Origin of the sequence: Phyllobacterium sp. LjRoot231 (assembly GCF_964253365.1) — a bacterium.
Lineage (GTDB): Bacteria > Pseudomonadota > Alphaproteobacteria > Rhizobiales > Rhizobiaceae > Phyllobacterium.
In genome coordinates this window covers 624,922-855,607 of record NZ_CAXUQT020000001.1, presented here as the reverse complement: position 1 = coordinate 855,607, position 230,686 = coordinate 624,922, and the positions used below count along the sequence as shown (strand labels likewise).

At 56.3% G+C, this 230,686-nt stretch carries 209 protein-coding genes, 1 tRNA gene and 8 pseudogenes (2 of these 218 running past the window's edge); 122 read left to right on the top strand and 96 right to left on the bottom strand.

Going from position 1 to position 230,686, the window contains the following annotated elements:
* The 3 genes from ACSQ3H_RS04065 to ACSQ3H_RS04055 form a co-directional block, all read right to left on the bottom strand.
* Positions 1–346: the 5' portion of an LON peptidase substrate-binding domain-containing protein gene (locus tag ACSQ3H_RS04065; RefSeq protein ID WP_436115856.1), read on the bottom strand. 317 nt of this gene lie to the left of the window's left edge; 346 of the gene's 663 nt are visible here — the first part of the coding sequence; it begins with the start codon at positions 344–346; the stop codon falls past the left edge of the window.
* Positions 347–399: 53 nt separating this feature from the next.
* Entirely contained in the window at positions 400–1,380 is a 981-nt protein-coding gene (gene trxA, locus ACSQ3H_RS04060) for a thioredoxin (RefSeq protein ID WP_436115855.1), read from the bottom strand.
* Between the two features lie 71 nt (positions 1,381–1,451).
* Positions 1,452–1,961, bottom strand: coding sequence for a prolyl-tRNA synthetase associated domain-containing protein (locus ACSQ3H_RS04055; protein ID WP_436115854.1), 510 nt, complete (start codon positions 1,959–1,961; stop codon positions 1,452–1,454).
* Between the two features lie 200 nt (positions 1,962–2,161).
* Here ACSQ3H_RS04055 and ACSQ3H_RS04050 point away from each other — a divergent pair.
* Positions 2,162–2,236, top strand: a tRNA-Gly gene (locus tag ACSQ3H_RS04050).
* Between the two features lie 116 nt (positions 2,237–2,352).
* Positions 2,353–3,396, top strand: a complete 1,044-nt coding sequence (gene holA / locus ACSQ3H_RS04045; RefSeq protein WP_436115853.1) for a DNA polymerase III subunit delta — start codon at positions 2,353–2,355, stop codon at positions 3,394–3,396.
* Here holA and ACSQ3H_RS04040 read toward each other — a convergent pair whose 3' ends face one another.
* The 5 genes from ACSQ3H_RS04040 to mnmE all read right to left on the bottom strand — a co-directional run bounded on the left by ACSQ3H_RS04040 (position 3,397) and on the right by mnmE (position 9,696).
* Positions 3,397–4,284 (bottom strand): ParB/RepB/Spo0J family partition protein, encoded by an 888-nt coding sequence (locus ACSQ3H_RS04040; protein ID WP_436115852.1) that lies wholly within the window; start codon positions 4,282–4,284, stop codon positions 3,397–3,399. It abuts the gene before it with no gap.
* Positions 4,285–4,322: 38 nt separating this feature from the next.
* Positions 4,323–5,117, bottom strand: a complete 795-nt coding sequence (locus ACSQ3H_RS04035) for a ParA family protein (RefSeq protein WP_436115851.1) — start codon at positions 5,115–5,117, stop codon at positions 4,323–4,325.
* A 53-nt stretch (positions 5,118–5,170) separates the two neighbouring features.
* Complete coding sequence (rsmG, locus tag ACSQ3H_RS04030) at positions 5,171–5,815, bottom strand: 16S rRNA (guanine(527)-N(7))-methyltransferase RsmG (protein ID WP_436115850.1); 645 nt, start codon at positions 5,813–5,815, stop codon at positions 5,171–5,173.
* Complete coding sequence (mnmG, locus tag ACSQ3H_RS04025; protein ID WP_436115849.1) at positions 5,812–7,677, bottom strand: tRNA uridine-5-carboxymethylaminomethyl(34) synthesis enzyme MnmG; 1,866 nt, start codon at positions 7,675–7,677, stop codon at positions 5,812–5,814. Before mnmG ends, rsmG begins: the two co-directional genes overlap by 4 nt.
* Before the next feature lie 684 nt (positions 7,678–8,361).
* Positions 8,362–9,696, bottom strand: a complete 1,335-nt coding sequence (mnmE, locus tag ACSQ3H_RS04020; RefSeq protein ID WP_436115848.1) for a tRNA uridine-5-carboxymethylaminomethyl(34) synthesis GTPase MnmE — start codon at positions 9,694–9,696, stop codon at positions 8,362–8,364.
* 73 nt (positions 9,697–9,769) lie between these two features.
* Here mnmE and ACSQ3H_RS04015 point away from each other — a divergent pair, with 73 nt between their 5' ends.
* A complete protein-coding gene (locus tag ACSQ3H_RS04015) occupies positions 9,770–11,776 on the top strand; it encodes a thioredoxin domain-containing protein (protein WP_436115847.1) in 2,007 nt (668 codons plus the stop codon).
* A 3-nt stretch (positions 11,777–11,779) separates the two neighbouring features.
* Here the strand turns inward: ACSQ3H_RS04015 and rho are convergent, their stop codons facing one another.
* The 3 genes from rho to hemE form a co-directional block, all read right to left on the bottom strand.
* Positions 11,780–13,045: a transcription termination factor Rho gene (rho, locus tag ACSQ3H_RS04010; RefSeq protein WP_106714794.1), complete on the bottom strand. Its 1,266-nt coding sequence runs from the start codon at positions 13,043–13,045 to the stop codon at positions 11,780–11,782.
* A gap of 197 nt (positions 13,046–13,242) precedes the next feature.
* Positions 13,243–13,782, bottom strand: a complete 540-nt coding sequence (gene hemJ / locus ACSQ3H_RS04005) for a protoporphyrinogen oxidase HemJ (protein WP_436115846.1) — start codon at positions 13,780–13,782, stop codon at positions 13,243–13,245.
* Positions 13,783–13,807: 25 nt separating this feature from the next.
* Positions 13,808–14,839, bottom strand: a complete 1,032-nt coding sequence (gene hemE / locus ACSQ3H_RS04000; RefSeq protein WP_436115845.1) for a uroporphyrinogen decarboxylase — start codon at positions 14,837–14,839, stop codon at positions 13,808–13,810.
* Positions 14,840–15,240: 401 nt separating this feature from the next.
* On the opposite strand from hemE, the gene ACSQ3H_RS03995 reads away from it, so the two are divergent.
* Genes ACSQ3H_RS03995 through dnaQ form a run of 5 tightly spaced genes read left to right on the top strand, consistent with a single transcriptional unit; the run spans position 15,241 to position 18,901 of the window.
* A complete protein-coding gene (locus ACSQ3H_RS03995; protein WP_436115844.1) occupies positions 15,241–16,074 on the top strand; it encodes a pyruvate, water dikinase regulatory protein in 834 nt (277 codons plus the stop codon).
* A gap of 29 nt (positions 16,075–16,103) precedes the next feature.
* Positions 16,104–16,697 (top strand): Maf-like protein, encoded by a 594-nt coding sequence (locus ACSQ3H_RS03990; RefSeq protein WP_436115843.1) that lies wholly within the window; start codon positions 16,104–16,106, stop codon positions 16,695–16,697.
* Positions 16,690–17,547, top strand: coding sequence for a shikimate dehydrogenase (locus ACSQ3H_RS03985; protein ID WP_436115842.1), 858 nt, complete (start codon positions 16,690–16,692; stop codon positions 17,545–17,547). The genes ACSQ3H_RS03990 and ACSQ3H_RS03985 overlap by 8 nt, the downstream gene beginning before the upstream one ends.
* Positions 17,544–18,137 carry a dephospho-CoA kinase gene (gene coaE, locus ACSQ3H_RS03980; protein WP_436115841.1) on the top strand — a complete coding sequence of 198 codons (594 nt, stop codon included), beginning with the start codon at positions 17,544–17,546 and terminating at the stop codon, positions 18,135–18,137. Before ACSQ3H_RS03985 ends, coaE begins: the two co-directional genes overlap by 4 nt.
* 56 nt (positions 18,138–18,193) lie before the next feature.
* On the top strand, positions 18,194–18,901 hold the full coding sequence (gene dnaQ, locus ACSQ3H_RS03975; protein ID WP_436115840.1) for a DNA polymerase III subunit epsilon: 708 nt from the start codon (positions 18,194–18,196) through the stop codon (positions 18,899–18,901).
* 55 nt (positions 18,902–18,956) lie between these two features.
* Here dnaQ and secB read toward each other — a convergent pair whose 3' ends face one another.
* Positions 18,957–19,463: a protein-export chaperone SecB gene (gene secB / locus ACSQ3H_RS03970; RefSeq protein WP_436115839.1), complete on the bottom strand. Its 507-nt coding sequence runs from the start codon at positions 19,461–19,463 to the stop codon at positions 18,957–18,959.
* Between the two features lie 128 nt (positions 19,464–19,591).
* Positions 19,592–20,074 carry an FxsA family protein gene (locus ACSQ3H_RS03965; RefSeq protein WP_436115838.1) on the bottom strand — a complete coding sequence of 161 codons (483 nt, stop codon included), beginning with the start codon at positions 20,072–20,074 and terminating at the stop codon, positions 19,592–19,594.
* A gap of 177 nt (positions 20,075–20,251) precedes the next feature.
* Between ACSQ3H_RS03965 and ACSQ3H_RS03960 the strand changes: the two genes are divergently transcribed.
* From ACSQ3H_RS03960 to ACSQ3H_RS03945, 4 genes are read left to right on the top strand one after another with little or no spacing between them, the layout of a single operon-like run.
* Positions 20,252–20,947, top strand: coding sequence for a Tim44/TimA family putative adaptor protein (locus ACSQ3H_RS03960; RefSeq protein ID WP_436119342.1), 696 nt, complete (start codon positions 20,252–20,254; stop codon positions 20,945–20,947).
* A 23-nt stretch (positions 20,948–20,970) separates the two neighbouring features.
* The gene (mltA, locus tag ACSQ3H_RS03955) at positions 20,971–22,065 is read left to right on the top strand and encodes a murein transglycosylase A (protein WP_436115837.1); all 1,095 of its coding nucleotides are present in this window, start codon (positions 20,971–20,973) and stop codon (positions 22,063–22,065) included.
* The gene (locus ACSQ3H_RS03950) at positions 22,062–22,610 is read left to right on the top strand and encodes a Smr/MutS family protein (RefSeq protein ID WP_436115836.1); all 549 of its coding nucleotides are present in this window, start codon (positions 22,062–22,064) and stop codon (positions 22,608–22,610) included. The genes mltA and ACSQ3H_RS03950 overlap by 4 nt, the downstream gene beginning before the upstream one ends.
* The gene (locus tag ACSQ3H_RS03945; protein WP_436115835.1) at positions 22,607–22,978 is read left to right on the top strand and encodes a helix-turn-helix domain-containing protein; all 372 of its coding nucleotides are present in this window, start codon (positions 22,607–22,609) and stop codon (positions 22,976–22,978) included. The genes ACSQ3H_RS03950 and ACSQ3H_RS03945 overlap by 4 nt, the downstream gene beginning before the upstream one ends.
* Here ACSQ3H_RS03945 and ACSQ3H_RS03940 read toward each other — a convergent pair.
* The 5 genes from ACSQ3H_RS03940 to hslV all read right to left on the bottom strand — a co-directional run bounded on the left by ACSQ3H_RS03940 (position 22,975) and on the right by hslV (position 26,952).
* Positions 22,975–23,943, bottom strand: coding sequence for a DUF1402 family protein (locus tag ACSQ3H_RS03940; RefSeq protein ID WP_436115834.1), 969 nt, complete (start codon positions 23,941–23,943; stop codon positions 22,975–22,977). The genes ACSQ3H_RS03945 and ACSQ3H_RS03940 overlap by 4 nt on opposite strands.
* A gap of 90 nt (positions 23,944–24,033) precedes the next feature.
* Positions 24,034–24,453: a lysozyme inhibitor LprI family protein gene (locus tag ACSQ3H_RS03935; RefSeq protein WP_436115833.1), complete on the bottom strand. Its 420-nt coding sequence runs from the start codon at positions 24,451–24,453 to the stop codon at positions 24,034–24,036.
* A 102-nt stretch (positions 24,454–24,555) separates the two neighbouring features.
* Complete coding sequence (gene hslU, locus ACSQ3H_RS03930) at positions 24,556–25,863, bottom strand: ATP-dependent protease ATPase subunit HslU (RefSeq protein ID WP_436115832.1); 1,308 nt, start codon at positions 25,861–25,863, stop codon at positions 24,556–24,558.
* A complete protein-coding gene (locus ACSQ3H_RS03925) occupies positions 25,860–26,408 on the bottom strand; it encodes a GNAT family N-acetyltransferase (protein WP_436115831.1) in 549 nt (182 codons plus the stop codon). The genes hslU and ACSQ3H_RS03925 overlap by 4 nt, the downstream gene beginning before the upstream one ends.
* On the bottom strand, positions 26,398–26,952 hold the full coding sequence (gene hslV / locus ACSQ3H_RS03920; protein WP_436115830.1) for an ATP-dependent protease subunit HslV: 555 nt from the start codon (positions 26,950–26,952) through the stop codon (positions 26,398–26,400). The genes ACSQ3H_RS03925 and hslV overlap by 11 nt, the downstream gene beginning before the upstream one ends.
* A gap of 203 nt (positions 26,953–27,155) precedes the next feature.
* Here hslV and hisB point away from each other — a divergent pair, with 203 nt between their 5' ends.
* Genes hisB through coaA form a run of 7 tightly spaced genes read left to right on the top strand, consistent with a single transcriptional unit; the run spans position 27,156 to position 31,791 of the window.
* Entirely contained in the window at positions 27,156–27,764 is a 609-nt protein-coding gene (gene hisB / locus ACSQ3H_RS03915) for an imidazoleglycerol-phosphate dehydratase HisB (protein ID WP_436115829.1), read from the top strand.
* 3 nt (positions 27,765–27,767) lie between these two features.
* Positions 27,768–28,259 (top strand): DUF2628 domain-containing protein, encoded by a 492-nt coding sequence (locus tag ACSQ3H_RS03910; protein WP_436115828.1) that lies wholly within the window; start codon positions 27,768–27,770, stop codon positions 28,257–28,259.
* 2 nt (positions 28,260–28,261) lie between these two features.
* Positions 28,262–28,912: an imidazole glycerol phosphate synthase subunit HisH gene (gene hisH, locus ACSQ3H_RS03905; RefSeq protein WP_436115827.1), complete on the top strand. Its 651-nt coding sequence runs from the start codon at positions 28,262–28,264 to the stop codon at positions 28,910–28,912.
* Positions 28,909–29,652: a 1-(5-phosphoribosyl)-5-[(5-phosphoribosylamino)methylideneamino]imidazole-4-carboxamide isomerase gene (gene hisA, locus ACSQ3H_RS03900; RefSeq protein WP_436115826.1), complete on the top strand. Its 744-nt coding sequence runs from the start codon at positions 28,909–28,911 to the stop codon at positions 29,650–29,652. Before hisH ends, hisA begins: the two co-directional genes overlap by 4 nt.
* Positions 29,649–30,455 (top strand): imidazole glycerol phosphate synthase subunit HisF, encoded by an 807-nt coding sequence (hisF, locus tag ACSQ3H_RS03895; RefSeq protein WP_436115825.1) that lies wholly within the window; start codon positions 29,649–29,651, stop codon positions 30,453–30,455. The genes hisA and hisF overlap by 4 nt, the downstream gene beginning before the upstream one ends.
* The gene (locus tag ACSQ3H_RS03890; protein WP_436115824.1) at positions 30,452–30,775 is read left to right on the top strand and encodes a phosphoribosyl-ATP diphosphatase; all 324 of its coding nucleotides are present in this window, start codon (positions 30,452–30,454) and stop codon (positions 30,773–30,775) included. The genes hisF and ACSQ3H_RS03890 overlap by 4 nt, the downstream gene beginning before the upstream one ends.
* A 59-nt stretch (positions 30,776–30,834) precedes the next feature.
* Positions 30,835–31,791: a type I pantothenate kinase gene (gene coaA, locus ACSQ3H_RS03885; protein ID WP_436119341.1), complete on the top strand. Its 957-nt coding sequence runs from the start codon at positions 30,835–30,837 to the stop codon at positions 31,789–31,791.
* Here coaA and ACSQ3H_RS03880 read toward each other — a convergent pair.
* From ACSQ3H_RS03880 to ACSQ3H_RS03865, 4 genes are all read right to left on the bottom strand, one after another.
* Positions 31,778–32,392, bottom strand: a complete 615-nt coding sequence (locus tag ACSQ3H_RS03880; RefSeq protein ID WP_436115823.1) for an alpha-ketoglutarate-dependent dioxygenase AlkB family protein — start codon at positions 32,390–32,392, stop codon at positions 31,778–31,780. The genes coaA and ACSQ3H_RS03880 overlap by 14 nt on opposite strands.
* Before the next feature lie 76 nt (positions 32,393–32,468).
* Positions 32,469–32,927, bottom strand: coding sequence for a peptidoglycan-binding protein LysM (lysM, locus tag ACSQ3H_RS03875; RefSeq protein ID WP_436115822.1), 459 nt, complete (start codon positions 32,925–32,927; stop codon positions 32,469–32,471).
* Between the two features lie 105 nt (positions 32,928–33,032).
* Entirely contained in the window at positions 33,033–33,470 is a 438-nt protein-coding gene (gene arfB / locus ACSQ3H_RS03870; protein WP_436115821.1) for an alternative ribosome rescue aminoacyl-tRNA hydrolase ArfB, read from the bottom strand.
* A gap of 113 nt (positions 33,471–33,583) precedes the next feature.
* Entirely contained in the window at positions 33,584–35,197 is a 1,614-nt protein-coding gene (locus ACSQ3H_RS03865) for a phosphoenolpyruvate carboxykinase (protein ID WP_436115820.1), read from the bottom strand.
* 309 nt (positions 35,198–35,506) lie between these two features.
* On the opposite strand from ACSQ3H_RS03865, the gene ACSQ3H_RS03860 reads away from it, so the two are divergent.
* The 14 genes from ACSQ3H_RS03860 (at position 35,507) to trxA (ACSQ3H_RS03795) (ending at position 53,905) form a co-directional block, all read left to right on the top strand.
* Complete coding sequence (locus ACSQ3H_RS03860) at positions 35,507–36,226, top strand: response regulator transcription factor (protein WP_162701788.1); 720 nt, start codon at positions 35,507–35,509, stop codon at positions 36,224–36,226.
* Between the two features lie 119 nt (positions 36,227–36,345).
* Complete coding sequence (locus ACSQ3H_RS03855; protein ID WP_436115819.1) at positions 36,346–38,133, top strand: stimulus-sensing domain-containing protein; 1,788 nt, start codon at positions 36,346–36,348, stop codon at positions 38,131–38,133.
* A complete protein-coding gene (locus ACSQ3H_RS03850) occupies positions 38,133–38,591 on the top strand; it encodes an AAA family ATPase (protein ID WP_436115818.1) in 459 nt (152 codons plus the stop codon). The genes ACSQ3H_RS03855 and ACSQ3H_RS03850 overlap by 1 nt, the downstream gene beginning before the upstream one ends.
* Positions 38,592–38,605: 14 nt before the next feature.
* Positions 38,606–38,779 carry a hypothetical protein gene (locus ACSQ3H_RS03845; RefSeq protein ID WP_436115817.1) on the top strand — a complete coding sequence of 58 codons (174 nt, stop codon included), beginning with the start codon at positions 38,606–38,608 and terminating at the stop codon, positions 38,777–38,779.
* Positions 38,776–39,177: a PTS sugar transporter subunit IIA gene (locus ACSQ3H_RS03840; RefSeq protein ID WP_112524863.1), complete on the top strand. Its 402-nt coding sequence runs from the start codon at positions 38,776–38,778 to the stop codon at positions 39,175–39,177. The genes ACSQ3H_RS03845 and ACSQ3H_RS03840 overlap by 4 nt, the downstream gene beginning before the upstream one ends.
* 25 nt (positions 39,178–39,202) lie before the next feature.
* Positions 39,203–39,517 (top strand): HPr family phosphocarrier protein, encoded by a 315-nt coding sequence (locus ACSQ3H_RS03835; RefSeq protein ID WP_436115816.1) that lies wholly within the window; start codon positions 39,203–39,205, stop codon positions 39,515–39,517.
* Between the two features lies 1 nt (position 39,518).
* Complete coding sequence (locus tag ACSQ3H_RS03830) at positions 39,519–40,313, top strand: glutamate racemase (protein ID WP_436115815.1); 795 nt, start codon at positions 39,519–39,521, stop codon at positions 40,311–40,313.
* A gap of 139 nt (positions 40,314–40,452) precedes the next feature.
* Positions 40,453–41,853, top strand: coding sequence for an adenosylhomocysteinase (ahcY, locus tag ACSQ3H_RS03825; protein WP_436115814.1), 1,401 nt, complete (start codon positions 40,453–40,455; stop codon positions 41,851–41,853).
* 255 nt (positions 41,854–42,108) lie between these two features.
* Positions 42,109–44,586 carry an ATP-binding protein gene (locus tag ACSQ3H_RS03820; protein ID WP_436115813.1) on the top strand — a complete coding sequence of 826 codons (2,478 nt, stop codon included), beginning with the start codon at positions 42,109–42,111 and terminating at the stop codon, positions 44,584–44,586.
* A 6-nt stretch (positions 44,587–44,592) separates the two neighbouring features.
* Positions 44,593–46,101, top strand: a complete 1,509-nt coding sequence (gene tsaE, locus ACSQ3H_RS03815; protein WP_436115812.1) for a tRNA (adenosine(37)-N6)-threonylcarbamoyltransferase complex ATPase subunit type 1 TsaE — start codon at positions 44,593–44,595, stop codon at positions 46,099–46,101.
* Positions 46,102–46,104: 3 nt separating this feature from the next.
* Positions 46,105–46,830 carry a nucleotidyltransferase family protein gene (locus tag ACSQ3H_RS03810; RefSeq protein WP_436115811.1) on the top strand — a complete coding sequence of 242 codons (726 nt, stop codon included), beginning with the start codon at positions 46,105–46,107 and terminating at the stop codon, positions 46,828–46,830.
* Complete coding sequence (gene addB, locus ACSQ3H_RS03805; RefSeq protein ID WP_436115810.1) at positions 46,823–49,963, top strand: double-strand break repair protein AddB; 3,141 nt, start codon at positions 46,823–46,825, stop codon at positions 49,961–49,963. Before ACSQ3H_RS03810 ends, addB begins: the two co-directional genes overlap by 8 nt.
* Positions 49,960–53,457, top strand: coding sequence for a double-strand break repair helicase AddA (addA, locus tag ACSQ3H_RS03800; protein WP_436115809.1), 3,498 nt, complete (start codon positions 49,960–49,962; stop codon positions 53,455–53,457). Before addB ends, addA begins: the two co-directional genes overlap by 4 nt.
* A 124-nt stretch (positions 53,458–53,581) precedes the next feature.
* The gene (gene trxA / locus ACSQ3H_RS03795) at positions 53,582–53,905 is read left to right on the top strand and encodes a thioredoxin (protein ID WP_436115808.1); all 324 of its coding nucleotides are present in this window, start codon (positions 53,582–53,584) and stop codon (positions 53,903–53,905) included.
* A gap of 65 nt (positions 53,906–53,970) precedes the next feature.
* Here the strand turns inward: trxA (ACSQ3H_RS03795) and ACSQ3H_RS03790 are convergent, their stop codons facing one another.
* The 10 genes from ACSQ3H_RS03790 to ACSQ3H_RS03745 form a co-directional block, all read right to left on the bottom strand.
* Complete coding sequence (locus ACSQ3H_RS03790; protein WP_436115807.1) at positions 53,971–55,299, bottom strand: bifunctional folylpolyglutamate synthase/dihydrofolate synthase; 1,329 nt, start codon at positions 55,297–55,299, stop codon at positions 53,971–53,973.
* Positions 55,300–55,329: 30 nt separating this feature from the next.
* Positions 55,330–56,253 carry an acetyl-CoA carboxylase, carboxyltransferase subunit beta gene (accD, locus tag ACSQ3H_RS03785; RefSeq protein ID WP_436115806.1) on the bottom strand — a complete coding sequence of 308 codons (924 nt, stop codon included), beginning with the start codon at positions 56,251–56,253 and terminating at the stop codon, positions 55,330–55,332.
* Positions 56,254–56,294: 41 nt separating this feature from the next.
* A complete protein-coding gene (gene trpA / locus ACSQ3H_RS03780) occupies positions 56,295–57,134 on the bottom strand; it encodes a tryptophan synthase subunit alpha (protein WP_436115805.1) in 840 nt (279 codons plus the stop codon).
* A gap of 2 nt (positions 57,135–57,136) precedes the next feature.
* Complete coding sequence (trpB, locus tag ACSQ3H_RS03775; protein ID WP_436115804.1) at positions 57,137–58,387, bottom strand: tryptophan synthase subunit beta; 1,251 nt, start codon at positions 58,385–58,387, stop codon at positions 57,137–57,139.
* Between the two features lie 57 nt (positions 58,388–58,444).
* Positions 58,445–59,104: a phosphoribosylanthranilate isomerase gene (locus ACSQ3H_RS03770; protein ID WP_436115803.1), complete on the bottom strand. Its 660-nt coding sequence runs from the start codon at positions 59,102–59,104 to the stop codon at positions 58,445–58,447.
* A 60-nt stretch (positions 59,105–59,164) separates the two neighbouring features.
* Complete coding sequence (locus ACSQ3H_RS03765) at positions 59,165–59,806, bottom strand: YdcF family protein (RefSeq protein ID WP_436115802.1); 642 nt, start codon at positions 59,804–59,806, stop codon at positions 59,165–59,167.
* Positions 59,806–60,564: a M48 family metallopeptidase gene (locus ACSQ3H_RS03760; RefSeq protein ID WP_436115801.1), complete on the bottom strand. Its 759-nt coding sequence runs from the start codon at positions 60,562–60,564 to the stop codon at positions 59,806–59,808. Before ACSQ3H_RS03760 ends, ACSQ3H_RS03765 begins: the two co-directional genes overlap by 1 nt.
* A gap of 118 nt (positions 60,565–60,682) precedes the next feature.
* Positions 60,683–61,135, bottom strand: coding sequence for a DUF2852 domain-containing protein (locus ACSQ3H_RS03755; RefSeq protein WP_436115800.1), 453 nt, complete (start codon positions 61,133–61,135; stop codon positions 60,683–60,685).
* Between the two features lie 116 nt (positions 61,136–61,251).
* Positions 61,252–62,397: a benzoate/H(+) symporter BenE family transporter gene (locus tag ACSQ3H_RS03750; protein WP_436115799.1), complete on the bottom strand. Its 1,146-nt coding sequence runs from the start codon at positions 62,395–62,397 to the stop codon at positions 61,252–61,254.
* 22 nt (positions 62,398–62,419) lie between these two features.
* Positions 62,420–63,211, bottom strand: coding sequence for an alpha/beta hydrolase (locus ACSQ3H_RS03745; RefSeq protein ID WP_436115798.1), 792 nt, complete (start codon positions 63,209–63,211; stop codon positions 62,420–62,422).
* Between the two features lie 214 nt (positions 63,212–63,425).
* On the opposite strand from ACSQ3H_RS03745, the gene infC reads away from it, so the two are divergent.
* From infC to ACSQ3H_RS03700, 9 genes are all read left to right on the top strand, one after another.
* Positions 63,426–63,962: a translation initiation factor IF-3 gene (gene infC / locus ACSQ3H_RS03740; RefSeq protein WP_091879298.1), complete on the top strand. Its 537-nt coding sequence runs from the start codon at positions 63,426–63,428 to the stop codon at positions 63,960–63,962.
* Between the two features lie 78 nt (positions 63,963–64,040).
* A complete protein-coding gene (locus ACSQ3H_RS03735; protein ID WP_436119340.1) occupies positions 64,041–64,658 on the top strand; it encodes a methyltransferase family protein in 618 nt (205 codons plus the stop codon).
* Between the two features lie 192 nt (positions 64,659–64,850).
* The gene (rpmI, locus tag ACSQ3H_RS03730; RefSeq protein WP_106662221.1) at positions 64,851–65,051 is read left to right on the top strand and encodes a 50S ribosomal protein L35; all 201 of its coding nucleotides are present in this window, start codon (positions 64,851–64,853) and stop codon (positions 65,049–65,051) included.
* Positions 65,052–65,090: 39 nt separating this feature from the next.
* Complete coding sequence (gene rplT, locus ACSQ3H_RS03725; protein WP_436115797.1) at positions 65,091–65,492, top strand: 50S ribosomal protein L20; 402 nt, start codon at positions 65,091–65,093, stop codon at positions 65,490–65,492.
* A gap of 109 nt (positions 65,493–65,601) precedes the next feature.
* Positions 65,602–66,684: a phenylalanine--tRNA ligase subunit alpha gene (pheS, locus tag ACSQ3H_RS03720; RefSeq protein WP_436115796.1), complete on the top strand. Its 1,083-nt coding sequence runs from the start codon at positions 65,602–65,604 to the stop codon at positions 66,682–66,684.
* Positions 66,681–67,091: an ASCH domain-containing protein gene (locus ACSQ3H_RS03715; RefSeq protein WP_436115795.1), complete on the top strand. Its 411-nt coding sequence runs from the start codon at positions 66,681–66,683 to the stop codon at positions 67,089–67,091. Before pheS ends, ACSQ3H_RS03715 begins: the two co-directional genes overlap by 4 nt.
* A gap of 21 nt (positions 67,092–67,112) precedes the next feature.
* Positions 67,113–69,527, top strand: coding sequence for a phenylalanine--tRNA ligase subunit beta (gene pheT, locus ACSQ3H_RS03710; protein WP_436115794.1), 2,415 nt, complete (start codon positions 67,113–67,115; stop codon positions 69,525–69,527).
* Between the two features lie 319 nt (positions 69,528–69,846).
* Entirely contained in the window at positions 69,847–70,734 is an 888-nt protein-coding gene (locus ACSQ3H_RS03705; protein WP_436115793.1) for an alpha/beta hydrolase, read from the top strand.
* Positions 70,735–70,739: 5 nt separating this feature from the next.
* The gene (locus tag ACSQ3H_RS03700) at positions 70,740–71,492 is read left to right on the top strand and encodes a 4'-phosphopantetheinyl transferase family protein (protein ID WP_436119339.1); all 753 of its coding nucleotides are present in this window, start codon (positions 70,740–70,742) and stop codon (positions 71,490–71,492) included.
* Positions 71,493–71,495: 3 nt separating this feature from the next.
* On the opposite strand, the gene ACSQ3H_RS03695 is transcribed toward ACSQ3H_RS03700, so the two are convergent.
* From ACSQ3H_RS03695 to ACSQ3H_RS03685, 3 genes are read right to left on the bottom strand one after another with little or no spacing between them, the layout of a single operon-like run.
* On the bottom strand, positions 71,496–72,842 hold the full coding sequence (locus ACSQ3H_RS03695) for a lysine N(6)-hydroxylase/L-ornithine N(5)-oxygenase family protein (protein ID WP_436115792.1): 1,347 nt from the start codon (positions 72,840–72,842) through the stop codon (positions 71,496–71,498).
* A 27-nt stretch (positions 72,843–72,869) separates the two neighbouring features.
* Positions 72,870–76,859: a non-ribosomal peptide synthetase gene (locus ACSQ3H_RS03690; RefSeq protein ID WP_436115791.1), complete on the bottom strand. Its 3,990-nt coding sequence runs from the start codon at positions 76,857–76,859 to the stop codon at positions 72,870–72,872.
* A 38-nt stretch (positions 76,860–76,897) separates the two neighbouring features.
* The gene (locus ACSQ3H_RS03685; protein WP_436115790.1) at positions 76,898–77,104 is read right to left on the bottom strand and encodes an MbtH family NRPS accessory protein; all 207 of its coding nucleotides are present in this window, start codon (positions 77,102–77,104) and stop codon (positions 76,898–76,900) included.
* Positions 77,105–77,253: 149 nt separating this feature from the next.
* Here ACSQ3H_RS03685 and ACSQ3H_RS03680 point away from each other — a divergent pair, with 149 nt between their 5' ends.
* The 7 genes from ACSQ3H_RS03680 to fhuB all read left to right on the top strand — a co-directional run bounded on the left by ACSQ3H_RS03680 (position 77,254) and on the right by fhuB (position 86,852).
* The gene (locus tag ACSQ3H_RS03680; protein ID WP_436115789.1) at positions 77,254–78,276 is read left to right on the top strand and encodes a GNAT family N-acetyltransferase; all 1,023 of its coding nucleotides are present in this window, start codon (positions 77,254–77,256) and stop codon (positions 78,274–78,276) included.
* Positions 78,273–79,685 (top strand): MATE family efflux transporter, encoded by a 1,413-nt coding sequence (locus ACSQ3H_RS03675; protein WP_436115788.1) that lies wholly within the window; start codon positions 78,273–78,275, stop codon positions 79,683–79,685. Before ACSQ3H_RS03680 ends, ACSQ3H_RS03675 begins: the two co-directional genes overlap by 4 nt.
* Positions 79,682–80,866, top strand: a complete 1,185-nt coding sequence (locus ACSQ3H_RS03670) for a PLP-dependent transferase (protein ID WP_436115787.1) — start codon at positions 79,682–79,684, stop codon at positions 80,864–80,866. The genes ACSQ3H_RS03675 and ACSQ3H_RS03670 overlap by 4 nt, the downstream gene beginning before the upstream one ends.
* A 168-nt stretch (positions 80,867–81,034) precedes the next feature.
* Positions 81,035–83,212, top strand: a complete 2,178-nt coding sequence (locus tag ACSQ3H_RS03665) for a TonB-dependent siderophore receptor (protein ID WP_436115786.1) — start codon at positions 81,035–81,037, stop codon at positions 83,210–83,212.
* A gap of 1 nt (position 83,213) precedes the next feature.
* On the top strand, positions 83,214–83,993 hold the full coding sequence (locus ACSQ3H_RS03660; RefSeq protein WP_436115785.1) for an ABC transporter ATP-binding protein: 780 nt from the start codon (positions 83,214–83,216) through the stop codon (positions 83,991–83,993).
* A gap of 4 nt (positions 83,994–83,997) precedes the next feature.
* Complete coding sequence (locus ACSQ3H_RS03655) at positions 83,998–84,858, top strand: iron-siderophore ABC transporter substrate-binding protein (protein WP_436115784.1); 861 nt, start codon at positions 83,998–84,000, stop codon at positions 84,856–84,858.
* Positions 84,855–86,852, top strand: a complete 1,998-nt coding sequence (gene fhuB, locus ACSQ3H_RS03650; protein ID WP_436115783.1) for a Fe(3+)-hydroxamate ABC transporter permease FhuB — start codon at positions 84,855–84,857, stop codon at positions 86,850–86,852. Before ACSQ3H_RS03655 ends, fhuB begins: the two co-directional genes overlap by 4 nt.
* On the opposite strand, the gene ACSQ3H_RS03645 is transcribed toward fhuB, so the two are convergent.
* Together ACSQ3H_RS03645 and ACSQ3H_RS03640 are read right to left on the bottom strand one after the other, a co-directional pair.
* Positions 86,839–87,357, bottom strand: coding sequence for a sigma-70 family RNA polymerase sigma factor (locus ACSQ3H_RS03645; protein ID WP_436115782.1), 519 nt, complete (start codon positions 87,355–87,357; stop codon positions 86,839–86,841). The two genes, fhuB and ACSQ3H_RS03645, sit on opposite strands and share 14 nt — an antisense overlap.
* Before the next feature lie 356 nt (positions 87,358–87,713).
* Positions 87,714–88,394: a GntR family transcriptional regulator gene (locus ACSQ3H_RS03640; RefSeq protein WP_436115781.1), complete on the bottom strand. Its 681-nt coding sequence runs from the start codon at positions 88,392–88,394 to the stop codon at positions 87,714–87,716.
* A gap of 212 nt (positions 88,395–88,606) precedes the next feature.
* On the opposite strand from ACSQ3H_RS03640, the gene ACSQ3H_RS03635 reads away from it, so the two are divergent.
* From ACSQ3H_RS03635 to ACSQ3H_RS03595, 9 genes are all read left to right on the top strand, one after another.
* Complete coding sequence (locus ACSQ3H_RS03635; RefSeq protein ID WP_436115780.1) at positions 88,607–89,734, top strand: sugar ABC transporter substrate-binding protein; 1,128 nt, start codon at positions 88,607–88,609, stop codon at positions 89,732–89,734.
* 74 nt (positions 89,735–89,808) lie between these two features.
* Positions 89,809–91,350 carry a sugar ABC transporter ATP-binding protein gene (locus ACSQ3H_RS03630; protein ID WP_436115779.1) on the top strand — a complete coding sequence of 514 codons (1,542 nt, stop codon included), beginning with the start codon at positions 89,809–89,811 and terminating at the stop codon, positions 91,348–91,350.
* Between the two features lie 50 nt (positions 91,351–91,400).
* Positions 91,401–93,413, top strand: a complete 2,013-nt coding sequence (locus tag ACSQ3H_RS03625; RefSeq protein ID WP_436119338.1) for an ABC transporter permease — start codon at positions 91,401–91,403, stop codon at positions 93,411–93,413.
* A 13-nt stretch (positions 93,414–93,426) separates the two neighbouring features.
* Positions 93,427–94,233, top strand: coding sequence for an SDR family oxidoreductase (locus ACSQ3H_RS03620; protein ID WP_436119337.1), 807 nt, complete (start codon positions 93,427–93,429; stop codon positions 94,231–94,233).
* A gap of 9 nt (positions 94,234–94,242) precedes the next feature.
* Positions 94,243–95,190, top strand: coding sequence for a 3-hydroxyacyl-CoA dehydrogenase (locus tag ACSQ3H_RS03615; RefSeq protein WP_436115778.1), 948 nt, complete (start codon positions 94,243–94,245; stop codon positions 95,188–95,190).
* Positions 95,187–96,149 carry a 3-keto-5-aminohexanoate cleavage protein gene (locus ACSQ3H_RS03610; RefSeq protein WP_436115777.1) on the top strand — a complete coding sequence of 321 codons (963 nt, stop codon included), beginning with the start codon at positions 95,187–95,189 and terminating at the stop codon, positions 96,147–96,149. Before ACSQ3H_RS03615 ends, ACSQ3H_RS03610 begins: the two co-directional genes overlap by 4 nt.
* 10 nt (positions 96,150–96,159) lie before the next feature.
* Positions 96,160–97,032, top strand: coding sequence for an SMP-30/gluconolactonase/LRE family protein (locus ACSQ3H_RS03605; RefSeq protein ID WP_436115776.1), 873 nt, complete (start codon positions 96,160–96,162; stop codon positions 97,030–97,032).
* A 10-nt stretch (positions 97,033–97,042) separates the two neighbouring features.
* Positions 97,043–97,921, top strand: coding sequence for an SMP-30/gluconolactonase/LRE family protein (locus tag ACSQ3H_RS03600; RefSeq protein WP_436115775.1), 879 nt, complete (start codon positions 97,043–97,045; stop codon positions 97,919–97,921).
* Positions 97,922–98,135: 214 nt separating this feature from the next.
* Positions 98,136–99,821 carry an FAD-dependent oxidoreductase gene (locus ACSQ3H_RS03595; protein ID WP_436115774.1) on the top strand — a complete coding sequence of 562 codons (1,686 nt, stop codon included), beginning with the start codon at positions 98,136–98,138 and terminating at the stop codon, positions 99,819–99,821.
* 30 nt (positions 99,822–99,851) lie between these two features.
* On the opposite strand, the gene ACSQ3H_RS03590 is transcribed toward ACSQ3H_RS03595, so the two are convergent.
* The 4 genes from ACSQ3H_RS03590 to ACSQ3H_RS03575 form a co-directional block, all read right to left on the bottom strand.
* Positions 99,852–100,565, bottom strand: a complete 714-nt coding sequence (locus ACSQ3H_RS03590; protein WP_436115773.1) for a hypothetical protein — start codon at positions 100,563–100,565, stop codon at positions 99,852–99,854.
* Between the two features lie 64 nt (positions 100,566–100,629).
* A complete protein-coding gene (locus ACSQ3H_RS03585; protein WP_436115772.1) occupies positions 100,630–100,980 on the bottom strand; it encodes a hypothetical protein in 351 nt (116 codons plus the stop codon).
* Between the two features lie 98 nt (positions 100,981–101,078).
* Positions 101,079–101,678: a histidine phosphatase family protein gene (locus tag ACSQ3H_RS03580; RefSeq protein ID WP_436115771.1), complete on the bottom strand. Its 600-nt coding sequence runs from the start codon at positions 101,676–101,678 to the stop codon at positions 101,079–101,081.
* A gap of 54 nt (positions 101,679–101,732) precedes the next feature.
* Positions 101,733–102,623 (bottom strand): fatty acid desaturase family protein, encoded by an 891-nt coding sequence (locus tag ACSQ3H_RS03575; protein WP_436115770.1) that lies wholly within the window; start codon positions 102,621–102,623, stop codon positions 101,733–101,735.
* Between the two features lie 398 nt (positions 102,624–103,021).
* On the opposite strand from ACSQ3H_RS03575, the gene ACSQ3H_RS03570 reads away from it, so the two are divergent.
* Entirely contained in the window at positions 103,022–104,578 is a 1,557-nt protein-coding gene (locus tag ACSQ3H_RS03570) for a DUF4070 domain-containing protein (RefSeq protein WP_436115769.1), read from the top strand.
* 262 nt (positions 104,579–104,840) lie between these two features.
* Here the strand turns inward: ACSQ3H_RS03570 and ACSQ3H_RS03565 are convergent, their stop codons facing one another.
* Positions 104,841–105,200 (bottom strand): SPW repeat protein, encoded by a 360-nt coding sequence (locus ACSQ3H_RS03565; RefSeq protein WP_436115768.1) that lies wholly within the window; start codon positions 105,198–105,200, stop codon positions 104,841–104,843.
* Between the two features lie 189 nt (positions 105,201–105,389).
* Entirely contained in the window at positions 105,390–106,592 is a 1,203-nt protein-coding gene (locus tag ACSQ3H_RS03560) for an NAD-dependent formate dehydrogenase (RefSeq protein WP_436115767.1), read from the bottom strand.
* 206 nt (positions 106,593–106,798) lie between these two features.
* Here ACSQ3H_RS03560 and ACSQ3H_RS03555 point away from each other — a divergent pair, with 206 nt between their 5' ends.
* Together ACSQ3H_RS03555 and ACSQ3H_RS03550 are read left to right on the top strand one after the other, a co-directional pair.
* Positions 106,799–107,131 carry a hypothetical protein gene (locus ACSQ3H_RS03555; protein ID WP_436119550.1) on the top strand — a complete coding sequence of 111 codons (333 nt, stop codon included), beginning with the start codon at positions 106,799–106,801 and terminating at the stop codon, positions 107,129–107,131.
* A 42-nt stretch (positions 107,132–107,173) separates the two neighbouring features.
* Positions 107,174–107,347, top strand: a pseudogene (locus ACSQ3H_RS03550) (LysR family transcriptional regulator); the annotation flags it as partial.
* Between the two features lie 260 nt (positions 107,348–107,607).
* Here ACSQ3H_RS03550 and ACSQ3H_RS03545 read toward each other — a convergent pair.
* The 5 genes from ACSQ3H_RS03545 to ACSQ3H_RS03525 form a co-directional block, all read right to left on the bottom strand.
* Positions 107,608–108,348, bottom strand: coding sequence for an aspartate/glutamate racemase family protein (locus tag ACSQ3H_RS03545; protein WP_436115766.1), 741 nt, complete (start codon positions 108,346–108,348; stop codon positions 107,608–107,610).
* Positions 108,349–108,356: 8 nt separating this feature from the next.
* Positions 108,357–109,178, bottom strand: a complete 822-nt coding sequence (locus tag ACSQ3H_RS03540) for an ABC transporter permease (protein WP_436115765.1) — start codon at positions 109,176–109,178, stop codon at positions 108,357–108,359.
* 1 nt (position 109,179) lies between these two features.
* Positions 109,180–110,109: an ABC transporter permease gene (locus ACSQ3H_RS03535; RefSeq protein WP_436119336.1), complete on the bottom strand. Its 930-nt coding sequence runs from the start codon at positions 110,107–110,109 to the stop codon at positions 109,180–109,182.
* Positions 110,110–110,177: 68 nt separating this feature from the next.
* On the bottom strand, positions 110,178–111,473 hold the full coding sequence (locus ACSQ3H_RS03530) for an ABC transporter substrate-binding protein (protein ID WP_436115764.1): 1,296 nt from the start codon (positions 111,471–111,473) through the stop codon (positions 110,178–110,180).
* Between the two features lie 31 nt (positions 111,474–111,504).
* Positions 111,505–112,590 carry an ABC transporter ATP-binding protein gene (locus tag ACSQ3H_RS03525; RefSeq protein WP_436115763.1) on the bottom strand — a complete coding sequence of 362 codons (1,086 nt, stop codon included), beginning with the start codon at positions 112,588–112,590 and terminating at the stop codon, positions 111,505–111,507.
* 261 nt (positions 112,591–112,851) lie between these two features.
* Here ACSQ3H_RS03525 and ACSQ3H_RS03520 point away from each other — a divergent pair, with 261 nt between their 5' ends.
* Together ACSQ3H_RS03520 and ACSQ3H_RS03515 are read left to right on the top strand one after the other, a co-directional pair.
* Entirely contained in the window at positions 112,852–113,562 is a 711-nt protein-coding gene (locus ACSQ3H_RS03520; RefSeq protein WP_436115762.1) for a GntR family transcriptional regulator, read from the top strand.
* 352 nt (positions 113,563–113,914) lie between these two features.
* Positions 113,915–114,955, top strand: a complete 1,041-nt coding sequence (locus tag ACSQ3H_RS03515; protein WP_436115761.1) for a glutamine synthetase beta-grasp domain-containing protein — start codon at positions 113,915–113,917, stop codon at positions 114,953–114,955.
* 138 nt (positions 114,956–115,093) lie between these two features.
* On the opposite strand, the gene ACSQ3H_RS03510 is transcribed toward ACSQ3H_RS03515, so the two are convergent.
* The 3 genes from ACSQ3H_RS03510 to ACSQ3H_RS03500 all read right to left on the bottom strand — a co-directional run bounded on the left by ACSQ3H_RS03510 (position 115,094) and on the right by ACSQ3H_RS03500 (position 117,040).
* Positions 115,094–115,519 carry a DUF2147 domain-containing protein gene (locus tag ACSQ3H_RS03510; protein ID WP_436115760.1) on the bottom strand — a complete coding sequence of 142 codons (426 nt, stop codon included), beginning with the start codon at positions 115,517–115,519 and terminating at the stop codon, positions 115,094–115,096.
* Positions 115,520–115,726: 207 nt separating this feature from the next.
* Complete coding sequence (locus ACSQ3H_RS03505) at positions 115,727–116,368, bottom strand: alpha/beta hydrolase family protein (protein ID WP_436115759.1); 642 nt, start codon at positions 116,366–116,368, stop codon at positions 115,727–115,729.
* Positions 116,369–116,539: 171 nt separating this feature from the next.
* Entirely contained in the window at positions 116,540–117,040 is a 501-nt protein-coding gene (locus ACSQ3H_RS03500; protein ID WP_436115758.1) for a hypothetical protein, read from the bottom strand.
* Between the two features lie 265 nt (positions 117,041–117,305).
* Here ACSQ3H_RS03500 and ACSQ3H_RS03495 point away from each other — a divergent pair, with 265 nt between their 5' ends.
* Complete coding sequence (locus tag ACSQ3H_RS03495; protein WP_436115757.1) at positions 117,306–117,938, top strand: CDP-alcohol phosphatidyltransferase family protein; 633 nt, start codon at positions 117,306–117,308, stop codon at positions 117,936–117,938.
* Between the two features lie 73 nt (positions 117,939–118,011).
* Positions 118,012–118,914, top strand: coding sequence for a helix-turn-helix transcriptional regulator (locus tag ACSQ3H_RS03490; RefSeq protein WP_436115756.1), 903 nt, complete (start codon positions 118,012–118,014; stop codon positions 118,912–118,914).
* A 52-nt stretch (positions 118,915–118,966) separates the two neighbouring features.
* On the opposite strand, the pseudogene ACSQ3H_RS03485 reads toward ACSQ3H_RS03490, so the two are convergent.
* Positions 118,967–120,317, bottom strand: a pseudogene (locus ACSQ3H_RS03485) (MFS transporter).
* A 263-nt stretch (positions 120,318–120,580) separates the two neighbouring features.
* Between ACSQ3H_RS03485 and ACSQ3H_RS03480 the strand changes: the two are divergent.
* From ACSQ3H_RS03480 to ACSQ3H_RS03455, 6 genes and pseudogenes are all read left to right on the top strand, one after another.
* Positions 120,581–121,936: an LLM class flavin-dependent oxidoreductase gene (locus ACSQ3H_RS03480; RefSeq protein ID WP_436115755.1), complete on the top strand. Its 1,356-nt coding sequence runs from the start codon at positions 120,581–120,583 to the stop codon at positions 121,934–121,936.
* A gap of 23 nt (positions 121,937–121,959) precedes the next feature.
* The gene (locus ACSQ3H_RS03475) at positions 121,960–122,850 is read left to right on the top strand and encodes an ABC transporter ATP-binding protein (protein WP_436115754.1); all 891 of its coding nucleotides are present in this window, start codon (positions 121,960–121,962) and stop codon (positions 122,848–122,850) included.
* Position 122,851: 1 nt separating this feature from the next.
* On the top strand, positions 122,852–123,928 hold the full coding sequence (locus ACSQ3H_RS03470) for an ABC transporter substrate-binding protein (RefSeq protein WP_436115753.1): 1,077 nt from the start codon (positions 122,852–122,854) through the stop codon (positions 123,926–123,928).
* Between the two features lie 35 nt (positions 123,929–123,963).
* Positions 123,964–124,806, top strand: a complete 843-nt coding sequence (locus ACSQ3H_RS03465) for an ABC transporter permease (RefSeq protein ID WP_436115752.1) — start codon at positions 123,964–123,966, stop codon at positions 124,804–124,806.
* Positions 124,806–125,594 carry an ABC transporter permease gene (locus tag ACSQ3H_RS03460; protein ID WP_436115751.1) on the top strand — a complete coding sequence of 263 codons (789 nt, stop codon included), beginning with the start codon at positions 124,806–124,808 and terminating at the stop codon, positions 125,592–125,594. The genes ACSQ3H_RS03465 and ACSQ3H_RS03460 overlap by 1 nt, the downstream gene beginning before the upstream one ends.
* Before the next feature lie 45 nt (positions 125,595–125,639).
* Positions 125,640–126,493: pseudogene (locus tag ACSQ3H_RS03455) on the top strand (nitroreductase family protein).
* Between the two features lie 222 nt (positions 126,494–126,715).
* On the opposite strand, the gene ACSQ3H_RS03450 reads toward ACSQ3H_RS03455, so the two are convergent.
* Positions 126,716–127,528, bottom strand: coding sequence for an aspartyl/asparaginyl beta-hydroxylase domain-containing protein (locus ACSQ3H_RS03450; protein ID WP_436115750.1), 813 nt, complete (start codon positions 127,526–127,528; stop codon positions 126,716–126,718).
* A gap of 202 nt (positions 127,529–127,730) precedes the next feature.
* Positions 127,731–128,726, bottom strand: a complete 996-nt coding sequence (locus ACSQ3H_RS03445; protein WP_436115749.1) for an aldo/keto reductase — start codon at positions 128,724–128,726, stop codon at positions 127,731–127,733.
* A 98-nt stretch (positions 128,727–128,824) separates the two neighbouring features.
* Between ACSQ3H_RS03445 and ACSQ3H_RS03440 the strand changes: the two genes are divergently transcribed.
* Positions 128,825–129,715 carry a LysR family transcriptional regulator gene (locus ACSQ3H_RS03440; RefSeq protein ID WP_436115748.1) on the top strand — a complete coding sequence of 297 codons (891 nt, stop codon included), beginning with the start codon at positions 128,825–128,827 and terminating at the stop codon, positions 129,713–129,715.
* 30 nt (positions 129,716–129,745) lie between these two features.
* Positions 129,746–130,732 (top strand): Gfo/Idh/MocA family protein, encoded by a 987-nt coding sequence (locus ACSQ3H_RS03435; protein WP_436119335.1) that lies wholly within the window; start codon positions 129,746–129,748, stop codon positions 130,730–130,732.
* A 1-nt stretch (position 130,733) separates the two neighbouring features.
* On the opposite strand, the gene ACSQ3H_RS03430 is transcribed toward ACSQ3H_RS03435, so the two are convergent.
* Complete coding sequence (locus tag ACSQ3H_RS03430) at positions 130,734–131,906, bottom strand: zinc metalloprotease HtpX (protein ID WP_436115747.1); 1,173 nt, start codon at positions 131,904–131,906, stop codon at positions 130,734–130,736.
* A gap of 197 nt (positions 131,907–132,103) precedes the next feature.
* Between ACSQ3H_RS03430 and dnaK the strand changes: the two genes are divergently transcribed.
* The 9 genes from dnaK (at position 132,104) to ACSQ3H_RS03385 (ending at position 143,626) form a co-directional block, all read left to right on the top strand.
* Positions 132,104–134,029 (top strand): molecular chaperone DnaK, encoded by a 1,926-nt coding sequence (gene dnaK, locus ACSQ3H_RS03425; RefSeq protein WP_436115746.1) that lies wholly within the window; start codon positions 132,104–132,106, stop codon positions 134,027–134,029.
* A 266-nt stretch (positions 134,030–134,295) separates the two neighbouring features.
* A complete protein-coding gene (locus tag ACSQ3H_RS03420) occupies positions 134,296–137,316 on the top strand; it encodes a GH92 family glycosyl hydrolase (protein ID WP_436115745.1) in 3,021 nt (1,006 codons plus the stop codon).
* 259 nt (positions 137,317–137,575) lie between these two features.
* Positions 137,576–138,703: a molecular chaperone DnaJ gene (gene dnaJ, locus ACSQ3H_RS03415; RefSeq protein WP_436115744.1), complete on the top strand. Its 1,128-nt coding sequence runs from the start codon at positions 137,576–137,578 to the stop codon at positions 138,701–138,703.
* Positions 138,704–138,790: 87 nt separating this feature from the next.
* Positions 138,791–139,387, top strand: a complete 597-nt coding sequence (gene pmtA, locus ACSQ3H_RS03410; RefSeq protein WP_436115743.1) for a phospholipid N-methyltransferase PmtA — start codon at positions 138,791–138,793, stop codon at positions 139,385–139,387.
* Between the two features lie 48 nt (positions 139,388–139,435).
* A complete protein-coding gene (locus ACSQ3H_RS03405; protein ID WP_436115742.1) occupies positions 139,436–140,020 on the top strand; it encodes an NADPH-dependent FMN reductase in 585 nt (194 codons plus the stop codon).
* Positions 140,021–140,080: 60 nt separating this feature from the next.
* Entirely contained in the window at positions 140,081–140,779 is a 699-nt protein-coding gene (gene pyrF, locus ACSQ3H_RS03400) for an orotidine-5'-phosphate decarboxylase (protein WP_436115741.1), read from the top strand.
* A gap of 139 nt (positions 140,780–140,918) precedes the next feature.
* Positions 140,919–141,206 (top strand): DUF1330 domain-containing protein, encoded by a 288-nt coding sequence (locus ACSQ3H_RS03395; RefSeq protein WP_436115740.1) that lies wholly within the window; start codon positions 140,919–140,921, stop codon positions 141,204–141,206.
* A 193-nt stretch (positions 141,207–141,399) separates the two neighbouring features.
* Positions 141,400–142,671, top strand: coding sequence for a polyhydroxyalkanoate depolymerase (locus ACSQ3H_RS03390; RefSeq protein WP_436115739.1), 1,272 nt, complete (start codon positions 141,400–141,402; stop codon positions 142,669–142,671).
* Between the two features lie 340 nt (positions 142,672–143,011).
* A complete protein-coding gene (locus tag ACSQ3H_RS03385; RefSeq protein WP_436115738.1) occupies positions 143,012–143,626 on the top strand; it encodes a transglutaminase-like cysteine peptidase in 615 nt (204 codons plus the stop codon).
* A 93-nt stretch (positions 143,627–143,719) separates the two neighbouring features.
* Here ACSQ3H_RS03385 and ACSQ3H_RS03380 read toward each other — a convergent pair.
* Positions 143,720–144,622, bottom strand: a pseudogene (locus tag ACSQ3H_RS03380) (YifB family Mg chelatase-like AAA ATPase); the annotation flags it as partial.
* Between the two features lie 38 nt (positions 144,623–144,660).
* Between ACSQ3H_RS03380 and ACSQ3H_RS03375 the strand changes: the two are divergent.
* The 6 genes and pseudogenes from ACSQ3H_RS03375 to ACSQ3H_RS03350 all read left to right on the top strand — a co-directional run bounded on the left by ACSQ3H_RS03375 (position 144,661) and on the right by ACSQ3H_RS03350 (position 150,051).
* Positions 144,661–144,840, top strand: a complete 180-nt coding sequence (locus ACSQ3H_RS03375) for a recombinase family protein (RefSeq protein ID WP_436115737.1) — start codon at positions 144,661–144,663, stop codon at positions 144,838–144,840.
* Between the two features lie 85 nt (positions 144,841–144,925).
* Entirely contained in the window at positions 144,926–146,425 is a 1,500-nt protein-coding gene (gene istA / locus ACSQ3H_RS03370; protein WP_436115736.1) for an IS21 family transposase, read from the top strand.
* Position 146,426: 1 nt separating this feature from the next.
* Positions 146,427–146,531, top strand: a pseudogene (locus ACSQ3H_RS03365) (IS21-like element helper ATPase IstB); the annotation flags it as partial.
* Between the two features lie 113 nt (positions 146,532–146,644).
* A complete protein-coding gene (istA, locus tag ACSQ3H_RS03360) occupies positions 146,645–148,171 on the top strand; it encodes an IS21 family transposase (RefSeq protein ID WP_436115735.1) in 1,527 nt (508 codons plus the stop codon).
* Positions 148,161–148,973, top strand: coding sequence for an IS21-like element helper ATPase IstB (gene istB / locus ACSQ3H_RS03355; RefSeq protein WP_436115734.1), 813 nt, complete (start codon positions 148,161–148,163; stop codon positions 148,971–148,973). Before istA (ACSQ3H_RS03360) ends, istB begins: the two co-directional genes overlap by 11 nt.
* 316 nt (positions 148,974–149,289) lie before the next feature.
* A complete protein-coding gene (locus tag ACSQ3H_RS03350) occupies positions 149,290–150,051 on the top strand; it encodes a metallophosphoesterase (RefSeq protein ID WP_436115733.1) in 762 nt (253 codons plus the stop codon).
* Positions 150,052–150,285: 234 nt separating this feature from the next.
* Here the strand turns inward: ACSQ3H_RS03350 and ACSQ3H_RS03345 are convergent, their stop codons facing one another.
* Complete coding sequence (locus tag ACSQ3H_RS03345) at positions 150,286–151,701, bottom strand: SIR2 family protein (protein ID WP_436115732.1); 1,416 nt, start codon at positions 151,699–151,701, stop codon at positions 150,286–150,288.
* A gap of 18 nt (positions 151,702–151,719) precedes the next feature.
* On the opposite strand from ACSQ3H_RS03345, the gene ACSQ3H_RS03340 reads away from it, so the two are divergent.
* A complete protein-coding gene (locus tag ACSQ3H_RS03340) occupies positions 151,720–152,211 on the top strand; it encodes a hypothetical protein (RefSeq protein WP_436115731.1) in 492 nt (163 codons plus the stop codon).
* Positions 152,171–152,407: a hypothetical protein gene (locus ACSQ3H_RS03335; protein WP_436115730.1), complete on the top strand. Its 237-nt coding sequence runs from the start codon at positions 152,171–152,173 to the stop codon at positions 152,405–152,407. The genes ACSQ3H_RS03340 and ACSQ3H_RS03335 overlap by 41 nt, the downstream gene beginning before the upstream one ends.
* 328 nt (positions 152,408–152,735) lie before the next feature.
* Here the strand turns inward: ACSQ3H_RS03335 and ACSQ3H_RS03330 are convergent, their stop codons facing one another.
* The 6 genes and pseudogenes from ACSQ3H_RS03330 to ACSQ3H_RS03305 all read right to left on the bottom strand — a co-directional run bounded on the left by ACSQ3H_RS03330 (position 152,736) and on the right by ACSQ3H_RS03305 (position 161,725).
* The gene (locus ACSQ3H_RS03330) at positions 152,736–154,973 is read right to left on the bottom strand and encodes an adenylate/guanylate cyclase domain-containing protein (RefSeq protein WP_436115729.1); all 2,238 of its coding nucleotides are present in this window, start codon (positions 154,971–154,973) and stop codon (positions 152,736–152,738) included.
* Positions 154,974–156,478: 1,505 nt separating this feature from the next.
* Positions 156,479–157,792 (bottom strand): annotated as a pseudogene (locus ACSQ3H_RS03325) (magnesium chelatase domain-containing protein); the annotation flags it as partial.
* A gap of 116 nt (positions 157,793–157,908) precedes the next feature.
* Positions 157,909–158,850 carry a glutathione synthase gene (gene gshB / locus ACSQ3H_RS03320; protein ID WP_436115728.1) on the bottom strand — a complete coding sequence of 314 codons (942 nt, stop codon included), beginning with the start codon at positions 158,848–158,850 and terminating at the stop codon, positions 157,909–157,911.
* Positions 158,851–158,943: 93 nt separating this feature from the next.
* On the bottom strand, positions 158,944–159,279 hold the full coding sequence (locus tag ACSQ3H_RS03315) for a septal ring lytic transglycosylase RlpA family protein (RefSeq protein WP_436119334.1): 336 nt from the start codon (positions 159,277–159,279) through the stop codon (positions 158,944–158,946).
* Between the two features lie 443 nt (positions 159,280–159,722).
* Complete coding sequence (uxuA, locus tag ACSQ3H_RS03310) at positions 159,723–160,913, bottom strand: mannonate dehydratase (protein WP_436115727.1); 1,191 nt, start codon at positions 160,911–160,913, stop codon at positions 159,723–159,725.
* A gap of 35 nt (positions 160,914–160,948) precedes the next feature.
* Positions 160,949–161,725, bottom strand: coding sequence for a GntR family transcriptional regulator (locus ACSQ3H_RS03305; protein WP_436115726.1), 777 nt, complete (start codon positions 161,723–161,725; stop codon positions 160,949–160,951).
* 273 nt (positions 161,726–161,998) lie between these two features.
* Here ACSQ3H_RS03305 and uxaC point away from each other — a divergent pair, with 273 nt between their 5' ends.
* The 6 genes from uxaC to ACSQ3H_RS03275 all read left to right on the top strand — a co-directional run bounded on the left by uxaC (position 161,999) and on the right by ACSQ3H_RS03275 (position 169,088).
* Positions 161,999–163,396 carry a glucuronate isomerase gene (uxaC, locus tag ACSQ3H_RS03300; protein WP_436119333.1) on the top strand — a complete coding sequence of 466 codons (1,398 nt, stop codon included), beginning with the start codon at positions 161,999–162,001 and terminating at the stop codon, positions 163,394–163,396.
* A gap of 27 nt (positions 163,397–163,423) precedes the next feature.
* Positions 163,424–164,899, top strand: coding sequence for a mannitol dehydrogenase family protein (locus ACSQ3H_RS03295; protein ID WP_436115725.1), 1,476 nt, complete (start codon positions 163,424–163,426; stop codon positions 164,897–164,899).
* Positions 164,900–165,020: 121 nt separating this feature from the next.
* Complete coding sequence (locus ACSQ3H_RS03290; RefSeq protein ID WP_436119332.1) at positions 165,021–166,199, top strand: ABC transporter substrate-binding protein; 1,179 nt, start codon at positions 165,021–165,023, stop codon at positions 166,197–166,199.
* Between the two features lie 62 nt (positions 166,200–166,261).
* Entirely contained in the window at positions 166,262–167,329 is a 1,068-nt protein-coding gene (locus tag ACSQ3H_RS03285) for an ABC transporter ATP-binding protein (protein WP_436115724.1), read from the top strand.
* Between the two features lie 5 nt (positions 167,330–167,334).
* A complete protein-coding gene (locus ACSQ3H_RS03280) occupies positions 167,335–168,240 on the top strand; it encodes an ABC transporter permease (RefSeq protein ID WP_436115723.1) in 906 nt (301 codons plus the stop codon).
* 2 nt (positions 168,241–168,242) lie between these two features.
* The gene (locus ACSQ3H_RS03275) at positions 168,243–169,088 is read left to right on the top strand and encodes an ABC transporter permease (RefSeq protein ID WP_436115722.1); all 846 of its coding nucleotides are present in this window, start codon (positions 168,243–168,245) and stop codon (positions 169,086–169,088) included.
* A 2-nt stretch (positions 169,089–169,090) separates the two neighbouring features.
* Here ACSQ3H_RS03275 and ACSQ3H_RS03270 read toward each other — a convergent pair whose 3' ends face one another.
* Positions 169,091–170,617 (bottom strand): UxaA family hydrolase, encoded by a 1,527-nt coding sequence (locus tag ACSQ3H_RS03270; protein WP_436115721.1) that lies wholly within the window; start codon positions 170,615–170,617, stop codon positions 169,091–169,093.
* A 354-nt stretch (positions 170,618–170,971) separates the two neighbouring features.
* Between ACSQ3H_RS03270 and ACSQ3H_RS03265 the strand changes: the two genes are divergently transcribed.
* The 5 genes from ACSQ3H_RS03265 to ACSQ3H_RS03245 all read left to right on the top strand — a co-directional run bounded on the left by ACSQ3H_RS03265 (position 170,972) and on the right by ACSQ3H_RS03245 (position 179,467).
* The gene (locus ACSQ3H_RS03265; RefSeq protein ID WP_436115720.1) at positions 170,972–174,844 is read left to right on the top strand and encodes a DUF7507 domain-containing protein; all 3,873 of its coding nucleotides are present in this window, start codon (positions 170,972–170,974) and stop codon (positions 174,842–174,844) included.
* 499 nt (positions 174,845–175,343) lie between these two features.
* A complete protein-coding gene (locus ACSQ3H_RS03260) occupies positions 175,344–176,834 on the top strand; it encodes a calcium-binding protein (RefSeq protein ID WP_436115719.1) in 1,491 nt (496 codons plus the stop codon).
* A 12-nt stretch (positions 176,835–176,846) separates the two neighbouring features.
* Positions 176,847–178,145 (top strand): calcium-binding protein, encoded by a 1,299-nt coding sequence (locus tag ACSQ3H_RS03255; protein ID WP_436115718.1) that lies wholly within the window; start codon positions 176,847–176,849, stop codon positions 178,143–178,145.
* 246 nt (positions 178,146–178,391) lie between these two features.
* Complete coding sequence (locus tag ACSQ3H_RS03250) at positions 178,392–179,198, top strand: DUF2971 domain-containing protein (RefSeq protein WP_436115717.1); 807 nt, start codon at positions 178,392–178,394, stop codon at positions 179,196–179,198.
* A 146-nt stretch (positions 179,199–179,344) separates the two neighbouring features.
* The gene (locus ACSQ3H_RS03245) at positions 179,345–179,467 is read left to right on the top strand and encodes a hypothetical protein (RefSeq protein WP_436115716.1); all 123 of its coding nucleotides are present in this window, start codon (positions 179,345–179,347) and stop codon (positions 179,465–179,467) included.
* 24 nt (positions 179,468–179,491) lie between these two features.
* On the opposite strand, the gene ACSQ3H_RS03240 is transcribed toward ACSQ3H_RS03245, so the two are convergent.
* From ACSQ3H_RS03240 to ACSQ3H_RS03225, 4 genes are all read right to left on the bottom strand, one after another.
* Complete coding sequence (locus ACSQ3H_RS03240; protein WP_436115715.1) at positions 179,492–179,722, bottom strand: helix-turn-helix domain-containing protein; 231 nt, start codon at positions 179,720–179,722, stop codon at positions 179,492–179,494.
* Positions 179,723–179,803: 81 nt separating this feature from the next.
* Entirely contained in the window at positions 179,804–180,799 is a 996-nt protein-coding gene (locus ACSQ3H_RS03235) for an acyltransferase (RefSeq protein ID WP_436115714.1), read from the bottom strand.
* A 198-nt stretch (positions 180,800–180,997) separates the two neighbouring features.
* Entirely contained in the window at positions 180,998–181,270 is a 273-nt protein-coding gene (locus ACSQ3H_RS03230; RefSeq protein ID WP_436115713.1) for a hypothetical protein, read from the bottom strand.
* Positions 181,219–181,830 (bottom strand): alpha/beta hydrolase family protein, encoded by a 612-nt coding sequence (locus tag ACSQ3H_RS03225; RefSeq protein WP_436119331.1) that lies wholly within the window; start codon positions 181,828–181,830, stop codon positions 181,219–181,221. The genes ACSQ3H_RS03230 and ACSQ3H_RS03225 overlap by 52 nt, the downstream gene beginning before the upstream one ends.
* A 259-nt stretch (positions 181,831–182,089) precedes the next feature.
* On the opposite strand from ACSQ3H_RS03225, the gene ppk2 reads away from it, so the two are divergent.
* From ppk2 to ACSQ3H_RS03155, 14 genes are all read left to right on the top strand, one after another.
* Positions 182,090–183,010 carry a polyphosphate kinase 2 gene (gene ppk2, locus ACSQ3H_RS03220; protein ID WP_436115712.1) on the top strand — a complete coding sequence of 307 codons (921 nt, stop codon included), beginning with the start codon at positions 182,090–182,092 and terminating at the stop codon, positions 183,008–183,010.
* A 157-nt stretch (positions 183,011–183,167) separates the two neighbouring features.
* The gene (locus tag ACSQ3H_RS03215; RefSeq protein ID WP_436115711.1) at positions 183,168–183,512 is read left to right on the top strand and encodes a YciI family protein; all 345 of its coding nucleotides are present in this window, start codon (positions 183,168–183,170) and stop codon (positions 183,510–183,512) included.
* The gene (locus ACSQ3H_RS03210) at positions 183,502–184,749 is read left to right on the top strand and encodes an RNA polymerase sigma factor (RefSeq protein WP_436115710.1); all 1,248 of its coding nucleotides are present in this window, start codon (positions 183,502–183,504) and stop codon (positions 184,747–184,749) included. The genes ACSQ3H_RS03215 and ACSQ3H_RS03210 overlap by 11 nt, the downstream gene beginning before the upstream one ends.
* A gap of 303 nt (positions 184,750–185,052) precedes the next feature.
* Positions 185,053–185,439 (top strand): hypothetical protein, encoded by a 387-nt coding sequence (locus tag ACSQ3H_RS03205; protein WP_436115709.1) that lies wholly within the window; start codon positions 185,053–185,055, stop codon positions 185,437–185,439.
* Positions 185,376–186,671, top strand: coding sequence for a hypothetical protein (locus ACSQ3H_RS03200; protein WP_436115708.1), 1,296 nt, complete (start codon positions 185,376–185,378; stop codon positions 186,669–186,671). Before ACSQ3H_RS03205 ends, ACSQ3H_RS03200 begins: the two co-directional genes overlap by 64 nt.
* Positions 186,619–187,251, top strand: coding sequence for a hypothetical protein (locus ACSQ3H_RS03195; RefSeq protein WP_436115707.1), 633 nt, complete (start codon positions 186,619–186,621; stop codon positions 187,249–187,251). The genes ACSQ3H_RS03200 and ACSQ3H_RS03195 overlap by 53 nt, the downstream gene beginning before the upstream one ends.
* A 210-nt stretch (positions 187,252–187,461) precedes the next feature.
* Positions 187,462–187,761, top strand: coding sequence for a hypothetical protein (locus tag ACSQ3H_RS03190; RefSeq protein WP_436115706.1), 300 nt, complete (start codon positions 187,462–187,464; stop codon positions 187,759–187,761).
* A gap of 121 nt (positions 187,762–187,882) precedes the next feature.
* On the top strand, positions 187,883–188,260 hold the full coding sequence (locus ACSQ3H_RS03185) for a hypothetical protein (protein WP_436115705.1): 378 nt from the start codon (positions 187,883–187,885) through the stop codon (positions 188,258–188,260).
* Between the two features lie 262 nt (positions 188,261–188,522).
* Positions 188,523–188,900 (top strand): hypothetical protein, encoded by a 378-nt coding sequence (locus tag ACSQ3H_RS03180; RefSeq protein ID WP_436115704.1) that lies wholly within the window; start codon positions 188,523–188,525, stop codon positions 188,898–188,900.
* A gap of 123 nt (positions 188,901–189,023) precedes the next feature.
* Positions 189,024–189,422 carry a FixH family protein gene (locus ACSQ3H_RS03175; RefSeq protein WP_436115703.1) on the top strand — a complete coding sequence of 133 codons (399 nt, stop codon included), beginning with the start codon at positions 189,024–189,026 and terminating at the stop codon, positions 189,420–189,422.
* Positions 189,419–190,846 (top strand): efflux RND transporter periplasmic adaptor subunit, encoded by a 1,428-nt coding sequence (locus tag ACSQ3H_RS03170; RefSeq protein WP_436115702.1) that lies wholly within the window; start codon positions 189,419–189,421, stop codon positions 190,844–190,846. The genes ACSQ3H_RS03175 and ACSQ3H_RS03170 overlap by 4 nt, the downstream gene beginning before the upstream one ends.
* On the top strand, positions 190,843–194,019 hold the full coding sequence (locus ACSQ3H_RS03165; protein WP_436115701.1) for an efflux RND transporter permease subunit: 3,177 nt from the start codon (positions 190,843–190,845) through the stop codon (positions 194,017–194,019). The genes ACSQ3H_RS03170 and ACSQ3H_RS03165 overlap by 4 nt, the downstream gene beginning before the upstream one ends.
* 438 nt (positions 194,020–194,457) lie before the next feature.
* The gene (locus tag ACSQ3H_RS03160; RefSeq protein WP_436115700.1) at positions 194,458–194,730 is read left to right on the top strand and encodes a hypothetical protein; all 273 of its coding nucleotides are present in this window, start codon (positions 194,458–194,460) and stop codon (positions 194,728–194,730) included.
* A gap of 15 nt (positions 194,731–194,745) precedes the next feature.
* The gene (locus ACSQ3H_RS03155) at positions 194,746–195,213 is read left to right on the top strand and encodes a DUF411 domain-containing protein (RefSeq protein ID WP_436115699.1); all 468 of its coding nucleotides are present in this window, start codon (positions 194,746–194,748) and stop codon (positions 195,211–195,213) included.
* A gap of 89 nt (positions 195,214–195,302) precedes the next feature.
* Here ACSQ3H_RS03155 and ACSQ3H_RS03150 read toward each other — a convergent pair whose 3' ends face one another.
* The 7 genes from ACSQ3H_RS03150 to ACSQ3H_RS03120 form a co-directional block, all read right to left on the bottom strand.
* Complete coding sequence (locus ACSQ3H_RS03150) at positions 195,303–195,731, bottom strand: hypothetical protein (protein WP_436115698.1); 429 nt, start codon at positions 195,729–195,731, stop codon at positions 195,303–195,305.
* 1,465 nt (positions 195,732–197,196) lie between these two features.
* Positions 197,197–197,826, bottom strand: coding sequence for a response regulator transcription factor (locus ACSQ3H_RS03145; protein ID WP_436115697.1), 630 nt, complete (start codon positions 197,824–197,826; stop codon positions 197,197–197,199).
* Entirely contained in the window at positions 197,826–199,466 is a 1,641-nt protein-coding gene (locus ACSQ3H_RS03140; protein ID WP_436115696.1) for an ATP-binding protein, read from the bottom strand. The genes ACSQ3H_RS03145 and ACSQ3H_RS03140 overlap by 1 nt, the downstream gene beginning before the upstream one ends.
* A 265-nt stretch (positions 199,467–199,731) precedes the next feature.
* Entirely contained in the window at positions 199,732–201,069 is a 1,338-nt protein-coding gene (locus ACSQ3H_RS03135; RefSeq protein ID WP_436115695.1) for an extracellular solute-binding protein, read from the bottom strand.
* A gap of 18 nt (positions 201,070–201,087) precedes the next feature.
* Positions 201,088–201,948 carry a carbohydrate ABC transporter permease gene (locus ACSQ3H_RS03130; RefSeq protein ID WP_436115694.1) on the bottom strand — a complete coding sequence of 287 codons (861 nt, stop codon included), beginning with the start codon at positions 201,946–201,948 and terminating at the stop codon, positions 201,088–201,090.
* The gene (locus ACSQ3H_RS03125) at positions 201,948–202,727 is read right to left on the bottom strand and encodes a carbohydrate ABC transporter permease (RefSeq protein WP_436115693.1); all 780 of its coding nucleotides are present in this window, start codon (positions 202,725–202,727) and stop codon (positions 201,948–201,950) included. The genes ACSQ3H_RS03130 and ACSQ3H_RS03125 overlap by 1 nt, the downstream gene beginning before the upstream one ends.
* Before the next feature lie 319 nt (positions 202,728–203,046).
* The gene (locus ACSQ3H_RS03120; protein ID WP_436115692.1) at positions 203,047–204,060 is read right to left on the bottom strand and encodes a LacI family DNA-binding transcriptional regulator; all 1,014 of its coding nucleotides are present in this window, start codon (positions 204,058–204,060) and stop codon (positions 203,047–203,049) included.
* A 369-nt stretch (positions 204,061–204,429) separates the two neighbouring features.
* On the opposite strand from ACSQ3H_RS03120, the gene ACSQ3H_RS03115 reads away from it, so the two are divergent.
* Positions 204,430–205,119, top strand: a complete 690-nt coding sequence (locus tag ACSQ3H_RS03115; RefSeq protein WP_436115691.1) for a winged helix-turn-helix domain-containing protein — start codon at positions 204,430–204,432, stop codon at positions 205,117–205,119.
* Between the two features lie 580 nt (positions 205,120–205,699).
* Here ACSQ3H_RS03115 and ACSQ3H_RS03110 read toward each other — a convergent pair.
* The 8 genes and pseudogenes from ACSQ3H_RS03110 to ACSQ3H_RS03075 form a co-directional block, all read right to left on the bottom strand.
* Entirely contained in the window at positions 205,700–206,212 is a 513-nt protein-coding gene (locus ACSQ3H_RS03110) for a sigma factor-like helix-turn-helix DNA-binding protein (protein WP_436115690.1), read from the bottom strand.
* 81 nt (positions 206,213–206,293) lie between these two features.
* On the bottom strand, positions 206,294–206,959 hold the full coding sequence (locus tag ACSQ3H_RS03105; protein WP_436115689.1) for a hypothetical protein: 666 nt from the start codon (positions 206,957–206,959) through the stop codon (positions 206,294–206,296).
* A 22-nt stretch (positions 206,960–206,981) separates the two neighbouring features.
* The gene (locus ACSQ3H_RS03100; protein WP_436115688.1) at positions 206,982–207,530 is read right to left on the bottom strand and encodes a hypothetical protein; all 549 of its coding nucleotides are present in this window, start codon (positions 207,528–207,530) and stop codon (positions 206,982–206,984) included.
* Positions 207,531–207,665: 135 nt separating this feature from the next.
* The gene (locus tag ACSQ3H_RS03095; RefSeq protein ID WP_436115687.1) at positions 207,666–207,893 is read right to left on the bottom strand and encodes a hypothetical protein; all 228 of its coding nucleotides are present in this window, start codon (positions 207,891–207,893) and stop codon (positions 207,666–207,668) included.
* Positions 207,894–208,196: 303 nt separating this feature from the next.
* Positions 208,197–208,877, bottom strand: coding sequence for a peroxiredoxin-like family protein (locus ACSQ3H_RS03090; RefSeq protein ID WP_436115686.1), 681 nt, complete (start codon positions 208,875–208,877; stop codon positions 208,197–208,199).
* Between the two features lie 20 nt (positions 208,878–208,897).
* On the bottom strand, positions 208,898–212,191 hold the full coding sequence (locus ACSQ3H_RS03085; RefSeq protein WP_436115685.1) for an adenylate/guanylate cyclase domain-containing protein: 3,294 nt from the start codon (positions 212,189–212,191) through the stop codon (positions 208,898–208,900).
* Between the two features lie 172 nt (positions 212,192–212,363).
* A pseudogene (locus ACSQ3H_RS03080) lies at positions 212,364–212,525 on the bottom strand (IS6 family transposase); the annotation flags it as partial.
* A 645-nt stretch (positions 212,526–213,170) separates the two neighbouring features.
* Entirely contained in the window at positions 213,171–213,665 is a 495-nt protein-coding gene (locus tag ACSQ3H_RS03075; RefSeq protein ID WP_436115684.1) for a class I SAM-dependent methyltransferase, read from the bottom strand.
* Between the two features lie 181 nt (positions 213,666–213,846).
* On the opposite strand from ACSQ3H_RS03075, the gene ACSQ3H_RS03070 reads away from it, so the two are divergent.
* Positions 213,847–214,101: an oligosaccharide flippase family protein gene (locus ACSQ3H_RS03070; RefSeq protein ID WP_436115683.1), complete on the top strand. Its 255-nt coding sequence runs from the start codon at positions 213,847–213,849 to the stop codon at positions 214,099–214,101.
* On the opposite strand, the pseudogene ACSQ3H_RS03065 reads toward ACSQ3H_RS03070, so the two are convergent.
* A pseudogene (locus tag ACSQ3H_RS03065) lies at positions 214,073–214,404 on the bottom strand (phosphohydrolase); the annotation flags it as partial. The gene ACSQ3H_RS03070 and the pseudogene ACSQ3H_RS03065 sit on opposite strands and share 29 nt — an antisense overlap.
* A 357-nt stretch (positions 214,405–214,761) precedes the next feature.
* Between ACSQ3H_RS03065 and ACSQ3H_RS03060 the strand changes: the two are divergent.
* From ACSQ3H_RS03060 to ACSQ3H_RS03050, 3 genes are all read left to right on the top strand, one after another.
* A complete protein-coding gene (locus tag ACSQ3H_RS03060) occupies positions 214,762–215,547 on the top strand; it encodes a hypothetical protein (RefSeq protein WP_436115682.1) in 786 nt (261 codons plus the stop codon).
* A gap of 68 nt (positions 215,548–215,615) precedes the next feature.
* Positions 215,616–215,801 (top strand): helix-turn-helix domain-containing protein, encoded by a 186-nt coding sequence (locus ACSQ3H_RS03055; RefSeq protein ID WP_436115681.1) that lies wholly within the window; start codon positions 215,616–215,618, stop codon positions 215,799–215,801.
* 231 nt (positions 215,802–216,032) lie between these two features.
* Positions 216,033–217,118, top strand: coding sequence for a tyrosine-type recombinase/integrase (locus tag ACSQ3H_RS03050; RefSeq protein ID WP_436115680.1), 1,086 nt, complete (start codon positions 216,033–216,035; stop codon positions 217,116–217,118).
* A 247-nt stretch (positions 217,119–217,365) separates the two neighbouring features.
* Here ACSQ3H_RS03050 and ACSQ3H_RS03045 read toward each other — a convergent pair whose 3' ends face one another.
* From ACSQ3H_RS03045 to ACSQ3H_RS03015, 7 genes are all read right to left on the bottom strand, one after another.
* Positions 217,366–217,776 (bottom strand): ester cyclase, encoded by a 411-nt coding sequence (locus tag ACSQ3H_RS03045; protein ID WP_436115679.1) that lies wholly within the window; start codon positions 217,774–217,776, stop codon positions 217,366–217,368.
* Positions 217,777–217,985: 209 nt separating this feature from the next.
* On the bottom strand, positions 217,986–220,232 hold the full coding sequence (locus ACSQ3H_RS03040) for a molybdopterin cofactor-binding domain-containing protein (protein ID WP_436115678.1): 2,247 nt from the start codon (positions 220,230–220,232) through the stop codon (positions 217,986–217,988).
* A gap of 12 nt (positions 220,233–220,244) precedes the next feature.
* On the bottom strand, positions 220,245–220,718 hold the full coding sequence (locus tag ACSQ3H_RS03035; RefSeq protein WP_436115677.1) for a (2Fe-2S)-binding protein: 474 nt from the start codon (positions 220,716–220,718) through the stop codon (positions 220,245–220,247).
* Positions 220,719–220,957: 239 nt separating this feature from the next.
* Entirely contained in the window at positions 220,958–221,332 is a 375-nt protein-coding gene (locus ACSQ3H_RS03030) for a c-type cytochrome (RefSeq protein ID WP_436115676.1), read from the bottom strand.
* Positions 221,333–221,462: 130 nt separating this feature from the next.
* Complete coding sequence (locus ACSQ3H_RS03025; protein WP_436115675.1) at positions 221,463–222,299, bottom strand: SDR family oxidoreductase; 837 nt, start codon at positions 222,297–222,299, stop codon at positions 221,463–221,465.
* A gap of 153 nt (positions 222,300–222,452) precedes the next feature.
* A complete protein-coding gene (locus tag ACSQ3H_RS03020; RefSeq protein WP_436115674.1) occupies positions 222,453–223,439 on the bottom strand; it encodes an aldo/keto reductase in 987 nt (328 codons plus the stop codon).
* 462 nt (positions 223,440–223,901) lie between these two features.
* Positions 223,902–224,795 carry a LysR family transcriptional regulator gene (locus ACSQ3H_RS03015; protein ID WP_436115673.1) on the bottom strand — a complete coding sequence of 298 codons (894 nt, stop codon included), beginning with the start codon at positions 224,793–224,795 and terminating at the stop codon, positions 223,902–223,904.
* Between the two features lie 112 nt (positions 224,796–224,907).
* Between ACSQ3H_RS03015 and ACSQ3H_RS03010 the strand changes: the two genes are divergently transcribed.
* Both ACSQ3H_RS03010 and ACSQ3H_RS03005 read left to right on the top strand, forming a co-directional pair.
* The gene (locus ACSQ3H_RS03010; protein WP_436115672.1) at positions 224,908–226,044 is read left to right on the top strand and encodes an NADH-dependent flavin oxidoreductase; all 1,137 of its coding nucleotides are present in this window, start codon (positions 224,908–224,910) and stop codon (positions 226,042–226,044) included.
* 24 nt (positions 226,045–226,068) lie between these two features.
* Positions 226,069–227,244: an adenylate/guanylate cyclase domain-containing protein gene (locus ACSQ3H_RS03005; protein WP_436115671.1), complete on the top strand. Its 1,176-nt coding sequence runs from the start codon at positions 226,069–226,071 to the stop codon at positions 227,242–227,244.
* A 312-nt stretch (positions 227,245–227,556) separates the two neighbouring features.
* Here the strand turns inward: ACSQ3H_RS03005 and ACSQ3H_RS03000 are convergent, their stop codons facing one another.
* The 5 genes in view from ACSQ3H_RS03000 to ACSQ3H_RS02980 are tightly spaced (at most 50 nt apart) and all read right to left on the bottom strand, a layout consistent with a single transcriptional unit that may run on beyond the window.
* Positions 227,557–228,339, bottom strand: a complete 783-nt coding sequence (locus ACSQ3H_RS03000; protein ID WP_436115670.1) for a carboxymuconolactone decarboxylase family protein — start codon at positions 228,337–228,339, stop codon at positions 227,557–227,559.
* A gap of 50 nt (positions 228,340–228,389) precedes the next feature.
* Positions 228,390–229,127: a DUF4405 domain-containing protein gene (locus ACSQ3H_RS02995; protein ID WP_436115669.1), complete on the bottom strand. Its 738-nt coding sequence runs from the start codon at positions 229,125–229,127 to the stop codon at positions 228,390–228,392.
* Entirely contained in the window at positions 229,124–229,606 is a 483-nt protein-coding gene (locus ACSQ3H_RS02990; RefSeq protein WP_436115668.1) for a cytochrome P460 family protein, read from the bottom strand. Before ACSQ3H_RS02990 ends, ACSQ3H_RS02995 begins: the two co-directional genes overlap by 4 nt.
* Positions 229,607–229,644: 38 nt before the next feature.
* Positions 229,645–230,121 (bottom strand): (R)-mandelonitrile lyase, encoded by a 477-nt coding sequence (locus ACSQ3H_RS02985; RefSeq protein WP_436115667.1) that lies wholly within the window; start codon positions 230,119–230,121, stop codon positions 229,645–229,647.
* Between the two features lie 17 nt (positions 230,122–230,138).
* Positions 230,139–230,686: the 3' portion of an alpha/beta hydrolase gene (locus ACSQ3H_RS02980; protein WP_436119330.1), read on the bottom strand. It continues 469 nt past the right edge of the window; only the last 548 of its 1,017 coding nucleotides appear in the window; the start codon falls outside the window, past its right edge; its stop codon occupies positions 230,139–230,141.

Sequence of the window (230,686 nt, the reverse complement as noted above, 5' to 3'; positions counted from 1 at the left end):
ACGGAGTGCGGGTGGAGAGTTCCTTGATCACCCGGAAGCGGCATATGCCCTGAAGCGTGATAAGCAAACGGCCGTCGCCGGTTTCGGCGAAAGACGTGATTCGGCCGAGGCAGCCAACCTCACACAAGTCGCCGTCATCCTCATTGTCCTGATCGAAACGCGGCTGGATCATGCCGATTATTCGCTTGCCGCTTAGCGCAGCGTCTACCATGGCAAGATAGCGCAGTTCGAAGATGTTGAGCGGCAGTTGCCCGCCCGGGAGCAGCAGCGCTCCCGATAGGGGAAAGATCGGCACGCTTTCAGGAATATCATCCAGCGTCCGATAGCGAACATTTCCAGCTTGCATTGCCTACTCCGGCCCGAAAAAATTGGGGTCTCGGCTATTGTGCCCTATTTCACTCAAGAGAACAGCAGGGAAGATAACTTGCGGCGCGCTGTGACAGAGGCTTCATCGGCCGGTCCCCACGCATCAAAAAACTGCAATAGCTGTTTGCGGGCACCATCGTCGTTCCACGCACGATCCGCCTTCATGATGGCGAGAAGATGATCGGCCGCTTCGTGGCGCTGCCCCTTGGCGTTCAGGATCATCGCAAGGTCGAATCTTGCCTCGTAATCCTTGGGGTTCGCCTGCAGCCGCGCCTCCAACGCCGCCGGATCACCAAGCTTTGCCACCTGTTCAACCAATGCGATCTTCGCCTCGGCGGCACGGACACCTGCATCCTCTTTACTGGCGGCAGGCACTTGCCCCAACGTGGCTTTAGCCTTTTCGAGGTCGCCGAGTTCGATCAAACAATTGGCCAGCCCCGCAAGCGCGGCCACGTGGTCGGGCACTTCGCCAAGGACGGCCGAATAGATTTGGGCTGCCTGCTCGACATCTCCTGCTTCAACAGCTTGGGTGGCCGCGTCGAGTGCCGACTGGATCGCCGCATCCCTGCCGCCATCGGGTGACGCAATACGATCGATGAATTCAGACACCTTCGATTCCGGAAGTGCTCCCATGAAGCCGTCCACCGGCTTGCCGTCAGCGAAGGCTATGACCGCGGGAATGGACTGGATACCGAGCTGGCCGGCGATAGCCGGATGATCGTCGATATTCATTTTGACGAGCTTGACGCGCCCACCCGCTGCGCGAACGGCCTTTTCAAGAATAGGCGTAAGCTGCTTGCATGGTCCGCACCATGGAGCCCAGAAATCCACAAGGACCGGCTGGCTTCTCGATTCGGCAACCACATCCGCAGAAAACGCAGCGGTAGTGGTATCCTTGATCAGTTCGCCAGCCCCGCTGGCCGATCCATTCGGCTTTGCTGTTCCATAGGACACGGTCTGGGCGCCGGACGTTGCGCCGTAGCCGCCGCCAAACGGGTTATCTGTTTTGCTCATGAAATTCTCCCGTCATCTGCCGTTCCATTCAACCACAACCTCATGCAATCGCCAACTCACGTACCGAGCTATCAGTTTGGGGTCACTTCATCGATTTTCAAGATCAAGGGTTCATGCCCGCTTACCCTGAGGAACCTCAGCAGGTCATCGCGGCGGATCGATGTAGTCGCCTCGTTGGTCAATGGATGCGCATTGATGATTTCGTGCTGCATCAAGCCCTCATCCAGCACGACCTTGACCTGATGGTGCGTATCATTGATCAATCCAAGCACACTGACAGCTCCGGGTGTCAGACCAAGATACTCCAGAAGTTTTTCCGGTTTGCCGAAAGAAACGCGGCTCGAAGCGCCGATCTTGGCATGGATAGTCTTGAGATCGATCTGAGCTTCCTCGCCCACCGTCACAAGAAAGTAGTTGTCTTTCTTGTCCTTGAGGAAAAGGTTTTTGGTGTGAGCACCGGATACCTGTCCACGCAGGTTTTGGGCCTCAGCCACCGTAAACACAGCGGCATGGCGAATTGTGGATACCTCAATACCCAAATCGCTAAAGTGCTGCATCAACTCATCGAACGTCCTGCTCATGACTGCCTTCTGGTGGTAGGTTCGGAGGATTTCTCGTCTTCTCGTAATGACTCGGCGGCGCATCCTCAAGTGCAAAGCCACGCCCAGCAATGTTCTTGACCGATTTTCCGATATATCCCACAGAAGGCGAAATTTCCCTGTTGCAATTAGCCAGCGCTTAGGCCATATAGGCCCCGCTTCGCAAGACTTAACTGGCACATGCGGGAGTAGCTCAGGGGTAGAGCACAACCTTGCCAAGGTTGGGGTCGAGGGTTCGAATCCCTTCTCCCGCTCCAGTTGTCCGAAGTTCAAAAGGCCCGGTTTTACCGGGCCTTTTTGCTTTTGGACACTTCGCTTTTCAATGCCAAGACCCGAGTTGCAATCTTTGCTGAAATGGATAAACCCATGAGCCATGGCACAAAAGAAAGCGCACGAGGTTGATTCTTTCCTGAGAAGGCTGGATCGTGCCTATCCGATCGTCCTGCTCTACGGACCGGACAAGGGGCTTGTGAGCGAAAGGGCCGGCCTGTTCATCAAGCTCACCGGCCTTGCGAAAGACGATCCCTTTGCTGTCATCCGGCTTGATGCCGACGATGTCAACGCCGAGCCCGGACGCCTTTCCGACGAGGCCAATACGATCTCAATGTTTGGTGGTGAACGTTTGATATGGGTTCGCAATGCGACCGGGCAGAAAGGGCTGGCAGATGCCGTTGCCTATCTTGCTAAAAGTCCGCCTGCTGACACCTTCATTCTGATTGAAGCTGGGGATTTGAAAAAGGGCGCGGGACTGCGCAGCACGGTCGAGCAGAGCGCCAGCGCTATGGCTCTGCCCTGCTATAACGATGACGGACGTGGCATCGATAGCACTATTGACGACATGCTCGCAAAGAACCAGTTGCAGATCGCGCTGGATGCTCGCAATCTCCTCAAAGAAAGTCTGGGCGGTGACCGTCTTGCCACACGTGCCGAGCTTGAGAAGATCTGCCTTTACGCTCACGGGAGGGATCGCATCTCTATCAACGACGTGCGCGAGATCATCGGGGACGTCAGTGCCACGTCGTACGAAACAATTGTCGACGCGATGATGGTTGGTAACATAGTGGATTTCACCCACGCATTCGATCGCGTCATCGGAACCGGTTCGTCTAGCTTTCTTGTCCTCAGCGCTGCAATCCGACAGTTTCAGTCGTTACAAACGTTACGTTACGGTATGGAAAACGATGGAAAGAATGCCAGTTCAGCCGTTATGGCAGCCCGCCCACCGATTTTCTTTGCGCGGAAAAAAGTGATGGAAACGGCCCTTCAGTGCTGGACGACGCAGTCCTGTGCGCGCGCTATCGAACGGCTGCAACGAACTGTTCTGGAAAGCCGGCGCAATGCTGCACTGGCCGTCCCGATCATTCGGCAATCCATGATTGCGTTAGTGGCTGAGGCGGCGCGAGCGGCGCGCCGCTGATCAACTCTGCAACCGGCGGCAAATCTCGTCGAGCTGTTCGAGCGTCGTGTAATGGATGCGGACATCGCCACCCTTATTCTGGTGGTTGACCGTCACACGCATGCCGGTTACGTCAGAGAGCAACTTCTCAAGTGCACGCGTATCGGCATCCTTGTCATCATCACCGTCCGCTTTGGCTTTAGGTGTTGGCGTCTTAACTCCGCCGCCCTGCGCGAGCGCTTCGGCCTGGCGCACTGACAGGCCATCCCGAACGATCTTGTCGGCAAGTGCTCCGGGATTTTCAGCAGTGATCAGTGTGCGAGCATGGCCGGCCGACAAAGCTCCATTTGTAATCATATCGCGCACTGGCTCTGGCAATTTAAGCAGGCGCAGCGTGTTAGCAACGTGACTTCGACTCTTGCCGATCACTTGCGCCAGATCGGCCTGTGTATATTCGTGATCATCTATAAGCTGTTGATATCCCAGACCTTCTTCAATCGGGTTGAGGTCCGCCCGCTGCACGTTTTCGATAATCGCGAGTTCCAGCGCGACGCGATCATTAACTTCACGGATAATGACAGGAACGCTGGCTAGCCCAGCCCGCTGGGCCGCGCGCCAACGGCGCTCACCTGCGATCAATTCATAGCGTCCGGGAGAATCCTTGGCTGGACGAACGACCACAGGTTGGACGATGCCATGCTCGCGAATCGACTGCGTCAGATCTTCCAGATCGCCTTCGGTGAAAAGGCGGCGAGGATTCCGCGGATTGCGTGAGATAAATTCGATAGGAACCTGACGATCCAACGTGGCAACAGGCTGCGGCGTGGCTTCGTCCGGCACGCGGTCCATTTCGCCGATCAAGGCTGCAAGCCCGCGGCCTAGCCGTTTCTTTGACACATCTTCATTCATTGTTACAGGCTCTCATAAATGTTTCGTATTCGAATCGATCACGCAGCGCGCAAATGCCGCTCTCTTTGAATCACTTCGGAAGCGAGTTGCAAATAAGCTTGGCTGCCCGCGCATTTCAGGTCGTATAGGATCGCGGGAATGCCATAGGACGGCGCCTCAGAAACCCGAACATTGCGCGGAATGACCGTCCGGTAAACCTTATCGCCCATGAATGAGCGCACATCATCGACGACCTGAGTTGCAAGATTGTTGCGCCCATCGAACATGGTCAGCACTATACCTTGGATCGTCAGCCGAGGATTAAGCGCCGCCCTGACCTGATTGACAGTTTCCAAAAGCTGGCTCAATCCCTCAAGCGCAAAGAACTCACATTGCAAAGGAACCAGAACCGAGTCGGCCGCTGCCATCGCATTCATTGTCAATAGATTGAGCGATGGCGGACAGTCGATCAAGATATAGGTGAACGGAGAGGCAATCGCGTTGCCGCGAAATGCTTTTCGCAGCCGCGTTGCGCGATCCGATGCGTTGGAAATCTCCATTTCAACACCGAGAAGATCCAGTGTCGACGGAATAAGCGACAGACTTGGAACCGCCGTCGGCACAGCAGCGTCCTCGATCGAGGCCGTCTGCATCAAGACGTCGTAGGACGAGATTGTCCGATTCTTTCGATCGATTCCAAGGCCCGTGCTCGCATTACCCTGCGGATCAAGATCGACGATCAACACATTTTCACCAATCGCGGCCAAAGCCGTGGCGAGATTGATTGCAGTCGTGGTTTTACCCACTCCGCCCTTTTGATTGGCAATGGTAATGATGCGAGTCTGGCTGTTCATCACTGGCTTCCTGGGCAAAACGCCGATCATTGGCGATCAAACGGTTGCAAAATCTACTGGTTCGGATCCATTCGTCGCAGATTGCTCACCTGCAGCACGACAGAATCTTTGTCGACCACACTTCTACGTTCTACCAGATCAAACGACCAGTCGTAACGGCTTTCCTCAATTTCCCGGCGGTAATCCCGTCCTTTTTGAAAAAGAGCAGTCGCGCCATCGTTCATCCAAGGTTCGGAAAGCGCAAAGAGCTCGTTCAATGACGCCAGCGCGCGAGCCGTAATGATCTCCGGTGTGGGTATTTTTGCCCATACAGCATCGATTCGCGCAGCATGCACAGTTCCAGGAGCGGAGAATTGACCAATGGCTGTGCGCAAAAACGCAGCCTTCTTCCCGTTGCTTTCCACCAGATCAATCCTGCCACCCGATCGCTCTTTCAGCAGTATTGCCAGAACAACACCAGGAAAACCACCGCCAGAACCCAAATCCAGCCACTTTGAAGCGTTTGGTGCCATGTCGAAAAGCTGAGCGCTGTCAACGATATGTCGCTCCCAAAGCTGGTCAAGTGTGGAGGGTGATGCCAGGTTGATGGCTGTCGACCATTTGCGAAAGAGTTCTTCAAAACCGCACAGGTTATCCACTGTTTCACGTGAAACATGGGATAATACTTCTTGCAGGCGTTTTTCTCGGTCAGAACTCACGCTACGTCCCGCGTGGTGGTTCGGCGTATCTGAGTGATGATAAGCGCCAAAGCCGCCGGAGTCATACCGTCAATGCGCTGCGCCTCAGCAATCGAACGCGGCTGCCGCTGCTTCAGCTTTTGCTTTAGCTCGTTCGATAGGCCGGATGTTGCAGAAAAATCAATCGACTGCGGAATCAGCAAGGATTCTTCGCGCTCCATGGCCGCCACGTCGGCTTTCTGCCGTTCAAGATAAACCGCATATTGCGCTTCGATTCCCAGCGCATCGGCAACACGACCGTCTATTTCACCAAGCTCTGGCCAGATCTGCTTGATACGCTCAAGATCAATATCCGGGAATGCCAACAGGTCATAGGCCGAGCGCCGGATGCCATCCTGGTTCAGATGAAGATCGAAATGCGCTGCGGCATTTGGAGTAATCGTCAGGCTCTTTGCTAGCGCACGGGCGGCATCGAGATCACGCGTCCGGGAAGCAAAGCGTTCCCGGCGTGCCGCACCAAGAACGCCCAGTCGCTCGGCCATCGGCGTCAATCGTTCATCGGCATTGTCCGCCCGGAGCGATAGCCGAAATTCCGCGCGGGATGTAAACATGCGATAGGGTTCGCTTACGCCACGGGATGTAAGATCATCCACCATGACCCCGATATAGGCTTCCGTTCGCTGAATAATGACGGGGTCAGAACCGGCGGCAAGGCGAGCAGCGTTGAGCCCAGCGAGCAAACCCTGTGCCGCCGCTTCCTCGTAGCCTGTGGTTCCATTGATCTGGCCCGCCAGGAACAAGCCAGAAATACGGCGTGTTTGCAAGCTTCGATCAAGCTCGCGGGGATCGATGAAATCATATTCGATGGCATAGCCCGGCTGCAGCATTACTGCATGCTCCAAGCCTGGAATGGTCTTCAGCAGATCGAGCTGAACATCCTCAGGCAATGAGGTGGAGATGCCGTTCGGATAAACAGTGTCGTCATCGAGACCTTCTGGCTCGAGAAATATCTGGTGTCCATCCCGGTCGCCAAACTTGACGATCTTGTCCTCGACGGACGGACAGTAACGCGGGCCTATGCCTTCTATGGAACCCGAATACATCGCAGATCGATGTAGATTGGCGCGTATAATGGCATGGGTCTGCAATGTCGTTCGCGTGATCCCACAATCGATTTGCAGATTTTGAATTGAATCCGTCATGAGAGAAAACGGCAAAGGATCCACATCCGCGGATTGCACGTCCAGGCTTTGCCAATCAATAGTACGCCCATCGAGGCGGGGAGGCGTTCCAGTCTTAAGCCGCCCAAGCGCAAACTCATGCTTTGCCAGCGTGTCGGACAGACCAAGAGCGGGGGCCTCACCCATTCGCCCTGCAGGAATTTTCTTCTCGCCAATATGGATCAGACCGCGCAGGAATGTTCCCGTAGTCAGAACTACGGATGCGCAGGGTAGCACACGGCCGTCCATCACCTGAACACCGGTGACCTTGCCATTTTCGATGACAAGGTCATTCGCGCCGCCTTCAACGACAGTCAGATTTGCTTGCGCAGCAATGGCCTGTTGCATCGCCAGGCGATAGAGTTTTCTATCTGCTTGAGTACGCGGTCCGCGAACAGCTGGACCCTTGCGCCGGTTGAGCAAGCGAAACTGGATGCCTGCTGCATCGGCAACCCGTGCCATCAAACCATCGAGAGCGTCAATCTCGCGGACGAGATGACCCTTACCCAATCCCCCAATGGCGGGATTGCAGGACATTACGCCAATCGTATCCGCGCGATGCGTGACCAGAGCCGTCCTCGCACCAAAGCGTGCTGACGCCGCCGCTGCTTCACAGCCGGCATGACCACCACCGATGACGATGACATCAAATAGGTCTTCCACGTGCCAGAACTTTCAGAGATTCGAATCTGCGTCTTGATGGGCAAAACCGCGTCGTGAGTCAAGTACGAGTCAACAAACAGTGTTTCACGTGAAACATTCCAGGTTCCCTCAAATGTCGCGAACCTGCCCGTTGCCACACCCGCTTTCGCGTCTGGCCATTGAATGGTGGTGGGAAGACGGGCGGTCGTCGGAGCGCGTCTTGGTAGATAAGTAATGCGATCCGAAGACCGCCCGTCCGGCGTTTTTTGATCCCGTCCGTTCCGCGTCGGAAACGCCAGCGGCCAGGACTGCGCCCAGCCAATCTGCCGCCCTCACAGTGCTCGTCCAGCACGCACCGGCCTTAGTACCGGCAGGGGAACCCTTGGACAGAACTTCCCCGGACGACGGGTCCGTTACCCGCCATCGGAGGCGCCGATCCTCTCCCCACTTCGAACGGCTCCGGAAGCAGTTCCCCATGGAAAGGACCGGATTAGAATAACCGAGGTTTGGAGGACGTGGATAAACAGCCACGATTATTTTGTTGCCAGTGAGTTAGGCGCGATGGCAGCAAGGTTGCACTCCCTTCGACAGGCCCAGAATGAGGGTGGTTGGCAGCCAGGATAAACCTGCGCTGTAGAGCTTCAACATAGTGGCGAACTTCCCGTCCACAAATAAGTTATCCACGGACTGGATGTTTCACGTGAATCATTTACCGATACAGAATTGCGAGAACACCACGTCCAGAATATCTTCGACATCCACATCTCCGGTAATACGGCCCAGCGAATGCGATGCGCGCCGCAGGAATTCAGCGCGAACTTCCAAAGGTGCCGTCTCTTCGCGAATGGCAGCGCCGATCTCTTTACAGGTTTCAGCCAAAAGTTCCATGTGCCGGCGGCGAGTAGGCAACGGGTCCGAGAGATTGCCCGCAGCGAGTTCCGCCCGTTGTGCAAGCGTCTTCAATAGTTCGTCGAGTCCTTCCTCTGTTCGCGTCGAGATGACCAGATCATAACCGGCAGCAACCGGAGCTGAGGCCAGATCCGATTTCGTACCAACTCGAAGAATTGCGCTATCTTCAACATCGTTCAGGACGGGCGCAACGGGATCGGATAGATCGGTTAGGGCGAGAACCAAATCCGCTGCAGATGCCCGTTCTCGTGCCCGGTCTATGCCAATCTTCTCAACCTTGCCCTCGGTTTCTCGCAAACCAGCCGTATCGGTAACCAACACGGGAAGTCCGTTCAAATCGAGTTTTATCTCGATCAGGTCTCGCGTCGTACCAGGCTCGTCAGATACGATGGCAACGTCGCTCCCCGCTAGCGCGTTGAGAAGGCTGGATTTACCCGCATTCGGTGCCCCAACGATGACCACGCGAAAACCGTCACGGACCATGGCTCCGCGCTTTCCGTCAGCCACATGTTTGCCTATGCGTTTCGCCAGCTCGCGCATAGACTGCCAGACCTGATCAGATACGGATCCCGGGACATCGGATTCGTCGGCAAAATCCAGCTCAGCTTCGATCAAGGCGCGCGCACGTATCAATTCAGTCCGCCAGGAAGCATAAAGGTTTGCTTGGGCTCCGCTGGAGATCTGCAATGCGAGCTTGCGTTGGCTGTCAGTTTCGGCTGCTATCAGGTCGGCAAGGCCCTCGGCCACTGTCAAGTCGAATTTGCCGTTGGCAAAGGCACGGCGGGTGAACTCTCCTGCCTCAGCCATGCGGCAACCTTGACATTTGTATAAAGCGGACATCACGGCATCCACAACGGCTCTGCCTCCATGAAGATGAAGTTCAGCGCAATCTTCTCCAGTAAAGCTCGCGGGAGCGGGGAAGAACAGTACCAGACCGCGATCTATGAGACTGGCATCCAAGTCCCTGAGCGACCGAAGACCCGCAAACCGCGGCTCGGGAAGACCACCGGATATCGTTTCGATAACGAATCGAGTCTGCGGCCCCGAGATGCGCATAACCGCCACACCGGAGGGAAGCCTACCACTGGAGAGGGCGAAAATCGTATCGCCAAAAACATGGTTCTGTTTCATTTCATTCAATCCACGCCTACATTGATCCTTGATAGACCGTCATGTTTCATTCGAAAAGGGCGTCAGCATTTCGATGTTTGAGAAAGCCAATCTACTTGGGCACGAATCCAGCCCCTATCTACGCCAACATGCGGATAATCCCGTCCACTGGCGGCCTTGGGGCAAGCGCATTCTGGAGGAGGCTCGCGAGACCGGAAAGCCCATTCTGCTATCCGTCGGCTACGCCGCCTGCCATTGGTGCCACGTCATGGCGCATGAGTGTTTCGAGGACGCCGAAGTAGCCGCCTTGATGAACGATCTATTCATCAACGTCAAAGTCGATCGTGAGGAGCGGCCCGACATCGATCAGATCTACATGGCAGCGCTTGGTGCAATGGGCGAACAGGGTGGCTGGCCACTGACGATCTTCCTGACGCCGGAGGCAAAGCCTTTCTGGGGAGGAACATACTTTCCCAAACACTCCCGGTATGGCAGGCCCGGCTTCCTTGATGTGTTGCGCTCAATAAGCTCTGCGTGGCATCAGGACCGGTTGCGCGTTGAACAGAATGTTCATCTTGTCACCAACCACGTTAGCGGGCGGCTCAATGCCCAGGCAGATTCAACGCCAATCGATAAAAACCTGTTCGATCAGTTTGCCGCCAATATTTACGAGATGACCGATCTTTCCAAAGGCGGTCTATCCGGTGCGCCGAAGTTTCCAAACGCACCATTCATAGATGCCCTGTGGCTTTCCTGGATGCGGAACGGCGAAATAACCCATCGTGATGCGTTTCTGACCAGCCTGAAGATGATGCTGCAGGGCGGGATCTACGACCACCTGGGCGGCGGACTATCGCGCTATTCCGTCGATGACAGTTGGCTGGTGCCGCACTTCGAAAAGATGCTTTACGACAACGCACAATTCATCCGTCATGCGACGTATGCTTATGCCGAGACTGGGGATGAATTGTTCCGTATCCGAATCGAAGAGACGATCGGATGGCTGCAGCGAGAAATGATCGTGGGCAGACGCTTTGCCTCCAGTCTTGACGCCGACAGCGAAGGGGAGGAGGGCCGCTTCTATGTGTGGGAGGCTGCCCAAATCCCCAATGAACCAAAATTCCAGACTTTCCGGCAAGTCTACGATGTCCATAAGGGGGGCAACTGGGAGGGTAAGACCATCCTAAACCGTCTGCATTCTCTCGATAGCTTGGACCCTGAAGTCGAACAACAACTGGCTGACGCAAGACAAACGCTCGCTGCCCTTCGGGAAGGTCGCGTTCGTCCAGGCCGTGATGACAAGGCATTAACGGACTGGAACGGTTTGATGATCCGGACGCTTGCGGAGGCTGGAAGCACGTTCGATCGGCTCGATTGGGTGGAATTGGGCTTAAAGGCTTATCGTTCCATATCCGAATCGATGGTCGACGGTCGGCTTCCACACTCGGTTCTTGGTGAATCGCGACTGTTTCCCGGGTTGTCGTCAGACTATGCCGCGATGATCAACGCGGCGCTGTCGCTCTATCAGACGACGCAGGAGAAAGCATATATCGAGGATGCGCGGCATTGGCTGGCAATGCTGGATAGATGGCACAAGACCGAAGACGGGAATTATGCTCTCAGCGCGTCTGATAGCGCGGATGTCATTATTCGTGTGCGCGGGGATCAGGACGAGGCAATACCCAGTGCCACCAGCCAGATCATCGAAGCGATGACGCGGCTGGCGACGGTCACGGGCGATGAGGAACTTCGGCAGAACGCGGAACACACCGCTGAGAATGCGCTGGGCCGGGTGCTTCAGCAGCGTTACGGCCAGGCTGGGGTTTTCAACAGCGCCAGCCTTCTGCTTGAGCCAATGAAACTGGTCATCGTCGCGCCGGACAGGAACCACCCACTAGTAAAACTGGCGGACCACACCCCTGACCCGCGCCGTACCGACATATGGATTGAGTTTCGCAAAGGCGAAAAGATGGAACTCGTTCCTGGTGGCGGCGAAGTGACAATAAAAAAACCCGCAGCCTATTTGTGCCGCGGGTTTGTCTGTCTTGCGCCGGTGGAGACAGCCGAAGAGCTTGAAGCGCTGCTTCGGCCAAAACCTTAGACCTTATGTATTCATCGAGTCAAAGAACTCGCCATTGGTCTTGGTCTGCTTGAGCTTGTCGATAAGGAACTCGATCGCGTCGGTTGTGCCCATAGGAGCGAGGATGCGGCGCAGAACGAAAATCTTCTGCAGATCCTGACGGGGCACAAGCAAATCTTCCTTACGCGTACCGGATTTCAGAATATCCATAGACGGGAAGATGCGCTTGTCTGCAACCTTGCGGTCGAGCACGATTTCCGAATTGCCCGTACCTTTGAACTCTTCGAAGATGACTTCATCCATGCGGCTGCCAGTATCGATCAGCGCCGTCGCGATAATCGTCAGCGAGCCGCCTTCTTCGATATTACGCGCCGCACCGAAGAAACGCTTCGGACGCTGCAACGCGTTGGCGTCGACACCACCGGTCAGGACCTTGCCGGATGATGGCACGACCGTATTGTACGCGCGGCCAAGACGCGTGATGGAATCGAGCAAGATAACCACATCACGGCCATGTTCAACCAAGCGCTTCGCCTTCTCGATGACCATTTCAGCAACCTGGACGTGGCGCGACGCCGGCTCATCGAAGGTCGATGACACGACTTCGCCCTTCACGGAGCGCTGCATATCGGTCACTTCTTCCGGACGTTCGTCGATCAGAAGCACGATGAGATAGCATTCAGGATGGTTGGCGGTGATCGAATGGGCGATGTTCTGCAACAGCACGGTCTTACCCGTCCGTGGCGGCGCAACGATCAGTCCACGCTGACCTTTACCAAGCGGCGCGACCAGATCGATAACGCGCGCGGAAAGATCCTTGGTGGTAGGATTCTCCAGTTCCATCTTGAAGCGCTCATTCGGATAGAGCGGTGTCAAATTGTCGAAATGGATCTTGTGACGAATTTTTTCCGGATCTTCGAAATTGATGGTGTTGACTTTCAGAAGGGCGAAATAACGCTCACCTTCCTTCGGTCCGCGAATTGGACCTTCTACTGTATCGCCTGTCTTCAGCGAGAAACGCCGAATCTGCGACGGTGAAATATAAATGTCATCGGGACCCGGGAGATAATTGGCATTGGCGGATCGCATGAAGCCAAATCCGTCCTGCAAAATCTCGACGACACCTTCGCCGATGATTTCCACCTCCTGCGAGGCTAGTTTTTTCAGGATCGCAAACATTAATTCCTGTTTGCGCATGACGCTGGCGTTTTCAACTTCAAGCGATTCGGCGAAGGCGAGAAGGTCAACCGCGGTCTTGTTCTTGAGTTCTTGTAGTTTCATTTCCTGCATGTGTGCGGAACTCTTAATTCTATTGGTGTGAAATGGGAAAGGGAAATGACGATGCCTGAATGCAGTGCCACTAAAAATGGCCGAAGATTGCTGTGGCGGTATTTCCGGAGAGGAGGCCCTTGTCTAGCCAATCATGACCATAAGGGCAAGAGATTTCATCAGTGGTATTGATCACTGACTAAAATTTTTATCATCGATCAAAATGGCTTTATGATGACCATGATCACGATAACGATCATCAGCACGGTCGGCACTTCGTTCATCATGCGCCAGAAGCGGACCGTCTTCACGTTCCGGTCCTCTGCAAAAAGCCGCACGGCCTTGGAAAAATACCCATGCACGCCCGAAAGAACGAGGACAGCAAGAAACTTCACGTGAAACCATCCATCCATATAGGCCGCCGATTGCCAGGCGAGCCACAGACCAGCGAGCCAGGTCACACCCATGGCAGGCTCGATGATCGCCTTCAGCAAACGTCGCTCCATCAATTTGAACGTCTCGGATTGGACTGAACCCGCTTCGGCAGCACAGTGATAGACAAAGAGCCGCGGCAAATAGAGCATGCCGGCCATCCACGAAATGACAGCAATGACATGAAGCGCCTTGACCCATAGATAGGCCCTATCAGGGTACAGGAAAACCAGCACAATGGCGCAAATCGCTACTGCTGCCGCGATCAATCTCGGCAGAAGCGGAATTTTCTTCGATTCCGCATCGGGCTGTTTAACATTATTCATATTTGCTTTCCTTCAGCGACCGGCATCAGCTGCGCGCAGTCGCCTGACGTACGCGGCTTACCATCTGCTCGACATGAGATACGGGCGCGTCAGGTGTGATCCCATGACCAAGGTTGAAGATCAGTGGTCCGTGGCCCAACGCATCCAGAATAGCATCGACGCCCTCATCCAGAGCCTTGCCGCCGGCAACAACTCGCAAGGGATCGAGATTGCCCTGAACCGCACCACCGCCTTGCAGCGAAGAAGCCATGGAAAGCGGCACCGACCAATCCAATCCGAGCGCTGTAACACCGGTACGTTCCCGATAATTGATATAAAGCGCACCCGCGCCCTTGGGGAAACCGATGATCGGAACGTCCGGATGGACTTCGCGAACTTTTCTGACAATGCGCGCAACCGGTAACACACAGAATTGCTCGAAGCAGGCTTCGTCGAGAACGCCTGCCCACGAATCGAAAATCTGCACCGCATCGGCACCAGCATTGATCTGACGGATCAGGTATTCGGCAGACACGTCGGCGAGTACATCCAACAGTTTTTGGAATGCTTCGGGATCGCGATAGGCAAAAAGCCTTGCAGGCGCCTGATCCGGTGTGCCATGTCCAGCAATCATATAGGTCGCCACCGTCCAGGGCGCCCCGCAGAAGCCAAGCAGCGTTGTCTCGGTAGGGAGCTGCTGCCGTAACAACCGCACTGTCTCGTAGACCGGCTCCAGGCGATCAGCAGCGCCATTGGACTCGAGCCAGAATATCCCATCCTTGTCGATCGGGGTCATAAGGGGACCGCGCCCTTCTTCAAAGCGAAGATCGCGGCCGAGCGCATGCGGGACAACCAGAATATCGGAAAACATGATTGCTGCGTCGAAGCCAAAACGACGAATCGGCTGCATGGTGACTTCAACGGCAAGATCCGGCGAATAGCAAAGGTCTAGAAAGCTGCCTGCGTTCTTTCTTACCTCCCTGTATTCGGGGAGATAGCGTCCCGCTTGGCGCATCATCCAGATTGGTGGAGGAAAGACAGTCTCGCCTCCAAGGACTTTCATCACTTTGCGAACCATTGTCGGTCTCTCCGGTCTTGCCTTACAAAAAAGAAATTTAGATCTAATTGGTTTTTCTGATTCTTAGAGTCTGTTTGTAATGGGAATTATCACATTGCCAGAATTTTCCCACAGCGAACAATCGCTGAACTAAAAAAGGAAAACCTCGGACTGATTCGTATTGATAGCGGAAATAGTAGAAAAACCATAATTACTTCAACATCTTACATAATAATCGAATGTGGATATCTCTGTGGAAATTGGCGCAATAACAGACGAAAAGTCGCAATAATCCACAGATTGACGGAATGGCCAGTGAAAACACCCACAGGGGGCCTCGCTGTGGATGACTTGCCAATAATTCACATGGCTGCCATGTCTTGTTGACGCTTCGGCATTTTGTCCCCAGCCATCAACAGGACATGGAAATTTCTGTGACGAAACCGGTAAATTACTTTCATCTCCACATGATTTCTGATGCGACCGGAGAGACTCTCATCGCAGCAGGCCGTGCCGCGGCGGCGCAATATGCCCATGCACGGGCCATTGAGCATGTTTATCCGCTGATAAGGACCGAAAAGCAGATCAAAAAGGTGTTGGATGGCATCGATGCAGAGCCAGGTATTGTGCTTTACACGATCGTTGACCAACGGCTCGCAGCGATGATCGACGACAGTTGCGCGGCCATTGGCGTTCCGTGCGTATCTGTCCTCGAACCGGTCCTCACACTTTTCCAGTCTTATCTCGGTGCGCCGGCTGGACGTCGTGTAGGCGCCCAGCATGTTCTCAATGCCGAGTATTTCCGGCGGATCGACGCGCTCAATTTTACGATGGAACATGATGACGGTCAGCTCCCGCCGGATATCGAAGAGGCGGATGTCATACTGATTGGTATCTCGCGCACGTCGAAGACGCCAACCAGCATCTACCTCGCTAATCGCGGCATCAAGACGGTCAATGTTCCTATCGTTATCGGGGTGCCTATTCCCGACGTTCTCGTGCAATCCGAAAGACCCTTGATTGTCGGATTGGTCGCTTCAGCAGAACGCATTTCACAAGTGCGTCAGCACCGTGTGCTCGGTGCGGCACTCAGTTTCGACGCCGATCACTACCTTGATCGGGCCAATATTATAGAAGAACTCACATATGCGCGGCAAATTTGCCATCGGCACAATTGGCCGATGATCGATGTTTCTCGCCGGTCTATCGAAGAAACCGCGGCAGCGGTTCTTGCCCTGCGTTCGCAGGGGCGGTAACGCAATCGCCGTTCAAGGGAGAAACGAACATGGATATCATTCTCGCCTCCAAAAGCCCGTTCCGCGCGATGCTGTTGAAAAACGCTGGTGTCGCCTTCACCACGCAGTCGGCGGGCATCGATGAACGTGCTGTGGAGGCACCATTGTACAATAGCGGCGCAACGCCGGAAGATGTTGCTCTCGTTCTGGCCGAGGCAAAAGCTCTTGATGTCAGCGAGCGCAATCCTTCCGCACTGGTCATCGGTTCTGATCAGACCCTGTCCTTGGGCGATGAGGTCCTGCACAAGGCTGGAGACATGGAGGCCGCTCGCCGGCAATTGTTGAAATTGTCTGGAGAAATCCATCATCTCAACAGTGCGGTTGTCCTCGCAAAAGGTGGCGAAACGATCTGGCGGCATGTATCTGTCGCCCGTATGACGCTGCGTGATCTCGATCCCGGTTTTATCGGCAGATATCTGTCGCGCGTCGGCGATATCGCGCTGCAGAGTGTCGGTGCCTATCAATTCGAGGGGGAGGGCGTTCAGCTGTTCGAAAAAGTGGATGGCGACTATTTCACTATTGTTGGTCTGCCGCTTTTACCACTGCTTGCTGAACTTCGGCGGGAAGGCGCGATCGATGGCTGACCATCCAAAGGCGTTTGTTACGGGATTCCCCATTCGCCATTCACGCTCACCACTGATCCACGGTCATTGGCTGAAGGAGCATGGACTGGAAGGCTCGTATGAGGCCATCGAGATCGCGCCGGAAGGATTTGCTGATTTCATTAACAGCCTGCAGCGCAATGGCTATGCGGGAGGTAACATCACGATTCCGCATAAAGAGATGGCGTTTGCCTTGTGCAACAAACGCGATACTGCCGCTGAGGACATCGGCGCCGTTAACACCTTGTGGTTTGAGGACGGGGCATTGTGGGGTGGCAATACCGATGCCTACGGTTTCCTCGCTAATCTCGATGCGCTTAGTCCCGGCTGGGATAGCCGGAAAACGGCACTTGTTCTGGGTGCAGGGGGTGCCAGTCGTGCCGTCGTCTATGCACTGAAGCAGCGGGGATTTGATGAAATCCGTATCGTCAACCGTACTTTAGAACGAGCGCAGGAACTTGCGGATCGCTTTGGTCCTGCTGTCAGCGCCCATGCTTGGCGGGCAATTCCCGAATTGCTGCAAGACGCCACATTCATTGTCAACACGACTTCGCTGGGTATGGAAGGCAAGGACGATCTGACCGTTGATCTATCGACAGCCAATCGTGAGGCACTCGTGACGGACATTGTCTACGTCCCGCTGGAAACACCACTGTTGAAGGCGGCGCGTAAGCGCAGGTTGAAAACCGTGGACGGTCTTGGCATGCTGTTGCATCAGGCCGTACCCGGTTTCGAACACTGGTTCGGTGTGAGGCCAGAAGTCACGCCGGAACTGCGCGCACTCATTCTGACAGACATGAACAAATCTGCTGCAAGCGGACAATCGAAATGATCGTGCTTGGCCTTACCGGTTCGATCGGCATGGGTAAATCGACGGCAGCCAAGATGTTCATCGATGAGAACATCCCGGTCTATTCCGCCGACGAAACCGTGCACCAGCTTTATTCTGGTGCAGCGGCTCCATTGATCGAAGCTGCATTCCCCGGAACGACCATAAACGGCAAGGTTGACCGCACAAAGTTATCGGCGGCGGTCATGGGAAAGCCGGAGGCGCTAAAAAAGCTCGAGTCGATAATCCATCCTCTGGTACGCGCCGAGGAAGATAAGTTTCGCGAAAATGCGCGATCACATGCCGCAAAACTGATCATCCTCGATATTCCTCTGCTTTTCGAGACCGGCGGCGATGCGCGGGTAGACAAAATACTCGTCGTTACGGCACCCGAGGATGTCCAGCGCAAACGGGTTCTCGACCGTCCCGGCATGACACCGGCCAAGCTCGACGCCATTTTGGCGCGCCAGACACCGGATGCGGAAAAGCGGGCCCGGGCAGATTTTATCATCGACACGCGTCATGATTTTGAAGTTACCAGAGCCGAAGTGCGCAAGATAATCCATTCGCTGGTGGATATACCCAACCAGTAGCCTCGAGGCGTCTGCCCTCCCTTGCATCAATGGATCAATTGACTAAAGGTGGATTCATGCGCGAAATCATATTCGATACAGAAACGACGGGTCTCGACCGGCTTGATGACCGTGTCATCGAGATCGGTGGTGTCGAACTCATCAACCGGTTCCCTACAGGCCGGACGTTTCATGTCTTTATCAATCCCGAAGGCAAAACCATTCATCCCGATGCGCTGGCCGTGCACGGTATCAGCAATGACAAGCTCGCCGACAAGCCGCTGTTCGCCGGGATACTCCATGACTTTCTCGACTTTATCGACGGCGCGAAGCTGATTGCTCACAATGCTACGTTCGACATGGGCTTTATCAATGCGGAGCTCAATCGCCTCGGTCATCCGCCAATCCACAACGATCGCGTCGTGGATACTTTGGCATTGGCACGGCGGAAACATCCTATGGGGCCGAATTCGCTCGATGCCCTCTGCCGCCGCTATGGTATCGACAACAGCCACCGCACAATGCACGGCGCTCTACTGGATTCGCAGCTTCTCGCCGAAGTTTATATCGAGCTGATCGGCGGCAAACAGACCGCTCTCGGCCTGACTGTTGCCGAACAGACAAATAATCAGCAGTCCGGCGACGCGAGTGCGATTATTATCGCCCGGCGGCCAATACCGCTTCAACCTCGTTTAACCGAGGCTGAGAAATCAGCTCACGCGAAGCTGGTGGAAAAGATTGGCGACAAGGCCATCTGGAATGAACGTAGAGCCTTTGTTGCTTGAATGAAAAAACCCGGGCAAGAGCCCGGGCTTTCATCTCTTTGATAAAAAGTCCAGCTCAGCTGACTTTGGCCTTGGCCTGTTCTTCGGCCATGCGCTGCTGGAACATTTGCGCGAAATCGATCGGGTCGATCATCAGCGGCGGGAAGCCGCCATTGCGTGTGGCTTCTGCAATGATCTGGCGGGCGAACGGGAACAGGAGGCGCGGACATTCGATAAACAGCAGCGGCAACAGGTGCTCCTGCGGGAAACCGACAAGCCGGAAAACGCCGCCATAGACGAGTTCAGCATTGAACAGGACATCCTTGCCTTCCACTGCCTTGGCCGAAAGGGTCAGAACCACATCGAAATCGTTTTCTGCGATCGGATTGGCATTGACATTGACATTGATGCTGATGCCGGGCGCATTTTCGCGCGGACGCAATGACAAGGGAGCGCCAGGGCTTTCGAAGGAAAGGTCCTTGACATATTGCGCCAGAATATTCAGCGTCTGCTGCTGAACGGAACCGTTGCCATTTGTCGCTTCGTTGCCGTTCTCGGCCTTTTCATCAGGCTTTTGAGCCATTGTCTGGAAACCTTCTTCTGTTGCGTCCGCTTTAGCGGCTATCGAATGAATGCAGGGTGGCTAGCATGTGTGCCTCAGCGAGGCAAGGCGCTAGCGCTAGTCCTATCGTTCAATAGTTTTGCCGAATCCTACTGTTTCGGGTTCCAGGGCGAGTCCGGATCAGGCTTGCTCGAGTAATCTTCCGGATCGAGTTCGATGACCCGGTCCTTGACACGCGATGTGTCGGGGCGACCGGGGTCGCGTCCCCTGGAATTGACGACGACCACACGATCGCTGATGCAACGCCAGCCGAAGTCACGAACAGCCGGGATGAACAGCAGCAGGCCGATAATGTCGGTGATGAATCCAGGTATGATCAGCAGGAATGCCGCGAAAACCAGCATGACACCATGAACCAACTCGCGTTTTGGTGTGCGGCCAGCGGCTGTTTCTTCACGGATTTTCTGGATCAGGCCAAAGCCTTGAAGGCGCAACAGGAAGACACCCAGGAAAATCGACAGGATTATCAGACCGAGTGTCGCCAAAACACCGATCTTGCTGCCGACCACGATGAAACCGGCGATTTCAAGAAATGGCAAAGCCAGAACGAACAGGGACACAAGAGATCGCAAACTAATTTACCTTTCAAAGGACATATCCGGATATTATCCATAGCCGGTGTCAATTTCATGCCTATATAGGATAGCGTGAAGAGAATTTGTATGATTGCGCTTGGCAATCTATATGTTTTCGGTATTTCGACAAAGATTGAAAGCCGTAAACGAACATTAGGACGAATGGCAGGCGACATGGAATATCTGGACTTCGGAACGATTTTTTTCTTCGTGGCAGCGGTGGTGATTTTCCTGCAGCTGCGAAAAGTCCTTGGTCGCCGCACTGGCAGTGAACGCCCGCCGTTCAATCCCTACACACGCACAGCTGAAGTCGATGACAAGAACAAACCCGGTGACAATGTCGTTTCCTTGCCACGCCGCGGCGACGTGAAGGAAAACAGCTTCGAAAAAATCGATGCAGTTTCCAAGCCGGGTACGCCGCTGAATGACGGCCTGCGCGCCATCCAGAATGCCGATTCGTCATTTGACCCAGTGAAGTTCCTCGAAGGCTCAAAAATGGCCTATGAGATGATCGTCATGTCCTTTGCCGATGGTGACCGCAAGACGCTCAAATCTCTGCTGTCGCGCGAAGTCTTCGATGGTTTCGTCTCTGCCATTGCAGATCGCGAATCGCGCGGCGAAAAGGTGCAATCATCTTTCGTCGGCATCAACAAGGCGGAAATCATCGGTGCGGAAATGAAGGGCACCGAGTCTCATGTCACAGTGCGCATCATCAGCGAGCTGATTTCCGCGACGCTCGACAAGGATGGCGTCGTGATCGACGGTGACAGGGAAGCGGTTGCAGAGGTCAAGGATGTGTGGACCTTCGCCCGCGATACCCGCTCGAAAGATCCGAACTGGAAGCTGGTCGCGACTGAAGCCGAAGATTGATCAGCGATTGAGACGTAGAAGCCATGCTGTCGCCCCTGTTCAAACCGGTGGATTTCGCTGACTGCCCCGGTTGGCAGACTGACCAGCAACTGGACGCCTTTCGTGCTTTCGTTCGTTCAGCAGAACGGGTTCGAGAAAAGCCTTACAAATCCGGTTCGCTCGGCATCAGTTTCGAGGCACTTGCACCGATTTTTGCTGATTCACGTGAAACAATCGTCGAATCCGATCGGGCTGCGCGGGCGTTTTTCGAAAAATGGTTCCGTCCGGCCCATATAGTCAACACCGATGCTGATGGCTTCGTTACCGGTTTCTATGAACCGGAAGTCATCGCCTCGCCAGTTCGCACCGACCGGTTTACTGTCCCATTCCTGCGCCGTCCCGCGGACCTTGTCGATATCGACGACAATAATCGACCTGACGGGTTCGATCCCTATTTTGCTTTTGCCCGACAAACTCCGACGGGCCTCGTCGAGTATTTCGATCGGCCAGCCATCGAAAGCGGGGCGCTTGATGGCCGAGGACTGGAAATCGCTTATGTTGAAAGCCAGGTCGACGCTTTCTTCATTCACGTGCAAGGCGCTGCGCGATTAAAGATGACCGACGGGCGCCTGCGACGCATCACCTATGCGGCGAAGACCGGGCATCGTTTCACCGGCATTGGCAAGATACTGCTCGAAAGCGGCGAGGTTGCGCCGGAAAACATGTCGATGCAGTCAATCCGTGCCTGGCTTGCCGATCATCCGCACAAGACGCAGGCGCTGATGTGGAACAACCGCTCCTATATTTTCTTTCGTGAGGCAGAGGTCCAAGACGAGTCGCTTGGCCCGATCGCTGCGGCGAAGGTTCCCCTTACCGGGGGGCGGTCGCTTGCCGTTGACCGGTTGCTACACACATTCGGTACGCCATTTTATATCCATGCCCACGAGCTAAAGGCTTTTGGCGGTGAGCGCTTTGCAAGGTTGATGATTGCTCAGGATACTGGATCGGCCATAGTTGGCCCGGCACGCGGCGACCTCTTTGCCGGTTCCGGGGACGCGGCAGGTGAAATCGCTGGCGGTATTCGCCATAAGGCCGACTTCTATGCGCTGGTTCCGCGTGCTCTTTTGGCTGAGCGATGAAGAAAAAGGCCGCAAAGGATGAGTTCGCCACCCTGGAGGACCGGATCCTCTGGGAAACGGTAGCCAAGACCGCCCGCCCGCTCAAGGGCAAGGAGAAGCCCACTTTTCTGATTGATGAAACGAAGGAGCAGCTTTCGATCCATCCATCAGCACAGGAAAACCCGAGACCGGTCGCCGCTGCAGCATTGGCAAAGCCAGCGCCTGCACCTCGCCTGCACCCGATCGATCGTCCAACGCACAAGAAAATTGCAAAGGGCCGGGTTGTCATCGAAGCCAGGATTGACTTGCACGGCCTTACTCAAAGCGAAGCCTATGGCTTGCTCCTCGGTTTCCTGCAGCGCGCACATCTACGCAAGCTGCGCCATGTGCTGGTCATCACAGGCAAGGGTTCGTCCAGGGGGGGAGATGGCGTGTTGCGGCAGGCGGTGCCCATCTGGTTCACGACCCCGTCGTTTCGCATCCTGGTTAATGGCTATGAAGATGCTGCGCGCAATCATGGTGGAACGGGCGCGATCTACGTGCGCATGCGCCGGGAGGCACCATGACGCCATTCGGCGAAAAACTGCGCGATCTGCGCGCCGAACGTGGCATCTCACAAAAGGACATGGCCAAGGCGATAGGTGTATCCGCTGCCTATCTGTCGGCCCTCGAACACGGCCGGCGCGGTCAGCCGACCTGGGACAAACTGCAGCGCATCATCCAGTATTTCAATATCATCTGGGATGAAGCCGAGGAGCTGCAACGGCTGGCAATGATCTCGCACCCGCGCATCATCATCGATACAGGGGGTCTTTCACCCGCCGCGACGGAACTCGCCAATGTTCTTGCCACAAAGATTGGTGATCTCGACGAAGAAACCACCCGACTGTTAATCCGCAAGCTGGAGTCAGCGCCGGAAAAGCGAAAACGCTAGAAAAGGGCTCGTAACTGGTCGATTTTGTCGTTGACCAGCCAGCCGTAATAATTCTCTTCCGGCAGCTGCGGTTGTTCACCGTTGGCGATACGCGCCGCGTTGGAATCGGCCAGCGCGCGGGCGCGGCTGTCGGCGCCACCTGTATTGTAGAGGGTCGCGGTGATGCCTGGATTCTTCGAAATATCGAAATCGGCAACGCGGCGGTAGACATCGATCGAATGTTTCAACGTTGCAGCCATATAGGGCAGCGTCAAGTCCGGATCCATAATCGTCTTATAGACATCAGCCGCGTGGTCGGCATCGAGTTTCGGCAGGCCTGAATAACGGTTGACCATGTCGGTCATCTGCAGCGCGATCAACGGGCTGAGCTGGCCCAGACCAAAACTCTGGCCCGCGTAGAATGGCTGGAAAAACACTGCACTGAAACGATTGTTAGGGAAACGCTTGCCGCCGACAGATTTGCCGCGGAATTCCTCTTCCCAGATATCCTCGCGGCAGGTCCAAAGGCGTAAACTGTCCTTGAACTGTGTGCAGGCGGAAAATTGCGGGCGTTTGACGAAATCGCCGATTGTCTCGCCCTGATAATCGAAGCTCAGGCCTTGCTGCACATAGGAAATTGCTTTGACGTAGTAGGTCTGGAGCCGGTCATAGGCATCGACATTATAGGTGTGCTCGCCAACAAGTGCGCCAACGATGTGAACGGGATCGATACCATAGGTCCGCGCAACACTAGCAATCTTTGATCGCAGTTTGGAGTCGGTTTTCAAGAGACTATAGATCTTCTGATATTTCGCTTCGTAAGTGGTATTCAATTCGCGTGTCCGCTTGGCGGAGGCGGCTGGAACACCCGGCTGGCTCGCATTACGGTTGCCTTCGGGAACCAGCGTTACAGCGACCGCCGGTTGCAAAACTGCAGATAATACGAGAAGACAACTCGTCGCGAAAAGGATCAGGTGGCGCTTCATTATCAGTCCAGAATTCAGATAGGGCATTCCGAATAACGCCTTGCCGAACTGAAAGCCAGAAAAACCTCTTAATTCCTGCGATGCGGATTTTTATTTCGCCGGTACCGGACAGCTTAAATCACCTTCCTCGCATTTGAGATAGGATTTCAAATCATCGATCCGCCTGCTTGTCAGACCATCAAGGCATATCGCCTGGGTCATGGGGTAGATGCTGCCTTGGGCGCTTCCTGACGTCGAGAAATTGCACTCGGCATCGCGAAATGCAACCCAGGCTTTTTGGGCCGCAACCAATAGTTTGGTTGTCGCCGCATCGTCCTTCAAACGCGCCGTGATCTGCTTGTAGAGGGCATTCAATTCCCCATCGGACTTTTTGTAAGCGTTGCCGTAGCACTCATTCAGGTCGGCTTGACTGCTGCTGCCCGTGTCGCAGGATTCGGCTGCATTCGCCAGCGTTCCGCTTGGACTGGCGATAAGGACAGTCAGTAGAAGGAGAGTTGGCGAAACACGCATGGGAATACTCCGATTGGTGTGATTCGCGCTATTAAACGAAAAATCCAGGCAATTGTCAGTGCCTGGATTTCCGTTCTGGTTAATCGAGGGCCTCGGTTCGCTCTACAATATGAACCGTGAGAGATCGGCATTCTTGGCAAGGTCTCCGACAGTTTCCCGCACATATTTGGCGTCTATCGTGTGTTCGGCGCCAGATTTGTCAGGTGCATTGAAGGAAATGTCATCGAGCACCCGTTCCATGACCGTCTGCAGGCGCCGTGCACCGATATTCTCCACCGTCGAGTTCAGATCGACGGCAATGTCAGCCAAGGCGTCGATTGCATCGTCGGTAATGTTGAGCTTGACTTCTTCCGTCGCCAGCAGCGCAATATATTGCTTGATCAGGCTGGCTTCCGGCTCGGTCAAGATGCGACGCATGTCATCGCGCGTCAGAGCGCTCAGTTCAACACGGATTGGCAATCGTCCCTGCAATTCCGGCAGAAGATCAGATGGCTTCGAAACATGAAACGCACCCGACGCGATGAACAGTATATGGTCGGTCTTGATCGGACCGTATTTGGTCGCGACGGTCGTTCCCTCCACCAGAGGCAGCAGATCGCGTTGTACGCCTTCGCGTGAAACACCGGCGCCCACGCCACCATCGCGTGCAGCGATCTTGTCGATCTCGTCAAGAAAGACGATGCCGTCGTCCTCGGCCGAACGCAGTGCTTCCAGAGTGATCTGATCCTGGTCGAGAAGCTTGTCAGACTCGTCATTGATCAAGACCGAATAGGATTCCTTGACGGTTGTCTTCACCGTCTTGGTGCGTCCGCCCATGGCCTTGCCCAGCATGTCGCTGAGATTGAGCACGCCAATATTGGCGCCGGGCATGCCCGGCAGTTCGAAATTCGGCATTCCCGATCCGGTGTCGGCAATCTCCACCTCGATCTCTTTGTCGTCGATGAGTCCGTCACGCAGTTTTTTGCGAAAACTGTCGCGCGTTGCCGGGCTGGCGGTTTTGCCGACCAATGCGTCAAGGACGCGTTCTTCGGCATTGACATGCGCCTTTGCCTTGACCTCTTCGCGCTTCTTTTCACGGACAAGTCCGATGGCGACTTCGACGAGATCTCGGATGATTTGTTCGACATCGCGGCCGACATAACCGACTTCGGTGAACTTGGTTGCTTCGACTTTGATGAACGGTGCCCCGGCAAGCTTGGCAAGCCGGCGGGAGATTTCCGTCTTGCCGACGCCTGTGGGTCCGATCATCAGAATATTCTTTGGCATCACCTCTTCGCGCATCTGGCCTTCGAGCTGCTGGCGGCGCCAGCGATTGCGAAGGGCGATGGCGACCGCACGTTTCGCGTCGTTCTGGCCGATAATGTAGCGGTCGAGTTCAGAGACGATCTCGCGGGGGGAAAATGTTGTCATTGTAATCTCGTTTCAGCTTGCCCTTCTTCGGGCCATTGTTCGGGATTGTCCCGCGCCATCAAAAGGGCAGGACCATAAATCGATGTGCGGGTGTCGAAAGCAACGAAACCCGCCTTTTCATATGCCTTGATGGCGTGCTTATTCGCTGGATCCGGATCGACGATCACGCGAGGCACGCCCTCTTCGAAAAGCAGCGACACGAACTCATCGAGCAGCCGAGGACGGTGACCTTGGCCGATCAAATCGGGCTCACCGATGAATTGGTCGAGCCCGAGCGTGCCCGTCGGTTGATCCTGATAGGGGTGATCATCTTCCAGATGCGGATCATAGGTTTGCAAATAACCGATCGCTTCATCGCCAAGCATGATGATGAATGGCTCGACTGACACGCTATCCAAATGTTCCGTGATGATTGCCATTTCTTCTTCCGCGGCTCCGCCCCACCATTTCGCCACATGCGGCTCCGCCAGCCATTCAGAAATCATGTTCAGATGGCGGGGCTCCACTGGAATGAAGCGGTAGCGATAGATGGGCTCATTCGGCATCGAGACTCTCAAGCGTAACGCTCGTGTTCGTATAAATGCAGATATCGGCGGCGATCTGCATGGCGCGGCGGGCGATCTCCTCGGCGCTCATGTCCGTATCCGCGAGAGCGCGAGCCGCAGCCAAAGCGTAATTGCCACCGGAACCGATAGCCATCATACCGTGTTCAGGTTCAAGCACATCGCCATTGCCGGTAAGTGCCAGCGTGACGGACTTGTCGGCGACAAGCATCATAGCTTCGAGACGACGCAGGTATCGATCGGTACGCCAGTCCTTCGCGAGTTCGACGCACGCACGCATCAGCTGATCCGGATATTGTTCGAGCTTACCTTCAAGCCGCTCGAGCAAGGTGAAGGCGTCGGCGGTGGCACCGGCGAAACCGGCGATAACATTGCCTTTGCCGATGCGGCGCACCTTGCGTGCGTTGCCTTTCATGACCGTATTGCCAAGGCTGACCTGTCCGTCGCCGGCAATGACCACCTTGCCATTCTTGCGAATGGTGACGATGGTGGTTCCATACATGGTGGAGGGGTTGTGTTCTTGCATTCGATTCTCCTTCAAGCAGGTCCGATTATGCCCCAAATGGCAGCAGATCGAACCCCTTCTGTTCCACTTATGTATGAAGCGCTCGCAGAATTGCAAATGACCGTCGATAGCTGCGCCATCAAAGCATTTGGAGATTCGCCATTCGTGTTTTAGAAGGCCTCAATTAAAGCCTACATCCAAGACCCATGTGGCGGGAAACAGCAATGACAAGCGTCAATACACGTAACGCCAAGATCGAGCGGACAACCAAGGAAACCAGCATTGCCGTCTCGGTCAATCTGGATGGAACCGGCGCGTTCGACGTTTCCACCGGCATCGGCTTCTTTGATCATATGCTGGAGCAGCTCTCCCGCCATTCACTGATCGACATGGATATCAAAGCCAAGGGTGACCTGCATATCGATGATCACCACACTGTAGAAGATACCGGTATCGCCATCGGCCAGGCTATTGCCAAGGCGCTGGGTGATCGCCGCGGCATCAACCGCTATGCGTCCCTCGATCTCGCCATGGACGAGACGCTGACGCGCGCCGCACTCGATATCTCGGGACGTCCCTTTCTCATCTGGCAGGTTGAGTTTTCCGCCGCGAAGATCGGCACGTTCGATACGGAACTGGTGCGTGAGTTCTTTCAGGCACTGGCACAGAATGCTGGAATCACCTTGCACGTGTCGAACCTCTATGGTGCGAACAACCACCATATTGCCGAGACCTGCTTCAAGGCAGTTGCGCGCACGTTACGGCACGCCATAGAAACCGATCCGCGGCAGAAGGATGCTATTCCGTCCACCAAGGGTACTTTGAAGGGCTGAAATATGGCCAGTTTCATCGTGTTGGCACCGCAGCTGGACGGCCGGCGTGACGATGACAAAACCGTTTTTGTAAGAGACGGGTTTGCCTTTCTCGCGTTTATCTTCACGGTTCCATGGCTGCTGGTGCATCGGCTGTGGTTCGAAGCAGCAGCCGTCTTCGGACTGATGGTCATGATTTCCGGTGTGGGGTCTTACACTGGTCACCAAGATATGGCCGGGTTTGTCACCGCGCTGCTTTCACTCCTCGTGGGCTTCGAAGGCAATAATTGGCGTATCGCGGCACTGGAACGGCGCGGCTTGGATCAGCTTGGTGTTGTCGATGCCCGCAATGCAGATGATGCCGAAACCGCCCGGTTTCTCGGTGAGAATTTCATTTCCAGGGCACAGAAAGTTTCGGCGAGTTCCCGACCGGCGGCGGCAGCTTCGCTACAGGTCAGCCATAAGCCGGCGCTCGGCGGCATGGTTGGGCTTGTCAGCCATCGCGGAGACAATTGAGCATGCGCGTTGCAATTATAGACTACGGCTCGGGCAATCTCCGTTCGGCGACCAAGGCTTTCGAGCGTGCTGCACGGGAAAGCGGCATCGACGCGGCTATTGATCTGACAGCCGATGCGGACCGGGTACGTACGGCTGATCGCATCGTTCTGCCGGGTGTGGGTGCCTATGCCGATTGCCGCCGCGGCCTCCATGCTGTTGAGGGCATGGTTGAAGCAATTCATGAAGTCGCTGTCGAGAAAGCGCGGCCGTTCCTCGGCATTTGCGTTGGTATGCAATTGATGTCGACACGCGGCCTGGAAAAGACCATTTCGACGGGCTTTGACTGGATCAAAGGCGATGTCCGCGAAATGGTGCCGTCAGACCCGGCGCTGAAAATTCCGCAGATCGGCTGGAATACTATCCGCCTCACGCGTCCGCATCCCCTGTTTGATGGGATCGAGACCGGTCCAAAAGGGCTCCATGCCTATTTCGTTCATTCGTATTTCCTCGATGCGGAAATCGAGAATGATGTATTGGCTGTCACCGACTACGGTGGGACTATCACTGCTGCTGTGTCCAATGACAATATGGCGGGGACGCAGTTTCACCCCGAAAAGAGCCAAGCTCTTGGCCTGGCTCTCATCGCTAATTTCCTGAGGTGGAATCCGTGATCCTTTTTCCAGCAATCGATTTGAAAGACGGCCAGTGCGTGCGGCTGAAGCTTGGTGATATGGATCAGGCGACGGTTTATAATGCCGATCCTGCAGCACAAGCCAAAGCCTTCGAAGATCAGGGTTTCGGGTGGCTGCATGTGGTCGATCTGAATGGCGCCTTCGCTGGTCAGTCGGTCAATGGCGCTGCCGTTGAGGCAATTCTCAAAGCCACGAAAAATCCGATACAACTCGGTGGGGGTATCCGTACCCTCGAGCACATTGAGAACTGGCTGACGAAGGGTCTGTCGCGGGTCATCCTTGGCACTGTCGCCGTACGCGATCCGGCGTTGGTGATCGAAGCCTGCAAACGCTTCCCGGGCAAGGTCGCGGTCGGCATCGACGCCAAGGGCGGCAAGGTTGCCGTCGAAGGCTGGGCGGAAGCCTCGACGCTTGGCGTCATCGAACTGGCAAAGAAATTCGAAGGCGCTGGCGTCGCCGCGATAGTCTATACGGATATCGATCGCGACGGCGTTCTCACGGGCATCAATTGGGAGTCGACGCTGCAACTGGCCGAGGCTATTTCCATTCCAGTCATTGCTTCGGGTGGCCTTGCTTCCATTGCCGATATCGTCCGTATGACCATGCCCGACGCGCAGAAGCTTGAAGGCGCGATTTCCGGCCGCGCGCTCTATGACGGGCGCATAGATCCGGCGGAAGCGCTTCAGGTGCTTCGCGAAGCAAGGGAGCACGCCGCATGACCCTGAAAGCCCGTGTCATACCCTGTCTCGACGTCAAGGATGGACGCGTCGTCAAGGGCGTCAACTTCGTCGATCTCATCGATGCCGGTGACCCAGTGGAGGCGGCGAAGGCCTATGATGCGGCGGGGGCAGATGAGCTCTGTTTCCTCGACATCACGGCTTCCTCGGACAATCGCGAAACGATCTTCGATGTGGTAGCCCGCACCGCCGAGCAATGCTTCATGCCGCTGACGGTTGGCGGCGGCGTGCGAACCGTTGCCGATATTCGCAAACTGCTGCTGGCGGGTGCCGATAAGGTATCGATCAACACAGCAGCCGTGGACAATCCCGACTTCATCGCCGAGGCTGCCGACAAATTTGGCAACCAGTGCATTGTCGTCGCCATTGACGCCAAGAAGGTGTCACGCGAGGGTGAGGCCGATCGCTGGGAGATTTTTACCCACGGCGGAAGACGGCAAACAGGCATCGATGCAGTCGAATTCGCTCGCAAGGTCGTCGACCTTGGCGCAGGCGAAATTCTCCTGACCTCGATGGATCGCGATGGCTCGAAGATCGGCTATGATATTCCGGTGACGCGCGCTATTGCGGATGCGGTTCGCGTGCCTGTCATCGCCTCCGGCGGCGTCGGCAATCTCGATCACATGGTCGAGGGCATTCTCGAAGGCCACGCTTCGGCAGTACTGGCTGCATCGATTTTTCACTTTGGCACCTACACGATCAGTGAGGCGAAAGCCCACATGGCGGCGGCGGGTATTCCGATGCGCCTCGATCCTGTCCGTTTAAATGCCGGGGGTTCGAAATGACCGCATTCACCCTTGCCGATCTCGAACGCATCGTGGCAGAACGCGCCACGTCAGCAGACGCCAAATCCTATACCGCCAGCCTTTATGCCAAGGGAATAGGCAAGGCCAGCCAGAAGCTGGGGGAAGAGGCAGTGGAAACCGTCATTGCCGCCGTCTCAGGCGACAAGCAAGGCGTTATTTCGGAAAGTGCCGATTTGCTCTATCATCTGTTGGTCGTTCTCGGCATTTCCGACATAAAGCTCGAGGAAGTGCTCGAGGAGCTCGACCGGCGGACGGCGCAGACCGGCCTCGAAGAAAAAGCCGCGCGTGGACATGACTGACCATGTTTAAGCCACCGGCGATCGAACGGCAGACGGCCAAAGGGACGGAAGGGGAAGTCATGGATCAGTTGGCACCCAGCGAGTTTTCGCCTTACCGATTCTTCAGCGCCGAACGGTGGGCGGAGTTCCGTGCCGACACGCCGCTGACGCTGACCTATGATGAAGTCAAGCGGCTGCGTTCTCTCGGCGATCCGATCGATCTCGACGAGGTGAGTAGAATTTATCTATCGCTGTCGCGGCTTTTGTCCGCGCATGTCGAAGCCAGCCAATTGCTGTTTTATCAGCGCCGGCAGTTCCTCAACACAGGCGACGCCTTCAAGACGCCTTTCATCATCGGCATTGCCGGGTCCGTGGCGGTTGGAAAATCAACCACCGCACGCGTCCTGAAAGAATTGCTTGCCCGCTGGCCATCAAGCCCCAAGGTCGATCTGGTGACGACGGACGGATTTCTCTACCCGAATGAGGTCCTGCGCGCCAAAGGCCTGATGGAACGCAAGGGTTTTCCCGAAAGCTACGACGTTGGCATGGTGTTGCGTTTCCTCTCGCAGATCAAGGCCGGCCAGCGCAATGTCAGCGCACCGCTTTATTCGCACCTGACCTATGACGTGCTGCCAGGCCAGTTCCAGACGGTCGATGCGCCCGACATCCTGATTTTCGAGGGAATCAATGTGCTTCAGGTTCGCGATCTGCCTGAAGACGGCAAGATGGTGCCATTCGTCTCGGATTTTTTCGACTTCTCGATTTATATCGATGCGGATGAAGAGCAGATCCACAAATGGTACATCAGCCGCTTCATGCGGCTGCGGGAAACGGCCTTCAAGGATCCGAGCTCATTCTTCCATCGCTACTCGACCATTTCGGATGATTCCGCGCTGGCAATTGGCGAAAGCCTCTGGGCTAATATCAATCTGAAAAACCTGAGAGAAAACATCCTTCCAACGCGGCCGCGCGCCGATCTGATCCTGCGCAAGGGCGACAATCATCTTGTCGAGGAAGTCGCGCTCAGGAAGCTGTGACGCGGCGCAAAGTGAGATTGATCCGGCCGGTGCTTTTTAGCAGCGTCGATGTATCCGGGTAAATGCGGTCGACGCCATGAAATGCCATGCGGCCTTCACCGCCGAGGACGATCACATCGCCGCTTGAGAGCCTGATGGACTGGGTCTTGTCATTGCGGTTCGTGCCGCCAAAGCGAAACAGGCACGCATCTCCCAGCGACACCGAAACGACAGGCGCCTGAAAATTCTGCTCATCGCGATCCTGGTGAAGGCCCATTTTGGCTGCGTCCGAATAGAAATTGATGAGGCAGGCTTCCGGCGGCAGTGGATAGTCGCCGACCTCTTGCCACAGTGACAGCAAACGCTGTGGAATAGGCGGCCAAGGCTTTTGTGTCACCGGATGGACAGCTTGATAGCGATAGCCTTGCTCCTTGTCGGTGACCCAGCCTAGAGAGCCGCAATTCGTCATTCGCACACTCATTTCCTTGCCGGTTTTAGGCATGGCGGGAACATAGAGCGGTGCTTCGGAGACAACCGCTCGTATGTTTTGCACCAGCGCAGCTTGTTCGGCCGGATCAAAATAATCCGGAAAATAGCGAATACCGGGTGCGAGCAGGAGCATAGAAGTACCTGTGGCCTGGAAAATCAAAGGCCCGGCTGCAATAAGGCGCCGGGCCGTTTGGCAAATTAGAATGTTATCAGTCGAGTGGCGGGATGCGCAGTACCTGACCTGGATAAATTTTGTCGGGATGGCTTAGCATCGGCTTGTTGGCTTCGAAGATGACCGTATTCTTGGCACCCTTGCCTTTACCATACTGGGACTCGGCGATCTTCCAAAGATTGTCACCCTTCTTCACCGTGTAGAACACGGCCGCCTTGACGACCGAGCCGGTGGGTGTGTTGTCAACCTTCAGACCGTCGGTCTCGACTTTGGAAATGCCGAGCGAATTACCGACGGCGATGATCGCCTTTTCCAGAATTTCCTGGTTGGTGACGTTGCCTTTCAGGACTGCCTTGTCGCCCTCGACGACCACCTGCACGTTGTCTGTGCCAAGCTTGTGGGAATCGAGTTCTTTCTTCAGCGCATCGGCGCTTGGTTCATCGTCGCCGATGCCGATTTTCTTGCCTACGGATTTAACGAAATCAAATAGTCCCATGTCTGGCTCCCTGTTGACTGTTCAAACCGAAATAGTGTTGTGGCATTCTGCGAAGCACTTTAAAAGCCAAGATTAATACATGCGGTTAATATTCGTTTCCTTTGGCTAATCTCCTTTGACCTTGCCGCGCATCTTTTTGACATCGGCGCGGCCTGATTTTTCCTTGAGACGGCGCTCGATCGAACCTTTTGTAGGTCTGGTTTTCTTGCGCGGTGGCGGTGGCGGTTCTGCTGCCTTGGCAATCAGCGCAGTCATGCGCTCTCGTGCGTCCTGCCGGTTGCGCTCCTGCGTGCGAAAGCGATTGGCCTCAATAAGCACATCGCCGTCCTTGGTTGCCCTTTGGCCCGCAAGCTTGATGAGGCGCGCAAAGACATCATCCGGTAAACCGGCACGCGCCGCGAAAAATCGCAATTGCACGGCCGTCGAGACTTTGTTGACGTTTTGCCCGCCAGGCCCGGCAGAGCGAATGAAGCTCTCCTCCAGATCGTCTTCGTCGATCCAGATTCTATTGCTTATTCTGATCCGGCTGCGGCTCTCTTCCATGACAGGATTGGTAGCCTAATCTTTGATTCGCTGGAAGCGCCTCCGCAGATGGCCTTAAAATGTAAAAACCCCGCTGTTAGCCAGCGAGGTTTTTGTTTGCAAAGGCCGGCGATTTATTCTGCAGCGACCGGCGTATGCGGAGCTGCCGCCCTGACATCACCGTCGACGTGGCTTTCGAACTTGCCGAAATTGCGGATGAACATATCGACCAGTTTGTTTGCCTGAATATCGTAGCCCGCCTTGTCTGCCCATGTCGAGCGCGGATCGAGGATCTCTTCATCTACGCCCGGCACAGAAACGGGCACTGCAAAACCAAAATTTGGATCCGTACGGAACTGCGCGTTCTTCAGCGAACCATCCAATGCTGCAGCAAGCAGCGCACGCGTTACCTTGATTGGCATACGCTTGCCAGTGCCATGGGCACCACCCGTCCAGCCCGTGTTTACCAGCCAGCAATCGACGCTATGGTCAGCTATGAGCTGGCGCAAGAGATTGCCATATTCCGATGGGTGACGTGGCATGAAAGGGGAGCCGAAACAGGTCGAGAATGTTGCCTCGGGTTCGGTGACGCCGCGTTCCGTACCGGCGACCTTCGCCGTGTAGCCGGAGAGGAAATGGTACATGGCTTGCGCCGGAGTGAGTTTGGCGATGGGCGGCATGACGCCGAAGGCATCGGCGGTCAGCATGATGATGTTCTTCGGGTGGCCCGCCTTGCCAGTCTTCGATGCATTTGGAATGAAATCGAGGGGATAAGCGCAGCGGGTGTTTTCGGTCAGCGAGCCATCGTTGAAATCCGGCTCGCGGTTTTCGTCGAGAACGACATTTTCAAGCACGGTACCGAAACGCTGGGTCGTGGCGTAGATTTCCGGTTCCGCCTCCGCGGAAAGGCGAATGGTCTTGGCGTAGCAACCACCTTCGAAATTGAAGACACCGTGCTCGCCCCAGCCATGTTCATCGTCGCCGATCAATGTGCGTGTGGGATCGGCGGAGAGTGTGGTCTTGCCCGTGCCGGAGAGGCCAAAGAAGACGGCAGTGTCGCCATCCGGACCCTCATTGGCCGAACAATGCATCGGCATGACGCCCTTGGCCGGCAGGATATAGTTAAGCGCGGTGAACACAGACTTCTTCATCTCGCCGGCATAGGCCGAGCCGCCAATCAGCACGATCAGGCGTTTCAGATCGACGGCGATAACCGTCTCCGATCGCGTACCATGCTTTGCGGGGTCAGCGCGGAAGGACGGCAGATCAATGATCGTCATCTGTGGAATGAAACTGGTCAGAGCATCGCGGTCGGGACGGATCAGCAAATTGCGGATGAACAGCGAATGCCATGCAAATTCGGTGATGACGCGTGTGTTCAGTCTGTACTCTTCATCGGCGCCACCGATCAGATCCTGGACGAACAGTTCCTTGCCCTTTGCCTGTTCCATGAAATCCGCATAAAGCAGATCAAAGGACTCAGGCGTCATCGGCGCATTGTTGTCCCACCAGACATGGGCGTCGGTTGACGAATCGCGTACGACGAATTTGTCCTTGGGCGAGCGTCCTGTGTGTTGGCCGGTGCGGGCAACGAGCGCACCTTGTGCTGTCAGCTCTGCTTCGCCGCGGCGCAATGTCTCTTCGTAGAGTTCCGCGGCTCCCAAATTATAATAGACCGCCGAAACATCCTTCAGGCCTGAGGTGCCGAGCGCGATCGTCGCGTTGTGAATACCGGTCTCTCTAGTCATGTGTCCGCCATTGTTTAGAATGCGTTGAGGTCAAGTCAGGATTATATCGCATTCGTGCATCTTCCAGCATAAATGCGACTACCCGTGCTCAAAAGCAGAAATAATGAATAGTATCAAATGTTTAATCGATTTAAAGAATTTAAATTTTTTTAAATCGTTTTAAATAAAGAAAATTTCCGCCATTCTTCCGTAAGCGTAAAAGCGGGTGAAAAGGGCAAGGATGACACGACTCGCGATCTGTGCCACATTTTGTACCTAATTTGTCCGGCACAAGCAGCACCAAGGTAATGGCACAAAGAGAGGCACGGCATGAGGGAAGTACCCGCAATGCAGACCATCGCGCTCGTCGATGACGATCGCAATATTTTGACGTCCGTATCGATCGCGCTTGAATCGGAAGGCTATCGTGTCGAGACCTATACCGATGGTGCCTCTGCGCTCGATGGCTTGATGGCCCGCCCGCCGAATCTCGCCATTTTCGACATCAAGATGCCGCGCATGGATGGAATGGAACTTCTGCGACGTTTACGTCAGAAATCCGATCTGCCGGTCATCTTCCTCACCTCCAAGGACGATGAGATCGATGAGCTCTTTGGCCTGAAGATGGGCGCCGATGATTTCATCACCAAGCCGTTTTCGCAGCGCCTGCTTGTCGAGCGCGTAAAGGCGGTCCTGCGCCGTGTCGCGGCGAGGGAAAGTGCGGCAAAGCCGGGCAGCCCCCAGACAAAATCGCTCGAGCGCGGCCAGCTTGTCATGGATCAGGAGCGTCATACCTGCACCTGGATGGGCGAACCGGTGACCTTGACCGTGACTGAATTTCTGATCCTGCACTCGCTGGCCCAGCGCCCGGGCGTGGTCAAAAGCCGTGACGCGTTGATGGACGCGGCCTATGATGAACAGGTCTATGTCGACGATCGCACCATCGACAGCCACATCAAGCGCCTGCGCAAGAAGTTCAAGGTCGTTGACGATGATTTCGACATGATCGAGACGCTTTACGGCGTTGGCTATCGTTTCCGCGAAACCTGATGCGATTGCTGGCGGAACGTCCTGCGCTTTCAAAGCTACGTGATCCGCTGTAAAACAAGGTTGTCTCGCCGCAGCATCAATGCGATGAGCCAACCGAATCATGATTTTCTGAGGCAAAAATGGTAGCCGAACTGCAAGGCGGCAATATCACGCGCAAGAGCGCCGTTATGCGCCGTAAGCGTTCGCTAGCCTTGCGCCGCTTTTTCAGACCACTCAATCGCGTCTTTGGCAACTACCTGTTTTCGAGCCTGACCCGGCGCATTCTCTTTCTCAATCTAGCCGGTCTTGCGGTTCTCTTATCCGGCATCATGTATCTCAATCAGTTCCGAGACGGGCTGATCGATGCTCGGGTCGAGAGCTTGATGACGCAAGGCGAGATCATTGCCGGCGCAATCGCGTCATCGGCAACCGTCGATACGAATTCAATCGCCATCGATCCCGAAAAACTGCTGGAATTGCAGGCTGGCCAGAGCATCACACCGACACCCGACGTTCTGGATAATCTCGATTTCCCGATCAATCCGGAGCGCGTGGCGCCGGTTCTGCGCAGGCTGATCTCACCGACGCGCACCCGTGCCCGCATCTATGACCGCGATTCCAATCTTCTGCTGGATTCCCGCCATCTTTATTCACGCGGCCAGGTGTTGCGCTATGAGCTTCCGCCAATCAACGGGGAGGAGCCGAGTTTCTTCGAGCGGCTGACAAACCGTATGACCCGGCTTCTGCGCCGTGGTGACCTGCCAATTTACCAGGAACAGCCAGGTGGCAATGGATCTTCCTATCCCGAAATCATGAAAGCGCTGACCGGTTCTCCGGCAACCGTCGTGCGCATGACGGAAAAGGGCGAGCAGATTGTTTCGGTCGCTGTGCCGATCCAGCGTTTCCGCGCCGTGCTCGGCGTCTTGCTCCTTTCGACCGAAGGCGGCGATATCGACAAGATTGTTCAGGGTGAACGCTACGCCATCATCCGGGTCTTCACGGTTGCTGCACTGGTCATGGCCATTCTGTCGCTGTTTCTCGCATCGACCATCGCCAATCCGCTACGGCGTCTCGCTGCCGCCGCCGACCGCGTCCGGCATGGTGTGAAGAACCGCGAGGAGATTCCGGATTTCTCCGAGCGGCAGGATGAAATCGGCCATCTCTCGACCTCGATACGCGACATGACCAATGCTCTTTATGCCCGCATCGAATCGATCGAAAGTTTTGCGGCCGATGTCAGCCACGAGTTGAAAAACCCTCTAACCTCGCTGCGAAGCGCCGTGGAAACGCTGCCACTGGCAAAGAATGAAGACTCAAAAAAACGGCTGATGGACGTGATCCAGCATGATGTGCGCCGCCTCGATCGTCTGATTACTGATATTTCCGACGCCTCGCGGCTCGATGCCGAACTGGCGCGCGAAGATTCCGAGCATGTCGACCTCAGATACCTGCTTGGGAATCTTGTCACCGCTGCGCGCGAGGTCAGGCGCAACAAGAAGGATACCCGGATAGAATTTGTGGTTGGCAAGCTTCCGAATAACAGGAAGGGGTTCTTCGTCGCCGGCCATGACCTGCGGCTTGGTCAGGTCGTCTCCAATCTGATCGAAAACGCGCGCTCTTTCGTTCCCGTTGAAGACGGCGTCATCACCGTTACATTGCAGCATCTGGGCGACCGTATCCGCATCATCGTGGAGGACAATGGCCCTGGCATAAGGGTCGAACAGATCGACCGGATTTTCGAGCGGTTCTATACGGATCGGCCCTCCGGCGAGGCTTTCGGCCAGAATTCGGGCTTGGGCCTATCTATCAGCCGTCAGATAATCGAGGCTCATGGCGGCACATTGAATGCCGAGAACATCATTGACCCCAAAGATCCTGACAATTATCTCGGTGCAAAGTTCATCGCTATTATTCCGGTCGAGGTCTGATGGTTGTTGAGTCGGGCGGAGGTGTTCACGCGACCGCGGTACTCGTCGGAGATCGCGGCATCCTGATCTCTGGCCCTTCCGGATCAGGTAAATCATCCATTGCCAGTGAACTGATGCAGCGGGCGGCTGGCAGAGGCGCGTTCGCCGCCTTGATCAGCGACGACCAGTGCCTTTTACAAGCCACGTCCGGCCGCCTGATCTGCGCTACCCCCAGTTCATTGCAGGGTGGGCTGGAGGTCTGGGGTTCCGGCCTGCATGCGGTCGATCACGAGCCTTCCGGGGTGATTCATCTTGTCGTTGAGTTGACGAAGCCCGAGCACGCCATTCGATTTGCCGATGACGCTATGATACTGCTTGAAGGCGTCGCGATCCCACTCCTAGCTTTACCTAAACGGGAGGTCGAGGCCGCTTGTCGGGCGGTCGAGGCAAGGCTTTTTCAGGCACTTTGGAAGAAATAGGGTAATTGATTCAAATGGTTGCATTGCTGCTCTGCGATAAAATGACTGACTGTCTTGGTTATGCCATTTTTCCGCTTGCCTTCGCGATTCGTCCTGCCAAAATGCGACACCTGCCAAACGGGGCATTCAATGCGCAGCAAAAAGCCCAAACCCAAGGGGCTGGCGCAACAGGAGCAGTTTCAGAATGATCGGACTCGTGCTTGTGACGCACGGAAGACTGGCTGAAGAATTTCATCATGCCGTGGAGCATGTTGTCGGCCAGCAGGAATATTTGGAAACCGTCTCGATCGGTGCGGATGACGATATGGAGCAACGGCGTCGCGACATCGTTGATGCCGTTGCCCGCGCCGATAACGGTTCGGGTGTCATAATCCTGACGGACATGTTTGGCGGTACTCCTTCCAATCTGGCCATTTCGGTGATGGAGTCAGGACGAATCGAAGTCATTGCCGGGGTCAATCTGCCAATGCTCATCAAGCTTTCCAGTGTGCGCGTTACCAATGACATGGCCGCGGCATTGCGGGAGGGGCAGGATGCCGGACGGAAATATATCAATGTGGCCAGCCAGGTGCTGACAGCCAAATAGGGGTTATGCCCCATAGAGGAAATAAATGCGCCTGACCGCAGAGACGACCGGTACCTTCGATCCGGACAATGCACTTGTGGAGGAATTCGAGATCGTCAACCGGCGCGGTCTTCATGCGCGTGCTTCGGCCAAGTTCGTCCAGCTTGTCGATGGTTACGATGTTCACGTTCGCGTCGAGAAAGACGGCATGACTGTCGGGGGCACCTCGATCATGGGCTTGATGATGCTCGCCGCCTCTCCCGGTTGCTGCATCAAGGTCAGCGCATCGGGCGTGCAGGCGCCAGAATTGATGAAGGCACTCGGCGCGCTGATTGCCGACAAGTTCGGCGAAGAAGCCTGATTTGCACCTCAAGAGCCCAATCGCTGTCTTTGACGCCGGGATTGGTAGTTATGCAATCGTCGATCTGATCCGACGCAGGCTTCCCAGTCAGGATATTTTATATTTTGCCGATCGAGCAAACTTCTCGTATGGGCAAAAGTCGCGCAACCAGCTTATGGCTGTCATGCGTCGGACCGTCGATTTCCTGATTGGCTACAACCCATCCGCCATTGTCGTTGCCTCAAACGTTGCATCAATCACGCTGATGGACGATTTGAAAACAATAACCAGCCTTCCACTTTTCGGCGTACTGCCCCCTTTGAAAGAAGCATTGGCAACATCGCAAACCGGCAAAGTCGGTATCATGGGCGTTCAATCGATGATCGAGAGCATCCAGTTGCGTGATTTCGTGACCAAGCATACAGACAAACTGGATGATGTTGCCTTGATCAATGCCTCGCCCATGGTCGATCTGGTTGAGAGCGGAGCTTTTCTATTCGATTCGACCGGCACATCGCAGAAAGTCACCCACTTTATTGAAGCGATCTTCGATCAATACCCAGCAATTGATGTTCTCACTCTATCGAGTACGCATTTGCCGTGGCTTCTGGACTATTTCAGTATTGCCCGGCCCGACTGCCAATTCCTCGATCCAGCTGAAGACATTGTTGACGGGATTGGCGACGGCACCCTAGGTAGCGGCACAACCCTTGGTTTGGTGACTGAGAGCCAGAATTATCGGTTCGGCGATTTCCGGACCATGCTGTCCAGGCTGCGGATTTCAATTCCCCTGCAAGTTGTAACACTGCCTACCTGACGCCAGTCCCATATGCACGCATAAGGATTTCTTTATATCCCATTGTGCAGCGATGCCTAATCTGCTAGTCAACACCATCTCCGGTCGCCCGATGGATAGTGCGCGGCCAAATGAACAACAAAGACGGAGCTGACACGAGATGGCCGACACACAGGATTACATCGTCAAGGACCTTGAACTGGCCGCATGGGGCCGCAAGGAAATGGACATCGCTGAAACCGAAATGCCGGGCCTTATGGCAAGCCGCGAAGAATTCGGAGCATCGCAGCCGCTCAAGGGCGCACGTATCACCGGTTCGCTGCACATGACGATCCAGACGGCAGTTCTGATCGAGACGCTGCAGGTACTCGGCGCCAAAGTTCGCTGGGCCTCATGCAACATTTTCTCTACTCAGGATCACGCCGCTGCGGCGATTGCCGCAACTGGAACACCGGTTTTCGCCGTCAAGGGTGAAAGTCTTGAAGAATACTGGACCTACACCGACCGGATTTTCCAGTGGCCGGATGGCCAGCCTTCCAACATGATCCTCGACGATGGTGGCGACGCCACCATGTACATTCTGATCGGTGCCCGTGCTGAGGCTGGCGAGGATGTCCTTTCCAAGCCGGAAAGCGAAGAAGAGGAAATCCTCTTCGCCCAGATCAAGAAGCGCATGAAGGAAACCCCGGGCTTCTTCACCAAGCAGCGCGATGCCATCAAGGGCGTCACTGAAGAAACAACAACCGGCGTCAATCGTCTGTATCAGCTGCAGAAGAAGGGCTTGCTGCCTTTCCCGGCAATCAACGTAAATGACAGTGTTACCAAGTCGAAATTCGACAACAAATATGGCTGCAAGGAATCGCTGGTTGACGGCATTCGTCGCGCTACGGACGTCATGATGGCTGGCAAGGTTGCCGTTGTCTGTGGCTATGGCGATGTGGGTAAAGGTTCGGCCCAGTCGCTGCTTGGCGCCGGTGCCCGCGTCAAGGTGACGGAAGTCGATCCGATCTGCGCGCTGCAGGCTGCGATGGATGGTTTCGAGGTTGTGACGTTGGAGGATGCAGCCCCGACGGCTGACATCATCATCACCACGACCGGCAACAAGGACGTCATCACCATCGAGCACATGCGCAAGATGAAAGACATGGTGATCGTCGGCAATATCGGTCACTTTGATAACGAGATCCAGGTTGCAGCCCTGCGCAATTTGAAGTGGAACAACATCAAGCCGCAGGTCGATATGATCTCGTTCCCGGATGGCAAGCGCTTGCTGCTTCTCTCGGAAGGCCGTCTGCTCAACCTCGGCAATGCCACGGGTCATCCAAGCTTTGTCATGTCCGCTTCATTCACCAATCAGGTTCTGGCGCAGATTGAGCTTTATAGCCGCGGCGAGCAGTACAAGAATGAAGTCTATGTCCTGCCGAAGCACCTCGACGAAAAGGTCGCCCGGTTGCATCTCGACAAGCTCGGCGCGAAATTGTCGGTTCTTTCGGAAGAACAGGCTGCCTATATCGGTGTGACGCCGAAGGGCCCTTTCAAGTCAGACCACTACAGATATTGATCTGGTCAGTATATACCCACAAGATATAGAAACCGAAGGATTGACAAATCCTTCGGTTTTCTTTTTTGCGCCTAGTTCTTCCCGTCGATTCGCTCAAGGTTTATTGTAGTGATTCGGGATGACGTTGTTCCAGGTGGGCCAACCGATTGAAAAATCAAATGGATGTGAACAAACGGCATTCGTCACGATGGGGCAGCGACGGTTGATATGGAAATTGGTGAAGCTCGCAGTAACAATGCAGCACACGGCAGATCGATGCTGAAAAGACTGCGAATACTGCTTGCGAGCGGAAGCTCATCATTGCCGATCGTGTTGATGTCTCACCTGCCAGCCGGTGCCCAGGATGCGTTCGGAAAAATCAACACACCTTTTGGCGTTGCAGTAGGCACATTCGAAGTTGTGCAGTTCGCCATGTTTCTCGGCGCAATGGGCGCTGCGTTACTCTCCGCCGGCTGGCTTATTCGCGAACGCAGCCGCATTGCCCATGAGAATCGCCAACTGCGCGACAAGGTTGCCGACCTCAGCGTGACAGTCCAGCGCAATGAGGCCTTGCTCAATCTGAAGGATCAGCGCGTCATCGTCTGGGAAGGCGCGTCCAGCACACCCAATCTGATCGGCAATCTGCCGCCGGAAATCGGCGTGCCGGAAGGCCGGGCGCTGTTTTTGGCATTCGGTCGGTGGCTGCGCGTCGATTCCGTAACGCTGCTCGATCGTTCCATCTCGGCTCTGCGCGACAAAGCGCGGCCGTTCGACATTGCCGTTGAAACCTCGAAGGGTGCACCGCTGGAAGTACAGGGCCGCACCTCTGGCGGTTATGCAATCGTGCGTTTCATCAATCTCGGTGAATCCCGGGCAGCCCAAGCGCTCCTCAAGTCCGAAAACTACCAGCTCAATGAGGCTGTCGCCACATTGCGCGGACTGCTGGAATCGGTCGATATGCCGTCCTGGAGCCGTGATGGGGATGGCCGTCTCAACTGGGTCAATACGGCCTATGCCAAGGCCGTCGATGTTCGTGATCCACAGCTTGCGATCCGTGATGGGCGCGAATTGTTCGGTGGACAGGCGCGGGAAAAGATCGAACGCGAGAAGGCATCAAACCACCGCTTCCAGGATCAGCTGTCGACGGTCGTTGGTGGTGATCGTCACGTCTTTCGCGTCACCGATGTTGCTGGTACCGCGGGTTCGGCTGGTATCGCGACCGATATCAGCGAGATTGAACTGATCCGCGAGGAGTTCAAGCGTACGGTTCTCAATCATTCCGACACGCTGGATCAGCTGAACACCGCTGTCGCCATGTTTGATGCCAATCGGAAACTGCAATTTTACAATCAGGCGTTCGCCAAGCTTTGGGGATTGGACACCGCTTTTCTCGAAAGCAGCCCTGACAACACGATGTTGCTCGATCGCTTCCGCAGCGACGGAATCCTGCCTGAGCAGCAAGATTGGCGCCGGTGGAAGGAAACAGTGCTGTCGGCCTATCATTCGGTCGAATCGCAGGAGCATATCTGGTACCTGACCGATGGCCGTACCTTGCGCGTTATCGTCAATCCGCAGCCGAAAGGCGGCGTGACCTGGGTATTCGAGAACCTCACGGAAAAGCTGGAGCTGCAAAGCCGTTACAACACGCTGATCAAGGTACAGGGCCAGACTTTGGATCATCTGGCGGAAGGCGTGGCTGTCTTCGGTTCGGACGGAAAGATTCGTTTATCGAATCCTGCCTTTGCATCACTGTGGTCACTGAAACGCGAGCAAATTGCCGAGGGTATGCATATCTCTGCCATTCGCCGGCTATGCGAACCGGTTTCGGATGCCACGCATTGGGAAACATTCGTTACAACGGTCACGGGTTTTGATGACGAGCGCCAATCACTCTCCGGCCATATCGAACTCAGTTTCGGCAAGATACTCTATTATGCGACGGCGCCATTGCCGAACGGTCAGACCATGCTGACCTTTGTCGATATGACAGACTCGGTGCAGGTGGAGCGGGCGCTGAAGGAAAAAAACGAGGCGCTTGAGCGGACGGACGAGCTGAAGAACGATTTCGTCCAGCACGTTTCTTACGAGTTGCGTTCACCTTTGACCAATATCATTGGTTTTACCGAGCTTCTGCAAACACCGATGACGGGACCGCTTAATGACCGCCAGCGCGACTATCTCGATCACATCGGCACATCGTCCTCTGTACTGCTGACCATCGTCAACGATATCCTCGACCTTGCCACCGTCGACGCCGGAATCATGGAACTCGATATCAGCGATGTGTCGGTCACCGATGCGATCACGACTGCGTCTGAGAAGGTGGCGGAACGTTTCAAGGAGCACAATATCCTCCTCGATATCCGCATCACGCCGGGCACAGGCTCCTTTCGTGCCGACGCTAGCCGCGTCAAGCAGGTTCTGGCCAATCTTCTCAGCAACGCCGCCAACTACGCACCGGAAGGCAGCACTGTCACGCTTGCCTGCTGGCGCGAACAGTCGGAGATGGTGTTCAGCGTCAAGGACAATGGCCCTGGCATGCCGGATTATGTCCTCGACAGCATCTTCAAGCGTTTCCAGCCCTATCCGAACGGCGGACGCAAGCGTGGCGCGGGGTTGGGCCTCTCGATCGTCAAGGGCTTTGTTGAACTGCATGGTGGCAAGGTCGATATCAACAGCGCCGCTGGCAAGGGCACGCTGGTTACCTGCCGCTTCCCGCTTGAGGCGCGAACATTCAGCATTGCTGCTGAATAGGCTTTCATGACGCAACTTACCATTCACCTTGCAAGCACCGAAGATACAATACGTCTTGGCCAGGATCTTGCGCTGGCGCTGCGCAAGGGTGATCTCGTCACGCTGTCGGGGGATCTCGGTGCCGGAAAATCCACGCTGGCGCGCGGCCTCATCCGCACCATTGCCGATGATAATAGCTATGAGGTCCCAAGCCCGACCTTCACGATCGTACAGTCCTATCCGGAGTTGCGGCTGCCCATCAGCCATGTTGATCTCTATCGCCTGTCATCTGCCGATGAGGTGGATGAACTCGGTCTCGACGAAGCTCTGGAGGACGGCGCCGTTGTGGTGGAGTGGCCGGAACGGGCGGAAGGTGCACTATCAGCGCCCAACTTGAGCGTGACGCTCGTGAACGAAGGCGACGGCCGTAAGGCATTGATCGAGGGCGAGCCCACTGCGCTGGCGCGGCTGCGGCGTTCCCTGGCTATCCGTAATTTCCTCGCCAAGTCGGGATTTCCCAATGCCGAGCGGCGCTATCTGCTCGGCGATGCATCTGCCAGGGGATATGAAACGATCGCAACCGCGGAGGGACATCCGTTTATCCTGATGAATTCACCCTACAATCCCGGTGGTCCAATTCTACGTGATGGCAAAACTTATATGCAGATTGCTCACCTTTCGCAGTCAGTTGCTGCATTCGTCGCTTTGGACAAGCTTCTGTCTTCGAAGGGTTTCAAAGTCCCGGAGATATACTTTGAGGATTTGGCGAACGGGTTTCTGATCCTGGAAAACCTTGGCAGTGAAGGGGTGCTTGATGCTGATGGCGCACCAATCGCCGAACGCTATGAAGCGACCGTTCGTCTGCTGGCACAGCTGCACCAGCAATCCTGGCCGCAGGATATCGATGTTGCCAAGGGTTATTCCCATCACATCCATGATTTCGATCGCGATGCGATGATGATCGAGGTCGAGCTGTTGTCCGACTGGTATGTGCCGCGCGTGAGCGGAACGGCGCTCGGATCCGCGCAAAAGGCTCAATATGTCGCTGCTTGGAATAAGGTATTTAGCCAATTAAATAGTTCTGAGAAAAGCCTGCTGCTACGCGACGTCCACTCGCCCAATATTCTATGGCGTGAGAATGAAACCGGCATCAATCGTGTCGGGCTTATTGATTTTCAGGACGCGATGATCGGTCCGTCTGCATACGACGTCGCGTCGTTGATCTTCGATGCGCGCGTCACGATTGCTCCCGAGCTGCAGGATCATTTGCTCAGCGCCTATATCGAGGAACGGCACTCGGGCAATGCGCTATTCGATGAAGCTGGTTTCCGCACTGCGTTTGCTATCATGGCCGCACAGCGCAACGCCAAGATACTCGGCATCTTCGTCCGGCTTGACGAGCGCGACGGCAAACCCTTTTATCTGAAACACCTGCCGCGCATCCAAGCTTATTTTAATCGCGTTATCGGCCATCCGGCGCTGGCGCCGGTGAAGGATTGGTGCGAAAAGGCAGGGATTCTTTCTTCGGAGATTTGATTGATGACAGGTCCGCATACGGCAATGGTTCTGGCGGCCGGTCTCGGCAAGCGCATGGCCCCGATCACGGATACAATGCCGAAGCCGCTGATAAAGGTAGCCGGCAAACCATTAATCGATTGGGGACTTGAAGCATTGGTTGGCGCAGGCGTGGAGCGCGCGGTCGTCAACGTCCATCATCTCGCCGATCAGGTCGACGCGCATCTGGCGAAGCGAAAAGCACCGGCGATTCTCATTTCGGATGAACGCAACGAACTGCTCGATTCCGCCGGCGGCATCATCAACGCACTTCCGAAGATCGGATCCGAACCTTTCTACGTCCTCAATGCCGATACTTTTTGGGTGGATGGATCCAGGCCGAATCTTGTCCTGTTGGCTGAAGGATGGGATGATGCGCGCATGGATATTCTTCTGATGATTGCAGCGAAGGATCAGGCCACCGGTTATGACGGGCGCGGCGATTTCCATAGGAGCAACGATGGCCGGTTGCGCCGCCTCGGAATTGGCGAAACGTCGCCCTACATTTATGCCGGTGCGGCCATCATCCATCCGCGCATTTTCGCAGCCGCGGCGCCGGGCAAGGCTTCGCTCAATCGTTATTTTGATGCGGCGATCGCAGCGGACCGGCTCTTTGGCCTGCGGATGGATGGTCTATGGCTAACAGTCGGAACACCCGATGCGATTGGCGATGCGGAAGCCGCCATCGCCAGACAGACGGTCAATGGTTGAGCACAAGCATTCGCACATATTCTCCATAGCGCCGGGCATTCCGTTTCTGCCTGCCCTGGTCGATGCGTTGCAATCGGGAGCGCTCATACCAGACTATCCCGCCGATCCGTCCGACCCCATGGCACTGGCGCACGCGACGATCTACGTGCCGACGCGCCGCGCAGCACGTACCTTGCGCTCGCTGCTCGTCGAAAAGAGCCCGGTCAAGTCTGCCATTCTCCCCGTAATCCGCCCGCTCGGCGATGTGGATGAGGATGCGGCGATGTTCGACATGGGATCGGACGCCTTTTTCGATCTCCCGCCGCCGATCAGTTCGACGGAACGCCTATTGCTTCTGGCGCGGCTGGTGCGGCCTTGGCGCGAACGCCTGCCGGAGCATATCCGGGCACTGTTCGGTAATGAGGAAATCGCTATCCCGGCCACGGCTGCCGATGCGATCTGGCTTGCGCGCGATCTTGCAGGTTTGATGGATCAGGTCGAAACTGAAGCCATGGGCTGGTCGACCCTCTCCAACATCGTGTCGGAGGAGCTGCCGAACTGGTGGCAGGTGACGCTGGATTTTTTGGGTATCGTCACTAGTCTTTGGCCGGGAATCCTTGCCGACCGGCATCGATCGAATCCGGCCGCGCACCGCAACCGCCTGATCGAGCTCGAGGCGGAGCGACTGTTACGCAGCCCGCCCGCCGGTCCGGTCATCGCGGCGGGTTCCACGGGTTCTATTCCCGCCACCGCGAAGCTGCTTGCGGCAATCGCATCCTTGCCCCAGGGCGCTCTCGTCCTGCCGGGGCTTGATCGCGATATGGATGAGCCAAGTTGGGACATTCTGGCAAACGCCGCCGACAACCCATCGATTTTTGGCCACCCGCAATATGGTCTAAGGAAACTTTTGAGTGAACTCGGTGTTTTACGTCACGACGTCGTTCATTTGGGAAGCGTCACACCAGAGAAACGTGCACGCGAACATTTGCTGGTTGAAGCCATGCGTCCCGCCGACACAAGCGAGGCATGGGCTCATATAAACCGGGATAGTGGCAAGTTTTCCGCCGCCGTCGCGCCTGTTACCTTGATCGAAGCGGCAAATGAACGCGAGGAGGCGCTCGCGGTGGCCGTTGTATTGCGTGATGCCATCGACCAGCCGGGCAAGACGGCAGCGTTGATCACGGCGGACCGCGATCTGGCGCGTCGTGTCTCGACCGAACTCGCTCGCTTCAATATTTCAGCGGACGATTCTGGCGGCCATGCCCTGCGCGAAACACAACCGGCGACGCTAATGCGGCTGGCGCTCGAAACAGTGTTCAATCCGGGCGATCCGGTTGCACTGCTGGCATTGCTAAAACATCCGCTGACCCGGCTTGGTCTTGAACGCACCGCCGTGCGGCAGGCCGCAGAAACAATCGAGCTTGTATCGTTGCGTGGTGGCACCGGTCGCGCCACGCTTTCAGAGCTCGCGGTATTCTTCGAAAAACGCCTGGTGGAAGCCAGCAACACACCTTTTGAACCCGTCTGGCTGCGGCAAATCTCCTTGGCACACATCGAGATCGCGCGTGTCGCTTGCAATGCTCTCAGCAGAAGCATGGAATCGCTGACTGTGCTTGCCGACAGGGTGGAACCCGTCGAAATGGCTGAAATTATCCGTGCCACGGTCGCCAGTGTGGAAAATCTGGCGCGCGACGACCAGGGCGACATCGCGGCGCTCTATTCCGGCGCTGCGGGTGAGCAGTTCGCCGCCTTCCTGCGCAATCTGGTTTCCGCCGATGCAGGGCTGGATTTTTTATCCTCCGAATGGCCTGCGATTATTGAAGCGTTGGTCTCGGGAGAAGTGATTAAACCCAAGGCTGGTGCCCATCCGCGCCTCTTCATCTGGGGTGCGCTCGAAGCGCGCTTGCAGACCGTTGATACGGTCGTCATCGGCGGGCTCAACGAAGGCTCCTGGCCAGGCAAGACCCGGAATGATCCGTTCATGTCGCGGCCGATGAAATCCATCATCAATCTGGAGCCGCCGGAGCGACGCACAGGCCTTGCCGCCCATGATTTCCAGATGGCGATGGGAATGGACCGCATTATTCTCACGAGGGCGCAACGCTCGGCCAATGCGCCGACGGTCGCCTCGCGCTGGCTGCAGCGTCTGGAAACCGTGCTCGGCAAGGCCGCGGGCACGGAAATGCGGATGCGGGGAGCAAAATATCTGAACTGGGCGCGTGAGATCGACACGGCGCCGGATGAAGATTTCGTCAAGCGACCCGAACCTAGGCCGCCGCTCGATGCGCGACCGAAGCATTTCTCCGTGACGGAAATCGAAACGCTCAGACGTGATCCTTACGCGATCTTCGCCCGGCGTATCTTGCGCCTGCGCCCCATTGAGCCGCTTATCCGCGATCCCGATGTAGCTGAACGCGGCTCGTTGTTTCATAATATTCTGGCGCATTTCACCGAACAGGGCATTGATCCTGTTCACCAAAATGCGTCGGAACGCCTTCTGGAAATTGGACGGCGCTATTTCGATGATATCGCGCTGCCCGAAGAAATCGACGCGGTCTGGTGGCCGAGATTCCAGTCACTGGTTCCGGAATATCTCAAATGGGAGCGGAACCGCGCGCACCTCATAGCGGAGCGTCATCCGGAAATCGCTTCAAGGAAGATCCCCGTCGAGGCGACAGGCATTACGCTCTCAGGCCGTGCGGACCGGGTGGACCTCCGGCGCGACGGCACGGTCGAGATTATCGACTTCAAGACCGGTTCGACGCCATCAAAGCGACAAGCGCATGTGCTGCTCTCGCCACAACTCGCGCTTGAAGCCGCACTTCTGGCGCGTGGAGCCTTCCACCAAGTCGGCAAGCGAGATGCCGCCGATCTTCTCTATGTGCGCCTCCGCCCCAATGGCAAGGTTGATCCAGAATCGATCTTGAAGATCGGCACTGCCGTCAACGGCAGTGAGAAAAGCGCGCCGGAACTGGGCGAACTTTCGTGGCGGCGTCTGACCGAATTGCTGACCGCCTATCGCGACCCGCAGAAAGGCTATCTGTCGCGCGCGCTGCCCTTCAAGGAAAGCGATCTGACTGGCGACTACGATCATCTTGCTCGCGTGCTGGAATGGTCGGCGGGCGGCGCTGACGATGGCGGCAACGGCGAATGAAAAAGCCCCGCATCATCCCTAGGGAAACTATTGTCGATCAGAACCGGGCGGCGAACCCGAAGGACTCTGTCTGGGTTTCTGCCAACGCCGGATCGGGCAAGACGCATGTTTTGACCGAACGTGTCATTCGCCTGCTGCTGGACGGAACCGATTCCTCGAAGATTCTTTGCCTCACCTACACCAAGGCAGCGGCAGCGGTTATGCAGAACCGCGTCTTTGCCCGCCTTTCCGACTGGGCGACGATGGGCGAGGAGGCGCTGGCGCAAACGCTCGAAGAGATCGATGACAAGCGACCCGGTCCGAAACGGATGGCGCAGGCGCGCCGTCTGTTTGCACGGGCGTTGGAAACGCCTGGCGGGCTCAAGATTCAGACCATCCACGCCTTCTGCGAGGCAATTCTCCATCAGTTTCCACTCGAAGCCAATATCGCCGGCCATTTCGAATTGATGGATGACATGATGCAGGTGGCGCTGGTCGGCGAAGCGCGTCGCCAACTGTTGCAGGCCGCGCGTCTTGACCACAACACGGAACTTGCCGCCTCCTTTGCCGATGTGCTCGATGCCGCCGGGGAGTTTGGTCTGCAGCAACTGCTCGACGAAGCCGTGAACAAACGGCATGATCTGACACAGTTCATCCGTGAAATCGGCCAAGACGATTTGCGGCGCCAGACATTCTATTCGCATTTTGGCTTTATGGGCGACGAGACCGAGGACGGTATCCTGTCCACGCTTTGGCCGGTGCGGGAGTTCGATCACTCCGTGCTCTCCGGCATTCTGGAGATACAAAAGAGTGCAACGCGGGCGCAAGAATTTGCGCTGATCCTTCTCCAGGCCAAGTTCGACGAACAGGTCGACCAGCGCGAAGAAGCGTTGCGGGCGGCGTTCCTGAAAGCGACGGGAGATCCCAAAAGCGGTTCTTATATCGCCACAAAGGGTGTAACCGAGCGCTATCCGGATTTTATCGATCTGTACGATCAAGCGGCACAGCGCGTATTTCAGGGGCTGGACCGCCTCAAGCAGGTGCGCCTGATTCGCCTTACCCTCTCTGCGTTGGTTCTTGTCGACGATCTGATCAGCCGCTACCAGCAGATGAAAAAAACACACGGTCTTCTCGATTTCGACGATCTGATTGTTCGTACGGTAAATTTGTTGGCACGGCAGGACGCCGGGCCATGGGTCCAATACAAGCTCGACAAAGGAATCGACCATATTCTCGTGGATGAGGCACAGGATACGAGCCCCAATCAATGGCGCGTCATCCGCCTGCTCAGTGAGGAGTTTTTTGCCGGCAGATCCGCACGTGATGTCCGCCGGACGCTGTTTGCCGTGGGCGATGAAAAGCAGTCGATTTATTCGTTCCAGGGCGCCATTCCTGAGGATTTTGCTGAGCATGGCCGGGCGACCGCACGAAACGCCGCGCAAGCAGACTTGAGTTTTGCCCGCGTCAATCTCAACTTCTCCTTCCGCTCCGCGCCGGATGTCCTGTCGGCCGTCGATAAGGTTTTCGCCCGTCCGGAAGCTCATCGCGGCTTTGGCGGCAACGGCGGCCGCACTGTGCATACGGCAATCCGGGATCACGACCCCGGCGAAGTCGAGTTATGGGACATGCTGACGCCGGAAACGGCTCCCGAAGAGGAAGACTGGCGCAAGCCTGTGGACAGCCTGCCTGCTCCACCCGTGCGGCTCGCCGAGCAGATCGCCAGGACGATCGATCTTTGGCTCAAGAACGGAGAGATAATCGAGGGACAAAACCGGCGCCTTGAAGCGCGGGACATCATGGTCTTGGTACGCAAGCGTGACCAGTTCATGCCCGCTCTATCCCGCGAGTTGAAGAAGCGGCACGTCCCCGTCGCCGGTGCTGACAGGTTGAAGCTCACCGACCACATTGCCGTCAAGGATTTGATGGCGCTTGGCCGGTTCATGCTGCTCCCATCCGATGATCTATCGCTTGCAGCCTTGCTGAAGAGCCCGCTTTTCAAATGGAACGACGAACAGCTGTTTGACCTCGCCTATGGCCGGGCGGAAAATGAAACGCTCTATCAGCGATTGAATATGCGCGCCGAGGATGACCTGATTTTGCGCGCAACTGCGCAGCGATTGCAGAACTGGCGCAATCGTGCCGACACGGTTCCCGTGTTCGAGTTCTATGCGGAGGTTCTGGGACCTGGCGGTGCAAGACGCGATCTGCTGGCTCGGCTCGGCCATGAAGCCGGCGATGTCATCGATGAATTCCAGAACTATGCGGTCGCGACGGAAAAGACCGGATTACCGGGACTGCAGGCATTTCTCGAAACGCTGGATGCGGCTACGCCGGAGATCAAACGCGAACTTGACCAGAGTCGCAATGAAGTGCGTATCATGACCGTCCATGCCGCCAAAGGGCTCGAAGCGGCTGTGGTCTTCCTGGTCGATTCCGGCAGCGCCGCATCGTCGGGCGGGCGCACGCCAAACCTCTTATCTTTCGACATGAAAGAAAGGGCCGGTTGGCAGGGCAGGGGCTTTTTGTTCGCTCCAACCAAGGCCTATGCGACCACGTTCACCGGACAGATCGTAGACGACTTGAAAATCCGCGCGGAAGAAGAATATCGCCGCCTGCTCTATGTCGGCATGACACGTGCTGAGGACCGCTTGATCGTTTGCGGCTATCGCGGAACGCGGCAGGCATCGGACACATGGCATGGTCTGGTTGAGGCAGCACTGGCAGACGAAAGCGAGCCGTTCGAGCATCTGGTCGAAGGTGTGATGGCCAAGCGCTACCACGTGACAGAGCGCATGGCCTCGCCGATCGACGAGCCTACCCCCGCTTCCGAAGCGCCTGTCGACCCATTTCCCTCGTCCTATCGCTCTCCCATGCCGCGCGAGGCTGGCCTGCCAAGACCCCTCGCGCCTTCCGGCGTTTCCGTGTTGATCGAGCCCGACGATGAAGCGCCCTTGGTGACCGGCTCGCCAGTGCTGACAAGCGATGGCGGTGATCCATCCTTCGCTATCCGTCGTGGAACGGTCATTCACGCATTGTTGCAGACCCTGCCAAGTTTGCCCGCCGAACAACGTATCCCCGCCGCAGAGCGCTACCTTTCGCGTGCTGCGTTCGACTGGCCTCGGCAAGAAATCGAAAACGCTCTGCAATCTGTGCTCGGTGTTATAAATGATCTGCGCTATGCGCCGGTCTTCGCATCAGGTTCGCTTGCAGAAGTGGCGATCATGGGAACGTTGCATCTACGCGGCAAGGACCACGCAGTATCCGGCGTGATCGACAGGCTGGCAGTAGACGAAGAGCGGGTGCTTATCGTCGATTACAAGACCAACCGGCCAGCCCCGCGTGATCTTGCCACTGTCCCGGACGCCTATGTTGCGCAGCTCGCTCTTTACCGCCAATTGCTGGAGCCCCTTTATCCCGGCAAGACTGTGGAGGCTGCACTGCTTTTCACCGAAGGTCCGCACCTGATCGATATCCCTGCCGATGCGATGCACAACGCTCTCGCCCGGCTGATGTGATCAAAAAGGCTTGCAGCTGGTGCGTGGACGTTTGCACTGAATCGTGACAAGACTGAGCTTGACGAGCGTGAGCCGACTCACCACATGATGTGCAACACATTCACAAACACACAAGGAAAAGCCCATGGCTACCGTCAAGATCGATACCAGCAATTTCCAGTCCGACGTCATTCAGTCAGGTCAGCCTGTCGTCGTCGATTTTTGGGCAGAATGGTGTGGCCCCTGCAAGATGATTGCCCCTGCGCTTGAAGAAATCGCTTCCGAGATGGAAGGCAAGATCACGATCGCGAAGGTCAATATCGATGAAAATCCGGAGCTGGCTGCCCAGTTCGGCGTTCGGTCGATCCCGACTTTGCTGATGTTCAAGGATGGTGAACTTGCTGCCAATCTGGTCGGCGCTGCCCCCAAGAGCAAATTGTCGGATTGGATCAGAAATTCGGCTGCTTGATTGCGTTGAGTAATTCTAACCACAAAAGCCCGGCCCAGCGTCGGGCTTTTTATTGTGTCACCCTATTATTGTGGCGGCGTGCCGTTGTCCGAAAGAACATCGCCGGCAAGATAAAGCGATCCGCCGATAAGAATGCGCGGTGCCGGCTCGGATGTGTCCCAGCTATGCGCCAGGATCTTCAGAGCATTCTCGACTGAATGAACAGGTTCAGCCGAAAGGCCAGCCTCATTGGCTGCAAGCGCAAGCTCATCATGCGGAATCCCGGCGCCGCTGGAGCGGATCGGTACTGTGTAGACGTGCCGCGCCATGCCGGTAAAAGCCTGGAAATAACCAACCGGATCCTTGGTATTGATCATGCCGGTGATGAGAAACAGCGGCCGTTGGTTGCGATCTTCCAGTGTGGCGACAGCTTCGGCGATCACCAGCCCCGCGCCAGGATTGTGTCCGCCATCGAGCCATATTTCCGAACCCGGAACTGCCATATCAACCAGCTTGCCCTTGATGAGCCGCTGCATTCGCGCTGGCCACTCGACACTTGTCATCGCTCTTTCGACGGCCTGTTCCGGCACCTTGAACCCGGCGATTCTGACCGCCTGGATTGCCGCGGCGGCGTTTGCCAGTTGGTGGCGGCCGAGCAGTGCGGGTAAGGGAAGATCCATCAAGCCCTTATTATCCTGATAGACCATGCGGCCACGCTCTTCGAAGCTGAGGAAATCCTGGCCATACACCGTAAATGGGCAATCCCGCCGTTCGGCGGTCTCGATCAGCACCATGCGGACGGCTTCTTCTTCCTGCGCGCCAATGACGACCGGGCAGCGCGACTTGATGATACCGGCTTTTTCCGCAGCAATCAGCTCGACGCGGTCCCCAAGATAAGGTTGGTGGTCGAGCGAAATCGGCATGATTACGCTGACAGCGGGCTCGGGAATAACATTGGTCGCGTCGAACCGTCCGCCGAGGCCAACCTCAAGAATGACAGCATCTGCCGGGTGTTCCGAAAACAGCACAAACATAACTGCTGTCAGGATTTCAAAAACGGTGATTGCCTGGCCGGCATTGGCGTCTGCAACACGCTTGACTGCATCGGCCAAAACATCATCGTCGACAATCTTGCCGCCGCCTGGCGCGCCAATCCGGTAGCGCTCATGCCAGCGCACCAGATGCGGAGAGGTGTGGACATGCACCGTGTAGCCTGCAGCTTCCAGCAGCGCCCGCGAGAAGGCGACTGTGGAACCTTTGCCATTCGTGCCCGCGACGTGAATTACTGGCGGCAGCCTCAGGTGCGGATTGCCAAGTGTGTCCAGAAGACGAGTTATACGACCGAGCGACAGATCAAAGCCTTTGGGGTGGAGCCCCAAGAGCCGGTCGATCTCTTGTTCAGCGCGCGACGGCATTGCACAGCCAATTAAAAAAACAGGTCGGCATCAAGCTTCAGTTTCGACCGGGACCGGCAGTATAACGGCCTGTTCCTCTGGGTGCTCTTCAGGAATTTCCGTCGCTACTTCACCCATCAACATTTTCAACAGGCGAGCGATTGTCGCTTTCAATTCCGGCCGCGGCACGACCATATCCACCATTCCATGCGTCTTCAGATATTCGGCGCGCTGGAAACCTTCGGGCAATTTTTCACGGATGGTCTGCTCGATGACACGCTGTCCGGCAAAGCCGATCAATGCACCGGGTTCGGCAATGTGAATATCGCCAAGCATGGCGTAAGAGGCGGAAACGCCGCCTGTCGTAGGGTTGGTGAGAACAACGATGTAAGGAAGGCCAGCTTCTTTCAGCATTTCGACAGCGACTGTCGTGCGCGGCAACTGCATCAGGGAGAGAATTCCTTCCTGCATACGAGCCCCACCGGAGGCAGCGAAAAGCACCAGCGGTTTCTTCTGAGCGATCGCGGTTTCGAAACCTTTGATAATCGCTTCACCCGCCGCCATGCCGAGCGAGCCACCCATGAAACTGAAATCATGGATGGTAACGACGATCGGTAGCCCCTCAATCGTACCAAGTGCGTTGATGATCGCATCATCCTGGCCGGTTTTGGCGCGGTGTTCCTTCAGCCGGTCGACATAACGCTTTTCATCGCGGAATTTCAGCGGGTCGGTTGCAACTTTCGGCTGTTCCAGCATCTCGAAGACGCCGTCATCGAAGAAGAATTTCAGCCGGTCCTTTGCGGGGATGCGCATATGATGCCCAGAGGACGGCACGACCCATTGGTTCTTTTCCAGATCAGTATGGAAAACCATTTCGCCGGATTCAGGATCCTTGATCCAGAGGTTCTCCGGCATTTCACGGCGACCAAGCATCGAATTGATCTTTGGCCGGACGTAATTCGTGATCCAGTTCATGATCGGTCCTGTTCTTCTATCACGCTATTGATCTAAGGGTTCTATTCTGCCGCCGCAAGGCTTGACGCCCGCACGCCGCTGGAAAGGCCATGCACCATGGTGGCAACGGCTTGGGCCGGGTCGGCCACTAATGAACCGTCGGGATTAATCGTGTTGGCAACCGCATTGACGATCGCCGTACCAACGACAACTCCGTCTGCGGCAGAGCCGATGACCTTGGCCTGCTCAGCGGTCTTGACGCCGAAGCCGACCACCACTGGCAGATCCGTGTGTTTCTTTATGCGTTGGACAGCGGCTGCGACCTTGCTCGTATCAGGGAGGGCCGATCCGGTAATACCGTTCATCGAGACGTAGTAGACAAAGCCCGACGTGTTCTGCAGAACCTTCGGCAGTCGTTTGTCGTCGGTTGTCGGTGTCGCCAGGCGAATGAAATTGATCCCGGCCTTGATGGCAGGAATGCAGAGCTCTTCGTCCATTTCCGGTGGCAGATCGACGATGATCAGGCCATCGATGCCGGAGGCGACGGCGTCTACAAGAAAACGGTCCACACCGTAAATGTAGACCGGGTTGTAATAACCCATCAGGACGATTGGTGTTGTGTTGTCCACCTGCCGAAAGCGCGCGGCGAGATCCAGTGTCTTCGTTAACGACATGCCCTTTTTCAGCGCACGCAGGCCTGCCGCCTGAATGGCTGGTCCGTCGGCCATCGGATCGGAGAAAGGAACGCCGAGTTCAATAATGTCGGAACCGGCACCAGGCAGCGCCTGCATGATCTTCAAGGACGTGTCGAAATCCGGATCGCCGCCCATGAAATAGGTGACGAGCGCCGGACGACCTTCTGCTTTGAGAGTGGCAAATTTTCTGTCGATACGCGTTGCCATGATCAGATATCCATTCCAAGCAGTTGGCCGACCGTGTGCACGTCCTTGTCGCCGCGGCCTGAAAGGTTGACGATCATGATCTTGTCCTGCGCCATTTTAGGCGCAATCTTTACAGCATGGGCGATGGCATGAGCGGATTCGAGCGCAGGGATGATGCCTTCAGCCCGCGTGGTCAACTGGAAAGCATCCAGCGCCTCGTTGTCGAGGATCGGCACATAGGAAACGCGGCCAGTATCGCGCAGCCAGGAGTGTTCGGGGCCGACACCAGGATAGTCGAGCCCGGCAGAAACCGAATGGCCATCGAGGATCTGGCCATCCTTGTTCTGCAAAAGGTAAGTACGGTTGCCGTGCAGTACGCCGGGGCGCCCCGCGCTCATCGAGGCACAATGTTCTTCGCCATCCAGGCCGCGACCACCTGCTTCAATGCCGATGATCTCGACGCTCTTGTCGTCAAGGAAGGGATGGAACAGGCCGATTGCATTGGATCCGCCGCCAACGGCAGCGATGATCGTGTCAGGCAGGCGGCCTTCGCGTTCCAGGATCTGCTCGCGCGCTTCAGTACCGATGACCGACTGGAAATCCCGCACCAGTTCCGGATAGGGATGCGGGCCTGCGGCCGTGCCGATCAGGTAATATGTGTCTTCGACATTCGAGACCCAGTCACGAAGGGCTTCATTCATCGCGTCCTTCAGCGTGCCGTGGCCAGACGATACCGGCTTGACCTCGGCGCCGAGCAGCTTCATGCGAAACACATTCGGCTTCTGCCGCTCGACGTCGGTTGCACCCATATAGACCACGCAAGGCAGGCCGAAACGGGCTGACACTGTAGCCGACGCGACGCCGTGCTGGCCCGCGCCGGTCTCCGCGATGATGCGGGTCTTGCCCATGCGCCTGGCGAGCAAGATCTGGCCGAGGCAATTATTGATCTTGTGGCTGCCCGTATGGTTCAAATCTTCGCGCTTGAAATAGATCTTGGCGCCGCCATCGAGACCCTGATCCTTGGCGAGCTGGCGTACGTGCCGCGTCAGGCCTTCGGCATAGTAGAGCTTGGAGGGACGTCCCGCGTAGTGGGTCGACAACTCCTGCAGTTCGGCCTTGAAGGACGGATCATTCTTCGCGTCTTCATAGGCCTGTTGCAGTTCAAGGATCAGCGGCATCAGGGTCTCGGCAACAAAACGCCCACCGAATATGCCGAACATGCCCTCTTCGTCCGGGCCTGTCTTGAATGAATTGGGTTCAACCACCGTGTTCACTACGTTACTCCATTCTTGAGATCCCCGTCGTCTCTGCGAAACGACCGCCTCTTGTACTCAGGCCGCATCGGCACTTTTGGCAGCGCGCACGGCCCGGAAAAATTCCCTGATCAAGCTAACATCTTTTACACCCGGCGCGGACTCGACGCCGGATGAAATATCGATCCCGTGCGCATTCGTCGCTTGCAATGCGTCAGCGATATTGCCCGCATTAAGACCACCGGAAAGCATGTAATCGATAGACGCGTCAAGCGCACTCAGCACCTGCCAGTCAAAAGAAACACCATTTCCGCCGGGAAGCTCCGATCCTTCTGGCGGTTTGGTATCGAAAAGAAAGCGATCAGCAATACCGATATAGGGCGTGATCTGGTCAAGATCGCCGCGTTCGCGCAAGGAGAACACCTTCATGACCGGCAAGCCGTAACGCGTCTTGATCTCGGCGACCCGCGCAACGCTCTCTTTGCCATGCAATTGCAGCATGTCCGGCTGCATCGCAGCAACAATGCCGTCGAGCGTGGTGTCATCTGCGTCCACAGTCACAGCGACAGCCTTGGCACGTCCTTTGGCAGCCTGACGCAAACGGCCTGCCCCAACAGGGTCGATATTGCGCGGGCTTTTCGGGAAGAAAATGAAACCGATATGCGACGCGCCGCCATCCAGTGCCGCAGCAACTGCTTCGTCGGTTTTCAACCCGCATATCTTGATATCAAGGCTCATAGAGCGGAACTCGCACGAAAATGCGTCAAAGTCGAGGATTTTGCGCGTTTCAATCTGCCATCACAGATGGTGGTGATAGCCCTCTTTCACAAGGAAATCGAACGCATCCGCGACAGATCGAGGGATGGATTGCGCAATCTGGAAGCCCTTGGCCGGATAGTCGACCATGCGCTGTACATCCCCGACCATTTCATGGATGAACATCTCGAGCGGATAGGCTTCCGTCGGCTGATCCTCGAAACCGGTCGGTGGCGCCGTTACCAGCGCTTCAATATCCGGCCATTGAGCCCGAACGGTTGCGTAGACTCGGCGCTGGGTCTGCGGTTTCGTGACGATAATGATGCGGCGCATCTCGTCACCTGCCATCGCACGCGAAAACCTTATGTTCTCGCCGATATTGGTGGCCTGTGGCTCGACCAGGATGGCTTCATCAGGAACGCCTAGTTCATTTGCGCGCGCTGCAAAAGCTTCCGCTTCAGTTCCTTCATACAATCCACCTGTCCAGTTGCCGGACTTGCCGGTGAAGAGGATCCGCTTCGCCAGACCCTGATGAAACAGTTCGGCGCAGCGATCGGCGACACGCAGATCATAACTGCCAAGGCCTATGATCAGGTCAGCTCTCGACAATTCATCATAGACGAGGTGAAAATCCCATAGCGTACGGGCCGCCTGCAAAACGGCGGGAGAGACCGCCGATTGCATCAGCTGAAATCGATGGCTTGCAAGGCGCCGCCATTGCGTTTGAGCCAGGCCTTGCAGCGCTCAGTATCGGGGCAAAGCTCGACGCACAGCTTCCAGAATTTCGGACCGTGGTTCATCTCTTTCAAATGGGCCACCTCATGCGCGACCAGATAGTCGATGATCGGCGGAGGTGCCATCATGATGCGCCAGGAAAAGGATAGCGTGCCATCCGATGTGCATGAGCCCCAGCGGCTCTTGGTGTCCTTAAGGCGAATGGCCTTTGCGCGCCGCCCTACAGTGGTGGTGTGGCGCGCGACGAGCATGTCGAGGTCGCGTCGCGCCTCGCGCTTGAGGAAATCCCCGACCCGCCGCGCCAGATGCGGACGGTCGCCATAGACGATCAGCCTCGGCCCCTCTGCCCCATTTTCCTGCCGCACGGTACCGCGCTTGGCTGGTTCATGCACAATGAGGTGTGGCACGCCGCGCACGGGGATCTTCACGCCCGGGCGGACCTTCGGTTGATCCGGCATCTTCGCAATGCGGGTTTCGATCCAACGCTCATGGCGCGTCAGAAACTTGTCGATCTCCCGGGCTGGCATGCCCGGCGGCACCGTCATGCGCAGTCCCTTGCCACCAGCGTCGATGCGCAGCGTCAACCGCGTCGCCCGCGGATTTTCCATCACCCGCAGCGGCAGGACGCGGCCCGCAACCTCGTAGCTCCGCTCGGCTTGCAGCGTTGCGGATTTTTTCGGCGGGCTGCGGAATAGGGACAGGATCATGAGGTCACATTAATTGATTCGAACAAAACCAGTGAAACAAAACAGAAGCGGCGCCCGAAGGCGCCGCCGTGGAACTATATCGCAATCAGGACTGGAGGGAACTGACTGCAAGAAGTCGTCATTCTTCGTCAGTGTCATTCACGCCTGGAACAGAGCCCGAAGGTTTCTTCGGCGCAGCGTTGCGCTCGGCCATGAAACGATCGAATTCTTCGCGGTCCTTGGCGCGGCGAAGTTCGCGTGCGTAATCTTCGAATTCAGTGCGCATTTCTTCGAGCTTGCGGCGCTCTTCGTCGAGACGTTGCAACTCTTTTTCGCGCCATTCATCGAAGGCAACGTTGCCGGTTCCGAATGGGCCTCTGCCGAAATGGTGAGAGCGCCGGTGACGGCGGAACGCACCGCAGACATTGTCAGTCGCATTGTTCATTTCATGCCTGAAACCACCGAATCGATTGCCCCAGACAATGTAGGCAAGCATGGCTAGGCCGAGTGGCCAGAACAGCATGAAACCGATAATCATCAGAGCGATGGTCGCCGGGGTCCAACCTGGCCGGATCAAAGCAGAAGTGTTCATCTAAAGCCCTTCCCTATCAAGAAAGCCCGGCCACAATTGGCCGATTGATATCGACATGGGAAAGACTTTGCGGCTTTTCAAGAAATGTTGGCTTCAAATAGCCCAACCCGTTGAAATCAGGACCGTTTCTTTGCGTGATCGATGGCGACAACGAAAAGTCCGGCCACCAGCGCCCAGAAGGCAGCGCCGATTCCACCGATGGTGATGCCCGATGCCGTAACCGCGAAAGTCACAATTGCCGCCAATCGTTCGTGCTCGATCTTGAGGGCAAGCGTCAGCGCGTTGGTGAAAGCGCCGATCAGCGCGAGGCCGGCCACAAGGGCGATAAGCGGCGCGGGAAGGACGGCGAAGAGCGCGACCAGTGATGCGCCGAAGATCGCGAAGATCAGATAGGACAGCGCATAGAACGGGCCAGTCAGCCAGCGCTTTTCCGGATCGGGATGCGCGTCGGGCCCGGTGCATATCGCCGCCGAAATCGCTGCCATGTTGCTGGTGTGAGCGCCGAAGGGCGCGGTGATCAGTGAAACGAGACCGGTCACCTGCAATGCGGCCGCCGTGGGCGGCTCGTAGCCAGCAGCGCGCAGGACCGCAAAACCCGGCAGGTTCTGCGATGCCATAGTCACCAGATAAAGCGGCAGGGCCAGACCGATCATGGCGCGCATGTCGAAGACCGGCATGATCAGCGTCAGGGTTGAAAGTTCGACACCGGGGACACTGGCAACGCGGCCACTGACAAAAGCATAAATAACGCCGCCGAAAAGCACGGCGAGCACCGCCATGGCCGGATTGAACAGGCGGATGACGAAGAACAGCGCGACGAGCGGCAGCACAAAAAGGGGATCGATAGGTATTGTCCGCGCCGCGCTGGTCAAGAAGGCAAAGAGCACACCGGCCAGCATGCCCGAGGCTATCGATGCCGGAATTTTCGAAACGAACGCCGAAATCGGTTTGACCAGTCCAGTGATGATGATGGCGATAGCCGTGACGACGAAGGCTCCGACCGCCTGCTGCATGGTGAAGCCGATCGATCCGCCGATAAGCGCCAGTCCAGGCGTCGACCATGCGGCGATGATCGGCATCTTGTAGCGCCAGCTCAAATAACCGGTGGCGACGAACATGGCGAGGCAGATGGCCGTGACCCAACTTGCGGTCTCGGACTGCGTTGCCCCGAGGGCCTGTGCCGCGGCGATGATAAGCGCAAGCGTTCCGCCAAACCCGACAACGGCTGCAACGACGGCAGAAGCAATCACGGAGAAGCGCATGGCGAAACCTGAGATGGGAGGTCTATTGGATGGAATGAACGGTCTTTGCTCTATCGACCATTGAAGACACGGTTCGGGTGAGAAGTTCAAGATCTTGCGGACGCGACAAGCGGTGATCGCCGTCGCGCACCAGCGTAATCGTCACGTCATCGACGGGTAGGTGGTCCATCAACCGCAACGCGTGAGTGTAGGGCACGTCCAGATCCTCCATGCCTTGAAGGATGTGGACGGGACAATCGGTCTGGATAACGCCCTTCAACACCTGGTTGGCCTTGCCGTCTTCGAGCAAAGCCTTGGTATAGATATAAGGCACGGAGGAATAATCCGACGGTTCTTCCATGCAACCTCGTTCGGCGATCTGCCGGCGCTGATCATTGGTCAATTGCGGTTCGACCAGTTCCGAGGTGAAATCAGGCGCAGGCGCAATCAGCACCAGTCCAGCGATACGTCCGCCTTTGCCCGCCTTTTGCAGTTCCTCGATCAGGCGCAGGGCAATCCATCCGCCCATCGATGAGCCGACAACGATTTGCGGTCCGGAGGAAAACTGCCGGAAAACTGCAAGACTCTGCTCGAGCCATAGCGAGATGGTACCATCGCGGAATTCGCCGCTGGATTCGCCATGCCCGGAATAATCGTGCCGAAGAAAAGCGAGACCCTTTTCTGCAGTCCACTGATCCAACCATTCGGCCTTGCTGCCCCGCATGTCGGAATAATAGCCACCCAACCAAACGATACCTGGCTCGCGGCCCTCGCGGCGGCGTAGTGCAATATCGACGCCGTTGACGGCTAGGAACTGTGGTGGGGGTAGGCTCATCAAGGTGACTCCGTATCGCGATCTGCCTTTTGCCACGGTAAACGCGGCGTATAAAGGCCGCAACATTGCATAAATCTGAAATAAACCTATGTTTGATTGGAGTGATTTATCCCAAAAAGAATGATATTGGCATGCGCCTGCGCATTCAAAGCATTGCGGCTCCGGTCTGACGGTGCTATTTGCGGGTCCGAAATAATTCAAGGAGACTACTGCCATTCGTCGACCCTTTAGAGCCCAAGTGGTCCAGAAAGATGGACCGCGTTCCAACCGCGATATCCGCGTACCTCAGGTACAGCTCATTGATGCCGAAGGTGAAAACCACGGTATCGTCACTATTCAAGCAGCACTGGCGATGGCCGATGAGGCTGGACTTGATCTCGTCGAGATCGTGCCCAATGCCGAGCCGCCGGTCTGCAAGATCGTCGATCTCGGGAAGCTGAAATACCAGGGCCAAAAGAAAGCTGCGGAAGCGCGCAAGAAGCAGAAAACCGTCGAAATCAAAGAAATCAAGATGCGCCCGAACATCGACACGCATGATTATGATGTGAAGATGAAGGCGATCAAGCGTTTCTTCGAAGAGGGCGATAAGGTCAAGGTGACATTGCGGTTCCGCGGCCGTGAAATGGCTCACCAGGAACTCGGCATGCGCCTGCTGGATCGCGTCAAGGAAGACACGGTCGAAATTTCCAAGGTCGAGGCCGAACCGCGGCTGGAAGGCCGCCAGATGATGATGGTTCTGGCGCCGCGCTAAATGGAACTTCTCCCCATAACACAGGCCGCCTTCGGGCGGCTTTTGTCTTGGGGTCCACATTTGAGGGCCGGAATGGCACTGAATTCACCTAAAGATATGTCCCGGTTCCAGCGTCGCAGGCGTATTGCGATTGCCATTGTCATCGCGTTGATTCTGATCGCCTTGCTCACGATCCGCTCCGCCTGGAACGATAGCTGGACCCATGAATATATCGAGGATTTCGGTATCGGCGCGATTGTTCTGGCGATCCTCGGCCGGATGTGGTGCACGCTCTATATTGGCGGACGCAAGAGTGCTGAGATCGTCCGCGTTGGACCTTATTCGATAAGCCGTAATCCGCTCTACGTATTCAGTACGCTGGGCGCGGCAGGCATTGGCATGCTAACCGGCAGTATAACCGTTGCGCTGGTGCTCGCTGTCATCTGCTATGCAGCGTTCCATTTCGTCATCGTTGCGGAGGAAGGCTATCTGGAGAATGTGTTTGGCGAAACCTACAGCGCTTACAAGCGCGAGGTACCGCGCTTCTTCCCCAGAGTTTCACTTTACAACGAAGCAAGTGTCCTGACCGTCAAATCCTCAGTGCTTTACAGGACGTTCACCGATGGGCTGGTTTTCTTCGTTGCCTATCCATTTTTGGAATTCGTTGAATATCTCCAGTCGGTCCACGTTCTGCCGGTTCTGTTGCGGCTCTACTAAGCTTTTCGCCGGCTCACGCGATTCAACTATTGCGCTTTTTCAGACTTCTGGTAATAAGCACGCGTTCAAACCGCCCGGCAGGGCATGCCGTGGCGGTTTTGTATGCTTTCAGGCTTTGGTCGGCCTGAAGTTAACAACAAGAGGCGGTTATTTCGAAGAAATAACAGGGACCTTAAGAAATGGAGTAGCAAAATGCCCAAGATGAAGACCAAATCTGCTGCCAAGAAACGGTTCAAGATTACCGGAACTGGCAAAGTCAAAGCCGCCGCCGCTGGCAAACGCCATGGCATGATCAAACGTTCGAACAAATTCATTCGTGACGCTCGCGGGACAATGGTTCTCGCCGATGCCGATGCGAAAATCGTGAAGAAGTTCCTGCCCAACGGTCTCTGATCGGGCAAGCGTTATCCATCTCAGTAAGGAGATCATATCATGGCACGTGTAAAACGGGGCGTTACGTCTCACGCCAAGCATAAAAAAGTTCTGAAGCAGGCCGAGGGTTTCCGTGGCCGCCGCAAGAATACCATCAAGACCGCCAAGGCCGCTGTCGATCGTTCGAAGCAGTATTCCTATCGCGATCGCAAGAACAAGAAGCGCACGTTCCGCGCGCTTTGGACTCAGCGTATCAACGCTGCTGTGCGTGAACATGGCCTGACCTACAGCCGTTTCATCGACGGCCTGTCGAAGTCGGGTGTCGAGGTTGACCGCAAGGTTCTGTCGGATCTCGCGATCCACGAGCCGGAAGCATTCGGTGCACTCGTGGCCTCTGCCAAGAAGGCGCTTGAATACCTGAAGAACACCACTCCGAACGCTTTTGAAGGCGCTGTTCACTAAACCAGCGCTCCCAAAGCATTCCGGAAATTTAGATTTGGGAAACCCGCGCTGGCTCGGCTAGCGCGGGTTTTTCAATTTTCTGCATCGAAGATCAAACAGGTGAAGAACAATGGACGACCTGGTACAACTGGAAAGCGTGCTTGCCGCGCAGATTGAGGCAGCGAATGACGAAGCGGCCATCGAGGCCGTCCGCATCGCAGCTCTCGGCAAAAAGGGCTCGATCTCGGAGAAGCTGAAATCGCTCGGTTCCATGTCACCGGAGGAGCGGCAGTCGCAGGGTCCGGCCATCAACGGCTTGAAGAACCGCATTACCGAAGCCCTGACTGCTCGCAGGAATGCGCTCAAGGATGCCGCCATTACCTTGCGCCTCGAAAAGGAAAAGGTGGATGTCACGCTTCCTGTGCGCGCTGCGCCTGCAGAACGTGGCCGCATCCATCCGATCAGCCAGGTCATTGATGAAATCACCGCGATCTTCGCCGATATGGGTTTCTCCATCGCCGAAGGTCCGGATATCGAGACCGATTACTACAACTTCACCGCGTTGAATTTTCCGGAAGGTCATCCAGCGCGCGAGATGCACGACACGTTCTTCTTCAATCCGGATGAGAACGGTGAGCGGCGCGTGCTGCGCACCCATACGAGCCCGGTACAGATCCGCACAATGGAAAACCAGAAGCCGCCGATCCGCATCGTCATTCCCGGTAAGACCTACCGGATGGACTCTGACGCGACCCACTCGCCGATGTTCCATCAGGTCGAGGGTCTGGTCATCGACAAGACCGCCAATGTCGCCAACATGAAGTGGGTGCTTGAAGAATTCTGCAAGTCGTTCTTCGAAGTGCCGTCGCTGAAGATGCGTTTTCGGCCCTCCTACTTCCCGTTCACCGAGCCATCGCTGGAAGTCGATATTCAGTGCGACCGCTCCGGCAAGGAAGTGAAATTCGGCGAAGGCACCGACTGGATGGAAATTCTCGGCTGCGGCATGGTCCATCCAAATGTGCTGCGTGCGTGCGGTCTCGATCCGGACGAATATCAGGGCTTTGCGTGGGGCATGGGCATCGACCGTATCGCCATGCTGAAATACGGCATGCCGGATCTGCGCGCCTTCTTCGATGCCGACGTTCGCTGGCTGTCGCATTACGGCTTCCGTCCTCTCGACATGCCGACATTGTTCGGAGGCCTGAGCACGTGACCGGATTGCCCGACCAGTACAAGGACGCTGTAACGTTCGCATTCGGCGACTCTCCCGCCCTTGCCGACGAATTGCTGGCGCTTGTACTTGCCGGCAAGAAGACGGCAACCTGCGCTGCGTTGCGTGATTATTCCGAGGGCAGCACCGATAAGCCTGTCGTGGGGCGCCGCGATGTTGTGCTCGATGGCGCAGGACGGCCGGCGGCAGTGATCGAAACGGTCGAGATCACATACCGCCGGTTTGACGAGGTCGATGCAACCTTTGCCCGGGACGAGGGCGAGGGCGAGGCCACGCTCGAACAGTGGCAGCACGATCACGAAACCTATTTTCGTCGCAATGGCGGCTTTTCGCCAGACATGGACCTTTTGTGTGAGCGGTTTCGTCTCGTCGAAATCCTCAAACGCTAAATTCGAGAAACGAGTGAAATCATGAAATTCACACTTTCCTGGCTGAAAGATCATCTTGAGACCGAGGCTTCCCTCGACGAGATCGTCGAGACCCTGACCATGATCGGTCTGGAAGTCGAATCCCTTGACGACAAGTCTGCCCTGAAGCCTTTCGTCATCGCCAAGGTGTTGACGGCTGCACGCCATCCGGATGCGGACAAGCTGCAGGTCCTCACTGTCGATACGGGCGATGGCAAGCCGCTGCAGGTCGTCTGCGGCGCGCCAAATGCCCGTGCCGGCCTCGTCGGTGCTTTCGCCGCGCCGGGCGCCTACGTTCCGGGCATCGATGTCACGCTGTCGGTCGGCAAGATCCGCGGTGTCGAGAGCCATGGCATGATGTGCTCCGAGCGCGAATTGCAGATGTCCGACGAGCATAACGGTATCATCGACCTACCGGCGGATGCGCCAGTCGGCACCAGTTTCGCTGCCTATGCCGGGCTGGATGACCCGGTCATCGAGATCAACCTGACGCCGAACCGTCCAGACTGTACCAGCGTCTACGGTATCGCTCGCGATCTCGCCGCGGCTGGTCTCGGCACGCTGAAGAATGAACCGATCGCGCCTGTCAAAGGCTCCGGTGCGCCGCGGGTCAATGTCGCGCTCGAACTCGGCGACAGTCCCAACCTTTGCCCAGGCTTTGCCTGGCGCACGATCAAAGGTGTCAAGAACGGTTCCAGCCCGAAATGGCTGCAGCAGCGGCTTATCGCAATTGGCCTTCGTCCGATTAATGCGCTGGTCGACATTACCAATTATATTACCTTCGATCGCGGCCGCCCGCTGCACGTCTTTGATGCGGACAAGGTCACGGGCAACCTCACTGTGCGCCGTGGGGTCGAGGGCGAAAATATCCTTGGCCTCAATGGCAAGGAATATACGTTCGATCCGGACAATGTCGTCATTGCCGATGCAGATGGCGTCGAGTCGATTGGCGGCATCATGGGCGGCGAACATTCCGGCTGCAATGAAAACACCACCAATGTCGTAGTGGAGTCCGCGCTGTGGGATGCAATGAATATCGCTCGTACCGGTCGCTCGCTCGGGATCATCACCGATGCACGTTACCGCTTCGAGCGCGGCGTTGATCCGGAATTTATGGTTCCCGGCCTTGAACTCGCCACGCAGCTGGTTCTCGATTTCTGCGGTGGTACGCCTTCCGAGACGGAGGTCATTGGCTATAATGGCCATACGCCTAAGACGGTCAAGTTCCCGGCATCGGAGGTCAAGCGTCTTACGGGCGTCGATGTTCCGGCCGAGACTAGCCTTGATATCCTGTCACGCCTCGGTTTCGTCCCGCAAGGCAAGGGCGAACTGGTCGATGTGGTAATCCCGTCCTGGCGCCCAGATATCGATGGCAAGGCTGATCTGGTCGAAGAAGTCATGCGCATCCATGGCGTCGATCGCGTCGATCCGCAGCCACTGTTGAGCCATGCCGCGGTGAACGGCAAGATCCTGACCCCGTTGCAGATTCGCACTCGCAATGCGCGCAGGGCGCTTGCTGCGCGCGGCATGATGGAAGCCGTCACCTGGTCGTTCATTTCCGAAGGGTCCGCCAAGGCTTTCGGCGGCGGCCAGCCGGAACTGAAGCTTGCCAATCCGATCGCCGCCGACATGTCAGACATGCGCCCCTCGCTGCTGCCGGGCTTGCTTGCCGCGGCCCAACGCAATGCAGACCGCGGGTTCAACGATCTCGCGCTGTTCGAAGTCTCCGGCACCTATGAGGGCAATACACCTGACGGTCAGCGCCGCGCGGCCGCTGGCATTCGCCGTGGCACGAGCAAGCTCGAAGGTTCCGGACGTCACTGGTCGGGCAATATCGGACCGGTTGGCGTTTTCGACGCGAAGGCGGATGCCATCGCTGTGCTTGAAGCCTGCGGCGCGCCAGTGGATAAGCTGCAGATCGAAAGCGGCGGTCCCGCCTGGTATCATCCCGGGCGTTCCGGTACGATAAAGCTCGGGCCCAAGGTGATCCTCGGAACCTTTGGCGAATTTCATCCGAAGACGCTGGAAACCCTCGATGTGGCCGGCAGCCTCTGCGGCTTTGAAGTCTTTATCGACGCCATTCCAGAACCGAAGCAGAAGGCGTCCCGTACCAAGCCGGCGCTTAACCTTTCGGATTTCCAGACCGTACGGCGCGACTTTGCCTTCGTCGTCGACAAGTCTGTGGAAGCGGGTGCGGTTGTCCGCGCGGCGCTTGCTGGCGACAAGAAGCTGATCACCGGCGTTCAGGTCTTCGATCTGTTCGAGGGCGCAGCGCTCGGTGTTGACAAGAAGTCCGTGGCGATCGAAGTAGCAATCCAGCCGCAGGAACGCACCCTGAACGACGAGGATCTGGAAGCACTCACCAAACGCATCGTCGAGAGCGTCGGCAAGCAAACAGGTGGCGTGCTGCGCGGCTAAAAGAGGGGCTGGGATTTTCAGCCCCTCAACTTATCGCCCGAAGTGCAATGCGAACGTCATAGCGATTTTCTCCGCCTCGCGGCACGGTTTCGGCCAATCGCGGATCAAATGGGTGTTCTCGCTTCTCCATTAAAGTACGGTTGGAACAGCCGTCGCTCGACCATTCGCAGTGGCCACAATCCTACAGGGCTGTCAGCGCATGACAGCCGGCGCTCTGATGATGAATTAAATATTGACTATAGCAATCATGTTTTATAACTGCCATGCAAGGAGTTATTCTGCAGCGACACCTCTTGGAACATTTCAGCTAGATGGACGCATGTTAGCATTTCCCAATTCATCGCCCACCCTGGTCGGCAACACGACATTTCACGATGTGGTTTCGGATCGAAATGGAGCGGTCTACCGGGTATTTATCTATCGGCCGCCCGGCGATGCACCTGGGCCGGGCTGGCCGGTGCTTTATATGACCGACGGCAACGCTGTAATAGGCACGTCAGTTGACGTCATGCGGGCGCAGGCGAGCTATCCGAGCGGCACCAATGTCGGGCAGGGTGTCGTCGTAGCCATCGGTTACCCGCTCGATGCTGCGTACGATCCCTTACGTCGGTCCTGGGATCTGGGCCCGCCGCCCGGTCAAACCTATCCGCCGTTCTTTGAAAATAGTCCCCCAGTGAAAACCGGCGGTGCCGAAGAGTTCCTGGGTTTTATCGAGGAACAGATAAAGCCGATCGTCGAGGCAACGCATCCGATTGACCGGAGCCGCCAAGCGCTGTTCGGCCACTCCTTCGGCGGCCTCTTCGTGCTCTACAGCCTTTTCACCCGGCCGTCGGCCTTCACAACATGGATTGCCGCCAGTCCCTCGATCTATTGGGAAAACCGGGCTATCGATCAGTTCTATTCGCGGTTTGCTGCCGCACCCCGGACAAGAGACAACGCGGAACTTTATCTCTCCTGTGGAGAATACGAGACCGACAAGCTGGCGCCGTTTCAAATTGGTGCTGCCGACGAGACGGAGAGGCTGAAGCAGAAGAAAGTCACGTTGGACGATGTGCACGCTATGGAACTGATGGAGCGGCTGAACAGCCTAGCTGGTCGGCCGATCCGTACTCAGTTCGAGATTCATCTCGGTGAAAATCATATGTCGCTGTTGCCGGTTGCGGTCAACCGCGCGATCCAGAATGCTTTTGCCATCAGAAGGCTGTGACCGCGATGCTGCCGTGCGATCCTCTGTCGGACTTGCCGGATGTTCCCATCTCCGGCGTCGATCAAGAGGAAGCCGGCGTTGATATCTGGTGGTGGGCCTATAGACCCGACACCGACTGGAATAAGATAGGCGTTGCGTTGGTACCCGACGAGCGGGCGCGCGCTGCGAGCTTCCATTTCCAAAAAGATGCCCAGGCTTTTATGGCGGGGCGCTATCTGCAGCGGTCGGTTCTGTCGCTTTATACGTCGATTGCCGATCTGAACATCGTCACCGGATTGCACGGTAAACCAGCTCTCGCCGGGCAGCACGGCAAAATCGCCTTCAATCTGACCAACACGGAGGGGTTCGCGGTCGTCGCGATCAGTCGCACAGCTACCGCGCTGGGTATCGACGTAGAAGCTCTCGCGACGGTGATCGAGCCCGAGACATCTTCATTGTTCTGTTCGGCGGCTGAGTCCCGGATGCTCTCGGCGCTGCAGGGCGGCGCGCGTCAGTCGCGGCTCCTGAGCTACTGGACCTTGAAAGAGAGCTATCTTAAAGCGACAGGCACAGGCCTTACTGCAGCGCCGGAAGAACTGAACATCCGGCTGGATCGCGGGACGAACGTTATCCGCATGGATAAAATGCCAAACGGCGATGACACCCTATGGCATCACCGCCTTTTTCTCGCACCGTCCGGCCATCTGATCGCGGTTTCAGCGCAGTCGAAGGGAGAGGAATTGCTCTTTCGCCAGCGTGAACTGTCCGATCCTGTCTGACAGTCAGTAGTCGACGGCGATGCTCTGACTTAAAGCGTCGTGTCCGCTCGACAACCAGTTCACCTGTGAGTCATGCGGTTCCAGATCAAAGTGTGCCCGACCCAAAAGCGAGTTGACAATGTGCGCACTGCGCCATGCCATGAGGCTTAACTGCGAGTCAGCAATTCCGTGGCTGTACCGTCCGGCATTCTGCGCGAAAATCCGGTTCTGCTTCGGGCCGGTCCAGTTCAGGCAATATTTTTCGTCCAACACCGGCCGGTTGTGGCGGTCGAACTGAATGCGATCCTGTAAACCGGCAAAGGCTTCGGGCAGCTTGAATTGATAGCCCGTTGCCAGCACAATTGCATCGGCATGGGCTACCTCCACGCCGCCATCGAAACGGTTGCGCACGATCAGGCGATAGCCGTCCTTATCCGCTTCCACCTGGATGACGTCGCGGTTGGGCGAGAGCTTCGCATCAATGTTGCGATTTTCCAGATAGCGCAGACTGTAGAGCCGCCGATAGATGGCATTGATGGTCGAAATAGACAGTCCATCACTCGTCAGGATAGAGGCTTTCAACGCTTCCAGTTTCTGGTCGCTGTTGAGGTTGAGAAAGGCATAGACATATTCCGGCGAGAAGACCTGGTTGGAGAAAGCGGTGTCGTTGATCGGCTCGAAATTGTGCCGTCGGCTGAACCAGTTGAGTTCCTTCAGCGTCGCCTTAGAATTGAGCAGCGCTTCCACTACTTCGCCGCCGCTCTGTCCACCACCGATGACCGCGATGCGCGATGCATTGAGGCCAGGCAGACAGCGCGTCGCTTCCGAATTGTGGAAGCATTTCTCGCCAAGAAAAGGTGCGGCCCAGGCCGGAACGAACGGTGTGGTACCGGTACCCAGAACCAAGTTTTTTGCGATGATGGCACGATTGTCAAACCTCAGATGAAACTGGTCCTTGTCGAAGCTGACATCACGCACAGCCGAGTTGAAACTGAGATTCTTGAGCCGGCTCGCCACCCATCCGAGATACTGCGCGAATTCGCGACGCGGCACTGCCTCATACTGGGCATTGAGAAAGGCATAGAGCCGCTTGTGGGCGACGAGATAGGAAATGAAGGACCAAGGGCTCGTGGGCATGACGGGTGTCACAAGGTCTTTCAAATAAGACGATTGTAATTCCACGTCCGGTAGCATCATCCCCGGATGCCAGTTGAAAGCCGGCTGACGTTCATAAAAATGCGCTTTGACATTGCCGACGCCGTCGAGAAGTGATGCAAGGCTCAAATTGGACGGTCCGATGCCGATACCGGCCAGATCTAGCGCTTCATGTGCCTGACCGTTTCGATCATTATTCGCAAACATGGCAGTCATCAGAATTCCTTTCGGTGAACGTGTCGTTCAAAGAGCTTCATTCAGCCGGTGTGCCAGCCGGCTGTGAAACGCCTGCGAGCCGATTACATGCAGATGGTTGGTGCCGGAGATGATTTCCGCAGGATTGGCCCGGGGGGAATAACGGCGCCAGTCGATGAGATTGAGACCCCGGTTCAAACTGTCGTCAGCCGCCCACGAGTGGATGGGGACATCGTGCGCTTGCAGCTGATGGCGCCGGAAGATCAGGGCATTGTCAATGAGAATCCAGAATGTATGCTCGCGGCTACTGATATCAGGACCATCAGTCGGCAGTTCATCTTTTTCATCGCCGACGAAACGCAGGAACTGGTCGTAGGTGTCTGCGTCCATGACACCAAGCAGCCGGTCCCATTCCGCGCGCATGGCGGTTCGCGATAGCCACTCCTGAACGGTGTCGTGCAGCTGGTCGTGCTCGCCCGGCTTGAAGCGAGGTGTTGAGCCAATCGCGAATTCCGTTCCGAGATCGCAAACATCCACCATGGTAATCAGGCGGAGGTCGATCTCGTTGCCAAGCCGGCGCGCTGCCTCGTAGGCGAGCAATCCGCCCCAGGACCAGCCGAGGAAATAGCAAGGCTGACCTTTGCTATGGCTTCTGATGTAGTCGACATAGCTCTCGATGATCTCATCAACGGAGGCACCAATCTGCTTCTGTTCGGAAAGCGAATAGCAGATGAAGCCGGTCGCCGGCTGGTCGGCTCCCAGATAGTCGACCAGTTTGACATATTCGCGTGTGCTGACCAGCAGGCCAGGGAAGCAATAGAGCATGGGCTTGGTGCCAGTAGCGCGCAAGACGATGACTTCGCTTCCCGCCTGGTCATTGCCCACCTCGATGATTTTGGCGAAAGAGCGGATCGTTGGATTGTTGAAAAGATCGGCGATTGTCGTTCGATTTTGCGGCTTGCGCTGACGTAGAGCCGAAAGGATACGGATGGCACCCAGTGAATTACCGCCGATGGCAAAAAAATTATCCTCGACGCTGATCGGGCTGACATTCAGGATCTGTTGCCAGATGTTGAGAACTTCTTCTTCCGCCGAATTTTGAGGCTCGATGATCGTCCGCTTGAGCGGCGTTGGTGCAGGCAGGGCGAAACGGTCGAGCTTGCTGTTCGGATTGATTGGCATGCTCTTCAATGGAACGATGGCCGAGGGCACCATATAAGCCAGCAAGGCGCGCTCGAGCGCCGAATGAATCCCGGTGATCTCCAGCTCCTGTCCCTGTTTTGGCACGACATAGGCGACAAGCATCTTCTGCTTGGTGACTTCGTCGTCGCGCAGAACGACGAGCGCTTCGCCAACGCCATCCTGTTGCAGTAGCGCAGCTTCGATTTCGCCAAGTTCGATTCGATAGCCACGCAATTTCACCTGATGATCGACGCGGCCGACAAACTCCACCGTGCCGTCCTCGCGCCAGCGGGTCAGATCGCCGGAACGGTAGAGACGGCCACACTCCTTTGAAAACGGATCAGGAATGAAGCGGTCGGCGGTGGTGTCCGGCTTGCCGATATAGCCACGCGCCATGCCTTCGCCGGCGATGTAAAGTTCACCCGTCACCCCGATAGGGCAAGGGTTCAAATCTGGATCAAGCACATAGACACGGCGGTTGCCGACGGCTCTGCCGATGGGCGCATAGGTGCCCTCGAACTTCTGGCCCGCCCGCACCTTCCAGACCATAGGTGTCATGATCGTTTCCGTCGGACCGTAGCCATTGATCAGCCACTCGGATTTCAACGCTTTCGACAGGAGATCGAAGGTCTGCTGAGCGAGACCTTCGCCGCCAAATGAATAGAGCCGCATCGGCGGAGCGCTGTCTGTGAGGTCAGCCCACTCCGCCAGTTGCTGCAGATAGGTGGTCGGAATGCTGGCATTGTTGGCGCCATGCTTGCGCATGGCCGTCAATGTTTCCTCGGGTGTCCATAAAGGCTGGTCGGGGAGGACGATACTGCCGCCTTCCATCAGCGGGTTCATCCAGCGTTCGTGTCCGCCATCGGAACTGAAGGGCAGGAACGGCAATTCGCGCGATGCTTCGCTCATGCCATAAACACGGGACGTATTCTGCATGTGGTGGGTCAACGGACCATGTTCGACGGCGACGCCTTTTGGCAGTCCGGTCGAACCCGACGTATACATGATATAGGCCAACTGATCCTTGTGGATACGCACATCCGGAGCCGTGTCTGACTCTTGGGAGAGATCGAGGCTGTCGAGCTCAAGTATGGTGGCGTCGAGTCCTTCCGGGATACGGTCGAGCAGCCAGCTGTGGGTCAGGATGACCTTCACGCCGCCATCGCGCAGAATATGATGATTGCGCGTTGTTGGGTGATCTGGCTCGACAGGGATATAGGCACCACCAGCCTTCAGTGTTGCGAGAATGCCGACAATGGCTTCCGGCGAGCGCTTCACGGCAATGGCGACGCTGACCTCGGCGCCAACACCAAGCTTGATCAGGCGGTGCGCAAGCCTGTTGGCGCTTTTGTCGAGCTTGGCATGGCTCCAGACCTCGTCAGCGTAGATGATGGCGGTCTTGTCTGGCGTCCGTGCGGCATGGGCGGCAATGTGGTCATGTACGGGCCGGTCGTCATTGACACCGTTATCCTCATAGGGAGCCGACAAGATGTCGAGTTCGTCATCGGTGATGAGCTGGATGTCCTTGATCCGGACGTCCGTTCCGCCGATGGTCTGCGTCAGAATACGGCCGAAATGGGCCGCAGCCCGTTCGATCAAAGCCGGTTCGTAGAGATCCTCGGCGAAGTCGAAGAGCCCATCGAGACCGCCTGCCTCGTTAGAAGCAACGACGAGTGCGAGTTCCACGTCGGAGCGCGGAGCCAAGGGGGCGCTTGTAGTAGATATCAGAGCAGACTGTGCTCGGGGTTCGCGGAATTCGAACAGCGATTTGACAATCGCGTCCTGCTCCCGCTCCTCATGCGTCTGAATTTCCTGTACGAGCCGTTCGAAGGGAACGAGATGTTGCGTGCCAGTTGCGATAGCGGAAGCCACCGCATGGTAAACATCAAGAATGCTTGCTCTGGGGGTCAGTTCGATCTTGAGCGGCAAAATCTGTTCTGTGCGGCAGATGGTTTGCCGGCTAGCACCCGAATCGCGGTTTGATAAAAGTAAGCCATACTGCAGGCCGTAGGTGCCACTATACCGGGCGAGCAGAACCGCAAAGGCTGTGGATAGCAAGAAATCGGCCTTCAACTTGTGCTGCTTCGCGTAAAGCTTGATATTCTCCCACAACGTTGAATCCAGTTGAAAGGAAACACGACGGCGCGTGGCACTGGCATAACTGCTGGCATTGAATCGCGTCGGCAAGGCCGTCGCATTGCACTCTTCGCCGATCAGGTCGCGCCAGTATGCAAGAGCAGAAACAAAATCGGCCGTTTCCAGCCACTCCTCTTCGCGCGAGCCGTGCAGCAGCAGCAGGCTGTCGCCATCGAGCGGAACAAGCGTTTCGCCATGGACGAGCGCAATCAGATCGCTTTGCAGGGTTGAGAGCGCAGCATCATCGCAGACGATCGGATGCAGGACAATGGTGGACAGGAGCCCGCCTTGCGCTGTGACAATCAGCTGGCAGCGGGACGAAACGCCATTGAGCAGATCAAACGGGCGAGAAACAAACGCGGCCTGCTGGTCTTCCGCCTCACTGGCGGTCAGAGGGTTGCTGTCGCTCCCGAGTGTCTCGATCGGAGGAACTTCGCCCGGATTTGAATATTGCTCGATACGCCCTCCGGCGAAACGGCGGAAACGTGTTCGCAGAGCGCTATGACGCTCCGCCAATGTCGCCACCCCCTCCTGTACCCGGTCAAGTGAGACAGACGCATCCCAGTGGAGCGTCAGCACCTGCGGCGGGAATACGGAGCTGTTGCCGATCTGCTCCAGCGACCAGATGCGTTTTTGCGCAAGTGTCAGGGGAAAGTTGCGGGAGAAATCATCAACGGCAACGGGATTGCCGGCCTGGTCTGGTGCGAAAAGCTTATTCATGTCTTCACCGGTCATTGTCCATTTTTCAAATACGGCGCTCAAGCCATGGCCTGCCGCAAACCGTGCGGCCGGGGATCGACCCAGATTTTCTTGATCTTGAGCAGGCATTCATCGCGTGTGCCGCTGTGCGGTTCCTTGCTCCATCCGACGGGCAAAGCCTTATCGTCGGGCCAGACGGAATAGCGGTCTTCCTGATCGCGCACGATGCTCCAGGTTTCGGGCTTTAACGCTTCTAGTGCGGACATCACGGGGCTCCTGAAAGAGACAACATGATCGAGAGACGGATACGTGCTCGCGTGATTTAAGCGAAAAGGAGAAAATTTTTTCAAAGATTGGCCTAAATCGATACCGCCAAAGTTCGTCTCTGTAGCAAAACCGTGTTGCGGAGCATGCCATGCCAGTCAGATCCAATCTCGCCAAACAAACCCCGACGGAGCCGTTTCGGGAGCCACGCAGGTTTCTTCGAGGAGGTGCGCTCCAGACCCCAAACAGCCTGCAGATTTCAACGGCGGATGGTAATTACACTGTGTCGGTCGAGAAGACGGTCGGCACGGTGAGGCTCGGTCTGCCCGACCTCGCGAGGAACGAGGAGGTTCAGGTCCTGTCTTCGGCAATTGAATTCATGTCGGCAGAATCGCGCGAAGGCGGCATGATCGAGATTTCGAACGTCCGGGGATCCAACTTTCCGCTCGGCACTTTGGAGGGCGATCGGCTGACAGTCGATCCGCGCGCCTTCTGGCAATGGCCGGCGCCATGGATTGCAAAGCCGGCTTATCCCCATCCGCAAGTGCACGTCTTGAGCAATGGCCAGTACCATCCGCGGCGGCCGCGAAAGCCGACAGGAATTGTCTATGAGCGCTATATTCCGTGGCTCGATCAGAGCCTGTCCTTCCGTGTCGCTGACCCGCAGATAGATATTGAGCATTTCCATTGCTGGATGAATGATGAACAGGTCAATGTCATCTGGGAGGATGGCGGCGACCGGCAGAAACACTTGTCCATTCTCGAAGAGCGGGTGCGTGATCCTCATATGCTGGCGCTGATAGGCTGCTTCGACGGCGTGCCATTCGGCTACTTTGAAGTCTATTGGGCCAAGGAAAACCGCCTCGGCCCCTATTACGATGCGCAGGACTATGATCGCGGCTGGCATGTTGCCATCGGTGAACCGGCCTATCGGGGCAAGCAATGGATTATTGCTTGGCTCCCGTCGCTAATGCACTTCATCTTCCTCGATGATCCGCGTACACAGCGTATTGTCGGTGAGCCGCGCGCCAGCCACGAACAGCAGATACGCAACCTCGACCGCTCGGGTTTTGCCAAGGTGAAACACTTCGATTTTCCGCACAAACGCGCCATGCTGGTTATGCTGACGCGGGAGCGTTTCTTTGGCGACCGTCTCTGGACTCCGGCACCATGACCGCGAAGCGCAAACGGGCCTATTTTGCGCCCGACGATCTCTACGATCCGGCGCTGACCCGTCTGATATTCCGCCTCGGTATGCCAGCAGTTGCAGGCCTGTCGATCAATGCCGTGCATCACACAATTAACATGGTCTTTGTCGGTATGATCGGCAGTCACGAGATCGCGGCGATCACCGTTGTCTTGCCGATCCTGATGATGGTCGGCGCGATCGGCGAGGGGCTCGGCGTCGGCGGCGCCACCGCGGTCGGCCGTGCGCTCGGTGCCGGCGATCCACAGCGGGCCAACATCACGGCATCAACGTTGGTCATACTGGCGATACCGCTCGGGCTTGTGCTGACGGTTGCAATTCTCCTGTTCAAGCGTGAGCTTCTCACGCTCTTTGGCGCGAGCGAAGCCATTCTGCCACTGGCCGAACATTATCTTGCCATCGTCGCCTTTTCCGTGACGCTGACCGTACTGCAGATTCTTTCGGATTTTATCGCCATTTCAGAGGGCAATACGCGCTTCAGCATGTGGACGCTGATGGGTTGTTTCGCCCTCAACATCGTGCTCGATCCGATCATGATCTTCTGGTTCGGCTTCGGGCTGGCTGGCGCTGCCGTTGCCACCATTCTGTCGCAGATTGCAGCGCTTGGTGCCTATCTGATCTATTTCTGCAAACGGATCGGTACATTGCATGTTGCCGCGCGTTTCGCGGCGTTTCGGACCGATATCCTCAAGCCTGTGCTTTTCATCGGCCTGCCGACGACACTCACCAGTATGTTGAGCAGCATCAGTTTTGCTGCCCTGTTCACCTTCGCCGGCTTCTACCGTGGCGATAGCGGCATAGCCGGAGTGGGGATTGCTATGCGTGTCCTCACGCTCGGTATGCTGCCGATCATCGGCCTTGCGCTCGGCGGTCAGGCGGTGTTGAGTTTCGCATGGGGCGCTAAAAATCCGGTACGACTGCTCGCAGCCTCGGGAACGCTTCTCAAACTCACCTCGGGCTTCGCAATTATCTACGGTCTTGGCGCCGTGCTGCTCCGCTATCCGATTGCGGCGGTCTTCACCAGCGATGCCGAGATCGCGGATATTGCGGCACTCACCCTCGTCGCCACGCACGTCCCGTTCATTCTCTTCGGCGCCCGGCAGATATTGCTCGTATTGCTGCAGGCACAGGGCAGGGCGCGACTGGCCGGGTTGATCAGCGTTGCGCAAAATGGCTACCTCCTGCTGCCGCTCTTGTTCACCCTGCCGCACTGGTTCGCATTCGACGGAGTCCTCGCCAGCCTCTTTCTTGCGCCCGCTGTAACGGCATTCATGTCATTGGCCATCCTATTTGTCGTCCTGCGCCAGCTTCGTAGCCATTCGCCGTCTATTCCAATTACCAACTTCAACAACACCGTATCTGAGAGAGCATCATGAACAAAGCCATGCCGCCCGAGGATTTCCACCCCGAAATGCCGGACGATCTGTTTTCTCCGGTCGATACCGCTGCCTTCAACGCTGTCTCGCCACCGATTTTCCAGACATCGTTGTTCACCTACGACACCTATGAGGCGATGGAAGACGTATTCGCGGGACGTTCGCGCAACTATATCTACTCGCGCGGCGACAATCCTACAGTGCGGGAATTCGAACTGCTCACAGCTCGGCTCGAGGGCGCAGAGGACGGCCGCGGTTTCTCCAGCGGCACCGCGGCGATCACCGCGACGATCCTCAGCCTTGTCGAAGCCGGCGACCGGGTGGTCGCGGTCCAGCATCTGTACAATGATATTTACCGGCTTTTCGTCAAGCTGCTCGCCCGCTTCGGCGTCAAGGTAGACTTCGTCGATCCATCCAACCATGACGAGGTGCGCGCTGCCCTGCCTGGCGCTAAACTGCTTTACTTGGAAAACCCGACCTCGATGGTCTTCGAACTGCAGGACATCGAGGCGCTGACGGCGATGGCCAAGGAATATGGCGTCACCACTGTCATCGACAATTCCTGGGCGACTCCACTGTTCCAGAAACCAATCCAGCACGGCGTCGACATCGTCATTCACGCCGCATCGAAATATCTCGGCGGGCACAGCGATACGGTTGCAGGTGTGGTCGTCGGTCCGCGCGATTTGATCGCAAAAATCAACAGCTCGACCTATCCCTATATTGGAGCAAAACTGTCGCCATTCGAAGCTTGGCTGCTTCTGCGTGGTATGCGGACGCTCAAGGTCCGTCTGAAGGAGCATATGCACAATGGTCTCGTGCTCGCGAGGCATCTACAACAGCACGCGGACATTGCGCTTGTACGTCATCCGGCGTTTTCCGACCATCCGGGCAAGAAGACACTGACGGGTTTTTCCGGTCTGTTCGCCTTCGATTTGAGTCCAGACATCGATGTGGCAAGTTTCGTCAACGCATTGCGCCACATCAGGCTCGGCGTCAGCTGGGGCGGGCCGGAAACGCTCGTTGTGCCGGCAAAAGCTGCGCTGCAAATTCCTGACCGCATGACGTCCTTCGTTCGCTTTGGCGTCAATCCGCAGACCATACGCTTTGCTGTTGGTCTCGAGGAGCCGGAAGTGATCTGGAACGATATCCAGCAAGCCCTGCACAGCGCGCGCCTGTAACATTGAGGCCACAGCCCTATGGCGATTTGGCAAGGGGTTTGAAAAAAATCGGCATTTTAGCGATAGCGCCTTGACCATATAACATGACAAATGTAGTCATCTTTAAACATGAGTACAAAACTCATGTAAATTCTCAAGCAGAGTCAAAGTTTTACAAGGGGTGTGGTCATGCGGGGATGCAGGGCGGTGATCGGGAACGGCGCAAACTCAATAGGGCGCCGGCGTCGTGCACGTTTGCTGGTGACGACGTCGATTGCCGGGTTGATCATGGCAAATATCGCGGCTGCCCAGGAAGCGCCTAGCATCCAGCTGAACACGATCGTCATCGACGGCGATACCAGTCCGATCGGGCCCGACAAAGGCTACATAGCCAAGAATACTCTGACGGGAACGAAGACCGACACGCCCTTGCGCGAAATACCGCAGTCCGTTTCCGTCATCACCCGCGAACAGATGGATGACCGGTTTTCAGAACGCGTCGAGGATACAATTGCCTATACATCCGGCGTGACCGCTTCGCCTTGGGGCGTCGACGAGCGGTTCGACCAATTCTTGATTCGGGGCTTCGACATTGGCCCTTACGCTGTGTTCCGCGATGGCCTTCCGCAAAAGGCCATCGACTTTTCCGGTTTCAAAGTCGAACCATACGGACTTGAGCGGGTGGAAGTACTGAAGGGGCCGGCGTCTGTCCTTTACGGCGAGAATGAGGTCGGTGGCCTCGTCAATGCGGTGACCAAGCGGCCAACCCAGGAGCCGCTTTACAGCGGCTATGCCGGGTACGGTTCGTTCAATACCTATGAGGCCGGCCTTGATATCGGCGGGCCGCTCGACAAAGAGGGCATCTGGACCTATCGCCTGACTGGCCTCTTCCGTGATGGCAAGGAGGAACAGGATTTCTCCAAGAACAATCGCGTCTTCATCGCACCTGCGATCACCTGGTCGCCGAGCGCCGATACGTCGCTGACAGTTCTCGCCAACTATCAGTGGGATGAGCTGACGCCGAACACGTTCCTGCCCATTGCCAACCCGGCCTTTCCTAATCTTCCGAAATTCTCGCGCAGTTTCACCACGTCCGATCCGAATTTCGACCGCTTTGATGCGGATCATGGCTCGATCGGCTACCAGTTCGAGCACAGCTTCAACGAGGCTTGGACGGTCAGGCAAAATCTTCGCTATTCGTCACAGAATACGGACTACAGACACCTTTATTATTCGAGCATGATCGACGATCACACGCTGAATCGCACAGCGTTTACGGTGGATGAAACGGCAACCATATTCAGCGTCGATAATGGGGTGCAGTATGATTATGAAAGCTCGCGCATCAAGAATACGCTGCTTATGGGCCTCGATTATAATCGCTACACAGTAGACGGGCAAAACGGGTTCGATGTCGGGCCCAGTCTCGATATCGACGATCCCGTCTATGGTATCGATGTTCCCAATCCGCCAATCTATCTCGATCGCAAACAGACGATCGACCAGATCGGGCTCTATGCTCAAACCCAGACGAAATTCGATGATCACTGGTTGCTCACCCTCGGCGGACGCCAGGCATGGGTCGATAACGAGACGGATGACCGGCTGGCAAACAGCACGACCAAGCAATCCGATAATGCCTTCACAGGTAAAGCCGGTCTCGGATATCTGTTTGATAATGGTCTGACGCCTTATGTCAGCTATTCGGAATCCTTCACCACGAACATCGGTCAAACTTTGACCGGCCAAACATTCGCGCCTTCGGAAGGCAAACAGTATGAGGCCGGGGTCAAATACGAACCGGACTATTTCCCGGGAACCATCACAGGGTCTGTATTTCAAATCACCAAGTCCAACGTTCTCACGCCAGATCCTGATGATCCAAATTTCCAGGTCCAGACGGGAGAAGTACGGCATCGCGGCTTTGAACTTGAATCCGTGGTCAACCTTTTCCACGGCGTTAGCCTGATTGGCAGTTATACCTATCTCGATGCAGAGATCACCTCCAGCAACACCGAGGGCGAGGTCGGCAATCGCCCTGCCCTTGTGCCGCAGAATCAGGCATCGCTCTGGGCCAAATACACCTTTGAAACCGGCGTTCTCGAAGGATTGAATATCGGTTCCGGCGTGCGCTATGTCGGCAGCTCGTTCGGCGACAATGCCAACCAGATCAAGGTTGCCGATTATACCCTTGTTGACGCGGCTATCAGCTACGAGAGGAACGGCTGGAAGGGATCGCTCAAGGCAAGCAACCTTTTCGACAAAGAATACTACGCAACGTGCGCTGGCGACGACAATGGCTCACCCATGTGCATCTATGGCGAGGGCCGTGTCATCAAAGCCACGCTGTCGGCCAAAGGTGGTTAGCATGAATGGAACCTCCTTTTCGCTCAGCGGCGTTGGCTTTGACATTGGTGGAAAAACCTTGCTTCATCCGCTGTCACTGGACATTCCCCGCGGTGAGGTTGTCGGCATTCTTGGCCACAACGGCTCCGGAAAATCTACGCTGCTGAAGATATTGGCACGCTTCCATTTACCAACAGCAGGGAGAGCTGAGTGCTTGGGACAGGAACTTAAATCATTCCGGTCGAAGGACTATGCCCGGAAGGTCGCCTACCTGCCGCAAGAGACGCCGGACACGGATGGCATGACGGTGAGGGAAGTTGTTGCTCTCGGCCGCTACCCCTGGCATGGCGCGCTCGGGCGCTTCTCTGGTACGGACAAGGCCAAGGTAATTAAAGCGCTGGAACTGACGTCGCTGACGGCGATGGCTGATCGCATTGTCGATACCCTGTCAGGTGGCGAACGTCAGCGTGCTTTTCTCGCCATGCTAATTGCGCAGGATACGGAGTGTCTGCTGCTCGATGAGCCGATCTCCGCGCTCGATATCAATCACCAGATCGAGGTCATGCGCTTGATCCAGATGCTCGCGCACGACCACAACCGCTCGGTTCTTATCGTCCTGCACGATATCAACATGGCAGCACGCTATTGCGACCGGTTGATCGCATTATCCAGCGGTAAGCTTGTAGCTCACGATGAAACCGAGGCGCTGATTACTGCGGACAGGCTCGACGCTATTTATGGCGTGCGCATGGGGATTTTTCGACATCCGGAAACGCAGACACCAATCAGCTACGTGCTCTGAACGTATGTCTTCACTTTGCAGACGCGATTTCCTGATTGGTTCGGCGGCATTTGCCGGCTCTCTGTTGCCGATACAGGGTAGGGCGTCCGCACCGAGGATCGTCTCGCTGGACTATGGGCTGGCACAGACGCTGATCGACCTTGGCGTTCCGCCTGTCGGCTTGATTGACACGCCAGGTTGGGCGGATTGGGCGGTCGAGCCACAACTGCCGCAGAGCGTCGCCAATATCGGCTCGGCGCACGAAGTCAACATGGAACTGCTACAGCTCCTGAAGCCGGATCTGATCATCTCGACGCCCTATCTCGAATGGATCAGACCGCAGTTGGAACAGATCGCACCGGTCAAGTCCTTTCCGATCCATGCACTTGGTTCATCACCGTATCCGCATATCATTGATGCGACACGGGAACTTGGCCGCATGCTTGGCCGCACGGCAGAAGCGGAAGCAATGATCGATCGTACGGAGAGCGAATTGCGTATGGCGAAGCGCGCGACCCGCCATCTGAGCAAACTGGCTGTCATCACGTTCATGGACGCTCGAAACATTCGCATTTATGGCCCTGGCGGCATTTTCCAGGATGTGTTCGACCGTCTTGACCTGCAAAACGCCTGGACACGGCCGACCAATGAATGGGGTTATAGCGATGCCGGCATGGCAGATCTGATCGATATCGGCGACGGGCGACTCTTCTACATGGACCCAGTTCCTCCGGATGTGCTCGCAACCTTGTCCGGCAGTCCGCTCTGGCAGAGTATGCTCTTCGTGCAAAGCGGGCATGTCCAACGCATGGCGAGCGTTCTCATGTTCGGCACATTGCCTTCAGCTGGCCGTTTTGCTCGCCTGCTCGCCGAAGCAAGCAAATGAGGCACTCCTCTCCCCATCCGCTGATCTGGACCTGCTTACTATGGTGCGTCGCGCTTGGCGTCACCGTACTGAATCTCGGCCCCTCAATCAGTAATGTTGGCCTTAGCGTTGTGTATTCAATACCTTCTCCCGGTGACAGCCAGGGCGTGCTTATGCATTACAGCCTTCTGCCGCGACTTGCGATGGCTTGTGTGTGCGGGTTCGCGCTCGGTCTTTCCGGCATGCTGTTCCAGCATGTGCTGCGCAACCCGCTTGCTTCCCCCTCGACCCTGGGTGTAGAGGCGGGATCACAGCTCGCGCTTGGCATCGCCATGCTGTGGTTTCCGGCGCTACTCGGCTGGAGCCGCGATGCGACAACTGCGCTCGGAGGCTTCGCTGCCATGGGCATCGTCTTCGCGGTGGCCTGGCGGTTCAAGTTTCAACCCGTGGCCGTCATTTTGACCGGCTTGGTCATGGGGCTATATTGCACGGCCATCGTCACCTTGCTGATGTTGATGAATGATCCCTACTTGGCTGGTCTTTTCATCTGGGGCGGTGGATCGTTGAACCAGAATGATTGGCGTCAGGTCACCGGTCTCTTTCCCAAGGTTGCTGCCTGCTCCGTTCTCGCGATGCTGCTGGTGCGGCAATTGAGCGTTCTGACGCTGGGTGAAGCCGCACAAACTCTTGGGATTAAACTTCAATTCGTTCGCTCTGCGTCGCTCTTCGTGGCGGTTGCACTGACGACGTTCACCATTAGTGCTGTCGGTGTGATCGGCTTTCTCGGTCTTGCCGCCCCGGCAATTGCGCGCGCCACCGGGGCTCGGCGAATCAAGAATCGAATGATCATTGCGCCACTTACGGGCGCTGCTCTGCTGATCATCATTGATCAGCTCTTGCAGATTTATTCAGCGAAAACGGGCAGTTCACTGCCGACGGGCGCCGTCACTGCTCTGATCGGTGTGCCGGTTCTCCTGATCGTGATCCTTCGCCGCGGTGGATCAATGCAGATCACGACATCGAGCAGGGCGACGACCATCGTGCCACGCACCCACCCACGATCACTGCTCGTCGTTCTGGCACTCCTGCTGGTTGCTGTGGCATCGATAGCGGTTGTCCTTGGCCGGGGTGTTGATGGTTCCTGGGTAAGCCAGACTGGTGCGACGCTCAACTCACTACTACCGTGGCGTCTGCCACGGCTTATCGCTGCAATTTCTGCAGGTATCATGCTGGCTTTGGCGGGGAGCCTCCTGCAGCGGCTTACCGGCAATTCCATGGCGAGCCCCGAGGTTTTGGGTGTCAGCGCAGGTACGGCATTCGGACTGCTTTGCGTGTCGTTCATGGTGGCTGAGCCGACCTATGGCCACAGACTCATCGGCGGCTTTTCGGGTGCGGCGGCGGTGCTCGCCATTCTCTTCGCCATCAGCCGCATTGCGCAATCGGGAAATCAATTTCTTATTCTTGGCGTATCGCTGGGCGCATTCCTGACTGCATTAATTTCCGTGATTCTTGCCTCCGGCGACCCGCGCGCGCTATCGCTGATCAGTTGGATGGCAGGATCGACCTACGGAGTGGGCAGGCCTTTAGCATTGATATCATCGGGGTTTGCAATCGTGGGACTAACGGCGGTCATGCTGCTGCTGCGGCCGTTGCAGCAATTTGCACTGGGCGATATGTCAGCGCATTCGCATGGGGTTGATGTGCGGGCGTTCCGCATATTGATCCTTGGTGTCGCCGCCATGCTGACCGCCATTGCTACACTCATCGTCGGACCGCTAAGTTTCGTCGGGCTGATCGCGCCGCATATGGCACAGCGTCTCGGGCTCACACGCGGACTGAAGCATATACTTGGCTCGGCACTTCTGGGAGCTTTGGTGATGGCAATCGCCGACTTCACCGGGCGCACAATCTATTTCCCGTGGCAGTTGCCGACAGGACTTGTAGCGACTTTATTGGGCGGGCCGGTTTTTGGCGTACTAATGCTGCATAGCAAGCGTCAGTCTATGCCGCGTTGACAGTTTGTTGGCAGGCGCGGTGCCCATCCCTGATCATGAAGTTGACGAGCGTCCTGGATACCCCCAATTCTTCAGCAATGTCCTTTTGGGGAACGCCATCGATGCGATGGCGGACAAATGCGTCTTGGGTGCGCTTTGGTAAATTATTCAATGAGTTGAGCACTTCCCACAGGGTCTCTGTGGTCACCAGACCGTCGAGTACGCTGACGCTCGGGGCAGGGATAGATTCAATCCCGTCGACTGGTGTCATATTGAACTTTTCGTAGGACCGTTTGCGGACTTCGTCCAAAGCGAGATTGTAGACCATGCGGCAAGCGTAGCCGACCGGGCAACGAATGCAGTTTGACTGCATGGTACATGCCCGGACAATAGCATCATGAAATATATCTTCCGATTGGGTCTGAGAGCGCAAAACACCTTCAGCAATTTTCAGGAGCTTTGGCTTGTATCGCATCAATGCATCTACAAGAACATTGCTCTCATAAAAGTTTATTTCTTTTCTCATTTTGGAATTCTTTTGCTGAATGACTACAGTTAAGGCATAAAGACCTACAGCCGCGCGCATTTTTATTCAAAATGTGCGAGTAAAGCGGCTTGCAATGTTACGGTGACAGCTATAAATTAATATGATAAAAAGAGTCAAGTTATTAGATCAAAATAATTAGACGCCGGGTCCGGTGATGGGAATCACCGTCGTGTATAGTCAAGATGCAGGCGCATTGGAGAATCTTGTCGCAGCGTCCGCGCAGACGCCTCACACACGATATGGGATTTACCTTAAAGCTGATACGTCGCTATCATACGCGCGGCCGCGATCTTGCTGCATCTCACGATCGTCACATCTGATGACGAAAGTGAAGCTTAGCTGACCAAGTCTACCAGCACGTGGTAGGCGGCATCGATATCAGCCTGTATCGCAGCCTCGACAGCCTTTTCGTCGTGAGCGCACAAGGCGGCGAACATCGACTGATGGTGTTCGTTGGCCTTCGTGTAATTGCCGGAATCATGCAGCATGTTGAAGTAGGGACTGACCTGCAGCCAAAGATTCTCGATAATATTGAGAATGCTTTCCGACCCTGCCGCCTGGTAAATCGAGAAATGGAATGCGTAATTTGCCCGCAGGTAGGATTTGATATCCCCGGAGGCATTGGCTTTTTCCAGTGCTTCCAGCAGGGAGCGGAGAGTTTCGAGTTCGGCGTCCTGGATGCGCTGGGCCGCCCACTTGCCGGCAAGTGCTTCGATCTCAATGCGAACATTCCGCAGATCCGTGAGCTTGGCTCGGCTTAACCGCGGTATGCCGATGGAGCGCCCGGAAACGACGGTCAGCGCATTGGCCGCCGTCAGTCGCCGCAAAGCTTCCCGCACCGGCATGGCGCTGACACCGAACGCATCCGCAAGACTTTGTACCGGGACCATCTCACCGGGAACAATGCCGCCTTCGAGTATCAGACTCGCAATCTGGCGATAGACACGGTCCTGCAGCGTCTCCTTGGAAAGCGGGAGAATCTCAACACCTGGTCTCCTGTAACCGGCTTCAGCCATTGCTCACCTTTTTCGCGGCGGTGCCCTTAAACGTGGAATGCAGCCTCCACTAAAGCGCGTCAAGCGTTTCTCCTTATCTAACAAATGTTATTCACGATCAATGGTATTTCATCATTGATCTTTGATCAAATGCTGATACGGTTGGTTGCAGGAACGGCAAGAGGGAGAGGAGCCCGCTTGGAGATGTTTTCCTGTATGAGGGAGGAATTATAATGGGTATTGGATCAATCGTCCGGCGTGCAGCCGCTTGCGCCTGCATTGCGTCAGGTATGGCCATGATCGGCCACGCTGACGCTGCAGAAAAACACAAGATTTTTCTCAGCATGAGCTTTATCGGCAATGACTGGCAGGCCGAGGCCGCCAATATGGTCAAAGCCATGGCCGCCCACAAGAATTACGCCGATAAGGTGGATCTCCAGGTCCAGGTTGCTGGCCCCAATGCCCAGCGCCAGATTCAGCAGATCAACGCCATGGTGCAGGCCGGCGCCGAAGCCATTGTAATTTTTCCAATTTCACCAACGGCGCTCAATCAGGTTGTCAAGAACGCCTGTGACAAGGGCGTTAAAGTATTTGCCTATGATGGCGAGATCACCGAACCCTGCGCTTATAATATTGCCATCGATCAGGAAGAGGCTGGCCGCGTGACAGCGGAATGGCTGGTCAAGAAGCTCAATGGCAAGGGCAATATCATTGCGATTACCGGCGTCCCGGGGACGTCGGTGGACAATCTTCGTACCAAGGCGGCCAAGGAAGTTTTCGCCAAACATCCTGACATCAAGATCGTTGGCGAAGCTGTCGGCATGTGGAGCCAGGCTGTCGCGCGCACCGAGCTTTCGAAGATCCTGGCGACCCGCAACTGGGATGATATTAATGGACTTTGGATGCAGGTCGGCTGCTTTACCGCCAATTCGATGCAGCTAGAAGCGGGCAAGAAGCCGGAACAGCTTCTCCCCTGCGCGGGCGAAGGTTCAAATGGCGGCCGTGTCCAGATGCTCCCCGCCGGAACCGAAGCGGAGGGTGCAACCTCGCCCTATGCGCCAATGGGTGCGCCACGTATCTCCTACGCTTCTCCGCCCTACTCTGGCGCGCTTGCGCTGAAACTTGCTGTCGATGCGATTGAGGGCAAGGATGTGCGGAAGAAGACCGTGCTACCCCTGCCTTTGGTCACAAATGATACGATCAAGCTCTGCCAGGAAGGAACGTGGCAGGAGATGAAAGACGGCTGCAACGCGTTCAAACCATCCATTGTTTCCAATCCAGGCTGGTTTGCTTCGATCTTCTCGGAAAAAACACCTGAAATCGGTCTCAATGCGGCATTGGTCGGCCAACCTGAAAACTGAGGGTATATTTGCGCGGAGCGTCTATCGTTCCGCGCAAGATGGCTAATCCCGATGAACTGAGCAGGACCGGTGGGATGAATTCAGCATTCGAACAATCCGCCATTGATGTCACCGATATTCGCAAGGCGTTCGGCGCCACGGTTGCAGTGGATGGCGTTTCTTTCAGCATCGAGCCTGGAAGTACCCATGCTTTGCTCGGCGAGAACGGTGCGGGCAAATCGACGATTGTCAAATTGCTATCGGGGCTTCTTCGTCCTGATGAGGGCCACATAGCCGTCTTCGGCCAAAGAGCGGCGCTGAATGCACCACGGGCAGCGCACGCTCTTGGCGTCCAGACTGCGTTTCAGGAAATGACGCTGGTCAAGGATCTGACGGTGCTCGACAATATGCTGATGCCCTATGCTCCGATGGGGCTTGCTGGCCTTATTCGCCGATCTTCGGCACGTCGCGCCATAACGCAGCACTTGCAGGAAATCGAATTTCCGGTGGATATCGATGCCGAAATCGGCACGCTCGATCTTGCCGTTCAACAGAAGATAGAAATCGCCCGTGCCCTCTATCGCAAGCCGCGGATTCTTCTGCTGGATGAACCAACATCGACACTGGCTGGCAGTGATGTCGAATGGCTTGGCCGGATCATTGCGAAACTGAAGGCGGCAGGTGCAACCATTGTTTTCATCACGCATCGGATGCGCGAGGTGCGCGCCTTCTGTGACACACTGACGATTTTGCGCAATGGCCGCCACATAACCACCTGTGCAGTCGCCTCCATCACCGACGGGCAAGTTATCGAAAGCATCGTCGGGCGATCCATCGCCCAAACCTTCCCCGCGCGGCCAACGAGCGAAGCCGCCTTTGGTGCTCCGGTGCTGGGTGTCCGCGACTTGCAGGCAGGCCACAAGCTGCGCGATGCCAGTTTCGATCTGCGAAAGGGCGAAATACTCGGCGTTGCTGGCTTGCAGGGCATGGGCCAACTCGACCTGTTCCTGGCCTGTTTCGGCATGACGCAAGTGACCCATGGCGATATCCTTGTCGATGGACGGAGAGTCAGGTTCGCTTCGCCCGCCGATGCGCTCAAGCCCAATATCGCCATTGGTCTGGTGCCGGAAGATCGAAAGACGGAAGGCCTGTTCCTGAAACTCAGCGGGACGCTCAACGCATCCTTGCCGGTCATCGACAGGTTCTCGCGATTTGGACTGATCCAGAGTGACCTTGAACGACAAGCCGTGCGCGCTGCCTTCGGCACTGTCGAGGTTGATCAGCGCGCGCTGTGGACCAGGGCAGGGGCTTTCTCGGGAGGTAACCAGCAGAAGATAGCAATAGCCAAATGGCTTGTCGCCCAGAGCCGTATCCTGCTGCTGTTTGATCCGACACGCGGTATCGATGTCGGCACCAAGCACGAACTCTATGTCATGATGCGTAATTTCACCGATGCCGGCGGCTCGATCCTGTTGCATTCGACCGAAATTCCCGAGCTCGTGCATTTATGTGACCGGGTTCTCGTCCTCTATGACGGGCGGATTGCAGCTTCGCTTTCGCGCGATCAACTGACTGAAGCCTCGATCATGCGGCCGGCACTTGGCCACGACAGCGCAGCAAAAGAGGCCGCAGAATGACGATGACGACCTCCACCGCAACAAGCCGCAATTGGGCTTCCCTGTTCAGCATGTCGCCGGAACGCCGCAGTGTACTCATCGCCATCGCTGTATTTCTTGGCTTGTTCGCTCTCGTGGATTTCGTCAGCACCGGCCCTCTCAGTTATTTCGACATTTCATTCCTGTCGAGCGGCGGCGCGACGTCGGCGATTGCGGCAATCGGTCAAACGATTGTCGTCCTATCCGGCGGGTTTGATCTGTCGGCGGGGGCGGTGATCTCGCTGGTCAATGTCGTGCTCGCCCAAAGCATGGACCCGGCGGCGGCTCAGACGAGTGTGTTGTACTGGACCTGCGTTGGCATTGGCGTTGGCATGCTGACCGGCGCTTTCAACGGCATTTTCATCGCATTCTTCCGCCTGCAGCCCATCGTGGTCACGCTCTCGACCATGTTCATCATCCAGGGTCTGACGTTGCTGGTAATGGACAAGCCCGGTGGTTTTGTCGCGCCTGATCTTGGTACTTTCTATCTTGGCGACGCCATACCGGGCTGGCTGCCAATGCCGCTTGTGGTCATCGGTGTGGTGCTTCTTGCCTGGCTCTGGCTGAAGAACACGCGCTTCGGCACAGCCATCTATGCGGTCGGCAGCGATCCGGACGCTGCCGCAGCAATTGGTGTGAGGGTCAAGCTCACCAAATTCCTGGTCTATGTCATTGCTGGCGGCTGCTATGGCCTGGCTGGTGTTTTCATCAGCGCGCAGACAGGCAGCGCCGATCCGCTGGTTGGCAATCCGTTGCTGCTTTCGATGTTCGCTGCCGTGGTCGTTGGTGGCACGCGTCTCGGTGGCGGGCGTGGCGGACCGCTTGGTACCGTCTTCGGCGCCTATATTCTGATGATGGTCGTGAACATTCTACTCGTTCTCAACGTGTCGGCCTATTATTCGACCATTGCTGAAGGAACCATCCTGCTCCTTGCTGTCCTGGCAGGATCGATTGCGTACAGTTCGACCCTTGCCCAGCAGTTGCGCAGCGCGCGGGCGCAATTCAGCGCATGGCGCCAAGGCTTGCTCCCGTCGCAACTTGATCGCACTGACCGGCGGATGAAGATGGCGTCGCGTGCCGAGGGCAAACCAGCAGAGTCGCCATTCCTGTCCCGCAATAGCGAGACGATCCGCTATGCGCTACCGGCCTATCTGTGTCTGCTGGCCGTGGTCATCGTCACCCAACTCTGGCTGGGCCGGGCAATCCTAAACCCGACCTATTGGAACTCGCTGGCTGTCCTGTCCACCTTCCTCACCATTCTGGCATTGGGGCAAGGTACGGTCATCCTGACGGGTGGTCTTGATCTCTCGGTTCCATGGACCATCGGCATAGCGGGCATCCTGCTGGCAGGCATCGTCAATGGCTCGGACGCGGCTCTCGTCTACGCTTTGCCCGCTGTTCTTCTCATCGCTTGCCTCATAGGTTTCATCAACGGAGTCGGTATCGTCGTACTCGGTATATCGCCCATCGTCATGACCCTGGCGATGAATGGCATCCTGCAGGGATTCGCCCTGGTCTATTCGCAAGGAACACCAGCGGGATTTTCATCGCCGATGCTCCGCTGGTTCATGACCGGCAAGATCTGGGCTGTTACGCCTGTAGTCCCTTTCATGGTGCTGTTTGTGATTGCCGCCGTGTTTTTGCTCGGCCGAACTGCCTTCGGGCGCAGGGTCTACGGCATTGGCAATGGATTGCGGGCAGCGCAGCTCTCGGGCATCGCCGTCGGACGCACGCTCATTCTGGTCTATGTTCTTTCCGGCTTGTGCGCCGGGCTCGTCGGGGTGCTGCTCACCGGCTTTTCTGGTCAGGCAAGTCTCGGTATGGGCGACGACTATCTGTTGCCATCGATCGCGGTGGTTGTGGTTGGTGGTGCATTGATCACCGGCGGACGTGGCCACTATCTCGGTATGCTGGGTGGAGTGTTGTTGCTCACCGCACTGCAAATGTTCCTGGCGGGAACGACGTTGCCTTATGCTACGCGGGCGATCCTCTTTGGTCTCGTGGTGCTTGGTGCGGTTATGGCGCTTCGTGAGAAGCGGTCTTAGGAAAGGACGAATGATGAACAAGATTGCTCCGGCATCTGCAGAAGAATTCTTGGGTGGTTTGCGCGATCAAAGAGTGCTGGTGACTGCTGGGGGCTCTGGCATCGGCTACGCAATTGCCGCAACGCTTTCAAGACTCGGCGCACGCGTCGCGATCTGCGATATATCCCAATCGCTACTGGACGAAGCGCAGAACAGCATTTCGCCGGCACACGCAACGCTAGCTGACGTGTCCCGCGAAGAAGATGTCGATCGGATGTTCGCAGAAGTTTTCTCCTCGCTGGGTGGTCTCGACGCGCTCATCAACAATGCGGGAATCGCAGGTCCGACTGGCGGAGTCGATGAGATCAGTGCGGAAGACTGGCGCCGTTGCATCGACATCTGCCTGACCGGGCAGTTCCTCTGCGCGCGGCGCGCGGTGCCGATGTTGAAGGCATCTGGAGGTGGCTCGATCGTCAATATGTCATCTGCTGCCGGCAAGCACGGCTATGCTTTTCGTACGCCATACTCTGCAGCGAAGTTCGGGGTCATCGGGTTTACCCAGAGTCTCGCCAAGGAACTTGGGCCACATGCAATCCGGGTCAACGCGATCCTGCCTGGTATCGTCGAGGGGCCGCGCATTGAAAACGTCATCAGCAACCGGGCCAAGCAATTGGGCATCTCGCACGAGGAAATGACCGAGCGCTACCTGGAGAATGTCTCGCTGCGACGGATGGTCAGCCCCTACGATGTCGCAACCATGGTTGCCTTTCTTCTCTCCAATGCGGGCATCAACATTTCGGGCCAGTCGCTTGGCGTCGACGGCAATGTCGAAACCCTGTGAGGAATTGCGATGCAAAAGACAGCGATCATCGGTAGCGGCTTCATCGGCAGAGCGTGGGCCATCAGCTTTGCCCGGGCAGGCTATCAGGTGAGCCTGTGGGATCAGGCGCCGGACGCCGTGGCGAAGGCACGCGGCTATATTGCCGATGTGCTCGCCGATCTTGAACGGAACGATCTGCTCAACGGCAATTCGCCGGAAACCGTGCTGTCGCGCATCGTTGCTGAAACGGACCTGGCGAAGGCGCTGAAGGGTGCAGTCCACATTCAAGAAAATACCCCGGAGGATCTTGAAATTAAGATCAAGGTTTTCTCGCTTCTTGACGAGGCTGCCGATGCGTCGGCCGTTATCGCCAGTTCGACTTCGGCCTTGCTGCCATCGAAATTCACCGAGCATTTGAAAAACCGCCAGCGTTGTCTGGTGGTCCACCCTATCAACCCGCCTTATCTCATTCCTGCGGCCGAAGTTGTTCCGGCGCCCTGGACCTCGGACGAGGTCGTGGAACGGACCCGCGCATTCTTGATTGCGGCGGGGCATGCGCCGTTGGTGATGAAACGCGAGCTCGATGGTTTCATCATGAACCGGATGCAAGGCGCGCTTCTCGAGGAAGCATTCCGCCTTGTGGCCGATGGTTATGCAACGGTCGAGGATGTCGATATCGGCATCCGCGACGGGCTTGCCTTGCGTTGGTCGTTCATGGGTCCGTTCGAAACAATCGATCTCAACGCGCCGGGCGGTGTGCGCGACTATGTCGAGCGCTACCAGATAATCTATGAGCGCCTGTTTCCGCAGATGCAGCGCCGTGTCGATTGGGCGGGCGATGTGCTGGAAACCGTTGAGGCAGGGCGTCGCGAGAAGCTGCCGCAGGATAAGCTGGTCGATCGCCAGGTTTGGCGTGACCGCCGCCTCATGGCGCTTGCGGCGCACAAAAAGAAATCAACGCAGGAGTTCGGGCAATGAGCGAGACGACACGAGTGACAAGCGGTTCGAGCACAAAGGGCAAGATCATCATCACGTGCGCCATTACCGGTGCGATCCATACGCCGACAATGTCGCCCTATCTACCGATCACGCCCGATGAGATCGCCCGGGAAGCGCTGGCAGCAGCAGAGGCGGGCGCCGCGATCCTGCACCTTCATGCGCGCGATCCTGAAACCGGCAAGCCGGACCAAACGCCGGAGGCCTTTGCAAAATTCCTGCCGCGTATCAAGCAGAACACCAATGCTGCGATCAACATCACCACCGGCGGCAGTCCTTACATGAAGGTTGAGGAGCGGGTAAAACCCGCCGCCACCTTCAAGCCAGAGGTGGCGTCGCTCAATATGGGTTCGATCAATTTCGGGCTCTACCACCTCGTCGACAAATACAGGGAGTTCAAGTTCGACTGGGAGAAGCCGCATCTGGAGGCCACCCGCGACCTGGTATTCCGCAACAGCTTCAAAGACATCGAGTATATTCTGACGACCTGTTATGACAACGGCACGCGATTTGAGTTCGAGTGTTACGACATCGCGCACCTCTATAATCTCGCGCATTTCGCCGATCGTGGATTGGTAAAGCCGCCATTCTTCGTGCAGTCGGTTTTTGGCCTTCTCGGAGCAATCGGCACGCACCCTGAAGATGTTGCGCATATGAAACGCACAGCGGACCGGCTTTTTGGCAGCAACTATCGCTGGTCGGTGCTCGGCGCGGGATCAAGCCAGCTTCGCATCGCTGCCCAGGCGGCGGCGCTGGGCGGCAACATCCGGGTTGGCCTTGAAGACAGTCTCTGGGCGGGCAAGGGCAAGCTGGCAAAGTCGAATGCCGAGCAGGTGCTGCTGGCGCGCAAGATCATCGAAGGGCTCGGTATGGAAGTGGCGACGCCGGATGATGCGCGAGAAATTCTGCAACTCAAAGGTGGCGACAAGGTCGCATTCTAGGAGGGATACGATGCTGCGTATCGAAGTTTTCAGCGAGGATCGCAATCAACTCGGCGAGGGTCCGCTATGGGATGTCGAGGAACAACGGCTGTACTGGATCGATTCCTACGCACCCGCGGTCTATTCCTGTGATGCCAGAGGCGACGACCGCAGAAGCTGGAACCTGCCCGAGCCAATTGGCTCCCTCGCATTGCGCGAGAAGGGCGGAGCCATCGTGGCATTGAGGAATGGGTTTCACGCACTGGGTTTCAAAACAGGTGCTGTGGAACTTTTGCAGGAAACCCATGCGGGCGAGCTTCGGCCTAGACTGAACGACGGAAAGGTAGACCGGCAAGGCCGCTTCGTTGCGGGGTCCATGGATTTTGAGGAGCGCGATCCCGTAGGCACTCTCTTTCGTTTGGATCCGGATCTCTCGCTGCATATCCTGGATACAGGCATCATTTGTTCGAACGGGCCTTGTTTCAGCCCCGATGGATCGACTCTTTATTTCGCCGACAGTCACAAGAAAGCGATCTACGCCTATAGTTATGACACCGCTTCCGGCAAGGTCGGGTCGCGGCGCGTGTTTACGAATTTCGACAATCTGCGCGGCTACCCCGATGGCGCGACTGTCGATGCGGAAGGATATGTCTGGAGCGTCGAGGTTTATTCCGGACGGCTCATTCGCTTTGATCCGAATGGTGTGATCGATCGCATTGTTGGTCTGCCGGTGCAGTCGACGACGAGCATCACCTTTGGCGGCCCCAACCTCGACATCGCGTTCGTCACGTCGATGGCACGGCCGTTCAACAATGAATATCACCGCGAGCGTGAAGCCGGCTGCATGTTTGCTGTCCATGGACTCGGCGTACGCGGTCTGCCGGAACCGCGTTTCAAGGGATGAGGGAGGAAACATGAAAATCGACGTGGTGGTGGACGTAAAGACCACGCTGGGCGAGGGCCCACTGTGGGACGTCGAACAACAGCGGCTTTACTGGATCGACAGCTTTGACGGCCGCGTGTTTCGCGCCACGGCCGATGGCAGGGAAATCCGCTGTTGGGATGTCCCGATGAAGATCGGCTCGATGGCGCTGCGCAAGGACGGAAATGGCGCCATCGTGTCCTTGGCGCGCGGGTTTCATCTTCTGGATTTCAAGACAGGCGACATCGAACTCATCCATGATCCTGAACCGGACAAGTCCGAAAATCGCATCAATGACGGCAAGGTCGACAAGCAGGGCAGGTTTGTTGCGGGTTCAATGGACACGATGGAAAGTGGTCCGAACGGCGCGCTCTATAGGGTTGATGCGGATTTGAGCGTGCACAAGCTCGATGATGATATCATCGTTTCGAATGGCCCATGCTGGAGCCCCGATGGAAGCCTCTTCTATTTCGCGGATTCGTGGTCGGGCGAAATCTGGGTCTATGATTACGACCAGGCTACGGGCAACGTGTCCAATCGCCGGACCTTTGCCAAGATCGATACATCGACGGGAGGTGCCGCCGACGGCTCAACGGTCGACGCGGAAGGCTGCCTGTGGAATGCACAAGTTTATGATGGCAAGGTCGTCCGCTACTGGCCCGATGGGACAGTGGACCGTGTCATTGATATGCCGGTCAAAAAGGTCACCAGTATCATGTTCGGTGGTCCGGACCTGGACATCATCTATGTGACATCCATGGCAAAGCCACCCCTACCACGGTTTCCGGGAGATGGCGTCCTGCGCGGCAGCCTTTTTGCGATCACGGGTCTTGGCATCAAGGGTATCCCCGAGCCACGGTTCGCAGGATGAGCATCCGGCCAAAGCAATCGTGTAGAGTGCAGCGCAGACCTGAATTGCACGCAGCATCGATAATCTGCTGAGAGACCGCGCCTCCAACACGAGGAATTGACCCGACCTCAAATGTCGTCGATGTAACACTGCGCCGTTGTCCCGCAGACGAAAACGGCCATAATGCTAAAGCAGCCATATATGGCAAGAATAGCAAAGCAACGAGAGTGCCGTTATGAGTCAGACGGAATTTAGCGGAGACATCTCATCCGATGCGAGCGATCCCTACGCGCGCAAAGCTCAGACTTTCCCCCGTCTGGATGAAGAGATGATGGACCGGGTTTCGTCATTTGGGTCCGATATCGAGGCAGCCAAAGGCACGATTTTGTTCAGCCGCGGCGAACGCCAGACGGATTTCTTTTTGATAAAGTCGGGCTCGATCGAGATACTCGATCTCGGTGGCGATGGTTTACCAAGGGTACTGGCCGTGCAAGGTGAACGAGAGTTCACCGGAGAACTCGATCTGTTCAATAGTCGCGAGAATCTGGTGACGGCTCGGGCGGGCGAAGATTCGCGTCTTGTCCGCGTGGAGCGCAGTTCTTTCCTGCGGATGATGTCGGCGGAGCCGGATATCGGTGAAATCATAACACGGGCACTGATCCTTCGCCGTGTCGGTTTTATCAAACACGGTCAGGCTGGCGTCGTGCTGATAGGTCCGAGCCACGCCGCCGACACATTGAGATTGCAGCGTTTTCTCACCCGTAATGGCTATCCGCACAGGCTGGTCGATTCAGATGTCGATCCGCACGCAAAAGAAATGGTCACGGCGTTGAAGATTTGCTCGCTGTCGCTACCCGTCATTGTTCCGCCGGGAAAAGCTGTCCTGCAAAATCCCACAACAGGACAACTCGCGGACGTTTTAGGGCTGACGGAACTCATTGATCCGAACGAGATTTATGATGTTCTGGTTGTCGGCGCCGGCCCTGCGGGTCTCGCATCCGCGGTCTACGCCGCATCCGAGGGATTAAAAACGATCGTTATCGAAGGGGTTGCCCCAGGCGGACAAGCGGGTACGAGTTCGAAAATCGAGAATTATCTCGGATTTCCGACTGGAATATCGGGACAGGCATTGGCTGGCCGGGCACAGGTTCAGGCCCAGAAGTTTGGGGCGCGTCTTGCCATCTCCCGCATGGCTATATCCGTGGATTGCGGCAAGCTGCCTTATCGAGTCATGCTCGACGATGGCCAAACCGTCTTGGCCCGAGCGATTGTCGTTGCCACCGGAGCCCGTTACCGCAAGCCGGAGCTATTGAATTACGAACGCTTCGAGGGTCAAGGCATTCACTATGCGGCCACGGCGATGGAAGCCCAGCTATGCCAGGAACAGGAGGTGATTGTCGTTGGTGGCGGCAATTCGGCCGGACAAGCGGCGATGTTCCTGTCTCATTCAGTCAAGCATCTGCACATTCTGGTGCGAGGGCCCGGCTTAAAAGAGACGATGTCTGACTATCTGATCCAACGCATTGAAAAATCACAGCGGATATCGTTGCACCCCCATACTGAAATTGCTGCGATCGACGGTGATCGATACTTGAACACGGTGACATGGATCAACCGTATGACCGGAGTGAGAGAGATACGAGCCATCTCGAATATTTTCATGATGATTGGTGCTTCTCCAAATACGGAATGGCTGAACGGTTGTGTCAAACTGGACAAGTCCGGTTTCATCGAGACTGGCATCATGGCGGGTGTTGTTACGAGCGGATCGCCCTTTGAAACCTCGGCTCCTGGCATATTCGCCGTAGGCGATGTCCGTGCGGGCTCCGTCAAACGCGTCGCCTCGGGTGTGGGTGAGGGGTCGGTGGTGGTGCAAGCCATTCACCAATACCTGAAGCAGATACCCAGCCACGCCCAGTAAATGAGCCCAATTTTTGTCGATCGAACTGCTTTAGAACGTCACTTGAGTGATGATCTTTGCACGTCGTTGCGTTGGAACGGGTGCTGTTTCTTGGGGCAGGCGGAAGGTGCGTCTGGCAGCTAGTCGGGATGAGCCTGGGATCGCCGCTTCTGCGGCCGCCACGTCTTCGGGCTTGACGATCAAGTCCTTGCAAGCGCCGGTTTCATCCCACAGTCTTTTGGCGACCACGCTATCAACAGCTGTCGTGATCGCACCTCCGGCAAGGTCGTTAGGCTGTACACGTTTTTCCGCTATCAAACCATGAATTGCTTCGCCCAAAATTTCGGCTGAATCGCGGAACGTCACATCCCGGACCTGGTCGAAGCGCGGGTTGTCTTCACCATCAACGATGCAGTGACGGGCAGTAAATATCCAGTCATGGATCATGTACGCCGGTGCATAGCCCCAAGGCGACAAGCCTTTGAACACTTGCGCGATCTTGGGGATGGAACCTCCATCCGTATACATTAGGCCAGGGCGAATAACTGAGCCGGGACTTTGGGGATCGGAACGCCGGAATATAAGAGGGTCGCTGGGATCTGGCACGAAAAGGAACTTTCCATCGCCGCTTGATCCTCCTTCATCGACCCACATGACAAAAAGGCTGCCGCTGAAAGATCCGGAAGGAAGTTTGGAATAGTCCACGGAAACGCAAGCGCTCAGAGCTACAACTGATCCCAGCCAAACCATGACCCGAAAGAACATAGGCATACTTCCCGTGTTATCTATTACCTCTTCGATATTCCGCCTGTGGGGTGCGAGCTTTGACTCACGACTTTTCGGCTGAGTCGTCCTCATCGCCAGAATCGCTATCGCTCTCATTCAACGCCGCCGCAATTTGTCCGGCGGTTACCCTTTCACGCATCGTTGGCTTAGATCCGCGTTCAGCGCTGTCTCTAAATTCGAGACTGATTTCACGGTTGGCGGCCACAGCTGCGATGAGATCGGGATCGCGCATGCCTCGGTCAAAAAACATCATGACGGTCCGTGCCAGGCGGTTGGCGCGATGATCGGTCTTTGGCGACCTCTTGAGCAGTGCCGAAGCTTGCGCAAAGGCATGCTCCATTATCTGCCAATCAGCCGACGAATACGTCAGTCGTTCCGTTCGAGAAAAAGGCATGGTTCCCCCAAAAGTCCAGCCGCCTCTTCACGTAATCAGATGATCACGGGCATTTCAACGGGTATCTCTTCACCGAGAATGCGTGGCACTGGAAATCCCTATCTCGCGGGATCGAGTGGCTTTTGATTCCACCTTCTTATAACGGGCTCAGTGAGATCGTGTTCATAACCGAGTATATTTATGCTTGTCGTATCCAAGACGAAGAGCGCGCCAGCTTCAGGTGGTAAACCAAGCCAGCGCGCCGCAAGGACCCTCAAGAAATGAGAGCTCGAAAATACCAGAACCGTGCCATCGGTTTGACGGAGCTGGCGGACAATCAGGTCCGCTCGTGCACCCACATCGGAGGCCAGCTCGCCCTGCGGGCAACCGTCTCGAAAAAGACGCCATCCGGGGCGTTCGGCGAGGATCTGCTTCGTCGTCAATCCCTCGTAAGCCCCGTAATCCCATTCTGCCAATTCGGCCTTCGTTATGGCCTGTGAGCCAAATCCGGCAAGTGCGCAAGTTTTCGAAGCACGTTGTGATGGACTCGACCAAACAGCTGAAAAAGTTAGGCCCGCCAGACGGTCAGCGATCTGGCGAGCGGCCTCTTCACCAGCGGGTGTCAGCGGTATGTCTGTACGCCCCGTATGCCTGCCGGAGGCACTCCATTCTGTTTCTCCATGTCGAACAAGATAGATCTCCGGAAGAGCATTGCTCATATGGACCCCTTTCGATAGTGCACGGCGAACCAGGCTGTGGCCAAGCAGTGATTTCTAACGGATCTGCTCAATGTATTTGGCGTGGAACCGTACATAACCAACCTCGGTCTGCTTGAGCTGCGTTTCAATCAGCGCATGGAATTCCGGCAACCGGTAAAAAGGCACGCTCGGATAAGCGTGGTGCTCGGCATGATATGGCATGTTCCATGCGAGCTTGCGGACCAGCCAATTCGTGGCGGTGGTCCTGCTGTTTTCAAGCATGTTGGCGACATAGGGGCAGCGGCCATGTTCGGCCAGAAGGTAAAGGCGCAGGAAAGGTTGCCCCAATATCGCCGGCAGGGCCCAGACATATACGAGAATTGCCGTCTGCAGATAAATGGAAAGACCGATCACTACGGCATAGCCAACGATCATGATCCGTGCCTCTGTGCGGACTTTCCCGTGACCTTTTGCCGGCACGAATGTATCGCTGCAATGCCCCGAAGCGTTTATTGCAAGCGTCTTGATGTGGCTCCACCAAACAGGAATGCCGGACAGGTGTACGAAATACTGCCGTAAGGATTCTGGCTTTGGAGACATTAGCTCAGGATCGTTCTCGGGATCCTGAGTAAAGCGGTGATGGGCTAAATGAAAATAACGAAACCAGTCCGATGGCAGCACAATCATGACGCTGCACACGCGCGCCACGCTATCGTTTAACCACTGCGTTTTGAAAGGAGTACGGTGGATGGACTCATGCAGAAGAGTAAACAGGAACACGATCAGAATGCCCTGCGGTATCATCAAGAGCGGCCACAGGGGGGTGCGCACAGCGATCAGCCATCCGAGAAGAATGATTGCGCCCCAATGGACGGCGAGTTGAAGCAGACCCGCAAGGTCTGATTTGGAGGTCAGACGATTGCGCTCCTCCGATGTCAACGACGCAATAATGGTCCGGTGATCCATTGGGCTTACCTGGCGGATGATAATCGAACGAGGCAATCTTATACAACTTCCCACTCTTTGTGACACCTCGCGGGAGGTGAATTATAGGAGTGCCAAGGCAATGCCGATGAGCTTCCCGGGTGATTCGACCATGGGGCGAACTCCAACAGCCGAGAGTCCGGTATTGGTGCCGCCACTAATACGCCTTCGCATCTTTCTTGACGATTTCAGTTCCGCTTCATGCCGGCCTAATTTTGTGCTCAGCCACGACTGATAAAAACCCTACACGAGTTTTGCAGAGCCGATCTATCGGAGGCTTTTCACCCTGCCGATCGGAAAGTGCAGGGCTCCTGCCTGATAGATTTGTTAGCAAATGGAAGACGCATAAAAAACCAAGCAATACAACGAAGGTAATCGGCATGGCTCATATCGTGCTTATTAATCCGCGTTTTGAAGCGTCGTATTGGGGGCTGGAACATGCCCTGCCGCTTTTCGATGCAAAGGCCAATTTGCCGGTAGCCTGCCTGCCGTTGCTGGCCGCGCTTACGCCGCCCGAGCACACGATCACGCTTATCGACGAGAACGTCGAAACCATCGACTATGATCTGTGTGCCAGTGCCGATATCGTTGGCCTCACGGGTATGATCGTCCAACGGTTCCGCATGAAGGAGATCCTTTGCGAATTGAAGCAGCGTAACTGCTTCGTCGTTATTGGTGGCCCATGGATCACGGTGCAGGAGACTTACTTCGGGGATCTCGTTGATGTCGCCTTTATCGGCGAGGCCGAAGAAACGTGGCCGCGGTTCCTCCTGGAATGGGCCGAGCAGCGGCATGTGCGCCGCTACGAGCAGACTGATAAAACTGATATGAGCACGATTCCGGTGCCGCGCTTCGATCTTTTGAAGATGCATGAGTATGCCGTCGGCAGCATCCAGTTTTCTCGTGGCTGCCCTTTTACCTGCGAGTTCTGCGATATCATCGTTGTGTTCGGCCGAAGGCCCCGCATCAAGACTGGCCGGCAGATCCTCGCGGAGATGGAAGCTTTGCTGGCGACTGGCATGGATACGGCCTTTATCGTTGACGACAACCTGATTGGCAACAAGAAGGCGATCAAGGAGGTATTGCGCGAGGTCATTGCATGGCAGGTCGAGCACGATTATCCGATGACCTTTGTCACCGAGGCTTCAATCGACCTCGCCGACGATCCGGAACTGATGGAACTGATGGTCGACACCAATATTCGCGTGGTCTTCATCGGCATCGAGACGCCGAACGAGGCTGCGTTGCGGGAGACCAAGAAGCTGCAGAATGTGCGCAAGGGAGCGACTATGCTGGAGAGGGTCCACACTATTCAACGGGCCGGTTTGGAAGTCTGGTGCGGCATGATCCTCGGCTTTGACAGTGACGACGCCTCGATTTTCGACGCTCAACGGGCCTTCATCAAGGAGGCGCGCATCGTCAACGCCATGGTCGGCATGTTGGCGGCGATCCCAAAGACCCCGCTCTATACCCGGCTGCTCAAGGAAGGGCGACTTGATCCCGCTGATCAGCAACCTTTTGGTACCAATGTCATTCCGCTCAATATCAGCCGTGAGGCACTACGCGATGGCTATCTTGCCGTCATGGACGACCTTCACAAACCACAGGCCTATTTCGATCGGCTCGACGCACTTTATCTCGAAGAGCGCATCGAGCCTGAACGCACGCGGCTGCGGCATCTGCGCCGCCATCCGTTGCAGTTTGCCAAACTCAACCTTTTGTGGATGTTCGAGGCGCTCGGGATTTTCCTGCGGTTGATGCGCAGGGTTCCGGACAAGGAATTGCGCCGTATCTATCGCCAGCGGCTATGGACGATGCTCAAACGCCGGCGCTCCCCCGTCGTGATGCAAATCTACGCGATCAAATGCGCCATGCATTTTCATGCACATACGATGATCTCACAGATGCAATCGGGACAGATCGTCAATTCATTCTGAAACCGACGATTCTGGTCCCGCCTCACTTGGCAATACCACAATCAGCGCTGAAATTTCTCATAGCACAGCCCAGTGGTCATGCTGCTTATGTTTGAATTTTGCAACGAGTGGTCTGCTTGAACCTGTCCTTCGAGGCCGGGGTGGCCGGCGAATGTCAATATTCACGCACTCGGCGGTTCGATTCTACGGATGAACTCAAACAGCAGAAGGATCCCGCCGCTTTATGCGGCGGGCCCTGCAAGCAATTGCCCCGGCGCCGTGTTTAGGCGTGAGCGTGGGGGTGATGAACGTCCCAGACTGCCCAAGCCGATACGGCGACGACGAGCAGTCCAAGAATCACATGAGTCCACATTGCGTTCACGTTGGCTGTAAAACTGAGCACCCAAGGGGATGCAATCAGCCAGATACCAAGCACCAGGTTTGCCCATTCCTCCCATTCGGCAAATGCTGAAATCGCCGCAATCGTCAGAGCACCGAGCACGATGCCAACGACCCATGCGTTCCAGGTCGGCGTGGTTTCAGCCATATAGCCGAAGAACCAAGGGGAGATGAACAAGCATACCGCCAGGACCAGGTTGGCCCAATCCTGAGTCTTCTTTCCTTCCATCAGAGTGTTTGCCATGACAACCTCCAAGTACGAAGCGTAACCAAAGCACCACTGTTCGCGTGCTTTGCACGCTTTGAAATAAAAATAATTACGGCCAAAACATTATTCAAGAGGTTGCACCAAGGGGCGCCCTATTGCCGAGGGTATATCCTTGCACGTCATTGTGATGCGCAGACTTCGCAACAAGACCCAGTCAGCTGAAGATCATTTGTTCTTGAAGCGCGCTGCTTCTTCAGATCCACCCGTCGCATCGCCGGCGCTGTAGGAGTGCGCGCCTGAACCTGCGAGCTTCCCACGGTCGACGATCAGATACTCTTCGCGAATAGGCCGGCCTTCGAACCAGCATTCAAGAATTTCTCGTGTTCCAGCCGCGTAGCGTGCCTGGGCCGACAACGACGTTCCGGAGATGTGCGGCGTCATTCCGTGATGGGGCATAGTCCGCCACGGGTGATCTTTTGGTGCGGGCTGCGGGAACCAGACATCCCCCGCATAGCCCGCCAGCTGGCCGCTTTCCAGTGCTCTGGCAACAGCGTCGCGATCGCAAATCTTGCCGCGGGCAGTATTCACCAGATAGGCGCCGCGTTTCATCTTCGAGAGCATTTTCTCGTTGAACAGGTTTTCCGTTTCCGGATGAAGCGGGCAGTTAATGGTCACGACATCGCAAACCTTTATCATGTCCTCGACAGTGTCATGCCATGTCACGTTAAGCTCCGTTTCGACGGCGTCCGGAAGCCGGTGCCGGTCATGATAGTGAAGATGCATGTCAAAGGGCTTGAGACGGCGCAGCACAGCCAGACCGATACGCCCGGCCGCGACCGTTCCGACGTGCATCCCCTCGACGTCATAGGAGCGGGCGACACAATCAGCGATGTTCCAGCCGCCTTTGACCACCCATTGATAGGAGGGAATGTAGTTTCTAACCAATCCGAGGATCATCATGACAACGTGTTCGGAGACACTGATGGAATTGCAATAGGTGACTTCCGCGACGGTAATGCCGCGGTCGATCGCGGCCTGAAGATCGACGTGGTCCGATCCGATTCCCGCCGTGAGCGCCAATTTGAGCTTCGGTGCCTTGGCAATGCGCTCTGCAGTTAAATAGGCTGGCCAGAATGGCTGCGAGATGACGATTTCAGCGTCATGCAGTTCCTTCTCGAACACTGAGTCCGGACCATCTTTGTCGGAGGTGACGACAAACGTGTGGCCAAGCGATTCAAGATATTTTCGCAGACCCAGCTCACCCGAAACGCTGCCGAGCAACGTTCCGGGTTGAAAGTCGGTGGCCTCCGGTGAAGGGAGCGTCTGGCCGCCAGGATAGTGGTCTATTTTTGGAAGGCCGTCGCGCGCATAGGATTTTGGATATCCGTCGACCGGATCGTCATAAAGAACACAGATTATTTTGGCCATGGTCGTTTCCTTTCCGATGCCGGACAATAAAAAACACACCTGACAAAGCCTGTGGCAAAGCCAGTTACATGGATCGTCAGAGGTGAGCGAGAGGTTCTCAGATCGAGCCCGAGAGACCCCGGCTCCTTATGTTTCCTCGTTCGGAGGTTGCCGCATTCCGCAGGCTGGTCTCACCGAACGTTGGAATTCTCTCACGATAGGCGGATGTGTTCAAATCACTTCGTAAATCGAAGGAGGGGCGGCTTCAGCGGTTGGCCCGAAGCAATGCAGAACTGGTCGAAATCGCCGTGGAGATGAGCGCGCGCCACGGACGCCGTGCCGCAACGTGTAACGAGGCGCGCGCAAACTACGGCGAGGGTTTCTTCTTCGAGATCGTCGAGCGCAAAGGCTATAAGGGTTATGGCGCCCCCAATGCCATCTTTCGCATCGCAGCCCAAAAACGCTATACCAGTCCACAAGGCATGCCAAAAAAGCGCAAGGAAAATACACCCCCATCGGCGTTTTCAAAGGAACGGCTATGGGTAGCTATTTACCAGTAAAATAAAAACGGAAGCTCTTGCGTCAATTGCGGGCCTTTCGCCTGTCTGCCGGAGCGAAGCTGCCAGACAGCCTTGGCGGAACACGAACTCGTTCGCGTTTTGCCGGATTGGACAGCCGGCACTGTAACAACATCCATTTTGACCACCCATCGGCGCGGACAGCTTCCCAGTGTGCGCGCAGTTGTTGAATTTTTAGCCAAGGGCCTTCGGAAATGATGGCGTGACATTGTGATGTAGGTCGCCCCGGCGACCTGCGTCAATCAGTGCATTGTAAAGCATCAAGGCTACTCCTACATCAGGGGTAGTCAACGCGGTTCTCCTCCCATTTTGCCGCGTTGGCTGTTCCCCTCTGGAGGTTTTTGACCTTCACAATTAGGCCGGGCTTTTTAGTCCGGCTCTTTTTTTGGCGTTGGGTGCGTCTGCTCCAGTTCTAATTGAGCTGGCGCGGGTAAACACCGGCCTCTAGGTCACTCAAGCTACATAAACGCCTTGGGTGCAAAACTTGCCATCAGGCCCTGATATGGTTTCGACAGAGGTGTAGCGTAAGCGCCGCGCTTGCTGGTGGTCAGGCCCAAGCATATAAGGCTCTCTGCAAGTTTCACAGCCGCACTCACCCCATCGATCACTGGAACGCCATACTCGGCCTGCAGGTCACGTGCGAGATCTGCCATGCCGGCGCAGCCCAGGACAATTGCTTCCGCACCGTCTTCCGCGAGGGCCTTTTCGATCTCGGTGCGCAGTTTTAGGACTGCGTCAGAGGTTGGATCATCAAGTGAAAGCACCGGAATATTGGCGGCACGCACCGTCGCGCGGTCCGCCATGCCGTAGCGGTAAACCAAGCCCTTCACCGGTGTAATCGATCTCTCGAGCGTAGTGACAACCGAGAAACGCTGGGCAACGAGAGCAGCGGTAGCGACCGCGGCTTCGCAAATACCCAGAACCGGAATCGACGCCATCGCGCGCGCGGCATCGAGGCCCGTATCATCGAAGCAGGCGATGATTGCAGCCTGCGCACCTGCTGTCTGTCCTTCTGCAATTTCCATCAGGAGCCCGGGAACAGCGAAGACTTCATCATAATAACCTTCGATAGAAACCGGCCCCATCTTCGATGTCTTGGCGATGATCTCGGTTGCTGGCGCGGCGACAAATTGTGCGGCAGCTTCGATCGTCTCTGTCATGCTCGCCGTGGTATTGGGATTGACAACCAGAATGCGCATTGAGGATCTCATATTATACGGGCGCGCCGGCGGCCAACCAATACGATAGCTGCCAATGCCACAATAATGACGAGGAACGAAAATCCTGTCGTCACAGTACCCAGAGCGTAGAGCACTGGTGTCGTGACGTTGGTTGTCATGCCATAAATCTCGAGTGGCAGCGTGTTGAAAGTGCCGGACGTCATCAGGGTTCGCGCGAATTCATCATAGGAGAGAGTGAAGCCAAAGAGACCGACGCCAATGAGACTTGGAGCGATCATGGGCAGGACGACATAACGAAACGTCTGCCACGATGTGGCACCCAGATCGCGGGCGGCTTCCTCGTAAGCAGGCGAGAAACGATTGAACACCGCAAACATGATGAGAACGCCAAAGGGGAGGGTCCAGGTGAGATGCGCACCGAGGCCGGAAGAATACCATGCGGGGCGAATGCCGAGCACTTGAAAGAACAGACCTATGCCGAGACTAATCAGAATCGACGGTACGACGAGACTTGAAATCGCCAGATAGAACAGAAAAGTGGAGCCCTTGAACTTGCGGCGGAACGCAAGGCCCGCCAGCAGTGAAACGACCACAGTGATTGTCGTGGTCATCAGCCCGAGGATCATCGAGCGACGGAACGAGCCCCCGAAATCGCCGACAGCCTGCTGCTCGAAGAGATTCACGAACCAATGTACGGAACTGCCGTTCATCGGGAAAGTGAGGCCGCCTGATGGACCCTGAAACGACAGGATGAAAATTGTCGAGAGCGGACCATAGAGGAACAGCACAAACAGCGTGAAGAAGAACGCCAGGATATAAAATTCGCGGGAGCGTTTCTCGGTGTGCATGTCAAAGCTCCTTGCGAATATCGACGACGCGCAGGATGGCGGCGACAATCAGCAGAACGACGATCAGCAGGATCACCGCATTGGCCGCAGCCGCCGGATATTGCAGCAGAGAAATCTGGTTCGCCATCATCAAGCCGACCGAGGCGCTTTGACCGCCCGACATGAAACGAACGGTGATGAAATCGCCCATGACAAGGGTCACAACGAATATCGACCCGATCGCGATGCCGGGCTTTGCCAGCGGAATGATGACGTTTGTGAGGATCTGGAAACCGGATGCTCCCGCGTCGCGCGCAGCTTCGATCAGCGAACGATCGATGCGCATTAGCGTGTTGAAGATCGGGGTGACCATGAACAGGGTGTAGAGGTGTACCATGGCGAGGACGACGGCGAACTCGGAAAACAGCAGGAATTCCAGTGGTTTCGGAACGATGCCAAGCTCGATTAGCGATGAGTTGATCAGGCCGTTGCGGCCGAGGAACGGCACCCACGAGATCATTCGAATTATATTCGAGGTTAGGAACGGCACGGTGCAGACGAGGAAAAGCACCATCTGCATGGTTACCGAGCGGATATGGAACGCCAGGAAATAGGCGACCCAGAAGCCAATGACCATCGTCAGCACCCAGACAATGACGGTGAATTTGATCGTGTTGAGATAGGTTTTCCAGGTCACCCATGAGCCAAGGGTTTCCGTATAGTTGAAGGTGACAAAATCTGGATAAATCCGGACGCTGTCATAATCCCAAAAGCTGACCATTCCGATGGTGAGGATGGGAAGCAACAGGAATACGCCGAGAAGGACCGCGAGCGGAGTTGCCTGAAGATAGGCTGTAAGACGCGATCCGCCGTCGCGACGGATCTTGTGGGATACGTTCGGTTGCACGGTTGTGCCTTCCGAAACTGCAGTCGCGCTGTCCGTTGCGATCATGGCCACGTCGATATCCCTTTTGGCAGAAGTTTGGCCGCCCTTCGAAAAGGGCAGCCAATTTATCCTGATCAGGCGGCGATGAATTCGTTCCACTTGCGGACCATGTAGCGGTCCTCGTCCATGACGGAGTTCCAGCAGGCGACCGCACCCATGCGGGCCTCGAACGCACCGCCGTCACGCACAGCGCCGGCCTTTTCCATGACCTTGCCATCCGGCGCGACGATATCGCCGGTCGCCGCTTTGCCTTCCATCCAATAACCCCATTCGTCGGCGGTCATGAATTTCTTGGCAGTTTCCGGCGCCGCGGAATAATAGCCCTGACGGTTGAGATAAGCGCCTACCCAGCCGGAGAGATACCAGTTGATGTATTCATAGGCGGCATCGAGCTCGATACCACTCAGATGTTTGGCAAGGCCGAGACCACCACCCCAGGCGCGATACCCTTCCTTCAGCGGTTGATACTTGCAGGCGATGCCCTTGGAGCGCACGGCAGCTACCGCTGGCGACCACATCGACTGGATGACAACTTCACCCGATGCCATCAGGTTTACACTTTCATCGAACGTCTTCCAGAACGAACGGAACTGGCCATCGCCCTTGGCCTTGATCAGGAATGCGACTGTCTTGTCGATTTCTTCCTTGGTCATATTGCCTTTGTCGCCATATTTGACCACTCCCATGGCTTCGCAGATCATCGCTGCGTCCATGATACCGATCGACGGAATGTTGATGATCGACGCTTTGCCTTTATAGGCAGGGTCCATGATGTCTGCCCAAGTCGTGATATCGCGGCCGACAAGGTCCGGACGGATGCCGAGTGTGTCGGCATTATAAATCGTCGGGATGAGCGTCAGCCAGTTGGTCGGGGCGGAAGCAAACTTGACCGAATCGGCACTTTCGACGAAGCCGACCGTGTGCGGTGCGGTGCCTTGGGCGATCTTGCTTTCCGGCGTCAGCTTGCCTGTGATGAAGAGTGGGGCGATCTTGTCGAAATACTTCATTTTCGACACGTCCATCGGTTGCATCACGCCCGCGGGAAATACCTTCTTGGCGATCCAGTATTCGATGTCGGCAATGTCGTAGCTGTCCGGCTGCGTTACGGCACGCTGCGTGACCGCATCGGAATCGAGTGCCGTCATCTGCAGCGTAAAGCCGAGATCCTCCTTCACCTTGTTCGCGACGTCGTTGAGATTGGAAACCCCGGTGCCGAACTGCCGCAGTGTTACATTCTTGATATTCTGCGCCCAGATGGTCGGAAAGCCAGTGATCGCGCCCGAACCGGCCGCAAGACCAGCCGCCGCGGCGCCCGTCTTTAGAAACGTACGACGGCTCACGCCTGGTCTGTGTTTGGTTGTGTCTGTCATGATCAATTCCCCTTGTTGTTGATTTGTTTGTTCAAGAGTCGAGACGGCCGAGAATAATGGCGTCATTGGTGTCCCAAGCGAGTGGGATGGCATCGCCCACTGAGACGGGCTTATCAAAGAAGGCCTGATCGCTAACGATCACGGTGAAATCATCGATCCCTGCGCCAGCGACCGAAAGTTTCACCGATGAGCCGCGATATTCGAGATTGGAGATTATCCCGGTGAAGCCGAAACCTGGAGCTGGCGTATCACTGATGCGAACGCGGTCAGTGCGGATAGCGATGTCGATTGGCGCGCCGACTTCGGCGCTCCCGGCGGCGCTCAATGAAATTCCGCCAGGAAGTTCGAAAGCAACGAGTTTGGACTTATTTGTCGTAACGCGGCCGGAAATCACGTTGTGATCACCCATGAAACGCGCAACGAATGCTGTCGCCGGGCGCTCGAACACGTCGCGTGGATGCGCGGCCTGTTCAATTTTCCCGTCGTTCATAACGACGATCAGATCGGCAAGTGCCATAGCCTCTTCCTGGCTGTGGGTCACATGCACGAATGAAATGCCTAAGCTGGTCTGGAGTTTCTTCAGTTCCGCGCGCATGCGTATCTTGAGGAAAGGGTCGAGTGCCGAGAGCGGCTCGTCGAGCAGAAGCGCTTCCGGATCGGTGATCAATGCACGCGCAAGTGCGACGCGCTGCTGCTGGCCACCGGAAAGTTGCGCAGGACGCCGCTTTGCATAGCCGTCCATTTGCATGAGCTTGAGCATTTCGAGCGCCTTGGCACGGCGCTGTTCCTTGTCGACGCCCTTCATCTTCAGGCTGAAACCGACATTGTCGATCAAGTCGAGATGCGGGAACAGCGCATAGGACTGGAACATCATCGCCGTTCCACGCTTCGCCGGTGGGAAATCGGTAACAACAGTGTTGCCGAGGCGAATGTCGCCGCTTGAGATTGTCTCATGCCCGGCAATCATGCGGAGGGTCGATGTCTTGCCGCATCCGGATGGGCCCAGAAGACAGCAATAGGTCCCCGCTGGTATCTTGAGGCTGATTGTGTCCACGGCCGTCGTGGTGCCGTATATTTTCGAAACTGAAACAATATCGATTTCGGCGGCTTTGTTCATGCAGCTTTCCCCTTCTGCTTGAAAAGAGCTCTGCATATATCGTGCCAGTTGGCGCAGGCCGCGCTAAGTTACTGGAATGGTTCGATCAACGGTTGTGAGTTGGTTTACGTAAATTTCTCGATCAGTGGTGCGATGCACAAAATCAACTCATGTTTTCAATCTGCGCCCAAATTGTATGCAATCAACGGCATGATGATGTGCAATATACTGGATGTTCTTATGGGCAAATCAGGTTACAAGAGGCAATCACAGGCTGGAATTATGGAGTCATTGAACACCTTGCTTGCTACAGACGATGCGCAGAGCGACAAAGCGCGCGCTATCCGAGATGCGCTCTATGCGGCAATTGTCGAGCGACGGCTTGCGCCTGGCGCAAAGCTGGTCGAGGCGGAAGTCAGCGAGTTGTTCAATGTCAGCCGGACTATTGTCCGTGCATCACTGCAGATGCTGGCTTTCGAAGGGCTGGTACGACTCGAGCGCAATCGAGGGGCATGGGTATCCTATCCCACACCGGAAGAGGCCCGGCAAATCTTTGACGCACGGCGTATGATCGAACCCGGGATCGCTGCACGGGCGGCAGAGCGCATGACCGATACGGTCATTGGAATGTTCAGGGAACATCTTGCTCAAGAGGAATTGCTGCTTGCTCAGAGAGGTGCCGTTGCGCGCCGTGCCGCTATCAAAGCTTCCGGAGACTACCACCTCTTGATTGCGTCGGTTGCCGGCAATCAGGTTCTCGAACGTTTCATGCGTGAATTGGTGGCGCGTTCCTCATTGGTCATCGCGCTTTATGGACAATCTGGCGCATCGAGTTGCGCGCGAACTGAACACCAGGAAATTCTTGATGCTCTCGTTCACCGCGACGGCAAGAAGACTGCCAAGGCAATCCTTCAACATATAACGCATATCGAGGAGGATCTGGACTACAGCAGCATAGGCAACACCCAGCTGAAAAACATTCTGGACATGTGACCGTGCCCACTCCGGCTTTCCAGTGCCCAAATAAAATTCACCGTGACACTTTTTAATGCGGGTCGTTCACCACTGACATAGAGGAGTGCGGTGCATTCCTCCGGCTCCTTGTTGTTTATTGGCTAAGCTTTTCGATAATTCGTGTGGCTTGGGTGATTTAAGGCCCCCTCCAGCCTGTCATCGATCGTTCCAATCTTGCCATTTTGCTTCCTGCTGCCGTAACCCGTGTAAAAAATTCGAGAAATGGCCCGAATTGGCATAAAAAATGCTTCGTCGTCTGATGGTGCAAGCTGGCGGTACCCGATCTGTGGAATCCTCTGGATCGCTGCCCCATCAGACAAGGAAGGTAAAAATGACAAAATATAAGCTCGAGTATATTTGGTTGGACGGGTACACGCCGGTGCCAAATCTTCGTGGAAAAACACAGGTCAAGGAATTCGACAGCTTTCCCGCTCTTGAGGATTTGCCGATGTGGGGATTTGATGGCAGCTCAACGATGCAAGCAGAGGGCAGAAGCTCGGATTGCGTTTTGAAGCCAGTAGCCATTTATCCTGATAGCGAACGCAAAAATGGTGCTCTTGTCATGTGCGAAGTCATGATGCCGGATGGCGTCACTCCGCATCCTTCAAACAAGCGCGCGTCCATCCTTGATGATGAGAATGCATGGTTCGGATTCGAACAGGAATACTTCTTCTATAAAAATGGCCGTCCACTCGGTTTCCCGGAAGCCGGATATCCTGCGCCACAGGGGCCATACTACACGGGCGTTGGCTACAGCAGCGTCGGAGATATTGCCCGCAAGATCGTCGAAGAGCATCTTGATATTTGTCTCGCAGCCGGCCTCAACCACGAAGGTATCAACGCTGAAGTGGCTAAAGGCCAATGGGAGTTTCAGATTTTCGGAAAGGGCTCCAGAAAAGCTGCCGATGAGATCTGGTTGGCCCGCTATCTATTGCAGCGTTTGACCGAAAAATATGGCATTGACGTCGAGTATCATTGCAAGCCGCTCGGGGATACCGATTGGAATGGCTCCGGTATGCACGCTAATTTCTCCACACAGTATATGCGGGAAGTAGGCGGCAAAGAGTATTTTGAGCAGTTGATGAGTGCCTTCCAAAGTGCAACAGCCGATCATATCGCTGTTTATGGCCCCGACAACCATTTGCGCCTGACTGGCAAGCACGAAACGCAATCCATACATACCTTTAGCTACGGTGTGGCGGATCGAGGCGCATCTATCCGAGTACCCCATAGCTTTGTAAACAACGGTTACCGCGGTTACCTCGAAGATCGCCGGCCGAATTCACAAGGCGACCCTTACCAGATAGCCTCCCAAATTCTCAAGACAATCGCATCCGTTCCTGTCGAAAGCGACATCTCGGTCGCCGCTTGAACGCACAGTTGTGGCAAGGGCTTGTTGTCTTTGCCACAACTGACACACTGCGCGCCGTCACCACTGCATGTCAGACATCTGGAAAAGCGAACTATGTCATCCGCGAGAACGGGCTATCCGATGGTCTCAGAGGTACACTCAGTGAGTGGTTGCTGTCTCACGACGCCAAATTGAAGCTTTACAGATAAGACCGCCCAGGACGCAGCCTGAGAGTTCAACACTCTGATCGGAAAATTTTGCCTTGCCCGCATAGGTCTTGCCGCTGTCTGTATCGTAGAGAGAGCCCGAGTACGTTCCAGGGCCGGTTGACTTCAGGGTGACTGCCTGAAGACCCACCACCGGACGGTCGTGTTTGGAGGCGTCGGGATTATTAACGTCATTGACCGGATTTTTCATCCAAACGATCGTCCCGCAAATGCCAGCCTCACACTCGCTTAATCGGACCTTCGTGCCCCCAGACTCGTTGACGTAAGTTCCAGTAATTTCTGGTTCTTGCGCAATAGCCGCAGTCGTCAGCGTTCCTGCTAAAAGAAGAGAGAAAATAACTTTTTGAATACTGAACAATTCGTATCTCCGTGATGCATTGTGGTTGCCGATCCCTACGCCATGTATGCGTTTAGCTTCAACTCGTTGGAATCAATACAGTTGGAATTGGTCAGGAATAGGGACAAAGGAAGTTTCATGTCTTACGGACATGCTTCCAGATGTGTGACGCGGCGTTCGATAGAAAAGCGGGATTTAGCTGAAGTGCTTGCTCAATGAGCCGCACAATCAGCGTGCCAACTGACCTGCCCATGTCGTGACCGCCTTGGCCACGGTCCTTAAATGATCGGCAGCCGTGAAACCAGATATGCTCTTGCGGGGCTTGAGGTCGTGATCGCCATCTTCAAGCCAGAGAAGTTCGATCCTGTCTGAGAGTGTATAACCCGGGACTTCGTCTCGGGTGCCGAACTCGTCGCGTGTGCCCTGGCAAATCAATGTGGGCGTCATCAGCCCGGCGAGATGCTTCGTACGAAGCTGCTCCGGCTTGTCGGGTGGATGAAACGGGTAGCCAAGGCAAAGAAGCCCGGCGACTTTCCCGGCCGAATGGAGATCGTCGGCGACCATGCTGGCGATCCGTCCCCCCATCGACTTGCCACCAATGATCAGCGGACCTGTTGCGCCGAGTTCGGCGACCGCCGCCATGTACTCCGGGTTGAGTGTTTCGGCGCGGGGCGCTGGTTTGCGTATCCCTGATGTGCGCCGGGCCGCCATATAGCCGAACTCGAAACGAACAACCCGGAAGCCCGCCGTGCCGAAAACCTTCGCGGTCGCTTCCATCGACACTGAATCCATTGGCGCGCCGGCGCCGTGAGCAAGAAGTATCGTGATCGGGGCATCGCTCGCTCCGTTGAACAGAAATTTTTCACGCATTTCAGCCTGCCATTCTTTGGAAGAGCCGGGATCGGCGAATTGAATGTACCGTGCGGGTCAACGCGAGATCGATATCCCGGCGGTCATTCAGCATGAAGTATATTTCCCCACTGGGTGCACCCGCTTATACAAAGAGGACCCTCTCGAGAATACGGGATCGTTGCATCGTGCTCAATTGCGTAGCAGGTTTATCTCGCTTGTAACCACTGAATTGCCGGATTGAGGATCAACATCGGTCGTGGTCAACATCATGCCGTTATCGCCAACTTTTTGTAGAGTTATCTGCGCACTGCGATCGCCATTTACATTTTTGGCCCAGCGAATACCGAGATAAATAGCATTGCCGCGCCGGCTTCCAGCGAGGCGAGCTACGCCGGTACCCGCTCCAGTGTAGGAGCCGATGTATTTGCCGCCAGTCGATTTCAGGTTGACGCCAAGAGCGCGGGAGATAACGATCAAACCGGTACAATTGCCCTCGAGTGTCAATGATGAACGCGTGGTAGACGAGTCGAACGCGCAGGAAACCGTCATCGCCGGTGAATTGGTCCGCACCCTGACAGCGCCTTTGCCTGCCCACTTTCCCTCGAGTGATTGGAGGAACGCGGCTTCATCGGCGCGTGCAACACCCGTAACCGCCAGAGCCAAAACCAGTCCCGCAAGAATTTGCATCATATCGACATCTTCCAAGAGCTTGAGCAAAACCGTTCTGAGGCTGCAGCAACGTCTCAACGCACCACGCCAAATGTGGTTCCGCTTATGGATAACGCATGGACTCCGCTGTCACGAAGCGGCGTGATCGGTATTTTACGACTGGGAGCGCGTTAACGCGGTAAAATACCGGCATCCACTTTCATTTTCGAACGTGGAAAGGCAATCTCGGAACCGATTAGGTTGGCGCCAACTTGGCATCCAACAAGTTTTCATATGGGGAAAGCAGATGAGTAAATTAGAGGAGGATGTCGCGCGCCGTCCGATTTCCAGCCGGTCGTCTTCCTGGGCAATCAGGCTCAGCATGTATCTGACTCAGGCCGGCGTAACCGCGAACAGCATTTCGTTGCTTTCGATTGTGTTTGCGATTGTTGGTGGCGCTCTCATCGCGTTTGTGGCGCATCCGATCGCTTGGCTCTGCGCTGCTGTGTGCGTGCAGATGAGGCTTACCTGCAATCTCCTGGACGGCATGGTGGCGATCGAAGGCGGGAAGAAAACACCGAGCGGAGCTCTCTACAACGAATTTCCCGACCGGATCTGCGATAGCCTGTTTCTTGTTCCTGTCGGATATGCGGTGGGATTTCCTTGGCTCGGCTGGCTATGCGCCTTGCTCGCCGCTTTGACCGCCTATGTCAGAGTCTTCGGCGGATCGTTGGGATTGGCTCAGGATTTCAGCGGCATAATGGCGAAGCAACGCCGCATGGCGATTCTCACGGCGGGTCTCGTGGCGCAAAGTATGGAAGCGCCCTTTTTTGGGAGCCACTGGTCGCTCCTTGTCACATTGGCAATCATAACAATTGGTAGCTTTGCTACCTGCATTACCCGGACAATTACGCTTTCCCGCAGTTTGGCGCGATTATAGCGATGCACTATTCCCTTGGCGTTTCCCGTCCAAATGTGATGGAGTGAGCACCTGCACAAAAGTCAGGCTCCCTATGACGCGATCGCTGCGCAACCTCGAAATCGAACTCACCGAGTTGATCTATGCATCTCTTGCAGGCGAGTCGAAATGGCAAGATTTTCTGGCCAGGCTTGCCTCTGTCAGTCCGGAGGGCAAGGCAACGCTGTTTTTTCACGACGCATCCTGCTCAAGAGGATCTTTTGCCCTGTCGGCCGGATTTAGCGATGATCAGGTTAACCGCTATAATGGACACTATTCGGCGCTAAATCCTTGGATGCACAAAGCGTCGTCGAGGCCAGTCGGTCTTGGCGTGGTGGCTGACCAGATGCTGGACCGCCGCTCACTTCTGCAAACGGAATTCTACAACGACTTTCTTGTACCGATGGGGACCCAATCCGCCGTTGGAGTCACCGTTGTCCGTGACGACTCTCGCCTGCTTCTGTTGAGTATTTTGACGGAAGAGGCAGACGCTAGGCGAAACCGCCCGATAGCAGACTTGCTTACCCGGCTCACGGTGCAACTTCAGCGTGCTTTCGTTCATTTACGAAATGCACCCGTAAGCGATGAGTTTGCTGAGGTAGGCAAGGGGATGGGAACCTCAAATCAGACTGGTTTCATTATTATCGGCGAGGGACCGGTCCTGAAGGCCATGTCGGCCGCGGCTGAGAAACTGATTGAATCGGGATGCGGGATCTCCAGATCGCCGACAGGCAAACTAAGATTCAAACTGCCGGAAGCAGATAGCATTCTGGCAGCCATGCTTGGTCGATTTTATGAAGGAAATTCGTACGCGAACTGCGCAGACAACGATGTCAAGCTTACATTCATGCGGCTGCAAAAGGATGAGTTTCTCTCCTTTGTCGAAGGTCCGACAGTGGTGTTGCTGCTTGAGCCAATCACCTTGAGGTCGAAGCAACTTATACGAGCAGATACCTAAGGTTGCTGGCCGGCCTCAATCGAACATTCAAATGCCGCCACAAAAAGCGCCATTAGGCCTCGATGTCGACGTCCTTGGTCTCCTTGCCGAGGAGCAGCGCAATCAAGGTAAGCACTGCCATCGCCGACAGGTAAAAGCCGACCCAGAACGGACTCCCACCCCCGATGCGCCATAAGGCAATGGCGACGAAAGGAGCGACTGCGGCGCCGAGTATCGAGGAAACGTTATACGAGATACCCGACCCGGTATAGCGCACATTGGCGGGAAACAGTTCGGGAAGCAGGGCGCCCATCGGGCCGAACGTCATTCCCATCAAAGTAAAGCCCAGGATAAGCCAGGCCATTACCCCGATGGTGCCAAAGGAAAGCATGGGAACCCAGATCAGTCCAAAAACAATGATGGCGAGCGTGACCCAGATGAGGGTTTTGCGGCGGCCCCACCGATCGGCCCATGGGCCGGAGACCAAGGTGAATATGCCGAAAAAGACCACGCCAACAATCATCATCAGCACGAAGGTCGTGTAATCATAACCAAGGCCAGCAACGGGGCCAGTGGTGGCTGCGCGGCCATAGCTGAGCGAGAACGTGGTCATCAGATAGAACAGCACGTAAGTCGCAAGCATATAGAAGGTGCCCAGAATGAGCTGCTTCCAATGGGTCTTGAACGCGGAAATCAGAGGCACCTTTTTGATCTGGCCGGAATTCACGGTCTTTTCGAACGCGGTGCTTTCAACGAGGTGAAGCCGGACCCACAGCCCGACGACCACCATGACGGCGGAGAACAGGAAGGGAATACGCCATCCCCAGTTGAGAAACGCTGCGGACGGCCGTGAAGGATCGTCTGAGGGCAACATGGCAGCAATGGCAAGGAACAAGCCATTGGCGATGATGAATCCCGATTGGCGCACCGAGCTGGGGAAAGGTGCCGAAGATGGCGCGCTTGCCGGGAGGCGCGTTCTCGGTCGCCACGAGAGCAGCACCACTCCACTCTCCCCCAAGCGCGAAGCCCTGTGCCAGACGCAACACCACCAGCAGGGCTGGAGCAAGCCAACCGACCGTGGCAAACGTTGGCAACACCCCAATGAGGAACGTTGCAATGCCCATGGTGAGGAGTGCGCCGACGAGAGTAATCTTGCGCCCTCGCTTGTCCCCGAGATGACCGAAGAAAATCGCTCCGAGTGGTCGCGCGACCATTGCCGCTCCGAAAATGGCGAACGATGAGAGCAGGGCGGTAGTCTCGTTGCCAGGCGGAAAGAACAGATGCGGAAAGACGAGGACCGCTGCGGTCGCATACACGTAGAAGTCGTAGAACTCGATTGTGGTACCGATCAGACTCGCGAGAACGACGCGGGAACGCGGGTTGGCGGGCCGGTTGCTCGATAGCGTCGCTGCGATTGTCGACATTCAATATACTCCGCGATTGTCCATACCGGCGGCCCAGACGATTTTCCCGAAGTCGAGCTGGTGTGAGCGACAGTGCCGTGCCGGGACTCGGTTGAGTCTGCGTTCCCTTACAGATTGCATTCCAACAGTTCAAGTTCCTAAGGGAGCTCGGACCTGCGCAAACAAGAAAACCTGAATCAATAGAATTTAAAGAATACCATTTCTGTCGAGATTAAAAATTGGCGCTTAGGCTTCCCGGCGAACAGTCATCGGGAACCTCGATCATGAGCAAGCGCACAGGCCAGTTGAAACTCGGAGCATTTCTCTATCCGACCGGACATCACATTGCTGCGTGGCGCCACCCGCAGGCCCAAGCCGACGCCGGATCGAATTTCGCTCACTACGCCGAGCTGGCGCGCATCGTCGAAGCGACGAAATTCGATTTGATCTTCATGGCCGATGGCGTCGGCACCCGTGGAACCGATACCGAAGCACTCAGCCGCACGGCCATCCGCTATGTGGCGCAGTTCGAACCGCTGACGCTTCTTTCGGCTCTTGCCGCACTGACCGAGCGCGTTGGCTTCGTCGCCACGGCATCGACAACATATAACGAGCCCTATCACATCGCCCGCAAATTCGCTTCGCTCGACCATATCAGCGGAGGGCGCGCTGGCTGGAATCTCGTGACTTCAGCCAGTGAAGATGAGGCGCACAATTTCAATCGCGATCATCACGTCGCCCATGCTGAGCGCTACGAGCGGGCCGAAGAATTTGCCGATGTTGTTCGTGGGCTGTGGGATACATGGGAGGAAGATGCGTTTTTGCGCGATAAAGAAAGCGGCATTTTCTACGACCCGTCCAAACAACATCTTCTCAATCATCGCGGCAAGCATTTCAAGGTGCGGGGGCCCCTCAACGTCTCGCGATCACCCCAAGGCCATCCTGTGATTGTGCAGGCGGGATCGTCGGAACCCGGCAAAGATCTGGCAGCTCGTACCGCCGAAGTCATATTTACCGCGCATCAGAACATCGAGGATGCCCGTGCCTTCTACAGCGATGTGAAGGACAGGCTCGCTCGTTTTGGCCGCTCACCGGATGATCTGAAGATCATGCCCGGCATTTTCCCGGTTATCGGCAAGACCGAGTCGGAAGCCCAGGAAAAATTCGAACAGATACAGGAACTGATCCACCCGGCGGTTGGTCTTTCCTTGCTCAATGGTATGGCGGGAGACGTTGATTTGTCGAAATATCCGCTGGATGGACCACTGCCGGAAGTCACCGAAACCAATGGCAGCAAGAGCCGTCAAAAGCTGATGGTCGATCTGGCGCGTCGCGAAAACCTGACCATTCGTCAGCTTTACCTGCGAGTCGCCGGTGCGCGGGGACATTGGCAGATTGTTGGCACCCCGACGCAAATCGTCGATCAGATGGAGGAGTGGTTCACTACGGGCGCGGCTGATGGCTTCAACGTCATGCCGCCGCATCTGCCTGTGGGCCTTACAGATTTTGTCGAGCATATTGTACCGGAACTCCGCCGCCGTGGCCTGTTCCGCACGGAATATGAAGGCCGCACATTGCGAAGCCATTTAGGCCTGCACGAGCCGCAACACCCGGCGCAATCGGCCATTGCTGCTGAATAAACTCATTCCAACGAGGAGCAATCATGCCAAGCCTTGCGCATGTGAAAATCAACAATGTCAGTCGGCGTTTCCAGGTCAATGGAAATACGATTACGGCACTCGATAATGTGAGTCTCGATATTGCCGCGGGCGAGTTTGTCACCATTGTCGGAGCCAGCGGTTGCGGCAAGTCGACATTACTGCGCCTTGGCGCGGGTCTCGATGTGCAGCACGACGGCACTATCGAACACGACGGGGCACAGGTCACCGGTCCCAGCCTTGATCGCGGTATCGTGTTTCAGGAGCCGCGCTTGTTTCCATGGTTGACGGTCGAGCGCAACGTTGCACTCGGCCTCGAAAACGCACTCTTTTCGAAAGCGGAAAAACGCGAACTCGTTGCAAAACAGATCGCGTTGGTAGGCTTGACCGGCTTTGAGAAAGCCTACCCGCATCAACTTTCCGGTGGCATGGCACAGCGCGCCGGGATTGCGCGCGGTCTGGTGAACCGCCCTGATGTCCTCTTTCTCGATGAACCTTTCGGCGCTTTGGACGCCATCACCAAGGCTCGCCTTCAGGGGGAATTGCAGGATATCTGGGCCAAGGAGCAGATTACCATGGTGCTCGTCACGCATGACGTCGATGAAGCGGTCTATCTTGGCGACCGCGTCGTGATCATGTCACCGCGTCCGGGGCGGATCAGGGAAGTCGTCGCTGTGGACCTGCCGCATCCGCGCGAGCGAACTTCGGCGCAACTCGCCAATATTCGAAACCACGTACTCGATATTCTCAACAGCACGACGGGTGACGATCAGCCGAAGTCCCCGATCAAACGGCCAACGGCAAAAGAACGTCCGACTCCCAAGCCAAACCCAGTCCATGCCGCCTTACGCGCAAAACCCGCCAGCCGGCCCCTCTACTCATCGACGGAGATTTGACATGAGCCTATCCCAATTCACCCGGAGAGCGGTCATCGCCGCATTCGCCTTTTCTGCGTTGGCGTTTCCGGCTAGTGCCGAGGAACCCCTGACCATCAACGTGGGTTATGCCGCCATCGGCCTCGATAGCCGTCCTTATTCGGAAGGCACTTCCGCGGCAACTGCGAGAGCGGGCGAGTATCTTGAAAAAGAATTTGCTGGCGATCCGAATATCAAGATCGAGTGGTTTTTCTTCAAGGGCGCAGGTCCAGCCGTCAACGAGGCCTTTGCCAATGATCAGCTCGATTTCGCCTATCAGGGCGATTTGCCGTCTCTGATTGGCCGCGCCAATGGCTTGAAAACCAAATACCTTCTGGCTAGTGGTGCACGCAAGCCTCTTTATCTGGCGGTCGCAAAGGATTCCGGGATCAAATCAGTCGCAGATCTGAAAGGCAAGAAAGTTGCTTATCAGCGCGGCACCAATGGGCATTTGGCAGCGATCAAGATCCTGGAGGCCAATGGCCTGACCGAGAAGGATCTCCAGGTCATCAACCTTGACAGCGCAGGAACGGTCGCGGCGCTGACGAGTCAGGACATCGATGCGGCATTTGGCGATACGGCGCTGATCAATCTCGCTGACAAAGGTAATGCCAAGGTGATCTATACCACGAAGGGTGATGATCCGCGCTTTGGCCGCAATGCCGGTATCGTGGCCCGAGAGGACTTCATCGAAAAACACCCGGAGACCACCCAGCGTGTTGTCGATGCGTTTGTGAAGGCAGCACAGTGGTCATCGGATGAGCAGAACCGGTCAGCATTGTTCGAGCTGTGGCACAAGTCAGGTACGCCGGTCCCAATCCTGGAAGAATATTTCAGGAACGACAAACTGGCATACCGCAATTCGCCGCTTATCGATGATCTGCTCGTCTCGCAGTATCAGGAGCAAGGCGTAAAAGCCAAGGAGTTTGGCCTGATCCGCCGCGACGTCAGTACAGATGGCTGGTTCGAGCCGAAATATCTCAATACTTCGCTGCAAAAACTCGGGCTGCAGAATTTCTGGCAGGCCTATGGCGCAAACGGTAAGCCACTGGGCTCGTAGTCCAGGCACGCTGAGCAAGTCTGGCGGTCCATCGCATGAGCATCGTATCCAACAGCATTTCCATTGCGCCCGCGTCAGCGAACCGCCGGGACAAGGCACAATGGAAGACGGTCAGAAGGGGACTGCGCCGTTTCGCCATCGCGTTGATTCTGCCGGTTTGCCTGCTTCTTGCCTGGTGGATTGCATCAGATCAAGGCTGGTTGCCGGAGCAGATATTGCCGTCCCCAGCCTATGTCTACTCCACGGCGGTGGAGATGATCAGCTCCGGCGAAATCTTCTATCATGCCGGCGTCAGCTTGCGCCGTGTGGTGATCGGATTTCTGTTTGGCGCGGTCGCCGGTCTGGCGCTCGGTATGGGAATGGGGTTGTCACAACGGGTCGATGACTATGTGAGACCACTCTTTCTTGCTTTTGCCCAGATACCAACGCTTGGCTGGATTCCCTTGCTCATGCTGATCTTCGGTATTGGCGAAACTTTGAAGATCATTGTCATCGCCAAGGGAGCACTCGTTCCTATGGCAATGAATACGGCCGCCGGCATACGTTCGGTTCCAGCCAATTTCGTTGAAGTCGGTCATGCCCTGCGTTTCAGCCGTTGGCAGACCTTGCGTCTGATCGTGCTGCCCGGCGCGGCACCCTCTATTTTTACCGGTATCCGCTATGGCCTTACACATTCCTGGACCGCGCTCGTCGGCGTCGAGTTGCTCGCGTCCTCGGAGGGACTCGGCTACCTGCTGGTCTGGGGTAGACAGATGTTCTGGCTCGACGTTGTCATGGTGGCGATGATCGCTATCGGTATTATCGGCTTCGTGATGGACAAGGCTCTCGATATGTCCGAGATCTCCATGCAACGCTGGAAGCACGAGCAGGGCAATTGATGTCACTCGTGGCGACCTTCCAAACGAGACGAGCGGTCAAGATCCGGCGCGGTCTGACCATTCCCGTGTTGCTGTTGGTTGTTTGGGAAGTGTCGAGCCGCACCGGTCTGGTCGACCCTCGGTTTCTGCCGTCTCTGGAAGACGTGTTTTTGACCGCAAAGCGTGAGTTGATCGACAACGATCTCATCGGTGAACTCGGCGTCAGCCTGTTTCGCAATGTGGCTGGTTTCCTGATTGGCTCGGCAATCGGGATAGCCTTCGCAACGCTGCTGGGGTTGTCGCGCACTGCAGACATGTTGATCACGCCGACCTTCAACAGCCTCAAGCAGATATCATTGTTGGCCTGGATTCCGCTGATATCGATCTGGTTCGGTTTCGGCGAACAGGCAAAGATCGTTTTCGTTGCCATTGCAGCCTTCATCCCGGTCGTGCTTAATACCTATGAGGGTATGCGCAATACGCCGCGTGACCTCATTGACGTCGGGCAGGCATTGAGGTTCACTCCACTGCAACGCATCACCCGTATTTTTCTTCCCGCAGCCTTGCCGTCGATTGCGACTGGGGTCCATCTCGGCCTGATCTATTCCTGGCTGGCGACTGTTGGGGCGGAATATTTTCTAGCGGTGGGCAGAGGCGTGGGTGGATTGATCATTGCGGGCCGCGAACGTTTCGATATGGCGCTGGTCATGGTAGGGGTGATCATTCTCGGTCTGGTCGGTTTTACGCTAAACAGACTTGCTGCAACCGCTGAAGCCCATCTTCTTCGCTGGCGGGTCAGCGCGCATTGAACATCCGGCCTGGCCGCAAACAGGAAATTCGATAGATGTCCACACTTGCCAGCGACAGCCTCGATACATCAGAACAACCTGACTGATCGTATCGGTCTTTTGTTGCAGCAACGTTATGGCACGCAACAGGACTTGGCGGGCCCGCTCCCGGTGACAACGGTAATCGAAACACTCCTCGCACATCGAAGCGTACGGTTTTATCTGCCGCAATCGGTTCCGGCGACAGCGGTGGAGCTTGCGATCTCTGCAGCGCAGTCCGCGCCGAGTTCGTCCAATCTCCAGGCGTGGAGCGTATTGGCAGTTGAAGACGACGACCGCAAAGCGCGGATCAACGCCGTCGCGGGAAATCAAAAGCAGATCGATCAGGCTCCGTTGCTTCTGGTCTGGTTGGCTGACCTGTCCCGCTTGAGAGGCATAACCAATACGCGAGGGTCCCCGGCCGAGGGACTGGACTATTTGGAGAGCTTTCTTCTCGCCATTATCGATGCCACGCTTGCCGCGCAAAATGCCGTCATGGCCTTTGAATCGCTTGGGTTAGGAACTTGCTATATCGGTGCACTGCGAAACAATCCAATGGCCGTCGCGAAGGAGCTGGCGCTTCCGACGGAGATCCGGTCTTCGGCCTGACGGTTGGCTATCCGGACCCCGCGATCAGAACAGATATCAAACCGCGTCTGCCACGATCAAAGGTCTTTCACCGCGAACAATACGAAGCCAATTCGGACAGCGGGGACTTCAGCGGCTATAATCAGGTCTTGCGTGCTTTTCAGAAATTACAGCTTATGCCGGCAATCGATTGGACGGAACAAATGAGCCGACGGATCGGCACGAAAGAAGCGCTGAAAAACCGCCATGCGTTGTCGAGCGTAGTTAAAGCCCTCGGTTTTCAGATCAAATAGGGTTGTTCGAGCTTTGAGGTGTCCTGCGACGGTATGCCTGACAGCGTTCTCGTTCAAGTTTCGCAGTACATTTCCGTATAAGCCTTCGGGGCAGGAACGGGCAGGTCACCGACGGAAAATCATATTGTAAACGTCGTGCCGGCGCTTGGCAGTGTGTCCACCGCGGCGCCGACAATCATGATGGGATGATTCCCATGGAACGAAGCCGTCACCTGACCACTGTTACTTCTGGATAACCTTCCAGTTTTTGTAAAAGATCGAGTTGCTGCCTTTTAGAATCACGCCCATGAACGACACCACGGCGGCGAACAGCCCAGGTAAATAGGACGGACGAAGGATATCGACGAACAGGCAGTAGCGCGTCTGATCGGTCTGGTTGACCGACTGGTGCATCAGCGTGTCGTCGAAGATGAACAGCTTATCGTCTTTCCAGTAACTCGTTGTATCACCGCACCAGATATAGGCTGTGCGATCATTCATGTCGTTGATGTTGTAGAGCACGCGGATTGTCGCCCGGACCGGGCCAAAATGTTTCGATGTCGAGTTCTTCTTGTTGAAGACCGACACACCGATCGTCTTCACGAAATTGTACTTTTCATAGAAAGACGGCACATTGGCGAAGCTCGGCTGGTCTTTCCCGTACCATTTGAAGAAGAACATGCTGCGCGCCTGCTGTTCCGCACGTGCCTGCAGCTGGCCGACGATGTTTTCCTTTTGCGTTGCCGTGATCAGCCGCTTTACCTCGGCCTGATAATCGGCGGGAAGGTCCTGCAGCTTGTAGACGCCCTTGTTGACATAGGGCAGAGACAGGATGTCGAGGAGAATGTTGAGCGGCGACAAGACCCAGGTGAACATGCCGTTGCCGAAGAAATATTGCTCGATGACGTCACGGTTCAAATTCTTGTTGCGCGATAAATCATAGAGGCCGCAGATCAGATAGAAAATCACCAGATAAGGGACAAAATAGGCGATGGCGCCTAAAAGAACCAATCCGACAGACCAACGCCGAAGGGACTTTTTCGTTGCTTTTTCCATGGTATTCCAGGTTTGGCGCCAGCGATGAAAGACGGGTGGCGCGGCTTGTTGAGACAAATCGATCTTGCGCGATATAGAGCCGCCGGAGATTTTTTAAAAGTGGTCCGCGACGGTCAGGAATAGGCCTCACGTCAATTCGTCTGTCAAGGGCATGAAAAAGGGCAGCTTGTTCAGCTGCCCTTTTTCATTGTTGAACCCCGTATCAGCCGTTCACAAGAGCCAGTGCCGCATCCGTATAACGCTTGCCCGCGACCTGCGTCGGCGAAAGTGCATCGCCAATCTTGGTGAGATCAGCGATAGACAGGGAAATTTCGGCCGCCGCGACATTCTCTTCGAGATGCTTGATCTTGCGCGCGCCGGGGATCGGCACAATGAAATCGCCCTGATGCAGCACCCAGGCGAGCGCGAGCTGAGCTGGCGTCACACTCTTGTCTGCGGCGAGGCCCTTCAACGTTGCGATCAGCACAGCGTTGGCATCCATGTTCTCGGCCTGGAAGCGCGGCAGCGTCTTGCGCCAATCATCGGCACCGAGTTCGTCCGGCTTGTTGATCGTGCCGGTGAGAAGACCGCGGCCGAGCGGGCTATACGGCACGAAGCCAATGCCAAGCTCGCGGCAGACCGCAAAGACATCATCCTCCGGCTCACGGCTCCATAGCGAATATTCGCTCTGGACGGCGGCGATCGGATGCACCTTGTGCGCGCGGCGGATGGTGGCGGCGCTGGCCTCGGAGAGGCCAAGAGCCTTCACCTTGCCCTGCTTGACGAGGTCAGCCATGGCCCCCACCGTATCCTCGATCGGGACATTCGGATCGACGCGGTGCTGGTAGAACAGGTCGATCTGCTCGATGCCGAGGCGTCCAAGCGACGATTCCGCCACCGCCTTCAGATGTTCTGGACGGCTGTCGACGCCGACCATCCGCGACGGGCCTTCGCCTTCGTCGGCAATCTTGAAGCCAAACTTGGTGGCAATCACCACTTTGTCGCGCCGGCCTTTCATGGCCTTGCCAACAAGAATCTCATTGTCGAACGGCCCATAGACTTCCGCCGTGTCGAAGAAGGTGACGCCAATATCCACCGCGCGATGCAGGGTGCGGATCGCATCGGCCTCATCCTGTCCGCCATAGGCGAAAGTCATGCCCATGCAACCAAGGCCCACAGCCGAGACGCTAAGTTCCGTTCCGAGTCTACGTTTTTCCATCACTGATCTCCTTCTGGTGTGGCCAACGGAAGATAAGGGTGGAAACGTTGTTCGATAACTGGCTTAAACTTTCACAGCTTGTTCTATATGATAGATCAATGGATCGATCCCGGCTTCCGCAATTGGCAATTTTTGCCACCGTCGCTGCCTGTGGCGGTTTCCGAGGCGCGGCCAAGGAACTCGGCATTGCACCATCGGCCGTCAGCCACGCCATTTCGAGCTTGGAGCAGAGCCTCGGCGTTCGGTTGCTCGCCCGCACGACACGCAGCGTCACGGTCACCGAGGAAGGCGCGCTGCTGCTCAAGCGACTTCGCCCTGCGCTTGGCGAGATCGACCTGGCACTGGATGCGGTGAAAGAGGCGAACAATCGCATCGCCGGCAATCTGCGCTTGAGTGTTCCGCCCTTTGCCGCCCACTGGCTGCTTGCACCGCGCATAGCAGCCTTCAGCGAGGTCTATCCGGGCGTGACGCTCGAGTTGCGCGTCGAGGAGCCGTTCAACGATATCGTCGCGGCAGGCGTCGATGCCGGCATGCGGCTTGGCGAAAGCCTTGAGCCGGATATGATCGCCGTTCGCATGAGCGATGCGATCAGTGCCAGCATCGTTGCCGCGCCGAGCTATTTCGAAAGCCATGCCGTGCCGCTGCATCCGCGCGATCTTCTCGATCATCTCTGCATCCGCCGCCGCTTTTCCAGTGGCCAGGTCTATCGCTGGGAATTCGAGAAAGACGGCGAGGAAATTGTCCTTGATGTAAATGGGCCGCTTATTCTTGGCGATGACCGGCTGGTGGTCGAAGCGGCTCTTGGCGGCGCGGGAGTGGCATTCCTGCTGCAATACATGGCGCCGGAAGCCATAGCTCAAGGCAAACTTCGCCGCGTGCTTGAGGATTGGTGCGCGCCGTTTCCCGGCGTCTACCTGTATTATCCCAGCCGCCGCCAGATGCGTCCGGCCCTGCGCGCCTTCATTGATTTCTTCAAATTTACGACCTAGGTTGCCCGGCGACGCAAAGGAGAAGTCATGATGTTTCGCTGGGGTGTTCTATCGACGGCAAAAATCGGGGTCACGGCGGTTATTCCCGCTATTTGCAACGCGGAAAATTCCGTTCTGTCCGGCATCGCCAGCCGCGACCTGTCGAAGGCCCGCGCCGTGGCGACACGTTTTGGCGCGCCGCATGCCTTCGGATCCTACGAGGCGATGCTCGCGTCGAAGGATATTGACGGCGTCTACATCCCGCTACCAACCTCGCAGCATGTCGAGTGGTCGTTGAAGGCTGCGGAAGCCGGCAAGCATGTCCTGTGCGAAAAGCCGATTTCCCTGCATGCCAGCGAGATCGCTGCCCTGCAGCGCGCCCGCGATACCAATGGCGTGCTGATTTCGGAAGCCTTCATGGTGACGTATCATCCGCAATGGCTGAAGGTTCGCGAACTGATCGCGAAAGGCGCCATCGGCCGTCTCCGTCAGGTACAGGCAGCCTTCACCTATTTCAACAAGGATGCCACCAATATGCGCAACCAGCTGTCGCTGGGTGGCGGCGCTCTGCCTGATATCGGCGTCTATCCGACAGTGGCGACACGTTTCGTCACCGGCAAGGAACCGGTCCGCGTTCTGGCGACTGTCGAGCGCGACCCGGATTTCGGTACCGATCGCTATGCCAGCGTACGCGCCGATTTCGAAGATTTCGAATTGACCTTCTATGTCGCGACGCAGCTGGCCGCACACCAGTCGATCGCATTCCATGGCGACAAGGGCTACATCGAGGTCCTCGCGCCGTTCAACACAGGCAAATACGACCACGCCAAGATCACCTTGCATGACGCAAACCATGCGACCGCGACGGAGTACAACTTCGGCAATGTGGACCATTACTGCCTGCAAGTGGAAGCCTTTACCCGTGCCGCGCAAGGCGAGGATGTCCCGGTGTTTAAGCTGGAGGATTCGGTCCTCAATCAGAAGTTGATCGACGCTGTTTACCGTGCGGACGAGAGCGGCAAGTGGGAAACGGTCTGAATTACCAATAAACCCCACCCCGAGCCACATGAACCCGCGGCTCGCCGTCGGGCGTATAAAGGCTCTGGGCACAGGCCTCGCATTCCGCTGCGTTGCCGGGCACCACAGGGTGTGTTGCCTGTGTATTGATCAGGGACAGGATTTCCAAATTGTTGGAGTTCCAGCGCCCATATTGCTGGCCAATCTGGGGTACGGACCTTGGCCGTGTGCGGATATGGTCCTGCGGCTTTAGCTCCAGATCGGCAAGAATATCGCCGCGAGCCACCATGTCACAGGCCTCTTTCAGCGCATGGAGCCGCGCCACCCGGGCCTCGGTCAAGGGGTGCGTGCGCAGGATCGAAGGGTCGGGAATGCGTCCGCCCGGCAGGATGAGATTTTCCCAGATCCTGCCTTGGGCCTTTTCCAGTTTTGTCAGGGCATCGGCCAGTCCATCGGGATCGCCGGTAAGCATCGCCGCACCAAGATCGGCATCGAATTCGCGGGTGCGTGACAGCGCCATCTGCAACAGTCCGCCTATCGTCGGCGCAAACAAAAGCACCATAACACCAAGCCACGGGATCTGCGTCGCCGATCCGCTGGCCATCCAGGTGATGTTGAACAGCAACGAGACGATACCGATCGTCGACATCAGCGAAGTGAAGCGCGACACCGTATCGGCCAATGCCATCACCTTGAGGTCCTCGTTATGAATATGGCTGATTTCATGCGCCAGAACGCCTGTGAGTTCTCGCGCTGTCAGCGCCCGGATCAGCTGGTCGGTAACGGCGACGATGGAATTATCTTTCCGTCCCACGGCGAAAGCATTCATCATGCGCGAGGGAATGACATGTAGCTTCGGCGGCTTTGGCAGGTCGGCGCGGCGCGCAAGTTCCTCGACAATCGCCAGTCCTTGCGGGAATTCGGCGCGCGTCACAGGCCTTGCCTTATACATGGTCAGCACCATTTGAGGACTTATGCGCCTGATGGCATAAAGGCTGATCCCGCCAAAGACGAAGGCGTAAATGATGCCGGCAGGCCCTGCCAGGGTCCAGGCGCAGGCAATGAGCAAGAGCAGGCTTCCGGCCAGCAGCAGCCACGTGTGCAGCCTGTTGATCAGCCGGCTCCGGCGGTGTCCAGGCAAGGGGAGGTGGATCGCATTGTCGGTCATAGGCGATATATGGGGCGAAAAACTCATTTTGCCGAGTCTTTTAAGGTGATTATGCATGCAAATGCTGCAGCTTCTGACTTGCATGGCAATTTGACCCTTCTTATATAGCCACCAACACTGTAAGAACTGCCCGCGCTGCAGTCCTGATTTTGTTAACCCCCTAGGGGCTGCCCGTATGGAATGCTCGGCAGAGGTCCCGGCAGCCTGCTGAATGGAGAAGAGTAATGGCTAAAGTTATCGGTATTGATCTAGGTACGACCAATTCCTGCGTCGCTGTCATGGATGGCAAAAACGCAAAGGTTATTGAAAATGCAGAAGGTGCACGGACAACACCTTCGATCATCGCTTTTACGGATAGCGACGAGCGCCTCGCTGGCCAGCCGGCCAAGCGTCAGGCTGTCACCAATCCGGAAGGGACCGTTTTTGCGGTCAAGCGCCTTATCGGCCGGCGTTTTGAAGACCCGACTGTCGAGAAGGACAAGAAGCTTGTTCCCTACCACATTGTCAAAGGCGACAATGGCGACGCATGGGTAGAAGTTCACAACAAGAAGTATTCGCCTTCGCAGATTTCAGCGATGATCCTGCAGAAGATGAAGGAAACGGCTGAAGCCTATCTCGGCGAAAAGGTCGACAAGGCTGTCATCACCGTTCCGGCATATTTCAACGACGCCCAGCGTCAGGCAACCAAGGATGCCGGCAAGATCGCTGGCCTTGAAGTCCTCCGCATCATCAACGAGCCGACTGCGGCTGCCCTTGCCTATGGCCTCGACAAGAAGGAAGGCAAGACCATTGCCGTCTACGATCTTGGCGGTGGTACGTTCGACGTCTCGATCCTCGAGATCGGCGACGGCGTATTTGAAGTGAAGTCAACCAATGGCGATACGTTCCTTGGCGGTGAGGACTTCGACATGCGTCTGGTTGAATATTTCGCAGCCGAGTTCAAGAAGGAACAGGGCATCGACCTGAAGAACGACAAGCTTGCTCTGCAGCGCCTCAAGGAAGCTGCGGAAAAGGCCAAGATCGAACTTTCTTCCGCGCAGCAGACGGAAATCAACCTGCCCTTTATCACTGCCGATGCTACCGGTCCGAAGCACCTGACGATGAAGCTGTCGCGCGCCAAGTTCGAAAGCCTGGTCGATGATCTGGTTCAGCGCACTGTCGAGCCTTGCAAGTCGGCGCTCAAGGATGCCGGCCTCAAGGCTGGCGAAATCGATGAAGTGGTTCTCGTCGGCGGCATGACCCGCATGCCGAAGATCCAGGAAATCGTCAAAGCCTTCTTCGGCAAAGAGCCCCACAAAGGTGTGAACCCGGACGAAGTCGTCGCCATGGGTGCCGCCATTCAGGCCGGCGTTCTGCAGGGCGACGTCAAGGACGTTCTCCTGCTCGACGTTACCCCGCTGTCGCTCGGTATCGAAACATTGGGCGGCGTCTTCACCCGTCTGATCGAGCGCAACACGACGATCCCTACCAAGAAGTCGCAGACTTTCTCCACGGCCGAGGACAGCCAGTCCGCCGTGACGATCCGCGTCTTCCAGGGCGAGCGTGAAATGGCTGCCGACAACAAGTCGCTTGGCCAGTTCGATCTCGTCGGCATTCCACCGGCACCGCGCGGCGTTCCGCAGATCGAGGTGACGTTCGACATTGATGCCAACGGTATCGTCAACGTCTCGGCCAAGGACAAGGGCACGGGCAAGGAACATCAGATCCGTATCCAGGCATCCGGTGGTCTTTCCGATGCCGACATCGAGAAGATGGTCAAGGACGCCGAAGCCAATGCCGAGAGCGACAAGAAGCGCCGCGAGGCCGTCGAGTCGAAGAACCAGGCTGAAGCTCTGATCCATTCGACCGAGAAGTCGCTGAAGGAATATGGCGACAAGGTCTCGGCCGAAGACAAGCAGGCCATCGAAACCGCCCTTGCCGAATTGAAGACGGCAGCGGAAGGCGACGACTCCGAAGCCATCAAGGCGAAGACCCAGACACTGGCCGAAGTTTCGATGAAGCTTGGCCAGGCCATGTACGAAGCCTCGCAGGCTGCTGAAGCTGCTGCTGCCGAAGGCGGCCAAGCCGACGCAACTGCCAAGGCGGATGACGATGTCGTCGATGCCGATTTCGAAGAAATCGACGAAGACGGCAAGAAGAAGTCTGCTTAATCAGCGATTGAGTTCCAACGAAAAGCCCGGCCATCGCGCCGGGCTTTTTGTTTTCCAAGTGTTGTAACGCCAAGGCCAGCACAACCAAATTCGCTTAGACTTTAGGTGAATTGACACGGATCGCGGTCAGAAATACTCCAAAACCCATATTTTATCGTCTTAAATCGCCTTGGGAGGAGGCTGATTTTTCCGCGGCGACCATAACCCCCGCGCGCCCATTTTCATCAAACCATATTTTATCGATTGAGACTTCCTCGGGAGGAATTATGACTTTCAAGAAAACCCTTTTCATGGGGCTGCTCGGCTGCACCATCCTCGCCGGCTGCAACGGCTCGAATTCGGTAGTGAGTGAACCACAGGTTGGCGGTGGAACCGAAACCGCAACATTCGATATCGCAAATGATACTAACGGAACCACCGATCCGGTCACGGATCGGACCGGAATAGATCCAAACGTCACGACGACCGAGACTACGGGCGATCAAGGAAAAGGCGAAACCGGCGACGGGATCGACCCTCTCCCTCTCGTTCAGCCGGACACTTTCGTGCCGCAGGAACTCGCGCAATTCGTCAACACCACGCGTGGTTCAATTTCCGAGTCTGCTTCCGACTGCATCTCGCGCGGTAACACCTTTCCCGCCACTGCCATGCCCTTCGGCTTCAATATGTGGTCCCCTGTGAACACGGGCGATAGCAACACGTTTTATAGCCCAACCTCGAATAAAATGCGGGCATTTGCTGTGACCCATGAAGCCAGCAAATGGAATGGAAACCACCAGGCATTGAAATTCATGCCTGTCAGGGATGAGACTGTCAGTATTCCATGGGATAGCGGCGAAACATTTCAGCGGAAGAACGAAATTGCCAAGGCACATTATTACAGCGTGACCTTCGACAATGAAATGAAAACCGAGATGACACCGACGGATCACGCCGCCTATGTCCGGTTTACAGCACCCGACACAATGGCAAAGACCACGATTGCCTTTGATACATTCGAAGGCAATGGATCGCTGAAAGTCGACCAGGCTTTGGGCACTGCTTCTGGATTCACCAGACACGGTGCCGACGCATACACCCCAAGAATGTATTTCTTCGTCAAGTTCGACAGCAAGATAAAGACGTACAAAGAGGATATCTCGCCAGGCGACGTCAGGTCATGGATGCAGTTCGATACGCCCGCAGGCGCCAAGGTTGTCGGCATGAAAATCGCCACCTCCTTCATCAGCGAGAAACAGGCCGAAGACAATCTGAACCAGGAAATCGCCGACAAAAGCTTCGAGGACATCCTGGCATTGGCACAGGCCGCCTGGAATCAAAAACTCAACTCGATTCAGGTGGAAGGGGCAAGTGACGACCAGAAAACCATTCTGTACTCCAATATGTACAGAAGCTTTCTCTATCCCAATTCTGCCTGGGAAAATGTCAAGGACGCCAATGGCAAATTTGTGCCGACCTATGTCAGCCCCTATATTGCTCAATCTCCGGAAGGCGAGATAACAAACAAGCTGAAAAAAGGGAAAATATGGGTCAATAACGGGTTCTGGGATACGTACCGGACTACGTGGCCACTCTATGCCTTACTTATACCCAATGAAGCAGGAGAGATGATCGACGGGTTTGTTAATGGCTTCAAGGATGGCGGCTGGACCACGCGATGGTCAAATCCCGGCTATAGGGATTCGATGGTAGGAACCAGTTCCGATATAATTTTTGCTGACGCTTATTTGAAAGGCGTGCGTAATTTCGATGTCGAGGCCGCCTATGCTTCCATGCTCAGAAACGCCATGAGCTACAGCAGCCAAGATGACAGAGGCCGCAAGGGCATGGAGAGGTCTGTTTTCTATGGCTACAAACCCACCGGAATTGGCGGAGGTGAGTCAGTAGCATGGTCACTGGAAGGCTACCTGAACGATTTCGGCCTGTCGCAGATGGCGGAAGCCCTGAATAGAGATGGCAAAACCACTTTTAATTACAGTGACGAGCACGCCTATTTTGCCAATCGCGCCATCAGCTACACCAATCTTTTCGATGCCACGTCGACAGGCACATGGGCGGGCGGCTGGTTTCGCGGGAAAAGTCAGCAGGAGGAATGGGACGATGCAACAGGCTGGAACGCCGCCGGACCTGATGTTTGGGGATGTAACTACACGGAAGGCAATGCCTGGTCTTACACTTTCCTCGCGCCGCAGGATGGCCGGGGCCTTGCCAACCTTTATGGCGGGCGGGCCAAACTGAAAGCCAAGCTGGATGCGTTTTTTACGGCAGCGCCTTCCAGTAGCGGTGGATGTTATGGTTATGACCTCCATGAAGCCAAGGAAGCGCGAAAAGTAGCGCAACTGGCCAATGTCGGCCAATACCAGCACTCGAACCAGACAGTGCACCACTCCATCTACATGTACAATTACGCTGGTGCTCCAGCCACCGGGCAGAAATACTTGCGCGACGTCATGGACAAGCTGTATTTCTCCGGCTTCGACGCGGCAGGCAATTCGACCGGCGAGGGCTATATCGGCGATGAGGACAATGGCGAACAATCGGCTTGGTATTTATTCAGCGCCATGGGCTTTTATCCCGTCAGCATGGGCCGCCCGGAATATGCCATCGGCGCGCCCTACTTCCCGAAAATGACCGTGACATTGAACACCGTCAACAATCTAAAAAAGAAGATCGTCATCACCGCACCCAATGTCAGCGCTTCCAACCGCTATGTGCAAAGCCTGAAGGTGAACGGCAAGCCAGTCACCAAAAATTTCCTTGAGCATAAGGATATCGCCAATGGCGCGACCCTTGAATTCGTCATGGGACCGAACCCGTCGCAATGGGGAACCGGCGATACCGACGTGCCGACCTCGATAACACAAGGCAGCGCCAAGCCGTCGCCCTTGCAGTCATTGTTGCCTGCGAGGGCCTATGACGTGACTGCAAGCACCGCCGACAAGTCGGCAAACGTCTTCGATCGCGATTCCGGTACGGAATGGGCAAGCGCCTCCGGCTCGGCCTGGATCGAGGCTTCGCTGCAGACTTCGAAAAAAGGCAGCGTGGTCAAGCTCTATACGATTTCGTCAGCAGCGACCGCCGGGCAGGATCCGGCAAGCTGGACGCTCAAGGCCTCCAACGACGACGGCAAGACCTGGAAGACACTCGATCAACGCAAGGAGCAAACTTTTCAGTGGCGTCAGCAGACGTCCGTTCGCGCTGAAAAACACCGAGGTCTATTCAAAGTACAAATTGGAATTCGGCGGGACCAGCGCTGTGGCCCTTTCGGAGTTCGAATTGCTGGCTGAGCCGCAAACGCCCTGAATACTGCGTTGCGGTAAAAGTGCGCCCCTGCTATTGGCCGGGGTGCGCTTCATCATTTGCTCTTTCCCGCGCCAGCAAAATCGTGGAATGCTTGCCACACAAACGCAATAATGCGCAAATATGTGCCGTTTCGCGCGAATCAATATAAGTTGGCTATGGCATTCATGGCGATGAACACCTAAATACCGCCTTTAAACGCGCTTCTGAAGAAGCGTTTGCGATTTTCTGGGAACGAGTGTCTGGATGAAGGCTGACTATTACGAAACCCTCGGCGTAGCGAAAAGCGCTGATGAGAAAGAGCTGAAGAGCGCTTTCCGTAAACTGGCAATGCAATTCCACCCTGACAAGAATCCGGGCGATGCCGATGCCGAGCATCGCTTCAAGGAAATCGGCGAAGCCTACGAAACGCTGAAAGACCCGCAGAAGCGCGCTGCCTACGACCGCTTCGGTCATGCTGCCTTCGAGAACGGCGGTATGAATGGCGGTGGCGGATTTGGCGGTGCCGGCGGGTTCGCAGATATTTTCGAAGACATTTTCGGCGAGATGATGGGCGGCGGACGTCAGCGCCGCTCCGGCGGGCGCGAACGTGGCGCCGACCTGCGCTACAATATGGAAATCACGCTGGAAGAAGCCTATGCCGGCAAGACGGCGCAGATCAGGGTCCCAACCTCGATCACCTGCGACGAATGTTCGGGCAGCGGCGCTAAACCAGGCACACAGCCGGTCACCTGTGGCATGTGCAGCGGTTCCGGCCGTGTTCGGGCAGCTCAGGGCTTTTTCTCGATCGAGCGCACCTGCCCGACCTGCCATGGCCGTGGCCAGATCATCAAGGATCCTTGCCCTAAATGCAGTGGCCAGGGACGAATCACCGAAGAGCGCGCTCTTTCGGTCAATATTCCGGCAGGCATCGAAGATGGCACGCGCATCCGTCTGACAGGCGAGGGCGAAGCGGGCCTGCGTGGTGGCCCCGCCGGCGATCTTTATATTTTCCTGTCGCTGAAGCCGCATGAGTTTTTCCAGCGCGATGGTGCCGACCTTTATTGCAAGGTGCCGATTTCGATGACGACTGCGGCGCTGGGTGGCCAGTTCGAAGTGGCAACGCTCGATGGTACGCAGACGCGCGTCAAAATTCCGGACGGTACACAGAATGCCAAGCAGTTCCGCCTGAAGGGCAAGGGCATGCCGGTTCTGCGCCAGCCGGCGATGGGTGACCTCTATATCCAGATCGCAATCGAGACGCCGCAAAACCTCAACAAACGCCAGCGCGAGTTGCTGGAAGAGTTTGACCGGATCTCGTCGCAGGACAACAGCCCGCAATCCTCGGGCTTCTTTGCGCGGATGAAGGACTTCTTCGAGGGCCTAAGCGAATAATTTTATTGACACTTTCGCTCCCGTCGGTCTTGCTTCCGCCATGTGTTGCGTCATAAACTTGTCTAACTGCGACGGAGGATAAGCGGGATGTCACGACCCTTGGGCAAAAAGCTGGCTGAAAAGTTCGGCGAGGAAATCCGGTTCTTCAAGGGATGGATGCATGGCCCCAAGGCTGTCGGCTCGATCCTGCCGACAAGTTCCATCACCGCCCGCCGCATGGCCAGTGTCGTCAACCCGCATTCCGGTCTTCCCGTGCTCGAGCTTGGGCCAGGCACCGGTGTTATCACCCGCGCGATTCTCGATCGCGGCGTAACCCCTTCCAAACTTTACAGCGTCGAATACTCGTCCGATTTCGCCGAACATCTGCGCGAGGATTTTCCCGGCGTGAATATTATCGAGGGCGATGCCTTCAATCTCGACGTGACGCTTGGTGACAAGCGCGAGCAGAAGTTCGATTCGGTCGTCTCAGCCGTTCCCCTGTTGAATTTCCCTGTTGGCGACCGTGTGAAAATCATTGAGGATCTGCTGCGCCGCATCCCGCGTGGCCGTCCGATCGTGCAGATCACCTATGGGCCGATGTCGCCGGTTCCGGCCGGGCGTGGCAATTACAAGATCGAGCATCTTGATTTCATCATCCGCAATGTGCCGCCGGCGCGTTTGTGGGTCTACCGCCGGGTCGACTGACCTTCTATAGTCTCCTGAATAGTCTGGTAACTTCGCATAGGGGGCTCAATGCTGCCGAAAATTCTCGTTTTTGCGGGCTCGAATCGTACGGGTGCTTATAGTGGCCAGGTGGCGAATGTCGCGGTCAGGACATTGGTCGAGCTTGGAGCCGATGTCACACGGATCGCGCTGATCGATTATCCGCTGCCGATCATGGATCAGGATCTGGAGAACGAAAAAGGCGTTCCGGAAAATGCCATGAAGCTTGGCCGCTTGTTTGCCGCGCATGACGGCATCCTGATCGCGTCGCCTGAATATAACTCCTCGATCCCGCCACTCCTGAAAAATACCATCGATTGGGTCAGCCGTATCTCGAAGGATGGCGACAGGCCGTGCAAACCCTATGCCGGAAAGGTTATAGCGCTGTGCTCCTCTTCGGAAGGAAATTTCGGCGGCGCTCGCGGTCTCTATCATTTGCGTTCAGTGCTGATGAATGTCGGGACTCAGATCATCACCGAGCAATGCTCGGTTATCCACGCCCATCAGGCTTTTGCCGAGGACGGCTCGTTCAAAGACGAGCGGACATCCAAATCGATGCAGCGCGCGTGCCAATCTTTGATCGACCACACGAGATTCGCCATTTCCCGCCGATAGGATATTTCCAATTGCGCGTATGTGTGCGATTGAGATTCGATCAAAAAAGGATGGTTTGTCATGACGGATGCGGCTTTGCGCGAGCGCCTGATCGTCGGCCTTGATGTGCCCACATTGCAGGCCGCCGAACAGGTTGTCAGCGAACTCGGTGATACCGTGTCGTTCTACAAGATCGGCTATCAGCTAGCTTTCGCTGGCGGTTTGGGTTTCGCCACTGAGCTTGCAAGCTCAGGCAAAAAAGTCTTCCTCGATATGAAACTCCTCGATATCGACAACACCGTCGCGAAGGGCGTCGAAAATATCGTCAAGATGGGTGTTTCCATGCTGACCTTGCATGCCTATCCAAAGGCTATGAAGGCCGCGGTCGAAGCTGCCCGCGGGTCGGACCTCTGCCTTCTCGGGGTTACGGTCCTGACCTCCATGGACGAGCAGGACTTGATTGACGCCGGCTATGAGCACGACCCGCATACGCTGGTCCTCATTCGCGCCGAGCAAGCGCTTCAAGCCGGAATGGGCGGGATCGTCTGTGCCGCGACCGAAGCCGCCGTCGTCCGCAAGATCGTCGGGCCGGAGCTGGCCGTTGTCACGCCCGGCATCCGTCCCACGGGCTCCGATGCCGGCGATCAGAAACGGGTGATGACCCCAGCCGATGCGTTGCGTTCCGGGGCAAGCCATCTGGTGGTCGCGCGACCGATTGTCGGTGTGCCAGACCGGAAGGCCGCGGCCGAGGCGATCCTTGCGGAAATGTCAAACGCCTGAAGCGGCATAAGAGGCAAGAACTGCGCAACTTTCGGCAAAACCTACGCAAGAATCATTGAATCTCGCACAACAATCGGCTGAAATGGTGCAAGATTTTCAACCCTGTCGAGTAATTTGGTTGTGAAAGGTAGAATATAGGATGGCCAAGGGATATTGGATCGCGCGCGTCGATGTCAGGGATGCGGAACGCTACAAGGACTATATTTCGACCGCCAAGCCCGCCTTTGAGAAGTATGGCGCCAACTTTCTGGCTCGTGGCGGCACGTACCATGTGCTTGAAGGTCAGGCACGGGGCCGTAACGTCGTCATCGAATTCCCATCGGTCCAGGCAGCGCTCGATTGCTATAATTCCCCGGAATATCAAGCCGCTAAGGCCATCCGCATTACCGTCGCCGACGCGGAGATGCTTGTTGTCGAAGGCGCCTAGAACATTTAGGCGGCTACAAAGATCCACTTACTTTCCAGCGCGCGAAGTTGTGAACATTTTTACCGCGCCTTATCACTTTGTTGCATTGCAATATCGGTGAAACCAGCTACGGTCACTGACCAGTCAAGAACATTTTCATATGTAAGGGACATGTTCCTGGCATTGCCGTTGTGTTGATCGATCGGACAGTGGAATGTTTTACCAGCTTTATGAACTCAATCATGCTGCGCTCCAGCCTTACCGGGCCTTCGCCGATGCAACGAGGTTGTTCTATGATAACCCATTGAATCCATTGTCTCAAACGGTGGTCGGACGTTCGGTTGCCGCCATGTGTGAACTGTTCGAGCGCACGACACGATGCTACGGCAAGCCCGCCTTCGACTTGCCGACCACGATCGTTGACGGTGTCGAAACAGATATAAAAGAAAAGATCGTCTGGTCGAAACCGTTCTGTAACGTCATCCATTTCAAGCGCGCCTTGGCTGCCAAACGTCCTGCCGATCCGAAGATTCTCGTAGTGGCACCGATGTCCGGTCACTATGCGACACTGCTTCGCGGTACGGTCGAAGCGCTGCTGCCGCATGCGGAAGTCTATATCACCGACTGGGTCGATGCCCGTAGCGTTCCGCTCAGCCATGGTAATTTCGACCTCGACGACTATATCGACTATGTCATTGAAATGCTTCACGCATTGGGCGAAGACACGCATGTTGTGGCTGTCTGCCAGCCCTCCGTTCCGGTGCTCGCCGCCGTTTCGATCATGGAAACCAATGGCGATCCCTTCGCTCCCTCCAGCATGACATTGATGGGCGGACCGATCGATACGCGCAAAAATCCGACCGCTGTAAACAAGCTTGCGGAAGAAAAGGGCATTAACTGGTTCCGCGACAATGTCATCATGTCGGTTCCGTGGCCGCATGGCGGTTTCATGCGCGATGTCTATCCGGGGTTCCTGCAGCTATCGGGCTTTATGAGCATGAATCTCGACCGCCACATTACCGCCCATAAGGAATTCTTCATGCATCTGGTGGAGGAAGACGGGGATTCTGCCGACAAACATCGCGAGTTCTACGATGAATACCTCGCGGTTATGGATTTGACCGCGGAATTCTATTTACAGACAGTGGATACGGTGTTTGTTCGCCAGGCCCTGCCGAAGGGCGAAATGACCCACCGCGGTCTTCCGGTCGATCCCTCTGCCATTCGCAATGTCGCGCTTCTGACAGTCGAAGGCGAGAACGACGATATCTCCGGCGTTGGCCAGACGAAGGCGGCACAGACACTCTGCGTCAATATTCCGGACGAGATGCGCATGCATTACCTGCAACCGAAGGTAGGTCATTATGGCGTATTCAATGGCTCGCGGTTTCGTGCAGAGATTGCGCCTCGTATCGTCCAGTTCGTTAATGATCACGCACAAATGAACCGCAGGACCAATGTGACGCCGATCAGTAAGCGCGCTTGAGATATAATCCGTCGGATGTACTGGCGAAACACCTAGCCTCGCAAAAGTGATTGGGACCGGTTACGATCGGCGCGCCGCTCATTGAACAAGAAACCGTTTGTAATCAATATATTATCCTATCCTGCCCAGCAGCGAGACCCTTGTCGCCGCCCGAATTTCCGATAGCCGGCGCAGTTTCTCATGTGCCGCTGAAGCCCTCATGAATATTGGGGGAATGCGAAATTTCAAATTTTAACCATATATTAACAATGGCTGGATCGTGGCGCCATTGTGATTGACTCATGTCCCCTCCCGCCATTAACGTTTTGTTAACGATAGCGGATCGGGTCTGGAGTACAGCATGTTCGGGGTAGCAGGGGTTGTAAAGTCCATGGGGGTCGCCGTGGCGCTCTTCGTGGGTACGCTTGGCGTAAATACCGCTTTCGCCTCCGAAGCATTCATGACCACAGGCGGCCTGACATCACAGCCGATCGGTCACTATGAATTCTGCAAGAGAATGCCTGACGAGTGTTCCATCCGTAGCCGCAATGTCATGCCGGAAAAGATGAATCACGATTTCTGGCAGTTGATCGTTAACGTCAACAGCAATGACAACCAGAAGATCAAGCCGCTGACCGACATGGAAATCTATGGCGTCGAAGAATATTGGGCCTATCCCGACACGGTTGGCGATTGCGAGGATTATGTGCTCTTGAAGCGCCGCGACCTGATGCAGGCGGGCATTTCTCCAGCCAATCTGCTGATTACCGTGGTGCGCAAGCCGGACGGCGAGGGTCACGCCGTGCTGACCGTCCGCACCGACAAGGGCGACTTCATCCTTGATAACCTCGTCGACGGTGTAAAGAACTGGTCCGAGACCCCATATACCTACCTCAAACGCCAGGCTACCAACAATACGGGTCGCTGGGTCAGCATTGAGGCACCCACGAATATCCTGGTTGGCTCGGTTCAGTAATCGGATCCGGTTCGACCTCAATCAACTCGAAAATGCCGGATCGAAAGGTCCGGCACTTTTTTGTGACCCGGTGAAGCCTTCATGGCACTGGCGTTACGCAGCCGCGTTGATCGAATCCGCCGCCATTCGATACGATATAGCTTCGGCAAGATGAATGCGCCCAACGACTTCCTGTCCATCGAGATCGGCAAGTGTCCGCGCAACCTTCAGCACGCGGTGATAGGCACGGGCGGAGAAGCGCATTTGCTCGCTCGCCTGCTGTAGCAAGGAAACACCGGGACCATCCGGTTGTGCCACCTTTTCGATCAGAGCAACTGAGCACTGCGCATTGGTTGTGATCGATGGAAAACCCAACTGTTCGTAGCGCCTTTTTTGGATCGTCCGCGCCCGCGCGACCCGTTCAGCGACGGATGCACTGCTTTCCGAGGAGCGTGGCCGGATGAGATCGGTAGCGCTGACGGAGGGCACGTCGATCCTGATGTCGATACGGTCCAGCAACGGTCCGGAGATCCGTGCCTGATAGTCTTGCCGGCATCGCGGTCCTCGAGCACATTGATGACCGGGTTCCCCCGCCATTCCGCAGCGGCACGGGTTCATGGCTGCCACGAGCTGGATTTGAGCCGGGTAAGAGATACGGTGATTGGCACGCGCAATCATGCATTCGCCAGTTTCCAGCGGCTGGCGCAGGGAATCCAGCACTTGCGGCGTGAACTCGGGGAACTCATCGAGAAACAGCACGCCGCGATGGGCCAGGGAGACCTCGCCCGGCTTTGCGCGAATGCCGCCTCCGACCATTGCGGCCATGGAAGCCGAATGATGCGGCGCGCGGAACGGCCGTCTGTCCGTCAACTTGCCGCCCATGAGTTCGCCGGCTATCGAGGCGATCATCGACACATCAAGCAGCTCGCGCGGCAATAGCGGCGGCAGGATTGAGGGCAGCCGCTGCGCCAGCATGGATTTGCCGGACCCTGGAGGCCCCATCATCAAGAGGTTGTGCTACATTAATGACGCGAATCATCTGACGGGGCAGTATCTTGCTGAAAGCGTACTCTTACATTCGATTTTCAACACCAGAGCAAGCCCGCGGGGATTCTTTGCGTCGACAAACCGCTAAGGCCGAGGCCTGGTGCAATGAGCGCGGAATTCCTCTTGACAACACACTCCGCGACTTGGGGGTTAGCGCTTATAATGTGTGTTTCGGCATGCAAAATTGACCCCGTTTGCGGGGTAATCGGCATCCAATTTTGACCCCCCTGGATTAGATCTGACCATCCGGCTTGGCAGCGGATGGAGCGGGAGTTGAAGACAGTGGATACGATTGCGCGGGTTCGTCGAGCCTTCCATGTGCAGGGCTGGTCGATGAAGAAGATCAGCCGCGAGTTGCATGTCTCGCGGAACACGGTGCGCAAGATTCTGCGCTCGGACGAGACGGATTTTTCCTATGAGCGGGAACATCAGCCCTTGCCTCGGATCGGTCCCTGGCGGGAACAGGTCGATCAGTTTCTGCAAGCCAATGAGGGCAAGCAATCGCGCGAGCGTTTGACGCTGATCCGCATCTACGAGGAGCTTCGCGCTCTTGGATTTGAAGGCAGCTATGATTCAGTGCGCCGCTACGCGAAGGCGTGGTCGAAGACACGCGGTGCGGTGACGGCGGAAGCCTACGTACCACTGTTCTATGCACCGGGAGAAGCTTACCAGTTCGACTGGAGCCATGAGATCATTCTGATCAACGGAGTGACGACGACCGTGAAGGTCGCCCATGTCCGTCTCTGTCACAGCCGGATGATGTTTGCCCGGGCCTACATGCGCGAAAGCCAGGAGATGGTGTTCGATGCGCATGACCGGGCTTTCGCGTTCTTTCGCGGCACCTGCACTCGCGGCATCTACGATAATATGAAGACGGCGGTTGAGGCTGTGTTCGTCGGCAAGGAACGCCAGTACAATCGGCGTTTCCTGCAAATGTGCAGCCACTATCTGGTGCAGCCTGTTGCCTGCACACCCGCATCCGGCTGGGAGAAGGGACAGGTCGAGAACCAGGTTGGCCTTGTGCGCGAGCGCTTCTTCACACCGCGACTTCGGGTCAAAAGCCTGGAAGAGCTGAATGTCTGGCTGCTCGACAAATGCATCGCCTATGCCAAGGCGCATCGTCATCCGGAGCAGGCCGAGCAGATGATCTGGCAGGCTTTTGAGGAGGAGCGCCGCAGCCTTGTCCACTATGCCGGGCCATTCGACGGCTTCCACTGCGTTCCGGCATCTGTGTCGAAGACATGCCTCGTGCGTTTCGACAACAACAAATACTCGGTTCTTTCAACCGCAGTTGGTCGCCCGGTGGAGGTCCATGCCTATGCCGAGAGGGTCGTCATTCGCCAGGATGGTGTGAGTGTTGCGGAGCATCGCCGCTCGTTCGGCCGGGGCGAGACGATCTACGATCCTTGGCATTACGTGCCTGTCCTGGCTCGCAAACCCGGTGCCTTGAGGAATGGGGCTCCGTTCCGCGAATGGATTCTGCCCGCAGCGATGGAGAAGGTTCGTCGGAAGCTGAAGGGCATGAGCGATGGCGATCGGCAAATGGTGACCATCCTTGGATGCGTTCCCACCGATGGGCTGGCGGCAGTGGATGCGGCCTGCCAGGAGGCACTCGACCACAGTGTCTGCTCGGCCGCAGTGATCATCAACATTCTGGCTCGCAGCCGTGATCCGGCTCCCACAATTACCCTTCACACCCCCGATGCGCTTCGTCTGACCCATGAGCCAGTGGCCGATTGCGCACGTTATGACAGCCTCAGGAGGGCAAGTTGACATGGAACGTACTCAAGTTCTGGAATTGATGAGCAGTCTCAAGCTCTATGGAATGCGTAGCGCTTATGACGAGATAATGGGCAATGGCATCAAGCGCCAGCATGAGCTGTTGATTGCCACTGAGAACTGACCCGGCAACAAAGGATATTTCCATCGAGAATTGACCCATGTTTGAACCTTGCCCTGCGTGTTTTCAGCGGGGGCTACGGAGTGATCGACATGGCATTACTGAGCGTGATCCGACGCTGGCATTTTCGAGAGCATTTATCGATCCGGGAGATTTGCCGCAGGACTGGCTTATCCCGGAACACCATCCGCAAATATCTGCGATCAGACGGCGTGGAACCGACGTTCGCGGTGCCGGATCGGCCGAGCAAGCTTGATCCTTTCGCTGATCGGTTGTCAGCGTGGCTGAGGTCGGAGGCCAATAAACACCGCAAGCAAAAGCGCACCCTCAAGCAGTTGCACGCCGATCTGTTGAGCCTCGGCTATAGCGGCTCTTACAATCGTGTGGCGGCATTTGCTCGGGAATGGAAAGCCGACCTGCAAAGGGAGTTGCAGACCTCAGGTCGTGGGACATTCGTGCCGCTCACATTCGAGCCTGGCGAGGCGTTCCAGTTCGACTGGTCCGAGGACTGGGCGATCATCGGCAATGAGCGAACCAAGCTGCAGGTAGCGCATACGAAGCTGAGCTATAGCCGCGCGTTCATTGTGCGGGCTTATCTGCTGCAGACGCACGAGATGCTGTTCGATGCTCATAACCATGCGTTCCGTGTGTTTGGCGGCGTTCCCCGGCGCGGCATTTACGACAACATGAGGACTGCCATCGACAAGGTCGGCCGCGGAAAAGATCGTGACGTCAACGTCCGCTTCATGGCGATGGCCAGCCACTATCTCTATGAACCCGAGTTCTGCAATCCGGCATCTGGCTGGGAGAAGGGCCAGGTCGAGAAGAATGTTCAGGATGCGCGTCATCGCTTCTTTCAACCGATCCCGCGCTTTCCATCACTGGAAGCCCTGAACGATTGGTTGGAGCTTCGCTGCAAGGAGTTTTGGCAGCAGACCTCGCATGGGAAGATGCGCGGGACTATTGCCGATCTCTGGGCCGAGGAAGCACAGGCTCTGATGCCAACATCCCGTCTCTTCGACGGCTTTGTTGAATACACCAAGCGGGTTTCCCCGACCTGCCTCGTGCACCTGGATCGTAATCGCTACAGCGTTCCAGCATCCTTCGCCAATCGGCCCGTCAGCGTTCGGGTTTACCCGGATCGCATCGTTGTCGCTGCAGAGGGCCTGATCATCTGCGAACACCGCCGCATCATCAGCCGCTCGCATGATGGACCGGGACAGACGGTTTACGACTGGCGGCATTATCTGGCGGTCGTGCAGCGCAAACCGGGCGCTCTTCGCAACGGTGCACCGTTCACCGAACTCCCAGACGCCTTCAGGACGCTGCAGCAACACCTGCTCAAGAAGCCGGGAGGTGATCGCGAGATGGTCGACATCCTGGCGCTTGTCCTTCAGCACGATGAACAAGCCGTGCTCTCGGCCGTCGACATGGCATTGAAGTCCAGCGTTCCAACGAAGACGCATGTGCTGAACCTGCTTCATCGCTTGGTCGATGGCAAATCCTTCACGCCGCCAACTATCGATGCGCCGCAGGCCCTGATGCTCACCAACGAGCCCAAGGCCAATGTCGAACGCTACGACGCCCTGAGGAAGACGGAGGTGCGCCATGCGTCATAATCCTGCCAGCGGTGCTATCGTGATCATGTTGAGGCAATTGAAGATGCACGGCATGGCGCAAGCAGTCGGTGAACTGACCGAACAGGGATCGCCGGCCTTCGAGACCGCCATTCCGATCCTGTCGCAACTCCTCAAGGCCGAGACGGCGGAAAGGGAGGTTAGATCGACAGCTTATCAGCTCAAGACGGCACGCTTTCCAGCCTATCGCGATCTGAACGGCTTCGACTTCTCAAGCAGCGAGATCAATGAAGCCCTCGTGCGCCAGCTCCATCGCTGCGAATTCCTCAATGAGGCCAACAATATTGTCCTCATCGGTGGACCCGGCACAGGCAAGACGCACATCGCAACGGCGATCGGCATCCAGGCCATCGAGCATCATCACAAGCGGGTCCGTTTCTTCTCAACGGTCGAGCTGGTCAATGCGCTTGAGCAAGAGAAAGCACAGGGGCGTTCCGGGCAGATCGCCAATCGGCTCGTCCACTCCGATCTCGTCATTCTCGATGAGCTTGGATACCTGCCGTTCAGTGCATCAGGCGGGGCTTTACTCTTCCATCTGTTGAGCAAGCTCTATGAGCGCACCAGCATCATCATTACCACCAATCTCAGCTTCAGCGAGTGGGCCAGCGTGTTTGGCGATGCCAAGATGACCACGGCACTGCTCGATCGGCTCACACATCACTGCCACATACTCGAAACGGGGAACGACAGTTTCCGCTTCAAGAACAGTTCAGCCCATAAACCGAAAAACACGAAGGAGAAAAACAGGAACTTGACCACAACACCCGATCCGAAACATACATAAAGGCGGGTCAAATCTCGGTGGAAATACCGGGTCAGTTCTCAGTGGAAATCAACAATGTAGGTCTAACGCGCACGTTGTTGGCTTTCGGGGGATATTTAGTATCAAGGTTTAACGCGCACTTCGTCTGATCATCGAAAATGTAAGTATGGAGGTTTAACGCGCACTCCGTCCAGTAGTCGAGAATGTAGGTATGAAGGTTTAACGCGCACTTATGGAGGTCTAACGCGCACTCCGTTTGACAGTCGAAAAATACATTTACTTTTCTTGAAATTGCGATGACATGCCAGCAGTCAGCAGTGGCGGACATAGGATCATCATGAAGCTGTGGATCATCAGCGATCTCCATTTGGAATTCGACAATGTCGCGCTGCCGCCGCATGTTCCTGATGCCGACGTCTGCGTCGCGGCGGGTGACGTGCATCGCGGGTTCAAGAAGGCGATCGGTTGGCTCGGTACACACATTGCGCCGCGCATGCCAGTCGTCTACGTTGGGGGAAACCACGAATTTTACCGCGGCTCGATCGTGGATGGCCTGGAAGAAGCCAAGGAATTAGCGAGCCAGTATCCTGGTGTTCATTTCCTTGAGAACAACCTCGTCGAAATCGACGGTGTGAGGTTCGTCGGCGCAACATTGTGGACGGATTTCAGAATACAGGGGCATCAAGAATTAGCGATGCTCTATGCTCGGAATCATATGAAGGACTACCGGGCCATTTTTTGGCGGAAGAAGCCCTTTATCCGTTTAACCCCGTCTGACACGGTCAGAGTCCACTCGCAGTCCAAATCATTCCTCAGTGCTGCTCTAGCTACAACGTTCGACGGCAAGACGGTTGTCGTCACACACCATCTTCCCCACATGCTTTCAGTGCCGCAACGGTTTCAGAGCGATCTATTAAGCGCAGCTTTCGCATCAGATCTCAGCGAGCTGATCGAGGAGAGTGGACCCGAACTTTGGGTTCACGGGCACACGCACAACAGTTGCGACTATCGGGTGGGTGATACACGGATCATCTGTAATCCCAAGGGTTATCCCGACGAGAACCCAGAATTCAATGCCACGGTCGTCATCGAGATTTAGTGACGGAGGAGCCTATGCAGGTCCCGAAATGTGTGGACGGGCCAAAAATGCACCAAGAGTCGGGTAGGAACAGGCGCAAACTGGAACGGGATGAAGTGTTACTGCCGATGCAGTAAAGCGGCTTTGAAATGACATCGCTTTGGTTGAGGCAAATCAAAAATAATGAAATTTGCGAATGAAGAGAGGGGCATACCGACGCCGATTCGAACTCCTTTGATGGCTATGGTTCCCCTGTCACCATCTCATTCGACCAGCCAGTCGGCGATAGTTCGAGATCGTTTTGCTCAGAAAGTTCGTGTCTCTATTGGCGAATCCCGCTTCCAGCAGTTCCGATCTCATCGGATCAGAAAGAAGACCTTCAAGTATCTGCTCACGCATGTCTTCGTGCCACCCACTTCGGCCGATTGGGAACCAAACCCAACCATTCGGACTATCTTGCGCCAGGGCAGCATCAATCTCACCGATATCAGTCCGTTCGAGGTAAACGAGACCGCCTAAAATCTCCCAACTCTCATAAAGCCGCTCGAAGTCGGGCGACGCACCCACGAACGATTTGCTCCAATCCTGGTAAAGGCTGCTGAGTTGGTCACTAAGCGCCGTCTTTCTCCGCTCAAAACCGTCCAGATTTTTCCAATAGTCGTTGTTTCCACCCGGCCACGCCGACAGGAACAGCTTTTCGACAGCGCGCTCGGTCCCGCGCTCATTGCGCTTCTGAATCGGTGCTACAAGAAGATCGTGAAGGTTACTCCATCGCCGACTTCGGGTAAGGCCGAGGCCGTATCCAGTCATGAATAGAACAGCCGGATACGCCCGAACATCCAGCCACACATTCAGGCCGCCCAGTGACTGATCCGCATGACTAGACAACATCTCGATCACATCGAGGGCCAGTGCCTTTTCACTGCCGTCCCCCCAACGGCCAAGAACACCCGCCATACGGGCCAACGGTTCGGAAAGGGATTCATAGAGCGCGATCCGCCGCCTGAACTCTTCCGGACTCCACCCTCCTTCACCGTTCAGCAGGTTATCGTCAAGCTTCCCGATCAAAGACCGTGTTTCAGAAGTGACTAGATCGTCAAGCTGTATGCGGTGCTCGGGTTTCGCGAGGTACCGTTTCGTAGTGTTCACCAACAGCTCAACGCTCAATGGGTTCTGGCGATGTGTGCGAGCCAATGTCGCGACGCGTTGCTCTAGTCCCTCGAAAAACGAATCCCCGTCAGTGATCTCAATCGCCCTAGCATCACGCTGACGCACGATGTCATCTGCCCCGCCTCCAAGCCTGCCTCTTGTCGCCCAGAATAATGGATAGCGCCGTGTGGGCGCTCGCAGCAACACGGCTCGCAGGGCGTGGTCCCATTCTCCCGACCATCCGCAAACGATAAGGCCGTATTCGTCAACAATCCGGTCCAACAATGCATCATATTCTGCTGGATAGGCCGCTAGCTCTTCTTCCGTATTGAGGATACGCGCATCCTTGTAATCACCGTGAAGCTTCAACAGATAGCAACTCGTATGCACCAGAGGTTCCGCACCTTTCAAGGCATCAATAGACGCGATGACAGTGGGTTCCACGCCCTCCTCGCGTAAAGCATTTTCGAGGAGGCGGTCGAAGTTGGTGGTGACAATGACCTTTACGTACCCTTCTCGCACAAGCCTAGCGATTGCTCGATGAGCCCTGGTAGGCAGTTTGCGCCCGTCCTCGCGGTCAAAATCACCCGGCGCGATGAAGCGGTCATTCAGCAGCGCCTGTCAGACGCTGAGGCATATTTAACGGACACTCGAAATGTTGCGACCACTCAATCGCGTTTCTTGATAGCGGTTGAAGGCGTGCGCCAGGTAAGTCTCGCGGTCGCCAACCATGCCGGGATTAAGGTTATTCCTAACGCCCAGCACAAGGTCGACGTGTCGCAGCTGGCTGCAATGATTACACAGCTTGATACCGTCGTTCCGGGTGCTGCAAAGACACTGGGAGAGATCCGGAATATCCGCCTACAAAGAAAGAGTGTATCGCCTGCCCCACCGATCTCGCCGGGGCAGGCAACCATGGCAGTGGATATTCTGGAGCAGCTTCTCGTCCGTGCCCGAAATTTAACGAATTTAGAACATGGGAATCGTCCCAATGACCATACTCAAACCAAGCTACCCGCAAAACCATCCTGACCGCTTCAGTGAATGCCAGGGAGCACTCGAAGATCGACTGCTCGAATTGCTGGGGGACGCCATCGAGGCGGGATGGACGAAGGACGAAGTTTTGGCTGCAATGATCACGGTGGCGGACAATACTTCTCTGGCGATGCATGAAAACGTTCTGCTCTCGGTGGAAACGGAACTGCGAAAATTGATGAAGAAGCAATAACCGCAAAGCGTCGCTCCGCACCTGACCATCGGCTTCAGTCAGTAGCCGAATCCTCACCCAACGATAGTTGAGTAGCAGAACGTCGAAGCGACCCAACTCTCCGGCGGAGAGAAATTCACTTTTCATGCGCTGACATTACAGCTTCGAGTATGGTTGCAACCAAGCCCCAATCGGACATTAATGTAGCATAACATCAATCTGATAGACCAACCCGCTTCTCCTTCCTTTGTTGACTTCGCGCCAAGCCGTTCGCACGCTCGCTCTTCGCCATAGGTCCACGCGCACCTGTAACCATCCGTCGGTTGCTGTAGAGCATTTTCGGGCCAGCTCAATTCACGACCGAGAACTCGACACTGTTCGTACGGTAGATCGATCGATATTCGTTCTCTTTCTCACGCGTCCCGGAGGGATTGCGGAAGACCGCACCGCAGGAAGTCAGGGACTTAGGAAAGGCACTGCACAGAAAATTCCCTTGGACCCAGGACTTGCCGGTTCTCGTGCGTGAGCCGAACGTCACGGTAATGGAACCGTCGGCGGTTACCCCGCGCCTGTACGGTTCGATGTCAGGCGCGGTGTTGCGGCCGCGCAGTTCGTGGCCTAACACGAGAGACCTGATTTCCGCTCCGGCCAGCCGATCGTTCGGATCGAGATTGATGTCTGCGGGTAGTTCCGGCAAGCCTGCCTTGCTCAGGCCGCCGAGTAGACGCTCGATGTCTGCCTCGTTCTTAAATACGAAATACTTCTGTATGAGCAACTGGGTTGGCTCGCCTTCGTTTCTGTCCGCGAGAACCTTCGTCACCTTCTCCCTATAGGCAGCCACCTGCTCGTCGCGCCCGAGATGTCCGTACGCGGAAAGAAGAACCTGCAAACCAAAGAACTTCGGCCATGGATCGGTCGACTGAAAGTCGATTTTCTCAAGAGAACCGATAGCTTCTTCGTATTTTTCCTGACCGAAGTCGGCCAACCCGGCCTGGTAGTGCCGCCAGTCCGTCCAGCCCGGGTCGACACGCATGGCGGCATCGAGATAGTCACGCGCCTCCTTCGGCCTGCCGTTGAAGTTCAGGGCTTGGCTCAACACCACATAATTCCAGGGATCGCTGGGATTAAGCGCTACAGCCTTCGGCAGGGCGGCGACCGCCTCGTCAGACCTATGCTCGCGCACTAGCAGTTCGGCGATGAGCTGATAGTAGAATGGCGAGGGATGCTTGGCCGCGGCCTCCAAAGATTCAAATACTTTGTCGTAGGCCGCTTCCCCTGAGAGGCCCATAGCCGCAGCCCGCTGGTCGTCCGCATCCCAATAGGCCCAGGCAAGCGAGGCTTCTGCCGCTCCGAAATTCGGATCGAGCTGCAATGCTTGCTGGAAGTATTTCACCGCCTGGGCAAATTCCTCGGGAGTGTTGGTGCGGTTATAGATGTCCATGCCCCTCAGGTAGGCGTCATACGCGGCCGGATTTTTGGTACCTCCAGCGAAATCGGACTTGTTCTGACCGCTAACGAGGCGGAGCTTGAGCGCACCTGCGATACTGGTGACGACCTTGTCCTGCAGAGTGAAGACATCTGCCCACTGACCGTCAAAACGTTCTGCCCAAAGATGCCCGGCAGTCGCCGCATCGATCAGCTGCGCGTTGATGCGCATGTCGCTTCCGACGCGGCGGATCGAACCTTCCAGCAAAAACCGGACACCCAGCGCCGCCGCGATCTCTGCAGGTTTTGTCTCCTTGTCCTTGTAAGCGAAGGCTGCGTTGCGCGAGATGACGAACAGGCCGGGTACGCGCGCCAACTCCGTGGTGAGGTCCTCGGTGAACCCGTTTGCAAGATACTCCTGCTCCTTGTTGTCGCTCAGGTTGTCGAACGGAAGCACTACCAGGGATGGCCGGGCATCGGCCACCACATTTTGAGCGGGCGAGGCAGAGTTCGTCGTCGGCTCCCACGGCCGCCACCATGTCGCCGCGAGGACGATGGCAATGATGAGGACACCCGCCGCTGCGGCCGGAACGTGCCATGATGACAACAGACCTGGTTTGGAACCTACGGTTTTGCCCGCTGCCGCCGGGTCGAGCACGACACGATAGACCCGAATTGGTTCGGCTATGCTCTTGACCTTTTGCTCGCCGAGCGTGGCAAAGACGATCGGCAGTTTTCCTTTGACGTGGTCGTAGGCCATCCCAGACAAGGCGATGCCTCCCGGCTCGGCCAGTGCCTGTATCCGGTCCGCGACGTTGACGCCATCGCCGTGGATGTCGTCTCCCTCGACGATGATGTCGCCCGTATGAATGCCGATGCGGAAATCGAGTCGCTGTTCAGCCGGCATATCTGCATTCCGCTTCGCCTTCTGCTGCTGTACCTCCACGGCACAGCGCAATGCATCGACGACGCTGTGAAACTCGACCAAGATGCCGTCGCCCATGGTTTTGACCAATCGGCCATGGTCCGCCGCGATCGTGGGCTCGAATACTTCCTTTAGATCAATCTGAAAACGCGCGCGCGTCCCCTCCTCATCGATCTGGCTCAAGCGGCCATAGCCGACGACATCGGCGATCAGGACGGCTGCGAGGTGACGCTCCATGCTCGGTCTTTCGCGGATTGTCTCGCAGTTTACAGCAGGTTGTAAGTTGAAGCCATTACTGGACGCATGCCACATCGACATCGTCGGATACCCCACAACTTCGCGCGGGGATCGAGCTACTTGTCCGGCAACCCCGCCTTGGCGAGATCGGCGAGATAGGCTTTGAGAAGCAGTTCGGTGTATTGCGGTTGCTTCATCGTCGGCCAGACTGCTTCCTTCTGGATGGTCCAACCGGGTTTGGCTTTGAGAAGCTTTCTAATGCTGGCGCGCGCCTCGTCCAGCTTGCCAACTCGCGCATAGGCTGCCGCCAGATTGACGTTCCACGGTGCCTTCATTTTTTGGAATGTGGTCACAGAATCCGCCGGACGGTCAGCGAAATAATAGGCCATGGCCAAATATCCAAAATACCAGTCCATGGGGCTGGCATCGCGCCGGATCGATTCTTCCAGCCATTCAATCGCCAGGTCGTATTTCCCGGCGTTGACCAAATAGTATGCAAGGTCCGCCCGGGTAAATGCATCATAGGGGACAAGCTTGGCTGCCGCTTCAGCCTCGACCACCGAGCGCTCGAAATCGCCGTCATGCAACTGGTATAGGGGTGCCATCATCCAATGGCTCAACAAAGTCTCGAGCCGCGATTTGTGTGGTATGGCCGCTGCTTCGGTACCCATCTTCCACGCCATTTCCGTATCGCGCCAACGGTCATCGGTCCAGTCGTTGTAGAGGTTCTGCATGTATGAAGCGGCTATTTTTGTCCGCAATAGTGCGGAGTCGGGAAACTTCGCCAACCCTTCCTGCCAGATTACCCGTGCCTTCTCATTGCCCTCTTTGGTGAATTGAAAGAAAAACTGGTGGCCGCGCAGATAATAGTCGTATTCTTCCAGACTGGGGGCCGATTTGCTCCAGGCGTCAGCCTCTTCCTTTTTCCTGATCTCTCCCTTAAGCCCTGCAACTGTGGCATAAATCCTGTTGGCCACGTCATCCTGCAGAGCGGCCACATCGCTGCCCTCTTCGTCATAGCGATTGGCCCACACATGTTCTCCCGTCGATGCGTCAACGAGCTGTGCAGTGACGCGCACATTATTGCCCGCTTTTCTGACGCTTCCTTCGATAACGTAGCTGACTTTGAGGTCTTCCCCGACCTGCTGCACCTTCACTGGCTTGTCGTAGACGGAACTTGAGGTGCGGGAGACGACGCGCAGACCGGGATAGGACGAGAGCATGGTGATGATGTCCTCTGCAATACCAGAGCCGAGATAGTCCTGGGCTGGATCGCCGCTCATGTTGGCGAAGGGCAACACCGCGATAGAGGATTCGCGCGCCAGTGCCTCCTCAGGCTGCAGAGCATACCAGGTACCGCCCCCCGCGATTAGCAGAGCGAAGAGACTGCCAATTGCGGCGGCCGGCCAATATTTCCCCTGTTTTCCAGTACGTCTGGGCGGTAGAGGAATCCCGTCAAACTTGACGCGGAAGATTTGTATTGGCTCAGCAATGTTCTTGACCTTCTGCTCTCCCATCGCCTCGAAGCCGAATGAGAGTTTTTTCTCCACCTCGCGCGCCACCTTGGCCGACACGCAAATGCCGCCGGGATCGGCGAGCTGTTCGAGCCGCGCGGCAATGTTGACGCCGTCGCCATAGCAGTCATCTCCCTCAACGATCACTTCGCCGAGATTGATGCCGATGCGTACCTGAATGCGTTGGTCCTCGGGGACGTTGACGTTGCGCTCCGTCAGGCCCCGCTGCAGGCTCACCGCGCATTCGACCGCATCGACCACGCTGCCGAACTCCGCCAGTAGACCGTCGCCCATAAGCTTGAAGATACGACCATGGTGCCGGGCGATTTCGGGTTCGAACAGTTCCTTTCGCCCGGCCCTGAGACGCTCGAAGGTTCCCTGTTCGTCCTTCTCCATGAGCGTGGAGTAGCCAACGACATCGGCTGCAAGAATGGTAACAAGTTTACGGTCCATGACCGTCCCCCTGTTTGGGTCGAATTTCCCCTCACAAACTATACCACAGATTAAGAGAAGGCGCTTTAGAACAGAAGGATGCGGTTGGAGTTGGGTCCAGGTCGGCTGGGTCCCAGACTTACTCCTCGAAATGATGTCGACCGTTGTTAATGCCCGCTTTGGTCCGATTGCTGTCTCGTAATCGCAACCTTTATTAATGTGGCACAACATCAAGAGATTGTGCCCACCCGCTGCCGCGACCTCCAGCGCGCGCCGTGCACTCTCCTGGCCTCTTATATCGGCAAGATCGGGCAGTCCGGTCGCGCTCGCCTGCATGACAGGCTCAGGACGCGACAGGACCTGTGTACCGCGAAAATGGTTGGCAAGCTGGATCAAACTGCGCGGCGCGAGAATATCAATGTCGGAACCGGCCCACGCTGCTTCAGGGCCACAGGATGCTGGACATATCAGCCCCTTCTCCTGCCGGTTGGCAGCAATTGCTGCGGGCAGCACGCCCGCAACATGGGTGATGGTTCCATCAAGTGACAGTTCACCCAGCACCACATAGTTTTGCAATGCGTCGGCAGGCATGGCGCCAAGCCCCGCCATCAACCCCACGGCAATCGGCAGATCGTAATGGCTTCCTTCCTTGGGCAAATCAGCAGGTGCGAGATTAACCGTGACTTTCTTCACGGGCATTGAAAGCCCGGAGGCATGCAATGCCGCTTGTACCCGCTCGCGGCTTTCGGCCACTGCCTTGTCCGGAAGACCGACAATATGCATTCCCATTTTGCCGGGGGCAATCATCACCTGAACATCGACAGGCTGGGCTTCAATACCTTGGAAGGCAACCGTACGAACGCGGGTGACCATGAAATCTTTCTTGAAAAAGCAGACGTTTAAAAATGAAGAATACCAATGAACGCACATCAGCACACTTCACGCCGCATGACAAGAACAATAAGGGAACAGATTGGAAAGGACGAGAACTACCCGCGCTTGGCTTCCACAGCATCCCAGAACAATGCGGCGATATCCGCGCCGCCAAAGCGCTTGACCTCGCGAATTCCCGTTGGCGACGTCACATTGATTTCGGTCATGTAATCGCCGATGACGTCGATACCCACCAGAATGAAGCCGCGCTCGCGCAAGGATGGGCCAATGCGTGCGCAGATTTCGCGCTCACGTGTCGTAAGTTCGGTTTTCTCGGCGCGTCCACCCACATGCATGTTGGAACGCGAGTCGGTTTCAGACGGCACACGGTTAATGGCGCCGGCGGGTTCGCCGTCGATCAGGATGATGCGCTTGTCGCCAGCACGCACATCTTTCAGATAACGCTGGGCGATGAAGGGTTCGCGGAACATCTGGCCGAACATTTCGAGCAGCGATGTCAGATTGCGATCACCGTCGGCGAGGTGAAACACGCCTGCGCCACCATTGCCATAAAGCGGTTTCAGAATGATGTCGCCGAATTCCTTGCGGAATGCCGCGATTTCCAATGGGTCCTTGGTGATCAGCGTTTCCGGCATCAGGTCCGGAAACTCAGTAACGAAAATCTTTTCGGGGCTGTTGCGCACCCACGCCGGATCATTAACGACAAGCGTCTTCGGATGAATGCGCTCCAGTATATGCGTGGTCGTGATATAGTTCATATCGAAGGGCGGATCCTGACGCAGCAGGACCACGTCCATCTCCGACAGATCGCGCGAAACCTGTTCACCGAGGGTATAATAGTCGCCTTCGACATCGCGGACGTCGAGTTCCTCCACACGCGCTGAAACCACGCCGTCACGCATGCTGAGCCGGTCAGGTGTGTAGTGGTAGAGCGTGTGGCCGCGCTTCTGTGCCTCAAGGCAAAGCGCAAAGGTGGTATCGCCGGCGATTCGGATCGAATTGATATGGTCCATCTGGACCGCAACTTTGAGTACCATGGAACGTCCCCGACTTTATCTGGAATGTTCACATGGCGATGTCACGTTCGATGGTCAAGGTCAATATTGCGGCAATGTCAACATCCTGCGAGGTTATAGGCGGGCCATGCAGATATTGGTGTGACCAGCGCCCACAAAGCCGAGGCGGTTTGCTGCGCCTTTGGAAAGGTCGAGCACGCGGCCTCTGATGAATGGCCCGCGATCGTTGATGCGCACCACGACCGTCTTGCCGTTGCGCTGGTTCGTAACTTTGACCCGGGAGCCGAGCGGCAATGTACGGTGAGCGGCGGTAAGCGCGGAAGGATTCATCCGTTCGCCTGAAGCGGTTCTGGAATGAAGGGCGTACCAGGAAGCACCGCCACAGGCGGAACCGGCATTGGCTGATACAGCGCCAAACATCAGAAAAGGGATGGATGAGATAAGTACCATGCGGATACTTGCGAAAGAGATCATGTGAATTCACACTAAGGTAGCCCGCGGCAGAACTGCCGGACTGAAGACACACGCGTAGAGATTGACCCCCGGGCAAGTAGATCGTGGCGTGAGCGAGTAGCTCCTTCTATTTTGGAGAAATGTGGCCTCGAGGTGTCCCCGTTCGGGAAACAGTGGCGAGATCAACCAGAAAGATGATCTAAGTTACTCAAAAAACTTGTCTTAATATGACTCAAAACGTGATTGAAGATGCTTTGATTTGAATGCGGTATGGCCGCAAACGGATAAAAATATGGCAACAATGTGATAAATATTCATCGAATTATTGAGGCTCTGGCACCAAGTTGACTAGCTTGTCTGAAAAATTGTTACCGCTTTAGATGTAGAAAAGCCCCGGCTCATGAAAAACCAGGGCTTTAAAACTAAAAAATTGATCCGGATTATGCCAGCGCGCGGGCATCCAGAGCGTGGATGATACCGCGCAGTTCAGCTAGACCGCGCAGGCGACCGATTGCCGGATAACCGGGCGTCACTTCCTTGGTCAAATCGTCGAGCATGCGGTGCCCGTGATCAGAGCGGAAAATGATGCTGTTGGCCTTGTCGCGCTTGCGATCTTCCGCAAGGAGTTCGCGCAGCACGGCTACCATATCGACGTCGCCTTCAAGATGAGCCGCTTCGTGAAAACTGCGACCATCGCCCTCGCGCGTTGTTGCTCGCAGGTGGGTGAAGTGAATGCGCCCGGCAAAGCGTCTGGCGATCTTCGGCAGATCATTATCGGCGCGCACGCCAAGGCTGCCGGTGCAAAAGCACATGCCGTTGGCAGGTGAGGGTACCGCATCGAACAGTGCCGCATAGTCTGCTTCGGTTGAGGCGATGCGCGGCAGGCCGAAGAGTGAGCGCGGTGGATCATCTGGATGCAGGGTCAGCTTGACGCCGAGGTTCTCGGCAACGGGTGTCACCGCCTCCAGGAATTCGACCAGATGCTGGCGCAGCCGGTTCGCGTCGATGCCGGAATAGGCTTCGAGCTTGTCGCGGAACGCAGGTATGGTCAGCGGTTCGGTCGTTGAGCCGGGAAGGGCGCTGGCAATGTTCCGCGTAAGATCGGCGATTTCCTGCGCGTCCATGGCTTCATACAGGCCGCTGGCAATCTCGCGGTCAGCCTGTGAGTAATCGTTTTCGGCACCTTCGCGCTGCAGGATGTGCAGATCGAACACAGCGAACACGTTATGGTCGAAGCGCATGGCTGTCGAACCGGTCGGCGTGACATAATCGAGATCGGTGCGGCACCAATCGACCACGGGCATGAAATTATAGCAGATGACCTTGATGTCGTTGGCCGCGAGCGCTTCCATGCTGGCGATCCAGGCGGCAATCTCGTGCTTGGCAGCGCCACCGAGACGCTTCACCGCATCAGGAATGGGAATGCTCTCGACGACGGACCATGTGAGCTGGGTACGGCCGGCCGGTGTCGTTTCGATCAGTGACTTACGCTCATGCACCTGCGATACGGTCCAAGCCTGGCCGATCGGCACTTCGTGCAGCGCCGACACAATATCGGTTGCTCCTGCCTGCCGCACGTTGTCGAGTGATACACCGGCTTTCGGGCCAAACCATCGCCATGCCTGACGCATTCATTTCTCCGTCAAATTTTGTCTTCCCGCCTCGATCAAACAAATGATCCGGGGTGGCTTTTTCTCAAGGTCTCAATATCGGGAATGACGGCATTCAGGTGCTGTTTCATCGCGGCACAGGCGGCAGGCACGTCATGGGCTTCGATAGCGTTGCGAATGATCCTGTGCTCGGACAGCACATGCTCCATGCGCCCCAAACCCGGCAGTGTCATACGCCGCGCCCGGTCAATCTGCACCTTCACCGGCTTCAAATAATGCCAGATGCCGGGATGGCCGGAAATTCCGGCAATCGCTTCATGGAAAGCCTCGTCGGCCTCGTGAAATGCGCTCATATTCTGCCGGTCTGCAAAGAATTGCTGGCGGGCAAGGATTTCGTCCAGCCATTCAATATCCTTTGCGGTTGCGACGGCCGCGGCGCGCTCCACCGTTGCACCCTCAAGCGCCTGGCGGATCACGACCGCTTCCGGGATAAGCGCAACTGGAATGCGAGCGACAAATGTTCCCGATTGCGGAAAGACGTCGACAAGCCCGTCTTCGACCAGCCGGATCAGCGCCTCGCGCACCGGCGTGCGGCTGACGCCGAAGCGTTCGGTCAGGACTTTTTCGTTAAGCGCTGTTCCCGGTGTCATCTCCATGGCAACAATGGCGGCATGAAGCTCGCGGTAAATGGCCGTTGCGGTCGTCATCCGCCCGACCGGTGCACCGCGCGGTCCGAACCGCGCAGAGCGTGCGCTGCTCTCGACATCTGAAGCTCGCACCTCGGTTGGCGTCGCAACGGCTACACTCTTGTCTCCCCGATTCTCTGCTGTCATTGCAGCGCTCCATTTCCACATGCCACGGATCATCTGATCCATTGAATGATGGAATACCATATAAATTCATAGTCCAAGACCGGCGTTCTGCGATGATATCAAACGCATTTGGCCACAGTTGACATACTAATATATTATTATTTACTCTTCGCCAAGATCATCGACGCCGAATGTGCACAAATGGCGCAACCTGTACCGTAAGTCCGTGAAAGGACCTCGCTTAGAACAGTGCTGAAGGGACGGCAATGATCAGTACCAAAGTAAGGACGCATGATGGCACTTCATCCTGACCGACTTTTTCCGATCGAGCCCGATGCACGCGGGATTGCCCGCCGTCTGTTCAGCGCTGTCGAACGCCTACCGATTGTCTCGCCGCATGGTCATACCGATCCGCTTTGGTACGCTTGTGACGAGGCTTTTCCGGACCCCGCCAGCCTTTTCGTCAAGCCGGATCACTATATTTTTCGCATGCTCTACTCGCAAGGCGTCAAGCTTGAAGACCTTGGCGTGCCGCGCATGGATGGCGGGCCAGTTGAGACTGACGGTCGCAAGATATGGCGGCTGTTTGCCAAGCACTTCTATCTGTTTCGCGGCACGCCGTCCCGCCTGTGGTTCGAGCATGCGCTGGAAACGGTTTTCGGTATCGAAGAACGCCTTGGCGAGAAGAATGCAGATGCGCTTTATGATCGGATTGCAGAGCGCCTCACGAAACCATCCATGCGGCCGCGTGCGCTCTACAAGCAATTTGGCATCGAAGTCATTTCGACGACTGATACCGCGACCGATGAACTCGCGGCGCATGACGCGATCCTGAAATCAGGCTGGGATGGCCGTGTTATCCCTGCCTACCGCCCTGACGCGGTCGTGGATGCGGCGCGTGCTGACTTCCTCGCCAATGTCGAAGATTTCGTCGCACTTGCAGGCAGCAAGCTCGACTATCAGGGGTATCTCGAAGCGCATCACAAGCGCCGTGCCTATTTCAAGCAGCGTGGCGCCACCTCCAGCGATCACGGGCATCCGAATGCACGTACCGCCAACCTCCCGGTCTCCGAGGCGTCAGCGCTGTTCGAACGCGTGCTGAAAGGCGCTTCGCCTGAAGACGCCGACCTCTTCCGCGCGCAGATGCTGACAGAAATGGCACGAATGAGTATCGAGGATGGACTGGTCATGCAGATCCATCCTGGCTCATATCGAAATCACAATCCCGCACTTTTCGAACGATTTGGAACGGACAAGGGCGCCGATATTCCGCGCTCTACCGGCTATGTCGAGGACCTGAAGCCTCTGCTTGATGCGTTTGGTAACGATCCTCGCCTGACGCTCATCCTGTTTACCCTCGATGAAACCAGCTACAGCCGGGAACTCGCACCCTTGGCCGGCCACTATCCGGCCTTGCGCCTCGGTCCCGCTTGGTGGTTTCATGATAGTCCGGAAGGCATGCGCCGCTTCCGTGAACTGACCACGGAGACCGCTGGTTTCTACAATACGGTCGGCTTCAACGACGATACGCGCGCCTATCTGTCTATTCCCGCTCGCCATGATATGGCCCGGCGTGTCGATTGCGCATTCCTGGCGCGGCTTGTCGCCGATCACAGGTTGGATGAGGATGAGGCGCATGAGATCGCGCACGATCTTGCCTACCGGCTGGCGAAACAAGCCTACAAGCTTTGAAACCGACAGAAGAATTGCAGGCATAGAATGACTGAAAAGCCCCGCCTCTCCAACGCGACGCTGCATCATCTGGCAAAAGATGTGGAGCTGCCCGGCTATGATCGAAGCCTGGTTCGGATTGGTATCGTGCATCTCGGCATTGGTGCATTCCACAGGGCACATCAGGCTGTCTATACGGACAGCGTGCTCGCCAGTGGTGACAATCGCTGGGGCATCCTGGGCGTTTCGTTGCGCAGTGGTGAAACCCGCGAGGCACTCGAACCGCAGGATGGGCTTTATACGGTTGCGTCACGCGATGGCGGCGGCGACAGCTTCCGTGTGATAGGCAGCATCGGAAAGGTGCTGGTGGCACCGGAAAATCCGGAAGCGGTACTTGCTGCGATGGCAGATCCCGACGTCAGGATCGTGTCACTGACCGTGACGGAAAAGGGCTATTGCTATTCGCCTGCTACCGCTTCGCTCGACGAAATCCATACGGATATCGTCCATGATCTCGCCAATTCTGCTGCGCCGCGTTCGGCCATCGGCTTCATCGTCGAAGCTCTCGCCCGTCGCCGCGCCAATGGCAGCGAACCGTTCACACTGCTGTCCTGCGATAACCTTCCCTCCAATGGCGAAACCCTGAAGAGGGTCGTCACCCGTTTTGCCGAACTGCGCGATCCTGCGCTTGGGCTATATATCCGAGATAATGTGGCCTTTCCTTCGACAATGGTCGACCGCATCGTTCCGGCGACAACCGACGCCGATCGCGCGACGGTGGCGCAATCCACCGGACTGTCCGATGCCTGGCCGATCATGACCGAGCCTTTCACGCAGTGGGTGGTGGAGGACCATTTTCCTTCAGGCCGCCCCGTCTGGGAGAAGTACGGGGTGACATTTGTCGATAATGTCGATGCATTCGAGCTGATGAAGCTCAGACTCTTGAATGGAAGTCATTCGACGCTGGCCTATCTCGGTTATCTGGCCGGTCACGAGACAGTCTCCGATGTGATGAGGGCCGAAGGCTTCAGCACGCTCATCGAAGCGATGATGGATGAGGAGATTACGCCGACACTGCCGCCGCTTCCGGGCTTCGATTTGGTTGCTTACAAGACTCAGTTGCGCGAGCGCTTTCGCAATCCGGCGCTCCGTCATCGTACGTGGCAGATTGCCATGGATGGCTCGCAGAAGCTGCCACAGCGCCTGTTGAACACGATTCGCAAGCGCTTGGAGCAGAAGAAACCTTTCGATCGTCTCGCTCTCGGAGTGGCTGGCTGGATGCGTTACGCTACCGGGGTGGACGAAAACGGTAAACCGATCGACGTGCGCGATCCGCTCGCCAATGAATTCAAGCAGCGCACTGCGGGAAAGAGGAAGGCGAACGAGATCGTTGATGTCTATCTAGGATTGGCAGAGGTCTTTGGAAAAGACCTTCCGAAAAGCCAGAAATTCCGGGAAACCGTGTGCCATGCGTTGGAGAGGCTTCTAAAAGATGGCGCCGCCACAGCAGTTGTGTTGTCCTAAAGTGCAAGGCCAAAAGGCCTTGCTATATGCATCTGATAGATTAATATATTAAATATAATATGTCGGACGGGAGCCCGGCTGCCCGAAAACGGGCTTGGAGTTAACAGGGAGGAAAACCATGATCCGTATCACACGCAGGCAGGCCCTTGGGGGTCTGGCCGCAGTCGCCACATTGCCGGCGACGCGTCTCTTCGCTCAAGCAAAGCTGGCGCTGCCAACGTCGCCCGTCGCGCTGAATATCGCCGACGTGGCAGGCAATCTCGCGCTGACGCAGACAGCTATTGAAAATTACGCCAAAGCCAAGCCGGAACTCGTGTCCAAGATCACCTTCACCAAGGCGCCAGCTCCGGAACTTCCGGGCAAGATCAAAGCTCAGCAGGCTGCAAACCGCTTGGATATTGACCTCGTTCTGACAGGCACCGATGCACTTTCCGCTGGTATCGCCCAGGATCTGTGGGTCAAGCTTCTGCCGGACCATTCCGCTTCCCTGCCGGATCTCGCTTCGATCTATCTTGAGCCCGCGCATCGCATGCTGGCGCTCGGCAAGGATTTCGGGGTGGTGGTCACCTACTACCCATCCGGCCCGCTGCTCGAATACATGCCGGATCGCGTCAAGAAGGTCCCGACCACGGCGGAAGAGCTTTTGGCATGGGCCAAGGAAAATCCGAACAAGTTCCTGTACGCGCGCCCGGCAAATTCCGGCCCCGGCCGTACTTTCTTGATGGGCCTGCCCTACCTGCTCGGCGACACTGATCCGCGTGATCCGGTAAAGGGCTGGGACAAAACCTGGGCCTATCTCAAGGAGCTGCATAAATATATCGAGTACTATCCGACCGGTACGGGCGCTCTGATGAAGGAACTCGGCGAAGGCACGCGCGACATGACTGTATCCACCACCGGCTGGGACATAAATCCGCGGGTTCTTGGCGTTGTCCCGAAGGAAGCGGCGGTCGCGCCACTCAAGGGTTTCCATTGGGTCGCCGACGCACATTATATGTGCGTTCCGAAAGGCATTGCTGATGACAAGCTTGCCGTCCTTCTCGATATGATGAGCTTCCTGCTCACGCCTGAACAACAGGCTTTCACCTATGATCAGGGCTATTTCTATCCAGGTCCGTCGGTAAAGGATGTGCCTATCACCATGGCGCCGCAGGAGAGCCAGGATGCGATCGCCGAGTTTGGTCGCAAGGAATATGCGGACTGGATTGCCAATAATCCCGTGGAAATTCCGCTGGAGCCATCTTCGATGGTTGTCGCATTCCGCCGTTGGGATGAAGAAGTCGCAGGCAAGAAGTCCTGACATCGCCGATAGTCACATCATCCGGAGGCAATCCGGATGATGTCCGTTTATAAGGGTACCCGATGCTGCTTGCGTCATCACCATTCAGTGAAATCCGTCTTGACCGCATGAGCCGCGCTTTCGGAGCGCATAATGCATTGAAGGACGTGTCCCTCTCGATCCGCAAAGGCGAGTTCATCGCACTGCTCGGGCCGTCCGGTTGCGGCAAGTCGACGGCACTCAACTGCATTGCCGGACTATTATCGACGACCGGTGGTGGTATTTTCATCGACGACAAGCGCATTGATACGCTGAAGCCGGAGGATCGCGGCTTCGGCATGGTCTTTCAGAATTATGCGCTGTTTCCGCACATGACGGTGCGCCAGAACATCGGCTTCGGCCTCAAGATGCGTAAGGTCGCCAAGGCGGAGATCGAAAAGCGCGTCGAAGAGGCACTGAACCTCGTCCGGCTGCAAGGACAGGGTCATAAATTGCCGGGGCAATTGTCGGGCGGTCAGCAGCAGCGCGTTGCCATTGCTCGCGCAATCGTCATCGAGCCGCCGCTGGTTCTCATGGACGAGCCGCTGTCCAACCTCGACGCGAAGTTGCGGCTGGAGATGCGCGCGGAAATTCGCCGCATCCACAATCAGCTTGGCGCGACCACGGTTTACGTCACCCATGATCAAGACGAGGCTCTGTCTTTGGCGGATCGCGTCGTGGTGCTGCGTGATGGCGAGATCCGTCAGGTAGGCGCGCCCAGCGATCTTTACGAGCGCCCGGATCATCTGGACGTGGCGGAGTTCATGGGCTACCGCAACCGTCTGACCGGGAAAGTCGTCTCAAAGGATGGAGACCGGACACAAGTTGCCGTTGGCAAAGCCACTCTGATAGGAACAGCACGTGATAATTTGAAAGTCGGTGATGCCGCTGTCATAGCGGCCCGCGCGGACGATGTCGTTGCCGGTAAAAAGTCTGATCAAACCGTCGAGGCGCTTGTCGAAACCATCGAATACCGGGGCCGCGAATTCGTTGGTACAGCGCGCACAGCGGAAGGTCTTGAACTGGTCTTCCATGCGCCACAAACCGCGGAGCTCGGCAGCTCGATCTGGCTCTCCATCGATCCGGCGCGTGCGCTGGCTTTTGCGGCATGACTGCCATGGCAAGTGTAACCTCAACCCCATTTGACAACCGCATGTCGCTGCGTCAGCGGCTTGCCTTGCGCGGCGTCGACGGCGTCACGCTTCTGGTCCTGCCGGCAGTGCTCTTCCTCCTAGCGGTGTTCATTTATCCATTTATCTACGGGTTGATTTTGTCGTTCACGCCGGCGGAGGGAGGGGCTTTTGCCAATTACAGCAAGTTCTTTTCCGATCCGTTCCTGTATGACACCATCTTGACCACGCTGTGGCTGGCTGTGCCGGTGACGATCATCAGCATCGCCATCGCTCTGCCGGTGGCTTTCCGTGTGCGGCTGCTGACGCACCAGCGGCTGCTGACGACCATTCTGGTCCTGCCGGTGACGCTCGGCACAGTGCTTGTGGCCGAAGGGCTGTTGAACTATCTGGGGCCACAAGGATGGTTCAGCCGGACATTGATGGTGCTTGGCGCTATTGATCGGCCGCTCAAATTGACCAACAATTATTGGGGCGTTTTCGCTTCCCTGATCATCACAGGCTTTCCGTTCACATTCCTGCTCACACTCTCCTATGTGTCAGGCATCGATCCGGCACTTGAGCAAGCTGCAGCGACGCATGGCGCCAAAAGCTGGCAACGTTTTCGCTACGTCATGCTGCCCTTGCTGATCCCCGGTCTTGCCATCGCGTTCTGTCTCTCGTTCGTCCAGGCCTTCGCCGTGTTCCCCTCGGCAATTTTGCTTGGTGCTCCGGCAGGACCGACGCGCGTCATCTCCATTGCAGCATATCAGGCAGCCTTCGAGCAGTATGATTATTCCATGGCTTCGGCCATCGCGATGATCATGGCTGCGGTACAACTGCTCATTGTCGTGGCGATCCTCGGCATCCGCAACATGTTCTATCGCGGGTCGACCGCGGGCGGAAAGGGTTGATCATGATCCGCGATACGACCATTGGCGCAAAACTCTGGATCACCGCTGTCTGGGCGGTCGTGGTCTTTTTCATCATCAATCTGTTGGCGATGATCGCGACGGTCATCATTTCTTCGTTCGGCACACGCTGGCTTGGCACATGGCTACCCGCTGGCTGGACAACGAAGTGGTACTTCACCGCCTGGTCGGAATTCCAGCTGAGCGATGTGCTCATCGTCACGTTCCAGATCGTCTTCACCGTGGTTGCCCTCTCCGGCCTCCTTGGTGTGACTGCAGCCTATGCCTTGGCGCGGCGCGATTTTCCCGGCAAGAAACTGGTCATGCTGCTGTTTCTGCTGCCGCTGCTGGTGCCGCCGATCACCTTCGGCATCCCGCTGGCTACAGTGCTCTACCAGGCCGGTGTTGGTGGCACGTTCTGGGGCGTCGTTCTCGCCAATCTCGTGCCGACGGTCCCCTTCGTGATCCTCGTCATGATCCCGTTCATCGAACAGATAGATCCAAAGGTTGAAGCGGCGGCGCGGGTGTTCGGTGCCGGCACATTCCAGTTGTTCAGGTATGTGCTGTTGCCCATGCTGCTGCCGGGCATTCTGGCAGCGTTGCTACTGGTTCTGGTGCGCACGGTGGCGATGTTCGAGCTGACATTCCTGACGGCAGGCCCGACCAGTCAAACGCTCGTTGTGGCCCTCTACTATTCGGTCTTTGCTTCAGGTGTTCGCGCTGTGCAATCCATCGATGCGATGGCCGTGGTTTACATGATCACGACGCTGGTTTGGCTGCTGATCGCCCTGCGTTTCGTCAATCCGACACAGATTGTCGCTCGCGCCAAACAGCAGCAGACCACCGCATAGCATCACATCGTAGCGCCGATCTGCCAGGGCACGAATTCTGCATCGCCATAGCCGAGTTCTTCCGACTTGCTGCGCTGGCCGGACGCGACTTTCAGGATGTGTTCGAAAATCTCGCGGCCCTTGTCTTCGATCGACACGCCGTCGAGAACATCGCCGCAATTGACGTCCATGTCCTCGATCATCTGATTATACATCGGTGTGTTGGTAGCAAGCTTGATCGATGGCGTCGGCTTGCAGCCATAGGCCGAGCCGCGTCCGGTCGTGAACGCAAGGATATTCGCGCCGCCCGCGACCTGTCCCGTCGCTGAAACCGGATCGTAACCGGGCGTGTCCATGAAGACGAGGCCGTGGGCTGTCACCGGCTCGGCATAACCGTACACTGCTTCGAGCGGAGTCGTTCCGGACTTGGCGACGGCGCCCAGCGACTTTTCAAGAATGGTGGTCAGTCCACCAGCCTTGTTGCCGGGAGACGGGTTATTATTCATCTCCATCTTGTTGCGGGCGGTATAATCCTCCCACCAGGCGATGACATCCTGCAGCCGTTTGACCGCCTCCGGGTTCGAAGCCCGTTCAATCAGCAGATGCTCTGCGCCGTAAATTTCCGGTGTTTCGGAAAGGATGGCCGTGCCACCGTGCTGCACCAGCAAGTCGACCGCTGAGCCCAAGGCTGGATTGGCGGTGATGCCGGAATAACCATCGGAGCCGCCGCACTGCAAGGCAAGCATCAGTTCCGATGCCGGAATTGTCTCGCGTTTCACGTTGGCGGCTTTCGGGAGCATATCGCGCACCGCCGCGACGCCCGCTTCCATCGTTTTGCGTGTGCCGCCGACTTCCTGAATCGTCAGGCTGCGGAACGTATCACTCTCGACAATATTATAGGCTTCCTTCCAGCGGCCGATCTGGAAGCCTTCACAACCAAGGCCGACCATCAGCACGGCGGCAATGTTCGGATTGGTCGCATAGCCCCATTGCGTGCGCTTCAGAACCTCGTAGCCTTCGCCCTTCACATCAAGTGCGCAGCCGCCACCATGCACGAGGGGAATGATGCCGTCGATCATCGGGTAGTCATCGAGCAGGCCAGACTTCTGCACAGCCTCTGCGATAAAGCGCGCAACAGAGGCGGAGCAATTTACCGAGGTCAGGACGCCGATATAGTTGCGCGTGCCGGCACGGCCATTGGCTCGCCGGAAACCTTCGAAGGTCGCGCGCTGCTCCATCGGTAAAATGCCGTTCGCATGGACAGCGTGCGTTGCATCTGGTTCGCGCACGAAATTGCTGTAGTCGAGATTGTGTTCATGCACCCATTCACCCGGTTCAATCCGCTTGGAGGCGGAGCCGATGATCTGGCCGAACTTGCGCACAGGTTCACCCGCATCGATCAATCGCGACGCCAGCTTGTGCCCACGCGGTACACGATCTGTAACGGTCACCGCCTCGATGTGCTGGCCAACCTGAAACGTATCAACAGCGACAATCACGTTGTCGCTGGCGTGAAGGCGCAAATGCCTTGGGGCAGTGAGGGTATCCATGAAAATCTCCAACCGGTCAATTAATATATTAGTTCGGCGGGCACCCGGTTGCAATGTGTCAAGTTGAACCAATTCCGTGTCCGGCACTTATAACACAGGCTCGCTAAATGGTTGCGCACGTCTGGTGGCTCTTGGACAACTTTAAGTTGTGTGACGGTCAAGTCAAACAATAACGTTACAAGTAGTTCTAAAGTATAATAAGACAAGGCTATTGACTACAACTTAGAGAATCATATACAAAAATAGCACCGTGAGTTGTATAAGTATCGGTTATTATACTTTTGTATTAGAGTATATTTCTACTTTCAGTTGTGTTGCTGAATCCCGAACGCTTTTTCAATCAGGTCATTGCCCGTGAAAAATCATCGCGCCGCTTTCCTCTCCATTTGCCTTTCCCTCGCGATGCTTCTCTTGGCAAGTGCCCCGACCCTTGCCGCCAAGCTTGTGTTCACCAATATTTCGGCGGCAACTGATGTTCCGCAGACCGGAACTGGCCAGGGTAAGCGCGCGCTTTATAGCAACGCTGGCACGGTTGGCGGGGTCAGCGTCGATCTCGTGGCGAAACTCGTCAAAGCGACAACGAACCCAAACTTTAGTAGTTCGGGCGCCCGGATTAGCATCTCCTCAGCAGGTCAAGATACGATTTGGATTGATTGGTATATCTACAAGGCGGGTACCTACAACCTTGCCACCGATTCAGGCGGTGTGGCTGTCTCGGCAGAAGTCATGGTACAGTTCGCCGATATCGATGGCCCCAACAACGAGCGGCTGTTCATTCCATTGTGCGCACCTCCGGTGGAATTCGCGCGTATATCCAGGAAATCCACCCTGACCAGAGATTTTGGCACCGTTGCCGGCGTCCCGGAGGTGTTCAGTGACATTGGTGACAAGAACTACGACTCGCAACCCGAATCCGGCGCCGAAATGTCCTATTCGACGACGAGCGTGTTCAAGATGGGCAGGACGGCCAATAACGGATTTTTCATCAAACTCGATAACCCGAGTTACGCCGAGGCGGATTCCTTCGATCTGAAATGCTCCGACTTCCGTGCACCGGCAGCCGTTGACGATATTCAACAGGCCGACATCGGCATGCCCGCCGTTGTTCAAATCCTGAACAATGATGGTGTCAAAAGTTCTGGCGGCGTATTTTCTGTGGTCAGCCCGGCGACAGGTTTTTCGATGGCCTCGGTCAACCTCGCTGCACCAAGTGGAGCGACAGGCATCATCAAGGACGCCAATGGTGATGTAACCGGCTTCACGGTGGCGGGACAGGGCGTGTGGTCCTACGATGATCTGACGGGCACGCTGACCTTTACCCCGCAAACAGGTTATCGCGATTCGCCGACGCCAATTCAGTACACGTTCAAGAACGCCATCGGTACGTTGTCGAATCTGGCCACGGTAACGGTCACCTATCCGCAACTCGAGATCATCAAAACCGCGACCCCGCCGGCCACATTTTCCGTCGGCGCGGCCATCACCTACGCATTCAAGGTGACAAATCCCGGGGTGCTCACTGTCTCAGGCATTACGGTTACGGACATACTGCCGAATATCGTCATCACTGGCGGGCCCATCACCCTCGCCGGCAAGGCAAGCGACACCACGACATTCACCGCATCATATAAACTGACCCAGGCGGATCTGAACGCCGGTCAGGTGGTCAATACGGCCACGGCCACGGGCAAGACACCGCAAGGCAATCCGCTGGAGAGCCTTCCCTCGACTGTCACCACGATCATCCCCAAGGTGCCGTCCCTCGCAATTGTGAAAACTGCAGGCAAACCATCGGGCAACGTGGTCGGCGCGACCATCCCCTATACATTTACCGTAACGAATACAGGCACATTAACGATGGTCAACGTGACCGTCATCGACAGCCTGCCCGGCATCACGGTCAGGGGTGGCCCCATCATGCTTGCGCCGGGCGCCAGCGACACGGCCACCTTCACCGCGGTTTATACACTGATGCAGAAGGATATCGACACAGGCGAGGTGGAGAACTCGGCAACCGCCAAGGGTAATCCTCCAATTGGCCCACCGTTTGTCAGCCCGCCAAGCGTTGCGACCACTCCGATCATTTCTGCCCCCGGTCTGACGGTTTTGAAAACCGCTGGAACACCGTCGGGCAGCGTGGCCGGCGCAACCATTCCCTATAGGTTCACAGTCTCGTCCACGACGGGCACGGATCAGCCGGTGCGGGACGGGGCGCTCGGCGGCAACAAGGTCTACCTCATCTCGCAATATGAGTTCACGCCGGTTGCGGGTACGCTCGACGGGTATGTCTATGGCGGCAGAGTTCAGCATTGGTTCGCCGACAAGCTGCGGATCGGCGTCACCGGCATGGACGAGAACACCGGGCTCGCCAACCAGCAGGCTTACGGCGCCGATATCCAGCTGCGTCACTCCGAGACCACTTTCATCGAGGCGGAAGTCGCCCGTTCGAAAGGACCGGGTTTCAGCACCTCGCGTTCCACCGATGGCGGTTTGACATTGAGCGATGTCAGTACAACCGGCACGCGCAACCGTGTGGCATCATCCTGGCGCACCAAAGGACAGCTCGACCTTGAGGATATCAGCAAAAGCGGCATTAAAGGTACGGTTGGCGGGTATTATGAGCAAAAGCAGGCGGGTTTCTCCACCTTGGCCGACCAGATTTCTGTCGATGAGCGCATTTTCGGCGCTTTTGCCAATATCGAAGTGACCAAAGCTGTCAGTGTCGAACTCAACTATGACGATTACAAGCAAGGCCGCGGCACAAGTGATTTCGACGGTCGTGACATCGGCGAACGGTCCAGGCGGAGGGGCGCCTCGGCGATTAGCTGGCAGCTGAACGAGCACTGGAAGGCTTCTTTCGGACTGACCTATACCGACTTGCAGTCGCCTATTGCGCGCACATCCGGCAAATCCGGATATAATGGCTCGCGGCTCGACAGCGGCGCGCGGCTCGAATACGCACCGGATGATGACCACACCTATTACATCTTCGGCCAGGGCACGATTTCGCGTTCGGGCGATATCGATCGCAATGATCGAATCGGTGTTGGCACGGACTATCAGCTGACAGAGAAAATCGAGCTTGAAGGCGAGATTTCCTATGGTAATCAGGGGTTTGGAGCTCTTGCAGCAATCAACTATCATCCGACAGCCGAGGATACATACTATGTCGGTTACCGGCTGGATCCGGACCGCGCCTTTGATCTGGACCGCAGTTACGACCTTTCCGGGACCGATCGCGGCACCATTGTGGTTGGTGCAAAACGCAAGCTGGACGATACGCTGTTGGCCTATGCCGAGCGCAATTACGATCTGTTCGGAACCCGCAATTCCCTGACCGAAACCTATGGCGTGGTCTACACACTCGACAAATCCTGGACCATCGACGGCGGCTTCGAAGCGGGGAGGATCGAGGACGATACGATCGATTCCGATGACGGTTTCGAGCGTGCGGATTTCGACCGTAAAGCCGTGTCATTGGCCATCGGCTACAAGGACGAGGAGCGCATCAGCGCCCGTATCCGTGGCGAGGCGCGCTTCGAGAATAGCGACGATGATAGCCGCGACGCAAACACCTATCTGATCGCCAGCGGCCTGAGCTGGAAGACGTCGGAGGATTGGCGTTTGCTCGCCAATATCGATGCGGTCCTATCGGACTCCGATCGCGAGACATCGTTTCGGGATGGAAATTACGTCGAACTATCAGTCGGTTACGCCTATCGTCCGATCGACAATGACCGGTTGAACGCCCTGTTCAAATACGCCTGGTTGCGCGATACACCCGGCGAAGATCAGGTCAGCGCCATCAACGGTGACGAATTTGGCCCCTCCCAGCGCAGCCATATTCTCTCGGTCGATGCCAATTACGACCTGACGCCCTGGCTCACGATCGGCGGAAAATATGGCTTCCGCCATGGCGAGACACGGCAGCGGCCGGACGACGATCGCGAAACGTTTTCGGCTTGGGAAACGTCCTCGGCGCATCTTGGAATCCTTCGCGCCGACGTCACTTTCGTCAAGAGCTGGGATGCTCTGATCGAGGCCCGGGTTCTGTCCATGGCCGAAGCCGACACGACGGATTATGGCGCGCTGCTCGCGCTTTACCGCCATGTCGGCGACAACTTCAAGGTTGGCGTCGGCTATAATTTCGGCTGCTTCTCCGATGATCTGCGCGACCTTACCCTCAACGACGAAGGTGTGTTCCTCAACGTCATCGGAAAATTCTAGCGGACGTAAATTCAACCGCATGCAACTGAATTACACGCGCTGGTTGAAATTCTTGCGCCATTTTCGTACATTCTTGCATGAGAATCGCTAACTCTTGTCCCATTTTCCATCTTTCTTGCGCAAATCATCGGTCAGATTCCGATCGCTGCATTCGAAAATTTTGCACTGAAGAAATACGACCCGGGACCTCTCCATCGCCAGGTCAAAATCTCGCCGGTTCGGACCGTAACGTCGGGTACGGTTGCCCTCTTGGCACGGACCGATATGGGCGCGACAACCGCCCGTATCTGCGGTTGTGCCAGACCCTGCACAGACCCGATCCTTTAAAAAAACAGCAAGAATTCGAAGCATAAATTAATTCAAAATTTGAAGTACATTTACGTTATATTTTGCAATACTTCGTTATGAAAAATTCATTTGCAAGAAATACGAAATTTAGCTCTATATCCAAATATAGCTCAATAAACTCGTACCTTACTGTCTCAAAATGGGGGCCATAATGGCGCTGAACAATTCCTTGCTCGACCTCCTCAATATCCACCCGGACAACGGTCTGGACCAGATACTCACCGGCACCGACGGAAACGATCTGCTCTTCGGCGGCAGCGGCAATGACTTTATCCAGGGCAAGGCCGGGAGCGACCTGCTCTTCGGTTATGAAGGCATCGATACGCTGGCCTATGTCGGTTCGTCCGAAGGTGTGATGGTCCACCTCGGCGGCCTCGATGGGTCCGGTGCGCTCGGCACGTGGGGCGGCGATGCCGAAGGCGACCGGCTTGCCGTCGGTTTTGAAAACCTCGTCGGTTCGGTTTTCAATGACAAGCTCTCCGGTGATGCCGGCGATAATGTGCTCGTGGGCCTGGATGGCAATGACGGCCTCTCGGGCGGTGAAGGCAATGACACGCTCGTTGGCGGCGCTGGCTCGGACTGGCTGGATGGCGGCACCGGAGATGACAAGCTGCTTGGCGGCGACGGCGAGGACTATCTCTATGGGCGAGACGGCAACGATACGCTCAATGGCGGTGCCGGTGAGGATCGCCTCGATGGCGGCAACGGCGATGATCACCTCCTTGGCGGCGCCGATACGGACTGGCTCGACGGCGGCAATGGTTCGGACTATCTCGATGGCGGCGCAGGTAATGATTACCTTGACGGCGGCCGCGGCAATGACACGCTCCTTGGCGGAGCAGGCGATGATACATTGAACGGTGGCTCCGGTGATGACAGGCTCAACGGTGGCGCGGGCGCCGACTATGTCGTTGGCGGACAGGGCAGTGACTGGATGGACGGTGGAGCCGGCGACGACCGGCTGGAAGGAGGGTCGGGACAAGACTGGCTCTATGGCGGCGATGGCAATGACACGCTCGATGGCGGCACGGGCGAGGACCGGCTGAACGGGGGGTCTGGCGATGATACGCTTGTTGGCGGTTCAGGCACGGACTGGCTGGATGGCGGCACGGGCGCGGATCATCTTCTTGGTGGTTCCGGCGACGATTTCCTGCGCGGCGGCGATAACAACGATACGCTCGATGGCGGCGCCGGCAACGACACACTGAACGGCGGTGCCGGCGATGATCAGCTCATTGGCGGCCCGGGATCCGATATCCTCGTGGGCGGTACCGGGGCAGACACGTTCATCTTTGGTCAGGTTGAAACCGGCGCCCAGACCCTAGGCGGGCACAGCGATGTGACCTCCATCGTCGATTTCAATGCCAGCGAAGGCGACAGGATCGATCTCAGCCGGATCGACGCCGACACGAGCACAGCGGGCAATCAGGATTTCCACTTCATCGGCGAAAGCGATTTCTCCGGCGTTGCCGGCGAGTTGCGGGTTTTCCTCGCGCCACAGGATCACTCGGCACACGGCGGTTCAACCGTAGATCATTGGCTGGTCGAGGGTGACACGAATGGCGACGGCATTGCCGATTTGATCGCCGAAGTCTCGGGACATGTCGGGGATGGGTTGTCGGTCCATGACTTCTTGATGTGAGGAGTGAGTGCCATGGCGGAAGAGGATCGTCTCAAGCAGCTTGGTTACAGCTGGCACTCCGCCCTGGCACGCGTCGAAGCCTTGCACGCAGATGGCAACTACATTCCGGGAACGTTTGCCGATGACAGACTGCACGGACGGCCGCTTGCCGACTGGATCTCCGGCTATGGTGGCAATGATCACCTTGCGGGAGAGGCAGGCGAAGACCGCATGAATGGCGGTGAAGGCGACGACCGTCTCTTTGGCGGCGACGATGCGGATTTCATGATCGGCGGGGCAGGCAGCGACTGGCTCGACGGCGGGACAGGCGACGACCGCATGGGCGGCGGAGATGGCTCGGACTGGCTTTACGGCGGCGACGGTAATGATGTCATGGCTGGCGACGAGGGCGAGAACCGGCTGAATGGCGGCAGCGGCAACGACACCATTATCGCGGGCTCAGCGACCAGTATCACGCCAGACGTTGCCCGCAACTGGATCGACGGCGGCGCAGGAGCTGACAGGATTGTTTCCAGCCTCGGCGATGACTGGATCCGCGGCGGCGATGGCAATGACAGGATCAGCAGCGGCGGCGGCACGGATCGCGTGAACGGAGGCGCCGGCGACGATATCCTCGAAGGCGGGGATGGCAATGACTGGCTTGCCGGTGGAGACGGCAACGATTTCATCAGCGGCGGCAGGGGCGATGATGTCATGACGGGCGGTGCGGGCGATGACTTTTTCATCGGTGGCGTCGGCTCCGGCAATTATATCGACGGCGGCGATGGCATCGATACGGTGGACTACACGCTCGGCGATGCCGGCGCCTGGGTAAGCCTGCTGACTGGCGAGAGATCGGGAGATGTCCTGTCGAATATCGAGAACCTGACCGGCAGCCAGTATGCCGACTCCCTCGAAGGCGATGACAATGACAATGTTCTGACCGGAGGCGCCGGATTCGATATTCTCATTGGCAATGGTGGAGTCGACACATTCCGGTTTCTCTATGCCGAACATGGCGATCAGGACCACGAGGGCCAGGCTTACGGCGACACGATTGGAATTTTCAGCTCGGCTGAAGGCGACAGGATCGATGTCTCGCCCATCGATGCGGACACGACAATCGACGGCAAGCAGGATTTCCATTTCATACGCAACGGCGATTTCAGCGGCACTGCCGGCGAATTGCGGGTCGTGGTGCCGGAGAACGTCTACCCCAAGGACTATCTCCATTTGGAAGGGGATACGGATGGCGATGGCGATGCCGATCTCGTCGTCGCGGTGGTCGGTGATTTTGATCACGACTGGACCGTGAATGATTTCATCATGTGAGACTGCACGAACCTTGAGTTTCATTGCCAACGGTGCGCATTTGAAGATCATAGAATTTTGAGTCGAGGACTGATTTTGGAAGACTGGGATCCTAACGTAGTCAAGATGCTCAGCATCTTCATGCCGACGACTTTTGACAGGCGCCTGGCCATCAAGGGGCATTCCCGCTTCGTCCATTACACCACGGCGGAAAATCTGTTTCGCATCCTCGATCAGGAGGAAATACGATTTGGAAACACGAGATGCATGAACGACTATCGCGATGTCGAACAGGGTGTCATGCAACTGCACCAGTGGAACAATCATCCGGAAGGCAGTGCGTCCCTGGCCGAGGCGCTTGAAGCGAGCAGTCCCGGGGCCTGGGATGAAGCCATCAAGAAATACTACCATTGGTTGCCAAGCTTGCGGACACAATCTTATGTCCTGTCGGTCGCCGAGCATGACCCCGCTGAAAATGACACCGGCCGGTTGTCCCTGTGGCGCGCGTATGAAAAGGGTGAGACTGGCATTGCCGTAGTCGTCAAGGTTGCACCTTTCATGCAGGTGACGGAGGCTCTGAAAGCTTACTCGAGCCCGGTGGCGTACTGGACGCGGCACCAGCTCGACGACGAGTTCAAGGTCGTTACCCAGCGCGTTCTTGCCAACAAGGATTTCCTGTCGAAATTACCGAAACCCGCACTGACCGAAATGCTGTTCCTCATGCTGGTCTTCGCGGCGACATGTTCTAAACATCCGGGGCTGCGCGACGAGCGCGAGTGGCGTGTTCTGACCAATCCGCAACTTTGGCCCTCGACCCAACTGATCGAACACCACGACGTCATCGGCGGAATTCCGCAGACGGTCTACAGGATGCCGCTGAGAAACAACCCCGCCGACAATGTGATGGGAATCGAATTGCCCGAACTCGTTGACCGCGTGATCATCGGCCCGTCGGCCTATGCCGGACCGATCCGCGATGCAATCATTGCGAAACTGGTGGAGAGAAAGGTCGACGATCCCGCATCGAAGGTCGTCATATCGGGGATGCCCGTGCGTGCGACGGCAATGGGGTGAACGGTAAATGCAGTGTGATCGAAATCCCTCAAATTGTCGTCCTCAAGCCTCCTTTTGACCAAGAACAAACCTAGACTGAACGCAACCTCGGGACGCTTTTGGCGTTTGAACCGAGGGTGCTATTTCCGCGTAAGGAGGATAGTCAGATGCACGACTTGACCCTGGTCCTGGCAATCTTCGCTGTTGTTCTTCTTGCTTATCAATCCGAGATTGATGACCGTCCGCCCGTCCAGGACGACGACTTGGCGCAGTCGGACTTTACCGACTAGGCGCAGCTATCCGGAAAACTTGCTCTAATGCGGAACGCCGGCGATATCGTCCGGAAGGCCGACCGAATGCGCAATGCGATGCAGCTTCGTCGGCTCGGCACTCTCGCCCATTTCAATGCCGTTGAGTTCATCGACGGTCAGGCCGCATGCAATGGCAAGATCCTCCGCGGTATAGTTGAATTTTTGCTTGATCATTTTCACCAGATTTGCGCCGGCAGCGATGGCGGAAGCGGTCGTTTCAATCATGTCGGCCATGGCGGATCTCCCGGATCTGGCAATATCGGTCTCCCGAAATGCGCAGGCTCGCGTTTGGTTCCCAAACGGACCAGGAAAGCGTTACATCGCGAGGGCCCGGCGGACCGGCCGTTGCGGAATTTGCTGACCGCACCAGATTATCGCCGAACAGATGGCGAGAACCGCAACAGCGGAAATCGCGACCCTGAGCAGCACCAGATGGTGCAGCATCAGATCGTGCAGGGCAGGCAATCTGACAAGCAAACGGTTGAACGTGCGCAGGACCAGCATATGCATGAGATAGATCGGATAGGAATTCCGGCCCAACCAGGCAAACAGCCTGTCTCGCAGGGTCAACCGTTGTGCGCGTGCCACCAGCCAGGCAAAGAGAGCGGCGGAAAAGCCGAAACTGGTGAGTTTGATCTGGGAAGCGCCAAATGAGACTTCGCCGAGTTCTCCCAGCCAGAAGCCCTCGGCGATCGACAGGCACAGAAAGAGCCCGGCCGCCATTGCCAGCACCGGCGTGTGGCGTGCAAGAGCTTCGGCCCGCTTGGGAAAGCGTGCCAGATAGAAACCCATCTGGTAGAACGGACACCAGACAAAAAATGGCAGCGCATAGGCTGGGAACTGGCCAAACGGGCCGCTGTCCGGAATAAACCGCACCACATAGGAATAGGTCAGCCCGATCAATGCCGTACCTGTCATCAGGAGGAGGTGCGTCCGCTCGTTGCGTATACGCGCCAGCAGCGGCGTCAGAATGATGAACTGGCAGAGAACGATGACGAAATAGCCGATGCCTGTGCCAGCTCCCACAGCAATGAGAAAATGTCTTGGCGACACCAGATCTTCCGGCCGCAGGACAGCGATATAGATCAGGGTCCAGATCAGATAGGGGCCAATGAGACGGCTGAACCGGTGGGCGTAGTAATGCAAGGGTTTCTCGCCTTCTTCGTAGCGGGCGAAGTATCCGGAGAGCGCCAGGAACAGCGGTACGGCAAAGTCGACAATTTGATCAAGGACCATCCCCACAGTCCAATCCAGCGACCATGGCGCGGCGTCGAGCGCCGGCTCGGAAGCATGGATGATGAGCACCGCCACGATGGCTGCACCCTGACACTATCCCAGAATGTCGAACGCATGGATGGCACTCCAAAATGCTGCCGCTCTCGCGATGGACTATTAGCCGGGATACCATGGAGGACAATGCTCCAATTGGGGGCACTGGGGCTATACTTTGGGTGCAAGGCCTAGGGGCAGGACCCTGTTAATCTGGTCCTGACCCCAGGTTTCGACCGGTTATGGCAGCGTTTTGAGAAAGAACCTGCTGGTGGCGAGGATCAGGGCGTTGAGCGCGGCCGCACCGGATCGGAGATTGAAATCGTGATCCATGGGGTAGGTCCAGAGTTCGCCTGCGCCCGCGTGGGCAGCGATGTACTTTTGGGCGGAATCAGCACCAACGACATGGTCATTGCTGCCTTCTGCGGCAAAGAGGGAACCCTTGTAAGCTGCAATTTCCGTCAGAGGATCGATGCGGTAAACTTCTTCGAAGAACGGCTGGCGCAGATGCACGCCAATGGCATCGACACCGGCATTGCCGCTTTTGAGACCTGCGGCGACGACGCCTTTTCCAAACCGGCCTTCGAAGGTTGATGGCGGTGTGGCAACGGCAGCGCCAGCGCCTTGGGAAGCCCGCTGCGCGCCGCCACGATCGCAGCCACGAGACCGCCCTGGCTCACGCCCACTATACCGATGCGCGCGCTGTCGACGCGCTTATCCGATTGCAGAAATTGCAGGGCAGCAAGACCATCCTCGATCTGCCGGGAGAAGGTGGTATCCGCAAACGAGCCACCGCTATCGCCCGCGCCGCGAAAATCAATGCGCAGGCTGGCGAGGCCGGCCGCCGCGAACGCCTTGGCGGCACGGGGGAAGATGTCCTCTTCATCACGATCACCGGCGAAACCATGCAGCATCAGCACGACCGGGGGATGTGCTTGCGGGGGGAGGGAAAGTGTTCCGGCGACTTTTGTCCCATCGACCTGGAACGACACGATCTCCTCGTTTGTCCGGGCCGCCGAGGGACCAGCACCGAAATAAATGCATAGCGCAGCAAGCATGGCCTTTCGGAGCATCACGATCGTCTCTCGTCGAAAACACCGAGCGATCCTATCCCTTGCGGTAGTGCGCTGGAATTTGGCCGAAAGGCGTAAGGGGGTGGAAATCGGACAACAAGAAGCCCGCAAGTGCGGGCCTTTTTGTCAGATGCGGAAGAGGCATCATGCGGTCGAAACGCAATTTCAAATTTGGTTCATGGAGTTATGGCATAAACGTCCACGGAGTAGCATGATACCGTGGGCTGAGACGTGGCGCGATGAATGTCGGAGGGCTGAAATGAACAATTCAAAGGACGAGGTTGAGCGCCGGGATTGGCTCGAGGCTGAACTCGCCGATACGCTTGATGAGGATTATGAGCTCGAACTTTCCGAGCCGGCACTTTCCGAAGAGATTCGCAAGATCTATCGCAAGACCCATCCACCATCCATGCCACGCATAGAGTATTTTCGTGCATTGCTCTCACTGCAAGCGGAGTTGATCAAGCTGCAGGACTGGGTCGCCTATCACAAAGAGAAGGTCGTCGTCGTATTCGAGGGACGCGATTCTGCAGGCAAAGGCGGTGTGATCAAACGCATTACCCAGCGGCTCAACCCGCGCACCGTGCGGGTCGTGGCTCTTCCAGCCCCTTCAGACCGCGAGAAGACCCAGTGGTACTTCCAGCGTTACGTGCCCCATTTGCCTGCCGGCGGCGAAATCGTGCTCTTCGATCGATCCTGGTACAATCGATCGGGTGTCGAGCGGGTCATGGGTTTTGCGCGCGAAGACGAGGTTGCGCAATTCTTCCACGATGTCCCCGAATTCGAGCGCATGCTTGTTCGATCCGGCATTCGGCTGGTCAAATATTGGTTCTCGATCACCGACGAGGAACAACAGTTGCGGTTCCTCATGCGCATCCACGACCCGTTGAAACAGTGGAAGCTGTCACCCATGGATCTGCAATCGCGAGTGCGCTGGGAAGGCTACACCAAGGCCAAGGAAGAGACGTTCGCCCGCACGAATATACCCGAAGCGCCATGGTACATCGTCGAGGGTAACGACAAGAAGCGCGCGCGCCTCAACTGCATCGATCACCTTCTTTCGCAGGTTCCATACGAGCACGTGCCGCATGAGGATATCACCCTGCCTGAACGGGTGTTCAACCCCGACTACGAGCGAAAGGTTTTGCCGCCGGAACTCTACGTGCCGTCAAAATACTGACTTGATAGCGGCAGCCTTTCAGAAGATATCGGCAGCGCTTCCCGGGCCGCGTTTTTGCCCGCCCGTTCGAATTTTTTCTCTTCGGAGTCGAAATGGCGCTTTGCGCCGCGACATGGCAGTGTCGGGCAATCGTGCCCGGTACGCCAAGGAGAGAAAAATGAAGTACATGATGCTGATCCATCACGACGAAGCGGCGCTTGCGAAGGCCGGGCCGGAGCTCGGTACCGACTATGCGGCATTCAACCAGGCGCTGATGAAAGCCGGCGGGATTCCGGGCGAGCGGCTCCATCCGAGCTCGGCGGCGACGAGCGTGCGGGTGACGGACGAAAAGGCCGAGATTCTCGACGGGCCCTACGCCGATACCAAAGAGCAATTGGCGGGATATTTCGTGATCGAGGCGGAGGATCTCGACGCCGCGATCGAATGGGCCAAGCGGTGCCCGTCATCGCGCTATGGGGTGATCGAAATCCGGCCCATCGGGATCCCGGACTATGGCAATTGAGGTCCAGCACGAGGCTGGACGCGTTGCCGAGGCTGTCGCGCGGGAGAGCTATGGGCGGCTTGTCGCCTTCCTGGCCTCCCGCACGCGGGATGTGGCCGGGGCGGAGGACGCCCTGGCCGAAGCTTTCGCCGCGGCGTTGCGCGATTGGCCCCGGCAGGGGGCGCCGCACAATCCCGATGCCTGGCTTTTGACGGTGGCGCGACGGCGGCAGATCGATGCCGCGCGGCGCCGGCAAACGCAGCGGGACGGGGAAGGGCACGTTCGGCTCGTGGCCGAGGAGCTCTCCGAGGCGCAAATGAGCGAGGACGACATCCCCGACAGGCGGCTGGGGCTGATGTTCGCGTGCGCGCATCCGGCGATCGAAAAGGGCATGCGGGCGCCGCTCATTCTCCAGACGATATTGGGCCTGACGGCGGAGCATATCGCATCAGCTTTCATCATCCCGCCGGCGGCGATGGGGCAGCGGCTCGTCCGGGCCAAAGCGCGGATCAAGGATACGGGCATACCGTTCCATGTGCCCGAAAAAGCGGAGTTGCCAGATCGGCTGCAGGCCGTGCTCGACGCGGTCTATGCCGCCTACACCAAGGGGTGGAACGAGATCGGGGAAGGGGGTACGCCCGAACTCGCGCAAGAAGCCATCTGGCTTGGGCGGCTGATCGTGGGGCTCGTCCCGGACGCGCCGGAAGCCAAGGGCATGCTGGCGCTCATGCTCTATAGCGAGGCGCGCCGATCGGCGCGGCGGGACGCGCGGGGGGCCTTCGTTTCGCTCGAGGAGCAGGAGACCGGGCTTTGGAACCTGCAGATGATCGACGAGGCCGAAGCGCTCTTGCATGCCGCGAATGCGGACGGTCCGTCGGGGCGCTATCAGATCGAAGCGGCGATCCAGTCTGCGCATGTCGCGCGGCGGCTGACGGGGCGGGATACCTGGCCGTCGGTTCTGGCGCTCTATGAACATTTGCTCGCGCTGACGCAGTCGCCTGTCGTCGCCCTCAACCGGGCGGTTGCGGTCGCCGAGGTCGAGGGGCTGCGCGCCGCTTTTGCCGCGCTCGATGCGATTGCGGGGGACAAGCGGATGGCCGAGTATCAGCCCTATTGGGCAGCACGGGGGCAGATTTGCGCGCAACTCGATATGATGGAGGAGGCGCACGAGGCGTTTTCGCTGGCGATGGGGCTGTCGAGCGACCCGGCGGTGCGGGGCTATCTGCGGGGCCGCCTTCGCGGACTGGCACGGGGGTAGCCGAGCCGCATTGAACGCGAGTTAACCTGACATCACCGTTTCATACGGCACTCCCGGTTTCGCATGAGGACATTGGATATGTGGCCGCTTGAGAATGGTGGATTTCGATGTCCCTTTTATTTACTCTTCGAGACGTTGCGTCGTGCCATCGTTGGCTACGGGAAACCCGACGCAAAAGGGATCGCCAAAACAAACGTTTGGGAAAAGGGAAGCGATTACGAAAAAGGTGCGTGATGGCAGAAGTGTTGGAATTCAGATCCGCAACGAAGTCAATGAGGGACCGCTTTGTCTGATGATCCAGATATGAAAACTCAAGCTCCGGATACTGGCGCACTGCTCGATTGCGACATCGTCATGGCGGGCGGCGTGACCAGCGGTATCATCTACCCAGGTGCCGTCGCCATGATTGCGCGGCGCTACTCTTTTCATAGTATCGGCGGAACGTCGGTAGGCGCTATTGCGGCAGCGGTCACGGCCGCTGCCGAATATGGGCGCCGGACCGGACGAAATGCTGGTGCTTTGATGAAATCGGCAAACTTTCCAGGAGTCTGGGTGATCGGGCAGGTGGCCACTCCCGTCTGTTTCATCTCTTCACTCCGGAACGCGCTACCAGGCCACTGCTCTCGTTGGTCACCCCGATTTTCGGTGGTGGCGGGGCGCTGCGAAAGGCTCTCGCGGTTTTCAGTGTGACGCTATCGGCCTGGCAATTCGCGCTGCCCGTTGCGTTTGTCACCGTGGCAGTTCTCTATCTTGTTGGTGTCTTGTTATTCGAAGGATACCTCGTTCTTACTGTCATTGCGCTGCTGGCATCGCTCGCATTGATCGCCGTCGCATGGTTCGCGACTCTTGTTCTCGTTCTGCGCAACCGCTGGCTTGTCTCGTGGCGAAACAACTATTACGGGATATGCACCGGGAATAGTTCTCCGGAGTTCCCGGACAAGGTGAGTAAACCTCGATTCGAAGGACTGACACCCTGGATGCATCGGGCGGTGCAGGCCGCGGCCGGGCGCGGACTTGATGATCCGCCTCTAACGTTTGGCGATCTCTGGAGCGCTCCGTCAGTGGTTGGAGGAACCGAGAGCATGCAGCACGATCCCGCTGCTCCGCGGTCGATCGAACTTGCCATGATAGCAAGCGATATCAGTCGCAACAGAACGGTAAAGATACCCTTCCTCGAAACGCCTTCGCCCCTTTATGTAGAAAAGTCGGTACTGCATGATTTCTTTCCGGAGGCAATCACCAAGTGGATGAAGGATAATGCCGGCATCCACGACAGGCGCGTCGAAAAACGGGATGACGTCGTTCGGCTTCCGCTCCCGCAGGACCTCCCGGTTGTTTTTGGCGCCAGGTTGTCACTGAGTTTTCCGATACTTCTTGCTGCAATGCCGCTCATGACTCCGGATTTTGCCGCGGCGAAAAAAGGCCAACCTTTGCCTCTGCGCCGGCTATGGTTTTCTGATGGCGGACTGACCTCGAATTTTCCTATCCATTTCTTTGACAGCCCGATTCCATCGCGTCCGACCTTCTGTCTGAACCTGATCGATTTTGACGCACAGGCGCCAAATGTCCATGCGACCGAAACTGACACGCCCGCAGTGACGGATGAAAATCACGACATTGATGCAGATGAGGCTTCCAAGCCGATCGCCCAGCCACGCGCGCCGGAACGTACATCGGCCAGCAGGCCCAAGATAACATCGGAAGATGATCCGGCACCGGGCGACAAGGTCTGGGGGGTTCATATCCATGAGCAAGGGCAACCGGATTACGCCTCTACCGTTTACAGCTTTCGACGATGTGCCGGGAGCCGGGCTTGCTGCATTCCTGAAGACTCTTCTCAACACGGCCCGGTTCTGGAGCGACAACCAGATGCTGATAGCGCCGGGCGTTCGCGAGCGCATCGTGAATATTGCACTGCGTGACGATGAAGGTGGGCTCAATCTCGACATGAAAGCCGATGTCATTGCGGATCTGGATTTGCGAGGTCGCGCTGCGGGCCTGCTCATAGGTGCGCGTTTTGATTCCAGCGCGAAGACGGATCCCGAAACCGGTAAGCCCAACCGGCAGATCTTTGCCAATCATCGCTGGATACGTTACCGCAATTTTATGGCTGCGTTTGAGGATCTGTCGCGGCGCTTTGCGCTTTCGCGGAGGAGATCGGATGTCGCGGCGTCAGCCCGAAATGAAACGCTGCTCAACCCCATGATAGCGGGAAAGGCAAAGGAGAAAATTGGCTATCCCGCACCCGTCAGAGCGCGTGGGTTTTATCGCACCACGACTGATGCCTTTGAAAAACTGGCATTGGAGATGGCGGACGCTACGCGAAAAAACCCTCGCGCGACATTCGACAGTCCTCGCCCATCCCTCGGTGTTCCCAAAGTCGTGGCCGGCATGGCACCCCGACCCAAAATGAGGTTGAGATTGCGCCCGCTGGTCGACAACGATCCGCGAGACGAGGCGGCTGATTTACCCGATATGCCCATGCGCGGGAGATTGAGGTGAATGCCTCGATTGAATGAAGTGCTGGATACCCTGAATATGCGCGTCGTCAAGCCTGCCAAGTAACACCGTTGAGGTCACTTTCTGGTGAGCCCCTTTTCACGCCGAGGTGCTTGTGCCACATATCGGTCAATGACGAGACACTCCACCATCCGTACCCTCATGTTCGTTTTCGCTTTGCTCGGGCTTGTGTTCGGGCCGATGGCTGTTTCGATGAGCGGCACGGCAATGGCCGATCAGAACATGTCCATCGTGGCCGGCATCGGTGACATGGCAGCAACGGCAAAAATGCCAACCGACATGTCATGTTGCTTTCAGAAACAGGCCAAGATTCCCGACTGTTCAAAAGACTGCCCGCTGAACGTCCTTTGTGTCACGGGCTTTTCCAGCGTGTCGGCAGCGAATGTCGATACCTTCTCCGTCTTCGGGCAAAAGGACCTGTTCCGCTTTGCCATCTTTGAAGCATTGGCTTCGAGGATAGGGGATCCTCCTCACAGACCCCCCAGCGTCTGATTGTCATCGACGCATCAGCGTCGTCTCGCCGAGTGGTGACAACCATTCGTCAAACTGCGTGGCATTTGCTGCGCTGACCGCCGTGCACAAACACGGTTCAAGACAATCGGAAACTTAAATTATGAAAAACCACCGTTCTATGTTTGCGGGCCTTGCGCTCGCCTCTCTCTTCGCATCCGTATCTCTGGTACATGCGGCCCCGTCCAACCACGAGTTCAAGCCAATCGGCACACGCACAGAAAATATCGTGAAAGGGACGCGCTGGTCCACAGCAGCCGTTCTGGCCGCGGCACAAGAAAAGACTGCGTTGCCGACGACAATCCAGCGGATTCTAAATGCCGAGGCCAAACCTGGTGAACAGGCACGGTCGCATGGCGATCCGCATATATCGTATCGGGTACTCGAAAACGGTATGGTCGAAAAAATCGACGACCGGTATGGGACTCAAAAGTTCTTCAAGCCGAAAATTTCCAGGATCAACCCATACATAAATCGGTAGTAACATTCTGAACATTTCCGCCACGGCGGAAACTTAAGACAGTGTTTCGCCAGCGTCTTCAGGCGCTGGCGTCTCCTTCCTACAAAAATGAAACTAAGCAGCTAGCGCCATACTGTGTGATGCGTCCCGAAGTTTTGTTATCAACTGCTGGAGTACCGGAAGTGACAATAAAGCGCGCTCGCCTAGCCGCTTTTATCGAGTTTATCACTTTCCAGTGAGCCGCTTGCTCAAGCGCAGCTTCCTGTGACACATTGGAACAACGATGAAACAATCCGCCATCCGTACCCTCATGTTCGCTTTCGCTTTGCTCGGGCTTTTGCTCGGGCCGATGGCTGTCTCCATGAGCGGCATGGCGATGGCTCAGCAGGACATGTCCGCCACGGCGGCAATGGATGGCATGACCGAGCCGTCGAGCATGACGGAAGCCATGCCATGCTGTCCCGAAAAGCAGGTCAAGATTCCGGATTGCTCCAAGGACTGCCCGCTGAACGTCCTTTGTCAGGCAGGCTTCACCAACGTTTCAACGGCGGATGCCGAGACCTTCTCCATTTTCGCCCAGAAGGACCTGTTCCATCTTGCCCCTATTGAGAGCATTCCGTCTTGGGCAGGCGACCCTCCACATAGACCTCCAAGTATCTGATTGTCAGTGGCGCTGAAGCGTCAATTCGCCGAACGATCAAAACCGTTGGCGAAAACTTGCATGGCATTCGCCGTGCCGACTGCCGTGCGCAAAACACGGTTCATGACAATCGGAAATTGAATTATGAAAAACCATCGTTCTATGTTTGCGGGCCTCGCGCTCGCCTCTCTCTTCGCGTCCGTATCCCTGGCCAATGCTGCCCCGTCCGACTACGAATTTCAACTCGTCAAAGGCGAAATCCAGAAGGCTGACGCAGCGGTCATTGCGGTCAAGCTGATCGACAAACGCTCCGGCAACCCGGTCGATCATGCGGTGATCTTCTCGACACGCGTCGACATGCAACCGGATGGCATGGAGATGATGACGACACCTGCAAAGGCAATGCCAACGACCGAACCGGGTGTCTATTCGTTCCAAACCAACCTGTCGTCGGAAGGAAACTGGCGCTTTTCCGTAGCTGCCAAAGTGCAGGGCGAAGACGGCACAATCGAAAACAAACTGGTTTTCAAAGTCGTACAGTGACACGCCTCACTTCCGCACTCGTTCTGGTCGCCGTCATCGCGGCGGCCGGAACGGGCGGCTATTGGGCGAGCGAGAAGGACTTGCCCAGGGCTGTCATTGCAACGTTTTCGGAAACCGCCGAGGCCAGAACCTCTGTCAACGTGGCCGCTACAGGTGCGGTCATCTACTACCGCCATCCCGACGGATTGCCGGAATATTCCGGCAATCCGGTCAAGACGCCGGACGGGCGGCCATTCCGCCCGGTGCTTGCCAGTGAGGATGTAAGTTTTAACGTAGCCAAACCGGAAGACCGGAAAACGCCGGAGAAACCGGAAAAATCCGGTGCGCGCAAGGTTCTCTATTACCGCAATCCTATGGGCTTGCCGGACACGTCGCCGACCCCGAAAAAGGACGGGATGGGCATGGATTACCTGCCTGTCTATGACGGCGAGGAAACCAATGACGGCTCGGTAACGATATCGGCGGGAAGGCAGCAACTTTCTGGTGTGAAGACCGCGCTCGCCCAGATGGGCACGATTGTGCGTCCGGTCCAACTACCAGGCACCGTCCAACTGGACGAACGGCGTATCAGCGTTCTTTCCACTCGCACAGAAGCTTTCGTCGAAAGCGTCGCCAACGTGACGACAGGCGACGTCATCGCCGAGGGCCAGCCGCTCGTCAGTTTATACGCCCGGGAAATCACAACGGCGGGAATTCAGTATGTCAACGATCTCAATGCCGCTGTAGCCAACTCGACCGGGGGTGGCAGGGTGCGTCTGGAAAATCTTGGCGTACCGGAAAAGGCCATCACCGATATCAGGGACACCCGCAAGGTTCCGACCTCGATCACGTTGACAGCACCACGACGCGGCGTCGTTCTCGAACGTGCAGCGGTCGAGGGCATGATGGCGGCACCGGGTGCCGTCCTGTTCAGGATCGCTGACACTTCCCATGTCTGGGTCATTGCCGATGTACCCGAATATGAGCTTGAGGCCGTCCGTAAAGGCGCGGAGGCTACGATCAAAATCCGCAGTCTTCCGGACAAGGAATTCAAGGGAAAGGTCGATCTTGTCTATCCGGAAATTCAGTCGCAGACGCGGACAGCCAGCATCCGCATCGAATTACCCAATCCCGATGGCCTCCTGCTCGCCAATATGTATGCGGATGTCGAGATTGCCTTGGGAAAGGGCAACCAAGTTGTCACGGTTCCCGACAGTGCTGTCATCGACAGTGGTGATCGCCAGGTCGTCATCGTCGACAAAGGCGACGGCAAATTCGACCCGCGCAACGTCAAGGTCGGCATGCGCGGTGATGGCATGGCGGAAATCAGCGAAGGCATCAGTGCCGGCGACAAGGTCGTCGTCTCGGCCAACTTCCTGATCGATGCCGAAAGTAATTTGAAGTCGGCTCTTAACGCCCTCGCACCTTCGGAGGCGAAGCCATGATCTCGCGCATCATCGAATGGTCGGCCCGCAATCTCATCATCATTTTCTTCGCCTCGGTGATGGCGGTCGGTGCGGGCATCTATGCCATCCGCACGTTACCGCTGGATGCGATCCCCGATCTCTCGGACGTACAGGTCATCGTTTTCACCGATTATCCCGGGAAGGCACCGCAGGTCGTGGAGGATCAGATCACCTATCCGCTGACGACATCGATGTTGACCGTGCCGAAATCGAAGGTCGTGCGTGGCTTCTCATTCTTCGGCGTGTCGTTCGTCTACGTCATCTTCGAGGACGGCACGGACATGTACTGGGCCCGCAGCAGGGTGCTCGAATATCTGAACGCTGCGGCGAGCCGCTTGCCCGCAGGAGTTTCACCGAGTCTTGGGCCCGATGCCACGGGTGTGGGCTGGGTCTATCAGTATGCGCTTGTGGCCAAGGAACACTCGCTGGCGGAACTGCGCGCGATGCAGGACTGGATCGTCCGCTTTGGCGCATCCAAGGCCGAAGGCGTATCGGAAATCGCTGGGCTCGGCGGTTTCGTCAAGCAGTATTCCATCGTTGTCGACCCGGCCAGGCTCAAGTCACAAGGCGTGACCTTGGACGAGGTCGGCGCAGCTGTCCGTGCCAGCAACATGGATACGGGCGGGCGGACGGTCGAACTGTCCGAGTTCGAATTCATGGTGCGTGGCCGTGGCTATCTGAAGAACGTCTCCGATATCGAGAATATCGTCCTCAAGACTGAAAATGGTGTACCGCTGCGGCTTTCGGACGTGGCTGCGGTTGAAATCGTTCCGGACGAGCGGCGGGGTATTGCCGAATTGAACGGTACTGGCGAGGTTGCGAGTGGCATTGTCCTTCAGCGCGTCGGCTCAAATGCCCTGACGGTCATCGACAACGCCAAGCAGAGCCTTGCTGAAATCAAGAAGAGCCTGCCAGCAGGCACCGACATCGTTCCCGTCTACGACCGCTCGACACTGATCGATGCTGCCATTGAAACGCTGAAGAAAACCCTGGTCGAGGAAAGCATCGTCGTCGCTCTGGTAACCATCATCTTCCTGCTGCACGTGCGCAGCGCGCTCGTTGCCATCATCATGCTTCCTGTCGGCATCCTGATCGCTTTCATCGCGATGAAATGGCTGGGCCTGGGTGCGAACATCATGAGCCTCGGCGGTATCGCCATCGCTATCGGTGCGATGATCGATGCGGCCATCGTCATGATCGAAAACGCCCACAAACATCTGGAGCGTGCACCGCCCGACAAGCCGCGCGTCGATGTGCTGATCGAAGCGGCCGCCGAGGTCGGTCCGGCCCTGTTCTTCAGCCTGCTGATTATCACAGTGTCGTTCATCCCGATCTTCACGCTTGAAGGACAGGAAGGCAAACTGTTCGGGCCATTGGCGTTCACCAAGACGTTCTCCATGGCTGCTGCCGCACTTCTGTCGGTGACCCTGGTGCCCGCACTCATGGTTCTGTTCGTTCGCGGCCGGATTATTCCCGAGCACAAGAACCCGGTGAACCGCTTTCTCATTGCCATCTACAGGCCGGTGATCCGGGTGGTCCTGAAGGCAAAATATCTCACCATCCTGCTGGCAATCGCTGCGCTTGTCGCCACGGTCTGGCCCGCACGCCAGCTCGGCAGTGAGTTCATGCCGAACCTTGATGAAGGCACGCTGATGTACATGCCGACAACCTTGCCTGGAATATCCGTCACCAAGGCTGCCGAATTGCTGCAAACGCAGGACAGGATCATCAAGTCGTTTCCGGAGGTGGAATCCGTGTTCGGTAAATCGGGCAGAGCGGATACCGCAACCGATCCAGCTCCGACCGAGATGTTCGAGACCATCATCAATCTGAAGCCCAAATCCGAATGGAGGCCGGGCGTCACTGCCGACAGCCTCAAGAACGAAATGGACAAAGCGCTGCAATTTCCGGGCGTGTCGAATGCCTGGACGATGCCGATCAGGGCACGTACCGACATGTTGTCGACGGGCATCCGCACACCTGTTGGTGTCAAGGTATACGGTACAGACCTCGCCCAGATGGAAGGTGTGGCGAGACAGATCGAGCAGGTTCTGAAGACGGTTCCGGGAACGTCAAGCGCTTACGCGGAGCGGGTGAACGGTGGCTACTTCCTCGACATCGTGCCGGACAGGGTGGCGCTCGGACGCTATGGATTGTCCATCCAGAACGTCCAGAATGTCATCTCCATGGCGCTCGGTGCGGAAGAAATCACCCAGACCGTGGAGGGGCGTGAACGCTACGGTGTCACCATCCGCTATCCGCGTTCGCAGCGAAGCGACCCACAGGCCATTGCCCGCGATGTGCAGATCGCTCTGCCGGGTGGTGGGACGATACCGTTAGGTGAAGTCGCCAAGGTCGAACTGGCGCGCGGGGCAACGTCGATCCGCACGGAAAACGGCCAGCTGGTGGTCTACATCTTCGTCGACATCTCAGGTCGCGATCTCGGCGGTTATGTTGAGCAAGCAAAGCAGGCCGTCGCCGATCAGGTCAAATTGCCTGCGGGCTATTCCGTTGCATGGAGCGGTCAATTTGAATACCTCGAACGGGCCGAAGCCAAGCTGAAGATTGTCGTTCCGTTGACGCTGGCGATCATCTTCCTGCTGCTCTACCTCAACTTCAAGGCGCTGACGGAAACGCTGATCGTCATGCTCTCCTTGCCGTTCGCCTTGGTCGGCGGCATCTGGCTGATGTGGTGGTTAGGCTTCAACACCTCTGTTGCCGTGGCAGTCGGCTTCATCGCTCTCGCTGGCGTTGCCGCCGAGACCGGGGTGATCATGCTCATCTACCTCGATCATGCATTGACCGAAGTCAGGGCAAGACGTCAGGCGCAAGGAGGCGAGTTCACGCGAGACGACCTCAATGAGGCAATCATGACGGGTGCGGTCGAGCGTGTTCGGCCGAAGATGATGACGGTCGTCGCCATCATGGCGGGACTCCTGCCCATCCTGTGGAGCACCGGAACGGGATCGGAGGTCATGCAGCGTATCGCCGTGCCGATGATCGGCGGCATGATCTCGTCGACGCTGCTGACGCTCATTGTCATTCCTGCGGTCTACGGTTTGGTCAAGGGCTGGCGGTTGCCCGTTTTGCGGGCGGCAGATGGAACACTTCGTGAAAGGAGTACGGACGATCTGAAGTTGGCCGCCGAATGACGGTCGATGCGATGGCTGGCAGGTTCGGTTGTCTTCGCGCCAACCGGGCTGCCGGAAGGGAGGTGTCAGAAAGAATGGATGCCGACAGCAGTGAGTGGGTAGCACTTTGGCCTTACGGGCTTCTCATAATTGTCTTGGGAGCCTGGGCGGTCCATCTTTTCCTTGCGCCGTCAAACTGGCCCGAGTGGGTCGGCGCAGGGTTGCTGCAGACTTTTATCGTCGCTCAGATGTACGGCTTTCCGCTCACCCGCTATTTTCTGACAAGCATTGTGCCAATCGACACCCCGCTGATTCATTCCAGCGGTCACGTTTGGCATTCAGTACGAGCAATACCGGGAAGTGGTGCCGATGTTCGTTCCAGGTTGGTAAATGTCCGCACACCGTGTTCAGATAGGTTCCCTGAGCCGTTGCAACATCAAAAATGACAGGAGGATCGCAATGTACAGTTCATTGAAATTCCTTGGGTTAGCCGCCACAATAATGGCTGGGCTTGCGCTCACATCACCGATCTTTGCTGCCGATGACAATCAGTCTCCAGGCTCAAACATGGGTTCTGGCATGATGGAGCACGGCGGCATGATGGATATGATGAAGCAGATGAACCAGATGATGGAAAGCTGCAACAAGATGATGCAAAGTACTCCCGATTCCGGAAAGCCCAACGAGCAGTGGCGCAAGGATATGCCGATGCAGCCTGACAAGAAGGGGTGATGGAGGGACGATCTGATGAAGAAACGTGAATTCATTTGCACGGGAATCGCAGCAATGGCCGTTGTCATGACTGCGAGGAAGGCAGGTGCCGAGACACATTTGTCGATGACGATCTACAAAGACCCCAATTGCGGGTGCTGCAATCTCTGGGCGAAAGCGATGGAAGATGCCGGGTTCACCGTCGAACGGGTGGACACGGACGATCTGCCGGGCGTCAAGAAGCGCTTTGGCGTGCCCGCCTCCGTCGAAGGCTGCCATACGGCGGTTGTCGGTAGCTATTTCCTCGACGGGCATGTGCCGCTGGAGGCGGTGGCAAAACTGCTGTACGAGAAGCCCGACATTGCCGGATTGGCGGTGCCTGGCATGCCTGCGGGATCGCTCGGAATGGGCAGTGATCCCAAGGCCAGCTACGATATCTACGCCGTCGCCAAGGGGCCGGAGCAGAAGACGTCAGTTTATTACGAAGTCAGACCCAAGAACTGAGTTAGGAGCGGCGATGACCGCCACTCAGGCTGGACTCAGAACCGATAGCACTCACTGCATGAGTCCAGCCGGAGAAACGCCAACTTCGTTCAGGCAGGGATCAGAATGCCTATCGTGTGAATCCCAACCACCTTGCTGGTGTTTGTCGCCATGTCCGTCTTGCCTTTGGTGCACGCGTACATCTCGCCTTCTTTTATTTTGAATTCCCTATCTGGCTTCTTGATCGTGAACTCACCCGCCGTGATATAACACAGCATGTCATTGTCCATGACGGTTTCCGGGGCCACCGCTCCGGGCTGGAACACGATATCTACCACGTTGATGCTCTTGTAGGCGGGGATATCTGACTTAAACGTGCCCAACTCAACTATTCGGACACCCGGGGCAAGCTCCTTGCCATCCGTTTTGCTGTACTTCTTGGTCTTGGCCACAGCCGGGCTTGCCGAAATGAGCAGAGGCGTTGCGGCGGTCGCCGCTAAACCGAGTGCCAATGCCGACCGACGATTCATGTCTTTCATGGCTTCCTCCCATTTTTTGCATGCGGGATGCACCCGCATGGGAGTAGTGCACACCCCACAAAGCGACCTGTCAAACAATTTAGCAAGCTTACTTCCGTTGAGGCCCAACTGGTCGTTCAGTGCTGCGCTTCGCAATTACTCACGGTTCCAGTCTGGTTCGCCCACAAACCAAAGTATGACTCGATCAAACCAGCGCGTTATTCACCCGCACGTTTGTATGATGGAGCATCCACCGCTGCCTCGCTACTATCAGATACAAGAGAAGTCACGCAAGAATGGTAGCTATGCGGATCAGTCCTCTACACGACCAACCTGCTCAGCACGAAATGTTTTCGACATCCGCTGGTGTTTTGGGCAAGAACAGCCGTTCGAGCCTCTACCGTTCCTACAATTCTGTAAGCCGTGCGTTTCTTGCACATGACGGGTTTCGCCTGTCTTTGATCAAGCACCTTTGAATTCGGGCCAATCAAGTCCGAATTGGAAGCCGATTCCTCCTGATACCAAGGATTTGAAGCTATGGAGAAGCTAGATACAATTTGGATCACGCTGTTTCTACTGGGTTCAGCCGCTATCGTGACCTTGGCATTTACCATCGGCGATATATTCGTCTTGTATTGAGCCTTTCAGACTGCTGCGGCTGAACCGAATCTCCATCAATAACGGCCATCTACATCGTATTAATTCTTGTACCGATCAATACTGGCATGCATTTGAAAAGAACTATGCGGTATCAGAAAATTATCACACAGAATATTGTATAACAACGTATATGCAAATCAATTAATATTTATTTACAGCAACTAAGGTTGTCGTTTGCAAATGTCTTTATTACTTTTTGTTAACTAGCAAAATTGGAAATTACCATTTAGAGTAGCTTTGTAGACCGGGTACCGCCGACGATGGACAACGTCCAGCGTGACACGACGGAACTGGACGGTCTTACAGCCGGGTGACAATGTCACCCTCACTTCCGGAGACGCCCAAAATGCGCTCTTTGATCTTAAGGACGGCACTGGCCGCCTTGTTTATCTCCACTCCATTCGCAACCGCTTTTGCCGCTTCTGGTGGCCACGGCGGCGGCTCACACGGTTCAAGCGCATCCCACGCTTCCCACGAGGGGCGCGCAGGCGAGCATGGTCATCGTGCGCCCAATACGAATGACGATGATACCTCCATGAATGATGCTCCCCAAACATCCACCTTGCATTTGTTCCGTTGAGTTGGCGACTGCGTTCGCAGTTTCACCCGCATTAGTCCGGGCAGGGCCAGATCTGCGTTGCAGAAAGGAAACGATCGCCCCCGGGACATCCCGGGGGCGATCGCTCGAGGCTTGTCGCCTTTGCCGGTGTTGTGCATCGGTACACCAGCAACCTTTTATAACGGTACTAAAAACCTGTAACTATCTGTGAGTTACATGCACCATCGAGAGACTGGATGATATCATACTGGGGTTTAGGTTCTGGCATTACTTGTTCAAGATGGGCCGAAGCGCCTCGTAGGCCTTGACGAGTTCCGCAAAGGTTCGCACACCCATTTTTTCCATCAGATGGCCGCGATGGATTTTTACAGTTATCTCGCTCAGGCCAAGTTCGCCCGCAATCTGCTTGTTCATCAGGCCGCTCGTCACCAGGGCGATTACCTCGCGCTCCCGAGTCGTCAGGCTTTCGTACCGCGTCATCAGCGCAGACAGTTCGCCATCGCTGGCCCGGCGGGTCCGGTCAAGCACCAACGCATTCGAGACCGCATCAAGCATGTCCTGGTCGCGGAACGGCTTGGTAAGGAAGTCGATGGCACCGGCCTTCATCGCCCGCACCGACATGGGGACATCACCGTGACCCGTCATGAAGATGATGGGGATATTATTGCCAAGGTTCGCCAGCTGGTTCTGGAAGTCGAGGCCGCTGACGCCCGGCAGTCGAATATCGAGGACAAGGCAACTTGCGGCGGTAACCTTGGCAGGGCGGGCAAGGAGTTCCGACGTGGAGCCGAACAGCTCCACACGCATACCGACCGATTCGAAAAGATTGCCTAGTGCTTCGCGCAGGTGCTCGTCATCGTCAACGACAATGACGAGTGGCGATGTGAGTTCGTCCATCACCCGGCTTCCTCGATAAATGGAATTGTGAATTCGAACGTAGTGCCTGCTCCCGGTTCGGAAGTTGCATTTATGCTCCCGCCATGGGCATTCACGATCGAGCGGCAAATTGACAACCCCATGCCCATGCCGTCAGGCTTGGTCGTATAAAAGGGGCTAAACAGTTTTTTTCGGGTTTCAGGCGTAAGACCGGGGCCATTGTCGTGGATTTTTACGAGAGCCGCTCGTTCCTCGGCAAACGACTCTATAAGCAGCTTCCGGGTATTGCCAGCCGCGTGAGCCATTGCTTGAATGGCATTTAACAGCAGATTCAGAACGACTTGCTGCAGTTGTACCCGGTCACCGCTGACCTCCGGGAGATCGGCTGCAAGATCGGACCGCAAACTCACCTGATTGATGTCAATTTCGCGTCGAACCAGCGCCACCGTCTCATCCAGGACCTCGTTGAGATTGACGTGTATCGGCTTCGGAGATGCCTTTACCGACAGTGCGCGCAAGTTCTTGATAATGTCGCTGGAACGTTTTGCATCAGCGACCATGCTCTCCATCGAAAACTGAACCTTTTCCAGATCGGGCACTTCCCTCCTGAGCCAGCGCAAGCCGGCTCCTCCGTTGGTGACCACGGCGGCTAAAGGCTGATTGAGTTCATGGGCGATCGATACCGTTAACTCTCCAAGCGTTGCCACGCGCGCGACATGCGCCAACTCTGTTCGCGCTGCATGAAGCTGGTTCTCGGCTTCCCGCCTGTCGGTTACATCCATGATGCTGATCAGGACCATGTCGAGAGCCGGGCGATTTGCGGGAAAGGCGACGTTATAAAGAACAATGCGTTGCCGGCCTTCCGCATTGTCGATCACCGTTTCAGCTTCATAGCTGGACTTCCCGGACCAGATCGATGCGAGGAACTTCCAGGCTGAACTCTCCATTTCCGCGCTAATGAGTGTCGGCAGCAGCATTTCCAGCGTGCCGATATTTGGGACGTTGAACATGTTCAGAGCAGTATTGTTGGCATTGGTCAGCTTGATCAATTTTAGCGCTTTGCGGACGAACCCAGGATCAAGGTTTTCCGCATGGTCGATGTCTCGCACGCCGTCAACCTTGAGCTTATCGATAGCGGCTTTGAGACCTGTGAAATCCATCTGGAGGATGCCGACACCCGCCGCCGAAAAAATAGTGCGGTAACGCTGTTCACTTTCGGCCAAAACACTGATCGCAGCTTTCACCCTGAAGGCAAGGAATGTTGTGATTCCAATGGCAGCAAGGCTGACGAAGCAACGTCCTATAGAATCTTCAAATGCAGGCAGTCCTTCCCCGTGCGAAATCAAAAAGCCTAGAACCGTAAGTCCCATGCAGCCGGCACCGATCAGTACAAGCCCTGTCTGGGTCGCAAAGTTAAGGGATAACAACACCACGAGCACGTAGAGCACCGCAATAGCAATGTCCAAGGTTGTCAATGTGTCGAGCAGGAAAACCGCTGCAGCAATGAGTGCTGCAGCGGGTCGTGAAAATCTTGATGTGTTCAGGCATGCAAAATTGATGATGATATTGAAACCGTGGCTTGCCAGCCGCTGAGCGATGGCTGCTCCGATACCCCGTGGGGCCCCTGTCACAATCGCTGTTTTTCTCTCGTCCGTGGACATTGTTGCCCCCTTTAGCAGCCGTCTCGCAGCAAAGAAAGGCCCTATGACGAAGAAAGGAAAGTTTTGAAATGTTAATAGTTGTTAAGTTGGCGCTTCAGGAGAATGGAGTATTCGCCATGCCCTCTCAGTGTATCTTGCTCATCTGCGGTAGGGGCTCGAGAGCATCGATTGGGACGAGTTCTTGAAAAATTCGACAAAACCAGCTGTCATTTCTCTATCCGGATAAAACACAGGATGCCGGCACCAGTAGCTACCCGGCGTCAGGTCAGGGCCTTAAGCGATTGAATTTGCGCCTCCAACTGTCAGCGACGGTCTGCAACGCATCTCTGGCTGTCGTTTGACCTTGCAGTGTACTTGAAATGCCCGCGCGGAGATCAAGCTCGAGTGAGCCCCAATTGGCGTCATTCGGATTGGGCTGAGCGGTCTTCATCTGCGCAGCGGCCGCCGCGGTCCAGCCGTACGCTTCAACGATCTCCGGATCGGTCAAAACGGAGAGTCGAGCGGAAGCATTTCCCTTTTCCATTGACCGCCGGGCCCATTCCCTGCTCGTGACGTGCTGAATGAATTCGAAAGCCCATCCCTTGTTCTGTGATGCTGAAGGAACAGCGAACGACCATACAAAAAACGGGCTCTTGCTCTGTTCAGCTTTCTGAGCGCCCGGCACGACAGTCCAACCCCACCGCCCAGCTGTTTTCGACGCTTTCGATTTGTTCAATAGAGTGCCTGAGGCGTTCAGCGTGACAGCCATGGCATAACGATCGTTCTGACCGTTCGCAATTATCTCGTCCCATTCCCACGTCACTGCCTCCGGAGGTATGACCCTGTGCTTTGTCATCAAGTTCCCATAATATTCCAACGCACCGATGGATTCTTCAGTATCGATCGTGATCTTCCTCGTCTTCAGATCGTAAAACGAACCACCCGAAGACAACAGGAACGGGCAGAAGTGGTTGCTGATCGCCGGCCCCTGACGACCACATGTTCCCACGCCGTACCGGAGGGGCGCACCTGTACTTGTCAGAGCCGCCGCAGCGGCCTGAAATTCGGCGAAAGTCGATGGTGGGCTTGAAAAGCCTGCGGCCTCGAGCAACTCCTTTTGGTAGTGGAATATATACACAGTTGCCCGATAGGGAATGCCGCATAGCTTACCATCAACGGACACCGCATCGATCGTTCGGGGGGGGAAATCATCCATGTCGAAATCAGATGCATATTTGCCGGCGGCGGATGCCAACAAACGATTATGATCCTCAACATAAGCGTGCATCCATCCGACCATGGAGGAACCCATCTGCACGATATCGAAGCTCGTGGGTCCTTGGCCGGACATTTCGGCCCGGCTCCGTACGACAAGCGCCTCCATAGGCAACTGCACGTACTCGACGTCTATGCCGGTGTCATTTTTGAAGGCGGGGATCGCGTCCTGAAGGATTGTTCCTTTCCAAGAGGCGTTGTCGCCGAGGACAACGAGCTTGGCAGGCTTTTCCCCAAGCTCCGCGCGAGCTATCGTTGGCAAGCCGAGCGCGGCAAGATTGATTCCAGCCAAGGTCGATCCAAGCAGCGCGCGCCGATTGATCAGGCCTGCCTTCCCCGAACCGGACATGGCTCCCTCCATCACCTGTCAGGTAATCCTAGCATCATTTACCGCTCCTGACGACAGGCCAGGTACAAGGTGCCTCTGAACGATCAACGAGAACACGATCACGGGCAGGAGCACCAGAATGCCGGACGCGGCGATGGCTCCCCAATCCGTCCCTGTCTCGCTACCCGCGTAAGTGCTCAGGAGGACTGGCGATGTTCGCGTGGTGCTATTGGTGAGGATCGCCGCGAAGATGAAGTCGTTCCACGCAAGAAGCAACGACAAGATAGCCGCGGTCGTGATACCCGGTTTGGCCAAAGGCAGGGCGATCCTGAGGAAAGCGCCCGTCCGAGACGCGCCGTCCATATAGGCAGCTTCTTCCAAATCCCGGGGCACGCTTTTGAAGAAGTCACGCGTGACCCAAACAATCATGGGAAGACTGAATGTTGTGTAGGCCAGGATGAGGCTTATCCTGGAGTTGATCAGTCCCACAAGACTGAACATCACATATAACGGCAAAAGCGCCGCGATTGGCGGCAGCATGCGCATAACCAGGAGCGAAAAGAAGATGAGTTTGCGACCAGGGAAGCGGTACCTGGCGATGGTGTAGGCCGCAGGTACTCCAGCAAACAGAGATACCAAAACCGTTGAAGTTGTCACCAAAAAGCTGTTCCAGAAGGAAACCAGAAAGTTCCCCTCGGATAAAACCGCGAAGTAGTTCTCCATAGTCGGCCACCACAGAAAAAGTGGCGGTGTCGTGAATATTTGCTCGCGTGTTTTCAAGGACAGTCCAAGAACCCAAAGCAGTGGCAGCAGGAAGAGCAGAAGCAAGCAGATCAATGAGGCATACAAGAAGGCGTTGTAGAATCCAGTCCTGCAGGACATGCGCGACAAGAATTTCATCAGTCGGTTTCCTTTTGACGTATGGTTGCTATCAGGAGCAGACAGACCGTCAGGACGATCGCGAGCATAATCCACGATGCAGCTGAAGCCAGCGTGAGATCGAAGCTGAAGAAGGATGTGTGATAGACGTAAATGGAGAGTACCAACGTCGCGTTGGCTGGCCCGCCTGCCGTCATCACGTAAACATTGTCGAAGGCTCTAAACTCAAAGATGATGCGGAGGAGCGTCGCCACGAGCAAATAGGGCGATAGGAGCGGCAAAGTTATATGACGGAACAGTGCGATCTTGGTTGCGCCGTCGATCGTTGCCGCTTCTATTATCTCTTTCGGCAAGGACTGTAGCCCCGCCAGGATAAGTAGGGCTACGAACGGTGCGTTCTGCCACACGCTCACCCCGCCCACTGTGATGAGTGCGAGCGTCGGGTTGCCGAGCCAGATGACCGGCGATCCCATGAGATAGTCGACAAGGCCATAGGTGGGGTCGAGGAGGAGTTTCCAACAAAGCGCAGCGACAATAGGGGTGACCATCATCGGGACGATCAATGCTATTCGAAAGAAGCGGATGAACGGAAGATCCAGATTTAGAAGCAGGGCGATCGCCAGCCCGATCAGAATTTCGAGGCAAACTGTTGCAGCAGTATAACCAAGTGTAAGCCAGAGGCTTGCGACGAACACCGGATCTGCGAAAAGGTCCCTATAGTTGCGCAGGCCCACAAAGGCAGCTTCCGAAACAGGTTGGTCAATTGACCAGGCAACGAAGCTCATGATCAATGACAGCATTAGCGGAAAACCAAATACTGCAACGCTAAGGGCTACGGTGGGTAATATAGTTAGCGGAACAAAACATAAGTCAGCCAATTTATCCATCAGCGCAAGGGATTGCACCCTCCTGACACCCGAACCAGAAGGCGTAAATACACTCTCAGAGTGTCGATCGTCGTGCCTCACACCTCGGCCCCCCACCCCATGGCTGCTACACGACCGCTCGCAGCCACGCTATGTTCGCCGTTATTGGGTATCAGGCATAGTTTCGCCGATTAGCCTCGTTGTGTCTCCTTACTAATTTTATTCATCCTTGAGCCCACTCCGCTCAGGTTGCTTAATTGTACTTTCGCTCCCACGGCACCAATGAAGCCGGGCCTGTCGACTCTCGTATGATCAGCTCCGGCACGAGGTTTATGCGAAGCGGAGGGACTGTCCGAAAGTGGGGGTTGGAGACTCTGTCAATAATACAACGAGCCATCGCTGCTCCCATTTCGACATGAGGTGTCCTTATTGTCGTCAAGCGAGGCGCGACCTGCGAGGCCGATATGAAATCATTGAAACCAACTACCGAAACATCTTCGGGCACACGAATCCCAAGAAGTGCCAGTTCTGAAATTACGCTCACAGCTATACCATCATGAGCACAGAACAGTGCAGTCGGTTTGCCCCCCGAATCCATGTAGTCAAGAAGCGGTTTGCGCAAACCCGCTTGTTCATCGAATACAAGATCGTCTACATCTCCGTCAATTTCTCTTGCCCCATCACATAGACCTCGAAATCTTTCGGCCCTGCCTAACAACCTTGCGTCCCCGTGGACGAAAGCCAACTTGCGATGTCCCAACGTTGCCAGGTAGCGAGCAATCGTTACACCGGCTTCCCAGTCTGTCCCCGACACTTGATCGATGTGCTCCAATGGACCTGCATATCCCGAGCAAACCACAGGGAGGTTGGTCCGACTTGCGATCCCGGAGAGCTCTTCAGGGTAAGGTACTGCAAGGATTAACCCTACTACGGCCTCATCTATCGGCGTGCTGTCGAAGAAACTGTGCGCCTGCTTTGGTATTACGGTAAAACCGTAAGCCTCGGCCTGCTGCTCCGCGCCAAGGAGGATGTTTGACCACAACTCTGTGCTCACACGGTCAATTTCTTGGCGCAGGAACAATATTTGTCCTCTGTTTTGCGCTTGCTCAACCATAAGCGGATAGCCCATGTCCTGGGCGGCCCGTTCAACCCTTCGGCGTGTGGCTTCCCCTACACCCGGTTTTCCGGATAGAGCTCTCGATACGGAGAATTTTGAAATCCCGAGTGCGTCAGCAAGGTCCTGTAATGTAACACGGTTTCTAGGCATTTACGCAGACCTTGCCCAGCAAAATTGCTCAACATTACCTACCAAACTTGCGAATTTAACGCAACACAATTGCGCTAACTGTTTTGTTATGGTAGGGTTTGCGCTAAATCTAAACGTCAGGATTTTGATATCGATTGGATTCATCTGCTGTTCGCGCATCCTCTAAGGCGCTACTGGAGATATGGCGCTTTGATTGAAAAAGCATGCGATCGAAATAAAGCCACGATGCATTGTCTGGCAGCTTTCTCTGGCGTTGACGGCATTCCAAGCAGCGGTCCCTATTACAGCGGATAAGCAGGGGGCGGCCCGCTCGTGTTTTGCCTTGCGAAGCCTGAATCTGCTTCTGCTAGAAAAAAGGAGAACGGAGAAATGACGCTAAATTCTGCCATCAGTTCGATGCCTAAAGACGCTTCGGCAGGCGCTTTCCGTTTTGGGCCGTTTCAGCTTTCTGGACGCGAGAGGCTCCTTCAGCAAAACGGGAGGCCTCTTTCCATCAGCAGTCGCGCGCTCGAAATCCTGATTGCCCTTGTTGAGCGTCCGGGTGAGGTTGTTTCTCACAAAGAACTAATTAGTCGCGCATGGCCCAACGTTGTGGTGGAGGATACGAATTTGCGCGTGCACATCGCCAGTCTGAGAAGGATCTTGGGAGACACGAAAGCAGGCCCTCGCTATATAATGAGTGTTCCTGGACGCGGATACTGTTTTGTTGCAAAAGTTGATCTGACGGATTCATCTCGTTCTGTAGAGTGGCCAAATTCACCGCTCCCGCGAGCATCCAATGGGCAACAAACGGATGCGCTGGTCGTTGCAGAAGGACAGGTGCATTTAGGTGTTCACCTGTTGCGTAACGCTCTGGCGACGCTGCAAGCGCAGCAATGTAATGTTGGGGCGGCGGAGTTTTCCCGTGCTCTGGCTGACGGACTCGCTCAGTGTGGACAAATCGAACTAGCCGCCTCCGCGCTGGAATTTTTGGTGCGGTCACAGGCCGGGGATGAAGAGCAAAAAGTTCCGGACATTTTGCGGTCGCAAACCGAGTTGTGGCTTGGTTACTCAAGCTGAATTCAGAAGTAGCAGAAGGTCTTCCGGATCAGTGAAGTGTGCCATCGAGCAGGGCTCGGCGCTTGGCTGAAGCCACGACAGATCTGGCACGCATTCGGTCGGCGCAAGCAAGTCATGAGAAGCGGGGATCCCTAAGTCCCTGTTCTGCAGCATTGAAGCTGTTTTCCGCTACTACATGCGCTCCTCAACAGAACTGAAAGTAAGCTGGCTAGCAATTGTCAATGCGTCGCGACCATACTGCCGCGCAACCATTGCCTCCAGGAATAAGCCACGAAGACCGAGCGACGGCAAGTTTCACGTAATTTAACAAAGTTTAATTCGATTGGCGCGACTCGTGGTGTCAAAATGAGCTTACGTACAGTCCCCCCGGCGATCGTTGTTGCCCCTCCCGTGCGATCGCCTCTTGGGCAGCAGAGCCGAGACGCGGCCTGCTGCCCTTTTTCCGCACGGGCCAAACTCAAGAGTGGTATTTCTTGGATCCCGAGGCGGCAGAATGGCTCGAATTACAGATAGAAAACGCGGCGTGTTCCGCAAACCGAAGCGACATTGGCTTCAAATACAACGGATTAACGTCCTTCTCTCAAACTAAACCCGGAGCTTTTGATACTTCTGCATTTTCGGCCAGCATAATGCGAGCGCAGGCAAGGCAGCTCGTGACGGTGCCAATCGGTACTGCAAGAACGTCCGCAACCTCGCGGTAAGACATGTCCTCGACATAGGCGAGGAACACCGTAGCGCGATATTCCTCCGGCAGTGTAGTCACTTGGCGCAAGACCGGATTATCCATGACATGGATCTCGATGTTCTCGTCGCGAATGCTGGATTTTGTCTGACGGGCATTGATCGTAGCTTGACCCATGCGAAAGCGGTACGGACTGATTTCAGTATGCCAGATTGAATGCAGGATCGAGAACAACCAGCAATCGAGACGGTTGCCGCCAATGAACAGGGGCGCGCGTTCGAGCGCACGAACGCAAGTCGCCTCGACGAGATCGTCGGCAACGTCGCACTGGAGGGAAAGGACCACCCCAAACCGCCAAAGCCGGCCGAGACACTGGGATAGATCCGCCCTGATTTGGCGTTCGTCCGTCATAAATAGTTCCCTGAAGAGGAGCCGGCCGTCTCGGATCGAGAGGATATTTTAGTTTTCTAAATCCACCTCAGTGGTTGAAACTCACATCGGCGGGACCACGCCATTGGTACCGAAGACGACCCGATGCGTTACCAATGTGCCATCGCTTCCATGTTCTGCCGGAACGAATACTGTTGCGCCAGGCTTCAGATCATCCATTGTGGCAAGCGCGAGGGTCACGATCGGCGTATTATCAGGAATGTCGATCTTCTTTTGTCCGCCCTGATAAGTAACTGTAACCGTACGCCCATCCACGCTCTTTACTGCGTTCGCAACAGTCGCATTGGTCATACTGCTATTCGGCTTCAGGTCCCAAGGACGGTCGCCTTCGCCTGTACCTTTAAGTGCAGCCGGGAAGATTACGACTTCGAGCGCACTGCTGATACCTTCGCTTTTCGGTACATTAGAGATACCGACAAAATCGCCTTGCCTGATATTGTCTATCGATGCCTTGGCAACGCTGTTGACGAGGCAATCATCGCTCAAGGTGATTGTCGCGTCGCCCCCTTCGCGCGTCTTGACCACCAGCGACTTGTCAGCAAGGCTCGCAATTATCCCCCGCACATTGACGTGATTGGATGCCTGTTCGCTGGTCGTCGGTTTGTTTGATTGCATCATCATGCTCTGCGCATTGCCTTGCAGAGTTAGCGCAATCACACCTGCTGTTCCAAACACAAAAGCCAAGAACCGTCTTCTCGTAAACACCATATCTAGTTCTCCAGGATTCCAGTTACACGGTGGCCTTTCCGGGTTTGCCGCCTGTCCGCGTATTGCGGACAAGCATTCTTTCGATTTCGCGCACTGCGTTACCTTGACAGACCAAGCACGAGAGCAACTGAGGAAGCATCTGAATCTGAAAAAAGGAGTGATGTTTTTGCGGTATTCGTTGGTCCTTGATCGAGAGATCAGGACGGCGGCCGTGGCTTTCAATTTGCCGGGGGTAAAAGGCGACAACCTCGACATAAGTGTCCTGGATCAGCAAGACACCGTCATACCCTTGGCCTATCAGCCTTTCACGCGCATGCTCGATCGGCCGGAAAACTCTGGAGGCCGCGAGACACTGATCATATGGGAGGCTCTTGTCGAGGATATAGGGATTCTGGAGTGTCACCTTGGCGACGACCGGGTCGAGACCGTTCGAATACTCCTGCTCCAACTCAATATCGTTAGAAAAATAGAAGCCGCTGCCGAACGCACCACTTTCATTGTACTCACTTGGGTCGAAACCCTTAAAGTCGGCATGAGTGCCGTGGCACAATATCATAGTGATTGCGGACATCGCGCAACCTCCGTTGGGATTTACAGTTTGAGATTTGAGAACCGTTAGCGTTCAGAGCTATCACATTGGCATGATCGGCAGCGTCATAACCACAGACCGTCGAATACGTTTGAAACCATCCAATTCATGCTGATGTCAGTGGAGATATCCGCGATGTCCGAACAATGCGCTGCTGTCAAATCGCATGAGCAGCCGCTCATAGTGCGATGGATAGTTGAGACGGACCCATTCGGTCGCACCGCGCAGAAATGCAACCTCGACGGCATTGTCGAGATTGGCTTTAAGCCCCTCGATTGTAACCTCGAGGTGCTCCATTTGGCTCGCCGCAGGCACAGCCTTTGTGTCTATTGATTTATATGGCATTCTGGTTCCAATCATCATTTTTCTGCCACCCGGCAGGTGGCTGCTACGACAAGTGGAGACAACGGATCGCCGTTGTATCTAGTATGATAATGGGTTGAAATGGGCGCGTTTTGAATTATACGCTGGTATCAGACTACTAGACATTGGTTTCTACGATCAGCACTTTCTCGAACTCGGGACGGTCTCGAAGGGCTTTTCCGCAACATCGCGCAGAAAATTTGCTTGGTTTCCCTTACTGGGGAAAGCACTACGTAGCTTGGTACTTTCGTTCGAACTGTTTGACACCTGTTTCGCAAACTGCTTTTACCCAGCGATCTGTGCCGCGGCGGACATCAGCTCCTGTGGCGCCGGCACTCCGAACATGTAGCGGCCCCCTTCGGGAACTTCGGTGAAGCACCAGCGCACTACACCGTCCCGGTCGAGCAGGAACTGACCGACAAGCTGTCCCTCGCCAGTGGCGACCATCTGTTTGTCGGCGTCGGTGAATTCGTAACCGTCCGCTTCATCGAGGTACATTGTTGCTGCTATCGGGTCCATCGGTTCCGGCAATTCTCCCGGCAGATCGACCCGCATCGACATCACTGCATCCTTGCTGAGCTTGTACGGCCAGTTGGTTTCAGTTTCAGTGAATTGGAGATTGGGCAGGCCAAATGCTCGGTGCGATATCCGGTCGGGATCGGACGCGGCCAACAGGTTGGGCAACGGGTGGTAGCGGAAATAGAGCCGGGCACGCTCGATCGGCGTATTCACGACAGTCAGACTGTCAATGCCTTTTTCCCGCAAGGCGCTTTCAAGTTGTGACATCGCTGCTATCTGGCGCCTGCAGAACGCGCAATGCAAACCCCGGAACAACCCGACCAATACCGGCTTGCGGCCGCGAAAGTCGTCAATGGCGACCTTGCCCTGGCGTGTGATCGCATCGAGCACGACATTTGGTGCCCGGTCGCCCGGCTGTAATGGTCTTTCAATATGAGGCTCCGACATGTGTCATCCTCCTCGCTTGGCTAGTCGAGAAACGGCAATACGACAAGCGCCTCCGGATCGAGACCATGCTTCGCGCAGACTTCTTGCGCCATGACAAAGTACCGTTCCGCCTCGGCCATATCATCAAGGTCGAGATTAAGCGTCGCCAGGCCATCATAGCACGGAAACAGTAATTGTGGCTCACGAGTTTCGCCTGCCACCTCGAGTGCCTCGTTGTAGCAATTGCGGGCCAGTTCCGGCTGACCGTGACATTGGTGAATTTGACCGAGGACGATTAGTGGTACCGGCAGGTGATCGCGCTGATCCAGCGCCCGATCAATCTCGATGGCCTTTTCGGCGGCGGGTACGCCTTCGCTTGCACATCGATCTGTGAAGGTACAGTAGGCCACCGCGAGATTGGCAAGGAGGCGCGCCTGGAAACCAAGATCGCCGATGCGATGTGCAACCTTCAAGCCGCGACGGCAGACTTGGATCGCCAGCGCTGGATTGACGACGGTGTAGAGTACACCAAGATTTGTGTATCCGCGGCAAGCGGCGTTGAGCAGGCCAGCGTCTTCGGCAACCTTGACGCTCCGCTCCACCTCGTAGACCGCATCCTGGCTCCGTCCGAGTCGCGCCAGCGCCACCGCTTTTGTATTGAGTGCTTCTGCGGTAACCCGCGCGGCTTCGAGTTTGGCTTCGGGGTCGCTATCAGACGCGAGGATTTGGGCGTAATGCAGTGCTTCATCCGCCCACCGGACAGCACCATCCTGGTCACCGATGCGAAACGCAAGGTGGCCACGTTCCTGCGCGAGATGTGCATGCTCGATAAGCGGGTCCATTCCTTGGAGTAGTGTCGTCGCCTCGGCGTAGCGTGCCTCCGCCTGGTCGCGTTTACCCATGTCCCAGAGCAGACGCCCGAGCTTGCGAAGTATCCGCGCCGTAGCGGCGGGATCACCCGTTTCACGGTATTCTTTCAAGGCCTCCATGTAATGTGCATTGGCTGTTTCACGTTGGCCGGTCGGACCACATAGATCAGCAATCCGCTCACACAATAGTAGCCACTGCTGTCCCTGTTTATCAGCATCCGACAAGGCTTCCAGCGCCTGCCTATAGAGACGGAGAGCGTCGTCGTTGGCGTATATTTTGCGTGCGCGGTCGCCGGCCGCTATCAGGTAACGTGCGCCTTTTTCTCTGGCTGGGGTTTGGCTGAAATGGTGGCCGAGCAATGCCAGATCTTCCAGATGTTCGGGATCTTCTCCGTACAAGCGCTCCAGCGCATCACCGATCTGGCTATGCATAACGACGCGTCGTTGCAGCAGAAGATTTTGATAGATCACATCGTGAAGCAGGGTCTGCATGAAGCGATAGTCGTGCGATGACACCGATTCCGCTCGAGGGATCTCCTCTATGATTTCGGCGTCGCACAGCAGATCGAGACCAGCTTCAACATTCGTCGGGTCGGTCGAAATGGTTCTTAATAATCTCGCGTCGAAGCGAGGTCCGATCACCGCAGCTTCCTGTGCCAGCCTGCGAACGTCCGGCGGCAGCCTATCCATCCGGGCGAGCAGCATTGCCTGTATGCTCACCGGAATATCGGCGGCTGCCTCCTTTGTCGCGATCTGCCAATGCTGGCCATCCTTTTGCAGGGCCCCGGTTTCAATCAGACCGCGCACAATCTCCTCAAGGAACAAAGGATTACCACTTGCGCGCTCGAGGATCCGGTTATTCAGATCGATGGACAATTTGCTTCGCTCGAAGCCAAAAAACGCTGCGAGCAATTTTCGCCCGTCATTGTCAGATAACCGGGCCAGGCGCAGCACCGTCAGGCTGGTTCGACTTGAATCAAGCATGTCTGTATTGAATGTCGATCGGTGGGTTGTCAGGAGCATGAGGCGGCTGCGTTCCAGCCGGTCCATCAAAAAACGCAGCACTTCAAGGGAGGCAGTATCAGCCCAATGAAGGTCCTCGACAACAAGCAATAGAGGCGATCGCGCCAGACGGCGCTCGAAAATCGTACGAACGGCGTAGAAAATTTGCCGGCGCAACTGCTCTGGCTCGACATGCCGGAGCATGTGATCGGGATCGTCCAGACCGAGAACATAGAATAGAAGTGGCGTTAACTGAGAAACCTCTTCAGGCGAAAGACCAAGCCCGCAAAGGCCTGCTGCGAGCAATTCCTTCGTCTTTTCCGGTGAATCGGCGGGATCGATTTCGTAAGCGCTGCGTAGTACAGCGGCGAGAGTACCATACGACTGTTCACCAAGGGGCGAACAGTATGCCCGGCGAACCACGAGCTCGGCAAAACGCACGTCTTCACTGGCGCGAGTAAGAAACTCCTCAGTCAGACGTGATTTTCCAATGCCGGCCTCACCGGTTAACCGCACCAGCTGGGCTGTGCCGCAACATGCCAGATCGAGACAGCCAAGCATACGTTCAAGCTCTGCGTTCCGCCCGATCAGCGGTGCACTTAGGCCGAGTGTTTCGAGTCCTCGTGCAGCACGGGGCGATTCAAGCGGGCAAGTCAATCGGTGCACCGGTAAGCCGCCAACTTTGCCACGCAACGCCTGGTCGCCAAGGGGCTGGTAGGAGAAAGCGTGCCGGGTGAGACGGTAGGTGAGGGGGCCAACGAGAACCTCGCCAGGTTTCGCCATCGATTGCAGCCGTTGTGCACTATTTACGGTGTCACCTGTAACTGAATAGGATTTGCTCTTACCTACGCCAAACCCGCCGGTAACAACTGGTCCAGTGTTGATGCCTATATGCAGAACCAGGGGCGAACCGGTGCGTGTTTTCCACCGATCTGCCATGCGTGCTGTGCGATTGATCATGTCCAGCGCCGCCCGAAGAGCCCTCTCCGGGTCGTCCTCGTGCGCGACAGGTGCGCCGAACAATGCGAGTAATGCGTCCCCGATGAATTTGTCGACGAAACCTCCGAAGCTATGCACCGCCGTCGTCAGATCCTCGAACAGCTCGTTTTGGAGCGCTTGCATGATTTCCGGGTCAAGTTGTTCGCTTAAGGAAGTGAAGCCACAAAGGTCAGCAAACAAGACTGTTACGGTGCGCCGATCTGCCTCGGGCTCCAGTTTTACTGGTGCTGGCTCGGGAGGCTTGGGCGGGTGGAGGGCTTCATTCGGCGGTGCCTCGGAAACGGATTTTGGCCGAATGCCAGTTTTTGATGTTCCGGCGGTCGCAGTGCCGCATCGGGGACAAAATGAGAAGTCGGGTGGACACAAGTATCCGCAACCCGGACATGCGCTCGGCTGCTTCGCGCCGCATTTTGGGCAAAACGCAAAATCGCTTTGAACGTCAAAACCGCAACTGGTGCAGTTCATCGATAACGACCCCGCAGAAGCCCGGTGAGCGATCTCATATCTTATCGAATAGAACCGGCCTGATCAAACTACCATGAACCCGTGTCGGCGAGCTGGCAAGCAACAATGCCCGAGGCTCTGTCGTAAACTGTTTTATAAAGAGCATAGTACGGGCCGAATTTCTTTGCCGACATCGGATGGTCTCGTAAGAAACAACGATCCCCCGCTCCAATAGCATTTCCTCGACGAGCCGCAAGCTTAACGGGAACCTGCAGTAGAGCCAGACATGAGCGATAAGTGCCGGCGGAAAGCGGCGACGTTTATAGCTGACGGGTGATCGGGTCCTGGAAGTCAAGCCGATGCTGATCACACGTCAACCTGACATCACCCTCGCCACCATTCTGGAAGCTTTCGCGATCGGAGAGCCTCCCGTCTGACGCAGTGGAACATCGCGACGATCGCGATTGCCTGAAACAGGCCGTTCAAGCAAACTACACTTCACCTCAGTTTATGTGACAATACCCGCGCAGCGCGTGCTCCAGACGAGAATAGTCCTCGACGGACGACTGTAGGACAGCCGGTTTTCTTTGACCGCCTAACCCCAAGATTCCTTCCACTCCCCGCACGAATGGCTGGAGGTCACACGTGCAAATGCCACCCAGTCCGACCCGCGATAAGTGTAGGCCGAAGAAAGGCTTCACGCTGCTTTGGGGGCTTAGCGGCGGTTGCATTCTCCGAATAGCCAATAAGCTCATGTGAGTTCGCGACGGACCGATCACCGCACTGGTTTTTTTTGAGCAAGCGCCATAAGCGTCCAACCAAGGCCAATCGACTCCTTGAATCTGTCGAAGCTATTGCCGAACAAGGCGCGGATCGGACGATTGAACGTTCGAGAGTGAATTACTCGCAAAAGGCCTTTGTTCGCTCTCGGAGTTACGGAAAAAATCTTGACAACATTGAAGTGCTTTTGCAAAAGCGAAGACGTTTCTCGACTATTCGTTCAGTGTCGGACCTGCCCAGGGCTGGGTGGCGGAATGCGGTGGAATCTTTGCAGTACAAATCGGTTTGGAGTTGCTAACATCAGATAACCATTGTGGCGCAAGTGATAAGCGAGTTTTTCGATCAATGCTGGCTGATCTTCGACACAGGACAGCACTTCGAGACATACGATCACATCGAAATGCTCTCGGCCGAAGTCGAGTTGCATGAAGTCGCCAGAAACAAGTTTGACTTGTGGCATACGCTTCTGTGCTCGTGCGAGCACCTCGTCTGCCAGATCGGTACCGGTAACCTGACCAAATTCACAAAGCTCCTCGCAAAACCAGCCCGCCCCACATCCGACTTCCAGAATTTCGAGTTCTTTGGTGCCTAACTGCTCTAGCCAATTGCGCACCACTTCAGCTTGTCGCAACGATACCTCGTCGAGATGTATCTCTCGCGTTGAGGCATTCCATTGGTTCCAGAAGGATTGTTGCAACGGAATCGGCGCGGCCATTTGCATGTCCTCTGCATTTAGTATTCCACTCGCTGGCTAACCATAACATCTCAAGAACCCGATCCCGATTCCATCAAATGGCTGACAGGTTCACCTTTAGCGGAGTAGGGGTCAGTCAAATGGTCGATTTAAACCCAAGTCCAGCGACAAAGTTTTCAATCGCACCAAAATTTGAGCAGCAATGCGACAACCTTCGTTGAAGCGCTGCACGATGATAGTTGAAAAACGGCTGGCGTCGGGCTCCTGTCGTGTTTGGAGGCACGAGCGCGAAAAAGTGTCTCGTGATGATGTCCGTACCGCATTTACCCTGATATTCGGGTCTTCCATACTCATTGCCTGTCTTCTGTCTTTGCTGGCTCCCTGGGTTTCCACCTTCTATGGCCGTCTCGCGCTGTGCCACGGCTCATCTACGCTTTCCAGGCCGACCGGCGGATGACGCTGCAGAAGTTGCCGCGGTGGAAATGCGGGTCCTTGTCCGCGAGGACGTCGGCCTTGACGTTGCCGAAGGTAGTGTCGGGCTTATGCTTGATGCCGTCATAGAAGGCCTGGATGATATCCTCCTTGAAGTGGTCGGTGCGGGGATGGGCGTGGACAACCTTTTCTCGTTCGGCATCGCTGTATTCGGGGTAAGTCAGTCCGAGCACTCGACGCCTGCGGTCACGAGAGCGACAACGGGGTGCATGTGCTGCGGAATGCCGGGTGTTGTGTGCAGCGCGATGGCGGTCCAAACGAGATCGATGACTAATCGTACAACGCGCGACGGCAGTAGCATACGCAAGGCAACAAAAAAGCCCGCTAGTGCGGGCTTTTTGCTGACTGTCGCTAACGTTGGAAAACGTCTGCATACAAGAAACTGGTGCCAGAAGAGGACTCGTAAACGGCTCTTATCCATGTGAATTCAAAAGGAATTCGTCAATTCGGGTTTTGAAATACCATCAAAAATACCATCACGCGAAAAGGCGAGTAGGGATCGCTCGGAAAATATCGGACAAACTTGTGGACAATAGTGTCCGGACTCGTTCCGCCCAATCCACCCACGTGCGTAACTGACATCTCGTGTGGGGCCATGCTGGCGTCAGCAAGACAGGAGGGCGAAATGGCTTCAGATGATGCTGCTGTCGCAGAGAACAGCCCCGAAGGCCGCATTATAAAAAAGGATCTGATCACGTCGACTTGGATCGGCTTTTCTGCCGCCGTCGATTGGATCGCCTGTCGTGGACATATTGTCCCGGAATCCGATGCTCGAATGGACGTGGCCATTGCGGCTTTACTTGCTGAATTGCTGACGTTGGAACCGACAAGTTGCCAAGCGGTGGTAGAAGGTGTCAGCGACAAATCAGAAGGCAGGATGCACCGCCCCCTGCCTTACGGTATATGGCCTCATGTCCGACTGCCTGATCAAGCTGCCGACCTACGATTCTATCTGCTTGATCTGGTGGATAATGAAAGCGAGTGGGGTGGACGGCTCGTGTTGCTCGATGGGGAAAGTTATGAGCAACTCCGCATCCGATCCTCCTTTATTCTTCAGAGATGGCTGCCCGGCGTTTTGGAGATCGATCCAGCGCAGCAAGTGGCTTTCCGGCAGAAAGCCGCGATATCCGCTGCCTCGAAATTTTCTGAGCCGGCAATACGTGCTTATGTGGAAGCAATTGTTCACAAGGTGCCCGAGAGGCTCGGGCCGCTCCGTATTTGGGAAGTAGAACGACTAGTTCACGAGATGTTCCCCGGTGTTCCCCGCCAGTATATGCGTGCAATTTTCCGGGAAATACGTCCCGCTGAATGGCCAAGCGTTCGCGGCGTCCATGGCTCAAAAACCGCCGGCCGCCGTGAAGCGCTACAGAAGTTCAGCCATGAACTGAGATCGGCCGAACTTCCGAACTAGGCGGCCGAACTCTCGCAGTCCAGTCTTCCTGTATTCAAACGCATCCGCAGATGAACAGGAACATACCCATGGAAATTCAGTTTATGCTCAGCATCCCCGAAGCGGCCAAGGCTCTCGGGATCGGTCGCTCAACCCTCTACGTCTTGATTCGCGAAGGCAGGCTCCCGGTCAAAAAGCTCGGGATTCGCACTCTGATCCTCAAGGCGGATCTGGACACGTTTATCGCGGCGCTTCCTGCCGGCGGTCCCAAGTAACAGCGGAAGGCAAGCTCCTATGTCCGACCCTGTGCAAACGTCTTTCTTGTCCGAAATATCCGTTGAGGTACCCGCAACTGCCAAAAAGGACCCCAAGTCGACACTATTGGCTCATGACGTAGGTTCTCCCGAGAGGGCGCCGAAAGGTCGACAGCGCAATTCCCTACCTAAGCTAAAGTGCTTCACTTATCCGAACTGAATTTGGGCAATTCCCAGATACCAGGAGTCGACATGCACGCTGATAACGCATTCGCCATGTTTTGCTTTCAAAACCATATGAAGGAAGCGCGCGGGCTGAGCTCGAAGACGATCGACGCCGCCATGCGCCACTTATGGCAATTTGATAGGCATTGTCTTTCGAGTGACTTCAGGGGCGTCACTAAAGATCAAATCACTTCGTTCAAACGGAAACTGAACCCCGCTGGGGGCGATACCAAGAAGCCAGAACTGTCAGCCTCCACGATCGTCCATACCCTCCAGAATCTGGCGGCCTTCTTCAGCTGGTTGCGCAATGAGAATGGCTATCGGCAGATCCCGGCCGACACACCCATCTACTTCACACCACCGAGAGAGCTGTCCGCGATTGCTCATGCCAGTTCGGAAAAATACGTGCCTACGGTCGGCACGATAAAAAAACTCGTATTTTCGATGCTTGCCGAGACTTTCTGGCAGCGGAGGAACCGAGCGGTAATTGCCTTCCTGCTTGTATCTGGAGCCCGAGACGGCGCGGTTGTCTCGCTACGCGTCAAGCATGTGGATGTTGCGAAAAAGCTAGTCTATCAGCGGGCCAGCGAGGTAAAGACAAAGCGTGCCAAGTCAATGGTAACAGCATGGTTCCCAATCGATGCAGATTTAGAGCAAGTCGTGATCGATTGGATTGAAGATCTCAAGGCCCATGGAGCCAACGATGATGATCCACTCTTTCCAAAGGGCCCGAATCGATTTGCTGCAAGGAAGGATACCGCATTTGAAGCCTGGTCATCTGCGAACCCGATACGCGAAATAATCAGGGAAGCCACTAAAGTTAGCGATGGGCAGTACTTCAAACCACACTCTGTCCGTAGCGCGATTGCACAATGGATGGAGCAGCTTCCAATTAGTGCAGAGGAAAAGAAAGCACTCAGTCAAAACCTGGGCCACGAGCACTACCGCACGACGGCGACCTACTACGGCAAGCTTGATGATCCCCGGAAGCACGCCTTAGTCGCGGGCATTCGGGATAAGATTGCCGATCCGGAAGATCAGGAACTGTATGAGCTCATCCGCAATGCGCCACCGTTAAAAAGAGCAGCTGCGAAAGTGCTCTTGAGCGGATGATGGGATCAAAATATTGAACAATGGAAGCGGAGCAACATTTAAACGATGCCGTGATAAATTAAGGAATTCGAGGTAAATCCGCTGTGGTAAGGCGCGTCGCCACCAATGCGCTCATCAAACGCCGAGACGTTTGCGGGCAAGACGCGAGTTCTCCCGATCATGCTTTGGAGGAGCTCAGGTTTGTCGATCCTACCCTTCTCAGAAATTTGGGCGATCACCGCTCACTAAAGCCACTTGGCTCTGACGATCACATCGGTGCGGCGCCGATCTGCTGCAGCAGGCCCAGAAGGTCGGGCTGTCCCCGTTCTGCAACGATCTTCCCATCGGACCAGCGGTAGAAATTCATTGCCTGGACGACGATTGCCATGCCTGTCGGCGGCACTCCGAAGAAGTTGCCCTGGTGCGTACCTCTCATGGTGAAGCGCGCAGCGACATCGTCTCCCTCGGTGATCGTTTCCTCGAGAGTCCACTGGATGTCGGGAAAACCGCTCCGCATCATCGCAATGATCTGGAGATAGCCGGCCGGTCCAACCATGGGCGCTGGACGGCCTGGAATATGGAATATCGCCTCGGGTGAGACGAGCTCCTCGGCGAGCGTTTCGCTCGCCGTATTGATGAATTCGACGAAGCGCTCCATCAAGTGCTTGCTGACTGCCATTATATTATCTCCTGAATAAGGGAGCCGGTTGGGTATTGACGGAATACGTCCACTTGGCCGACTAATGCGAGATGTCCGCGATCAACAACCTCGAGTCCATGAGCGGCTTGTTTGCCCTCGTCGCGTCGATGGAGACGGGCGGCTTCGCTGCCGCTGGCTTCGGGTCAAGTAAACCGCTTTGATGTCTTTGGGGATCCGATGCAATAGCGCTATGCCAAGTCGAATGGTAATTGCCGCAGCGACTTGCCGGTCAACCGTGCAACAGCATTGGCGAAGGCAGGAGCGAGCGGCGGCAGGCCGGGTTCGCCCATACCGGTTGGCGCATCAGCGCTCGGTACAATGTGGACATCGAACGCCGGCACATCCGTAATGCGCGCCACCGTATAGTCGCTGAAGTTGCTCTGCTCCACAACGCCGTCCTTGAGCGTGATGGCCGAACCTGCCAGGCACATCGACAGGCCCATGATCGCTGCGCCCTGCACTTGGGCTTCTATCGTTCGGGGGTTCACGGCGAGATTACAGTGCACGCCTGAGGTAACACGATGCAATTTCGGCTGGCCGTCCGTGACGGACGCTTCCACCACGTACGCGACCACGGAATCGAAGGATTCGTGAACCGCCACGCCCCAGGCTCTGCCCTCAGGCAGAGCGGTCTTTCCATAACCACTCTTATCAACGGCCAGCTGTAATGCGTCTCGATGGCGCGGATGGTTGTCTCCAAAAAGCTGCATGCGGTAGGCGACGGGGTCTTGGTTCGTTGCGTGGGCGATATCGTCGAGCAGGGTTTCCATCACGAAAGCGGTGTGTGTGGAGCCGACGCTGCGCCACCACAAGACTGGAACGTTGACCTTGGGATGATGGACTGTCAGCCGCATAGGCAACCCATAGGGCTCGCGCATGCCTTCCGTCGCCGTGCTGTCAACACCGTCTTTCACCTGGAATTCGCCAAACACAGTGCCCGTGGTGATGGATTGGCCCACAATGACGTGATCCCATGCCAACACCTTGCCGCTTTCATCAAAGCCGATGCGGGCGCGATGAAGGTGCATGGGGCGGTAATACCCGCCCCGGATATCGTCCTCGCGGCTCCACAGCGTGCGTATCGGCGCAGTCAATCCGGCGGCACGCGCTGCTTTGGCGACCTGGCAGGCCTCCACAACTGTGTCGCTCGTACTTGAGAAACGACGGCCAAAGCCGCCGCCCGCCATTTGCACGTTCAGTTTGACCTGCTCTGGTTTCAGACCCAAAGCATTCGCCGCAGCACCTGCGTCGAGGCCGGCACACTGACTGCCGACCCAGATCTCGGCGCTCTCAACTGTCAGGGATACCGTACAGTTCAAGGGCTCCATCGCCGCATGGGCGAGGTACGGGAAAATGAACTCGGCTTCGAGTTGCCGGGGTGCAGTCGCAAGCGGCGCCACGTCGGCGTCGAACTTAAGCGGGCCGGGGCTCGTGGCCAGTTCCCGATACTGGGCAAGCTGCCTTTCACTATCGACCTTTTCCACCGCCGATGTGTTCCATTCCAACGCCAGGGCGTCTCGGCCCCGGGTGGCCTGCCAATATCCGTCAGCGACCACGGCCACCCCTTCGGCACCGCCATCCAGCGGCACCCGAAGGACCGCCTTCACGCCCTTTATTGCCCTTGCCGCGCTTTCGTCCAACGACGCTATCTTGCCGCCGAACACTGGTGGGCGGGCCACGACGGCTGTCAATTGTCCCGGGAGTTTGAAGTCGATACCAAAGGCCTGCTGTCCACTGCTTTTCGCTTTTGCATCGAGCCGCTGGGTGGGTTGGCCGATGATGCGGAAGTCTTTCGGATCCTTCAGCGCGATCGTCTGAGGCACGGGAAAGGCCATGGCCGCCTCGGCAAGCTCGCCGTAGCCAAGCTTGCGCCCACCGGTGCCCAGAACCATGCCGGCCTCCGTGCGCAGAGTGGAAACGTCCACATTCCAGCGCGCTGCCGCGGCACCCAGCAGCATGGCCCGTACTCTCGCGCCGAGTTCACGATATTGCGTAAAGCTGTTCTTGATCGTATGGGAACCGCCAGTTAGGTGAATACCAAAGAGAGGGTCCGCATAGGCCATATCGTTGGTGCCGAGCTGACTGCGTACCAGGCTCCAGTCCGCGTCGAGCTCCTCGGCAAGGATCATGGGCAGTGCCGTTTGGACACCTTGGCCGAACTCCAGCCGATTGATAGTAACCGTAACCTCACCGTTGGGTGTGATGTGTACAAAAGCGGAGGGCTGTTCGGTTGGCTTGAGGTTGCTGGTCGCGGCGGACGCACCACTCGTTTGTGCGCCGGCGAGGTGGGGAAAGACGCCGACTGCCAGCCCGAAGCCTCCGGCCATCTTGAGAAAGCTGCGGCGCGGCAGCGCCTGAGCTGTCGTGGAACGACCCCGTTCCAGCATGTGCTGCAGCGCGCGCGGCAATTCACTATAATCGATGTTGGGCAACATAGGACGTCTCCTTCAGACGAGAGTGCTGGCGGCGTCAGCTATAGCGGCGCGGATACGGTCATAAGTTCCACAGCGACAGATGTTGCCTTGCATTGCGGTGTCGATATCGGCAGAGGTCGGCTGGGTGCCGGCGGATAAGCTGGCGAGAAAGGCCGTCGCGCTCATGATCTGACCACTCTGACAGTAGCCGCATTGGGCGACATCGTGCTTGATCCATGCGGCATGCACAGCGGCGCCGACGCGGTCGGTGCCATCGGTCACCTTCTCAATTGTGGTAATTTTCAGGCCCTCAGCTGCCGAGATGGGGGTGCTGCAGGAGCGGATCGCCTCGCCATCCAGATGCACGGTGCAAGCGCCGCAAAGCGCCGCACCGCAGCCGAACTTTGTGCCGGTCATCCCCAGCGTGTCACGCAGGACCCATAAGATCGGCGTTTCAGGGTCGGCGTCGACCTCGTGATCGCGGCCGTTGATGTTAAGTGTGGTCATGGTAGGTCGATTCTCCTCAATTGCTCCACACGAATGCGCTAAAGCACGGCGCCTCGGGCTGATGGCTCCTGCAGCTTGCGACGATAGCGCGCCTGGAAGAGCGCGATTAGATCGGCTGATCTGCATGACCTTAGAAAGGTGATTTCTGAATGCGTATCAAAAAACGAGCCATCGCATTGCCGCATCGACCAGTCTGCCGCCAAGCTTGATGTTCGTTCCATTTAGTGGCGAGCCATACCCTACTGCGACAATGATTTCAGGTATGCGATAATGTTTTGCCGATCTTCCGGCTTGGTCACACTCACCGTCATGGTGGTTTTCGCAACAACATTTTGGGGAGCCGCGAGAAACCGGTCCAGTGTTGCCTCGTCCCATACCAATCCGGAGGACTTCATGGCTGCCGAATAGCGAAACGCCTCAACGGAGCCGGCGGGACGCCCGACAACTCCGCCGAGGCCGGGACCGGCTTTTCCCTGGTCGGTAGTTGTATGACAGGCAGAACAGCGTTGAAACGCTTTTTGCCCCAAGGCAACGTCTCCCTCCGCAAGGCCAGGAGCTACCGTTGAGAGAAGAACCAGGCCACAGGCGGCGACATAAGTCAGGATTTTCGGCATGAGTGTTTTCCGAGATGGCACACTGCAAATGCAACTGAGGACGATTGTGGTTGCATAGTGCTGGTGCAAGGGTGGGCGACTTGCGCTTCAAAAGCGTTCCGTCTGTGATCTAAGTAGCCTACGCGTGAGTCTAGAATGAGCCATCTGTCGAATTCGACAGTTCTACATGGGCGCGAAGTTCTTCGAGCCTTGTTTCGAGGGCTGGAGCAAATGCCGCAAGAGCGTCGCTACCAGCGATGAACTGCTGAGGCGGGTTTTCCATCCCGGCGATCTTCACAAGGACATCGGCGAGTTTCGCTGGATCGCCCTGCTGTTTGCCATCATAGCCTGACCACATATCCTTCGCAGTTCCTTCCGCAGCATAGTCGTCAATGCTACTGTTGCCGTATTTGGCATTTTGTACGTCAAGAAGGTTTGTCCGAAAGAAACCCGGCGCGACCGCCGTGATCTTGATGCCGAACTGTTCGACTTCTTGAGCCACCGATTGAGATAGTCCCTCGACTGCAAATTTGGCAGCGCTATAAGCACTGCAGTGCTTGAAGCCCATGACCCCGGCAAGCGAACTGATGTTGATGATCTGGCCCGAGCGCTGTTTGCGCATAACCGGAAGGACCGCGCGCATAGCGTAAATGACACCGTACAGATTGGTCGAGATAAGCCCATCGATTTCGGTGGTGGTCAATTCTTCGAAGTTTCCGAGCAGGCTGTAGCCCGCGTTGTTGAGCAGAACGTCGATGCGACCGAACGCCTTCACGGCCTCTTCGGCAGCACCCTTAGCCTGGGCTTCATTGGCAACGTCCAATTGAACAAACGCGACACTCTCGCTTGCCACACCGCGCAGAGCGTTATGAACCTTATCGAGATTTCGACCAGTCGCGACGACTTTATCGCCAGCCTTCAGGGCCGCTACGGCTGTTGCTGCCCCGATGCCGCTACCCGCGCCTGTGATGAACCATACCTTACTCATAATGCATCCTTGCTGTGGAATGTTGGTAACGTAACCGGCTTACGCAGCGGTGATTAGGCGGTATTATCTGCATGGACTTAGAAATGGTGTTCATGAATGCGTGGAGACAAAGCGGTCCGGCGGGACTTGGCAAGACGCCAGTGGATTAGGTGTTCAGGCTGTCTGGTCAACAAGCCCCATTTGCATTGCATTCATGCGCCCACCGCGCACCGTCAACGCCGAGATAGCAGTTCGCAGCTCTACGAGGTCTTCAGGCGTCAGCTCGACGCGGAGTACCCCCAGGTTCTCATTCAGGTGGCCGATGTTGCGTGTGCCGGGGATTGGAACGATGAATGGCTTCTGCGCCAGCAACCACGCCAGGGCAATCTGGGAAGGAGTTGCACCCTTCTTTTCGCCGAACTGCTTCAGCAACTCAACGAACGGCATATTGGCTGCAATGTTTTCGGGGCTGAAGCGATCGAAGGTCGTTCGAAGATCGGTCTTCGGGTCCAGTTTCGTGTTGGCATCGATATTCCCGGTCAGGTATCCCATTCCAACGGGCCCCCACGGCACGAAACCGATGCCGAGTTCCTCGCAGGCGGCAAGAACGCCGTTCGTTTCCGGGTCTCTTTCCATAATGGAGTATTCGGTCTGGACTGCCGCAACGGGTTGAACGGCATGTGCGCGCCGGATTGTCCGCACGCTTGGTTCCGAAAGACCGAAATGCAAGACCTTGCCTTCCTGGATAAGGTCTTTGACCGCTCCGGCAACATCTTCGATCGGCACGTTGGGATCGACGCGGTGCTGGTAGAAGAGGTCGATGCGATCGGTCTTCAAGCGCTTGAGAGAAGCCTCAGCGACCTGCTTGATCCGTTCCGGGCGGCTATTCAGGCCAATAGTGCCATCGATCGCGAAGCCGAACTTGGTAGCGATTTTGACCTGGTCGCGGATGGGTGCCAATGCTTCCCCAACAAGCTCTTCGCTTGTGTATGGACCATACACTTCCGCGGTGTCGAAGAAGGTGACGCCCTTTTTGTGGGCCGCGCGAAGGGTGCTAACTCCTTGATTCTTGTCGGCTGGAGGTCCGTAGTTCGCGCTGATGCTCATGCATCCAGCGCCGACTTCCGAAACTGCCAGCGTTCCAAGCTTCCGAGTTTTCATCCGGCTTTCTCCTGTCTGGAGCATGCTGCTACTGCCCTGTATCTGATCCGATGATGCAGCCCAAACTGACGAAGCGACGGGCAACGCCGCCCCGGCCAGAGCGGTCTTGATCAAGAATTCGCGGCGATCAATGCCCAACCGACTTTCATGACTCGAACAAGTCACTTGCTTAACGTTGTCCATGTCTTGTCTCCTGAAATTCTGGCGGCACGCGGTCGTTTCATCTGAGGAGGGATACGCTGGGCAACATCACCGTTGCGCCCATCGTGTCGCCGAAACGGCGGTGTTAACGCCCGTCCTCAACGACAAGATAAGGAGCGCAGCAAAATGCGATTAGGTGGCATTATCTGCACGGGGTTAGAAATGGCATTGATAAATACCAAGGCTCAATGGAGTGTAGGCAATTGACTGTACTGCAACATCCGTGACCGGTAAGCGAAATGGGATACCAATTGGTCGCGACTAGCCCCTGTAGCGGAGGGCCTCAACAAGCAGCGAGAAAGCCGGGGTGTGCTGTCGCCTGCTTGGATAGTAGAGGTGATACCCCGGGTAAGGCGGACACCAGTCTTCCAGCACACGAAGTAGGCGACCTGCCACAATATGGTCTGAGACCTGGCTCTCGAACACATAGACGAGCCCTATCCCGTCGAGAGCGGCGTTTTCCATCATCTCATTGTCGTTGAGGACGAGCGGACCGCTCACGCGCGCCTCCAGTTCAACACCCTCACGCTCGAATTCCCAGGCGTAAAGTCCGCCTCCCTTGATCTGCCGGTAACTGACGCAATTGTGGTCGTTAAGGTCGCGTGGGGTTTCCGGTAGCTTGCGATTGGCAAAGTACGAGGGCGAACCCACAACAGCCATCCGGACATCAGGGCCCACCCGTACCGATATCATGTCCTTTTCGACCTGCTCTCCTAAGCGTATCCCGGCGTCAAACCGACCCGCGACGATATCGGTGAGTCCTTCATCGACACTGACTTCGACAGTAATGTCGGGATATTCAGGAAGGAGCTTCAGCAATACTGGCCACAGCACGACCCTGGCAGCATGTCGGAACGTCGTGATCCTGATAGTACCAGCGGGCTTGTCACGAAGAGCGGTTATCGCGGCAATTTCATTGTCAATATGATCGAAAGCGGGGCGTAGGCTATGAAACAGCCTTTCGCCCGCCTCCGTCATCGACAGGCTGCGCGTTGTCCGCGAGATAAGGCGCACATCAAGCCGTTGCTCAAGCATCCTGACAGCGTAGCTGAGGGCGGACTGGGAGAGGCCGAGTTTCGCGGCAGCGCGCGTGAAGCTGCCTTCTTCGGCCACGGCGATGAATGCTGCAAGTTCGCTAAAATCGCCTTTTCTCATTTATCAATCCCATTTCTAACTGCATGCGAATTATAGCGGGTAATCAGCGTACTTGTCCCACACTATTTGATCCCCAGCGCCACATGCCGTGGTGTCGACAGGACAGATAGAGATGAACAAGACATACCCCAAACTTTTTGAGACCTACGCCTTCGCCAACGGGATCACACTTCGCAATCGGGTTGTCATGGCCCCCATGACGACTTGGTCGGGCAATGACGATGGAACGGTCTCGGACGAAGAAGTTGCCTACTATCGCCGCAGGGCAAAAGGTGCAGGTCTCATGCTGACCGGCTGTACCCATGTCATGCCGGATGGAATTGGCTTTACGGGCGAATTTGCGTCTTATGATGACAGCTTCACGCCGAGCCTCCGCCGTCTCGCCGAAGCCGCCAGGAGCGGCGGTGCGCCCGCGATCCTGCAGATTTTCCACGCTGGCAACAAGGCAGTCCCTGCACTGGTTCCTGGCGGTCAAATTGTCAGCGCGAGTTCTCTCAAGGCTGCGCCGGGACCGTTCAACACCGGTGACATTGTCGCCCGAGCCCTCGACCATGATGAAATCCTCGACGTCATCGATGCATTCGGCCAGGCGACGCGCCGCGCCATCGAGGCAGGTTTCGATGGTATCGAGTTGCATGGGGCGCACGGCTTTCTGATCCAGAACTTCTTCTCGCCGCTGTTCAATCAGCGCGGTGATGAGTGGGGTGGCTCGCTCGAGAACCGCATGCGCTTCCCGCTCGCCGTCGTCGGAGAGGTCAAACGCATCATAGAGCTGCATGCGGAACGGCCATTCCTGCTGGGCTACCGGATTTCGCCGGAGGAGTCGGACGAAGGCGGTCTTCGGATAAACGACACATATGAACTCCTCGACCATCTCACGGATACTGGGGTGGACTACATTCACGTGTCACTTTCGAGTGTGCTCGACACCGAGCCGATTGAGGATACCAGCGGCCAGCCTATCGCAGAACTCATCATCAAGCACTTGGGAGGCCGAGTCCCCGTCATCGCCGCAGGGTATATCAGAAAACCCGAACAAGCCGAGGCCGCCCTCGAACTCGGCCTGTCCCTCGTGGCCGTCGGTCAGGGGCTTGTGATGAACCCGGAATGGGTCGATCTCGCCCAGAGTGAAAAGGCCGATGAAATCGATACAACACTTGACCCCAGCAAGGTCTCCAAGATTGTCCTTCCAGCCAAACTCTGGAACATTATTCATGCCACGACGGGTTGGTTCGAAATACGGACGTAAATATTGGAAGGGAGGGCGGATCGGGTGGAAGACATCGCGCGTTGGCTGGCGAATGATGCACCGCACGACAGCGTCAGGGAATTGTTTATCGCCTTCTGTCAGGAGGTCGTCCGCTCTGGCATTCCGGTCGGGCGAGCCTCTCTCGGCCTCGAGGTGCTGCATCCTGAGTTGAGCGGATGGCAATACATCTGGACGAGTGAGGGTCACTCGGTCCGTGCGTCCGACCGGGCCACGGCGTCGACGTCGGAAACCTACCTCAATAGCCCGACCCGCATCGTTGATGAGACGGGTAGGCCATTTCGTCGGTTGCTTGATGCACCAAATCCTGACCTGCCGCTCCTGGATGAGCTGCGTCTCGAGAACATGACCGATTACGTCATGTACCCGCTGTCCTTCCTGGACCAGACCAGGACCGCCGTGATTTCGTTTGCCACGCGACGGACCGCAGGTTTTGATGGCGGATCTCTTGATAGGCTCGAACTCGCGGCGAAGCTCCTCAGTCCTTACCTGGAGCGGCATGTCCTGCAGCGTATTGCAGTAGATTTGCTCGATACTTATGTCGGCCACAATACGGGGCAATTGATCATCGAGGGGCGTGTGGACCGTGGTTCTGCCGAACTGATCGAGGCGGCGATCTGGTTTGCTGATCTGCGGGGCTTCACGCTACTCTCCGAGCAGTCGCCGATCCCCGAAGTGCTCGCACTTCTAAACGCGTGGTTCGGTACCATCGGTGAGGTTGTCGAGGCGCATGGCGGGGAGATACTCAAATTCATGGGCGATTCTGTGCTGGCGATATTTCCCACCTCGGCAGACCAGGATCGCGCGACAGCCTGCAGGAAAGCTATGGCCGCCGCACAGGAGTTTTTTCGTCGAAATGATGCCGAAAATGATCGCAGAATATCTTCTGGTCTTCCGCCTGTCACGCATGGTCTGGCCCTGCACGTCGGCGAAGTGGCCTATGGCAATGTCGGCGCGTCTCGGCGGTTGGACTTCACCGTCATCGGCCCAGCCGTGAATCAGGCAAGCCGGCTTCTGTATTTGGCAAAGCGGCTCAACCGGGAAGTCCTTATCTCATCCGCCCTTGCGAAAGAGGTCGATGAGCCCCTGGTCGCTCTTGGGCGCTATCGTCTTCGGGACATCAAGCAGGCGCAGCGAGTCTACACTTTGCCACACCAAGCCACTCATAATATGAACCGCTAAGCTTGGCCAAACCTGCTCCGATGACCTTCGGAAACTGAATACACTTCGTCGAAAGATTCCTCTTGGGCACTTAGCAGATATTTTCTTACGATCTCGAAAGGATTGAAGACCTATAGGAACCAATGAATATCTCCGTTTAGTGGCATTTTCAATGAACGTTTATCCCCATTGGTCGTCTCCACTTTTAAGCACAAAACCGCCTTGGTGTTCTCAATATCGCATAATGGCTCGTCTGGAACCGCGTTCTCGATACCTCGTGGCGGTCTGATATGACCGCGTATGGCCCTAAGCGGACGCCAGCGTTCGCGAAATCTAGCCGCTGCGCTTTCCAAAGACTTCATTCGCGACGGGAACCGCCGACATCGCGTTCGGCCAGCCGGAGTAGAACGCAAGATGGGTGATCGTGCCTGCGATCTGGCCTTGCGTTAGCCCATTGTCCATTCCGAGGTTGATGTGGCTCGCCAGCTGTGCGACCCGCCCAGTCGCGATAAGTGCACTCACCGTCATCAAGCTCCGGTCTCGGGGAGCGAGGCCGGGCCGGAGCCACAGGTCCTTGAACAGGACATTGGTGGTGTAGTCCTGAAGGTCCTGAAATGTTGGCTCTAGGTTCTTGGTCACGCGCGCCGCACGGATTGCCTCAGCCTCCGCGTTCAGAGGAAGCAGGTCAGGCGATGCAGGTGCTAAGTGATCGGCACCGATGCCGCGGTCCTCGAAAATCTTACGCAATGTCCCGGCGGCCGAGTTTGCATTGGCAAGGCCGGTGTACAGCGCCAGGTGCATGATGACCTCTGAGAGCTCCGATGGCTTCACACCATTGTCCAGTGCCAGACGTAACTGCTCTGGCATGGCAGCGGTCTGATTCATGGCGACGAGGGCCGAGATGGTGACGAAGCTTCGATCGCGTGGAGATAGCGCTGCGTTCTTCCACAGGTCGTTCTCAAGGAAGCGCTCGGAATATGTCTTCAGGGCGGGGGAGATTGCCGCGAGGTCTTCGGGGATCATCGATTCTGCCTTGTTCTGGTCGTTCGCCAAAGCTCCGGGTGAACCCGACAGCATTAGAATTAGAGAGAGTGCGGCGAGCTTGTTGAAAATCATCGTGGTTCCTTTTCGGCGAGTCGGCATCTTAAAGGTCGAGCGGGCGGTGATCAGGGTTCGGGGGAACCAGCGACATCCGTAATGCAGCGAAGCGCTCGGTCTCGAGGCCTTCTGGATGCCTGCTGCAATACCATCGCGTAGTGGCCGAGGCAGACATAGAGAGCGACGACGGAGCCGTGGTGAAGGAAGAAGCCCAGTGTGTCTTCGTTGAAGTCCCAGAACTGCATGGTGGGGATGAGCAATAGTCTGGAGCCGATATCCAACTCGAACGAGTTGTAGACACCGCTGGCGGCCGCCGCGAACGCAGCCGTCCGAAGCAGGATGGTTACGGCAAGGTTGGGTTTGCCACGGCCGGACAGCCCCCAGATGACATTCATGACGATTGACCAGTGCATGCCGAGATGGATCGAAATGATTATCATCGCCCAGTAGGCGGCCAGGATATGGACATCGCGCGCCGTCGCTCCGCCGACCGCCAGGCTCAAGAACAGCGACTGCGAGATGAGGATACTGGTCGTGAGAAGCGTTACGATGGTCACGAGCAGGCCCAAGTTGAGAAACACGGTCGCCAACGGTCGTGGCTCCCTCCGGGTCTTGGGCAGGCCGCCGTACCAACGGCGGTTGAAGACGTTGTGGAGGAAGAGCAACGCGAACATGGTAGTCCCGACCAATTCGTGGGTCCGATTGTCGAGCCACCAGTAGGCCATTGCGCCCATGAACAAGCCGACGGCGCCGAAGTCCAATGCCAGGCGAAGCAGGAAGACGGGGTTCACAATGAAAACCATCATTCCACTACCGTTCCGTCGAATGCCTTCAACGCATCGAGGGTGTAGAGATAATTCTCGTCGGACCGGGAGTTGTGACAGGACTGACAGCGGGTGGTGTTTTCCTGCAAGTTGATCGACTTGTCGGCCCAGAACCACTGGAACTGCCAGTCGCCTGTGCGACGTCGCTCCTCGTAATCGTCACCCCACCCCGGACCGTTCTGCATGACAAAATAGCGGTGCACCTTGCCCTCGCGGTAGTCGACAAGCACGAAGTGTGTCCCAGCGGGTATGGGTTCACCCTTCTTGACAGCTTCGAGCGCTTCGGGCGTGGTCATGATGTGTTCGGTCACCTCTCCGCGCCGAACGGTGGTGTAGTGTACGAGGCCCTCAAGCTCCGGAAACTGAACGCGGTTGGTCTCGGCATGCAACTGCCATGTGGCGAGCATGATCATGCCCGATGCCAATGCGATCATTGGCATTCGTATGATGGCTTTCTTCATCGTCATCCTTCTCTCGTCATGCTGGCGGATGTCGCTCTTCACTTCCGGTATTGCGCGTCGGTGACCTGCTCCAGCCAGTCGACCGACTTTCCGTCCTGTGCTTCAGAAAATGCGAGATGCACCATGCCGGCGGTAGGCGAAGCACCGTGCCAATGCTTAACGCCAGGCGGAATCCAGACGATATCGCCCGGCCGGATTTCCTGGACCTCGCCGTCCCAATGTTGAACGCGACCGACACCGGAGGTCACGAACAGCGTCTGGCTCAAGGGGTGGGCGTGCCAGGCCGTGCGTGCACCTGCTTCGAACGAAACGGTGCCCCCGCTGATGCGGGCCGGATCACTGCCCTTGAACCGGGAATCCACCCGGACAGTTCCGGTGAAGTTCTCCGGCGGGCCGAAGGTTTGGACCCGCGTGCCGGCGCGCAGCACGGACACGGCTGTGTTTCCTTCGGCCGCTGCTGGCGATGCAAGCGAGCCCAGGACGACGGCGGCTGCTATGATGTCTTTCAACTTCAACTCCTTGGCATTGCCGATTAATCGAGCTTATTGTCGGACAGGAATTTTGAGACGAGGTCGGCAATTTCGACGTTGTTCAGGTCGGAGAAGGGAAAGTGGGTGTTGCCCCTGATGCCGATCTCTGGAAGGCTAACCACGGTGACGTCGCCGCCGTGCTTGTTGACGGTGTCACGGAAAAGGCGGGCCATCTCGAGCCGGACGCGCCAACTGTCCTGGGCGGGCATCTTTGTCGGTTCCGTAGGGATATTGTCACCATAGAAGATCAGGATCGGTAGCTTCGTAAGCTTCATGAAATCGTCCATCGGGACCGTGCCCTTGACAGTATCGAACGCACTTGGTTTGTCGGGTGGGACTTCGCCCTCAGGGAATATGAAGCTGCTTCCGGGCTCGAAGGAGACGATCGCTTTAACGTCCGCGTTCTTCGTGGCGGTCAGCCAGCCGGGCCCACCGCCCTGGGAATGGGTGAACAGGACGCCGGGACCGATCCTGTCGAACAGCGCCGAGACGCCATCGGATACGACGTCCACGTCGAACGGTCCGGTGTTCGGTGTCATCGCCCGGAAGA

Excerpts from the sequence above, each read along its gene's own strand:
- trxA (WP_436115855.1), bottom strand. The coding sequence starts at position 1,380 with ATGAGCAAAACAGATAACCCGTTTGGCGGCGGCTACGGCGCAACGTCC.
- ACSQ3H_RS04055 (WP_436115854.1), bottom strand. The coding sequence starts at position 1,961 with ATGAGCAGGACGTTCGATGAGTTGATGCAGCACTTTAGCGATTTGGGT.
- holA (WP_436115853.1), top strand. The coding sequence starts at position 2,353 with ATGGCACAAAAGAAAGCGCACGAGGTTGATTCTTTCCTGAGAAGGCTG.
- ACSQ3H_RS04040 (WP_436115852.1), bottom strand. The coding sequence starts at position 4,284 with ATGAATGAAGATGTGTCAAAGAAACGGCTAGGCCGCGGGCTTGCAGCC.
- ACSQ3H_RS04035 (WP_436115851.1), bottom strand. The coding sequence starts at position 5,117 with ATGAACAGCCAGACTCGCATCATTACCATTGCCAATCAAAAGGGCGGA.
- mnmE (WP_436115848.1), bottom strand. The coding sequence starts at position 9,696 with ATGAAACAGAACCATGTTTTTGGCGATACGATTTTCGCCCTCTCCAGT.
- ACSQ3H_RS04015 (WP_436115847.1), top strand. The coding sequence starts at position 9,770 with ATGTTTGAGAAAGCCAATCTACTTGGGCACGAATCCAGCCCCTATCTA.
- rho (WP_106714794.1), bottom strand. The coding sequence starts at position 13,045 with ATGCAGGAAATGAAACTACAAGAACTCAAGAACAAGACCGCGGTTGAC.
- hemJ (WP_436115846.1), bottom strand. The coding sequence starts at position 13,782 with ATGAATAATGTTAAACAGCCCGATGCGGAATCGAAGAAAATTCCGCTT.
- hemE (WP_436115845.1), bottom strand. The coding sequence starts at position 14,839 with ATGGTTCGCAAAGTGATGAAAGTCCTTGGAGGCGAGACTGTCTTTCCT.
- ACSQ3H_RS03995 (WP_436115844.1), top strand. The coding sequence starts at position 15,241 with ATGGAAATTTCTGTGACGAAACCGGTAAATTACTTTCATCTCCACATG.
- ACSQ3H_RS03990 (WP_436115843.1), top strand. The coding sequence starts at position 16,104 with ATGGATATCATTCTCGCCTCCAAAAGCCCGTTCCGCGCGATGCTGTTG.
- ACSQ3H_RS03985 (WP_436115842.1), top strand. The coding sequence starts at position 16,690 with ATGGCTGACCATCCAAAGGCGTTTGTTACGGGATTCCCCATTCGCCAT.
- coaE (WP_436115841.1), top strand. The coding sequence starts at position 17,544 with ATGATCGTGCTTGGCCTTACCGGTTCGATCGGCATGGGTAAATCGACG.
- dnaQ (WP_436115840.1), top strand. The coding sequence starts at position 18,194 with ATGCGCGAAATCATATTCGATACAGAAACGACGGGTCTCGACCGGCTT.
- secB (WP_436115839.1), bottom strand. The coding sequence starts at position 19,463 with ATGGCTCAAAAGCCTGATGAAAAGGCCGAGAACGGCAACGAAGCGACA.
- ACSQ3H_RS03960 (WP_436119342.1), top strand. The coding sequence starts at position 20,252 with ATGGAATATCTGGACTTCGGAACGATTTTTTTCTTCGTGGCAGCGGTG.
- mltA (WP_436115837.1), top strand. The coding sequence starts at position 20,971 with ATGCTGTCGCCCCTGTTCAAACCGGTGGATTTCGCTGACTGCCCCGGT.
- ACSQ3H_RS03950 (WP_436115836.1), top strand. The coding sequence starts at position 22,062 with ATGAAGAAAAAGGCCGCAAAGGATGAGTTCGCCACCCTGGAGGACCGG.
- ACSQ3H_RS03945 (WP_436115835.1), top strand. The coding sequence starts at position 22,607 with ATGACGCCATTCGGCGAAAAACTGCGCGATCTGCGCGCCGAACGTGGC.
- ACSQ3H_RS03940 (WP_436115834.1), bottom strand. The coding sequence starts at position 23,943 with ATGAAGCGCCACCTGATCCTTTTCGCGACGAGTTGTCTTCTCGTATTA.
- ACSQ3H_RS03935 (WP_436115833.1), bottom strand. The coding sequence starts at position 24,453 with ATGCGTGTTTCGCCAACTCTCCTTCTACTGACTGTCCTTATCGCCAGT.
- hslU (WP_436115832.1), bottom strand. The coding sequence starts at position 25,863 with ATGACAACATTTTCCCCCCGCGAGATCGTCTCTGAACTCGACCGCTAC.
- ACSQ3H_RS03925 (WP_436115831.1), bottom strand. The coding sequence starts at position 26,408 with ATGCCGAATGAGCCCATCTATCGCTACCGCTTCATTCCAGTGGAGCCC.
- hslV (WP_436115830.1), bottom strand. The coding sequence starts at position 26,952 with ATGCAAGAACACAACCCCTCCACCATGTATGGAACCACCATCGTCACC.
- hisB (WP_436115829.1), top strand. The coding sequence starts at position 27,156 with ATGACAAGCGTCAATACACGTAACGCCAAGATCGAGCGGACAACCAAG.
- ACSQ3H_RS03910 (WP_436115828.1), top strand. The coding sequence starts at position 27,768 with ATGGCCAGTTTCATCGTGTTGGCACCGCAGCTGGACGGCCGGCGTGAC.
- hisH (WP_436115827.1), top strand. The coding sequence starts at position 28,262 with ATGCGCGTTGCAATTATAGACTACGGCTCGGGCAATCTCCGTTCGGCG.
- hisF (WP_436115825.1), top strand. The coding sequence starts at position 29,649 with ATGACCCTGAAAGCCCGTGTCATACCCTGTCTCGACGTCAAGGATGGA.
- ACSQ3H_RS03890 (WP_436115824.1), top strand. The coding sequence starts at position 30,452 with ATGACCGCATTCACCCTTGCCGATCTCGAACGCATCGTGGCAGAACGC.
- coaA (WP_436119341.1), top strand. The coding sequence starts at position 30,835 with ATGGATCAGTTGGCACCCAGCGAGTTTTCGCCTTACCGATTCTTCAGC.
- ACSQ3H_RS03880 (WP_436115823.1), bottom strand. The coding sequence starts at position 32,392 with ATGCTCCTGCTCGCACCCGGTATTCGCTATTTTCCGGATTATTTTGAT.
- lysM (WP_436115822.1), bottom strand. The coding sequence starts at position 32,927 with ATGGGACTATTTGATTTCGTTAAATCCGTAGGCAAGAAAATCGGCATC.
- arfB (WP_436115821.1), bottom strand. The coding sequence starts at position 33,470 with ATGGAAGAGAGCCGCAGCCGGATCAGAATAAGCAATAGAATCTGGATC.
- ACSQ3H_RS03865 (WP_436115820.1), bottom strand. The coding sequence starts at position 35,197 with ATGACTAGAGAGACCGGTATTCACAACGCGACGATCGCGCTCGGCACC.
- ACSQ3H_RS03860 (WP_162701788.1), top strand. The coding sequence starts at position 35,507 with ATGAGGGAAGTACCCGCAATGCAGACCATCGCGCTCGTCGATGACGAT.
- ACSQ3H_RS03855 (WP_436115819.1), top strand. The coding sequence starts at position 36,346 with ATGGTAGCCGAACTGCAAGGCGGCAATATCACGCGCAAGAGCGCCGTT.
- ACSQ3H_RS03850 (WP_436115818.1), top strand. The coding sequence starts at position 38,133 with ATGGTTGTTGAGTCGGGCGGAGGTGTTCACGCGACCGCGGTACTCGTC.
- ACSQ3H_RS03845 (WP_436115817.1), top strand. The coding sequence starts at position 38,606 with ATGGTTGCATTGCTGCTCTGCGATAAAATGACTGACTGTCTTGGTTAT.
- ACSQ3H_RS03840 (WP_112524863.1), top strand. The coding sequence starts at position 38,776 with ATGATCGGACTCGTGCTTGTGACGCACGGAAGACTGGCTGAAGAATTT.
- ACSQ3H_RS03835 (WP_436115816.1), top strand. The coding sequence starts at position 39,203 with ATGCGCCTGACCGCAGAGACGACCGGTACCTTCGATCCGGACAATGCA.
- ahcY (WP_436115814.1), top strand. The coding sequence starts at position 40,453 with ATGGCCGACACACAGGATTACATCGTCAAGGACCTTGAACTGGCCGCA.
- ACSQ3H_RS03820 (WP_436115813.1), top strand. The coding sequence starts at position 42,109 with ATGCTGAAAAGACTGCGAATACTGCTTGCGAGCGGAAGCTCATCATTG.
- tsaE (WP_436115812.1), top strand. The coding sequence starts at position 44,593 with ATGACGCAACTTACCATTCACCTTGCAAGCACCGAAGATACAATACGT.
- ACSQ3H_RS03810 (WP_436115811.1), top strand. The coding sequence starts at position 46,105 with ATGACAGGTCCGCATACGGCAATGGTTCTGGCGGCCGGTCTCGGCAAG.
- addB (WP_436115810.1), top strand. The coding sequence starts at position 46,823 with ATGGTTGAGCACAAGCATTCGCACATATTCTCCATAGCGCCGGGCATT.
- addA (WP_436115809.1), top strand. The coding sequence starts at position 49,960 with ATGAAAAAGCCCCGCATCATCCCTAGGGAAACTATTGTCGATCAGAAC.
- trxA (WP_436115808.1), top strand. The coding sequence starts at position 53,582 with ATGGCTACCGTCAAGATCGATACCAGCAATTTCCAGTCCGACGTCATT.
- ACSQ3H_RS03790 (WP_436115807.1), bottom strand. The coding sequence starts at position 55,299 with ATGCCGTCGCGCGCTGAACAAGAGATCGACCGGCTCTTGGGGCTCCAC.
- accD (WP_436115806.1), bottom strand. The coding sequence starts at position 56,253 with ATGAACTGGATCACGAATTACGTCCGGCCAAAGATCAATTCGATGCTT.
- trpA (WP_436115805.1), bottom strand. The coding sequence starts at position 57,134 with ATGGCAACGCGTATCGACAGAAAATTTGCCACTCTCAAAGCAGAAGGT.
- ACSQ3H_RS03770 (WP_436115803.1), bottom strand. The coding sequence starts at position 59,104 with ATGAGCCTTGATATCAAGATATGCGGGTTGAAAACCGACGAAGCAGTT.
- ACSQ3H_RS03765 (WP_436115802.1), bottom strand. The coding sequence starts at position 59,806 with ATGCAATCGGCGGTCTCTCCCGCCGTTTTGCAGGCGGCCCGTACGCTA.
- ACSQ3H_RS03760 (WP_436115801.1), bottom strand. The coding sequence starts at position 60,564 with ATGATCCTGTCCCTATTCCGCAGCCCGCCGAAAAAATCCGCAACGCTG.
- ACSQ3H_RS03755 (WP_436115800.1), bottom strand. The coding sequence starts at position 61,135 with ATGAACACTTCTGCTTTGATCCGGCCAGGTTGGACCCCGGCGACCATC.
- ACSQ3H_RS03750 (WP_436115799.1), bottom strand. The coding sequence starts at position 62,397 with ATGCGCTTCTCCGTGATTGCTTCTGCCGTCGTTGCAGCCGTTGTCGGG.
- ACSQ3H_RS03745 (WP_436115798.1), bottom strand. The coding sequence starts at position 63,211 with ATGAGCCTACCCCCACCACAGTTCCTAGCCGTCAACGGCGTCGATATT.
- rpmI (WP_106662221.1), top strand. The coding sequence starts at position 64,851 with ATGCCCAAGATGAAGACCAAATCTGCTGCCAAGAAACGGTTCAAGATT.
- rplT (WP_436115797.1), top strand. The coding sequence starts at position 65,091 with ATGGCACGTGTAAAACGGGGCGTTACGTCTCACGCCAAGCATAAAAAA.
- pheS (WP_436115796.1), top strand. The coding sequence starts at position 65,602 with ATGGACGACCTGGTACAACTGGAAAGCGTGCTTGCCGCGCAGATTGAG.
- pheT (WP_436115794.1), top strand. The coding sequence starts at position 67,113 with ATGAAATTCACACTTTCCTGGCTGAAAGATCATCTTGAGACCGAGGCT.
- ACSQ3H_RS03705 (WP_436115793.1), top strand. The coding sequence starts at position 69,847 with ATGTTAGCATTTCCCAATTCATCGCCCACCCTGGTCGGCAACACGACA.
- ACSQ3H_RS03700 (WP_436119339.1), top strand. The coding sequence starts at position 70,740 with ATGCTGCCGTGCGATCCTCTGTCGGACTTGCCGGATGTTCCCATCTCC.
- ACSQ3H_RS03695 (WP_436115792.1), bottom strand. The coding sequence starts at position 72,842 with ATGACTGCCATGTTTGCGAATAATGATCGAAACGGTCAGGCACATGAA.
- ACSQ3H_RS03690 (WP_436115791.1), bottom strand. The coding sequence starts at position 76,859 with ATGAATAAGCTTTTCGCACCAGACCAGGCCGGCAATCCCGTTGCCGTT.
- ACSQ3H_RS03685 (WP_436115790.1), bottom strand. The coding sequence starts at position 77,104 with ATGTCCGCACTAGAAGCGTTAAAGCCCGAAACCTGGAGCATCGTGCGC.
- ACSQ3H_RS03680 (WP_436115789.1), top strand. The coding sequence starts at position 77,254 with ATGCCAGTCAGATCCAATCTCGCCAAACAAACCCCGACGGAGCCGTTT.
- ACSQ3H_RS03675 (WP_436115788.1), top strand. The coding sequence starts at position 78,273 with ATGACCGCGAAGCGCAAACGGGCCTATTTTGCGCCCGACGATCTCTAC.
- ACSQ3H_RS03670 (WP_436115787.1), top strand. The coding sequence starts at position 79,682 with ATGAACAAAGCCATGCCGCCCGAGGATTTCCACCCCGAAATGCCGGAC.
- ACSQ3H_RS03665 (WP_436115786.1), top strand. The coding sequence starts at position 81,035 with ATGCGGGGATGCAGGGCGGTGATCGGGAACGGCGCAAACTCAATAGGG.
- ACSQ3H_RS03660 (WP_436115785.1), top strand. The coding sequence starts at position 83,214 with ATGAATGGAACCTCCTTTTCGCTCAGCGGCGTTGGCTTTGACATTGGT.
- ACSQ3H_RS03655 (WP_436115784.1), top strand. The coding sequence starts at position 83,998 with ATGTCTTCACTTTGCAGACGCGATTTCCTGATTGGTTCGGCGGCATTT.
- fhuB (WP_436115783.1), top strand. The coding sequence starts at position 84,855 with ATGAGGCACTCCTCTCCCCATCCGCTGATCTGGACCTGCTTACTATGG.
- ACSQ3H_RS03645 (WP_436115782.1), bottom strand. The coding sequence starts at position 87,357 with ATGAGAAAAGAAATAAACTTTTATGAGAGCAATGTTCTTGTAGATGCA.
- ACSQ3H_RS03640 (WP_436115781.1), bottom strand. The coding sequence starts at position 88,394 with ATGGCTGAAGCCGGTTACAGGAGACCAGGTGTTGAGATTCTCCCGCTT.
- ACSQ3H_RS03635 (WP_436115780.1), top strand. The coding sequence starts at position 88,607 with ATGGGTATTGGATCAATCGTCCGGCGTGCAGCCGCTTGCGCCTGCATT.
- ACSQ3H_RS03630 (WP_436115779.1), top strand. The coding sequence starts at position 89,809 with ATGAATTCAGCATTCGAACAATCCGCCATTGATGTCACCGATATTCGC.
- ACSQ3H_RS03625 (WP_436119338.1), top strand. The coding sequence starts at position 91,401 with ATGTCGCCGGAACGCCGCAGTGTACTCATCGCCATCGCTGTATTTCTT.
- ACSQ3H_RS03620 (WP_436119337.1), top strand. The coding sequence starts at position 93,427 with ATGAACAAGATTGCTCCGGCATCTGCAGAAGAATTCTTGGGTGGTTTG.
- ACSQ3H_RS03615 (WP_436115778.1), top strand. The coding sequence starts at position 94,243 with ATGCAAAAGACAGCGATCATCGGTAGCGGCTTCATCGGCAGAGCGTGG.
- ACSQ3H_RS03610 (WP_436115777.1), top strand. The coding sequence starts at position 95,187 with ATGAGCGAGACGACACGAGTGACAAGCGGTTCGAGCACAAAGGGCAAG.
- ACSQ3H_RS03605 (WP_436115776.1), top strand. The coding sequence starts at position 96,160 with ATGCTGCGTATCGAAGTTTTCAGCGAGGATCGCAATCAACTCGGCGAG.
- ACSQ3H_RS03600 (WP_436115775.1), top strand. The coding sequence starts at position 97,043 with ATGAAAATCGACGTGGTGGTGGACGTAAAGACCACGCTGGGCGAGGGC.
- ACSQ3H_RS03595 (WP_436115774.1), top strand. The coding sequence starts at position 98,136 with ATGAGTCAGACGGAATTTAGCGGAGACATCTCATCCGATGCGAGCGAT.
- ACSQ3H_RS03590 (WP_436115773.1), bottom strand. The coding sequence starts at position 100,565 with ATGTTCTTTCGGGTCATGGTTTGGCTGGGATCAGTTGTAGCTCTGAGC.
- ACSQ3H_RS03585 (WP_436115772.1), bottom strand. The coding sequence starts at position 100,980 with ATGCCTTTTTCTCGAACGGAACGACTGACGTATTCGTCGGCTGATTGG.
- ACSQ3H_RS03580 (WP_436115771.1), bottom strand. The coding sequence starts at position 101,678 with ATGAGCAATGCTCTTCCGGAGATCTATCTTGTTCGACATGGAGAAACA.
- ACSQ3H_RS03575 (WP_436115770.1), bottom strand. The coding sequence starts at position 102,623 with ATGGATCACCGGACCATTATTGCGTCGTTGACATCGGAGGAGCGCAAT.
- ACSQ3H_RS03570 (WP_436115769.1), top strand. The coding sequence starts at position 103,022 with ATGGCTCATATCGTGCTTATTAATCCGCGTTTTGAAGCGTCGTATTGG.
- ACSQ3H_RS03565 (WP_436115768.1), bottom strand. The coding sequence starts at position 105,200 with ATGGCAAACACTCTGATGGAAGGAAAGAAGACTCAGGATTGGGCCAAC.
- ACSQ3H_RS03560 (WP_436115767.1), bottom strand. The coding sequence starts at position 106,592 with ATGGCCAAAATAATCTGTGTTCTTTATGACGATCCGGTCGACGGATAT.
- ACSQ3H_RS03545 (WP_436115766.1), bottom strand. The coding sequence starts at position 108,348 with ATGCGCATTCTGGTTGTCAATCCCAATACCACGGCGAGCATGACAGAG.
- ACSQ3H_RS03540 (WP_436115765.1), bottom strand. The coding sequence starts at position 109,178 with ATGCACACCGAGAAACGCTCCCGCGAATTTTATATCCTGGCGTTCTTC.
- ACSQ3H_RS03535 (WP_436119336.1), bottom strand. The coding sequence starts at position 110,109 with ATGATCGCAACGGACAGCGCGACTGCAGTTTCGGAAGGCACAACCGTG.
- ACSQ3H_RS03530 (WP_436115764.1), bottom strand. The coding sequence starts at position 111,473 with ATGACAGACACAACCAAACACAGACCAGGCGTGAGCCGTCGTACGTTT.
- ACSQ3H_RS03525 (WP_436115763.1), bottom strand. The coding sequence starts at position 112,590 with ATGAACAAAGCCGCCGAAATCGATATTGTTTCAGTTTCGAAAATATAC.
- ACSQ3H_RS03520 (WP_436115762.1), top strand. The coding sequence starts at position 112,852 with ATGGAGTCATTGAACACCTTGCTTGCTACAGACGATGCGCAGAGCGAC.
- ACSQ3H_RS03515 (WP_436115761.1), top strand. The coding sequence starts at position 113,915 with ATGACAAAATATAAGCTCGAGTATATTTGGTTGGACGGGTACACGCCG.
- ACSQ3H_RS03505 (WP_436115759.1), bottom strand. The coding sequence starts at position 116,368 with ATGCGTGAAAAATTTCTGTTCAACGGAGCGAGCGATGCCCCGATCACG.
- ACSQ3H_RS03500 (WP_436115758.1), bottom strand. The coding sequence starts at position 117,040 with ATGATGCAAATTCTTGCGGGACTGGTTTTGGCTCTGGCGGTTACGGGT.
- ACSQ3H_RS03495 (WP_436115757.1), top strand. The coding sequence starts at position 117,306 with ATGAGTAAATTAGAGGAGGATGTCGCGCGCCGTCCGATTTCCAGCCGG.
- ACSQ3H_RS03490 (WP_436115756.1), top strand. The coding sequence starts at position 118,012 with ATGACGCGATCGCTGCGCAACCTCGAAATCGAACTCACCGAGTTGATC.
- ACSQ3H_RS03480 (WP_436115755.1), top strand. The coding sequence starts at position 120,581 with ATGAGCAAGCGCACAGGCCAGTTGAAACTCGGAGCATTTCTCTATCCG.
- ACSQ3H_RS03475 (WP_436115754.1), top strand. The coding sequence starts at position 121,960 with ATGCCAAGCCTTGCGCATGTGAAAATCAACAATGTCAGTCGGCGTTTC.
- ACSQ3H_RS03470 (WP_436115753.1), top strand. The coding sequence starts at position 122,852 with ATGAGCCTATCCCAATTCACCCGGAGAGCGGTCATCGCCGCATTCGCC.
- ACSQ3H_RS03465 (WP_436115752.1), top strand. The coding sequence starts at position 123,964 with ATGAGCATCGTATCCAACAGCATTTCCATTGCGCCCGCGTCAGCGAAC.
- ACSQ3H_RS03460 (WP_436115751.1), top strand. The coding sequence starts at position 124,806 with ATGTCACTCGTGGCGACCTTCCAAACGAGACGAGCGGTCAAGATCCGG.
- ACSQ3H_RS03450 (WP_436115750.1), bottom strand. The coding sequence starts at position 127,528 with ATGGAAAAAGCAACGAAAAAGTCCCTTCGGCGTTGGTCTGTCGGATTG.
- ACSQ3H_RS03445 (WP_436115749.1), bottom strand. The coding sequence starts at position 128,726 with ATGGAAAAACGTAGACTCGGAACGGAACTTAGCGTCTCGGCTGTGGGC.
- ACSQ3H_RS03440 (WP_436115748.1), top strand. The coding sequence starts at position 128,825 with ATGGATCGATCCCGGCTTCCGCAATTGGCAATTTTTGCCACCGTCGCT.
- ACSQ3H_RS03435 (WP_436119335.1), top strand. The coding sequence starts at position 129,746 with ATGTTTCGCTGGGGTGTTCTATCGACGGCAAAAATCGGGGTCACGGCG.
- ACSQ3H_RS03430 (WP_436115747.1), bottom strand. The coding sequence starts at position 131,906 with ATGAGTTTTTCGCCCCATATATCGCCTATGACCGACAATGCGATCCAC.
- dnaK (WP_436115746.1), top strand. The coding sequence starts at position 132,104 with ATGGCTAAAGTTATCGGTATTGATCTAGGTACGACCAATTCCTGCGTC.
- ACSQ3H_RS03420 (WP_436115745.1), top strand. The coding sequence starts at position 134,296 with ATGACTTTCAAGAAAACCCTTTTCATGGGGCTGCTCGGCTGCACCATC.
- dnaJ (WP_436115744.1), top strand. The coding sequence starts at position 137,576 with ATGAAGGCTGACTATTACGAAACCCTCGGCGTAGCGAAAAGCGCTGAT.
- pmtA (WP_436115743.1), top strand. The coding sequence starts at position 138,791 with ATGTCACGACCCTTGGGCAAAAAGCTGGCTGAAAAGTTCGGCGAGGAA.
- ACSQ3H_RS03405 (WP_436115742.1), top strand. The coding sequence starts at position 139,436 with ATGCTGCCGAAAATTCTCGTTTTTGCGGGCTCGAATCGTACGGGTGCT.
- pyrF (WP_436115741.1), top strand. The coding sequence starts at position 140,081 with ATGACGGATGCGGCTTTGCGCGAGCGCCTGATCGTCGGCCTTGATGTG.
- ACSQ3H_RS03395 (WP_436115740.1), top strand. The coding sequence starts at position 140,919 with ATGGCCAAGGGATATTGGATCGCGCGCGTCGATGTCAGGGATGCGGAA.
- ACSQ3H_RS03390 (WP_436115739.1), top strand. The coding sequence starts at position 141,400 with ATGTTTTACCAGCTTTATGAACTCAATCATGCTGCGCTCCAGCCTTAC.
- ACSQ3H_RS03385 (WP_436115738.1), top strand. The coding sequence starts at position 143,012 with ATGTTCGGGGTAGCAGGGGTTGTAAAGTCCATGGGGGTCGCCGTGGCG.
- istA (WP_436115735.1), top strand. The coding sequence starts at position 146,645 with ATGGCATTACTGAGCGTGATCCGACGCTGGCATTTTCGAGAGCATTTA.
- istB (WP_436115734.1), top strand. The coding sequence starts at position 148,161 with ATGCGTCATAATCCTGCCAGCGGTGCTATCGTGATCATGTTGAGGCAA.
- ACSQ3H_RS03350 (WP_436115733.1), top strand. The coding sequence starts at position 149,290 with ATGAAGCTGTGGATCATCAGCGATCTCCATTTGGAATTCGACAATGTC.
- ACSQ3H_RS03340 (WP_436115731.1), top strand. The coding sequence starts at position 151,720 with ATGAGCCCTGGTAGGCAGTTTGCGCCCGTCCTCGCGGTCAAAATCACC.
- ACSQ3H_RS03335 (WP_436115730.1), top strand. The coding sequence starts at position 152,171 with ATGACCATACTCAAACCAAGCTACCCGCAAAACCATCCTGACCGCTTC.
- ACSQ3H_RS03330 (WP_436115729.1), bottom strand. The coding sequence starts at position 154,973 with ATGGAGCGTCACCTCGCAGCCGTCCTGATCGCCGATGTCGTCGGCTAT.
- gshB (WP_436115728.1), bottom strand. The coding sequence starts at position 158,850 with ATGGTACTCAAAGTTGCGGTCCAGATGGACCATATCAATTCGATCCGA.
- ACSQ3H_RS03315 (WP_436119334.1), bottom strand. The coding sequence starts at position 159,279 with ATGGTACTTATCTCATCCATCCCTTTTCTGATGTTTGGCGCTGTATCA.
- uxuA (WP_436115727.1), bottom strand. The coding sequence starts at position 160,913 with ATGCGTCAGGCATGGCGATGGTTTGGCCCGAAAGCCGGTGTATCACTC.
- ACSQ3H_RS03305 (WP_436115726.1), bottom strand. The coding sequence starts at position 161,725 with ATGACAGCAGAGAATCGGGGAGACAAGAGTGTAGCCGTTGCGACGCCA.
- uxaC (WP_436119333.1), top strand. The coding sequence starts at position 161,999 with ATGGCACTTCATCCTGACCGACTTTTTCCGATCGAGCCCGATGCACGC.
- ACSQ3H_RS03295 (WP_436115725.1), top strand. The coding sequence starts at position 163,424 with ATGACTGAAAAGCCCCGCCTCTCCAACGCGACGCTGCATCATCTGGCA.
- ACSQ3H_RS03285 (WP_436115724.1), top strand. The coding sequence starts at position 166,262 with ATGCTGCTTGCGTCATCACCATTCAGTGAAATCCGTCTTGACCGCATG.
- ACSQ3H_RS03280 (WP_436115723.1), top strand. The coding sequence starts at position 167,335 with ATGGCAAGTGTAACCTCAACCCCATTTGACAACCGCATGTCGCTGCGT.
- ACSQ3H_RS03275 (WP_436115722.1), top strand. The coding sequence starts at position 168,243 with ATGATCCGCGATACGACCATTGGCGCAAAACTCTGGATCACCGCTGTC.
- ACSQ3H_RS03270 (WP_436115721.1), bottom strand. The coding sequence starts at position 170,617 with ATGGATACCCTCACTGCCCCAAGGCATTTGCGCCTTCACGCCAGCGAC.
- ACSQ3H_RS03260 (WP_436115719.1), top strand. The coding sequence starts at position 175,344 with ATGGCGCTGAACAATTCCTTGCTCGACCTCCTCAATATCCACCCGGAC.
- ACSQ3H_RS03255 (WP_436115718.1), top strand. The coding sequence starts at position 176,847 with ATGGCGGAAGAGGATCGTCTCAAGCAGCTTGGTTACAGCTGGCACTCC.
- ACSQ3H_RS03250 (WP_436115717.1), top strand. The coding sequence starts at position 178,392 with ATGAACGACTATCGCGATGTCGAACAGGGTGTCATGCAACTGCACCAG.
- ACSQ3H_RS03245 (WP_436115716.1), top strand. The coding sequence starts at position 179,345 with ATGCACGACTTGACCCTGGTCCTGGCAATCTTCGCTGTTGTTCTTCTT.
- ACSQ3H_RS03240 (WP_436115715.1), bottom strand. The coding sequence starts at position 179,722 with ATGGCCGACATGATTGAAACGACCGCTTCCGCCATCGCTGCCGGCGCA.
- ACSQ3H_RS03225 (WP_436119331.1), bottom strand. The coding sequence starts at position 181,830 with ATGCTCCGAAAGGCCATGCTTGCTGCGCTATGCATTTATTTCGGTGCT.
- ppk2 (WP_436115712.1), top strand. The coding sequence starts at position 182,090 with ATGAACAATTCAAAGGACGAGGTTGAGCGCCGGGATTGGCTCGAGGCT.
- ACSQ3H_RS03215 (WP_436115711.1), top strand. The coding sequence starts at position 183,168 with ATGAAGTACATGATGCTGATCCATCACGACGAAGCGGCGCTTGCGAAG.
- ACSQ3H_RS03210 (WP_436115710.1), top strand. The coding sequence starts at position 183,502 with ATGGCAATTGAGGTCCAGCACGAGGCTGGACGCGTTGCCGAGGCTGTC.
- ACSQ3H_RS03205 (WP_436115709.1), top strand. The coding sequence starts at position 185,053 with ATGAAAACTCAAGCTCCGGATACTGGCGCACTGCTCGATTGCGACATC.
- ACSQ3H_RS03195 (WP_436115707.1), top strand. The coding sequence starts at position 186,619 with ATGCTGATAGCGCCGGGCGTTCGCGAGCGCATCGTGAATATTGCACTG.
- ACSQ3H_RS03190 (WP_436115706.1), top strand. The coding sequence starts at position 187,462 with ATGAGCGGCACGGCAATGGCCGATCAGAACATGTCCATCGTGGCCGGC.
- ACSQ3H_RS03185 (WP_436115705.1), top strand. The coding sequence starts at position 187,883 with ATGAAAAACCACCGTTCTATGTTTGCGGGCCTTGCGCTCGCCTCTCTC.
- ACSQ3H_RS03180 (WP_436115704.1), top strand. The coding sequence starts at position 188,523 with ATGAAACAATCCGCCATCCGTACCCTCATGTTCGCTTTCGCTTTGCTC.
- ACSQ3H_RS03175 (WP_436115703.1), top strand. The coding sequence starts at position 189,024 with ATGAAAAACCATCGTTCTATGTTTGCGGGCCTCGCGCTCGCCTCTCTC.
- ACSQ3H_RS03165 (WP_436115701.1), top strand. The coding sequence starts at position 190,843 with ATGATCTCGCGCATCATCGAATGGTCGGCCCGCAATCTCATCATCATT.
- ACSQ3H_RS03160 (WP_436115700.1), top strand. The coding sequence starts at position 194,458 with ATGTACAGTTCATTGAAATTCCTTGGGTTAGCCGCCACAATAATGGCT.
- ACSQ3H_RS03155 (WP_436115699.1), top strand. The coding sequence starts at position 194,746 with ATGAAGAAACGTGAATTCATTTGCACGGGAATCGCAGCAATGGCCGTT.
- ACSQ3H_RS03150 (WP_436115698.1), bottom strand. The coding sequence starts at position 195,731 with ATGAAAGACATGAATCGTCGGTCGGCATTGGCACTCGGTTTAGCGGCG.
- ACSQ3H_RS03145 (WP_436115697.1), bottom strand. The coding sequence starts at position 197,826 with ATGGACGAACTCACATCGCCACTCGTCATTGTCGTTGACGATGACGAG.
- ACSQ3H_RS03140 (WP_436115696.1), bottom strand. The coding sequence starts at position 199,466 with ATGTCCACGGACGAGAGAAAAACAGCGATTGTGACAGGGGCCCCACGG.
- ACSQ3H_RS03135 (WP_436115695.1), bottom strand. The coding sequence starts at position 201,069 with ATGTCCGGTTCGGGGAAGGCAGGCCTGATCAATCGGCGCGCGCTGCTT.
- ACSQ3H_RS03130 (WP_436115694.1), bottom strand. The coding sequence starts at position 201,948 with ATGAAATTCTTGTCGCGCATGTCCTGCAGGACTGGATTCTACAACGCC.
- ACSQ3H_RS03125 (WP_436115693.1), bottom strand. The coding sequence starts at position 202,727 with ATGCTGTCATTGATCATGAGCTTCGTTGCCTGGTCAATTGACCAACCT.
- ACSQ3H_RS03120 (WP_436115692.1), bottom strand. The coding sequence starts at position 204,060 with ATGCCTAGAAACCGTGTTACATTACAGGACCTTGCTGACGCACTCGGG.
- ACSQ3H_RS03115 (WP_436115691.1), top strand. The coding sequence starts at position 204,430 with ATGACGCTAAATTCTGCCATCAGTTCGATGCCTAAAGACGCTTCGGCA.
- ACSQ3H_RS03110 (WP_436115690.1), bottom strand. The coding sequence starts at position 206,212 with ATGACGGACGAACGCCAAATCAGGGCGGATCTATCCCAGTGTCTCGGC.
- ACSQ3H_RS03105 (WP_436115689.1), bottom strand. The coding sequence starts at position 206,959 with ATGGTGTTTACGAGAAGACGGTTCTTGGCTTTTGTGTTTGGAACAGCA.
- ACSQ3H_RS03100 (WP_436115688.1), bottom strand. The coding sequence starts at position 207,530 with ATGTCCGCAATCACTATGATATTGTGCCACGGCACTCATGCCGACTTT.
- ACSQ3H_RS03095 (WP_436115687.1), bottom strand. The coding sequence starts at position 207,893 with ATGCCATATAAATCAATAGACACAAAGGCTGTGCCTGCGGCGAGCCAA.
- ACSQ3H_RS03090 (WP_436115686.1), bottom strand. The coding sequence starts at position 208,877 with ATGTCGGAGCCTCATATTGAAAGACCATTACAGCCGGGCGACCGGGCA.
- ACSQ3H_RS03085 (WP_436115685.1), bottom strand. The coding sequence starts at position 212,191 with ATGAACTGCACCAGTTGCGGTTTTGACGTTCAAAGCGATTTTGCGTTT.
- ACSQ3H_RS03075 (WP_436115684.1), bottom strand. The coding sequence starts at position 213,665 with ATGGCCGCGCCGATTCCGTTGCAACAATCCTTCTGGAACCAATGGAAT.
- ACSQ3H_RS03070 (WP_436115683.1), top strand. The coding sequence starts at position 213,847 with ATGCGACAACCTTCGTTGAAGCGCTGCACGATGATAGTTGAAAAACGG.
- ACSQ3H_RS03060 (WP_436115682.1), top strand. The coding sequence starts at position 214,762 with ATGGCTTCAGATGATGCTGCTGTCGCAGAGAACAGCCCCGAAGGCCGC.
- ACSQ3H_RS03055 (WP_436115681.1), top strand. The coding sequence starts at position 215,616 with ATGGAAATTCAGTTTATGCTCAGCATCCCCGAAGCGGCCAAGGCTCTC.
- ACSQ3H_RS03050 (WP_436115680.1), top strand. The coding sequence starts at position 216,033 with ATGCACGCTGATAACGCATTCGCCATGTTTTGCTTTCAAAACCATATG.
- ACSQ3H_RS03045 (WP_436115679.1), bottom strand. The coding sequence starts at position 217,776 with ATGGCAGTCAGCAAGCACTTGATGGAGCGCTTCGTCGAATTCATCAAT.
- ACSQ3H_RS03040 (WP_436115678.1), bottom strand. The coding sequence starts at position 220,232 with ATGTTGCCCAACATCGATTATAGTGAATTGCCGCGCGCGCTGCAGCAC.
- ACSQ3H_RS03035 (WP_436115677.1), bottom strand. The coding sequence starts at position 220,718 with ATGACCACACTTAACATCAACGGCCGCGATCACGAGGTCGACGCCGAC.
- ACSQ3H_RS03030 (WP_436115676.1), bottom strand. The coding sequence starts at position 221,332 with ATGCCGAAAATCCTGACTTATGTCGCCGCCTGTGGCCTGGTTCTTCTC.
- ACSQ3H_RS03025 (WP_436115675.1), bottom strand. The coding sequence starts at position 222,299 with ATGAGTAAGGTATGGTTCATCACAGGCGCGGGTAGCGGCATCGGGGCA.
- ACSQ3H_RS03020 (WP_436115674.1), bottom strand. The coding sequence starts at position 223,439 with ATGAAAACTCGGAAGCTTGGAACGCTGGCAGTTTCGGAAGTCGGCGCT.
- ACSQ3H_RS03015 (WP_436115673.1), bottom strand. The coding sequence starts at position 224,795 with ATGAGAAAAGGCGATTTTAGCGAACTTGCAGCATTCATCGCCGTGGCC.
- ACSQ3H_RS03010 (WP_436115672.1), top strand. The coding sequence starts at position 224,908 with ATGAACAAGACATACCCCAAACTTTTTGAGACCTACGCCTTCGCCAAC.
- ACSQ3H_RS03000 (WP_436115670.1), bottom strand. The coding sequence starts at position 228,339 with ATGATTTTCAACAAGCTCGCCGCACTCTCTCTAATTCTAATGCTGTCG.
- ACSQ3H_RS02995 (WP_436115669.1), bottom strand. The coding sequence starts at position 229,127 with ATGATGGTTTTCATTGTGAACCCCGTCTTCCTGCTTCGCCTGGCATTG.
- ACSQ3H_RS02990 (WP_436115668.1), bottom strand. The coding sequence starts at position 229,606 with ATGAAGAAAGCCATCATACGAATGCCAATGATCGCATTGGCATCGGGC.